148 protein-coding genes, 1 rRNA gene and 1 riboswitch (1 of these 150 only partly in view) are annotated in these 171,149 nt (G+C 70.7%); of the genes, 82 read left to right on the top strand and 67 right to left on the bottom strand.

Annotated elements, in window-relative coordinates; all coding sequences use genetic code 11:
• Positions 1-9: 9 nt before the first annotated feature.
• The 4 genes from rrf to GH747_RS19785 all read left to right on the top strand — a co-directional run bounded on the left by rrf (position 10) and on the right by GH747_RS19785 (position 9,310).
• Positions 10-126: ribosomal RNA gene (gene rrf / locus GH747_RS19800) — 5S ribosomal RNA — on the top strand.
• Between the two features lie 145 nt (positions 127-271).
• Complete coding sequence (locus GH747_RS19795) at positions 272-2,818, top strand: DUF6351 family protein (protein ID WP_149771339.1); 2,547 nt, start codon at positions 272-274, stop codon at positions 2,816-2,818.
• A 139-nt stretch (positions 2,819-2,957) separates the two neighbouring features.
• Positions 2,958-6,050: a PD-(D/E)XK nuclease family protein gene (locus GH747_RS19790; RefSeq protein ID WP_149771338.1), complete on the top strand. Its 3,093-nt coding sequence runs from the start codon at positions 2,958-2,960 to the stop codon at positions 6,048-6,050.
• Complete coding sequence (locus GH747_RS19785; RefSeq protein ID WP_149771337.1) at positions 6,047-9,310, top strand: UvrD-helicase domain-containing protein; 3,264 nt, start codon at positions 6,047-6,049, stop codon at positions 9,308-9,310. Before GH747_RS19790 ends, GH747_RS19785 begins: the two co-directional genes overlap by 4 nt.
• A gap of 7 nt (positions 9,311-9,317) precedes the next feature.
• On the opposite strand, the gene GH747_RS19780 is transcribed toward GH747_RS19785, so the two are convergent.
• Together GH747_RS19780 and GH747_RS19775 are read right to left on the bottom strand one after the other, a co-directional pair.
• Positions 9,318-9,902: a hypothetical protein gene (locus GH747_RS19780; protein WP_205603028.1), complete on the bottom strand. Its 585-nt coding sequence runs from the start codon at positions 9,900-9,902 to the stop codon at positions 9,318-9,320.
• Entirely contained in the window at positions 9,899-10,228 is a 330-nt protein-coding gene (locus GH747_RS19775) for a hypothetical protein (protein WP_149771336.1), read from the bottom strand. The genes GH747_RS19780 and GH747_RS19775 overlap by 4 nt, the downstream gene beginning before the upstream one ends.
• A gap of 147 nt (positions 10,229-10,375) precedes the next feature.
• Between GH747_RS19775 and GH747_RS19770 the strand changes: the two genes are divergently transcribed.
• Positions 10,376-10,891, top strand: coding sequence for a hypothetical protein (locus tag GH747_RS19770; RefSeq protein ID WP_149771335.1), 516 nt, complete (start codon positions 10,376-10,378; stop codon positions 10,889-10,891).
• A gap of 10 nt (positions 10,892-10,901) precedes the next feature.
• Here the strand turns inward: GH747_RS19770 and GH747_RS19765 are convergent, their stop codons facing one another.
• The 12 genes from GH747_RS19765 to GH747_RS19710 all read right to left on the bottom strand — a co-directional run bounded on the left by GH747_RS19765 (position 10,902) and on the right by GH747_RS19710 (position 25,852).
• Positions 10,902-11,252, bottom strand: coding sequence for a hypothetical protein (locus GH747_RS19765; RefSeq protein WP_149771334.1), 351 nt, complete (start codon positions 11,250-11,252; stop codon positions 10,902-10,904).
• A 151-nt stretch (positions 11,253-11,403) separates the two neighbouring features.
• Positions 11,404-12,498: a sulfite oxidase gene (locus GH747_RS19760; RefSeq protein ID WP_149771333.1), complete on the bottom strand. Its 1,095-nt coding sequence runs from the start codon at positions 12,496-12,498 to the stop codon at positions 11,404-11,406.
• Positions 12,499-12,576: 78 nt separating this feature from the next.
• Positions 12,577-13,224 (bottom strand): NADPH-dependent F420 reductase, encoded by a 648-nt coding sequence (locus GH747_RS19755; protein ID WP_149771332.1) that lies wholly within the window; start codon positions 13,222-13,224, stop codon positions 12,577-12,579.
• Between the two features lie 46 nt (positions 13,225-13,270).
• Positions 13,271-14,251: an electron transfer flavoprotein subunit alpha/FixB family protein gene (locus tag GH747_RS19750; protein WP_149771331.1), complete on the bottom strand. Its 981-nt coding sequence runs from the start codon at positions 14,249-14,251 to the stop codon at positions 13,271-13,273.
• Positions 14,248-15,003 carry an electron transfer flavoprotein subunit beta/FixA family protein gene (locus GH747_RS19745; RefSeq protein ID WP_149771330.1) on the bottom strand — a complete coding sequence of 252 codons (756 nt, stop codon included), beginning with the start codon at positions 15,001-15,003 and terminating at the stop codon, positions 14,248-14,250. The genes GH747_RS19750 and GH747_RS19745 overlap by 4 nt, the downstream gene beginning before the upstream one ends.
• Positions 15,003-17,528 carry a GcvT family protein gene (locus GH747_RS19740; RefSeq protein ID WP_149771329.1) on the bottom strand — a complete coding sequence of 842 codons (2,526 nt, stop codon included), beginning with the start codon at positions 17,526-17,528 and terminating at the stop codon, positions 15,003-15,005. The genes GH747_RS19745 and GH747_RS19740 overlap by 1 nt, the downstream gene beginning before the upstream one ends.
• A 121-nt stretch (positions 17,529-17,649) precedes the next feature.
• Positions 17,650-18,645, bottom strand: a complete 996-nt coding sequence (locus GH747_RS19735; RefSeq protein WP_228553012.1) for an ABC transporter substrate-binding protein — start codon at positions 18,643-18,645, stop codon at positions 17,650-17,652.
• A gap of 43 nt (positions 18,646-18,688) precedes the next feature.
• Entirely contained in the window at positions 18,689-20,680 is a 1,992-nt protein-coding gene (locus GH747_RS19730; RefSeq protein ID WP_149771328.1) for an ABC transporter permease, read from the bottom strand.
• Positions 20,677-21,711 carry a quaternary amine ABC transporter ATP-binding protein gene (locus GH747_RS19725; RefSeq protein WP_149771327.1) on the bottom strand — a complete coding sequence of 345 codons (1,035 nt, stop codon included), beginning with the start codon at positions 21,709-21,711 and terminating at the stop codon, positions 20,677-20,679. The genes GH747_RS19730 and GH747_RS19725 overlap by 4 nt, the downstream gene beginning before the upstream one ends.
• Positions 21,708-23,414: a choline dehydrogenase gene (gene betA, locus GH747_RS19720; RefSeq protein WP_149771326.1), complete on the bottom strand. Its 1,707-nt coding sequence runs from the start codon at positions 23,412-23,414 to the stop codon at positions 21,708-21,710. Before betA ends, GH747_RS19725 begins: the two co-directional genes overlap by 4 nt.
• Before the next feature lie 27 nt (positions 23,415-23,441).
• A complete protein-coding gene (locus GH747_RS19715) occupies positions 23,442-24,911 on the bottom strand; it encodes an aldehyde dehydrogenase family protein (RefSeq protein WP_149771325.1) in 1,470 nt (489 codons plus the stop codon).
• Positions 24,912-25,087: 176 nt separating this feature from the next.
• Positions 25,088-25,852, bottom strand: a complete 765-nt coding sequence (locus GH747_RS19710) for an IclR family transcriptional regulator (RefSeq protein WP_205603027.1) — start codon at positions 25,850-25,852, stop codon at positions 25,088-25,090.
• Positions 25,853-25,941: 89 nt separating this feature from the next.
• On the opposite strand from GH747_RS19710, the gene purU reads away from it, so the two are divergent.
• Complete coding sequence (purU, locus tag GH747_RS19705) at positions 25,942-26,820, top strand: formyltetrahydrofolate deformylase (protein ID WP_149771324.1); 879 nt, start codon at positions 25,942-25,944, stop codon at positions 26,818-26,820.
• A 225-nt stretch (positions 26,821-27,045) separates the two neighbouring features.
• Here the strand turns inward: purU and GH747_RS19700 are convergent, their stop codons facing one another.
• The gene (locus tag GH747_RS19700; RefSeq protein ID WP_149771323.1) at positions 27,046-28,485 is read right to left on the bottom strand and encodes a trimethylamine methyltransferase family protein; all 1,440 of its coding nucleotides are present in this window, start codon (positions 28,483-28,485) and stop codon (positions 27,046-27,048) included.
• A gap of 96 nt (positions 28,486-28,581) precedes the next feature.
• Here GH747_RS19700 and GH747_RS19695 point away from each other — a divergent pair, with 96 nt between their 5' ends.
• From GH747_RS19695 to GH747_RS19675, 5 genes are read left to right on the top strand one after another with little or no spacing between them, the layout of a single operon-like run.
• Positions 28,582-29,397: an IclR family transcriptional regulator gene (locus GH747_RS19695; RefSeq protein WP_149771322.1), complete on the top strand. Its 816-nt coding sequence runs from the start codon at positions 28,582-28,584 to the stop codon at positions 29,395-29,397.
• Positions 29,394-30,059 carry a corrinoid protein gene (locus tag GH747_RS19690; RefSeq protein WP_149771321.1) on the top strand — a complete coding sequence of 222 codons (666 nt, stop codon included), beginning with the start codon at positions 29,394-29,396 and terminating at the stop codon, positions 30,057-30,059. The genes GH747_RS19695 and GH747_RS19690 overlap by 4 nt, the downstream gene beginning before the upstream one ends.
• The gene (locus GH747_RS19685) at positions 30,056-30,949 is read left to right on the top strand and encodes a dihydropteroate synthase (protein ID WP_149771320.1); all 894 of its coding nucleotides are present in this window, start codon (positions 30,056-30,058) and stop codon (positions 30,947-30,949) included. The genes GH747_RS19690 and GH747_RS19685 overlap by 4 nt, the downstream gene beginning before the upstream one ends.
• 13 nt (positions 30,950-30,962) lie before the next feature.
• Entirely contained in the window at positions 30,963-32,900 is a 1,938-nt protein-coding gene (locus tag GH747_RS19680) for an ASKHA domain-containing protein (RefSeq protein WP_149771319.1), read from the top strand.
• Entirely contained in the window at positions 32,839-33,483 is a 645-nt protein-coding gene (locus GH747_RS19675) for a DUF1638 domain-containing protein (RefSeq protein ID WP_149771318.1), read from the top strand. The genes GH747_RS19680 and GH747_RS19675 overlap by 62 nt, the downstream gene beginning before the upstream one ends.
• 17 nt (positions 33,484-33,500) lie before the next feature.
• Here GH747_RS19675 and GH747_RS19670 read toward each other — a convergent pair whose 3' ends face one another.
• Positions 33,501-34,346, bottom strand: a complete 846-nt coding sequence (locus tag GH747_RS19670; protein WP_149771317.1) for a methylenetetrahydrofolate reductase — start codon at positions 34,344-34,346, stop codon at positions 33,501-33,503.
• 263 nt (positions 34,347-34,609) lie between these two features.
• The gene (locus GH747_RS19665) at positions 34,610-35,491 is read right to left on the bottom strand and encodes an endonuclease/exonuclease/phosphatase family protein (protein WP_205603026.1); all 882 of its coding nucleotides are present in this window, start codon (positions 35,489-35,491) and stop codon (positions 34,610-34,612) included.
• Positions 35,492-35,633: 142 nt separating this feature from the next.
• On the opposite strand from GH747_RS19665, the gene GH747_RS19660 reads away from it, so the two are divergent.
• The 3 genes from GH747_RS19660 (at position 35,634) to GH747_RS19650 (ending at position 37,463) form a co-directional block, all read left to right on the top strand.
• Positions 35,634-35,846, top strand: coding sequence for a hypothetical protein (locus GH747_RS19660; RefSeq protein WP_149771316.1), 213 nt, complete (start codon positions 35,634-35,636; stop codon positions 35,844-35,846).
• A complete protein-coding gene (locus tag GH747_RS19655) occupies positions 35,846-36,652 on the top strand; it encodes a CHAP domain-containing protein (protein ID WP_149771315.1) in 807 nt (268 codons plus the stop codon). Before GH747_RS19660 ends, GH747_RS19655 begins: the two co-directional genes overlap by 1 nt.
• A gap of 64 nt (positions 36,653-36,716) precedes the next feature.
• Positions 36,717-37,463, top strand: a complete 747-nt coding sequence (locus GH747_RS19650; protein WP_149771314.1) for an ABC transporter permease — start codon at positions 36,717-36,719, stop codon at positions 37,461-37,463.
• A 3-nt stretch (positions 37,464-37,466) separates the two neighbouring features.
• Here the strand turns inward: GH747_RS19650 and GH747_RS19645 are convergent, their stop codons facing one another.
• The gene (locus GH747_RS19645) at positions 37,467-37,952 is read right to left on the bottom strand and encodes a nucleoside deaminase (RefSeq protein WP_149771313.1); all 486 of its coding nucleotides are present in this window, start codon (positions 37,950-37,952) and stop codon (positions 37,467-37,469) included.
• An 89-nt stretch (positions 37,953-38,041) separates the two neighbouring features.
• On the opposite strand from GH747_RS19645, the gene GH747_RS19640 reads away from it, so the two are divergent.
• The 3 genes from GH747_RS19640 (at position 38,042) to GH747_RS19630 (ending at position 41,893) form a co-directional block, all read left to right on the top strand.
• On the top strand, positions 38,042-39,511 hold the full coding sequence (locus GH747_RS19640) for a choice-of-anchor A family protein (protein ID WP_149771312.1): 1,470 nt from the start codon (positions 38,042-38,044) through the stop codon (positions 39,509-39,511).
• 121 nt (positions 39,512-39,632) lie between these two features.
• On the top strand, positions 39,633-41,228 hold the full coding sequence (locus GH747_RS19635) for a flavin monoamine oxidase family protein (protein WP_149771311.1): 1,596 nt from the start codon (positions 39,633-39,635) through the stop codon (positions 41,226-41,228).
• Positions 41,225-41,893: a Rid family hydrolase gene (locus GH747_RS19630; RefSeq protein WP_149771310.1), complete on the top strand. Its 669-nt coding sequence runs from the start codon at positions 41,225-41,227 to the stop codon at positions 41,891-41,893. The genes GH747_RS19635 and GH747_RS19630 overlap by 4 nt, the downstream gene beginning before the upstream one ends.
• A 62-nt stretch (positions 41,894-41,955) precedes the next feature.
• On the opposite strand, the gene GH747_RS19625 is transcribed toward GH747_RS19630, so the two are convergent.
• Positions 41,956-42,303 carry a hypothetical protein gene (locus GH747_RS19625; RefSeq protein ID WP_149771309.1) on the bottom strand — a complete coding sequence of 116 codons (348 nt, stop codon included), beginning with the start codon at positions 42,301-42,303 and terminating at the stop codon, positions 41,956-41,958.
• Positions 42,304-42,461: 158 nt separating this feature from the next.
• On the opposite strand from GH747_RS19625, the gene GH747_RS19620 reads away from it, so the two are divergent.
• From GH747_RS19620 to GH747_RS19610, 3 genes are all read left to right on the top strand, one after another.
• Entirely contained in the window at positions 42,462-45,458 is a 2,997-nt protein-coding gene (locus tag GH747_RS19620) for a glycosyl hydrolase (protein WP_149771308.1), read from the top strand.
• Between the two features lie 103 nt (positions 45,459-45,561).
• A complete protein-coding gene (locus tag GH747_RS19615; RefSeq protein ID WP_149771307.1) occupies positions 45,562-47,496 on the top strand; it encodes a CocE/NonD family hydrolase in 1,935 nt (644 codons plus the stop codon).
• A gap of 183 nt (positions 47,497-47,679) precedes the next feature.
• Complete coding sequence (locus tag GH747_RS19610; protein ID WP_149771306.1) at positions 47,680-52,425, top strand: family 78 glycoside hydrolase catalytic domain; 4,746 nt, start codon at positions 47,680-47,682, stop codon at positions 52,423-52,425.
• 52 nt (positions 52,426-52,477) lie between these two features.
• Here the strand turns inward: GH747_RS19610 and GH747_RS19605 are convergent, their stop codons facing one another.
• The 4 genes from GH747_RS19605 to GH747_RS19590 form a co-directional block, all read right to left on the bottom strand.
• Positions 52,478-53,557 carry a glycerophosphodiester phosphodiesterase family protein gene (locus GH747_RS19605; RefSeq protein ID WP_194842932.1) on the bottom strand — a complete coding sequence of 360 codons (1,080 nt, stop codon included), beginning with the start codon at positions 53,555-53,557 and terminating at the stop codon, positions 52,478-52,480.
• A 209-nt stretch (positions 53,558-53,766) separates the two neighbouring features.
• The gene (locus GH747_RS22115) at positions 53,767-54,429 is read right to left on the bottom strand and encodes an SAP domain-containing protein (protein WP_149771305.1); all 663 of its coding nucleotides are present in this window, start codon (positions 54,427-54,429) and stop codon (positions 53,767-53,769) included.
• A gap of 25 nt (positions 54,430-54,454) precedes the next feature.
• Positions 54,455-56,584, bottom strand: coding sequence for an elongation factor G-like protein EF-G2 (locus tag GH747_RS19595; RefSeq protein ID WP_149771304.1), 2,130 nt, complete (start codon positions 56,582-56,584; stop codon positions 54,455-54,457).
• A 98-nt stretch (positions 56,585-56,682) separates the two neighbouring features.
• Entirely contained in the window at positions 56,683-58,602 is a 1,920-nt protein-coding gene (locus GH747_RS19590) for an ABC transporter ATP-binding protein (RefSeq protein WP_149771303.1), read from the bottom strand.
• Between the two features lie 97 nt (positions 58,603-58,699).
• Between GH747_RS19590 and GH747_RS19585 the strand changes: the two genes are divergently transcribed.
• Positions 58,700-59,140 (top strand): MarR family winged helix-turn-helix transcriptional regulator, encoded by a 441-nt coding sequence (locus tag GH747_RS19585; protein WP_149771302.1) that lies wholly within the window; start codon positions 58,700-58,702, stop codon positions 59,138-59,140.
• Positions 59,141-59,207: 67 nt separating this feature from the next.
• On the opposite strand, the gene GH747_RS19580 is transcribed toward GH747_RS19585, so the two are convergent.
• The 6 genes from GH747_RS19580 to GH747_RS19555 all read right to left on the bottom strand — a co-directional run bounded on the left by GH747_RS19580 (position 59,208) and on the right by GH747_RS19555 (position 64,441).
• Positions 59,208-60,260, bottom strand: coding sequence for an SPFH domain-containing protein (locus GH747_RS19580; RefSeq protein ID WP_228553011.1), 1,053 nt, complete (start codon positions 60,258-60,260; stop codon positions 59,208-59,210).
• On the bottom strand, positions 60,260-60,691 hold the full coding sequence (locus GH747_RS19575; protein ID WP_149771300.1) for an NfeD family protein: 432 nt from the start codon (positions 60,689-60,691) through the stop codon (positions 60,260-60,262). Before GH747_RS19575 ends, GH747_RS19580 begins: the two co-directional genes overlap by 1 nt.
• Positions 60,692-60,961: 270 nt before the next feature.
• Positions 60,962-62,221: an RNA polymerase sigma factor gene (locus GH747_RS19570; RefSeq protein ID WP_149771299.1), complete on the bottom strand. Its 1,260-nt coding sequence runs from the start codon at positions 62,219-62,221 to the stop codon at positions 60,962-60,964.
• Between the two features lie 3 nt (positions 62,222-62,224).
• A complete protein-coding gene (locus GH747_RS19565; RefSeq protein ID WP_149771298.1) occupies positions 62,225-62,626 on the bottom strand; it encodes a YciI family protein in 402 nt (133 codons plus the stop codon).
• A gap of 247 nt (positions 62,627-62,873) precedes the next feature.
• Complete coding sequence (locus GH747_RS19560) at positions 62,874-63,485, bottom strand: MurR/RpiR family transcriptional regulator (protein ID WP_149771297.1); 612 nt, start codon at positions 63,483-63,485, stop codon at positions 62,874-62,876.
• The gene (locus tag GH747_RS19555) at positions 63,482-64,441 is read right to left on the bottom strand and encodes a S66 peptidase family protein (protein WP_149771296.1); all 960 of its coding nucleotides are present in this window, start codon (positions 64,439-64,441) and stop codon (positions 63,482-63,484) included. The genes GH747_RS19560 and GH747_RS19555 overlap by 4 nt, the downstream gene beginning before the upstream one ends.
• 240 nt (positions 64,442-64,681) lie before the next feature.
• Between GH747_RS19555 and GH747_RS19550 the strand changes: the two genes are divergently transcribed.
• The 3 genes from GH747_RS19550 to GH747_RS19540 are packed head-to-tail and all read left to right on the top strand — an operon-like array spanning position 64,682 to position 68,054.
• The gene (locus GH747_RS19550) at positions 64,682-65,200 is read left to right on the top strand and encodes a hypothetical protein (protein WP_149771295.1); all 519 of its coding nucleotides are present in this window, start codon (positions 64,682-64,684) and stop codon (positions 65,198-65,200) included.
• Positions 65,201-65,220: 20 nt separating this feature from the next.
• On the top strand, positions 65,221-66,597 hold the full coding sequence (locus GH747_RS19545; RefSeq protein WP_149771294.1) for an MFS transporter: 1,377 nt from the start codon (positions 65,221-65,223) through the stop codon (positions 66,595-66,597).
• Complete coding sequence (locus tag GH747_RS19540) at positions 66,594-68,054, top strand: pyridoxal phosphate-dependent decarboxylase family protein (protein WP_149771293.1); 1,461 nt, start codon at positions 66,594-66,596, stop codon at positions 68,052-68,054. Before GH747_RS19545 ends, GH747_RS19540 begins: the two co-directional genes overlap by 4 nt.
• Positions 68,055-68,074: 20 nt before the next feature.
• On the opposite strand, the gene GH747_RS19535 is transcribed toward GH747_RS19540, so the two are convergent.
• Together GH747_RS19535 and GH747_RS19530 are read right to left on the bottom strand one after the other, a co-directional pair.
• Positions 68,075-69,388: a sigma-54-dependent transcriptional regulator family protein gene (locus tag GH747_RS19535; protein ID WP_163695794.1), complete on the bottom strand. Its 1,314-nt coding sequence runs from the start codon at positions 69,386-69,388 to the stop codon at positions 68,075-68,077.
• Positions 69,389-69,935: 547 nt separating this feature from the next.
• Positions 69,936-70,139, bottom strand: coding sequence for a cold-shock protein (locus tag GH747_RS19530; RefSeq protein ID WP_149771291.1), 204 nt, complete (start codon positions 70,137-70,139; stop codon positions 69,936-69,938).
• Between the two features lie 390 nt (positions 70,140-70,529).
• On the opposite strand from GH747_RS19530, the gene GH747_RS19525 reads away from it, so the two are divergent.
• Genes GH747_RS19525 through GH747_RS19515 form a run of 3 tightly spaced genes read left to right on the top strand, consistent with a single transcriptional unit; the run spans position 70,530 to position 73,087 of the window.
• The gene (locus tag GH747_RS19525; protein WP_228553010.1) at positions 70,530-72,194 is read left to right on the top strand and encodes a BCCT family transporter; all 1,665 of its coding nucleotides are present in this window, start codon (positions 70,530-70,532) and stop codon (positions 72,192-72,194) included.
• A gap of 39 nt (positions 72,195-72,233) precedes the next feature.
• Entirely contained in the window at positions 72,234-72,902 is a 669-nt protein-coding gene (locus GH747_RS19520) for a DsbA family oxidoreductase (RefSeq protein ID WP_149771289.1), read from the top strand.
• Entirely contained in the window at positions 72,899-73,087 is a 189-nt protein-coding gene (locus GH747_RS19515; RefSeq protein ID WP_149771288.1) for a hypothetical protein, read from the top strand. Before GH747_RS19520 ends, GH747_RS19515 begins: the two co-directional genes overlap by 4 nt.
• Here the strand turns inward: GH747_RS19515 and GH747_RS19510 are convergent.
• Positions 73,049-73,774 (bottom strand): hypothetical protein, encoded by a 726-nt coding sequence (locus GH747_RS19510; protein WP_149771287.1) that lies wholly within the window; start codon positions 73,772-73,774, stop codon positions 73,049-73,051. The genes GH747_RS19515 and GH747_RS19510 overlap by 39 nt on opposite strands.
• Before the next feature lie 105 nt (positions 73,775-73,879).
• Between GH747_RS19510 and GH747_RS19505 the strand changes: the two genes are divergently transcribed.
• Entirely contained in the window at positions 73,880-74,500 is a 621-nt protein-coding gene (locus GH747_RS19505; protein ID WP_149771286.1) for a TetR/AcrR family transcriptional regulator, read from the top strand.
• Positions 74,501-74,523: 23 nt separating this feature from the next.
• Here GH747_RS19505 and GH747_RS19500 read toward each other — a convergent pair whose 3' ends face one another.
• Together GH747_RS19500 and GH747_RS19495 are read right to left on the bottom strand one after the other, a co-directional pair.
• Complete coding sequence (locus GH747_RS19500; protein WP_149771285.1) at positions 74,524-75,570, bottom strand: NYN domain-containing protein; 1,047 nt, start codon at positions 75,568-75,570, stop codon at positions 74,524-74,526.
• A 70-nt stretch (positions 75,571-75,640) separates the two neighbouring features.
• Positions 75,641-75,889 (bottom strand): DUF2630 family protein, encoded by a 249-nt coding sequence (locus tag GH747_RS19495; RefSeq protein WP_149771284.1) that lies wholly within the window; start codon positions 75,887-75,889, stop codon positions 75,641-75,643.
• A gap of 97 nt (positions 75,890-75,986) precedes the next feature.
• Between GH747_RS19495 and GH747_RS19490 the strand changes: the two genes are divergently transcribed.
• The gene (locus GH747_RS19490) at positions 75,987-76,511 is read left to right on the top strand and encodes a TM2 domain-containing protein (protein ID WP_149771283.1); all 525 of its coding nucleotides are present in this window, start codon (positions 75,987-75,989) and stop codon (positions 76,509-76,511) included.
• Positions 76,512-76,513: 2 nt separating this feature from the next.
• Positions 76,514-76,903, top strand: a complete 390-nt coding sequence (locus GH747_RS19485; RefSeq protein ID WP_149771282.1) for a hypothetical protein — start codon at positions 76,514-76,516, stop codon at positions 76,901-76,903.
• 14 nt (positions 76,904-76,917) lie between these two features.
• Here the strand turns inward: GH747_RS19485 and sepH are convergent, their stop codons facing one another.
• Positions 76,918-77,964 (bottom strand): septation protein SepH, encoded by a 1,047-nt coding sequence (gene sepH / locus GH747_RS19480; protein ID WP_149771281.1) that lies wholly within the window; start codon positions 77,962-77,964, stop codon positions 76,918-76,920.
• Between the two features lie 164 nt (positions 77,965-78,128).
• On the opposite strand from sepH, the gene GH747_RS19475 reads away from it, so the two are divergent.
• Positions 78,129-78,749, top strand: coding sequence for a trimeric intracellular cation channel family protein (locus GH747_RS19475; protein ID WP_149771280.1), 621 nt, complete (start codon positions 78,129-78,131; stop codon positions 78,747-78,749).
• Here GH747_RS19475 and GH747_RS19470 read toward each other — a convergent pair.
• Positions 78,743-79,966: an MFS transporter gene (locus GH747_RS19470; RefSeq protein ID WP_149771279.1), complete on the bottom strand. Its 1,224-nt coding sequence runs from the start codon at positions 79,964-79,966 to the stop codon at positions 78,743-78,745. The genes GH747_RS19475 and GH747_RS19470 overlap by 7 nt on opposite strands.
• Before the next feature lie 116 nt (positions 79,967-80,082).
• Here GH747_RS19470 and GH747_RS19465 point away from each other — a divergent pair, with 116 nt between their 5' ends.
• The 3 genes from GH747_RS19465 (at position 80,083) to GH747_RS19455 (ending at position 82,460) form a co-directional block, all read left to right on the top strand.
• Positions 80,083-81,213, top strand: a complete 1,131-nt coding sequence (locus tag GH747_RS19465) for a ferrochelatase (protein ID WP_149771278.1) — start codon at positions 80,083-80,085, stop codon at positions 81,211-81,213.
• Entirely contained in the window at positions 81,210-82,058 is an 849-nt protein-coding gene (locus GH747_RS19460; RefSeq protein WP_149771277.1) for an inositol monophosphatase family protein, read from the top strand. Before GH747_RS19465 ends, GH747_RS19460 begins: the two co-directional genes overlap by 4 nt.
• 105 nt (positions 82,059-82,163) lie before the next feature.
• Complete coding sequence (locus GH747_RS19455) at positions 82,164-82,460, top strand: DUF4193 domain-containing protein (RefSeq protein ID WP_149771276.1); 297 nt, start codon at positions 82,164-82,166, stop codon at positions 82,458-82,460.
• A 97-nt stretch (positions 82,461-82,557) separates the two neighbouring features.
• Here GH747_RS19455 and GH747_RS19450 read toward each other — a convergent pair whose 3' ends face one another.
• Positions 82,558-82,926, bottom strand: a complete 369-nt coding sequence (locus GH747_RS19450; RefSeq protein ID WP_149771275.1) for a DUF4235 domain-containing protein — start codon at positions 82,924-82,926, stop codon at positions 82,558-82,560.
• Positions 82,927-83,011: 85 nt separating this feature from the next.
• A complete protein-coding gene (locus GH747_RS19445; RefSeq protein WP_149771274.1) occupies positions 83,012-83,482 on the bottom strand; it encodes a DUF3093 domain-containing protein in 471 nt (156 codons plus the stop codon).
• Between the two features lie 53 nt (positions 83,483-83,535).
• Between GH747_RS19445 and dut the strand changes: the two genes are divergently transcribed.
• From dut to GH747_RS19425, 4 genes are read left to right on the top strand one after another with little or no spacing between them, the layout of a single operon-like run.
• Entirely contained in the window at positions 83,536-83,991 is a 456-nt protein-coding gene (dut, locus tag GH747_RS19440) for a dUTP diphosphatase (RefSeq protein WP_205603024.1), read from the top strand.
• Between the two features lie 55 nt (positions 83,992-84,046).
• The gene (locus tag GH747_RS19435; RefSeq protein ID WP_149771272.1) at positions 84,047-84,769 is read left to right on the top strand and encodes a DUF3710 domain-containing protein; all 723 of its coding nucleotides are present in this window, start codon (positions 84,047-84,049) and stop codon (positions 84,767-84,769) included.
• A 40-nt stretch (positions 84,770-84,809) separates the two neighbouring features.
• On the top strand, positions 84,810-85,187 hold the full coding sequence (locus GH747_RS19430; RefSeq protein ID WP_149771271.1) for an OB-fold nucleic acid binding domain-containing protein: 378 nt from the start codon (positions 84,810-84,812) through the stop codon (positions 85,185-85,187).
• Positions 85,184-85,951: a DUF3159 domain-containing protein gene (locus tag GH747_RS19425; RefSeq protein ID WP_149771270.1), complete on the top strand. Its 768-nt coding sequence runs from the start codon at positions 85,184-85,186 to the stop codon at positions 85,949-85,951. Before GH747_RS19430 ends, GH747_RS19425 begins: the two co-directional genes overlap by 4 nt.
• An 8-nt stretch (positions 85,952-85,959) precedes the next feature.
• On the opposite strand, the gene GH747_RS19420 is transcribed toward GH747_RS19425, so the two are convergent.
• Positions 85,960-86,670 (bottom strand): potassium channel family protein, encoded by a 711-nt coding sequence (locus GH747_RS19420; RefSeq protein WP_149771269.1) that lies wholly within the window; start codon positions 86,668-86,670, stop codon positions 85,960-85,962.
• Positions 86,667-87,323 (bottom strand): potassium channel family protein, encoded by a 657-nt coding sequence (locus GH747_RS19415; protein WP_377036100.1) that lies wholly within the window; start codon positions 87,321-87,323, stop codon positions 86,667-86,669. Before GH747_RS19415 ends, GH747_RS19420 begins: the two co-directional genes overlap by 4 nt.
• An 89-nt stretch (positions 87,324-87,412) precedes the next feature.
• Between GH747_RS19415 and GH747_RS19410 the strand changes: the two genes are divergently transcribed.
• From GH747_RS19410 to GH747_RS19385, 6 genes are all read left to right on the top strand, one after another.
• Complete coding sequence (locus GH747_RS19410) at positions 87,413-89,425, top strand: APC family permease (RefSeq protein ID WP_149771377.1); 2,013 nt, start codon at positions 87,413-87,415, stop codon at positions 89,423-89,425.
• Between the two features lie 28 nt (positions 89,426-89,453).
• Positions 89,454-90,716: a class I SAM-dependent RNA methyltransferase gene (locus tag GH747_RS19405; protein WP_228553009.1), complete on the top strand. Its 1,263-nt coding sequence runs from the start codon at positions 89,454-89,456 to the stop codon at positions 90,714-90,716.
• Between the two features lie 77 nt (positions 90,717-90,793).
• Entirely contained in the window at positions 90,794-93,409 is a 2,616-nt protein-coding gene (locus GH747_RS19400) for an SCO7613 C-terminal domain-containing membrane protein (RefSeq protein WP_149771266.1), read from the top strand.
• A 212-nt stretch (positions 93,410-93,621) separates the two neighbouring features.
• Positions 93,622-94,080, top strand: coding sequence for a GNAT family N-acetyltransferase (locus tag GH747_RS19395; RefSeq protein ID WP_149771265.1), 459 nt, complete (start codon positions 93,622-93,624; stop codon positions 94,078-94,080).
• 233 nt (positions 94,081-94,313) lie between these two features.
• On the top strand, positions 94,314-97,142 hold the full coding sequence (gene acnA, locus GH747_RS19390) for an aconitate hydratase AcnA (protein ID WP_149771264.1): 2,829 nt from the start codon (positions 94,314-94,316) through the stop codon (positions 97,140-97,142).
• A gap of 181 nt (positions 97,143-97,323) precedes the next feature.
• Complete coding sequence (locus GH747_RS19385) at positions 97,324-98,568, top strand: ROK family transcriptional regulator (RefSeq protein WP_149771263.1); 1,245 nt, start codon at positions 97,324-97,326, stop codon at positions 98,566-98,568.
• 16 nt (positions 98,569-98,584) lie between these two features.
• On the opposite strand, the gene GH747_RS19380 is transcribed toward GH747_RS19385, so the two are convergent.
• Complete coding sequence (locus GH747_RS19380; RefSeq protein ID WP_149771262.1) at positions 98,585-99,769, bottom strand: winged helix DNA-binding domain-containing protein; 1,185 nt, start codon at positions 99,767-99,769, stop codon at positions 98,585-98,587.
• 70 nt (positions 99,770-99,839) lie between these two features.
• Between GH747_RS19380 and GH747_RS19375 the strand changes: the two genes are divergently transcribed.
• Positions 99,840-100,355, top strand: coding sequence for a flavin reductase family protein (locus GH747_RS19375; protein WP_149771261.1), 516 nt, complete (start codon positions 99,840-99,842; stop codon positions 100,353-100,355).
• Positions 100,356-100,376: 21 nt separating this feature from the next.
• On the opposite strand, the gene GH747_RS19370 is transcribed toward GH747_RS19375, so the two are convergent.
• Complete coding sequence (locus GH747_RS19370; protein ID WP_149771260.1) at positions 100,377-100,805, bottom strand: HIT family protein; 429 nt, start codon at positions 100,803-100,805, stop codon at positions 100,377-100,379.
• Positions 100,806-100,819: 14 nt separating this feature from the next.
• Here GH747_RS19370 and GH747_RS19365 point away from each other — a divergent pair, with 14 nt between their 5' ends.
• Both GH747_RS19365 and GH747_RS19360 read left to right on the top strand, forming a co-directional pair.
• The gene (locus tag GH747_RS19365) at positions 100,820-101,965 is read left to right on the top strand and encodes a DNA glycosylase AlkZ-like family protein (RefSeq protein ID WP_149771259.1); all 1,146 of its coding nucleotides are present in this window, start codon (positions 100,820-100,822) and stop codon (positions 101,963-101,965) included.
• Between the two features lie 156 nt (positions 101,966-102,121).
• A complete protein-coding gene (locus GH747_RS19360; protein ID WP_228553016.1) occupies positions 102,122-105,028 on the top strand; it encodes an esterase-like activity of phytase family protein in 2,907 nt (968 codons plus the stop codon).
• A gap of 67 nt (positions 105,029-105,095) precedes the next feature.
• On the opposite strand, the gene GH747_RS19355 is transcribed toward GH747_RS19360, so the two are convergent.
• Positions 105,096-106,649, bottom strand: coding sequence for a M48 family metalloprotease (locus tag GH747_RS19355; RefSeq protein ID WP_153816638.1), 1,554 nt, complete (start codon positions 106,647-106,649; stop codon positions 105,096-105,098).
• 184 nt (positions 106,650-106,833) lie between these two features.
• Between GH747_RS19355 and dxs the strand changes: the two genes are divergently transcribed.
• The 6 genes from dxs to GH747_RS19325 all read left to right on the top strand — a co-directional run bounded on the left by dxs (position 106,834) and on the right by GH747_RS19325 (position 114,091).
• Positions 106,834-108,693, top strand: coding sequence for a 1-deoxy-D-xylulose-5-phosphate synthase (gene dxs, locus GH747_RS19350; RefSeq protein ID WP_149771257.1), 1,860 nt, complete (start codon positions 106,834-106,836; stop codon positions 108,691-108,693).
• 51 nt (positions 108,694-108,744) lie between these two features.
• Positions 108,745-110,268, top strand: coding sequence for an amino acid permease (locus GH747_RS19345; protein WP_149771256.1), 1,524 nt, complete (start codon positions 108,745-108,747; stop codon positions 110,266-110,268).
• 94 nt (positions 110,269-110,362) lie between these two features.
• Positions 110,363-111,298, top strand: a complete 936-nt coding sequence (locus GH747_RS19340) for a PAC2 family protein (protein WP_149771255.1) — start codon at positions 110,363-110,365, stop codon at positions 111,296-111,298.
• A gap of 73 nt (positions 111,299-111,371) precedes the next feature.
• On the top strand, positions 111,372-112,250 hold the full coding sequence (locus GH747_RS19335) for an acyl-CoA thioesterase (RefSeq protein ID WP_149771254.1): 879 nt from the start codon (positions 111,372-111,374) through the stop codon (positions 112,248-112,250).
• Between the two features lie 497 nt (positions 112,251-112,747).
• The gene (locus GH747_RS19330) at positions 112,748-113,293 is read left to right on the top strand and encodes a hypothetical protein (RefSeq protein ID WP_149771253.1); all 546 of its coding nucleotides are present in this window, start codon (positions 112,748-112,750) and stop codon (positions 113,291-113,293) included.
• 9 nt (positions 113,294-113,302) lie between these two features.
• On the top strand, positions 113,303-114,091 hold the full coding sequence (locus GH747_RS19325; protein WP_149771252.1) for a hypothetical protein: 789 nt from the start codon (positions 113,303-113,305) through the stop codon (positions 114,089-114,091).
• 531 nt (positions 114,092-114,622) lie between these two features.
• Here GH747_RS19325 and GH747_RS19320 read toward each other — a convergent pair.
• Positions 114,623-115,513 carry a MaoC family dehydratase gene (locus GH747_RS19320; RefSeq protein ID WP_149771251.1) on the bottom strand — a complete coding sequence of 297 codons (891 nt, stop codon included), beginning with the start codon at positions 115,511-115,513 and terminating at the stop codon, positions 114,623-114,625.
• Between the two features lies 1 nt (position 115,514).
• Positions 115,515-116,858, bottom strand: coding sequence for a 3-oxoacyl-ACP reductase (locus tag GH747_RS19315; protein WP_149771250.1), 1,344 nt, complete (start codon positions 116,856-116,858; stop codon positions 115,515-115,517).
• 141 nt (positions 116,859-116,999) lie between these two features.
• Here GH747_RS19315 and GH747_RS19310 point away from each other — a divergent pair, with 141 nt between their 5' ends.
• The gene (locus GH747_RS19310) at positions 117,000-118,319 is read left to right on the top strand and encodes an acetyl-CoA C-acetyltransferase (RefSeq protein ID WP_149771249.1); all 1,320 of its coding nucleotides are present in this window, start codon (positions 117,000-117,002) and stop codon (positions 118,317-118,319) included.
• Between the two features lie 6 nt (positions 118,320-118,325).
• Here GH747_RS19310 and GH747_RS19305 read toward each other — a convergent pair whose 3' ends face one another.
• Positions 118,326-119,045, bottom strand: a complete 720-nt coding sequence (locus tag GH747_RS19305) for a TetR/AcrR family transcriptional regulator (protein ID WP_149771248.1) — start codon at positions 119,043-119,045, stop codon at positions 118,326-118,328.
• A gap of 98 nt (positions 119,046-119,143) precedes the next feature.
• On the opposite strand from GH747_RS19305, the gene GH747_RS19300 reads away from it, so the two are divergent.
• The gene (locus GH747_RS19300) at positions 119,144-119,815 is read left to right on the top strand and encodes a hypothetical protein (protein ID WP_149771247.1); all 672 of its coding nucleotides are present in this window, start codon (positions 119,144-119,146) and stop codon (positions 119,813-119,815) included.
• A gap of 10 nt (positions 119,816-119,825) precedes the next feature.
• A complete protein-coding gene (gene uvrB / locus GH747_RS19295; protein ID WP_149771246.1) occupies positions 119,826-121,934 on the top strand; it encodes an excinuclease ABC subunit UvrB in 2,109 nt (702 codons plus the stop codon).
• Positions 121,935-121,948: 14 nt separating this feature from the next.
• Here uvrB and map read toward each other — a convergent pair whose 3' ends face one another.
• The gene (gene map / locus GH747_RS19290; RefSeq protein WP_149771245.1) at positions 121,949-122,728 is read right to left on the bottom strand and encodes a type I methionyl aminopeptidase; all 780 of its coding nucleotides are present in this window, start codon (positions 122,726-122,728) and stop codon (positions 121,949-121,951) included.
• Positions 122,729-122,793: 65 nt separating this feature from the next.
• Between map and GH747_RS19285 the strand changes: the two genes are divergently transcribed.
• Positions 122,794-123,036 (top strand): helix-turn-helix domain-containing protein, encoded by a 243-nt coding sequence (locus tag GH747_RS19285; protein ID WP_149771244.1) that lies wholly within the window; start codon positions 122,794-122,796, stop codon positions 123,034-123,036.
• Here GH747_RS19285 and GH747_RS19280 read toward each other — a convergent pair.
• Positions 123,026-124,093 carry a hypothetical protein gene (locus GH747_RS19280; RefSeq protein ID WP_149771243.1) on the bottom strand — a complete coding sequence of 356 codons (1,068 nt, stop codon included), beginning with the start codon at positions 124,091-124,093 and terminating at the stop codon, positions 123,026-123,028. The two genes, GH747_RS19285 and GH747_RS19280, sit on opposite strands and share 11 nt — an antisense overlap.
• A 214-nt stretch (positions 124,094-124,307) precedes the next feature.
• Between GH747_RS19280 and GH747_RS19275 the strand changes: the two genes are divergently transcribed.
• Positions 124,308-125,321, top strand: coding sequence for a TerC family protein (locus GH747_RS19275; RefSeq protein WP_149771242.1), 1,014 nt, complete (start codon positions 124,308-124,310; stop codon positions 125,319-125,321).
• Between the two features lie 99 nt (positions 125,322-125,420).
• Here the strand turns inward: GH747_RS19275 and GH747_RS19270 are convergent, their stop codons facing one another.
• Positions 125,421-126,206: a hypothetical protein gene (locus GH747_RS19270; protein ID WP_149771241.1), complete on the bottom strand. Its 786-nt coding sequence runs from the start codon at positions 126,204-126,206 to the stop codon at positions 125,421-125,423.
• 531 nt (positions 126,207-126,737) lie between these two features.
• Positions 126,738-126,900, top strand: a riboswitch (cyclic di-AMP (ydaO/yuaA leader).
• 1 nt (position 126,901) lies between these two features.
• Between GH747_RS19270 and GH747_RS19265 the strand changes: the two genes are divergently transcribed.
• Positions 126,902-127,363, top strand: coding sequence for a transglycosylase family protein (locus GH747_RS19265; protein ID WP_149771240.1), 462 nt, complete (start codon positions 126,902-126,904; stop codon positions 127,361-127,363).
• A 52-nt stretch (positions 127,364-127,415) separates the two neighbouring features.
• Here GH747_RS19265 and GH747_RS19260 read toward each other — a convergent pair whose 3' ends face one another.
• On the bottom strand, positions 127,416-128,825 hold the full coding sequence (locus tag GH747_RS19260) for an APC family permease (RefSeq protein WP_149771239.1): 1,410 nt from the start codon (positions 128,823-128,825) through the stop codon (positions 127,416-127,418).
• A gap of 110 nt (positions 128,826-128,935) precedes the next feature.
• On the opposite strand from GH747_RS19260, the gene GH747_RS19255 reads away from it, so the two are divergent.
• Complete coding sequence (locus GH747_RS19255; RefSeq protein ID WP_149771238.1) at positions 128,936-129,193, top strand: hypothetical protein; 258 nt, start codon at positions 128,936-128,938, stop codon at positions 129,191-129,193.
• 27 nt (positions 129,194-129,220) lie between these two features.
• Here the strand turns inward: GH747_RS19255 and GH747_RS19250 are convergent, their stop codons facing one another.
• On the bottom strand, positions 129,221-130,129 hold the full coding sequence (locus GH747_RS19250) for a LysR family transcriptional regulator (RefSeq protein ID WP_149771237.1): 909 nt from the start codon (positions 130,127-130,129) through the stop codon (positions 129,221-129,223).
• A gap of 142 nt (positions 130,130-130,271) precedes the next feature.
• On the opposite strand from GH747_RS19250, the gene GH747_RS19245 reads away from it, so the two are divergent.
• Complete coding sequence (locus tag GH747_RS19245) at positions 130,272-130,748, top strand: CBU_0592 family membrane protein (protein ID WP_149771236.1); 477 nt, start codon at positions 130,272-130,274, stop codon at positions 130,746-130,748.
• A gap of 158 nt (positions 130,749-130,906) precedes the next feature.
• The gene (locus GH747_RS19235) at positions 130,907-131,122 is read left to right on the top strand and encodes a hypothetical protein (RefSeq protein WP_149771235.1); all 216 of its coding nucleotides are present in this window, start codon (positions 130,907-130,909) and stop codon (positions 131,120-131,122) included.
• Between the two features lie 29 nt (positions 131,123-131,151).
• Here GH747_RS19235 and GH747_RS19230 read toward each other — a convergent pair whose 3' ends face one another.
• On the bottom strand, positions 131,152-131,805 hold the full coding sequence (locus tag GH747_RS19230; protein WP_149771234.1) for an MBL fold metallo-hydrolase: 654 nt from the start codon (positions 131,803-131,805) through the stop codon (positions 131,152-131,154).
• A 34-nt stretch (positions 131,806-131,839) separates the two neighbouring features.
• Positions 131,840-132,538 carry a maleylpyruvate isomerase family mycothiol-dependent enzyme gene (locus tag GH747_RS19225; protein ID WP_149771233.1) on the bottom strand — a complete coding sequence of 233 codons (699 nt, stop codon included), beginning with the start codon at positions 132,536-132,538 and terminating at the stop codon, positions 131,840-131,842.
• A gap of 151 nt (positions 132,539-132,689) precedes the next feature.
• On the opposite strand from GH747_RS19225, the gene uvrA reads away from it, so the two are divergent.
• From uvrA to GH747_RS19170, 11 genes are all read left to right on the top strand, one after another.
• Positions 132,690-135,800 carry an excinuclease ABC subunit UvrA gene (uvrA, locus tag GH747_RS19220; protein WP_149771232.1) on the top strand — a complete coding sequence of 1,037 codons (3,111 nt, stop codon included), beginning with the start codon at positions 132,690-132,692 and terminating at the stop codon, positions 135,798-135,800.
• A gap of 84 nt (positions 135,801-135,884) precedes the next feature.
• Positions 135,885-136,388, top strand: a complete 504-nt coding sequence (locus tag GH747_RS19215; RefSeq protein ID WP_149771231.1) for a Rieske (2Fe-2S) protein — start codon at positions 135,885-135,887, stop codon at positions 136,386-136,388.
• 42 nt (positions 136,389-136,430) lie between these two features.
• Positions 136,431-138,431: an excinuclease ABC subunit UvrC gene (uvrC, locus tag GH747_RS19210; protein WP_149771230.1), complete on the top strand. Its 2,001-nt coding sequence runs from the start codon at positions 136,431-136,433 to the stop codon at positions 138,429-138,431.
• A complete protein-coding gene (gene rapZ / locus GH747_RS19205; protein WP_228553008.1) occupies positions 138,428-139,312 on the top strand; it encodes an RNase adapter RapZ in 885 nt (294 codons plus the stop codon). Before uvrC ends, rapZ begins: the two co-directional genes overlap by 4 nt.
• Positions 139,313-139,374: 62 nt before the next feature.
• The gene (locus GH747_RS19200; RefSeq protein WP_323740641.1) at positions 139,375-140,286 is read left to right on the top strand and encodes a gluconeogenesis factor YvcK family protein; all 912 of its coding nucleotides are present in this window, start codon (positions 139,375-139,377) and stop codon (positions 140,284-140,286) included.
• A gap of 142 nt (positions 140,287-140,428) precedes the next feature.
• Complete coding sequence (whiA, locus tag GH747_RS19195; RefSeq protein ID WP_149771228.1) at positions 140,429-141,415, top strand: DNA-binding protein WhiA; 987 nt, start codon at positions 140,429-140,431, stop codon at positions 141,413-141,415.
• Positions 141,416-141,525: 110 nt separating this feature from the next.
• Positions 141,526-142,530, top strand: a complete 1,005-nt coding sequence (gap, locus tag GH747_RS19190; RefSeq protein WP_149771227.1) for a type I glyceraldehyde-3-phosphate dehydrogenase — start codon at positions 141,526-141,528, stop codon at positions 142,528-142,530.
• Between the two features lie 46 nt (positions 142,531-142,576).
• Positions 142,577-143,767 (top strand): phosphoglycerate kinase, encoded by a 1,191-nt coding sequence (locus GH747_RS19185; RefSeq protein ID WP_149771226.1) that lies wholly within the window; start codon positions 142,577-142,579, stop codon positions 143,765-143,767.
• Positions 143,764-144,582 carry a triose-phosphate isomerase gene (tpiA, locus tag GH747_RS19180; protein WP_377036097.1) on the top strand — a complete coding sequence of 273 codons (819 nt, stop codon included), beginning with the start codon at positions 143,764-143,766 and terminating at the stop codon, positions 144,580-144,582. Before GH747_RS19185 ends, tpiA begins: the two co-directional genes overlap by 4 nt.
• A 40-nt stretch (positions 144,583-144,622) precedes the next feature.
• On the top strand, positions 144,623-144,856 hold the full coding sequence (gene secG / locus GH747_RS19175; RefSeq protein ID WP_149771225.1) for a preprotein translocase subunit SecG: 234 nt from the start codon (positions 144,623-144,625) through the stop codon (positions 144,854-144,856).
• A 114-nt stretch (positions 144,857-144,970) separates the two neighbouring features.
• Entirely contained in the window at positions 144,971-145,324 is a 354-nt protein-coding gene (locus GH747_RS19170; RefSeq protein WP_149771224.1) for an RNA polymerase-binding protein RbpA, read from the top strand.
• An 82-nt stretch (positions 145,325-145,406) separates the two neighbouring features.
• On the opposite strand, the gene pgl is transcribed toward GH747_RS19170, so the two are convergent.
• The 6 genes from pgl to tkt form a co-directional block, all read right to left on the bottom strand.
• Entirely contained in the window at positions 145,407-146,132 is a 726-nt protein-coding gene (pgl, locus tag GH747_RS19165; RefSeq protein ID WP_149771223.1) for a 6-phosphogluconolactonase, read from the bottom strand.
• Positions 146,129-147,226: a glucose-6-phosphate dehydrogenase assembly protein OpcA gene (locus GH747_RS19160; RefSeq protein WP_149771222.1), complete on the bottom strand. Its 1,098-nt coding sequence runs from the start codon at positions 147,224-147,226 to the stop codon at positions 146,129-146,131. The genes pgl and GH747_RS19160 overlap by 4 nt, the downstream gene beginning before the upstream one ends.
• A gap of 69 nt (positions 147,227-147,295) precedes the next feature.
• Complete coding sequence (zwf, locus tag GH747_RS19155) at positions 147,296-148,861, bottom strand: glucose-6-phosphate dehydrogenase (RefSeq protein WP_149771221.1); 1,566 nt, start codon at positions 148,859-148,861, stop codon at positions 147,296-147,298.
• On the bottom strand, positions 148,858-150,498 hold the full coding sequence (locus tag GH747_RS19150; RefSeq protein ID WP_149771220.1) for a glucose-6-phosphate isomerase: 1,641 nt from the start codon (positions 150,496-150,498) through the stop codon (positions 148,858-148,860). Before GH747_RS19150 ends, zwf begins: the two co-directional genes overlap by 4 nt.
• A gap of 17 nt (positions 150,499-150,515) precedes the next feature.
• The gene (gene tal / locus GH747_RS19145) at positions 150,516-151,640 is read right to left on the bottom strand and encodes a transaldolase (protein ID WP_149771219.1); all 1,125 of its coding nucleotides are present in this window, start codon (positions 151,638-151,640) and stop codon (positions 150,516-150,518) included.
• Between the two features lie 44 nt (positions 151,641-151,684).
• Positions 151,685-153,835: a transketolase gene (tkt, locus tag GH747_RS19140; protein ID WP_228553007.1), complete on the bottom strand. Its 2,151-nt coding sequence runs from the start codon at positions 153,833-153,835 to the stop codon at positions 151,685-151,687.
• Between the two features lie 262 nt (positions 153,836-154,097).
• Between tkt and GH747_RS19135 the strand changes: the two genes are divergently transcribed.
• The gene (locus tag GH747_RS19135; RefSeq protein WP_377036099.1) at positions 154,098-155,051 is read left to right on the top strand and encodes a heme o synthase; all 954 of its coding nucleotides are present in this window, start codon (positions 154,098-154,100) and stop codon (positions 155,049-155,051) included.
• 262 nt (positions 155,052-155,313) lie between these two features.
• Here the strand turns inward: GH747_RS19135 and GH747_RS19130 are convergent, their stop codons facing one another.
• The 3 genes from GH747_RS19130 to GH747_RS19120 are packed head-to-tail and all read right to left on the bottom strand — an operon-like array spanning position 155,314 to position 157,929.
• Positions 155,314-156,231, bottom strand: coding sequence for a COX15/CtaA family protein (locus tag GH747_RS19130; RefSeq protein WP_149771217.1), 918 nt, complete (start codon positions 156,229-156,231; stop codon positions 155,314-155,316).
• A 4-nt stretch (positions 156,232-156,235) separates the two neighbouring features.
• On the bottom strand, positions 156,236-157,009 hold the full coding sequence (locus GH747_RS19125; RefSeq protein WP_228553006.1) for an ABC transporter permease: 774 nt from the start codon (positions 157,007-157,009) through the stop codon (positions 156,236-156,238).
• Positions 157,006-157,929 carry an ABC transporter ATP-binding protein gene (locus GH747_RS19120; protein ID WP_149771216.1) on the bottom strand — a complete coding sequence of 308 codons (924 nt, stop codon included), beginning with the start codon at positions 157,927-157,929 and terminating at the stop codon, positions 157,006-157,008. Before GH747_RS19120 ends, GH747_RS19125 begins: the two co-directional genes overlap by 4 nt.
• 76 nt (positions 157,930-158,005) lie before the next feature.
• On the opposite strand from GH747_RS19120, the gene GH747_RS19115 reads away from it, so the two are divergent.
• Positions 158,006-160,168: an MMPL family transporter gene (locus GH747_RS19115; protein WP_149771215.1), complete on the top strand. Its 2,163-nt coding sequence runs from the start codon at positions 158,006-158,008 to the stop codon at positions 160,166-160,168.
• 3 nt (positions 160,169-160,171) lie between these two features.
• Positions 160,172-161,257: an ATP-dependent DNA ligase gene (locus tag GH747_RS19110; protein WP_149771214.1), complete on the top strand. Its 1,086-nt coding sequence runs from the start codon at positions 160,172-160,174 to the stop codon at positions 161,255-161,257.
• Between the two features lie 8 nt (positions 161,258-161,265).
• Here GH747_RS19110 and GH747_RS19105 read toward each other — a convergent pair whose 3' ends face one another.
• From GH747_RS19105 to GH747_RS19085, 5 genes are all read right to left on the bottom strand, one after another.
• A complete protein-coding gene (locus tag GH747_RS19105; protein ID WP_149771213.1) occupies positions 161,266-162,036 on the bottom strand; it encodes a hypothetical protein in 771 nt (256 codons plus the stop codon).
• Complete coding sequence (locus tag GH747_RS19100) at positions 162,033-162,950, bottom strand: ATP-binding cassette domain-containing protein (protein ID WP_149771212.1); 918 nt, start codon at positions 162,948-162,950, stop codon at positions 162,033-162,035. Before GH747_RS19100 ends, GH747_RS19105 begins: the two co-directional genes overlap by 4 nt.
• Positions 162,947-163,342: a GntR family transcriptional regulator gene (locus GH747_RS19095; protein ID WP_149771211.1), complete on the bottom strand. Its 396-nt coding sequence runs from the start codon at positions 163,340-163,342 to the stop codon at positions 162,947-162,949. The genes GH747_RS19100 and GH747_RS19095 overlap by 4 nt, the downstream gene beginning before the upstream one ends.
• A gap of 455 nt (positions 163,343-163,797) precedes the next feature.
• The gene (locus tag GH747_RS19090; RefSeq protein WP_205603023.1) at positions 163,798-164,832 is read right to left on the bottom strand and encodes a DNA polymerase IV; all 1,035 of its coding nucleotides are present in this window, start codon (positions 164,830-164,832) and stop codon (positions 163,798-163,800) included.
• Between the two features lie 10 nt (positions 164,833-164,842).
• Positions 164,843-165,925 carry a DNA polymerase domain-containing protein gene (locus tag GH747_RS19085; RefSeq protein WP_228553005.1) on the bottom strand — a complete coding sequence of 361 codons (1,083 nt, stop codon included), beginning with the start codon at positions 165,923-165,925 and terminating at the stop codon, positions 164,843-164,845.
• Between the two features lie 75 nt (positions 165,926-166,000).
• Here GH747_RS19085 and GH747_RS19080 point away from each other — a divergent pair, with 75 nt between their 5' ends.
• The 6 genes from GH747_RS19080 to sufC all read left to right on the top strand — a co-directional run.
• A complete protein-coding gene (locus GH747_RS19080; RefSeq protein WP_194842931.1) occupies positions 166,001-166,813 on the top strand; it encodes a spermidine synthase in 813 nt (270 codons plus the stop codon).
• Positions 166,814-166,909: 96 nt separating this feature from the next.
• Positions 166,910-167,614: a helix-turn-helix transcriptional regulator gene (locus GH747_RS19075; protein ID WP_228553004.1), complete on the top strand. Its 705-nt coding sequence runs from the start codon at positions 166,910-166,912 to the stop codon at positions 167,612-167,614.
• Positions 167,611-169,041: a Fe-S cluster assembly protein SufB gene (gene sufB / locus GH747_RS19070; protein WP_149771210.1), complete on the top strand. Its 1,431-nt coding sequence runs from the start codon at positions 167,611-167,613 to the stop codon at positions 169,039-169,041. The genes GH747_RS19075 and sufB overlap by 4 nt, the downstream gene beginning before the upstream one ends.
• Positions 169,038-170,249 carry a Fe-S cluster assembly protein SufD gene (gene sufD / locus GH747_RS19065; RefSeq protein WP_228553003.1) on the top strand — a complete coding sequence of 404 codons (1,212 nt, stop codon included), beginning with the start codon at positions 169,038-169,040 and terminating at the stop codon, positions 170,247-170,249. Before sufB ends, sufD begins: the two co-directional genes overlap by 4 nt.
• A gap of 4 nt (positions 170,250-170,253) precedes the next feature.
• Positions 170,254-170,580, top strand: coding sequence for a non-heme iron oxygenase ferredoxin subunit (locus GH747_RS19060; RefSeq protein ID WP_149771209.1), 327 nt, complete (start codon positions 170,254-170,256; stop codon positions 170,578-170,580).
• A gap of 45 nt (positions 170,581-170,625) precedes the next feature.
• On the top strand, positions 170,626-171,149 hold the 5' portion of the coding sequence (gene sufC / locus GH747_RS19055) for a Fe-S cluster assembly ATPase SufC (RefSeq protein WP_149771208.1). It continues 235 nt past the right edge of the window; the window shows 524 of its 759 coding nt (coding positions 1-524); its start codon is at positions 170,626-170,628; its stop codon lies off the right edge, out of view.

Raw genomic sequence — 171,149 nt, 5'->3', positions numbered from 1 at the left:
CCGTAGGGTTACGGCGGCCATGGCGAAGGGGAAACACCCGGTAACATTCCGAACCCGGAAGTTAAGCCCTTCAGCGCCGATGGTACTGCACGGGAGACTGTGTGGGAGAGTAGGACGCCGCCGGACATACTTTTAAGGCCGAAGGCCGTCACCACCAGGTGACGGCCTTCGGTCATTTCGTCATATCCAGACACTGCTCTGGCGACGTGACCCGGATCACACTAGGGTGTCCGCCAATGGCGACGACGAGGTTGCCTGAGGAGGTCCCCCGATGTCCAGTCGAGTCGTCCGCCGGCTAGCCGCAGCGGCCACCGCCCTTTCCGTCGCCGCACTGGCACTCGTGGCCGCCGAGACGGCGTCGGCCAGCCAGGAGCACCGCAAGCACCATGGCAACCAGCTCCGGATCACGGTTCTCTCCGGCGAACCCGACCAGGTCACCGGCGGCGACGCGTTGCTCGAGATCTCCCTCCCGAAGAAGGCACGCCCGCAAGACGTTCGCGTGACGCTCAACGGCGACGACGTCACCGCGTCCTTCGCCCCTTCCTCGGACGGCACGCTGGTCGGGCTCGTCGACGAGCTCGAGGTCGGGAAGAACCGGGTGAGGGTTTCGACTCGCTCCGCTCGCTCAACCAGCGGGAAGGGGGCTCGCTCAACCAGCGGGAAGGGGGCTCGCTCAACCAGCGGGAAGGGGGCTCGCTCAACCAGCGGGACCAGCGTGACTCTCGTCAACCACCCGACCAGCGGGCCGATCTTCTCCGGGCCCCAGCAGCAGCCCTTCGTCTGCACCACGGCCCGCGGCCGGTTCGACGGGCGGATGATCCTCGGGCAGCCCCTCGTCGACAACCAGGACCAGTTCGGCATCCCGGTCGCCGCGGAGGATGCGAACGGCGGCTACCCGCAGGACGGCCGCGGCTACCCGACTGCCGACGCGGACATCGTCGGGTGGAGCGGCGACTGCGCGGCGGAGACCCGCTACGGCTACGTGTACCGGTCGACCACCGACAACCGGTTCCACTGGCTCGACGACCCGGCGAACCCGCCGGGCGACACCGCCACCACCACGACCATGGACGGCAAGACCGTGCCCTTCATCGTCCGCTGGGAGCGTGGCACGATCAACCGGTTCATCTACAGCGTCGCCATGCTCGCGCCGGTCGGCGAGGCAGACCCGACCAAGCCGGACGACTCGCTGTGGAACAAGCGTCTGGTCTTCAGCTTCCAGGGCGGTGTCGCCATCGGCCACACCCAGGGCACCACCAGCGACAGCGCGATGCTCCCAGCCGACCTGCTCAAGCTCGGGTACGGCGTGATGTGGTCGAGCGGCACGCGCACGAGCACGCACTACAACCTGCAGCTCGGCGGCGAGACGGCGCTGATGCTGAAGGAGCACACGGTCGAGACGCACGGCGTGCCCGACTACACCGTGGCCGTGGGCGGCTCCGGTGGGGCCATCCAGCAGTACGTGTACGCGCAGAACCACCCTGGCCTGATCGATGCCGCAATCGCCCAGTACTCGTACCCCGACATGGTCACCCAGGTCATCCACGTCGGGGACTGCGAGCTCCTCGAGCACTACTTCGACGCGACGGACCGTACGAACCCGAAGTGGAAGGACCCGGAGGTCCGCCAGGCGATCATCGGCCTCAACGGCACGAGCTACCCGAAGAACCTGTCGGCCGGCGAGATCGCCCAGTGGAACCAGCTGTACGGCGCGTACCAGGCGCTCGGCTACCAGGTCATGACACGCGACCCGGCCTCGCCGGCGCCCGCTCTGATGGAGTGCAAGCCGGGGTGGTTCGGCCTCACGCCGCTCGCGATGAACCCGACGTTCACCGATGTCGACGACCTCGACAAGCTCGCTCAGGGCGCCGAGGGCGTGGAGTGGACGCACTGGGCGGATCTCGTGAACATCTACGGCACCGACGAGACCGGCTACGCGCGGGTCCCGTGGGACAACGTCGGTGTCCAGTACGGCCTGGAGGCGCTGACCGAGGGCGTCATCACGCCCGCTGAGTTCCTGGACCTGAACGCGAAGGTCGGCAGCTGGAAGGACTCGGCCGACATGGTCGAGGAGGGCTTCCCGTTCGCGGGTGCCTTCTCTCCCCAGAACTTCGACCCGTGGAGCTCCCGCAACATGCAGCTGAGCCCCGATGGCGGCACCACGCCGGCACCGCGGCGCGAGGGCGACCGCGACGCGATGCGCGCGGCGTACACGTCCGGCATGCAGTTCCAGGGCGACATCGACATCCCCGTCATCGACTGGCGCAACTACCTCGAGGACGACCTCGACATGCACAACACGCAGCAGTCGTTCGCGTCGCGCCAGCGCATGCTCAACGCCGACGGCGACGCCTCCAACCAGGTCATCTGGTTCACCGACGCACGCCCGTCGACGCAGTTCGACCAGACGCCGATGGCGTTCGCGGTGATGGACCAGTGGATGCGCAACATCGAGGCCAACCCGAGGCGTGGCGTCGCCGGCAACAAGCCGGCCCAGGCGGTCGACTCGTGCTTCGCGACCGACGGCTCGCTCATCGCGTCCGGCCGGCGCGTGTGGGACGGCGTGCTCGACGAGCGTGCGTCGGGGGCCTGCACGCAGAAGTTCCCGATCTACTCGTCGTCGCGACGCGTGGCGGGAGGCCCGTACGAGGGCGGCGTCTGGAAGTGCTCCACTCAGCCCGTCGAGCGGGCGGTTCGCAAGGGCCTGTACGGCGCGTGGCGGCCGACGGCGGAGCAGACCGCGCGGCTGAAGGCGGTCTTCCCCGACGGCGTGTGCGACTACAGCAAGCCGGACGCCGGGAAGCCGCGTCGGCGCTGACCCCGATCCACCGGTCTCGGCGGCACCACGGGGGCGTGCCGCCGAGACCGGGTTGTGCGTGAGCGGTGCCGCGGGGCGTACGCGGTGGTCACTGTCACCGCCATGTGCTGGGATGTCCGCAGTCGGTGACGGAGGAAGCATGGGCATCACGGTGAGCACGGCGTCGTACGGGCACGACGCGCTGCAACGCCTTGCCGACGTCGTCGGCCGCTGGAAGTCCGACGACCCCATGCGTGAGGTCACGATCCTCGCGCCGAGCAACCTCGCCGGCATCGTCGCGCGGCGCCACCTGGCACGAGGCAGTGCCGGTGGGCGCGGCGTCGCGGGCATCGACGTCACGACCCTCCCGCGGCTCGCGGAGCGGATCGCGGCCCACACCCTCGCCCCGCGCCGCCCTGCGACTCGTCCGGTGGTCGCGTCCGCCTGGCGCACGCAGCTGCGGGAGGACCCGGGGGTGTTCGCCGAGGTTGCCACGCACCCGGCCACGATCACCGCGCTGGGCCGTGCGTACGCCGAGCTCCGCGAGGTCAGCGACGGAGGCCTCACCACGATCGGCGGCGCGTCGGCGCTCGCGAGCGACCTCGTGCGCCTTCACCGCGGCGTCCAGACTGCGCTGGGGAGCGACTGGTACGACGCGACCGACCTCGTCGACGCCGCGTCCGAGGCTGTGCGTGCGGACGGATTCCCGTCGCCGGTCGTCGTCTACCTTCCCCAGGTGCTGACGCCGAGCGAGCGGCGCCTCGTCCAGGCCCTGGGTTCCGCCACCGACGTCGACGTGGTGCTCGGTCTCACCCACGCGGTGCGCGCCGATGCGGCCCCGCGCGACACCATCGCCCGCATCGGCGTGGACGCGCCGCCGACCGCCCGGGCCGAGGTCGCGGTCGCCGACCGGGTCATCAACGCCTCCGACTCCGACGACGAGGTCCGGTGCGTCGTCCGTGACGTCCTCGTCACGCTGCAGACCGTCCCGGCGTCCCGGGTCGCCATCCTGTATGCCGCAGCCTCGCCGTACGCTCGCCTCCTCCACGAGCACCTGACCCAGGCCGGGGTGGCGTTCAACGGGCCCGGGGTCCGGGGGGTGACCGAGCGAGCCGTGGCACGGGTGCTTCTCGAGGTGCTTCGCCTCGACGACACCGACATGGCACGACCCGACCTGTTCCGTGCGGTCGCCAATGCCCCGACGCGCGCCTTCACCGGTGAGCGCATCCCGGTGACGCGCTGGGAGCGGCTGTCCCGCGCGGCCGGGGTGATGCGGGGCGACGACTGGGTCGAGCGTCTCGCCCTCTACGCCGCCGACGAGCAGTCCCGCGCGGCCGAGCTCGAGCGCGACGAGGACGAGACCTGGCGGGTCGACCGGCACCGCCAGAACGCTGCCACGGCAGGCGACCTGCGCACGTTCGCGGTGACGCTGCGTGCGGAGCTCGCCCGGGCCGGCACGATGACCAGCTGGCGCGACCTCGCCGCCTGGTGCCTCGAGCTCTTCACGACGCTCGTGGGGGCACCGGACGAGCTGCGGACGCTGCCGCCGGACGAGCAGTACGCCGCCGCGGCGGTGGTCTCGACGCTGCGCGGTCTCGCATCGCTCGAGGACGTCGAAGGCTCGGCGTCGCTGACGATGCTGCGCGACGTGCTCGAGGTCGAGCTGGATGCGTCGCTGCCGCGGGTCGGACGGTTCGGCGAGGGCATCCTGGTGGCGCCGCTCTCCGCGACGGTCGGCCTCGACCTCGAGATCACGTACGCGGTCGGCCTGAGCGAGGATCTCTATCCGGGCGGCACCCGGGAGGACGCGTTGCTTCCTGCGCGGGTGCGCGCTCTCGTCCCGGACGAGCTGCAGGACGCGCACGAACGCCTCCACACGAAGTACCGTCACCTGCTCGCGGCGTTCGCCAGTGCCCGGACGGTCGTCGCGACCTTCCCGCGCGGCGACCTGCGACGCTCGACACGGCGGCTCCCCAGCCGGTGGCTGCTCGGCACGCTGCGTGCACTCGTGGACGACAGGGGACTCGCCGCGACCGAGTGGGAGGACGCCGAGTTCCCCGACGCGTTCGCGACGTCGGGGTCGTTCGCGGGCGAGCTGCTCACCGCAGCGATGCCGGCCACGGAGCAAGAGTGGCAGGTCCGCGCCGCGGTCACGGGCGCGCTCGACGACCCGACCGTCGATGCCGCGCACGCGATGGTCGAGGCGCGGGCGGGGCACGCGTTCACCCGGTACGACGGCAACCTCGCCGCCGTCGACGGTCTGCCCGACTTCGCTCGCGAAGAGCGGCTGGTCTCGCCGACCACGCTCGAGTCGTACGCCGCCTGCCCCCACGCGTACTTCGTGCAGCGGCTGCTCGGCGTACGCCCGGTGGAGCAGCCCGAGGACACGGTCACCATGTCCCCGGCGGACGTCGGGACGCTGGTGCACGCGTGCATCGAGCAGCTCGTGACCGACTTTCGTGACGACCTGCCCGGACCTGGGGAGCCCTGGACCCCGGCCCAGCGAGCGCGGCTGGTGGACATCGCCGACGAGAAGACACGCGAGGCCGAGGCACGCGGCCTGACCGGGCATCCGCGGCTGTGGGAGCCGGAGCGGCTGCGCGTCCTCGCCGACCTCGTCGCCATGCTGGACGCCGACGACCTCTGGCGCGCCGCCATCGGAGCGCGGGTGCTTGCGAGTGAGCTGGCCTTCGGCATGGACGGCCGGTCGCCCGTGGAGGTCAGGGTCCCCGGCGGCCGCGTCCTGATGCGCGGCAGCGCCGACAAGGTCGACGCCACCGACTCCCGTCTCTTCGTGACCGACATCAAGACCGGCAGCCGTCGGCTGTTCAAGGAGATCAACCAGGACGATCCGCTCGTCGCAGGCACCAAGCTGCAGCTCCCGGTCTACGCGTACGCCGCCCGTGCCGCCTACGGCGATCGCGAGACACCGGTGACGGCCGGCTACTGGTTCGTGCGGCGCGAACCCGGACGTATCGACCTCCAGCTGACCCCGGAGGTCGAGTCCGCGTATGCCGAGACGCTCGACGTCCTGGTGCGCTCGATCGCCGGCGGGCTGTTCCCGGGCAAGGCGCCCGAGGCACCCGACTTCGCCTGGGTGCAGTGCCCGTACTGCAATCCCGACGGCATCGGCCACGTCGAGCAGCGCGAGCGCTGGGAGCGTCAGCGCGCCGATCCCGCGCTGCGCGAGCTGGTCACGTTGATCGATCCCGGTGCCCTGGACGAGACCGCGGCTGACGGGGGAGCGGCGTGAGTGCGCTCGGCGACCAGCAGGACCGCGATCAGATCAGCCAGGCCACCGGCGACACGCTCTTCGTCAACGCCGGCGCCGGCTCCGGCAAGACGACGGCGCTGGTGGACCGCATCACGACCCTGGTGCTGAGGGACCAGGTGCCGATGCGGCACGTCGCGGCCGTCACGTTCACCGAGAAGGCCGGCGCCGAGCTGCGGGACAGGCTCCGTGCGAAGTTCGAGAAGCAGTGGCAGGGAGCCGTCGATCCCGCCGAGAAGGCCCTCGCCGCAGCTGCGCTGGACGACCTCGACGGGGCGGCGATCGGGACGCTGCACGCGTTCGCGCAGCGCCTGCTGATGGAGCACCCGATCGAGGCGGGTCTCCCTCCGGTGCTGGAGCTCCTCGACGAGGTCGGGTCGTCGGTCGCGTTCGAGCAGCGGTGGGCGCAGCTGCAGATCGAGCTGCTCGACGACGACAGCATCGCCGAGCCGCTCCTCGTCGGGCTCGCCGTCGGCATGAAGCTCACTCACGTCCGGTCGCTCGCACACGTGCTCGGCAACGACTGGGACCTGCTGGACGACCACGTGCTCGCTGTCGAGCAGCCGCCGCTCGTCGTGCCGGACCTCTCCGCCTTCCTCGTCCGCGTCGACGCCGCGGTGCGACTGGGCGACGACTGCCGCGACCGCGACGACAAGCTGCTCGCCCGGATCGGGGACCTCGCCGCGCTGGGCGTCCTTCTGAACGCCGCCGGTGACGTCGAGACCCGCATGGACGTGCTCCGCCGTATCGGTGGGCTGAAGTTCGGCCGGATCGGACGCAAAGACCGGTGGGCGGTCGACATCGTCGGGGTGCGCGACGCGTGCAGCGCGGTCGCGGCGGAGGCTGCCGCGCTGGTGGGTGGCGTGCTCGACCAGTGCTTGCGTCACCTGACCCGGTGGACGGCGCTGCGCGTGCAGGAGGCCGCGGACGCTCGCCGGCGCGAGGGCACGCTCGAGTTCCACGACCTCCTGGTCCTCGCGCGTGACCTCCTGCGCAAGCACGCCGACGTCCGCGCCGCCCTGCACGCCAGCTACCAGCGGCTGCTTCTCGACGAGTTCCAGGACACCGACCCCATCCAGATCGAGCTGGCGGTCCGTATCGCCGGGGGTGCCGAGGCGAGTCAGGCGAGCTGGCGTGACGTCACGGTGCCGGGCGGCCGGATCTTCGTCGTCGGCGACGCCAAGCAGTCGATCTACCGCTTCCGACGCGCGAGCATCGCCACGTACCTCGACGCGCAGGACCACCTCGGTGCGCGTGCCCATCTCACGACCAACTTCCGCACGGTCGCCCCGATCCTCGACTGGCTCAACGCGGTGTTCGGCACACTGATCGTCGAGCAGGCTGCGGCTCAGCCTGAGTACGAGGCCCTGCAACCCGCTCGGGCGACCACAGGCAGCGGACCCGCTGTGACGGTCCTCGGTGGCGCGGAGCACACCGACCTTCCCCGCGCGGCGGCGGCCCTCCTCCGCACCAGGGAGGCCGCCGACGTGGCGGGCGTGATCGGTGCGGCGATCGACGAAGGCTGGACCGTGTTCGATGAGCGCACCGGCAGGTGGCGCCCGGCCGAGCCGCGCGACATCGCCGTCCTCGTCCCCGCGCGGACGTCCCTCCCGTACCTCGAGGACGCCCTCGACACCGCAGGCGTCCCGTACCGCGCCGAGGCGAGCTCGCTCGTCTACCAGGCCCGCGAGGTGCGTGACCTGCTCGCCTGCGCGCGGGCGATCGCGGACATCAGCGACGAGCTCTCCCTCGTCGCGGCGCTCCGGTCGCCGCTGTTCGGGTGCGGCGACGACGACCTGTGGCGCTGGAAGCAGGCAGGGGGACGGTTCACGATCCACGCAGACCCGCCGTCCGAGGACCTCGCCGGTTCACCGGTCGGAGCGGCGCTCGACTACCTGCGCCGACTGTCGTACGCCGCGCGCTGGCTGACACCCAGCGAGGTCCTCGGACGCATCGTGGCCGAGCGCAGGATGCTCGAGGTCGGAGCACTCGGACCGCGGGCGCGAGACTCGTGGCGACGGCTGCGGTTCGTCGTGGACCAGGCGAGGGCGTGGTCGGAGGCGAGCCACGGAGGACTCCGGGCGTACCTCGCGTGGGCTGCGCACCAGGGCCAGGAGACCACCCGGGTGGCCGAGGCGATCCTGCCGGAGACCGACGTGAATGCCGTGCGCGTCATGACGATCCACGCAGCGAAGGGCCTCGAGTTCCCGATCGTCATCCTGTCGGGCATGACCGCGCAGCAGAGCCCTGCGCGCGGCGTGCGGTTCCTGTGGACCGAGGGCGGCTACGCGGCGAGCCTGACCAGTGCGATCCAGACCGGTGACTTCAGCACCGAGATGCCGATCGACGAGCAGATGGACGAGCTCGAGAAGCGTCGTCTCCTGTACGTCGCTGCCACGCGGGCACGCGATCACCTGGTGGTGTCGCTGCACCGTGCCGCGGGCAGCACCAAGGCCACGGCCGCCAAGCTCCTCGCGGACGCCGGCGCCGCGCATGCAGGCGACCCGCGGGAGTTCGCGGCGCGTCCGTCGCCGGGGGGTGTCCCGCACTCGCCACCTCTCGAGTCTGCGGCGCTGCCCGACCACGCGACCTGGCTCGGGGCGGTCGAGGCGGCGCAGGCGCGCGCCCGGGTCCCTGCGGCCGTGACGGCGTCCGGCCTGGAGGGCACGGAGCCCGAGGTGGTGCTCGCCGAGCTCGACGGAGACCTCGACGACGGCGCCCGGGGGAGTGCGAAGGGCCCGCGTGATCTCGAGCTGCCGCCGTGGTCCAAGGGACGTTACGGCTCCGCCATCGGGCGTGCGGTCCACGGCGTCCTCCAGGTCGTCGACCTCCGCACCGGTGACGGCCTCGAGCAGGCTGTCGCTGCGCAGGCGCTCGCGGAGGGGGTGGTCGACCAGGAGGCACTCGTCCTCGCACTGGTGCGATCAGCCCTGGGCAGCGACCTCGTGCGACGAGCGGCCGAGCGTGAGCACTGGCGCGAGACGTACGTCGGCACCGAGCAGGCCGACGGCACGATCCTCGAAGGCTACGTCGACCTGATCTTCCGCGACGACGACGGCACGCTCGTCGTCGTCGACTACAAGACTGACGCCGTCCCGGCCGGCGGACTCGCGTCGCGCGTCGCGTACTACCGGCCGCAGATGGACGCGTACCGGACGTGTCTCGCGGCTGCGACCGGCAGCCAGGTCACCGTGCAGCTGCTGTTCCTCCATCCGGAGACGAGCACAGCCGTCGAGGTCTGAGCGGCGATCAGCCGCAGGAGTCGCAGACACCCGTCGCGGGCACCGCCATGAAGCACTGCGGGCACACGACCACGGGCCGCTCCACCTTGGCGGGCGCTGGCGCACGCCGTACGGGCTTCGAGGTGCTTGGCTTCGAGGTGCTTGCCGCCACCCGCCGCGATGGCATCGGGCGACCGCCGTCGGCGGGGAGCGTCGCCCCGAACCGCTGGTAGCAGGCGAACCGCTGCTCGGCGGCGTGGCGCTCTCCGTCGGGGATCGGCGTGCCGGTCAGGCGTGACACGACGTCGCGGTAGCTGTCGCCGACCCGGCCGGACTCACGGACGCACAGCGCGGTGAGGGCTGGCTCGCCACGCTTGTGGGCGTCCGTGGCGACCTCGTCGAGCACCTCGACGAGCCAGGTCGCGACGTGGACCCGAGTCTTCACTCCCGTGCGCCGCTGGACCTCCGCCGCGAGCTGTTCGTCGGTCACGTCGCCGCCGTACTTGCGGGCCGTCTCGGCCAGGACGTCCCGTGCGCTCTTCGCCCAGAGTTGCTTCGCGGTCTCGTACGCGACCGGCTGTCCATCGCCGATCCGGAAGGTGCTCGCAGTCACCCTGCGATCGTACGCGGGAGGCTGGCGGCGAACCGGACCTGCCCGCTGAGGGCGACCTTGCGCGGGACGTCGAACAGCACGCGGACCGGGCGCGTCGTGTACGGCTCGAGGACGGCCGTGGCGCTCGAGGCGTCGACCGGCAGCGCGCGGTGCTCGCTGCCGTCGGAGGCCACGAAGACCGCGGGAAGCGAGCCGATCACGACGCCCTGCCCGCGACTGCTGACGGAGACGTCGGCGACGACCAGGACGTGGCCGGGGCTCGGGAGACGACCGCCTTCGGACCGGCGGACACCGACGGCAGTGATCGTACGGTCGATGTCGCTCATGGTCGTCCCCTTCGTCGATCGTCGGGGAACTCGACCGAGGCTACGGGGCAGAAGGGTCACGCCCGGGAGATCTGTCACGGCGCAAGCGGGGGTGGTGCTGACCCCGGGCGGGCGGACAGTGGGAGAACCGAGTCGAGGGGGATCATCATGAAGTCTCGCATCGCGTTCACCGTCGCCACGGCGGCCGGTTGCGCCGCAGCACTCGTCCTGGCCGCGCCGCCCGCTGCGGCCGACGAGCGCGTCCGCGAGGACCGGCGGGACGACGCGCCGGCGTCCATCGACATCGCGCGGGTGACCTACCGGCACACCGAGACGCGCGTCGCGGCGCGGATCCGGGTGCCGGAGCTCGGCAGGAAGGGCCGCGCGTCCCTCGCGATCAGCAGGTTCGGCGTCTTCGAGGCGGGCTACGTGGCGGTGGTGCGCAAGAGGCCCGGTGACCGGACGACGACCCGGTTGCTGTTCTTCGACCACTTCGACGCACACCCTCGGTCGTGCGACGGGCTCCGCGGATCGTGGCGGCGGGCGACCGGAACCATCCGGATCTCGGTCCCGCGGACGTGCCTCGAAGGGCACCGCACCCGCAAGGTCTACGTCGCCGCGCGGACGATCCGCGGCTCGTCGCTCGACGACGCCCGTCCCGTACGCCGCCTCGCGCGCGGGTGACCGGGAGCCGCTACGACGCGAGGTGGAGGCGCTGCGGTGCCGGCTGCTCGGTGCGGATGAAGCGGACGGCGCCGCCGGGCGCGAGCATGGCCGGGACCTCGAACAGCACGCGGACGTGGTGCCTGACCTGCGGGAGCAGCCGCATGCCGTAGACGAGCCAGTCCTCCGGCGGGACCGGGGGGTGCTCGGTGCCGTCGGCGGCGACGAAGAACGCGGGGACCGCGTGGATCGTCGTCGGGTCGTCGTCGCGGTTCGTCACCTCGACGTCCGCCACGACGAACACGTGGCCGCGGTCGGCGCGGCGGCCGTCGACGGCGCGCCGTACCGCGTACCCGCCGACCACGTAGTCGATCCCGAACATGCCCCTGCTCCTCGATCTCGCTCTGACGACGTCGATCCGAGACTGTCCGATTCGTCGTCTCTGTCCAGTATGGAAGGGACGTGGTGACGCGTCAGCCATGACGCGTCTTGGGCTGTGAGGCTCGCCACGCGAAAGCGAGGTCCAGGAGCTCTCAGCGCACGACGACAGGCACCCGCTGGACGTGGCTGTTGGCCATCCCTTGGCGGTTCCACTGCTGGTCGAGGGGCTGCGTACGCCCGTCGGCGTCGGTCGCTCGCACGCTGAGCTCCGTCGGCCCCGGAGTCGCCTCCCAGATGAAGCTCCACGCCTGCCACAGGTACGCCGCGACGCACGGCGCCAGGTCGGCGTCGGCCCAGGTCGCCGTCCCGTCGGTGCTGACCTCGACACGGGTGATCGGCGCGAAGCCCGACCACGCGCGCCCGGTCAGCGCCTGCCGCCCGGCGTCGACGATCCGCGTGCGCGACATGAAGTCCGGGAAGCCCGGGGGATGCATCAGCGCGCGAGGCGCCATCCGTGTGACGGGCTCGCCGCGGTCATCGGCGTCGCGCTTGATGCGGTACGCGGTCGCGTTCTGGAACCCGTCGAACGGGCGGTCCAGCACCGTGATCCGCACCACCCACTTGACGTGCGCCATGCCGTACCAGCCGGGGACCACGAGTCGTACGGGGGCGCCGTGCTGCGGCGGCAGCGGCGCCCCGTTCATCGCGGTCGCGAGGAACACCTCGTCCCGCTCGATCTCGTCGTAGGGGAGTGCACGCCGGAAGTCCTGCTCGATCCCGCGCTCGAAGCCGTGGTCGGCCCCGCTGAACACCACCGACTCCGCACCCGGCCGGACTCCCGCCCGGTCGAGCAGGGCCGCGAGCGGCACGCCCGACCACTCGGCTGTGCCGACCGCCTCGTCGAGCCAGGGCTGGCTGATGGGTCGTGGCGACGTCCTGGCCCGTCCGTTGCCGGCGCACTCGAGCGTCACTCGACGGGCGACGGGCTCGAGGGTCGCAAGCTCGTCGAGGTCCACCGAGAACGGACGCTCGACGTGGCCGTCGACCGAGAGGCGGTAGGTCGCCGGGTCCAGCAACGGGATGTCGTAGTGCACGAGCACGTAGTGGAGCCCCGGCGGTGTGAGGTCCAGGTCGAGCATCTCCAGCGGCATCCCGTGGTTGCGGGTCGCCAGCCGGAGCTCGTCTAGCGAGATGTCGTCGGACTCGGCCGCTCGCGCGGGCGGACTGATCCAGTCGTCGATGGTCATGATGGCCCCCTGCCGTCGTACCACCGAGGACCGGTCGGAGTCCACCGGGCGGGGCGCACAGCCCCGCCCGGCGGCGCCTCACATGTCGCGGTAGCGCTTCGCCTCGGCGACCTTCTGGCGGAGCTCGTCGGCGTTGAACGGTGCGACGTACGCGGCGGTGTCGCGCTGGGTGCGCCATCCCTCCGCCAGCGGGCCGACATCGACGACGTCGAAGCCGGCGGCGTCGATGAACGCGGTGACGGTCGCCTTGGCATCGGCGTCGTCTCCGGCGATCGCGAGCGCGCGGCGGTTCGCGGTGCCCGCGGGGGTGGCGTGCTCGGTGATGTGCGGGGCGGCGATGTGGTTGAAGGCCTTGACGACCTTCGACTCGGGGAGGTGCCGCTGCAGCAGCTCCGAGACGGTGGTCGACTCGTCGTCCAGCTCGGCGATCTGCCCGTCCCGCTGCGGGTAGTAGTTGTTGGTCTCGATCACGACCTTGCCCGCCAGCGGTGCGACGGGGACGGCAGGGATCGCGGCGAGCGGCGTCGTGACGACGGCGATGTCAGCCGCCTCCGCCGCCTCCTCCGGCGTGCCGGCGCGGGCCTTCGGGCCGAGCTCGTCGACCAGGTCGGCGAGGGTCTCGGGACCGCGCGAGTTGCTCAGAACGACGTCATACCCCTGGGAGATGGCCACACGCGCCAGCTGGCTGCCGATGTGACCGGAACCGATGAGTCCGATGGTGGTCATGGGTGTGGCCAACCCGCCGCGTGCGGCGGGTATTCCGGGCGGGCGATCAGCCGCGCCGCCGACGGATCTCGGCGTTGATCGCGGGAACCACCTCGTGCAGGTCGCCGATCACCGCGTACGTGGCCTTGGTGACCATGGGCGCATCGACGTCGGTGTTGACGGCGAGGATCGTCTTCGACGACGCGCAGCCTGCCCAGTGCTGGATGGCGCCGCTGATCCCGCACGGGATGTAGAGGTCCGGCGAGATGCGTGACCCGGTCTGGCCGACCTGCTCGTGGTGGGGTCGCCAGCCCAGCGAGGTCACGACCCGCGAGACGCCGAGCGAGGCGCCGAGCAGGTCGGTGAGCTCGAGCAGGTCGGTGAACCCGTCGGCCGATCCGGCGCCGCGCCCCGCGCCGACGACCACGCGGGACGACGTCAGCGCACCCGACAGGTCCGGCTCGGGCTCGTCGGTCGAGACCACGCGAGCGACCAGGTCGGCCTCGGCGATCGAGGGAGTCTCGACGACCAGCTCGCCCGCGCCCGGTGTCTCCGCGCGGCGGGGCTCGACGGCGTGGCCGGCGACGGTGAGGACGGCGACCCGGTCGCCCAGCCGCATCTCCTCCAGTGCAGCGCCGCCGACGACCTGCCGCGTGACCACGAACGGGTCCAGCCCCTCGAACGCCAGCACGTTCGCGGCCATCGCGACGTCCGTGCGTGCCGCGACGTGGGCCATGACCTCGTTGCCCCGCGGTGTGCCGGCCGCCATCACGAGGTCTGCGCCGGTCTGCTCCTGCACGGAAATGAGCCCCGAGGCCCACGCGGCGCCTGCGTACGACGTGAACGCGTCGCCGGTCAGCGCGTGCACCCGGCGCACGCCGTACGACGCCAGCGTGGCGACCAGGTCAGCGGAGGGCTCGCCGACGGTGACGGCGTCGATCGGTCGGTCGCCGCCGGCAGCCGACAGCGCCCGTGCGAACGTCACCGCCTCGCGCGACACCTCGACGGCCTCGCCCTCGAGCGACGTCTCCACCAGCACCAGGATCATCGCGCCAGCACCCCCAGCTGCTCGAGCACGTCGACCACGGCGGGTGCGGCTTCGGGCCCGTTGCCGAGGATCTGGACGTCCGACGGCGCGGGCGGTGGGAGCAGCAGGCGGACCCGGGAGGGCCCGGTGGGTGCGGTCGTGGGCTCGCGCTCCTCGATCTGGACCTTCTTCGCCTTCATCCGACCGGTGACCGTCGGATAGCGGGGCTCCACGCCGCCCTCGAGCACGGTGACGACCGCCGGGAGAGGCACCTCGTACGTCTCGTGACCCTCAGGCCCGGTGCCCGACGCGGTCACCGTCCCGTCTGCCACCGTGACGGTGCTGACGCCGTTGATCACCGGCCACCCCAGCGCGTACGCCAGTCGGATGCCGACCTGGAAGTCCCCGCTGTCGGCCGCGTCGTTGCCGAGCAGCACCAGCTGCGAGTCGTGGTCGCGCGCGACGGCAGCCATCTCCCGCGCCACGTCTGCCGGGCCGAACGCACTGGAGTCCGCGACCACGTGGGTGGCCTCGGAGCAGCCGACGGCCAGTGCGTGCCGCAGCTGCTCGACCGCGTCCTCGTCCCCGAGCGTCACCACCCGTGTGGTCCCCGCGTCAGCAGCGGCGCGTACGGCGAGCTCCACGGCGCACTCCTCGTGCGCGCTCATCGTGAATCCCGCGTAGCGTCCGTCGACCGCCTGTGCGTCGTCGGTCAGGACCACCTCGCTGGAGGAGTCGACGACCCGCTTCACGCACACCAGGACGTCCACCATCAGCGGATCCTCTCGTTCGCGGGATCCCACAGGCCGGTCGCGTCCACCGACCTCACCGTCACCGGGTAGAGCTCTTCCATGTAGGACACGGCGAGCTCGTTGCCGAGGTGTGCCTCGTCCGGCGGCAGGTAGGCGAGCAGGAGGTGCTGGCCCAACGACGGTGCGGACCCGGCAGTGGTGACGTACGGGTGGTGGCCGTGGTCGTCGGTCAGGGTGCCGCCCTCGCGGGTGAGGATCGGCTCACCGCCGAGCATGTAGCGCCTCGTGCCCGAGGCCGAGACGTGGTTGTCGACGGTCATCGTGCACAGCACGGCGGCGGGCGGTGCGTCGCGCTGCGCGAGGTAGGCGGCCTTCCCGACGAACTCGGCGGCCTTCACCTTCGGCCGCTGCATCGCCGCCTCGACGATGCTGCGCTCGCCGTCGAGCTCGAACCCGAACGCGCGGTAGCCCTTCTCGATCCGGCCCGTGGTGCCGTAGACGCCGATGCCGACCGGGACCGCGCCGTACGACGAGCCGGCTTCGAGCAGGGCGTCCCAGACCGCCGCAGCGTCGTCCTTCCCGACGTACAGCTCCCAGCCCAGCTCACCGACGTAGGAGATCCTCGAGGCGAGCACCGTGGTGCCGTTCAGCGGGATCTCGCGGCACGAGAGGAAGCCGAAGCCCGCGTCGCTGACGTCGTCGGAGGTGAGACCCGCGAGGATGTCGCGCGCCCTCGGACCCCACACGCCGATCGTGGAGATGTCGTCGGTGCGGGACGTCAGGGTGGTCGCGCCGTCGGCGGGGACGTGGTCGGCGAACCACTGTCGGTCCGCGGGCCCGTGAGCGGCGCCGGTGACGACCCGGAAGTGGTCCTCGCCGAGCCGCATCACGGTGAGGTCGGACCTGAACCCGCCGGCAGCGTCGAGGACGGGCGTGTAGACGACCTTGCCGACCTGTACGTCGCACTGGGCGACGCAGGTCACCTGCACGGTGTCGAGCGCTCCGGGGCCCTCGATGTCGAAGACCTCGAACGCCGAGAGGTCGATCACGCCTGCCGCCTCGCGCATCCGCAGGTGCTCGGCGTTGATGATCGGGCTCCACCAGCGGGCGTCCCACTCGTGCTCGCGCGGCATCACGGCGTCGCCGTACTCGTCGAGGAGGCCGGCGTTGGACTCGTACCAGTGGGGCCGCTCCCAGCCGCCGGTCTCGAAGAAGACCGCACCGAGCTTCTGCTGCGACGCGTGCATCGGAGCGAGTCGCTGCGGACGGTCGGACTCGTACTGCTCGGCGGGGTGCACGATGCCGTACGTCTTGATGAACGCCTCGGTCGTCCGCAGCTTGGTGTGCTCCCTGCGCAGCTGGTGCGGGTGGAAGCGGGCGATGTCGCTGTGACTGACGTCGATCTCGGAGTGGCCGCGGACCATCCACTCCGCGACCGCGCGCCCGACCCCCGGTCCCTCCTTGATCCAGACGGCCGCCGCGGTCCACAGACCCTTCACGTGGCTCTCGCCGAGGATCGGGCTCCCGTCGGCGGTGAGGGAGAGGAGGCCGTTGATCGCGTAGCGCATCTCGGCACCCTCGGCGCCCAGCAGGTCGGGCATCAGCTCGTACGCCTGCTCGAGCTGAGGGTCGAAGTCGTCGGACGTGAACGGCATCTCCGTCGGCGACAGCTTGGCCTGCTCGATCGAGGGGATCTCCTCGGGCTCGTAGAGGATCGCGCGGTGCGCGTACGACCCGACCTCCATGTCGGCACCGTGCTGGCGCTCGTAGCAGAACGTGTCCATGTCGCGGACGATCGGGAAGCTGATCTCGCCGTCGGTCGCGGCGAGCTGCGGGCAGGGGCCGACGCTGATCATCTGGTGCACGGCGGGCGTCAGCGGGATCGAGACGCCGGCCATGGCGCCGATCTTCGGGCTCCACACACCGCAGGCGATCACCACGTGCTCCGCCTCGATGTCGCCGTCGGTCGTCCGTACGCGGGAGATGCGGCGGTGGCCGTCAGCGCCCTCCTCGACGTCGAGGCCCGTGACCTCCACGCCTGGCACGACCGTCAGCGCTCCTGTCGCGAGTGCGCTCTCGCGCATGAGGGTGCCGGCCCGGAGCGAGTCGACGACACCGACGCTCGGGGTCCAGAACGCCCCGATGAACTGGTCGGTCTCGATGAACGGGACCTTCTCCTTCACGAACTCGGGGCTGACGAGCTCGGCGTCGATACCCCACGCCCTCGCGCTGGACATCCGGCGGCGCAGCTCCTCCATCCGCTCCTCGGTCCGGGCCAGCTCGAAGCCGCCGGACTCGGTGAAGACTCCCATCTCCTTGTACTGGCGCATCGAGTCGAGCGTCAGATCGGTGATCTCGCGGGAGTGGTCCACCGGGAAGATGAAGTTCGAGGCGTGTCCGGTTGATCCGCCGGGGTTCGGCAGCGGGCCCTTGTCGAGCTGCACGATGTCGCGCCAGCCGAGCTGCGCGAGGTGGTGGACGAGACTGTTGCCGACGATGCCGGCGCCGATGACGACGACCTTGGCCTGGCTGGGGACGTGGGCCATGTGATCTCCCGTGTGAGTTGCGTATGGTGCAACGCGGTGCGTGATGCGAAACTTGCTCCAGGATCACCCGTCACCGGCAGGGGGTCAACCCCTCCCGGTGACGGGTGATCGCCCGGAGTACTCAGCCGAGCCAGGCGTCGACCTTGTCCTGGTTCTCGTCGACCCACTTCTTCGCCGCGTCCGCCGGCTTCATCCCGTCCTCGGAGATGTACTTGGCGACGAGGTTCTGGTCGTCGTTGGTCCAGGTGAAGTTCTTCACCAGGTCGACCGCCGGCCCGCCCTCGTCGACCCATGAGGTCGACACGATCTTCTTGAGCTCGGTCTCGGGGTAGTCGCAGTCGACCTTCGCCGGATCGTCCTGACATCCGTCGGTGTACTCCGGCAGGTTCACCCGCTGCAGATCGACGTCGGCGAAGAGCCACTGGGGCTCGTAGAAGTAGCCGATCAGGAACTCCTTGTTCTTCTCGGCCTGCTGGAACGCCGTGATGCTCGCGGCCTCGCTGCCGGAGAAGACCACCTTGAAGTCGAGGCCGAGGTTGCTGACGATCGCCTCGTCGAACTGGACGTACGACGGGTCTGCGCCGAGGAACTGGCCCTTGCCACCGGACTCGCTGGTCGAGAACTCCTTCGCGTACTTGTTGAGGTTCTCGTACTCGAGGATGTCGGGGTGCTCCTCGGCCAGCCACGGCGGGACGAACCAGCCGATGATTCCGACGTTCCCGTTGGGGCCGAAGTCCTCGGCGCTGCCGTCACCGGCCTCGGCGAAGAACTTCTTCTCGAGGTCGGGGTGGCCCCAGTCCTCGATGACCACGTCCACCTCGCCGGTGCCGAAGCCCTGCCAGGAGACGTCCTCCTTGAGCTCCTTGTAGTTCATGGTGCAGCCGAGCTCGGACTCGGCCACCGCGCCGACGACGTACGCGCTGGCCTCGTACCCGACCCACGGGTTGATCGCCATGTTGACCTCGCCGCAGTCGCCGCCGCCGGCCTTGGACTCGTTCTCCTTGGTCTGGTCGTCGATCGAGCTGCCGCCGCATCCGGCGAGCACGACCATCGCGCACGCCGCGGCTGCCAGCCGGCTGCCCTGCTTCCTTCCGCTGTGCTTCCCACCGATGTGCATCTGAGCTCCTTCGTCGCTTCCTGGTGTGAGTCCGTGCCTGAGGTCAATCCGTGTCGGTTCGCGCCGAGGCGCGCATGATCCGGTCGAGCATGATCCCGAGAAGGACGATGCTGATACCCGCGGCGGCGCCCTTGCCCCACTCCTCGGAGCGGGAGGCGCCGAGCACGATGTCGTAGCCGAGCGCGCCCGCGCCGACCATGCCGCCGATCACGACCATCGACAGGACGTAGAGCAGGCCCTGGTTGGCCGCCAGCACGAGCGATCCCTGCGCCATCGGGAGCTGGACCTTGGTGATCTCCTGCCAGGTCGTCGAGCCCGTCGAGCGTGCCGCCTCCAGCGTGGTGGTCGACACGTTCCTGACGCCGTCGGCGACGAGCTTGATCGCGATCGGCGCCGCGTAGACGACGCCGGCGATGATCGCCGTGAAGCGCGACGGGCCGAAGAGCGCGAGGACCGGGATCAGGTAGACGAACGGCGGGATCGTCTGACCCGCGTCGAGGAACGGCCGGATCGCGAGGTCGACCATCCTGCGGCGGGCCATCCAGACACCCAGCACCACCGCGAGCACCATCACGAGCAGCGTCGCGACGAGCACCATCGTGAGCGTGATCATCGCGTCGTGCCACAGGCCGAGCACCCGAAGCCCCACGAGGCACACGACGGTGGGCAGCAGTGCCTTGAGTCCGCCGAAGACCAGCGCGAGAGCGAGGATCGCCAGCGCGGTCAGCCACCACGGAGACTCGGCGATGAGGTCCTGCAACGGGTTGAGCAGACCGTTGGTCACCGCGTCCGCGACCGCCTGCGTGAGTCCGTCGAAGGTGTCGGTGATCCAGGTGAAGAAGGAGTCCACGGCGTCGGCGACCGTCGGTCCCCACGACGTGGTGGGGAACTCTGCCGCCCACAGGAACTGCCGCGACATCCACACCGCCACGAGCGCCCCCACGCCGGTCACCGCGAGGACCAGCCGGCGCATGCGGAGGTCGATCTGCCCACGGGCGGCCTTCTCCGACGCCTCGCTGGCCGCGGTCGTCGTCCGGTCGAGCATCACCGCGATCACCACGATCAGGGCACCGGGCACGAAGGCGTTGCCGACGTCGTTGCGGAAGAGCGCCGACAGCACGGGCTGCCCGAGACCCGGTCCGTCGACGAAGGCTGCGATCGTCGCCATCGACAGCGCCGCCATCGTGGTCTGGTTGATGCCGACCACGATGGTCGAGCGCGCCATCGGGAGCTGCACCTTGGTGAGGCGTTGCCAGCGTGTCTGGCCCGAGGAGTCGGTCGCCTCGATCGTCGTCGCCGACACGTTGCGGATGCCGTAGCCGGCGATCCTGATGATCGGAGGCACGGCATAGATCACGGTGCACACGACGGCGGCCGAGGCGCCGATGCCGAAGAAGAGGACGACCGGGCTCAGATAGACGAAGGTCGGCATCGTCTGCATCAGGTCGAGCACGGTGGTGACGGCCTTCACCCCGGTGCGTCCCGCCGTCCCGTAGTAGACCGCGAGCGGGATCCCGATCAGGATCGCGATCGTGACAGCGATGCCGGTGATGATCAGCAGGTCCATGGAGTCCGACCAGTAGCCGAACAGGCCGAAGGACAGGAACGACGCGCCGACGAGGATCGCGATCCGCCAGCCGGCCGCCGCGAGACCGGCCCACGTCGCGAGCGCGACGACGCCGAGCCACCCGATCTGGGGCACCGGCCGGGGGAGGTCGGGGATCGACACCAGCCGCTGGAGCCAGCTGACGAGGTCCACGAACCAGGCGCCGATCTGATAGGTCAGCTGGACGACCGGGTTCGTGTCGCGACTGGCGAGGACGGCGTCGCGGAACTCGGTCAGCGCCTGCTGCACGTCGGTGTGCGCACGCTGCGGCATCTGGAGCGTGTCCTGGCCCTTCGTGAACGCCCAGATCAGGATCCACACGCCGACGACGACGAGTCCCCACGCCCAGCGTGGCAGCTTCCGGCGTTCCTGGACCGGTGGTGGGGCGGCGCCGGGCTCGAGACGGGGCCGCGTGGCTGTGACGCTCACGAGCGCGCCTCCTCCTCGGCGACCACCACACGGAGGATCGCGTCGTCGTCCACGATGCCCACCAGCTCGCCGTCGTCGACCACGCGAACCGGATGCGCCGACGCGAGCGCGGCCTTCGCGGCCTGGCGGACGACCGTGGTGGAGGTCATCACGGGACCCTCACTCGAGTCGTCGGGCCGCGGGTCGCGCATCACCCACCGCAACGTGAGCACGTGCGAGCGCGGCACCTCGGAGGTGAAGTCCTTGACGTAGTCGTCGGCAGGCTCCGCGACCACCTCGTCCGGCGTGCCGATCTGCACGATCGCGCCGTCGCGCATGATCAGGATGCGGTCGCCGAGCTTGAGGGCCTCCTGGAGGTCGTGGGTGATGAAGACCATCGTCTTGCCGAGCTCGTGATGGAGCCGGATCACCTCGTTCTGCATGTCCCGGCGGATCAGCGGGTCCAGCGCCGAGAACGGCTCGTCGAACAGGAGCAGAGCGGGATCGTTGGCCAGTGCCCGGGCGAGCCCGACGCGTTGCTGCATGCCGCCCGACAGCTGGTCGGGGTACGACAGCTCGTATCCGGACAGGCCGACCAGGTCGACGATCTCGCCGGCCTTCGCGCGACGCTCCTTCTTGCCGATGCCTCGGACCTCCAGGCCGTACGCGACGTTGTCGATCACCTGGCGGTGCGGCAGCAGCCCGAAGTGCTGGAAGACCATCGAGGCGTGGGTACGGCGCAGCTCGCGCAGCTCGGACTCGCTCGCCTTGACGATGTCGTGACCGTCGATCTCGACCTGCCCCGCGGTCGGCTCGATCAGCCGGGTGAGGCAGCGTACGAGCGTGGACTTGCCCGAGCCCGACAGCCCCATCACGACGAACACCTCGCCGGGAGCGACGTCGAACGAGACGTCACGGACACCGACCACGCATCCCGTCTTCGTCTTGAGGTCGGCGCGGGACAGGTCGGCGTCGGGCGTGCCGACGATCCGGTCGGCACCCTTGCCGAAGATCTTCCACAGGTTGCGGACGGTCAGGGCGGCATCCGTCATGAGCGTTCCTCCGGGCTGTTGCGGCTGTCGCCGGGCGGATAGAGGGGAGTGCTGTCGCGAAAGCGGTAGTACGGCACCTCGGCGGGAGGCAGCGGCGTACGGCCGGCGATCAGGTCGGCGGCCTTCTCGGCGACCATCATCACGGGGGCGTAGATGTTGCCGTTGGTGACGTAGGGGAAGACAGAGGCGTCGACCACACGCAGGCCCTCGACCCCGTGGACCTTCATCGACGAGGGGTCGACGACGGACGCCTCGTCGGTGCCCATCTTCGCGGTGCACGAGGGGTGCAGGGCGGTCTCCGCGTCCGCGCGCACCCAGTCGAGGATCTGCTCGTCGGTCTCGACGACCTGCCGGCCGGGGGAGAGCTCGCCGTCGTTGTACGGCGCGAACGCCGGCTGGTTGAGGATGTCACGCGCCACCCGGACCGCCTCGACCCACTCACGACGGTCGTTCGCGGTCGAGAGGTAGTTGAACCGGATCGACGGGTGCTCCTTGGGGTCGCGCGAGCGGATGCGCACCCAGCCCCGGGTGTCGGCGTACATCGGGCCGATGTGCACCTGGTAGCCGTGCCCCTGCGTCGGTGCGGAGCCGTCGTACCGGATCGCGACGGGGAGGAAGTGGAACATCAGGTTCGGGTAGTCGACATCGGCGTTGCTCCGGCAGAAGCCGCCGCCCTCGAAGTGGTTGGTGGCCCCGAGCCCGCGCCGATGGACCAGCCACTGGTAGCCGATGCCGGGACGCCGCCGCCACTTCAGGCCGGGGGCGATCGAGACGGGCTGCTTCGACGCGTACTGGATGTAGACCTCGAGGTGGTCCTGCGCGTTCTCGCCGACGCCGGGCAGGTGCTGGACGACCGGGATGCCGTGCTGCCTCAGGAGCGTCTCGTCGCCGACGCCGGAGAGCTGCAACACCTGGGGCGTGTTGATCGCGCCGCCGCACAGGATGACCTCACCGGCGTCGACCGTACGGCGGACGCGCCCGCCGCGCAGGTAGTCGACGCCGACCGCACGAGCGCCGTCGAACCGGACGCCGGTGACGTGCGCGAGCGTCCTCACCTCGAGGTTCTTGCGGCGACGGACGGGGTGCAGGTACGCGCGAGCGGCGGACAGCCGGCGTCCGCGGTGCACGTTGCGGTCAAACTTCGCGAAGCCCTCCTGGCGGTAGCCGTTGACGTCGTCGGTCAAGGGATAGCCGGCCTGCTGCGCCGCCTCGAAGAACGCGGTGAAGAGAGGGTTGTCGGCAGGCCCGCGCTCGAGGACGAGCGGGCCGTCGCCGCCGCGCCACTCGTCGGCCCCGGCGAGGCAGGTCTCCATCCGCTTGAAGTACGGCAGGCAGTGCAGGTAGTCCCACCGCTCCATGCCCGGGTCGGCGGCCCAGCGCTCGTAGTCCATCGGGTTGCCGCGCTGGAAGATCATCCCGTTGATCGAGGACGACCCGCCGAGGACCTTGCCGCGGGCGTGGAACACGCGCCGGTCGCCGAGGTGCGGCTCGGGATCGGTCTCGTAGCGCCAGTCGTACAGCCGGTTGCCGATCGGGAAGGGCAGCGCCGCCGGCATGTGGATGAACGGGTCGACGCGGAAGTCGGACCGTCCGGCCTCGAGGACGAGCACGGACGTGCCGGGGTCGGCGGAGAGCCGGTTCGCGAGTGCGCAGCCGGCCGAGCCACCTCCCACGATGACGACGTCGAACCGGTCTGCACCCATTGCTCGCTAGCCTCTCCCCGTCTGCTGCTATCCCTGGAACCAGCGCTGCTCGGCCGGCCGGATGTTGTGCCACACGTGCTTGGTCTCGCGGTACTCGTCGAGGCCGGCGACGCCGAGCTCACGGCCGATCCCGGACTGCTTGTAGCCGCCCCACTCGGCCTGCGGGACGTACGGGTGGTAGTCGTTGATCCACACCGTGCCCATCCGAAGGCGGCCTGCGACGCGCTGCGCCTTGCCCGCGTCCTGCGTCCACACGGCACCGGCGAGGCCGTAGATCGAGTCGTTCGCGATGCCCACCGCTTCGTCCTCGTCCGCGAAGGTCTCGACGGTGAGGACCGGTCCGAACGACTCGTCCTGGGTCACCGACATCGCGCTGGTGCAGTCGTCGAGGATCGTGGGCAGGTAGTAGAAGCCGTCCGCCAGGCCGGGGTCGTCGGGGCGGCGGCCACCACAGCGCAGGGACGCACCCTCGGCGAGGCCGCGCGCGACGTACGCCTCGACCTTGTCGCGGTGGTCCGCGCTCGTCAGTGGCCCGGTCTCGGCATCGTCGTCGAAGGGACCGCCCAACCGGATCCGTGTCGCGCGCTCGACGAGGCGCTCGACGAAGTCGTCGTGGATGCCCCGCTCGACCAGGAGACGGGCTCCGGCAGAGCAGACCTGGCCGGAGTGGAGGAAGACCGCCGTCAGCGCGAAGTCGAGCGCGACGTCGAGGTCGGCGTCGGCGAAGACGATGTTGGGGTTCTTGCCACCCAGCTCGAGCGCCACGCGCTTCACCGTGGCCGACGCCGCCGCCATCAGCCGTCGCCCGGTCTGCAGACCGCCGGTGAACGAGACCAGGTCGACGCGCCCGTCGGTAGCCAGGGGCGCGCCGGCGCTCGCCCCGGCGCCGAGGACGAGGTTGCAGACACCGGCGGGGAGGCCCGCCTCCTCGAGCAGGCGCATCAGGTGGATCGCGGTGTGCGGGGTCAGCTCGCTGGGCTTGAGGACGAACGTGTTCCCCGCCGCAAGGCACGGAGCGACCTTCCAGGAGACCTGGAGCAGCGGATAGTTCCACGGCGTGATCAGCGCGCACACACCGACGGGCTCGTGGACGACACGGCTGACGACGTCCGGGTTGCCCGTGTCGACGACACGGCCGGCGTCCTCGGTGGCGACCCGGCCGTAGTGGCGAAACACGGAGACGACGTCGGCCACGTCGTACTGGCTCTCGACGAAGCGCTTGCCGGTGTCGAGGGACTCCCAGCGGGCGATCTCGTCCGCGTCGCGCTCCAGCAGGTCGGCCACCCTCAGGAGCAGGTCGCCGCGCTCGCGACCGGGGGAGTGCGGCCACGGGCCGTCGTGGAACGCGCGGTGGGCGGCGGCGATCGCGGCCGCCGAGTCCTCGGCAGTGGCCTCGTCGACCTCGGCGACCGGCGTACCGTCCGCCGGGCAGCGGATCTCGCGGCGGCCGCCCGCCTGCGCGCTCGTCCACGAGCCGTCGACGTAGAGCTCGGGCACCCGGCGCCTCAATCCCCGCAGGACACCACGCGTTGCGTATGCCGCAACACGGTGCATCTCGCGCAACTATTCCTGTGCCGAGACTGCTGTGAGCGGCGTGGCGCGTCAAGTGGCGATGCAGGTTAGGCCGTCAGCGTTACCCAATATTGACTTTGGTGCGTGATGCCGCCGTGCGGCTAGCGGTGGCCCCAGCCGAGACGGTGGGAGACCTCGGCGGCGGCGGCGACCAGCTCGGGGATGACGCGTGCCAGACGCTCTTCGGTGAGCCGGAACGACGGACCCGAGACGGACATCGACGCCACCACGTCGCCGTGCGCGTTGCGTACGGGCGCGGCCGCCGCGGCGAGTCCGTCCTCGAGCTCGTCGACGGCGACGGCGTAGCCCTGCTCGCGGACCTCGGCCAGCGCTTCACGCAGTGCCGGCTTGGTCGTGATGGTCTTCGCCGTGTACGACGAGAGGGACCCGACGGTGTCCTTGAAGCGCGTGTCGTCCAGCCCGCTCAGGAGCACCTTGCCGTTGCTCGTCGCGTGCAGCGGGATGTGCTGGCCGACCCAGTTGTGCGGCTGCAACGCGGAGGAGCCGGCGACCTGGTCGAGGTAGAGCGCGGAGCGGTCCGAGAGCACCGCGAGATTGACGGTCTCTCCGGTGTCGGCGGCCAGCTGGACGCAGACCGGGCGTGCTTCCTGCACCAGGTCGAGCCGGGCGGTGGTCGCGCCCGCGAGACGCAGCACGCCGACGCCGAGCCGGTAGCGGCCACGCTCGGTCGTCTGCTCGACGAGGCGGTGCGACTCGAGCGTGCTGACGAGGCGGAACGCGGTGCTCTTGTGGACGCCGAGCTCGCCGGCGATCTCGGTGACGCCGGCCTCGCCGACCCGGGCGAGGATCTCGAGGATGGTGAGGGCGCGGTCAACCGACTGGACGCCGCCGCTTGGTTCGTTCACGATAGCGACACTAACCCAAAGGGTGTTGCGTATCGTAGGTCGAGTTGCTTGCAGCGCAACACCTGCCCCGGTTCCTCGGAGGTGGTCCGGTGTCAGGAAGTGCACTCGCGACGGTCGCGGCCGGCGACTTCGTGCTCATTCTCTCGTGCCCGGACCGGCCCGGCATCGTCCATGCGGTGTCGGGGTTCCTCGCCGAGCACGGTGGCAACATCCTGGAGAGCCAGCAGTACGGCGACCGGCTCAGCGGCCGGTTCTTCATGCGGATCGACGTCGAGGTCACGGGTACGCCGTCGGCCGGCGACCTGCGTACGGCCTTCGCGCCGATCGCCGAGCGGTTCGCGATGGACTTCGAGCTCTGGGACGCCGACGCGCCGTACCGGACGCTCATCATGGTCTCCAAGCATCTGCACTGCCTCAACGACCTGCTGTTCCGCACGAGCACCGGGTCGCTGCAGATCGCGGTCCCGGCAGTCGTGTCGAACCACGCGGACGCCGAGGCAATGGCGGCGTCGTACGGCGTGCCGTTCGTGCACCTGCCAGTGACCCCGGAGTCGAAGCCCCACGCCGAGCGACGGCTGCTCGAGCTGGTCGACGAGCTCGACGTGCACCTCGTCGTGCTCGCGCGCTACATGCAGGTGCTGTCGGACGAGACGTGCCGGGCGCTGTCCGGACGGGCGATCAACATCCACCACTCGTTCCTGCCGAGCTTCAAGGGCGCCAAGCCGTACCACCAGGCGTTCGACCGAGGCGTGAAGCTGGTCGGGGCGACCGCGCACTACGTCACCGCCGACCTCGACGAAGGTCCGATCATCGAGCAGGACGTCGTCCGGGTCGATCACAGCTACGACCAGGAGGCGCTCGTGGCTGCCGGCCGCGACGTCGAGGCGCAGGTGCTCTCGCGCGCCGTGCGGTGGCACTCGCAGTCGCGGGTGCTTCCCAACGGTGCTCGCACCGTCGTCTTCCGCTGACCGCCCGCGAGTCGCCGCGTGCGGGCTCGCGAGTCACCCCGTGTGCGCCCGCGAGTGGCCAGGGTGCTGGATCCAGCCCGCCGCGGGGGCGGAGCGACGAAGCCACGCTTACCCGTACGAAGCGCAGGTTGTAGGAGTGGCTTCGTACCAGCGGGAGTGGCTTCGTTCCCCGCGGGCGGCCCGGGGCCCCGAGCCGAGCCGCTGCTGCCGTACGCCGCGGCTGCGTCAGTCGCCGAGCTCGGCGCGCCGACGGACGACGTACGCCTCGAGCTCCTCGCGGATCGCCTCGTCGAGCGGCGGCTGCTCGTACTCCTCCAGCCGCTTCTGATAGATCTCGGTCGCCCGCTCGGCCGTGTCCTTCGCGCCTCCACGCATCCATCGCTCGTAGTTCTCCGACGAGGACAGGAACGGCCGGTAGAAGCAGGTCCGGAAGCGCTCCATCGTGTGCATCGCGCCCAGGAAGTGGCCGCCGTGCCCGACCTCGGTGTGGGCGTCGAAGGCGAGCGAGGCCTCGTCGATCTCGAGCGGGGTGAACTCGTGCTGCAGCATCTGGACGAGCTCGCAGTCGATGACGAACTTCTCGTAGCCCGACACGAGGCCGCCCTCGAGCCACCCGGCCGAGTGCATCACCCAGTTCGCGCCGGCGAGGAACGTCGGCAGCAGCGTCATCATCGCCTCATACCCGGCCTGGGCGTCCGGCACCTGGGACGACGTCAGACCCCCACCGGTACGGAACGGGAGCCCGAAGTGCCGGGCGATCTGGCCGGTGCAGAGCAGGCCGATGCCCGACTCCGGAGTCCCGAACGTCGGAGACCCGGACTGCATGTCGATGTTGGAGAGGAACGAACCGAACACCACGGGGCAGCCCGGACGGATCAGCTGGGACAGCGCGATGCCCGACAGCGCCTCGGCGATCTGCTGCACGAGCGCGGCTGGGATCGTGACCGGCGACATCGCCCCCATCAGGATGAACGGGGTGAGGACGACAGGCTGGTTGGCCGCCGAGTACTCGAACTGGGCCTCCAGCATCCGGTCGTCCCAGCGCAGCGGTGAGTTGCAGTTGATCAGCGAGATCAGGGCCGGCGTCTCCTCGATCGCGTCGCGGGAGCCGAAGAGGATCTCGGTCATGGCGATCGTGTCGCGCGCGTTGACGCCGGAGACGACGTTGCCCATGTAGATCTTGTCGGTCAGCGTCTGGAGCGCGTACGTCATGTCGAGGTGCCGGCTGTCGAGCGGGGTGTCGTTGGGCTCGGTGATCACACCGCCTGCTGAGTCGAGCGCGGCGAAGCTCTGCGCGAGGCGGGAGAAGTTGCGGAAGTCCTCCATCGTGCCCTCGCGGCGGACGTCCCCCTGGCGGACGAACGGGGGGCCGTAGACCGCGCCGAACGCCATCGCGTCACCGCCGATGTGCACGGTGTTGGCGGGGTTGCGGGCCTGGAGGTCGAACTCCCGGGGAGCCTTCGCCACCTGCTCCAGGACGAACTCGGGGTCGAGGAAGACCGTGTCGCCCTCGACCTTCTGGCCGGCTGCGGAGAAGAGGTCGCGGGCTCGTGAGTCCATGAACTCGACGCCGATCTCACTGACGAGCCGACGCCACCCGGCGTCCAGCGTCGCCATCGCGTCCTCGGAAAGGATCTCGTAGCGCGGCATCTTGTTGCGGAACATCAGCCCTCCTGAGTAACCTCATGATGTGGGACCAGAGTTCCACATCATGGGACCGTTTGAGAAGGCCTGTGAGGACACCGAGAGAAGGAGTGCACGGTGAGCGGCGCAAGCAGCGGCAGCGGGACGCAGGCGGTCGACCGGGCTGCGCAGCTCGTGTCGACGGTCGTGCACGCCGACGAGCCGCTGACCTTCGCCGAGCTCCAGGACTCCAGCGGTCTGGCCAAGTCGACGACGTCGCGGATGCTCGCTGCGCTCGAACGCACGGGGCTGGTCGAGCGCGACGCCGACGGCTCCTTCGTCGCGGGCAGCCTCTTCTGGCTGTACGCCGCGCGTCACGACCCGTGGGAGGAGATGGTCCGCCTGGCACGCCCCGCCATGGAGCGGATCGGCGAGGAGACCCTCGAGACCGTCCATCTCTCGGTCGCCCGCGGTGACAAGGTCGTGCAGGTCGCCCAGGTCGACAGCCGCTACCTGCTCGGCACCCGTGACTGGACCGAGGTCGAGGTCCCCCCGCACTGCTCCGCGCTCGGCAAGGTCCTGTACGCATGGGGTGCGCTCGCCATGCCGGCCGGCGCGCTCGAGACCTTCACGGACGCGACGATCACCTCGTCGGAGGAGCTGCGCCGCGACGGCATGCGGATCCGCGAGCGAGGCTGGGCGATCACCGACGGCGAGCTCGAGATCGGGCTGACCGGCATCGCCGTCCCCGTGAAGGGCGTGCGCGGTGACGTGGTCGCGGCGCTCGGCGTCTCGGGCCCGACGGCACGGCTCGAGGACCGCCTGGACGGGGTCGGAGAGCTCCTGGCCTTCCACGCAGCCCAGCTGTCGACGCTGCTGCGCGGCCGAACCCCCTCGCAGAAGAACGACCCCCAGAAGTCAGACCCACTCACGAGCACGGAGGGCGCGGCGTGACCCCACAAGAGATTCTGCAGGGCCTGTACGACGAGACGCTCGTCGGCAACGCCCCACGTGTCCTCGAGCTGACGGAGGAGGGTCTGTCGAACGCGATGGAGCCGCAGACGCTGCTCTTCGACGCGCTCATCCCCTCGTTGGAGGAGGTCGGCGCTCGGTTCGAGCGCGGTGACTTCTTCGTGCCGGAGATGCTGATCGCCGGGCGGGCGATGGCGGGCGCCATGGAGCGGCTCCGCCCGCTGCTCGCCGAGACCGGCGTCGCGACCGTCGGCAAGTTCCTGATGGGCACCGTCAAGGGCGACGTGCACGACATCGGCAAGAACCTCGTCAACATCATGCTGGAGGGCGCGGGCTTCGAGGTGATCGACCTCGGGGTTCAGGTGGCGCCGGAGAAGTTCGTCGCGGCGATCGAGGAGCACCAGCCCGACATCGTCGGGTTCTCGGCATTCCTCACCACGACCATGCCGATGTTCAAGGCCAACATCAACGCCCTCGAGAAGGCCGGCCTGCGCAACGAGGTCGTCGTCATGGTCGGCGGTGCGCCCGTCACCCAGGAGTACGCCGACGCGGTCGGTGCCGACGGCTACGCCGCAGACGCCTCGGCCTGCGTGAAGCGCGCGAAGGCCCTGCTCGACGCACGCCGTACGAAGGTTCCCGCGTGACCTCCCCGTCGGCCGAGCCTGGCGAGCCCCTCCACACGGTCCTGCGGTCCGCCTCGAAGGAGGTCCGGATCGGGCACGACCAGCGGTTCTGCCTGATCGGAGAGCGCATCAACCCGACCGGGCGGCGCATCTTCCAGGAACAGCTGCGTGCTGGCGACATGTCGGCGATCGAGAAGGACGTGAAGGCCCAGGTCGAGGGCGGTGCCGACGTGCTCGACGTCAACATGGGCGTGCCGCTCACCGACGAGCCCGAGCTGCTGGCGTCGGCGATCCGTCTGATCCAGTCGGTCACCGACCTGCCGATCTGCATCGACTCGTCCGTGGTCGAGGCGCTGGAGGCGGGACTCTCGGCGTACGAGGGACGTGCCCTGGTCAACTCGGTCACGGCGGAGGACGAGCGTCTCGCCGCGATCCTTCCCCTGGTGAAGCGGTACGACGCCGCGATCATCGCGCTGCCCAACGACGAGGACGAGATCCCGATGGAGGCCGACAAGCGGCTCGACCTCACGGCCAAGATCATCCGCGTCGCCACCGAGGAGTACGGCATCGCCAAGGCCGACATCGTCATCGACCCGCTGGCGATGCCGATCGGGGCTGACACCACCACGTCGCGGGTGACCTGGGAGACGATGCGTCGGATCCGCGACGAGCACGGCGTCAACATGACCTGCGGCGCGTCCAACACGTCGTTCGGGATGCCGGACCGGCACACCCTCGGCGCGGCATGGCTGCCGATGGCGATGGCGGCCGGGCTGACCAGCGCGATCATGGACACGCGGACGCCGCAGATCGTCGAGGCGGTGAAGGCGGCCGACGTCTTCCTCGACCACGACGAGTGGGGCATGGCGTGGATCGCCGCACACCGGGCGAAGGCGGCTTCCGCGACGTGACCGAGGCTGCGCGATGACCGACGCTGTCCCTGACGTCGACCTCGACGCCGTAGGCCGAGAGGGCCTGCAGACGACACCCGGTGCCGGGTCGGCGACCCACGACGGCACGGGTCGCGTCGGGCTGTCGTTCACGGTCCACGACGCGGACCCCGACCGTACGACCGAGCGTCAGGTGCGGGTTCCGCCTGGCGTCACCGTGTTCGACGCCGCGTCGTGGAACGGCATCGCGATCGACTCGACCTGTGGCGGACATGGCACCTGCCACAAGTGCAAGGTCCGCATCGACGGGACGAACCCCGTGACGCGGCACGACGTCCGGACGTTCACACGCGAGCAGCTCGACGACGGCTGGCGCCTCGCCTGCCTGGTCAACGCGACCCGCGACCTGAGCGTCGACGTCCCCCCGCTCACCACCCGGCCGAAGGCGGCGACGGTGGGCGTGGGGCGCCAGGTGATCCTGCGTCCTGCGGTGCAGAAGCGCTACGTCGAGCTGGACGAGCCCACGCTCGCCGACCAGCGCACCGACCTCGCCCGGCTCCTCGACGCGATCGACGATCTCGAGCCGAAGCCCGACCTGCACGTGCTGCGCCGGCTCCCGGCAGCCCTGCGTTCGGCCGACTTCAAGGTCACCGCGGTTGTCGTCGACGAGGCGCTGATCGACGTCGAGCCGGGCGACACCACCACGACGCAGCACGCCCTGGCGGTCGATCTCGGCACGACGACGGTGGTCGCGACGCTGCTCGACGTCACCACCGGCACGCCCGTCGCGGTCGCCTCGATGCTCAACCGGCAGCAGCCGTTCGGCGGTGACGTGATCACGCGGATCAGCGCGACGATGATGGATCCCGACGCCCTCGGCCGGCTGAGGACCGCCGCCTGCGAGACGCTCGCGTCGCTGGCGACCCAGGTGTGTGCGGAGGGCGGGGTGGATCCCGCGACGGTGTACGAGGTGGCCCTTGCCGGCAACGCGACGATGACTGCGCTGGCACTGGGCATCGATCCGGAGCCGCTCGGGATGGCGCCGTTCGTGATGTCCGCTGCGCAGCCGCCCGACCTGCTCGCGTCCGAGCTCGGCCTGTCGTTGCACCCACGGGCCCGCGTGACCTTCTTTCCTGCGCTCGGCGCGTACGTCGGTGGCGACATCGTCGCCGGCATGCTCGCGACCGGCATGGACCGCGACAAGCGCACCCGCCTTTTCATCGACGTCGGGACCAACTGCGAGATCGTGGTCAGCGACGGAGACCGGATCCTGGCCACCGCGGCGCCCGCGGGGCCCGCGTTCGAGGGTGGCGCGATCCGCTGCGGCATGCGTGCGGCCGACGGTGCGATCGAGGTCGTGACGCTGGGGGAGTCCGTCGAGCTCGGGGTCATCGGCGACGTGGAGCCGCGCGGGCTGTGCGGGTCCGGTCTGGTCGACGCGGTCGCCGAGCTGGTCAGGGTCGGGATGCTCGACATGAGCGGGCGCTACGTCGCTGCCGAGGTTGCCAAGGAGGTCGCGCCCGCGCTCGCGGACCGTCTCACGTACGTCGGCCAGGAGCGGGTGTTCATCCTCCACCGGCCGACCCCGGACGCGTCCCCAGAGGAGTGCGTGGTGCTCTCGCAGCGTGATGTGCGCGAGCTGCAGTTCGCCAAGGCGGCGATCTCCACGGGGTGGTCGTTGCTGCTCGAGGAGCTGCAGATCGAGCACCGTGACGTCCAGCAGGTGCTGCTCGCAGGCTCCTTCGGCAGCTATCTGTCGGCGGCCTCGGCGGTGCGCATCGGCCTGGTCCCGGCCCTGCCGGTGCTGCGCATCGTCGCTGCGGGGAACGTCGCCGGCGAGGGGGCCAAGATGGCGCTCCTCTCGACGCGTGAGCGGGCAGGTGCGCGGACGCTGATCGAGGAGGTGACCTATGTCGAGCTCTCCGACCGCGCCGACTTCAACGACCGGTTCGTCGACCAGCTCTCCTTCTGAGGAGCGGACCGCCCTGATCGCCTGCGGCGCGATCGCCCAGCCGTGCGCCACGATCGTGGCGCGCCGCGGATGGCCCGTCGAGGTCCACCCTCTGCCTCCGCTGCTGCACAACCAGCCTCAGGAGATCGCGGGCGAGGTCCGAGCCTTGGCGCGGCGGCTGCGGCCGTCGTACGCGCGGGTCGTGGTCGGCTACGCCGACTGCGGGACGTACGGCGCCCTGGACGCCGTGTGCGACGAGCTGGGGTTGGCACGGCTTCCGGGCCTCCACTGCTACGACGTCTACGCGGGTGCAGATCGGATCGAGCGGTTCTTCGAGGACCAGCCGGGCACGTACCTGCTCACCGACTTCCTGGTGCGGTCGTTCGCGAGGACCGTCGAGCGGGAGCTCGGGCTCGACCGGTGGCCGGAGCTGCGCGAGGACTACTTCGGGCACTACACGCGTGTCGTGTGGCTGGCTCAGGAGCCCGACGACGAGCTGCGACGGCTCGCGGCTGCGGCCTCCGATCGGATCGGGCTGCCGCTGACGGTCGTGGAGACCGGCAACGCCAGGCTCGAGTCGGCGCTGGAGGCGCTGCTGCGCTGAAGCCCCCTGCGACTGCGTCAGCTGCGGAGACGGCTGAGGAGCCCTTGCCGCCAGGCCTCGGTCTCCTCGATCTGGTTGAACGTGAAGACGTGCAGACCCTCGACGAGCGAGGTGGGCTCGCTGAGGGTCGGGGCGCACTTGAGGAGGAACCGCTCGCCGGTGAACCCGCCGGGTGCCGCGAGGCGGGCGAACGTGCCCTTGTTCTTGGCGAGGAACCGTGTCGACTCGCCGACGCCGATCTTGGTCGCCATCGAGAGCAGCTTGGTCCGGTCGACAGGTCCAGGCATCCCGAGCAGGAGCGGCATGGTGACGCCGCGGCTGCGCATCCGCTGGATCCAGACCCGGATCACCGCAGGGTCGAAGCTGAGGTTGCTGACGACGTGCGTCGCGTACCGGCGCTTGTCCCACATGGCCTGCACCGTCAGGTCGTCGTGGATCGTCGGGTGAGACTCCGGATAGCCGGTGACTCCGACCTGCTCGAACGGGTGCCCCATCACGGCGAGGTCCTCCAGGAGTGCGAGCGCGTCCGCGTAGTCACCGACGGGATCCGCGTCGCCGCCGGGCACGAACACGCGAGTGATGCCCGCTGCCTTCAGGCGCTCGGAGATCTCGACGAGCTCAGAGCGACCGCTCACCATCCGCGCCGCAAGGTGGGGGACCGTCACGTAGCCGCGCGTCGCGAGTCGCTCGGCCAGCTCGAGCGTCGCGGGCAGTCCCTTGCTCGGCGACGCGGTGACGGTGACGGCGATGTCGAGCGGGACGTGCTCGATCACCTTCGCCTCGGCGGAGGGTGTGGGCAGCACCTCGTAGCGTGCGTGCTCGAGCAGCCGGACCAGCGTACGGCGAACGGCCTGGTTGCGCATAGTGCAACTCGTTTCGTGATGCGCATCAGAACTCGCTCAGTCTAGCCGAGCTTCGACGACGGCGAGCGCGACGAAGCCACCCCTACGAGGACGAAGCGTGGCTAGTAGGCGTGGCTTCGTACTCGTAGAGGTGGCTTCGTCAGCCGGTGCTACTCCGCTCCCTCGCCGTAGGCGTAGTCGAGCGCCCGCCCGGTGGTTGGCCAGCAGCGTTCGGCAGCTGGTGGAAGATGCGTCGCGTACCGACGCCGGGATCTTGGCCGCGGTCACTGCCCGGAGCGGTCCTTGACCAGCAGCCTGCTCACGACCGGCAGGTGGTCCGAGGCGTCGCTGGCCGCCGTGAGCACCCGCGTCCGCATCGGCTTGGCCGAGCGGGTCGTGTAGATGTAGTCGATCCTGCTCTTCGGCACGTCGACGGGGTACGTCAGACCGTCGCCCCGACCCGAGGCCGTCCAGGCGTCGGTCAGCACGCCGTTCAGCGTCGCGATCTCCGGAGCGTCCGGGAGGGCGTTGAGGTCACCGACGAGAACGGTCGGCTTCCGCGGGTCCACCGCGGCGGCGATCTCGGCGGTCTGCGCGATCCGGTCGGTCTGCGAGCTCGCGGCGAGGTGGGTGTTGAGGACCGTGAGCCGCGTCCCCCGGACGTCGATCTCTGCCTCGAGGAGGCCGCGCTGCTCCTGGTTCGGCGAGCGGGAGAGCCACGTGTTGGACCAGTCGACGATCGGGTACCGCGACAGGATCGCCGTGCCGTACTGGATCCGGGGCTGCCCCGCGGCGGGCGGATCGCGATCGATGTTGGCACCGAACACGACCTCGTACCCGAGAAGATCGGCGAGTGCGGTCGCCTGGTCCACCCAGCCGCTGCGGGCGGAGTAGTGACGGTCGACCTCTTGCAGCCCGACGACGTCGGCACCACTGTCGCGCACCACCTCGGCGACCCGCTCGAGGTCCACGAGACCACTCGCGCCGGCGCCGTGATGGATGTTGAACGTCATCACGTCGACGACCCGCGCCGCCCTCCCGTTCACGTTGCCGCCGTGGCTGCTCGCGTCGGCCGCGCCTGTCATCTGCAGCACCGCAGCCAGCACCAGCGCTGCCACCGCGACGCCACGCGTCAACCAGCTTCCGAACGTCAGTGAGGTCTTCATGTCGACGAGCCTGGAGGGTTCGGTCGACGTCACGGCCAGGTCCCGGTGAACATCCGGCTGACAATTCGCGACCGCCTACACCCCGTCGGGGAGCAACCTTGTGGAGAGCGCTGCGGGGGCGGCGCACGACGAGGTGAGCGTCATGAACGAGACCGAGCCGGAGCTGGTGCCCGAGGAGGGGCTGGAGGAGACCGGCAACTATCCCGATCCCGACGACGGCCCGCAGGACGATGTCGACCAGGCGAGGCTGCCGCAGTACGACGACGATCTGATCGCCGGCGCGACCCTCGAGGACGAGCAGGTCGACCTCGACGAGGAGTCCGACGTGGAGCTCTCCGAGGACGAGGAGGAGTGATGGCCGCCACCGCCAGACAGCTGCTCGCATGGGCCGCCGACCAGGTCCAGACGATGGAGCGCCCGAAGGGGTCGAACAAGAACAAGTACGCCCGCATCGCCGGCCACGCCAACGGCCAGCCGTGGTGCGCGACGTTCATCGTGGCGGGCTTGAAGGCCAACGACGTCCCGCTCGTCGAAGGCACGAACAGCGCGTTCACTCCGACCATGCAGGGCGCCTTCAAGCGGGCAGGCCGGCTGCACGACCGGCCTCGACCGGGTGACGCAGGCTTCGTCTTCTACCCGGACCTGGGCAGGATCGGGCACGTGTTCTTCGTCGAGCGCGTTGACGGTGACTTCGTCCGGACGATCGAGGGCAACACGAACCTCGACGGCAGCAGGACAGGCATCGGCGTGTTCCGCCACCGGCGGCGCTGGCGCGGGGCGAGCGCGATCCGCGGCTTCGGGCGACCCCGGTACGCCGCCGGCGGAGGCGGCAGCAGCGGTGGAGGCAGCGGTGGAGGCGCCTCGGGTGTGCCCGTCGTCCGCGTGTCTGCGCTGGAGTTCGCCGCCACGCACAATGCGCCGGGCCCGGAGGGCGCGACGTCGCGACCCAAGCACGTCCGGGTCGTCGAGGCCGGACTGCTGGCCGAGGGTCTGCTGTCTGCGCGCTACGCGAAGGACGGCTCGTTCGGGACGACGACGATCGTCGCGTACGGGCAGTGGCAGCGGCGGCTCGGGTTCACCGGCGACGACGCCAACGGCATCCCGGGCATCGACAGCCTGCGTGAGCTGGGTCGGCGGCACGGTTTCAAGGCGCGGCCGTGACCGTCTTCCGCGTCGTCAGGTGAGGCTGCCGCCTGAGGGGACCGACCGGGCATAGCGTGACGTCGTGGAACTCGTCCGGTACGTGGTCCTGCTCGGCATCCTCACTGCCGTCGCGCTCGCGGTGATGACGTGGGCGGGCGTGCGGTTGCGCCTCGACGCCGCTGTCGCGACTTTGCGCGCGATCGTGCAGCTGAGCCTGATCTCCCTGGTCATCGCGTGGGCGTTCCGCCATCCGGCCGCCGCGGCCGCGCTGCTCGTGGTGATGCTGGCTGCGGCCGCGTGGACGTCGACGCGTCGTGTGGGGCTCGGACGCGACATCTATCCCGTCGCGTTCGTCGCGATCCTCGCGGGGGCCTCGGTCACCGTCGCTCTCGTGATGGGGTTCGACGTGCTGCCGGGTGGCGCCGAGATGGTCGTACCCTTCGCGGCGCAGGTGATCGGCGGTGCGATGGTGGCGGTCTCCCTCGCGGGGCAGCGGCTGCGCGACGACGTGACGGACCGCTGGGGGGAGATCGAGGCAGGACTGGCTATCGGGTTGACGCCTCGTCAGTCGGTCGCGGAGTTCGGTCCGCGCGCGGTCGGCCGCGCGCTCACACCCGGACTCGACCAGACGCGCGCCGCAGGCCTCGTCACGCTGCCCGGCGCCTACGTCGGCCTGCTGCTGGGCGGCGCTTCGCCGTACGAGGCTGCGCTCGTGCAGACGCTCGTCCTCGTCGGGCTGCTCGCCGCGCAAAGCATCGCGGCGACGGCCGCGGTCGTGGGCCTGTCCGGACGCCTGGGGGAGAGGCGGCCCGAACCTCTCACCACGTGAGGATCACGCCGGGCGGAAGCACCTCTCGTACAGGGCCTCCATCTCGCCGGCCAGCGCCTCGACCGGACCCTCGACCGGGAGCTGCGGCGCGACGGTCGTGATCGGGAGGGCGGCGACGGGCGACGGTCCGACGCCCCACGACTCGAGAAGTGCTGCGAACCGGGTCGAGGCGACGATGAAGACGATCCGTCCCAGCCCCACCCACGCGTGAGCGGCCGAGCACATCGGGCAGTGCTCGCCCGAGGTGTAGACCGTGGCCGTGGCACGCTCGTCGGGAGGCAAGTTCGCGACGGCCCACTGGGCGATGGCGAGCTCGGGGTGACGGGTGTGGTCGCCGTCCTTCTCGCGGTTGTGGTCCTCGAAGAGAACGTGCCCGTCAGCGCTGACGAGCACGGACCCGAACGGCTCGTTGCCCGCCTCGAGGCCCGTGGTCGCGAGCTCGACGCAGCGGCGAAGGTGGTGGAGATCGTGGTCGGACAAGGTCTTCATCGGCCCAGTCTCGACCCTCGCCGGTGGGTCCGCAGATACGGAATGTTGTCCGATTGGAGAAATTGGTCAGGTGCTGACACACTGGACATATGCGGACTTGGACACTTGCCCAACTTGGAGCCGTCGTCGGCGCTGCCGGCATCACCGTCGCCGCCTTGGCGGTCTCGCCCGCATCGGCCGCCGGGGGATTCAATCCTGTCAGGATCGACGACGACGACCCGGCCAACAGCAGCTTCCTCGTCTTCATCGAGCGTGACGTCCTCCTCGCCGGTGGCGAGTCGGAGGGCACGATCGCGCTCGGCGGTGACCTGACGTTCGCGAACGGCTACAACGTCATGCTCAAGCCGGGCAGCGGCGGGTTCCGCACGCCTACCGCGCCCGGTGACGCCAACCCGACGACCCTGTACGTCGGTGGCGACGTGGCCTGGAGCGCCTCCGGCGAGAGCGTCCTGCGCACGCTGGACGGCGGCTTCACGAAGATCGGGGGCACCGACTTCACCGCTCTGGACACCGACAGCAACGGTGCGTCGGTGAACACCCGGATCGTCCGTGACGGCGGCGGGTACGAGAGCGTGCCCCGGATCGAGGGCACCGCACGTCAGGCACCCGAGTCGGTCGGCAGGTCCATGGGCGAGCTCGTCGACGTCGCCGGAGCGTTCCCGCAGTATCGAGACCTCTCGACCCGCATGGGGCGTTGCGAACCGACGCTCCAGCCGACCGACGCGAACGGCAACCGTCTTCCGTCGCCGATCCCGTCGGGCTCACAGGCCTATCTGAACCTCGTCGAGGGCACGACGAACGTCCTCGACCTCACCGCCGACGAGCTCGCCGGGCTGGCCTCGTTCACCGTCCGGGGGAGCACCCCGCGCGAAGGCACGACCCTGCTGATCAACGTGGCGGGGGAGAGCTACACCGGGCCGATGCCGAACCAGGCGGGCGTCAGCGGGACCAACGCACCCTGGATCCTGTGGAACTTCCCGGAGGCGACCGAGGTCACTTTCAGCGGGGGCGACTCCGTCGAGGGCACGCTGTACGCGCCCCGGGCGGACCTGCGCTGGCGTGGCTCGCAGAACATCGAGGGCAACGTCGTCGCCAAGCGGTTCGAGCACGGCTCGACGTCCGCCCGCTCCGGCGGCGAGATCCACGACTTCCCGTTCCGCGGCACGATCGACTGCGGCGAGGTACCGACGCCGACGCCGACGCCGACGCCGACGCCGACGCCGACGCCGACCGATCCGACGCCGACGCCGACCGACCCGACGCCGACGCCGACCGACCCGACGCCGACGCCAACCGACCCGACGACGCCGGCGCCAACCGACCCGACGACGCCGGCGCCGACCGACCCGACGTCGCCGGCGCCGACCGACCCGACGTCGCCGCCCACGGCGATCGCGGGCGACACGGATGATCTCGGCGGGCCTGGCGCCGGCGGTGACGCGACGCTGCCTCAGACCGGCGGGGCACCGAGCTGGATGCTGTTCGGCGGCGCGCTGGCCGTCGCCGGCGGCTCGGCGATCGTGGGAGCCCTGGCGCTCCGCCGCCGTACGCAGGGCTGAGGGCGGCGACAACACGTAACGCCCGGCGCGGTCTCGTGATGGTGGCGAAACACGTTCGGTGAGGTGGCGGAAACACGCCATACCTAGGTTCGGCGCAACACTTCAACAGAAGGAGCGCGCCTTGCCTCAGACACGACGCGACTTCCTCAAGCAGGTCGGCATCGCCGGCGGCGCGGGAGTCATGCTTCACTCGATGGGGGCGCTCGGGCTCAGCCCGGCCGCCGCCGCCGAGACCCCACCGTTCACTCCACCGAAGCCTTCGGACCTCGCGCGGCACGGCCGCAAGAGCGTACTCATCCTCGGTGGTGGCATCGCCGGGCTCACCACCGCGTACGAGCTCGGCAAGGCCGGCTACCGCTGCACGATCCTCGAGGCGCGCGAACGCCCTGGTGGTCGCAACTGGACCGTGCGCGGCGGCTCGACGGAGACGGATCTCAAGGGTCAGACCCAGCGCGCGGCGTTCTCCAGCGGCCAGTACATGAACGCTGGACCCGGACGCCTGCCGCAGCACCACGTCACGGTCGACTACTGCCGCGAGCTCGGCGTGGAGCTCGAGACGTTCGTCAACCAGAACGCCGACGCGTACCTGTACCGCACCGGCAGCCACAACCTGGCCGGCCAGCCGATCCGGCATCGCGCGGCGAAGGCGGACGTGTACGGATACGTGTCGGAGCTGCTCGCGAAGGCGACCGACCAGGGTGCGCTCGACACGTACCTGACCCAGGCGGACAAGGACGCGCTGATCTCGTTCCTCCGCAGCTTCGGGTCGATCGGTGCGAAGGAGAACGGCGACCCTGCCGCGAGCTACAAGTACACCGGCGGTGGACGGCGCGGCTACGCGATCGAGCCGGGCGTGACCGCCGGCGAGCCACTCTCGCCGTACGCGTTGTCGGACGTCCTCGCGTCCGGGATCGGCAACTACTTCTCGTTCGAGTTCGGGTTCGACCAGGCCATGCAGATGCTGCAGCCGGTCGGCGGCATGGACCGGATCCCGTACGCGTTCGAGAAGGCGATCGGCCGGGACAAGATCGAGTACGGCGCGGAGGTCTCGGCGTTCCGCAACACGAGCAGCGGCGTCGAGGTGGAGTACTCCGTCGGCGGACGCCGGACGAAGAAGGCCAAGGCCGACTTCCTCGTGTGCACCATCCCGCCGCACATCGCCGCGAAGATCCCGAGCAACCTCCCCGCCGACGTCGTCTCGGCGCTGGCGTACGCCCGGCCGACCAACGCGGGCAAGATCGGCATCGAGTACGACCGTCGCTGGTGGGAGCTCGACCACAAGATCTACGGCGGCATCACGAACGCCAACAACGAGCTCGGCAACATGTGGTACCCGTCGTCGGGGTTCCACGGGAAGCGAGGAACCATGGTCGGCTACTACAACACCGGTGGCAGCGCGAACACCTATGGCGCGCTCACGCCGAAGGAGCGGCTCGCCAAGGCGGTCGCGCAGGGGGCGGAGATCCACGGACCCGCGTACACGAAGGACGTGCGCTCGTCGTTCTCGGTGGACTGGGCGACCGCGAAGCACAGCGAGGGAGCGTGGGTGGGCTGGCCGTCGCGTACGGACGGCAACTACGACAAGCTGCTCGAGCCGAGCGGCAACGTCTACTTCGCCGGCGACCACATGTCCTACACGATCGCGTGGCAGCACGGCGCGATGGTGTCCGCCCGCTCGACCGTCGAGGCCCTGCACAACCGGGTGGTGGCCGCATGAGCACCCGTCGTACCGCGATCGCCGTCGCTGCGACCGCCCTCGTGTGCATCCCCGCCAGCGCCGTCGCGCACGGCACGTTCGCCAAGCCGCCGAGGCCCGGGACCGCGGTGCCGGCGCTCCCGGCAGGCCAGGACAACCCGATGATCTCCGACGGTGTCGCGATCGGTGCGAACACGCCGATCTACAAGTCGAGCGGGCTCGGTCCTTCCGCGCTCAACACGGCGGCACCGGGCGGTTCGGAGCAGCGCTACATCGACACGGCGGTCTTCCCGGCCGGCGTCCTCCCGGCCGGCGTCACGATCACCGAGGCGCAGGGGATCAACGTGCTGCGCCGCATCGGCGAGAACCTCGCGAAGCAGGGGCTCTCGTACGACGACGTGATCACGATGCGGGTGTTCCTGCAGAACTCGACCGGAGCCGTGACGGCGGACTTCGCCGGCTGGAACCGGGCGTACCGGCAGTTCTTCGCCAACACGAGCCTCTCCACCGGCAAGGCGATCAACGTGCCGATGGGATCGGCTGCACCGGCACCCCCGATGGTCGTGAACCCGGCGCGTCCGTCGCGCGCCGCGCTCGAGATCGAGAACCTTCCGGTCGGCGGGTGGCTCGTCGAGGTCGAGGTCGACGCGGTGTTCCCCTCGAAGGGGAAGGGTCACAAGCACTGACGTCCTGACCCGTACGCCGTCGGCGCCGCAGTACTCGCGACGAGTGCTGCGGCGTCGGCTCGTCAGCTGACAACCGCCATCAGCAAGGTGCCGGCGAGGACGACCATGGCCCCGGCGCCCGCGCCGAGGACCGGCACCGTCCAGGCGGCCAGCCCGCGGCGTACGCGCTCGACGACGCGCCACAGCGCGAGACCCCACACGAGCGCGAGTGCGCCGACGAGGGTCCAGGCGACGAACCGCGGGCCGACGGGTGACTCGGCGCAGCGGCCGGAGAGGTCTCCGAGACAGGGTGTCGGGCCGAGCCCGATCCATGCGGCGACGCCGCCGAACATCACGAGCAGTGCCGACAGACCGGCGAAGAGCACCGCGGTCAGCGTGAGGTCGGCGGCGCGGACCGCGGGGGAGGGCATGGGCTCACTCTGCCAGGAGCCGAGCTCGTCCCCCGCCGCGTGGGGAGGGGACAAGGCGAGCGCTTTGGCCGGTTCCGGTCACCCGAGTGGCCACCGATGTGGTGCACGTCATACCCTTCTCGAACGTCACTGAAACGTTTCATTCGAGGAGCAGCCCCGTGTCTGACCGACCCACCAAGTCCTCCCTCAGCCGTCGCTCGTTCATCGCGGCGTCGGCCGTCGCCGGTGCCGGGCTGGCAATCGGGCCGGGTGCGCTCCTGCCCGCCGCCGCGACCCAGGCGGGACCGGGTGGACGCCCGGCAGCGAGGGCCTTCGCCGATCCTGAGAGCCGGTACGGCGCCCGCTTCCGCTGGTGGTGGCCTCACGGCCTGGTCGACCCGCAGCAGATCCAGGCCGAGGTCCGCGACATCGCGCGCGCCGGGTTCGGCGGCATGGAGATCGCGGACGTCCACCACAGCGTGAGGCTGAAGGACGAGCTCGACGTCGAGGGTCACGGCTGGGGAACCCCGGCGTGGATCGCGGCGGTGAAGGCCGCGCTCCAGCAGGCCGACCGAGACGGTGTGACGCTGGACCTCACCGCAGGACCCTCGTGGCCCGCAGCCGTACCCGGACTCGTCCCCGACGACGACGCCGCGATCAAGGAGCTCGTGCACGGCCTCGTCACGCTGACCGCGGGACAGACCTACGACGACGTGCTCCCCGCCCCGGTGGTCGCAGCCGAGGACCACGTCGAGAAGACGACCCTTCTCGCGGTGCAGGCGGTCCGCCTCGTGACGCCGTCGACGCGCGAGAGCGTCCTCGAGCAGGCGTCGCTGATCGATCTCACCGCGCAGGTGACGGACGGGCGCATCACGTGGACCGCGCCGGCCGACGGCACCTGGCTCCTCTTCGCGTACTGGGAGCGCGGATCCGGCCAGCTCCCCGAGGCCGGTCCGCACAGCTCGCCTGAAGCCTTCGTGGTCGACCACTTCAGTGCCGCAGGCACGAAGGCGGTCACCGACTTCTGGGAGCAGCACATCCTCGATCGTGAGATGCGGCGCCTGATCAAGCGTGCCGGCAACACGTTCTTCGAGGACTCCCTCGAGATCGAGACCGGCGCGACGATCTGGACGCCGGGGATGCTCGAAGCCTTCCGCGCCCGCAACGGGTACGACCTCGCGCCGTTCCTGCCGGTCGTGCTGGAGGTCAAGGAGAAGTACCTCTGGACGTTCGACGCCGATCTCACGACGCGCGTGCGCGACGACCTCGCGATGACGTTCAGCGACCTGTACCGCGACAACCACCTCATCCCGCTGCGCGACTGGGCGCACGACCTCGGGCTCGAGCTCCGCATCCAGGCGTACGGCCTCGAGACCGACACGCTCGCGCACTCCGGCATCCTCGATCAGCCGGAGAGCGAGTCACTGGGGTTCAAGAACCTCGACGACTACCGCGTGATGGCGGGCGGCCGGGACATCGCCGGCCGCACGATCCTGTCGTGCGAGGCGGCGGCGTACAACGGGGCTGCCTACAACGTCACCTGGGACCGCGTGCTGACGACGCTCAACAGCATCTACGCGGCGGGCGTCAACCAGGCGGTGCTGCACGGCTACCCGTACGCCGAGGCGCCCGGCGCGGCATGGCCCGGCTTCGCCGCGTTCTCGCCGTACAACGGTGCGACCGGCTACTCCGAGGCATGGGGTCCGCGGCAGCCGTCGTGGCGCCACGTCCCGCGGATCGCGGACTACATGCGTCGTACGCAGTGGGTGCTGCAGCAGGGGCGCAACCGCAGCGACCTGGTGTTCTACCGCCAGAAGGGCTGGACCGCGACCGGCATCGGTGCGCAGTGGGCGACCAACGACGGCATCCCGTTCGGCTGGAGCCACCAGTTCGTGTCGTCGGCGGCGTTCGTCGACCGCGGGGTGACGCTGCGCGACGGCCGGCTCGTGCCCGAGGGACCGGCGTACAAGGCGATGATCGTGGAGGGCGACGCCTTCCGCGGCCGCCGTACGACGATCACCGTCGAGGCGGCGCGCAAGATCGCCGACCTCGCGCAGAGGGGATTCCCGTTCGTCTTCCTCGGCGACTGGAGCAAGCCGACGGCCGAGGGCAAGGCGGACGCGTCGGCGAACGCGGCGGTCGCCGACGCGATCCGTACGGCGCTGGCACAGCCGAGCGTCCGAAACGTGGCCGTGGCGGCGGAGATCCCGACCGCCCTGGCCGCACTCGGGGTCGAGCCGCAGGTGTGGCACGAGCGCTCGACGGTGGTCCACCAGCACCGCCGTACCGGTGATGCGGACCTCTTCATGCTCGCGAACGGGCGTCACGCCGAGAACCGGCCGCTGGCGCTCGTCGAGCAGGAGGTCTCGCTGACGGCGACGCGTGGCGGCGACCTGGTGCCGTACGTGCTGGACGCGTGGACCGGTGAGGTGCGCCGCGTGGCCGTCTATCGCCAGGACGGCCGGACGTACACGCTGCGGATCCGGCTCACGCCGGGCTCGACGACCGTGGTGGCGCTGGCTGCACGCGGCTGGGCCGACCCGAGCACCGCGCGGACCGATCACGTCGTCGACACCGACGCCGCCGATGCGCGCATCGAGGCGAGGTCGTTGGTCGTCAGGGCCTCGGCCGCCGGAGCGTACGCGGTCGCGCTGAGCGACGGCACGACCCGCACGGCGACGATCGACACGGTGCCCGAGGTGGTCGCGTTGAGCTCGTGGACGCTTGTCGCCGAGGACTGGCAGCCCGGACGGACGCCGACGACGACCGACACCGTACGGTCGGTGCACCGGTTGGAGGCGCTCGCGCCGTGGAACGAGATCCCCGGTCTCGAGGACGCCTCCGGTGTCGGCCGCTACACGACGACGGTGACGCTGCCGAAGAGCTGGGACCGCTCGGTCGGCGCCTACCTCGACCTGGGGTCGGTCCTCGGGTCGTACGCCGTGAAGGTCAACAACCGCGCGGTCGAGCAGGCGTCACCCACCGACACGCGCCTCGACGTCGGTCACCTGCTCCGGACGGGCGTGAACCACATCGAGATCGAGGTCGCCACGACGCTGTTCAACCGGATGCGTACGGCGCAGCCTGAGGTGTTCGGCGCGGCGAACCGGGTCCGGAGCGGCCTGGTCGGCCCGGTGCGGGTGCTCCCGTACGGAGAGGCCGTGCTCAAGGTCTGACCACGGCGCCCGGGGAGCAGCGCCCGCTCCTCCCCGGCGCCGCTGACCGTGCGCACGAACTCACGGAGTGCGGAGCACGGGCGCGCGCGCCAGACTGCGGCACATGCAGCAGGCGAACGTGGCGCGGCGCGCGCGCAGGCCCCGCAGGGGCATCGGTCTTCTCCTCACCCTTGCCCTCACGGGCACGGCACTCGTCGCGGGAACCGCGACCACGGCGTCGGCGGCTCCGGCCCCCAAGCCGTACGTGCTCCAAGGCGGCGTCTCGTCACCCGTCTACAGCTACGCGGACGCGATCCGCGAGACCGTCTGGGTGATCGCCCCCGACTTCGACGGTGACGGCGAGGAGGACAAGGTCGCCGCCGACATCGTGCGTCCGCGTGAGCTCGACCAGCGAGGCGTGGACGTGCCGGTCGTGATGGACGCGAGCCCGTACTACACGAGCCTCTGCCGAGGCAACGAGGCGGAGTGCAAGACCTTCGATGCCGCTGGGAACCTCGACAAGTTCCCGCTGTTCTACGACAACTACTTCGTGCCGCGCGGCTACGCCTACGTCGCCGCGGACGTCGCGGGGACCTCGCGCTCGACCGGCTGCGTCGACACCGGCGGCAAGTCCGACGTCGGTTCGATCAAGGCTGTCGTCGAGTGGCTCAACGGCAACGCCGAGGCCGTCGACGCCGCCGGCAACCCGGTCGACGCCGACTGGACGAACGGCAAGACCGGCATGATCGGCAAGAGCTACGACGGCACGATCGCCAACGGCGTCGCCGCGACCGGCGTGAAGGGCCTGGAGACGATCGTCCCGATCAGCGCGATCAGCTCCTGGTACGACTACAGCCGCTCGCAGGGACTGCCCTACAGCTGGAACTATTCGAGCGGGCTCGCCAGCCGCGTCGCCGACAACCGCACCCAGTCGCAGGACTGCTCGGCGACGCTGCAGCGGATGAACGACGAGGACGCCGACGAGACCGGTGAGCACAACGCGTTCTGGGACGAGCGCAACTACCGCGACGCGGCGGCGCTCAACGCCGAGAAGGTCAAGGCCAGCGTCTTCATCTACCACGGCCTCCAGGACACCAACGTCAAGACGCGGCACTTCTCGACCTGGTGGAACGCGCTCGGGAAGGCCGGAGTCACCCGCAAGATGTGGCTGAGCCGCGTCGGGCACGTCGACCCGTTCGACATCAACCGCGACGAGTGGGTCAGCACGCTGCACCGGTGGTTCGACCACGAGCTGATGGGGATCAGGAACACGATCTTGCTGGAGCCTCGCGTGAAGGTGGAGACCACGCCGGACCACTGGGTGGACTCGTACTCGTGGCCCGTCCGGCTCACGACCACCACGCTCCGCCCGCAGGCCGACGGCGCACTCGGCCGGCCGGTGGCCAAGACCACCCAGAGCTGGGTGAACTCGCCGAGCCAGCGTGAGAACACCGCGGCCGCCGAGGGCGCCAACGCCAGCCGGCTCCTGTACGCGACCGCGCCGCTGCTCACCGACGCCCGGATGAGCGGCTCGATGGTCGCGAAGCTGAGGGTCACGTCCGAGGTGCCGACGGGTCAGGTCGGAGTCATGCTCGTCGACTACGGCGAGGCCGACCGTGTCCTCACCACCGGCGACGGAGCGTCCACCACGACGACGGAGACCTGTGTCGGGCAGTCCACGGCCGCCGACGACGCGTGCTACTTCACGATGAAGCGCAATGTCGGGACGACGCCGCTGCAGATCCTCGGGCGCGGGTGGGCCCGGCTCGACGGTGCAGGTACGCACGACGTGACGGTCACCCTCGATCCGGACGACGCCGTTGTCAAGAAGGGTCACCGCCTCGGTGTCGTCGTCGTGGGGGCGGCGAACGGCCGCGTCCGGAACATCGACACCACCGCGTCGACGTACACGCTGGACCTGGCCAGGTCCAGCTTCGCGCTGCCCGGTCTCGCGCTGCCGCAGCCGACCTGGCCGGCCGGATGGGGCTGGCTCCCGAAGCGCAGCGAGGTCGCCCCCGGCACGTCGGGCCTCCCGGCGCTGCTGGACGAGACCGCCTGACCCTCCGCTTCGGGGACGGGCGCGGGGCGCGTGGCCGGAACCGGTCACGCGCCTTGACCCCAGTGTGACCTGGCTCATACTTTCGGCACGCAGGGAGTTGAATCGATTCAACGCGCCGGGCAGCTTCCGGAGCGACGACCCGGGGGAGCCGCCGTGAGCGCGTCCAGAGCCGCACAGTCATCCGTGTCCCGGAGAGTGGTCGCCATCGCGGCCGGTCTCGCGCTCGCCGCGACGGGGACCGGGCTTCCCGCGGCAGCGACCGCGGCCGGACCGGCCGGCAAGGCGGCCACAGCGTCGCCGCTCAGGATCGGTGATCTCGAGGTCGAGAACCAGCCCGAACCGCTCGGCGTCGACGCAGCACGTCCCCGGTTGTCGTGGATCCTCACGTCCGACGCCCGCGACCAGGCGCAGTCGGCGTACGAGGTGGAGATCGCGACCTCCGCGGCCAAGCTGGGCGCCGGCAAGCCCGACGTCTGGGACAGTGGGCGCGTGTCGTCGGCGACGAGCTTCGGGATCGCGCACGACGGACCGGCCCTCGCGAGCGCGACCGCGTACCACTGGCGGGTGCGGGTGTGGGACGGTGCGGGCCGCGCAACCGCCTGGAGCACGGCGGCACGGTTCGAGACGGGCCTGCTCGAAGGGGAGGACTGGGACGGAGCCCAGTGGATCTCGCCCGCATCGAAGGCCGCCGGTGGCAGCTACCTGCGAAGCGGCGTGGACGTCGCGGGCACCATCACGAGCGCGCGCCTGTACGTCGCGGGTCGAGGCAGCTTCGAACGCGGTCCGGACGGCCAGGGCATCTGCTGCGAACAGAACTTCGGCCTCGCTCGCGGCATCTACGAGGCCACGCTCAACGGGAAGCGCGTCGGCGACGACCGCCTCCAGGCGGAGCCGACCGACACCCGCGTGCGTGCGCTCTACCGCACGTACGACGTCACCGACCTGGTCGCGGGTGGCAGCAACGCGCTCGGCCTTCAGGTCGGAGAGGATTCCGACGTCCTGGCACTCCTGAGGGTCACGACCGCCGACGGCCGTACGACGACGCTGCGCACCGGCGAGGGCTGGACGTCGCACGCCGGACCCGTCGTCCGCGCCAACCGCTACAACGGCGAGACGTACGACGCGCGGCGCGAGGTCGCCGGCTGGGACGAGCCGGCGTACGACGCGTCCGCGTGGAGCGCGGCGACGGTCGTGGCCGGCGACATCGGCACGCTGACGTCGGCGCAGTACGAGCCCATGCGGGTCACGCGAAGCCACGAGGCGGTGGCGATCACGAATCCCGCAGCCGGCGTGTACGTCTTCGACTTCGGCACGAACATGTCGGGATGGACCCGGCTGCGCGCCGCGCTCCCCGACGGCGCGAAGGTGACGATCAAGCACGGCGAGCGCCTGTCCGGCGGTCGCGTCGACAACGGGGTGATCGGTGCCGCACAGACGAGCACGTACACCGCCGGCGGCGCAGGAGACGTGGACTGGCAGCCGCGTTTCGTCTACGCCGGGTTCCGCTGGGTCGAGGTCGCCGGGCTCACCGAGGCGCCGACGAAGCAGACGCTGGTCGCGCAGGAGATCCACAACGACGTCGCCCGCACCGGCTCGTTCGAGAGCTCCGACGCGCTGCTGAACAAGCTCCACGTCGCGAACGTCCAGACGCAGCTCAACGGCCTGCACGGCATCCCCGAGGACACCCCGACCCGCGAGAAGCGCGGTTGGATGGCCGACGCGCACATCGCCGCCGAGGCGCTCGTCAACAACCACGACATGCAGGCGTTCTACGAGAAGTTCGTCACCGACATGTCGGACGCCCAGCGCCCTGACGGCCAGGTGCCCGACATCGTCCCGGTCGAGCCGACCTCGGGGTGGCAGAACCGCTCCGACCCGGCGTGGGCGGCGGCGACCGTTCTCATCCCGGGCTACCTCCAGCGCACCTACGGAGACGACCGAGTGGTCGCCTCGCACTACGACTCGATGGCGCGCTGGATCGCGTACGTGGAGACGACGACCTCCGGCGGCCTGGTGACGCGCCCGTCGCAGCAGTGGGGTCAGGACTGGGTTGCGGTCGAGAGCACCGACGGCACGCTGTTCCGCAGCGCGTTCTTCTTCTGGGTGCTGCGCGAGATGACGACGATGGCGACGCAGACCGGCCACGACGACGACGCCGTACGCTTCCGCGCCCGCGCCGCCGAGGTGCGTGACGCGATCAACGCGCGCTACTTCGACGACGTCGACGCGACGTACGGCCCGAGCCAGTTCTCGAACGCCTTCCCGCTGCTCCTCGGCGTCGTCCCCGAGGGCCGCGAGAAGGACGTGCTCGCGACCCTCGTCGGCCAGGTCGAGGCGAAGGACGGCCACTTCACCGGTGGCCTCCCGGGCATCAAGTACATCCCGGAGGCGCTCGCCGCCTACGGCCGCTCCGACCTCGTGCTCGACGTCGTGCGGAACGAGGAGTATCCGGGCTGGGGCTACATGCTCGCGAACGGCCCGGGCACGATCTGGGAGGACTGGCGGGGCGTCTCGTCGCTGAACCACCCGATGTTCAGCTCGATCGACGCCTGGCTGTACGACCGGGTGGCCGGCCTGGGCCAGACCGCGGAATCGACGGGGTACGAGACGCTGCGGGTTGATCCGGAGCTCCACGCCGACCTCGATGAAGCCGCCGCGACGATCCGTACGCCGAGGGGTGACGCGTCGACGCGCTGGTTCCACCGGCACGGTGCGCTCGTGCAGAAGGTCACCGTCCCGGTCGGTGCGACCGCCGAGGTGCGGGTCCCGAAGGCCGCGGTCGAGGACGTGCTTGAGGGGAGTGGCCGTGAGCTCGGCTACGCCGCCGACCGTCCGGGAGTGCGTGAGGTCGAGGCCAGGGGCAAGGACGCCCTCGTGACGCTCGGCTCCGGATCGTACGAGCTGGTCGTCGACCGCACGGCCGGCGCGCTCGGTCGTGCCGACGACGCCCTCACGAAGGTCGGAGCGGAGATCGACCGGCTGCAGCGCAGCGGCGAGCTGTCGTCCGCCGGGCGCCTCCGTCTCCGCGCGGCGACCACCGCCGCCGACGCCTCCGTGCGCGTGGCGTCTGCCCTGCGGCTCAAGGGCAGGGCGGCGCCCGCCGACGAGGCGACGGCCGTGGCGCTGCGCCTCACGAACCTCCTCGTCGCCGCGGTGGCGTGGGAGAACCGGCGCGGATCCTTGAACGACGCCGGGTACGCCGCGCTGCGTCCGCTGGTCGACCGGGTGGCGCGCCTGCTCGCACCGGAGGTCTCACGGGCGAACGGCGTGACCGTGACTGCGAGCGCGGCCGGGCGACTGCTGCCGGGGGAGACGACGACGGTCGACGTCCGGGTCGAGAACACCGGCCGTTCGGCACTGTCCACCGATGGTCTCTCGTTCGACCCGCCGCAGGGGTGGACGGTGAAGACCGTCGACACCCTCCCGGCGCAGATCGCTCCGAAGGCGACCGCCACGGCGCGCGTCGAGGTGTCGGTCGCGAAGACGCAGGAGCTCGGGCCGGTCGTCGTCCCCGGCACCGTGTCGTACGACGTGAAGGGGATCGAGGTCGACCACCCGTTCACCGTCGAGGCCGTGGTGGAGGCACCGGTCGAGATCGGTGCGCTGAGCGTGGCGCCGCGGGTCGTCACCGCCCGCGAGTCAGCGACCCTGAGCCTGCCGCTGCGCAACCTGAGCCCGAGCCGACCCGCGAGCATCGAGCTCCGCGCCGTCACGGTCCCCGACGGATGGACGCTCGCCGACGAGCGCGTGTTCACGGTGCCCGCCGACGGCACCGCCACCGCCACCCTGGCCCTGACCGCGTCCGACGGTGCGAGCGCGACGGGCCGTGTGGTTCTCGACGCGTACGCCGACGGCGCCTTCGTCGGACGCGTCCGGGGCGAGGCGTACCTGCGAGGGCCGGGATGCTCCGCCGACTCCTCCGGCGAGGCGTGCCTTCCGGCCGGCATGGACCTGCTCTACAACTTCGAGGGCGGGCTCGACGGGTGGACGGCGGGTGAGGGTACGGCGAGCGCCGAGTCCGTCCGCTCGTTCGCGAACGGACCAGGTGGCCCGCGCCTGGGGACAGGGGCGCTCGAGGCGACGCCGGTCGCAGGACGGGCCGCCAACGCGTGGCGGAGCGTCGCGGCGACGCCGTCGTCGCCGATCGCGGTCGGCGACGCGACGAGCCTGCTTGCGTACGTCAACGCCTACGGCGGAGGGGGCAGCGTGTCGGAGGTGCGGGTGCGCCTCACGGGGGAGGGCGCCCAGCCGTACGAGAAGACGGTACGGATCACGCCGGACCGGTGGAACAAGGTCGAGGTGGACCTCCGTGCATGGGCGGCGACGTCGGTGACGGGTGTCGAGATCGCGTTCCGCGGGAGCAACGCCGGAGCATGGGGCGGCCGGTTCCAGGTCGACCAGGTCGCACTCGACCGCGCACCGCAGGTGCCGGACCAGGCGGCGAACCTGGCGGCCGGCCGGCCGGTGACTGCTCGCCGCACGCTGAGCTGCTGCGGGTGGTCGGCGGCCAACCTCACCGACGGTGTCCGCGAGAGCACACCGGCGTCGAAGGGCTACACGAGCGACCCGTGGAGCACGGTGCCGGAGTCCGAGGAGTGGGTGACCGTCGATCTCGGGGCGGCGCGCGACCTCGGCAGCGTCTGGGTGTACCCCCGGACCGAGGTGCCTGGCGATGGCCGGGGCACCAGCGGCGCCAACTTCCCGCTCGACTTCGACCTGGAGGTCTCCGACGACGGGACCACCTGGCGTACGGTCAGGTCGCTCGTCGGCCAGGCCACCGACGGCAGCCGACCGCTCGGCTACGAGGTCGAGGGCAACGGGCGCTTCGTACGGCTGCGCACCCACACGTTGGGTCGCCCGTCGCCGGACGAGTCAGGCGCGGGATACCACCGCCTCCAGCTGGCAGAGCTCGAGGTCTACGGCCCCTGACCCGTGCGGAGCGTTCCGGGGAGCGGCACGTGCCGCTCCCCGGGTCGCGCGGTCAGCGTCGGGCGGGGTACGCGCGCGGGAGCCGCATCCCGCGCTCGGCCATGAGCGTACGCACGCGGTCGGGGTAGTCGGTGATGATCCCGTCGACCCCCATGTCCATCAGTGCCGCCACGGTCGGCATGTCGTCGCACGTCCACGGCACGACGTCGAGCCCACGTCGGTGCGCGTCGCGGACCATCTGCGGCGTCACGTAGAACGTGAAGCCCGGCTGGTCGATCGTGCCGTTCTGGGGCGTTCCGTAGACGGGGGAGAGCGTCGTGACACCGTCGATCGACGCCGCAGCGCGCACGAAGTCGCCGCCGAAGTCGTCCGCGTCGATGCCGCCCAGCCACGGCGAGGCTCCCGGCTGCCCGACCTGCAGGAAGTCGCGGTTGGTCAGTGCGACGAGAGGGATCCTCGGCGAGACGCGGTGCATCAGCATGAGGGCGCCCCAGTCGAACGACTGCACAGTGACCTGACGGCTCAGACCGGAGCGTCGGATCTCGGCGGCGACCCTGCGGACGAACAGATCGCGGGGAGCCGTCTCGTGCGGTGCGCCAGCCTCCACCTTGGTCTCGACGTTGAGCGTGACGCCCCAGGCCTTGCGCTTCTTCACGAGAGCGAAGACGTCCTTCAGCTCGGCCATCCGGGCGCCGCTGACGACCTCCTGTTGCGGGAAGCCGGGTCGCTGCTGGTGGCCGCAGTCCATCGTCTGCAGCTGGGCCAGCGTGAGGTCCTTGACGTACTTGCCGACGTAGGGGAACTGCGGGTCTCCCGCGCTCGCCGGCGCGGTGTCCTTGCAGATCGTCGCGGAGACGCGCCGGTCGTGCGTCACGACGACCTTCTCGTCCTTGGTGACCTGCGTGTCGAGCTCGAGGGTCGTGACTCCGAGGGAGAGCGCCTTCGCGAATCCGGCGACGGTGCTCTCGGTGGTCAGGCCGACCCCGCCGCGGTGTGCCTGGAGGTCGAACGCGGCGCGGTGGTGGTTGCCGTGGTGGGAGTGTCGGTCGGTGGCCTCTGCCGTCGCGGGCATCGCCGCGAGGAGAAGAACGGTCGAGGCGACCGCGACGCCGGTGGTGACCAGTCTGCGCATGGGGGTTCCTTCGAGTCGGCTGCGCTGGCCTGACGACGCTACGAGCACCGTGGGGGCGTGACGGTGACGTCCGGGTGGCTACTCGCTGAACAGTGCGGCTCGGACGTCCCGCGGTCAGGGCAGACCGGGCGACGGCCCAGGCGACGTTCGCGGGCGCGCGGTGGTCCCCGATCTGTGCGCGGTGCACGGATCGGGGACGCGACGCGCGCTCAGCCCTGGAGCCGGGCGACCAGCTGCGCCTTCGAGAGGGAGGTGTAGCCCTTCACGCCCTTCTCGCGTGCCGCCTTGCGGAGCTCGACGACGGTCATCGAGGCGTACGACCCGGCGGGCGCCGTTGCCGATGCGGCGGCCGCCGTCTTCTCGGCCGGGGCCTTCTTGGCCGTGGTCGTCTTCTTCGCCGGAGCCTTCTTGGCCGCGGTCTTCTTCGTGGTGGTCTTCTTGGTCGTGGTCTTCTTGGCGGTCGTCTTCTTGGCGGTCGTCTTCTTCGCTGCAGGCTTCGACGCCGGCTTGGGCACATCTCGTGCCGCGACCTTCTTGAGCGTCTGATCCGGCGCCGCCGTCGGGGCTGTGGTCGCCGCCGAGGGCGGTGCCGACTGCGGTGCGGTCGCGCTACCTCCGCCGGTCGCCCTGCTGACAGCGGACGAGCCCAGGCGCGCGAGCTCGTCGCGTGCGGCGTCGACCGTCTCGGCGATCTTGCGCTGGGCCGACTTCGACGCCTTGCGGATCGCCTTCTCCGCATCGGCGCGTGACTTGTCAGCGTCCTTGCGGGCCCGCTTCAGGCGGCTGGTCGCATCATCGAGCGCCTTCTCGAGCTCGGCGATGCGCTTGCGCAGCTGGATCTCGACCTTGCTGCTCTTCGTGCTCTTGGCCATGGGTCCTCCTTGCGTGGGGGCACGGTCAGCGTAGGCGCGATCGCGCCGCAGCGCCCTCCGGCAGCACCTCGTAGTGCGCGAACGCGCGCGTGAACGACGCCGCTCCCGACGTGAGCGAGCGGAGCACGACCGAGTAGCTCAGGAGCTCGGTGGCGGGGACGGCTGCGCGGACGACGCTGCGGCCGCCGTCGGCGGCTTCGGTCCCCTGCACGCGGCCACGGCGCGACGACAGGTCCTCGAGGACCGTGCCGAGGTACTCGTCGGGGACCTCGACCGCGACCTCGTCGACGGGCTCGAGGAGGACGCCGTGAGCACGGGAGGCCGCGTCCTTCAGGGCGAGCGCGCCCGCAGTCTGGAACGCGGCGTCGGACGAGTCCACGCTGTGCGCCTTGCCGCCGGTCAGCGTGACCCGGACATCCACCACGGGACAGCCCTCGAAGACCCCCTTCGCGAGCTGTGACCGCACGCCCTTCTCCACGCTGGGGATGAACTGGCGGGGCACGGCGCCGCCGACCACCTTGTCGACGAACGTGAAGCCGCTCCCGCGGGGGAGAGGCTCGACCTCGATCTGGCAGACCGCGTACTGGCCGTGGCCGCCCGACTGCTTCACGTGCCGCCCCTCCCCGGAGGTCCGGCCTGAGAACGTCTCGCGCAGCGCGACGACCACGGGCTCGGTCTCGACGTCGGCGCCCCCCTCGCGCAGACGGGACAGGACGACGTCGGCATGGGACTCGCCCATGCACCACAGCACGAGCTGTCCCGTCTCGGCGTTGCGCTCGAGCCGCAGGGTCGGGTCGGCGGCCGCGAGGCGGGCGAGGTTGCGGGACAACGTGTCCTCGTCACGCCGCGTCTTGGCGACGACGGCGATCGGGAGGAGCGGCTCGGGCATCGGCCAGGGGTCGATGAGCATCGGGTCGGCGGGCGACGAGAGGGTGTCGCCGGTCTCGGCGGAGCCGATCTTGGTAACGGCGCAGATGTCGCCGGCGACGGCGTACGGCAGTGCGCTGAGCGTGCCGCCGAGGGCTGAGTAGACGTGGGCGACGCGCTCGTCGGCGTCGTGGTCCTCGTGCCCGCGGTCGGCCATGCCGTGCCCGGAGACGTGCACGGTGTCGTCCGGCCGGAGGGTCCCGGAGAAGGTGCGCAGCAGCGAGACGCGCCCCACGTACGCGTCCACCTCGGTGTGGATCACCTCGGCGACGAAGGGTCCGTCGGGGTCGGCCGCGAGCGGGGTGTGCTTGGCTCCCCGTGGATCGGTCGCCACCGGGAGCGGCCGCTCCAGCGGCGACGGGAACGCCCGTGGCATCGCGTCGAGCAGATCGGCCACGCCGACGCCGCTGACGGACGAGACGAGGAACACCGGGAAGAGCGCGCCGCGGGTCACTGCCGTCTCGAGGTCGCGGATCAGCACCTCGGGATCGACCGGCTCCCCGGCGAGGTAGCGCTCCATCAGCTCCTCGTCCTCGCTCTCGCCGATCACCGCCTCGATCAGCGCGTCGCGGTCGGGACCGATGGTGGCGAGATCTGCTCCGTCGGGGTCCACGAGCGTACGGACGCCGTCGGCGTACACGGACCGCCGGAGACTGATGAGACCGATCAGGCCGTCGGGCGCGAGCTCGTACACCGGGTGGACCCCGTCGCCGAGCGCTGCACGCAGACCGGCGACCGCGCCATCGACGTTCGCCCGCTGGTGGTCGATGCGCGCGACGACCAGCGCGCGGGGCATCCCGACCGCGGCGCACTCCTCCCACACCGCGCGGGTCGCCCCGTCGACCTCGTCAGTCGCTGAGACGACGAACAGCGCGGCGTCCGCCGCGCGGAGCCCGGCACGGAGCTCGCCCACGAAGTCGGCGTACCCGGGTGTGTCGATCAGGTTGACCTTCGTGCCGTCGTGCACGAGCGGGGCGACCGACAGACCGACCGTGCGGTGCTGCCGGACCGCAGCGGGATCGTGGTCGCCCACCGTCGTACCGGCTTCGACCGAACCCGCGCGGGGGATCGTGCCGGACGCGGCGAGGAGCGCCTCGACGAGCGTGGTCTTCCCCGAGCCCGACGGACCGACGACGGCGATGTTGCGGAGGTCCGCCGGGCTCTGCACCGCGACCGCCGCCCCGCCCTGGCCGCCCCTGCGGCTCTCGTCCGAAGCCTTCACGCCCATGGCTCGCCACCCCGTTCGACCTCGTCGTCGTTGCTCCCAGGTCGATCACACTCCGTCTGGCGGCCGAGGGCAAGCGGTGTGCAGGTACGGACGTCGCATCACGCTGCCGCGACGTCCTCATCCGCACGAGCGGCGTCAGCGGCGAACTGCGTCCGGTAGAGGTCCCCGTACGTCCCGCCTACACCGAGGAGCTCGGTGTGGGTACCGCTCTCGACGACGCGCCCCTCGGAGAGGACCAGGATGAGGTCGGCGTTGCGGATGGTCGACAGCCGGTGCGCGATGACCAGCGAGGTGCACGTCGACAGCGCCTCGTCCAACGCGGCCTGGACGGCGGCCTCGGACTCGGAGTCGAGGTGGGCCGTCGCCTCGTCCAGCACGACGAACGCCGGCTGCTTGAGCAGCATCCGCGCGATCGCGAGCCTTTGACGCTCGCCACCGGAGAGTCGGTAGCCCCGGTCGCCGACCACCGTCTCGAGACCGCTCGGGAGCGAGGCGACCAGGTCCCACACGTGGGCCCGGCGGAGTGCCGTCTCGAGCTCGGCGTCGGTGGCGTCGGGCTTGGCGTAGCGCAGGTTGGCGGCGATGGTGTCGTGGAAGACGTGGGCCTCCTGCGTGACGACGCCGACCGCGTCGTGGAGCGACTGCTGGGTCACGTCACGCAGGTCCGCCCCGGCGATCCGGACGACGCCCGCGGTCGGGTCGTACATGCGGGTCGCGAGCTGGGAGATCGTCGTCTTGCCGGCACCGGAGTGCCCGACGAGCGCGACGGTGGCGCCGGCGGGGACGGAGAAGCTGACGTCGCGGAGCGTGTCCGAGACCGGGTCGTTGCCGAGCGTCGCGACGTCCTCGAGCGAGGCCAGCGACACCTCCGCCGCTGCCGGGTAGCGGAACGCCACCCGGTCGAGCTCGAGCGTGGCCCCGTGGCGCCGCAGGTCGTCGGCGAGGTCGTGGGCGTCGGGAGCGTCGGCGACCATCGGTTCGAGGTCGAGCACCTCGAGGACGCGCTCGAAGCTGACCAGCGCGGTCATCACGTCCACCTGGACGTTGGACATCGCGGTGATCGGGCCGTACAGGCGTCCCAGGTACGCGGTCAGCGCGACCACCATGCCGACCGTGAGTGACCCGCCGATCGCCATCAGGCCGCCGGCGCCGTACACGATCGCGGTGCCGACAGCCGCGACCGTGGTCAGTCCGGCGCGGAAGTAGGTGCCGAGGACCGCGGTCTGGACGCCCGTGTCGCGGACGCGGCCGGCCTTCTGAGCGAAGTCCGCGGACTCGGCGGCGGGGCGACCGTACACCTTCACGAGGTGGGCACCCGCGACGTTGAACCGCTCGTTCATCATCTGGGCAACGTCGGCGTTGAGGCCGTAGCGCTCTCGGGTCAGCCCCGCGAGCTTCCGACCGACCCAGCGTGCCGGCAGCACGAACGCGGGGAGCAGGACGAGCGAGACCAGCGTGAGCTGCCACGACATCGCGAGCATCGCCGCGAGGGTGAAGACGATCGTGAGGGAGTTGCTGACGACGTTGGAGAGCGTGGACGTGAACGCCTGCTGGGCTCCGAGGACGTCTCCGTTGAGTCGCTGTACGAGGGCGCCGGTGCGGGCCCGGGAGAAGAATGCCAGGGGCATCCGCTGGACGTGGTCGAAGACGGCGGTCCGCAGGTCCCAGATCAGTCGCTCGCCGATGCGGGACGAGACCCACGTCTGGGCGACGGTGAGGGCGGCGCCGACGATCGCGAGACCGGCGATGACGAGCGCGAGGGTGACCACACGGTCACGATCGCCCGCAGTGATCCCGTGGTCGATGAGGTCGCGGATCGCGAGCGGGGTGAGGGCGCCGGCAGCGGCGCTGATCGCGATGATGACGAGGAACACCGCGAGCTGGCGACGGTAGGGCCGGGCGAACGCGAGGACGCGTCGCAACGTGTCGCGGTGGAGCGTGTGCTTGGCGATCGAGGAGTCTTGGGTGAAGGAGCGGCGGCCACCGCCGCGGGCTCCGGTGGGAGAGCTGAATGCCATGGGAGACCTCCTGTTCTCTCTGGGTCTGCACCAGAAGTGAGTCTAGTTCACTATCAGGTACACACAAAGTCATTAATGTTCACGGTAGGGTGAGGCCATGGTGACCGAGGGCCCGACCGGGGCCGAGTTCCTCTCCCTGCTGCACGCCGCGATGCGCGCGGTGCGCTGCGAGGCCGATGCCCAGATGGGCGAGGAGGCAGTGGCGCCCGGTCAGATGCGGATGCTGCGGGCGCTCGCGCGTGCCGGCGGATCGACCCGGCCGGGCGAGCTCGCAGAGATGCTCGGCGTGAGCCCACGCTCCGTCACCTCGAAGGTGGACGCCGCCGAACGAGCCGGCGACGTCGTCCGCCGCCCCGACCCGAGCGATCGCCGCGCGACGCTGGTCGAGCTGACGACACGCGGGCGCGACACGCTCGAGCGCCTTGGACGGCTTCGTGCCAGCGGCGCGGGCGGACTGCTCGAGCACCTCTCCGTGGACGAGCAGCGCCACCTCGTCGCCCTGCTCCAGAAGGTCGTCGGGGACGACCGCCGCTGCTGACCGGCGCCGAGCGGACGGTCACCGTTGTCGTGGCGGCTAGTCCGACCCGCGCTAGTTCCGATCCGCGCTAGTCCGACCCGCGCTGGGCCGCGGCGACCTCGGCCTCGGCATCGGCGACCGCGTCCTGGGCCTGGCGGGCGACCCGCTCTGCCGCGGCGATCGGATCAGGCGGAGAGGGACCGACCTGGTTCGGACGGTCATCCGGCGTGCTCGTCGCGGCCTTGAGCGGCTCCTGGGCCGGCGCGTCCTCGGTCTGCGTCCCGCCGAACGCCTCGGACACGGCGCGTACGGCCTGGGTCAGCTCGCCCGGGATCACCCAGAACGTGCTGTGCTCGCCGCCGGCGAGGTGGGGGAGCATCTCGAGGTACTTGTACGCCAGCACCTTCGGGTCGGCGTCGTTGCGGTGGACCGCCTGGAAGACCCGCTCGAGCGCCGTCGCCTCGCCGTCAGCGCGAAGGATGGCGGCCTGTCGGTCGCCCTGCGCCACCAGGATCTCCTGCTGGCGTGTCCCCTCGGCGGTGAGGATCTTCGCCTGCCGCTCGCCCTCGGCGTGCAGGATCAGGGCACGCTTGTCGCGCTCGGCACGCATCTGCTTCTCCATCGCCTCCTTGATCGTCGACGGTGGGTCGATCGCCTTGATCTCCACGCGGTTGACGCGGATGCCCCACTTGCCGGTCGCGTCGTCGAGGACGTTGCGCAAGCGGGCGTTGATCTCCTCGCGCGACGTGAGCGTGCGCTCGAGGTCCATGGAGCCGATGACGTTGCGCAGCGTGGTGACGGTGAGCTGGTCGATCGCCTGCAGATAGTGGGCGACCTCGTACGCCGCCGCGCGCGGGTCGGTGATCTGGTAGTAGAGCACCGTGTCGATGTTCACCACGAGGTTGTCCTCGGTGATCACCGGCTGCGGGCGCGATGAGACCACCTGCTCGCGGACGTCGAGCTTGGTGTTGATGCGGTCGACCAGCGGGATGATGAAGTTCAGGCCCGGCTGCAGCGTGATGCGGTAGCGGCCGAAGCGCTCGACGTTGTACCGGCGGGCCTGCGGCACCACCCGGACCGTCGAGAGGACGAGGAAGGCGACCACGACGGCGAGCACGACGATCGGGACGACGAGCTCCATCACGTCTCCCAGGAGTGGACGACCGCGGTCGCGCCGTCGATCTCGATCACGTCGACCTTCGTGCCGGCGGGGATCACCTCGTTCTCCTCGAACGCGCGGGCCGACCACTCCTCGCCGGACACCCTGACGAGCCCGCGGAGCGCCGTGACCTCCTCGGTCACGACCGCGACCCGCCCGACGAGCGCGTCGCTGCCGTCGCGGACGGTCGGCGGCTGCCGCAGGTGACGACGGGCCACCGGGCGTACGACGAGCAGGGTGGCTGCGCCGGTGACGGCGAACGCGAGAAGCTGGGCGAGCAGGGAGCCACCCATCCCGGCCACCACGGCGGCGGCGAGCGCGGCGACCGCGAGCAGGCCGAGCGCGAAGGTCAGCGTGAGGGCCTCCGCCACGCCGAGGAGGACTGCTATCACCAGCCACACGATCCACGGCATCGCGCACCCTCCGGTCGAGCGGGGGGATGTCTCGATCGTACTCCGCTCTGCATCGCGGAGACTGTCGACGGCTTCGATCCCGAGGTGGGCCGAGAACGTGGTCGGGCCGCTCTCGCCGGGGGAGACGTGAGCGGCCCTTCCAGTTGTCACGGTGTCGGCGGGGGGTGGCGATCCCCGGGGGAGGGACTCGCCGCCGACGTGGTGACAGTGATGAGACGGGTGGCCGCGCCGGTCATGACGCCCTGTACGGAGTGATCTCGGCCACGGTCCTTACATCCCCGGACGCTCCGACCTTGCGAGACGCAACGCCGCGGCGTTCAGGTAGCGGCGTTGCGGCAGGGCGGTCGCCCGGCGCGCGGCCTCCTCGTACGCCGTCCGAGCGGCATCGCGGTCGCCGCGCCGCTCCAGGAGGTGGGCCCGAGCCGCCAGGTAGCGGTGGCCCTCAGCGACCCGCCGGTCCGTCGCGAGGGCGTCGAGCCGGGCGAGGCCCGCGTCGGGGCCGTGGACCATCGCGACGGCGACGGCGTGGTTGAGGGCGACGACGGGACTGTCCGTGGTCGCGGCCAGCAGGTCGTACAGGGCGAGGATCTGGGGCCAGTCGGTGTCCCCCGGCGTGGCGGCCTCGTCGTGGAGGGCGGCGATGGCTGCCTGGAGCTGGTACGGCCCCGCCCCGCCGGGGCGTCCCAGCGCAGCGGTGACGAGGGCGGTGCCCTCGTCGATCATCGCGGCGTCCCACCGCGCACGGTCCTGGAACTCCATCGGGACAGCCACGCCGTCAGGACCCGTTCGTGCGTCGCGGCGCGCATGCGTGAGCAGCATCAGCGCGAGCAGGCCTTCGACCTCGGGATCGGCGGAACGCAGCCCGACGAGCACGCGGGTGAGCCGGATCGCCTCGCGGGCGAGGTCGGGACGCGCGATCGCCGGCCCCGACGTGGGGGCGTACCCCTCGGTGAAGACGAGGTACAGGACGTGGAGCACGGCCTCGAGGCGCGCGGTCCGCTCGGCCGCCGGGGGAAGCGCGAAGGGGGTCCCGCTCACCGCGACCGTGCGCTTGGCGCGGGTGAGCCGGCGGGTCATCGTCGCCTCGGGGACGAGGAAGGCCCGGGCGACCTCTGCGGCCGTGAGGCCTCCGACGGCGCGGAGCGTGAGGGCGATCTGCGAGGCCACGGAGAGGGCGGGGTGGCAGCAGAGGAAGAGGAGCACGAGCGTGTCGTCGGCGCTGTCGTCTCGCGCGTCGGCAGGTGGCCCGACCTGGTGATCGGGGAGGGCGTGGGCGGCGAAGGCGTCCTCGCGTCGTCGACGCGCCTGCTCGCTGCGGAGCAGGTCGGTCAGGCGGCGCGCCGCGACCGTCACCAGCCAGGCGCGGGGCCGGTCGGGGACGCCGTCGCGTGGCCACTGGGCGGCGGCCGCGAGCAGCGCCTCCTGGACCGCGTCCTCGGCGAGGTCGAAGTGGCCGTAGCGCCGGACGACCGCTCCGAGGACCTGCGGCGCCTCGGAGCGCAGCAGGTCCTCGAGCGGCTCGCCGGCCATCGGTCAGGCGGTGAGGTCGTCGAACGCCCCGACGATCGGGCGGACGTCGACGTACTCGCCGTCGGCATCAGGGTTCACGAACCGGGCTGCGATCTCCGTGGCTCGGTCGAGGCTCCCGCAGTCGATGATCGTGAGCCCGGCGAGCACCTCCTCCGTCTCCGCGTAGGGGCCGTCGGTCGTGACGGGCACACCCTTGCGGACCTGCACCCGCCGCGCGTGGACCGGGTCGCTGAGGCCGTGGGCGGCGACGAGCTCGCCGGACTCGGCCAGCTCGGTGTGGATCGCGACCATCGCCTTCTCCATCGCGGCGACGTCGTCGGCGGTGATGGAGCTGTGGGCGTCCGGTCTGCCCGCGATCGCGTCGTAGTCCGCCTGCGAGCCGTACAGCAGGATCATGTACTTCATGGCTGTCTCCTCTGGTCGGGCGCCTGGGTCGGCGTCTCGCAGGAGACGTCGTCGCCGCCGGCAGGATCCGGACATGGATCACGGTCGAGATCAGACTGCCATGCGGGCGACGGAGGTTGAGGGTCACGGGATCGGGCAGGGGGTTTGTAACCCGACCCCGTGACATAGATGAAACGCGGAAGAACGTCCAAAATGACGCGAATGACCGGGTGATTTAGGTCACCCGTCCAAGAAGCGTTTCCGCAGGTCAGTCGACGTACAGGTCGAGAACCTCGCCGAGGTGGTCGCGCTGTGCGCTGCGGCGCCCGGAGCCCTTCGCGCTCGCTGCGGTGAGCGAGGCGATGAGGCCGATCACCAGGCTCATGCTGGTGGGCGACTCGTCGAAGGAGAGCCCGGACGGTGGGACCAGCACGACGTCGGCTCCGGGCAGGGTGGCGAGCGGCGCGTCCGGCGCATCGGTGATGACGAGCAGGCTGCCGCCGGCATCGCGGAAGGTGGTGGCGATGTCGATCGTGTACTTGCGGTAGCGGTGCAGCGAGAACGCCACCAGCACGTCCGAGCTCCGCACGTCGCTGAGAACGTCGATCGGGCGGATGATCGTGCCGTCGACGAGGTGCACGTTGGCGAGGCTGGCGCTGAGGTCGAGCGCGAGCAGCGAGGCGTAGGCGAACGACTGCGTCGCGCCGATGATGAACCGGCGACGCGCGCCGACGATCGCTGCTGCCATCTCCTCCAGCGTGGTGTCCGTCTGCGCCCAGTCGAGCATCGCGTCGAGCTGCTTGCGCTGCTCGTCCACGAGGCGGCGCTTGAGCAGGGCGGCGGAGCGGCGCTGGGGGCGTGCAGGGGTGTCGTCGATCATCGCTGCTCCCGAGAAGTCGTGGTGGCGAGCCGGGCGCCGGAACGGATGGTCAGTGCGGGCGTCGAGGCATCGAGGTCGACGACCGTGCCGAGCGGGATGCTCGGCGCGGCGGGGCCGTGCCCGAACCCGAGCTCCCAGGCGATCGGGACCCCGAGCGGGCCGAGGCGTTCGGTGCACACCTCGCGCACCGCTTCAAGGTCGCCGCAGTCGTCCCAGCTGCCGAGCACGATGCCCGCGACGTCGTCGAACCACCCCGAGCGCAGCAGGGACGTGAGGAAGCCGTCGATGCGGTACGGCTCCTCGTTGACGTCCTCGAGCAGGGCGACGTACGGCCCTGGCCGAGGTGCTGGGCGGCTGCGCGCCCCGATCGTCATCGCCAGGACGGCAAGGTTGCCACCGATCAGCGTGCCTGACGCCTGACCCGTCGTGATCGTGCCTGCGCCGCTGCGCGTGTAGGTGCGTCCGTCCCAGGGCTCGAGCATCGCGCGGCGCAGGTCGGCGGTCGCGGCGGCGTCGTCGAGGAGGGCGAGGGTGGCGATCATCGGCGTGAACCAGGTCGAGACACCGAGCGACTCCCGCCAGTACTCGTGGATCGCCGTGACGTCGGAGCTGCCGAACAACGGTTTGGGGCGCGCTGCGCGCAACGCCTCCGCGTCGAGGTGGTCGAGCACGCGAACCGAGCCGTACCCGCCACGGACACAGAAGACGGCGTCGACCGTCGGGTCGCACCAGGCGTCGGTGAGGTCCGCGGCGCGGTCGGCGTCGGTGCCCGCCAGGTAGTCGGCCGTCGGGTGGTGGTCACGGACGTGCTTGCTCTCGACCGGCTCCAGTCCCCATGTCCTCAGGAGCTCCGACGCACGGTCGAGCTGGTCGCTCGGCACGGGTCCCGCCGGCGCGACGAGGGCGACCCGGTCACCGCGTGCGAGCGGGCCGAGTGAGGGGGCGTGACGGGGCATGCTGCTGCTCCATTGACGAGGTGACGGTAGTGATCTGCTTCGTATCCTTGCGTCCGATCACCTGGAGGACAAGTTTCTCCTCACATGGACAGAAGGATACGGCTCATATCCAGAAACGAGGCACGGTGCTGGGAGCCCTCCCGTGTGGAAAGCCGTACGTCGGTGGCGGGCCTGTGGACGAGCGCTGCAGGCGGATCGACCGCGCCCTTACGGTCGGATCCACGAACCCCAGGAGGACCAGTGAAGACCGTACTCATTCTGCACCGCCGCCGCGCCCGTCGTGCGGAAGTTGCCGACGGCCCCGACTCCGAGGCGGACGTGCGCGACCGCGCGTACTGGAGCCTCTGGCAGCACCGCCACTTCCCGTGGGCCCTGGTCGACGACGGGACACCCGTGCTGCTGCTCGAGTCGTGGTCGAGCGGCGCGAGGCTGACGTGGCTCGTCGAGGCGCGTGACGTGATCCGGTCGACGGCGGGGTCGCGCGACGAGGCGATCGAGCAGGTCGCGCACTGGTCGGGGGAGCAGGCGGACGACCTGGCGGCCACGGGCTACTTCGCGGCAGGCCGGCGGCCGGACGGCAGCGAGACCTCGTCCGGGTGCCTCATCCTCGGCTTCAAGGCGAAGCCGATCCGGTGGCTCGGCCTCGACCGGCCGGCGGCGCTCCGCATCGACCGCAACGGCTGGGCGCTCGCCCGCGTGGACGACCTCGCGACGTGGGGCGTCGACCTCACGAGCGTCATCCTCGACGGCGCCGCGTGACGATGCTGTAGAAACATCGCATGTCCACCGCCACCTCGGGCCCGCTCGCACCGTCCGTGCGTCGAGGCTATGCCCTCGGCTCCGTCGCCACCGGCACCTTCGGCACGGTGCCCGGGCTCCTGCTGCTGCCCTACCTCACCGACACTCTCGGCATCGCCGCCGGGATCGCCGGCGCGATGGTCTTCCTGCCCAAGGCCTGGGACGTGGTGCTCAACCCGGTCGCCGGTCGCATCAGCGACCGGTCGACCAACCCGCGGGGGCGGCGGCGTCCGTTCCTCCTGCGCGCGGGCATCCTGCTCGCGATCACGTTCGCGCTGATCTTCGCCGGGCCGGAGGAGCCGCCAGGGCTGGCGGGCGCCTGGGTCGTCATCATGTTCGTCGCGTGCGCCAGCGCCTACGCGTTCTTCCAGGTGCCCTACGTCGCGATGCCTGCGGAGATGACCCTCGACTACGACGAGCGCACCAGGCTGATGACGTGGCGGGTCATCGTCCTCGCGCTGGCGATCCTGCTGTCGGGTGCGACGGCGCCGCTGGTCGTCGATGTCGTCGGCGACGCGACGTCGGAGGCCAACGGCTACCGCGTGATGGGCGTCTACATCGGCGTCGTCCTCCTCATCGGTGTGCTCGGCGCCTACCGGGGGACGCGACGCGCGCCCGACCACGGTGTCGCGACCGCTGGCGGCACCATGCGGGACCAGCTCCGCCTGGTGGCGCACGCCCCGGACTTCCGCAACCTGCTCATCACGTTCGTGCTCCAGGCTCTCGGAGTCGGCGCCATGCTCGCCGGCGTCGCCTACGTCTCGGACAACCTCCTCGACGGCGGGGGCGCGGCGACGTTCCTGTTCGTCGCGTTCGTCGGACCGGCCCTGGTGGTGACACCGCTGTGGGAGCGGCTCGCCGTACGCCGCGGGAAGCGCTTCGGCTACACCGTGGCGAGCGGGTTCCTGGTGGCCGGGATGCTCGGCATGCTCGTGACGATGTCGGGCGCGCCGGGCCTCGCGTACGCCGCCGCCGCCGTCGTCGGCGTCGGATACGCCGGCGCGCAGGTCTTCCCGATGGCGATGATCCCGGACGTCGCAGCGGACCACGCCGCGAGGACCGGTGAGAACCGCATCGGTGTGTTCACCGGCGTGTGGACAGCGGGGGAGACGCTCGGCCTGGCGATCGGGCCCGGCCTCTACGCGGCCGTGATCGCACTCGGCGGATACGTGTCGTCTCGTGGCGACACCGACGTCGCCCAACCCGACTCCGCGTTGACGGCCATCGCGCTCGGCGTCTCCGCGGTGCCTGCCATCATCGTGGCGGTGAGCCTGCTGTGGCTGCGCCGCTACACGCTCGACGACCGTCGTGACGCCCTCGGCGAGCCCGTCCCGAACCTCCAGGAGCCCACACCATGACCGTCCCGCACGGTGATCCCGACGCCATCCGCGCCCGCCTCGCGCAGCTGCGCGATGGCGACCTCCCGACCCACGGCGGGCGCACCCTCGCGTACGTGTACGACTCGGGCATCGCCGAGGCCGACGCGCTGGGGCGGGAGGCGCTGGCGGCCTACGGTGCGACCAACGGCCTCGACCCGACCGCGTTTCCCAGCCTGCTCGCGATGGAGCGCGAGCTGGTGGCGTTCGCGAAGCCGCTCTTCCACGCCCCGGCCGAGGCGGTCGGCACCGTCACGTCGGGGGGCACGGAGTCGGTGCTGCTCGCCGTCCAGACTGCCCGCGACGCTCGCCCCGACGTCGAGCGGCCGGTGATGGTCGTGCCGAGCTCGATCCACGCCGCGTTCCACAAGGCCGAGCACTACTTCGGCGTCGAGCGCGTCACGGTTCCGGTCGACCCGGTGACCAAGCGCGCGGACGCCAACGCGATGGGCGCGGCGATCACGGCCCACGCGGATCGTGTGGTGCTGGTCGCGGCCAGCGCGCCGTCGTACGCGCACGGCGTTCTCGACCCCATCCCGGAGATCGCCGAGCACGCGCTCCGCCACGGTGTCCGTCTCCACGTCGACGCGTGCATCGGTGGGTGGGTGCTGCCGTGGCTCGAGCGAGATGGGCTCGTCCGCCATCAGTGGGACTTCGCCGTCGACGGTGTCACCAGCATCTCGGCCGACCTCCACAAGTACGCCTACACCCCGAAGGGCGTCTCGCTGCTCCTGCACCGCACGCCCGAGCTGCGGCGACCCCAGTTCTTCGCGAGCGCCGACTGGCCGGGCTACACGATGCTCAACGCCACCCTGCAGTCGACCAAGTCGGGCGGCCCGCTCGCGGCAGCCTGGGCGGTCATCACGTACTTCGGTGACGCCGGCTACCTCGAGCTCACCCGCACGGCCCACGCCGGCACCCGCGCCCTGGTCGAGGGCATCGACCGGACCGAGCACCTCACGCTCGCCTCGGAGCCGGACTCGACCCTCGTCGCGGTGGCGACGGACGAAGCCTGCGACGTCTTCACCATCAGCGACTCCATGCTCGCCCGCGGATGGTTCGTGCAACCGCAGATGGCGTACGCCGACCTCCCCGCGACGCTGCACCTGACCGTGTCCGCCGCGACCGCGCCCCTCGTGGACGAGTTCCTCCGCGCGCTCCAGGAGTCCGTCGACGAGGCCGTGGCCGGAGGCGCGATCGAGGTCGACCCACAGCTTCGTGCAGCAGCGGTCGCCATCGACCCCGCCACCCTGGACGACGCGGCTTTCGACGGGCTCCTGACCCTCGCGGGGCTCGCGGGGAGCGGGGACGACGGGAGCTCGACGGTGACCCTGCCTGACCAGATGGCGCCGGTCAACGCACTCCTCGACGCAGCACCGCCGGCGCTGCGCGAGGCGATGCTCGTGGCGTTCCTCGATCGCCTGACCCGCACCGACTGAGCGGCCAGCAGCCTCCGGCGTCAGTACGCGCGGTGGCGACCGGCGGGCGAGTCGGCGTCGGTCGCCGCATCGGCGAGGTCGGCGCGGGTGCGGACGACGATCGGCGCCGACGAGCCAGGCAGCAGCATCTGCGGGTCGTCGGGCAGCGCAGCATCGGCTCGGACGTGCTCGCTGATCCGGTACGGCATCGCGTCCAGCAGTCCGCCGAGCGTCCGGCGCAGGCGCGACATCTCGGCTCGGACGGTAACGGTGCGAGCAGGATCGGCGAACAGGTCGTCGGCCAGCTCGGAGGCTGATCGGCCTCCCGCGTGCAGCGCGAGCGAGAGCATGATCTCCGAGTGCCGGGGCGAGAGCGTGTGCGACCACGACCCGCTCTGGCCGGTGATTTGCACGATGGCAGGAGACGCCGTGAGGTCGAGGCGGACCACGGTCGTCGGCTCGTCGTCGGACTCGTCGTCAGGGAGCCGCAGCAGCCAACCGTCCGGCACGGGCTCGGCGATGACGGTGCCGATCCCTGGGAGCCACACGCTGCCGGGCTTGATGTCCGAGGGCAGGGTGAGCCGGGCAGGCGGCTCGGTGCCGACGGAGGCGGCGCAGATCCCGTCGCGGGTGACGGCGATCGCCGGCCCGCCCAGGCGGGCCAGCATGGGGGCCGCGTGGGTGCGGAGGCGCTCGGCGCTCTCGTGGTAGCGCTGGCGGAGCTGAGCCTCGGCGAGCTGGGCTGCCATCACCACGTGGGGGAGCGCGAGCGGATTGACGGCCGCGCTGCGGTAGCTGAGATCGACCGCTCCGACCTGCTCCCCGGTCAGGGGGTCGCGAATCGGCGCTGCCGCGCACGACCACGGCAGATGCCCCTCGGCGTAGTGCTCGGCCTGGTGGATGCCGACCGGCTTGCCCTCCACCAGCGCCGTACCGATGCCGTTCGTCCCGACGTTGCCCTCGGCCCACGTCGCTCCGGGCACCATGCCGAGCTCGTCGGCGTACTTGCGCATGGGGGCCGGACCGGCGCGCCACAGGATCCGGGCGTCGGCCGACGTGACGGCGAGCAGCATGCCCGCCGAGTCGACGGCTCCGTGCAGGACCGCGGCGAGCTGGTCGATCATCGGCCGCAGCGCGCTGGCGGACCGCTGGGCCTCGACCTCGGACGCGGTCACCGGCGGCGTCGGCGGGACGCCGTCCGGAGTGAGCCCGAGCGTGCGGGAACGGTCCCACGACGCGCGCACGATCGGGCGGGGCTGCTGCTCGGGCGAACGCCCCGCGAGGACGTCGGATCGGATGCGGTACTGCGCACGCAAGTCCGTCGGCGCGTCAAAAGTCGCCGACGCCCGTGGCACCGCCATACCGTACCCCCGTAGCCTTCGGCGGAATGTCCGTTGTAGGCCCTTACCGTAGAGGTTCGATGGGTGGCGCAACAGTAGGCGGTCCACTTTTTGTGTCGTTGAAATTCCAACAGTTTAAAGGCGAAAGTGCGCCTGCAACCCCGCTGCAACCCTTGCGAGCGCGTGGGGGTGGGCGGTGTGATGGGGGAACGTCGCCGCGAGACATCGTCTCCGGTGGCACTCGGTCCGGAGCATTCCGGGCTTCTCGTCCACGTCTTGCGTTCTCCGCTGCGGGGGTACGGAGTACGCAAGACGTGGACGGACCGATCTCCGCCGCACGTCGACGAACCGCGCACCGATCAGCGTGCCGGACGGTCCTCGACGGTCGCGGCCGATCCTCACGGCGAACGCCGCCACCGCGTACGCGCTCACACGGCGTACGCCGTCGCGTCTGCCGCGAACGCCTCGCGTCTGCCGCGAACGAGCTGGTGAACGAACGAGGACCCCGACACCGTTGCCGGTGTCGGGGTCCTCGTCAGAAGTCTCGGGTGGAGACGACTACTCAGATGGCGCGAACGTTCTCCGCCTGCGGGCCCTTCTGGCCCTGGGTGACGTCGAACTCGACGCGCTGGTTCTCGGCCAGGGTACGGAAGCCGTTCCCGGAGATCGCGGTGTAGTGGACGAACACGTCGTCACCGCCACCATCCTGCGCGATGAAGCCGAAGCCCTTCTCGTCGTTGAACCACTTCACGGTGCCTTGCGACATTTCTTGCTCTTTCGTCGAACTGTGGAGCCGGCCGTTGCCGACCCCCGTGCACATTGCTCCACCGCCGCGAGGGATCGCGATGGTGTGCCCCGCCCAGGTAAGACAAACGCGCCAACGGTCGAACCGTTGGCGCGGACGTTCACCTGCGCTGAACCGAACAACTACTTCCTGAACACTAGCAGGTCCGCGGTTGCTTCCGCGGGTCAGCGACACGCGTTTTCGGGTGGCGTCGCCCTCTCGTCGGGGGATGATCGGTGTGCGAAGGGGGGACCCATGACCATCAAGAAACCGGAGCGACACGAATCACGGCCTCGACGCCGGGCGCCGCGGCAGCGGTTGACGTCCTGGTCCGACGACGCCCTCCGTGGGCGACTGACCAGGCCGCTGGGAGTGGAGCAGGAGCGACCGCTCGACAAGGTCGTCTTCGGGGTCACCGCCGCGATCTCCATCGCGTTCGTCGTCTGGGGCGCCGTCGGGACGGAGTCGCTGAGCAAGGCGGCGGGTGAGTCTCAGTCGTGGGTGATCACCAACGCCGGCTGGTTCTACGTGCTCGTCGCGAGCTACTTCGTCATCTACGTGATCTGGTTGGCGGCCTCCAAGTACGGCAACATCCCGCTCGGCGCGGACGACGTCACGCCGGAGTTCAAGACGGTCTCCTGGATCGCGATGATGTTCAGCGCCGGGATGGGCATCGGCCTCATGTTCTTCGGCGTCGCCGAACCGCTGTCCCACTACGTGTCGCCGCCGCCCGGCACAGCCGAGCCGGAGACGGCGGAGGCGATGCGTACGGCCATGGCGACGACGATGTTCCACTGGGGCCTCCACCCGTGGGCGATCTACGCCGTGCTCGGGCTCGCCATCGCGTACAGCACCTTCCGGCGCGGTCGCTCGCAGCTCGTCTCCTCCGTCTTCCGTCCCTTGCTGGGGCCCCGTACCGAAGGGCCAGCGGGCAAGGTCATCGACATCCTCGCCATCTTCGCGACACTGTTCGGGTCGGCCGTCTCGCTCGGGCTCGGCGCCCTTCAGATCGGAGCCGGCCTCGAGTTCCTCGACTGGACGGGACCCGTCGGTGAGCCGGCGCTCGTGGCGATCATCGTCGTCCTCACGATCGCGTTCATCGTCTCGGCCGTCTCGGGCATCGCGCGGGGCATCCAGTGGCTCGCGAACACCAACATGGTGCTCGCCGTCGCGCTCGCCGCGTTCGTGTTCGTCGTCGGCCCGACCCTCCTGATCCTCAACCTCGTCCCGGAGACGATCGGGGCCTACCTGGGCGACATGCCCGAGATGGCGTCGCGCACCGACACCGCCGGCGGACCGGAGATGCAGGAGTGGCTCGCCGGCTGGACGATCTTCTACTGGGCGTGGTGGATCTCGTGGACGCCCTTCGTGGGGATGTTCATCGCTCGGATCAGCCGGGGCCGGACGATCCGTCAGTTCGTGACCGGCGTCCTTCTCGTGCCGACCCTGGTGAGCCTCGTCTGGTTCTCGATCTTCGGAGGAGCGGCGATCCACGAGCAGGACCTCACCGGCGCGCTCACCAACGCCGACGGTGCGGTCGAGAGCGACTTCGCACTCTTCCAGCTGCTCGAGCAGTATCCGATGGCCACCGTCACCTCGGTCCTCGTGATGATCCTGGTCGCGATCTTCTTCGTCTCTGGCGCCGATGCGGCGTCGATCGTGATGGGGAGTCTCTCGCAGCACGGTGCGGTCGAGCCGAGCAAGGGGGTCGTCGTGTTCTGGGGCGCGGCGACGGGCGCCGTCGCTGCCATCATGCTGGTGCTCGGCGGCGACGAGGCTCTCGACGGCCTGCAGAGCATCACGGTCGTCACGTCGCTGCCGTTCGCCGTCATCATGGTCGGCATCACGTACGTGCTGTGGGTCGACCTGCGCACCGACGCGTTGACCGTACGCCGCGGTATCGCGGTCGAGCTGGTGCAAGAGGCGGTCGACGTGGGGATCGAGGAGCACGGCGAGGGATTCACGATCGCGACGGAGCCGGTCGAGCGCCACGTGGTCGAGCCCGAGGAGGAGTCCGAGCGCCCGCCCGGCGTGTGACCGGGGAATGACGCCATGCCCGCACGCGTTCGTACGGGTATGACGACTGATCCCCTGAAGGTCGACGTGTGGTCCGACATCGCCTGCCCCTGGTGCTACATCGGCAAGCGGCGGTTCGAGGCCGGTGTCGACGAGTACCGCGCGTCCGGCGGCGACCGCGAGATCGAGGTCGAGTACCACTCCTTCGAGCTCGCCCCCGACACTCCTGTCGACTTCGAGGGCTCCGAGGTGGAGTTCCTCGCCGGCCACAAGGGCATCGACGAGGCGCGGGTCCACCAGATGCTCGAGCAGGTCACGGCGATCGCCTCGAGCGTGGGTCTCTCGTACGACTTCGAGGCGCTCAGGCACACCAAGACCCTCAAGGCACACCAGGTCCTGCACCTGGCCAAGGCGGAGGGCATCCAGCTCGACGTCGTCGAGCGTCTGTTCAAGGCGTACTTCGAGGAGGGCCGCCACGTCGGGCACGACGCGGATCTCGCCGACCTCGCGGCCGAGGCCGGGCTCGACCGCGAGAAGGTGCTCCAGGTCCTCGCGGACAGCACGTACGCCGACGAGGTGCAGGCCGACATCGCTCAGGCCCAGGCGTACGGGATCAACGGGGTCCCGTTCTTCGTCATCGAGGGCCGCTACGGGGTGTCCGGTGCGCAGGAGCCCCAGGCGTTCGCGCAGGTGCTCGCGACGGTCTCCGCCGAGGCGGTGGCCCGGTGACCGGGCCCGGAACCTTCGTCATGGTCGGCGAGGACGCACCGACGTGCGTCGACGGCGTGTGCACCGTGCCCGGCGCCGACGCGGGACCATCGCTCCCGGCAGCACCCGCTCCGGCGCAGACCGGCCCGGTGCAGGCCGACCCGGCGTCAGTCCTTCCCGCGGCTCCGCACCTTCACGACGCGTGACGTCGAGCGCTCGTAGTAGCGCGTCCGGACGGTGGTGACCCGGATCTTCCGGGGCGACTTCGCCCGCCAGCGGACCTTGAAGGTCGCGACGCCCTTGGCGTTGGTGTAGCGCGCAGGAGCGAGCCGGCGCCACGCGCCGTTGCGGCGGACCTGCGCCACGACCCGTACTCCCGCTCGCGGGAACCGGCCGTAGGGGCGGGCGACGGTCACCGTCGTCCGGATCCGGAGCCTGCTCCCGACGCGGGGTCGCCGCGGTTGTCGAGTGATCGTGGTCTTGCTCGTGGGCCGGCGCAAGGTCAGCCGGCTGGTCGCGAGCGCGAGGGCGCTCCGACCGGCCTCGGCGGGCCAGGTGACGTGCGAGCGTACGGCGAACGTGCCCGGTCGCACGGAGCTGGCGCAGAGGCGGAACGCACCCCGGCCGGAGGTGCCCTCGCTCGCTGGGACGACCGCACGGTCGACGACGCGGCCGCTCGCGGCGACCAGGGTCACCGTCAGACTCCACCCCTCGCCGACGTCGGAGAGCGCGTACGAGAACGGGTGGCTGAAGCAGTCTTCGTAGAGCGTCGCGCTCCGGCTCACGACCTTCCCCGACGTCGCCGCGGTAGCAGTGCCCGGCGGCAGACCGGCCACGACCACGGCCGCCGTCACGCCGGTGACGAGGACTCGGAGCAGGACGCGCACGTTCACCCGGTCGAGCGTAGACGACGGCCGCTCAGCCGCAGGAAACCCCGTGCGGGAAAGTCGGAGTCCCGCGATCCGTGGGGGTGGTCCTCGCGCCGATAGAGTTTGCGCATGCTCTCGCACGGCCAGGGATTCGACCGCCCCTCCCAGCCGCTGCGCGCGCACAACGCGATACCACGCGACCAGGTCCTCGACGCCGCGCACGACCTGGTGATCGAGGTCGGCCTCCGCGGCCTCACGATGGCCGACCTGGCGCGGCGTGCGGACGTGTCTCGGGCGACGCTCTACCGGACCTGGCCGAACGTCAACGGCGTCGTCGCCGACCTCTTCACCCGCGACTTCCACCGTGCGCTGGAGGGGGTCGTCCGCGGGATCTCCGGCGGCGACGCCCGGACGATTCTCGTGGCCACGACGGTCGGCCTGGTCCGTGAGATCCGCAGGCTGCCGCTCCTGCGGCGCGTCATCGAGCTCGACCCGCAGTTCCTGACGCCGTACATCCTGCACCGCCGCGGGTCGAGCACCCGCGAGCAGGCGCGCATCCTGGAAGGCCTCATCCGAGACGGGCAGAACGACGGGTCGATCCGTGCGGGCGACACAGCAGTCCTGACGGCGGCGGTGCTCCTCGACGCGTGGGCGTTCGTGCTCACGGCCCCGGTGTTCGTCGAGGAGGACGACCTGGACGCCCTCGACGAGGAGCTCACGACGATGCTGGAGCGCTACCTGCACCCGTGACGGGCCGGGGTCCGTCGCTCTCGTCAGACGTGCTGGTCGATCTCCGACCAGAAGGCCTCGCGGAGCTGCCAACGGGTCTCGGTCTGAAGGATCCGATAGCGGTCGTCGCTGCGCGCCACGAGGTCGGTGAGCAGCGTCGAGTCCACGTCGCCGGGGATGGTGGGGCGCGTCGAGACGAGTGCCCGCACGTCGGCCTGGGTGGCGGAGTCGAGCCAGTTGCGCACCACGGCCTTGACGACCTCGGGGATCGCCTCCCGCAGGTCGGCGTCCGGGTCTCCACCGCGGCGTCCACCCTGGCCGGTGATGCTGCTCCAGGCGAGGGCGACGGTGGGTTCGACCGGCTCGGGAGCGGGGACCGGCGCGGGGTGCAGCCTCGCGACGTCGGAGGGCGTCGGGATCCGGAGCGCGGGAGCCTCGGGCTCGGCGCCTGCAGCCGCCGCAGTGGCCGCGCCACCGGCCTCCGCGACCGGCGCGAGAGGCTTCTCGAGCGGCCGTGGCGACGGAGTGATGACCGTGCGCAGCAGGTCGATCGGGATCCGCAGGCGCTCGTCGACGACCCGCGCCAGGTTCATCGCGGTCGCATGGACCCCGAGCCGCGAGGTGTCGTTGGGAACGTTGAAGAGCGTGACGCGAACGCCGTAGTCCTGAGCCATGTCGACGGCCTCGGTCAGGTCGTCGTCGCCCGAGACGAGATAGATCTCGGACACCGCGCCCTGGAGCGCGAGATTGACCATGTCGAGGGCGATCCGGGTGTCGACACCCTTCTGGGCGCCCTCGTTGTTGACCCGTCCGAGCCGCAGCTTGACGTCCGGCAGCAGCGAGACGAGGTTGTGCTCCTCGGAGAGCTGACGTGTCGCCTGGGCGTTGGCCGCGTCGTACCAGAACACCCGCAGGAGATCGGTGTCCGTGGTCTCGGCGACGGAGGTCTTGATGCCGGTGACGAGTCGCTCCCAGCTCACGGCGATGGCCCGGCGCAGCGAGGTGCCGACGAGAACCTGTGCCGAGGAGGCGAGCAGGTAGCCCGCGTCGACGAGGATGGCGTGCCGATCTGATCGAGCGAGCCGAGTCATTTCGTCAGGCTAGTACGACGGCCAAGGCGCTGCCGATGCCCGGGACCGGCGCGTCCGGTCCGCGGGCGCCTCAGCTGAGGTAACCCTCGACCTCGGTCGCTGGCCGGACCTTCGCCGTCGCGGGGTCCTCCCCGAACTCTTCCTTCGCGCGTCGCTGGCGGAGGAGGTCCCAGCACTGGTCGAGCTGCGTCTCGACCTCGGCGAGACGCGCCAGCTCGGTGTCGGCATCGGTCTCGCCACGCTCGCGGCGCCCCCGGAGGTCCTTCTCCTCGGCCACCAAGGAGGAGATCGTCCCCAGGATGTCGTGCTCGGTCGTCATCGCGCCCTCCTGATGTTCTCGGACCTCCACCGTAGGCCTCAGGGCCGCTCACCGGCGACCGCTAGGGTGTGGGAAGCCACCACGAAGGAGCGACCACGTGACCGAAACACCCTCCGGACAGCCGGATCCCACGACGCCGGGCGAGGGAGGGCAGGGCGCGAGCCAGCCCGATCCCGCGCAGGCGCCGGACGGTGGAGGGGGATGGCAGCAGCAGCCGTACGACCAGCAGGCCGGTTACGGCCAGCAGCCGCCGTACGGTCAGCAGCCCTACGGCTACGGCCAGCAGCCGCCGTACGGGCAGCAGCCCTATGGCTACGGCCAGCAGCCGCCGTACGGCCAGCAGCCCTACGGATACGGTCAGCCGCCGTACGGTGCTCCCTATGGCTACGTCGACCCCGAGGCCAAGAGCAAGCTCGTCGCAGGGCTGCTCGGCGTCTTCCTGGGCGGGCTCGGCATCCACCGCTTCTACCTCGGCTTCACCGGCATCGGCGTCGCGCAGATCATCGTGACGATCCTGACCTGTGGCATCGGGTCGATCTGGGGCTTCGTCGAGGGGATCCTCTATCTCGTCGGCGCGAACGGTTGGCGAGCGGACGCCTCAGGACGTCCCCTCAAGGAGTGATGGTGGGAGCAACGAAGGTGCGCGGAGCTTCGCGGGTGGTCGGACGCCGGACGGCAGCGGTGCTCGCCTCAGCACTCGCCTGTGTCGCGCTGAGCGCGTGCGGCGACGGCGGCGACAACGACTCGAGCGGCTGCCTCGGGACGGCGGACGGCGGCACCGTCGTCGTCCAGGGGACCAACACCCCGCTGGTCGGCGGCGTCGGCGCGGGGGTCGGATCGATCGACGTCGACCCGGACAAGGCGACGGCGATCCTCACCCTCAGCGACGGCGACGACCCCGCCGGTGTCCGGTCGGTGCCCGTGACGGTCGGCACCGAGTTCGACGCAGCCGGACAGCGGCTTGCGGTCGTCCAGATCTGCCGCGGGTCGGTCACGGTCGACACCGTCGGCTGACCCGCGGGGCTGGATCAGCCCTTGTCGCCGAACATGATCTCGTCCCACGACGGGACCCGGCGGCGTTCGCGACGGCGAGGCGCTCGCTTGCGCTGCTGCTCCGCACCCTCGTCGCCCGAGGCTGCGTCGCTCGACCCTTCGCCGGTCTGCCCGTCGGTCGACGGCCCGGCGGCGTCGGTGGCGTCGGTGGTCCGGGCGGCCGGCGCGGCGGCAGGCTCGTCCCGAGGCTCGTCGCTGGGCGCCGGCGGCGCGGTCGGCATGTGCGGTGCCTGCGCGGGGACGCGCGGCTCGTCGAGCTCGAGGGTCGGCTCGGCCTCCTCGACGACGCCGGGGATGTCGTGGAGGCTGAGCTGTTCGTCGGCACGGTCGCTCGCGGCGGCGGCGCGGCGGGCGCGCGCCTGACGCAGCGAGGTGACGCGTGAGTCGGACCCGAGCTCGACGACGTCGACGGGCCGCGAGACCGCGTCGGCGATCGCCATCTCCGTAGAGTCCGACGCCTCCGGGACGTCGCCCACGAGCTCGCGGGCGCCCGCGTCGTCGGCGAACGTGTAGCGGCCGGCAGGGTCGAAGACGTACTCGGCGGACACCGCGCCGGCGCTCACCGTGACGGTCCATCGGGCGTCGTCGCGACGGTAGGAGTCCCATGCCGCTGCCTCGGGGTCGAGGCCGCGGCTGCGCAGGGTCGCGTCGACCGACTCGCCGAGGGTCTGCGCGTTCGACTGGGCGTGCTTCCGCCGGACCGTCGCCCCGCGGGCTCGCTCGGCCATGTGCTCGCGCTCGGCGAGGACGGGGTGCGCGTAGCCCAGGATCCGTTCCACGGGGAGCTCCGCCGCGGCTGCCACCTCCTCCGGCGACTCTCCACGGCGGATCCGAGCCTGGATGTCTCGCGGACGCAGTGCACTGTCCATCGCTATCTCCAACTGGCCGAGTCGTGCCCGGTCGTTCCTGAGGGTGGCGCGCATCCGGTCGTCGACAGGGACACGGAACAGCTCACCGACCGGGCCGCGCAGGACCAGGAACCGCTGGTCCTCGCTCAGCCCCACCACGGTGAGGTCTCGCATCTGTTGCCTCCGCCCTCTGCGTCTCGTACCAGGCCCAGTGTCGACTGCTTGCCGGGTCAATCCAAGCAAGCGCGCCGGGGGACCGGTCGCCAGACCCCGCACGAGTGCCCGCGACACCCGCTCCACCCCGGGCTGGCAGCGTGGGCCCACGCTACCGTCGATGCGTGTCCACCGCGCTCGTCGTCCTCGACCTGGTCGGGATCGCCGCCTTCGCGCTGTCGGGTGCGCTGGTCGCGGTCCGCAAGCCGCTCGACGTCTTCGGCGTCCTGGTGCTCGCCGGGGCGACCGGTCTCGGTGGCGGCTTCCTTCGCGACCTGCTGATCGGAGCGACGCCGCCTGCAGCGCTGCAGGACTGGCGCTACCTGCTGGTGCCGTTCATCGCGGGGCTCGTCGCCTTCCGGTTCCATCCGGTGCTGGGTCGCCTGGAGCGGGAGATCTCGGTCTTCGACGCTGCGGGGATGGGGTTGTTCAGCGTGACGGGCGCGGTCAAGGCGCTCGACTACGGGCTCGAGCCGCCTGCCGCCGCGCTGATCGGGATGGTGACCGCGATCGGTGGCGGCGTGATCCGCGACCTGCTGGCCGGCCGGGTGCCGGTCGTCCTGCGCGAGGAGCTGTACGCGTTCCCGGCGCTGGTCGGCGCGTCGATGGCCGTCGCCGCGGTCGAGCTCGACCTCGGCGAGTTCTGGGTGCTCGTCCCAGGGGCCGTCATCGCGTTCGGCTACCGGATGATCGCGCTGCGCCGCGGCTGGCACGCGCCGCTGCCGCCCGGCATGGACGGCTACTGAGCGTCAGCCGTCTGCGCGGGCTCCTCGACGCCTGCGTCAGCGGCGACGGGAACGCGTACGACCCAGGCGCCGGCCACGGCGACCACGCCCGCCACGAGGCACACGAGGTAGCCCCACGACGGTGCGACGTTGTCGACCAGCCAGCCCGAGACCGCGGCACCGGGCGCGACACCGGCGGCGAGGCCGGTCGTGAACCACGAGATGCCCTCCGTGAGCCTCGACTTCGGCACGCCGCGCTCGATCAGCTGGGTGGACGCGACCATGCTCGGAGCGATCGCGAAGCCCGACACGAAGAGCGCGACCGCGACAAGGGGCAGCGCCGACGTCAGCAGCAGCGGGACGATGCTGAGCGTCAGGACGGCCGTCGTGATCCGCAGCTGCTTGAGCGGCGAGATCGGCAGCGGTCGCGCGCCGACGAGGAAGCCGGCGATCAGGCTGCCGGCCGCCCAGATCGCGAGAAGCACGCCGGACAGCTCTTTGTGGCCGGCGTGGTCGGCGACGGCGACCGTCACGACCTCGGCAGCGCCGAAGAGGACGCCGAACCCGATGCCTGCGCCGACCAGCGGGAGCAGCAGGCCGAGCGGCAGCCGGCCGCGGGACCCGCCCGCGGTGTCGCTGGCCCGGCCCGACGGGGGCTCCGTACGGCGCTGCACCGCGAGCGCCAGCGACCCGCTCACTCCGGCGACTCCGGCGACGACCAGCCCGGCGTACGGGTTGACGAGCGTGGCGAGGAACGTGACGACGACCGGGCCGACGATGAACACGACCTCGTCGAGCACGGCCTCGAGGGCGTACGCGGTCGGGATCATCGACGGCGGCGCGTTGTGCGTCCAGCGCGCGCGGACCATCGAGCCGGCCTGCGGGATCGCGAGACCGATGAGGGCGGCGCACAGGTGCGGGATCGGCGCGGGGGCGCCCTGGTAGACCGCCAGCAGCCCGAGCGCCAGCGCGAACCCGAAGAGGGCCGCCGTCGCAGGAAGGACGCGGTGCTGCCCGAAGCGGTCGGTGAGACGGCCCTGAAGCGGTGCCCCGACGGCGTTGGCGATCACGGCCGCCGCGGAGATGGTGCCGGCCTTCGCGTACGAGCCGGTCTGCTCCGAGACGAGGAGCACCAGCCCGAGCCCGAGCATCGAGATCGGCAGGCGGGCGACGAGCGCCGCCGAGCTGAAGGCCGGCGCACCGGGCACCGCGAGGATCCGGCGGTACGAGTCGAGCACGGCGTTCCTTCGAGACGTGACCGTCGCAAGGACGGGTGTGGCGGAGGTGACAGCCCCCGGGCGACCCGTCGGGGCCGCACCTGCAGGGTAGCCCGTGGGTTGAAAGGATTGGCCGCATGGACCCCCAGGCTCCCGACACCAGCCCGTACGACGCGTTCCTCCTGATCTCGTTCGGCGGACCCGAACGACCGGAGGACGTCGTCCCCTTCCTGGAGAACGTGACCCGCGGCCGCGGCATCCCGCGCGAGCGGCTCGTCGAGGTGGGGGAGCACTACTTCTCGTTCGGCGGGCGGTCGCCGATCAACGACCAGAACCGCGACCTGATCGCCGTCCTGCAGCTCGAGCTCGCCTCGCACGGCATCGACCTGCCGATCTACTGGGGGAACCGCAACTGGGACCCCTACCTCACCGACACCCTCGCCACGATGCGCGACGACGGCGTGGAACGGGCGGTCTGCCTGTTCACCAGCGCGTACACCTCGTACTCCGGCTGCCGCCAGTACCGCGAGAACCTGTACGACGCCACGACGGCCGCCGGCGACGGCGCGCCGCGGCTCGACCGGGTGCGCCACTACTTCAACCACCCCGGGTTCGTCGAGCCGTTCGTGGACGGGGCGGTCGCCGCGCTGGAGCAGCTCAAGCGTGACGGCTACGACAGCGACGACACCCGCCTCGTCTTCGTCACGCACTCGATCCCCGACGCGATGAACGAGGCGAGCGGTCGGGGGGCCGGCGACGACGCCGCGACCGGCGGAGCGTACGTCCGTGAGCACCGCGACGTCGCCGACGTGATCGCCGCTGCGGTCGCTGCTCGGACCGCGACGGAGCGGCCGTACGAGCTCGTCTACTGCTCGCGCTCGGGTCCTCCGCAGGTGCCGTGGCTCGAGCCGGACGTCAACGACCACCTGGAGACGCTCGCGGACGACGGCGCCGCGTCGGTCGTCCTGCTGCCGATCGGCTTCGTCTCGGACCACATGGAGGTCATCTACGACCTCGACACCGAGGCGAAGGCCACCGCCGAGCGGCTCGGGCTCGGGTTCGCGCGAGTGCCGACGCCAGGCGTCGACGCCCGGTTCGTGACGGCGATCCGCGAGCTGATCGTGGAGCGCGCCGCCCAGGCGCGCGGGGAGACGCCCGACCAGCCGGTCGTCGGCGCGCTCCCACCGAGCTGGACGGTGTGCCCGGTCGGCTGCTGTGCGAACCAGCGTGATCCGGAGCGGCCCGCGCTGCTGGGGTCGGACCGGTGACCGCCCTGCCGGACGGCGAGGAGCTCCTGAGCCTGGCGGTGCGGACCGCACGGGACGCGGCGGCGTACGTGCGTGCGGCTCGCCCGGAGGGCCGCGTCCAGGTCGCCGCCACCAAGTCCAGCGACACCGACCCGGTGACCGCCATCGACCGCGCCACCGAGCGGCTGGTCCGCGAGCGCATCGCGGCGGAGCGACCCCAGGACACCTTCCTCGGAGAGGAGTTTGGGGAGAGTCCCGGAGAGGAGCTTGGGGAGGAGGGCGGCCGGGCGGACGGGGCGAGCGGTGTCCGGTGGGTCGTCGACCCGATCGACGGGACGGTGAACTTCGTCTACGGCCTGCGGCACTCCGCGGTGGCGATCGCTGCCGAGATCGACGGCGAGGTCGAGGTGGGGTGCGTGGTCGACATCGCGACGGGCCATGAGTTCACCGCTGTCCGCGGCCAGGGCTCGTACCTCCGCGAGGCGCCGGACTCCGACCTGGTACGCCTCCAGTCCGTGGCGCCCCCGTCGGCGTCCCACGCGCTCGTGGCGACCGGCTTCAACTACGTCCCGGAGGTCCGAGCCCACCAGGCTGCCGCCGTGGCCCGCCTGCTGCTCGACGTCCGTGACATCCGTCGCACCGGATCGGCGGCCCTGGACTTCTGCGCGCTCGCCGCCGGCCGCCTCGACGCGTACGTCGAGCAGGGACTCGCGCCCTGGGACATCGCCGCGGGTGGCCTCGTCGCCCGCGAGGCCGGGGTTGTGGTCGCAGGGCTGGACGGACCTCCCGACGAGCGTCTGGTCCTCGCCGCCCCAGAACCCTTTGCACAGGAATTTTTCCGACTTGTACGCGCTTGTGGCTTCTGAAGTTGGGTGGAGCGGATCTGTGTGGCACAATCTGCGCGCCTGAAGGTTACGAAATTGGGATGATCCCGACCCGCATGGTCGGGCGATATACGCAGAGGAGGGTTCATGGCGACCGATTACGACGCTCCTCGGAAGACCGAAGAAGAGCAGTCGGAAGACAGCATCGAGGAGCTCAAGGCACGCCGCCACGAGAAGAACTCGGGCAAGGTGGACGAGGACGAGGTCGAGGCCGCGGAGTCGTTCGAGCTTCCTGGTGCCGATCTGTCGCACGAAGAGCTCTCGGTCCAGGTGCTTCCGAGGCAGTCGGACGAGTTCACGTGCACGTCGTGCTTCCTGGTGCACCACCGCAGCCAGCTCGCCCGCGAGAAGGGCAACCAGCTGATCTGCGTCGACTGCGCCTGACCGGGCCAGCACTGCGCCTGATCCGAGCGTCACGCCGAGAGGCACGCACAACGCCCCCGAACCGCAACGGCGGTCGGGGGCGTCGTCGTGTCCGAGGTCAGCGCTTGGGGGTGTTGACCGTCGGGGGAGCCTTGGTCGGCAGCAGACCGGGCGGCAGGTCGCCGGTGGACTTCACCCAGTAGTTCACGAGCTGGCGGTTGAGGACGACCTTGATGACCCCGGCGCTCGCGCCAGCGAGCACGGCCCAGGTCACGGCCTCCCGTGTGGCGACCGCGGGGTTGCGCGAGTCGGCGTCCGTCGGCGGCTTGCGACCCGTCGCTGCGTGCCACACGAGCGACGCGCCCTGCGCCGCGATCACGCTGGCCGCGATCGTCGCCGTACGGTCCATCAGCTTCCAGGTGGCCTTGCTGGGCCGCTTCCGCTTGCCGCCGCCGGCCGGGGACGCCTTCTTCTTGCTGCGCGCCACGCTCACCCTTCCCTTCGTCGGGGTCCGGTCGAACCCTCTCACCGGAACGTTAGTCCCTCCGCGGGCGACGTGGGCAGAGGTGAGGTCAGGCGCGGGCGCGGCCGTCGCTGATGGCGTCGGCGAGCGCGTGCGGGTGGCGGGTGCCGACGAGCCAGTACGGGGTGGGGTCGCGCGGATCGGCGACGTCGATGCGGACGGCGGTGGCGATGTAGGGCCGCACGAGGAAGAAGGCGCGCGCGTCGGCCTGGGGTCCGTGCAGCGCTCGGGTCTGCGTCGCGTCGAGCACCGTCACGTCGCCGCAGTGCACGAGCGGGAGCCGAGCGGCGCCGGCGCGGAGATGGACGTTCGAGACCTCGATCGCGGTGCTGCTGTACTGGGCGAGCCCTGCGCCGACCGCCACGGCGGCGACGACGGCAGCGCCGATCGCCACCCACATCGGGGTCGCGAGCACGAAGATCCACCAGACGATGGCGGTGAGCGCCGCGCACGCCAGCCACCACGACGCCGGGACGCTGAGGTTCTCGCGGTACGACGGCGCGTCAGCGTCTCGGGTCATGGGACAAGGTTCCCATGACGGTCTGCCCCGCCAGACCGGTAGGGTCGACGACCATGGTCGAGGTGTTGGTGACGCTGCTGGACCCGTCGATCCCGCTTCCGGCGTACGCCCACCCGGGCGACGCGGGCGCGGATCTGTGCACGACGGTCGACGTGACCCTCCAGCCGGGGGAGCGGGCCGTCGTCCCGACGGGCATCGCGATCGCGATCCCGGTCGGCTACGTCGCGCTGGTCCACCCTCGCAGCGGCCTTGCGGCTCGCGCCGGTCTCTCGATCGTGAACGCGCCGGGGACCGTCGATGCCGGGTACCGTGGCGAGATCAAGGTGTGTCTGGTCAACCTCGACCCGAGGGAGCCGATCGTCCTGGCACGCGGTGACCGGATCGCCCAGCTGGTCCTCCAGCAGGTCGAGCAGGCGTCCTTCCGCGCCGTCGACGCCCTCCCCGAGTCCGCGCGTGGGGCCGGGGGGTACGGTTCGACGGGTGGGTTCGCCGTGACATCGACCACCTGATGCACGAGCCCGGCCGTCCGTGCCGGCCCGCTGACAGCACGAGAGGAGCGCGGTGATGTTCGGTCGTCGCAAGAAGGCTGTTGACCAACGAGAGCTGGCCGACACCGAGACCGAGGGCGCCGACGTCGTCGACGGAGCCGCTGCCGCCCCGTCCGACCAGGACGCGTCGACCCCGACCGCTGAGGCCGCACAGGCTGCCTTCGACCGTTCCTCCGGCCCCTGGGACGCTGCCGAGCAGGACGTCCCCGAGGACGACCCGACCTTCGTCGACGCCGGCGCCATGATCGTGCGTGGGCGCCCCGGCCTCGACCTGCAGATCCCCACCGACCCGCAGACCGGCGCCGCGACGTCCGTCGTCGCCATCGGTGAGGGGAGCGCCGTCGAGCTGCGCGCCTTCGCCGCCCCCCGCCACTCCGGCCTCTGGGACGACATCCGGCCGGAGATCATCGCCGAGGTGAAGCGTGTCGGTGGCACCGTGGAGGAGGTCGAGTCCTCCTTCGGGACCGAGCTGCGCGTCGAGGTGCCGGTCCAGGCTGCCGACGGGCGCCAGGGTGTGCAGGCGAGCCGGATCATCGGTGTCGACGGTCCGCGCTGGCTCCTCCGTGCGACCTTCATGGGCACCCTCGGGGCCACGGCCGACCCCGACAGCCTCCTGGAGCAGACGGTGCGTGACACGATCGTGGTCCGCGGCGACTCTCCGATGCCGCCGCGCGAGCAGATCCCGATCGTCGTCCCCGCGGGTGCGGTGCGCGCCGACTCCGAGACCAAGGAGGCGTGAACGGTCGTCTCGACGACCGTTCTCGACCTAGGCTGGACGTATGAGCCCCACGACCGACACCGCGAGCCTGTGGACCAGGACGCGTGAGCGCATGAGCGACCTGGTCGACCGCGCTGACGACGCCCAGCTCCGCGAGGGCGCGCTCGAGGCCGGGTGCAACCCGGTGTGCGACCAGCGCGTCGGCGAGGTGGTGACCGTCCACGGCGAGCTCCGTGCGGTGACCTACCGTCCGCGGTCAGGGGCTCGCGCGCTCGAGGCGTCCTTGTACGACGGGACCGGGGCGCTGACCCTCGTGTGGATCGGACGCAGCCGCATCGCCGGCATCGAGGCCGGCCGAGCGCTGACGGCGACGGGCCGGCTCGGGCTCCGCGGCGGCGACCGGGTCATCTACAACCCCCGTTACGAGCTGTGCCGATGACGTCGGACCCCGACGGCACCGCCGGCCCCGGTGCCGGCGAGAAGGCTGCCGACCAGGCCCCGTCCGGCAAGCCGACGCCGACGACCGTCGAGCAGGTCGTGCGCCAGCAGCTGGCGAAGGCGCTCGGCGGTGCACGCGGCATGCTCGAGGCCGCAGCGCCGACCGTCGGCTTCACGCTGACCTGGCTCACGACGCGGGAGCTCAAGCTCGCCCTCGGCATCAGCCTCGGACTGGCTGTGATCCTCCTGCTGGTACGCATCTTCCAGCGCAGCGCCGTCCAGTTCGTGCTCAACTCGATGGTCGGGATCGGCATCGCTGCCGTGTTCGCGCTGCGTTCCGGCGAGGCGCGCGACGCGTTCCTGCCCGGGCTCATCTACAACGGCGTGTACGCCGTCGGCCTCCTCTTCACGGTTCTCATCGGCTGGCCCCTGGTCGGCTTCATCGTGGGCAGCGTCACCGGTGATGCGACGGCGTGGCACCGCGACCGGGCGCTCGTCCGGCTCTGCTCGGTCCTCACGCTGATGCTCGCCCTGCCGTGCGCGCTGCGGGTCGCCGTCCAGTACCCGCTGTGGGCCGGTGACCACGTCGGGCTGCTCGCCACCGCCAAGATCGCGATGGGCTGGCCGCTGCAGCTGGCGACGCTCGCCGCGATGGTCTACGTGCTGAGCCGCAACCACACGCCGATCGACGACCCGGAGACAGCGGGCAAGCTGCTCTCGCAGGAAGCGCTCGAGATCCAGCCGAAGCTCCAGCCCCGCGACTGACGCGATCCTCAGTCGTCGCCGACGCCGGCCCGCCGCGTGGGTGCGCCTGCCCCGTGGTGCTCGGTCGGGGCGAGGAGGCGCTGCAGCTCCTCCTCGGAGTCGATCGGCGCGACGAAGAGCAGCTCGTCGCCCGCCTCGAGCGTCCGGTCGCGCTCCGGCGCCTGGATGCCCATGCTCCGCAGGATCGCCACCAGAACCACGTCGCGCGGCCAGGAGATGTCGCCGACGCGAACCCCGACGTACGGGGAGTCGTCGGGGAGCGTGAGCTCGACGAGGTTCGCGTTGGACCCCCGCAGGGAGAACAGGCGTACGAGGTCGCCGACCGTGACAGCCTCCTCGACCAGCGCCGACATGAGCCGCGGCGTCGACACAGCGACGTCGACGCCCCAGGCGCCGCTGAAGAGCCACTCGTTGTCGGGGTGGTTGACGCGAGCGACCGTGCGCCCGACCGCGAACTCGGTCTTGGCGAGCAGCGAGACGACGAGGTTGGCCTTGTCGTCACCGGTTGCCGCGATCACGACGTCGCACCGCTCGAGATGCGCCGTCTCCAACGCCGACAGCTCGCACGCGTCGGCGAGCAGCCAGTCGGCCTCCGGGATCGTGTCGGAGCGGATCGCGCGCGGGTTGCGGTCGATCAGCAGCACCTCGTGGCCGTTCTCGAGCAGCTCGGCGGCGACCGAGCGCCCGACGGCGCCGGCGCCGGCGATGGCGACCTTCATGCGTCGTCCTCCTGGCGTGGTCCGCGCTCGAGCGTGCTGAACACGTCGGCGGAGTCGGCGATGGCGGTGAACAGGTGCAGCACGTCGCCGTCCTGGATGAGCATCCCGGGATCGGGGACCAGTGCCTTGCCGAAGCGCGTGAGGCAGGCGACGCGTCCGCGGACCTCGTCCTCCAGTACCCGGACCTCACGACCGACCCAGGCCGTCGGCACCGTGACGAGGTCGGCACGGACCTCACCGCTCGGATCGCGGTAGACGGGGTCGTGCCCGGACGGGAGGAGCTTGCGCAGGACGTGGTCTGCGGCCCAGGTCACGGTCGGGACGGTCGGCACCCCGAGCCGGTCGTACACCTCGGCACGACCGGGGTCGTAGATGCGCGCGACCACGTTGTCCACACCGAACAGCTCGCGCGCGACCCGCGCGGCGATGATGTTGGAGTTGTCGCCGGAGGAGACCGCGGCGAACGCGTCGGCGCGCTCGATGCCGGCCCGCCGCTGCACGTCCCGGTCGAACCCCAGCCCGGTGACCGTCAGGCCGGTGAACGAGGGTCCGAGCCGCCGGAACGCGTCGGCGTCGCTGTCGATGACGGCGAGCGAATGACCGCGTCCCTCGAGCCTGCGCGCCAAGGTCGAGCCGACGCGGCCGCACCCCATGATCACGATGTGCACGCGACGACGCTACACCGCGAAGGGCGGGCGCGACTGTGCGGACGGCCGTACGGGTCTACGATCCTCGCGTGGGAATGGCCGAGCTGGGCAAGCGCATGTTCGTCGGACGCAAGCTGCGCAGCACGCAGCTCGAGGAGACGTTGCTGCCCAAGAGGATCGCGTTGCCGGTGTTCGCGAGCGACGCGCTCTCGTCGGTGGCGTACGCGCCCGACGAGATCTTCCTCGTCCTCTCGATGGGGGGCCTGTCCGCGTACGCGTTCAACTGGAAGATCGGCATCGCCGTCGCCGTCGTGATGCTGGTGGTGGTGACGTCGTACCGGCAGAACGTCCGCGCCTACCCCAGCGGCGGCGGTGACTACGAGGTCGCGACCGTCAACCTCGGACCGCGCGCCGGCGTCACGGTCGCGTCGGCGCTCATGGTCGACTACGTGCTGACGGTGGCGGTGTCGATCTCGTCGGGCGTCCAGAACGCCACCGCGGCGCTCCCGTTTCTCAAGGGCCACGAGGCGACCGCCGCTGCCGTTCTCGTGCTGCTGCTCGTCGCGATCAACCTGCGCGGGCTGCGGGAGTCGGGCGCGGCGTTCGCGATCCCGTCGTACCTGTTCATGATCGCGATCGTCGGCATGGCGGCGTGGGGGTTCGCGCGGTACGCCTTCGGTGACCTGCCGAAGGTCGCCAGCGCCGACCTCGAGCTCGTGGCCGAGGAACCGTACGTCGGAGCGGTGTCGACGATCGCGATGACCTTCCTGCTCGCGCGAGCGTTCTCGTCGGGGTGCGCCGCGCTCACCGGTGTCGAGGCGATCAGCAACGGCGTGCCGGCGTTCCAGCGGCCCAAGAGCAAGAACGCCGCGACGACCCTGGCGCTCCTCGGCGTGATCGCGGTGACGATGCTGCTCGGCATCATCGTCCTCGCCGACCTGACGCACCTGCGCTTCGCGGAGGACCCGGCGACGCAGCTGATGCGCGACGGCGTCCCGGTGGGGGACTCGTACTCGCAGGACACCGTGATCGGCCAGCTGGCGGCCGCCGTCTACGACAACGCGATGCCGATGTTCTACTTCACGGTCGCCACGACCGGCGTGATCCTGATCCTGGCCGCCAACACCGCGTTCAACGGCTTCCCGGTGCTCGGCGCGGTGCTGGCGCGCGACGGCCTGCTCCCGCGTCAGCTCGACACCCGCGGCGACCGGCTGGCGTTCAGCAACGGCATCGTCCTCCTCGGCCTCGCGGCGGTCGTGCTGATCCTCGCGTTCGACGCCGAGGTCACCCGCCTGATCCAGCTCTACATCGTCGGCGTCTTCGTGTCCTTCACGCTCAGCCAGCTCGGCATGCTCCGGCACTGGAACCGACTCCTGCCGACCGTGATCGAGCAGGTCGACCGCCGGCGGATGCTGCGCTCGCGCGCGGTCAACATGGTGGGCCTGGCGATGACCGGGACCGTCCTCGTGATCGTGCTGCTGACGAAGTTCCTCGCCGGCGCCTGGATCGCGATCACGGCGATGGTCGTCCTCTACATCCTCATGCGCAGGATCCGCCGGCACTACGACGCGGTGGCCGACGAGCTCGCGATCGAGGACTCCGACGTCACCCTGCCCTCCCGTGTCCACGCGATCGTCCTGGTCGGACGACTCCACAAGCCGGCGATGCGGGCGCTCGCGTACGCGCGGGTGTCGCGGCCGGACACGCTCGAGGCGCTCAGCGTGGACCTCGACCCCGAGGCCACGGCCCGGCTCACCGCCCGGTGGGACGAGCTCGACATCCCCGTGCCGCTGGTGGTCGTCGGGTCGCCGTACCGCGAGCTCGTCCGACCGGTCATCAAGTACGTCAAGGAGATCCGCCGGGCGAGCCCGCGCGACATCGTGATGGTGTACGTCCCCGAGTACGTGGTCGGCCGCTGGTACGAGCAGCTCCTGCACAACCAGACGGCGCTGCGGCTCAAGGGCCGGCTGCTGTTCACGCCGGGCGTCCTGGTCACGAGCGTGCCCTACCAGCTGAGGTCTGCGAAGCAGCGCGGTCCGGAGCGCGTACGCCCGGTGCCGGGCGAGGTGCGCCAGGGTCGGTCGTTCAACGAGCGCCGCCACCTGTGACGTTGCGGTGATGCGTCACTCTGGAGGGGTGAGTACACCCGTCGAAGACACCCAGGACCTGACCGGCAGCCGCGTCGAGCTCGAGATCGGGCCGGTCGCGCACGGCGGGCACTGCGTCGCCCGGTGGGACGGCCGGGTCGTCTTCGTCCGCCACACCCTGCCAGGTGAGCGGGTCGTCGCCGAGATCACCGAGGGCGGCGCCGGCGACCGGTTCCTGCGCGCCGACGCCGTCGAGGTGCTGACCGCCGCGCCGGGCCGGGTCGCGTCGCGCTGCCCCGTGTCGGGGCCGGGCGGGTGCGGAGGCTGCGACTTCCAGCACGTCGATCTGGCCGTCCAGCGTGAGCTGCTCGGTGCCGTGGTCGAGGAGCAGCTCTCGCGACTCGCCCGCATCGACCGGCGGGTCGTCGTACGCCCGCCGCTGGGCGACGAGGACGCCGACGGCCTCGACTGGCGTACGCGCGTGACGTTCGCGACCGGCTCGGACGGGTCCCTCGGCCTCCGTAAGCACCGCTCCCACGAGGTGGTTCCGCTCGACGCGTGCCCGATCGCGTCACCGGAGCTGCCCGACGTGCTGTCCCTGCCGTGGCCGGCGTCGCGGGTGCTGGCGGTCGCCGGGTCGGGCGGTGACCGTTTCGTCGGCGCGTACGACGTCACCGGCGACCTGCCCTCGGTCGAGACCGACGGCCTGATGGCCGACGGACGCCGCGTGAGCGGGCGTGCGTGGGTGCGCGAGCGGGTCCGGGACCGCGAGTTCCGGGTCGGCGGCAGCGGCTTCTGGCAGGTCCACCCGCGGTCGGCGGAGACGCTCGTCGACGCGGTGCTGCGGGCTGCTGACGTGCGACCGGGCGAGCGGGTGGCAGACCTGTACGCCGGGGTCGGGCTGTTCACGGCGTTCCTCGCGGAGGCGGTCGGCCCCGAGGGGACGGTCCTGAGCGTCGAAGGCGACGCGCGCGGGTCCCGCGACGCGAAGCGCAACCTGCACGACCTCCCGCAGGCGGCGGTCCTGCACGGTGACGTGGAGCAGCTGCTGCGGCGCGGCGACGTGGGGGAGCGGTGCGACGTCGTGGTCCTCGACCCGCCGCGGACGGGGGCCCGGGCCAAGGTCGTCCGCGCGATCGCCGCGTTGCGGCCGCGCCGCGTCGTGTACGTCGCCTGCGACCCGGCCGCGCTGGCGCGCGACGTCGCCACGTTCGCGTCCGAGGGGTACGACCTCGGCGAGGTGGAGGCGTACGCGCTGTTCCCGATGACGCACCACGTCGAGTGCGTCGCCGTGCTCGACCGCCGCAGCTGAGTCGTACGCCGAGCGGCCGTCGCCACGCCGGGTGCTGATCGGCAGGTTGTGAGCCCGTCGCGCGAGACACTGCACGCGTGACGTACGCCGATCCTTCGCGCTGCCCGAGCTGCAGCACCCCTGCCACCGGCAGTGCGCGCTGCCCTCGCTGCGGCATCGAGCTCCGCGGTGAGCGGCCGCTCGAGCTCCTGCGCCTCCTCGGCGAGGCTGATGGTGTCCTCGCCGACCTGCGGGCGGAGGCGGCCGCGTGGCGGGCTGCAACACCGCCTGCCCCTCAGGTCGCCGCGCACGGCACGCCACCGACGTACGCGCCCAGGACCGCGCCCCCGGCGACCCCCATCTGGCAGCCGCAGGCGCCGCGGGGCACCGCCGCTCCGCGTCCCGGAGTCGCCCCCACGTCGTCGACGCGCGGGTGGACAGTCGGTGGCACGCTGCTCGCGCTCGGAGCGCTCTGCCTGGTGATCGCCGCATTCGTCTTCGTCGCCGTCACCTGGGGTCGGATCGGGCTGACCGGGCGCACCCTGATCCTGCTCGCCGTCACGTCCGCGGCCGTCGGTGCCGCTGCCTGGCTGACGACACGGCGGCTGCGTGCCTCTGCCGAGACGATGTGGACGGTCGCCGGGATCCTCGCCGCGTTCGACACCGGTGCCGCGACCTCGGCCGGCCTGCTCGGTCTCGACGAGGTCGACGGCGAGGTCGTCGTCCTCGGGTTCTCTGTCGCGCTTGCCGTCGTCGGCCTGGCCGTCGCGCTGTGGTCCCGCCGGTGGATGCCCACCCTGGCCTCGGCCCAGCTCGGTATCGCGATCGGCGTCACCTCTGCCGCTGTCGCGGTGGTGCTGCTCCTCGACGCCGACCTCCGGTGGACGCTCACGCCCGCCGCCGCCGTCGTGGTGCTCCTCGCGCTCGCCTGCTGGCGCGGCGCACTCCTCGTCGCGGCGTGGGCGACCGGGATCGCCGGCGCGTCGATGCTCGGCCTCGCCGCCGTGTGGATCGTGACGGCTGTGGCGATCGCGCCGACCTTCGCAGCGCGCTGGTCCGGAGGCGAGGCCCAGGCGGCGCTGTTCCACGGCGTGATCGTCGTGGGGCTCGCCGCTGTCGCCGACCGGATGCTCGCCGGGCACGTGTCGCGTGCGGCGGTGGAGCTGGTGCGGGGCGTGGCGGCGTTCGACCTGGCGATCTGCGTCGGTCTGGTCTTCCTGCTCCTGGGGGCCCAGGTCCCGGTCGAGGTGGCAGCCGCGACCTGGATCGCCGTCCCGCTGGTGGCGGCGGCGCTCGCGGCGGTCCGCGGGCGCTGGGCTCATGGGTGGGTGACCGGACTCCGCACCTCGGTCGGGGTGCTCTCGCTCCCGCTCGCCGGAGGAATCGCGGTGTCCGGCGTGGTGGCGGTGACCGGCGTCCTCATGACGTGGTCGCCGAGCTGGCAGCCGGAGGTGGGGCGCCGTATCGACGCCAGCTCACCGCTGCCGACCGCAGCCGCCTTCGCCCTGGTCGTCGGCGGCGCCGCGCTGGCGGCAGTCGTGGCGGTCTGGCCGGTGCCGTCCCGGACTCCTGCGCTACGCCGTGTCCTCCTGGGGGCCGCGGCCGTTCTCGGCGCCTGCTCCGTGGGGGTGCTGCTCGTCCTCCTCGAGGTCCCCGTCCTCCTGCTCGCGATCGGCCTGCTCGTCGTCGCGGTCGTCGCGACGGTGCTGTGGCTCGTGAACGACGTCGACACCGCGACCTCGCAGGTCGCTGCGGCGATCGCGGTCGTAGCCGTGGTCCTCGCCGCGCTCGCGCCGATCGGCTCGGCACCGGCTGCAGCGACCACCTGGGTGATCGGTGCGCTCGTCGCGGGGATCGCCACCGGTACGGCGCTGGTGCTGGCGCGCAGCGATGGGCCCGACCGGCTCGCGGGCGCTGCCGTGGCGACGGCGGTGACGGCGGCACTGACCGTCGCCGCCGTGCTGGCCTGGTGCGACGTCGCGGGAGCCGACACGCGGACGCTCTCGCTGGTGGCCGCCGGTCTCGCTGTCGCCATGCTGGCCGCCGCGACGTGGTTGCCGTGGCCGGTCGAGCTGCGGCTGGCCGTCGAGGTGGTGGTCGCCGTCGCCGCGGCGGTCGGGCTCGGGTTCGCGGTGTCCGTCAGCGCGGGCACGACGAGCCTCGTCCTGACCGTGGTGGGCGCGGCCGCCGCAGCGGTGGGCCTGCTGCGCGCTGACCGGAGGGCGTACGCCAGCGTGGGCGCCGCGATGCTTGCTCTCGCGTATGTCCTGCGACTCGTCGCGTCGGACGTCGAGGTGGTCGAGGCGTACACGCTGCCGTTCGGCGTGCTGCTGCTGGCAGCCGGCCTGCTGGTGATGCGGCGCGACCCGCAGCGGTCGAGCAGCGTGCTGATCCCCGGGCTGTCGCTCGGGCTCCTGCCGAGCCTGCCGCAGGCGCTCGAGGAGCCGACCGCGCTGCGCGGTCTGCTCCTGGCCCTCGCGGCGGTGGCTGTGCTGGCCGTCGGGGTCTCGGCCCGCTGGCAGACGCCCTTCCTCGCCGGCGCAGCCCTCACGGCCCTGCTGGTGGTCCGGTGGGCGGCTCCCGTCCTCGGGGACCTGCCGCGATGGATCCCGCTGGGTGTCGTCGGTGTCCTGCTCGTCGTCGCAGGGGCGACCTGGGAGGCGCGCGTGCGCGACGCGCGAGCCGCCGTGGCGTACGTACGCCGCCTCCGGTGAGAGCTGGCCCGGCGGTTCTGGGCCTTGCCGTCGGACACCCTCGGCAATGGTGCTCCGGGTGTCGGACGGTGGGCGTACCGTGGTCGGACCCGGGTGCATGTCAGGGGTCCGTGCACGCTGATTGAAGCATTGCTTGTGACCCTCCTCACGTGCTTGGATTGCCGCTGTCCGGGGGAGCACGTCGTGAGCGGGCAGCGAGACGAGGAGTGGCTATGGAGATCGTCGAGCTGACGCGTGAGCACGCCGACGACATCGTGACCTGGAGCTATCCCGAGCCGAACGGCTGCTACGACCTCACCGGCATGGATCCGCGCCACTTCACCGATCTCTCCCGCGGCTTCTGGGCACTCGTCGAGGACGGTCGACTCATCGGATACCGGTGCTACGGCCGGCAGGCGCGGGTCCCGGGCTTCGACTATGACGACGAGGCTCTCGACATCGGGGGAGGGTTGCGCCCCGAGCTGACCGGTCAGGGACTCGGCCAGGACGCGATCTCGACCGGGCTCGAGTTCGCCCGCGCGCAGTTCACGCCGACGCGGTTCCGGGTGACGGTTGCGGAGTTCAACGTCCGTGCGCTCAAGGTGGTCGACGCTCTCGGCTTCGTGGCGATCGACAAGTTCGAGTCGCCGGCCGACCTCACCACCTACGCCGTCCTGGTCCGCGACGCCTGACGCGCCGGCGGGCCCGCCGAGCTCGGGATCCCGGCGCGGCGCCAAGCCGGTGTCGCAACACGGTGCAGATGTTTGATACCGTGTATCTTGACATCGAGATAAATACCGGGCGGGTCTCACTTAGGTGAGCCTGATCGCGCGCCTCCTCCGCGAGAGCGCGACGATAGAAGGCGGATGCCGCTCGAGGGCCCGCACTGCGATCGCGGGCACCGGCTGACGAACGAGGAGAGGCGATGGCCAGCGTCAACAGCTTCAACGCGAAGGAAACCCTGAACGTCGGGGACGCCGCGTACGAGATCTTCCGGCTGGGGGCGGTGACGGGCGAGGGCCTGGACGTCGACTCGCTGCCGTTCAGCCTCAAGGTGCTTCTGGAGAACCTGCTCCGCACCGAGGACGGCGCCGACATCACCGCCGACGACATCAAGGCTCTCGCGGGCTGGGACGCCTCGGCGGAACCGAGCAAGGAGATCCAGTTCACGCCGGCGCGCGTGATCATGCAGGACTTCACCGGCGTCCCTTGCGTCGTCGACCTCGCCACCATGCGCGAGGCGATGGCTGACCTCGGCGGCGACCCGGGCAAGATCAACCCGCTCGCGCCCGCCGAGATGGTCATCGACCACTCCGTGATCGCCGACGTCTTCGGCACGCCCGACGCGTTCGAGCGCAACGTCGAGATCGAGTACGAGCGCAACCGTGAGCGCTACCAGTTCCTGCGCTGGGGCCAGACCGCGTTCGACGACTTCAAGGTCGTCCCGCCGGGCACCGGCATCGTGCACCAGGTCAACATCGAGCACCTGGCCCGCACCGTCTTCACCCGCACGGTCGACGGCGTGCTCCAGGCCTACCCCGACACCTGTGTCGGCACCGACTCGCACACCACGATGGTCAACGGCCTCGGCGTCGTCGGCTGGGGTGTGGGCGGCATCGAGGCCGAGGCGGCCATGCTCGGCCAGCCCGTGTCGATGCTCATCCCGCGCGTCGTCGGCTTCAAGCTGTCGGGCGAGCTCCCGGAGGGCTCGACGGCGACCGACCTCGTGCTCACGATCACCGAGATGCTGCGCAAGCACGGCGCGGTCGGCAAGTTCGTCGAGTTCTACGGCCCCGGCGTCGGCGCCGTCCCGCTCGCGAACCGCGCCACGATCGGCAACATGAGCCCCGAGTACGGCTCGACGATCGCCGTCTTCCCGATCGACGACGAGACGACCAAGTACCTGCGCCTCACCGGCCGCTCCGAGGAGCAGATCGCGCTCGTCGAGGCGTACGCGAAGGCTCAGGGCCTGTGGCACGACGCGGACCGCGAGCCGCGCTACTCGGAGTACCTCGAGCTCGACCTGGCGACCATCGTCCCGTCGATCGCCGGCCCGAAGCGTCCCCAGGACCGCATCGTCGTCACCGACGCCAAGCAGTCGTTCCGCGGAGCGCTCGTCAACTACGTCGAGCACGCCGAGGAGCCGCCGGTCGGCGCGTACGACGAGGCGCTCGAGGAGTCGTTCCCCGCGTCCGACGTGCCCGCGGCGCACGAGGACGTGCATGGGCAGACCCCGGCGACGGACTACCTGTCGCTCGCGCCGAAGGACAACGGCCGCGCCAGCAACCCGCGGCGTGTGACGACCGCGGACGGCACGACGTACGAGCTCGACCACGGCGCGGTGACCATCGCCGCGATCACGTCCTGCACCAACACGTCGAACCCGTCGGTGATGATCGGCGCGGCGCTGCTCGCGCGGAACGCGGTCGAGAAGGGCCTGACCCGCAAGCCGTGGGTCAAGACCACGCTCGCGCCCGGCTCGAAGGTGGTCTCCGACTACTACAACCGCTCGGGTCTGACGCCGTACCTCGACAAGCTCGGCTTCAACCTCGTCGGCTACGGGTGCACCACCTGCATCGGCAACTCGGGCCCGCTGATCCCCGAGGTCTCGCAGGCCGTCAACGACGGCGACCTCGCCGTCACCTCCGTGCTGTCGGGCAACCGCAACTTCGAGGGACGCATCAACCCCGACGTGAAGATGAACTACCTGGCGTCCCCGCCGCTGGTCGTTGCGTACGCGCTGGCCGGCACGATGGACACCGACCTGTTCAACGACTCGCTGGGCAAGGACCAGAACGGCGACGACGTCTACCTGCGCGACATCTGGCCCTCGCCCTCGGAGGTCGAGGAGGTCGTCGCCGGTGCGATGTCCGCCGACACCTTCAAGAGCGAGTACGCCGACGTGTTCGCCGGTGACGAGCGCTGGCAGTCTCTGCCGACGCCCGAGGGCGACGTCTTCGAGTGGGACGCCGACTCCACGTACGTCCGCAAGGCGCCGTACTTCGACGGGATGCAGCACGAGCCGTCGCCGGTCACCGACATCGAGGGTGCGCGCGTGCTCCTCAAGCTCGGCGACTCGGTCACGACCGACCACATCTCGCCCGCCGGTGCGATCAAGAAGGACAGCCCGGCCGGCAAGTACCTCGCCGAGCATGGTGTGCAGCCGCGCGACTTCAACTCGTACGGCTCGCGTCGCGGCAACCACGAGGTGATGATCCGCGGCACGTTCGCGAACATCCGCCTCCGCAACCAGCTCGCGCCGGGCACGGAGGGTGGCTTTACCCGCCAGCTCAACGGAGACGGCGAGGTCACCACGGTCTTCGAGGCGTCCGAGAAGTACATCGCCGCTGGCATCCCGCTGGTCGTCCTGGCCGGCAAGGAGTACGGCTCGGGCAGCTCGCGCGACTGGGCCGCCAAGGGCACCGCGCTGCTGGGGGTCAAGGCCGTCATCGCCGAGTCGTACGAGCGCATCCACCGCTCGAACCTCATCGGCATGGGCGTGCTCCCGCTGCAGTTCCCCGAGGGCCAGACCGCCGAGTCGCTGGGTCTGACCGGCGAGGAGACCTTCTCCTTCACCGGCGTCACCGAGCTCAACGAGGGCCGTACGCCCAAGACCGTCAAGGTCACCGCGGTCGGCACGGACGGCCAGCCCGTCGAGTTCGACGCGGTCGTGCGCATCGACACGCCGGGCGAGGCGAACTACTACCGCAACGGCGGCATCATGCCGTACGTGCTCAGGTCCTTGATCGGCTGAGCGCGCCACACCCACTGCTGCGGCGGTGAGTTGGGTCCCACCCGTCCTTGCGACGGTGGGACCTGGCTCACCGCCGTACGTGGTTCGCCACGGCCAGGTCTCGATTTTGTTGCTTCAGTGACAAAATTACGCGGAAGCGTGCTACCTTCGCCTCGCCCCGAGATCTGAGCGAGGAGGGCACGTGCCTCTGCAGCAGCAGCGACCGACCGGCAAGGGAGCCAACCAGGAGGCGGTACGCCGCCACAACCTGGGCACCCTGCTCGGACACGTCCACCGCGACGGTGACGTGTCCCGCGCTGCGCTGACCACGCGCATGGATCTGAACCGCTCGACGATCGCAGCCCTCGTCGCCGAGCTCGAGCGGCTCGGTGTCGTGGCGCAGGCGACGCCCCGCGGTGACCGGCAGGGTGCCGGCCGTCCTTCGCTGCATGTACGCCCGGGCGAGCGCGAGGTCTGCGTGATCGCCGTCGAGCTGCGGGTCGAGAGCATCGAGCTCGCCCGGATCGGTCTCGGCGGCGCGGTCCTCGGACGACGCTCCGCTCCGATGGCGCCCGGATCGAACCCCGACGACGCTGCGGACGAGGTCGTACGCACGGCGGCGGACCTGCTGGCCGACGTGGCCGACGACGCGCTGCTGGTCGGGATCGGCGTCGGGATGCCCGGCATCGTCTCGACCGAGGACGGTCGCATCCACTACGCCCCGAACCTCTCGTGGTCCGACGTCGCGTTCAGCGACCTGCTCGAGCAGCGCATCGGGGGAGCGATCCCGGTCGTGATCGGCAACGACGCGAACCTGGGTGTCCTCGCCGAGCACGCGCGCGGCGTCGCCCGTGGCATGACCGACGTCGTGTACCTGTCCGGCGACGTGGGTGTCGGCGGGGGCCTGATCACGCGCGGCCGCAGGCTGCTCGGCACCGTCGGCTACGCGGGCGAGGTCGGCCACATGCGGATCACGGTCGACGGACGCCGCTGCCGCTGCGGCAACCGCGGTTGCTGGGAGGCCGAGATCGGCGCTCTCGCGGTGGCGGACGCGCTCGGGACCCCCTCGCACGAGATCGCGCACCTGGTGGACCTGCTCGACGAGGTCGACACGCCGTCTCCGCCGCTGCGCGAGGTCGGGCTCATGCTCGGCGTCGGGATCACGAACCTCATCAACATCTTCGACCCCCAGGCTGTGATCCTCGGAGGGCTTCTCAGCGCGCTCTATCCCGCCGTACGGGACGATGTCGACGCCGAGGTGCGCCGCGGGACGCTCGACTCCGAGGACCGCCGGACCGAGGTGCTGCTGCCGGGACTCGGTCGGGACTCGGTGATCGTCGGAGCGGGCGAGCTGGCGTTCGGCGCGATGATGTCCGACCCGCTCGCTGTCAGCAGTGCGGCCGAGGGCGCCTTGGCGCAGGTGCGCGCAGCACCCCTCCCGCGCTGAACCCGCCACCGTCCTCTCAGGCGCGCAGCTCACGCTCCAGCGGCGTCGGGAAGCTCGTGGTGAAGGTTGCGCCACCGAGCCGTGCCTGCAGGTGCTCGACCTCGGCCTCGACCGCCTCGACCGCGTCGCTGCCGACGTCCTCGAGGAACCGGTGGACGACCTCGCCGTCGGACCGCACCGCCCAGCCGCCCACCACGCGGCCGTCCCACCACACGGTCGGACCGATGTTGCCCATCCGGTCGAAGAGGCGCTCGCGGTGCGCGCCGAGGTACCAGGTGCGCTCCTTCCAGCCCATCGGCGTCGGATCGAGCGCCGGAAGCAGTGCGGCTCCCGGAGCGGGCGGGTCGACGGGCTCGGTGCCGGGGAGCGCGATGCCCGGCCCCGTGTCGAGCTCGACGTCGACCAGGGCGAGCCGGGCGAGCGCCGCACGGGTGTCGGTCTTGTTCCAGCCGGTCCACCACTGCACGTCGTCGACGGTCGCGGGACCGAAGACCTCGAGCCACCGCTCGACGAGCCGCGTGCGTGCCTCGGCCTCGTCGAGCTCCGGGAGGCCGCCCTCGAACCAGGCCTCGATCGGGGCCCACGTGTGGTGACGTGACGTCCACGCGCCGCGCGGCTCCGTGCGGACCATCCGGCCCTCGGCAGACAGGAGCGCGAGGGTGGGGGAGGTGACCGTACGGCGGACGTCCCACGCCTTGTCCGTGGTCGGCAGGATCGCCGTACGGAGCTGGGGCACGGCTGTGCTCAGCTGCGCGCCGGTCGCCGTCCCGGCAGCGCGCAGCGCCGCGTCGACGCCGTCCTCGACCAGGGCGAGCCACGCCTCCGGATCGGGGACCGGCGGGTCGGTCGGGACCGTACGGAGCTCCTTGAGCAGCCGGGTGCGCAGCCGCCGCGCGACCCCGAGGCTCGCGGCGGCATGGATGACCGGCACGTCGTCGAGCCCGGCGACGAACAGGGTCCGGCGCATCGCGAGGACGCGCACGATCGACCGGCGTGCGTACATCGCCTCGCGGACGTCGTCCAGCGTCGCGGCCGACGACCGTGCGAGCACCGACAGGTAGACGGTCGCCGGATCGGTCGCGTGAAGCACCAGCACCCCGTCGACGATCTCCTCGACGGACGGCGGCGTCGCGGGTGGCGGGGCGCCGACCCGGTGGCGGACGACCAGGCGGTGGCGGCGTTGCTCGTCGGTGAAGCGCACGCCACCATCCTGGCGCACGGCACCGACGTTCTTGCAACGCCGACCGCCGCCCGACTCGTACGCTGGCGGGGTGACCATCCACTCCGAGCACCCGTTCCTACCCCCGGAGGGCGAGCGTGACCCGCTTCGGCGGCTGCGCGGCCGGCTGGCGCAGGCGGTGACGGTCTGCACGGCGGGTGCGGGGTCGTCGCGCGTCGGCCTGACGGTCTCGTCGCTCGTGGTGGCGGACGGGGACCCCGCTCACCTGCTGATGCTCGTCGACGAGGACAGCGACCTCGCCGACGCGCTCGAGCCGGGGGAGACCTTCGTCGTCAACGTGCTCGGCGCGCGCGACCGGGCGCTGGCCGACCCGTTCGCCGGGACCGCGCCGGCTCCGGGCGGTCCGTTCACCCTGGGCAGCTGGGACGAGACGCCGTACGGGCCGGTGCTGGCGTCGGCGACCGCGTGGCTGGGCGCGCGGGTGGTGGCTCCGCCCCGGCAGGTCGGGTGGCCGCTGCTCGTCGACGGCACGGTCGAGCACGTCGAGATCGGCGCGGACGCACCGGCGCTCGCGCACCTGCGAGGGCGGTACGTGGACCTGGGCTGAAGCGCCTCGGCACGCGAGCGCTCACGTCGCGAGCGCGGCGCGGATCCGGTCGGCGTACGCGGCGGCCTCGCCCGCGGCGTACTTCGTCCGCGGCCAGAAGAACCCCCGCAGCCCGTCGCCCTTGGTCCGTGGGACGACGTGGACGTGCAGGTGCGGCACCGACTGCGAGACGACGTTGTTCTCGGCGACGAAGGTGCCCTGCGCCCCGAGCGCCTCCGGGAGGAGCCGCGCCACGTGCTGGACAACGGCGAAGTACGACCCCAGGCGCTCGGCAGGCAGGTCCGGCAGTGTCACGACGTGGTCGCGCGGGACGACCAGGACGTGGCCCTTGAACACGGGACGATGGTCCAGGAACCCGATCGTGTCGGTGTCCTCGTACACGATGGGGGCATCGACCTCACCCGCCACGACCCGGCAGAACGTGCACGTGGCGTCGTACGACCCTGACATGGAGGCATCGAACCATGAGTGCACGCGTCGCACCCGACGACCTCGCGCTGCGGACCCTGGCCCGGCAGTTCCCGACGCCGACCGGGACGGGGGTCGACGACCTCGTCGCCCTGTACGCCGCGTTGGGGCCGGTCCAGACGCAGGTGCCGCGGGCCGCGTTCCTGTTCGCGGCGTCGCGCCTCCCCGGCGTCACCCACGAGACGGTGGTGGAGGCGTTCGAGTCGTACGCGCTCGTCAAGGGCACCACGCTGCGAGGCACCGTGCACAGCTCGACCGCACGTCAGCACGCGTGGTCTGCCGCCGTCGCCGGCCCGCGGCTCGACCTCGGCCTACCGAAGGCGCTGCGGCTCGACCGCCTCACGGCGACGGACGTGCGCGCGGAGAGCTCGTCGTACGCCAGCGACGACTGGCGTGACCGTGACGCGCTCGTCGCCCACGTGGCCGACTGGGTGGCAGAGCAGGAGTCCGACGGGCACGGCACGGTCGCCGACTCCCACGCGCGCAACCTGGTCTGGGGCTCGCCGCAGCTCGTACGCCGCCCGCCGGACCGCCGCTGGCACACCCGCACCGACACGCTGCACCGGTTGGCGACCCACGTGTACGCCGTCGCCGCCGACGACCACGACCCCGACGTGGCGCGTCGCGAGCTCGTCCGCGTCCACCTCGGCGCGTACGGCCCCGCGACCCGCCGCGACATCGCGTGGTGGCTGGGGGACAACCTCCGCCCGGTCGATGCCGCGATCGCCGCGCTCGGTGACGAGGTCGTGCAGATCGAAGGGGCCGGCGGGACGACCTACCTCGATCTCGCCGACGCCCCGGACGGCAGCGCGTACGCCGGTGGCGTGCGTCTGCTGCCCGAGTTCGACGGCCTCCTGCTGGGGTTCGAAGGCAGCGGGCCCGAGCGTGGCCGGTTCACCGCGCTCGACAACATGGCCCGGATCTTCAACCGGATCAACGGCACGACGACGCCGATCGTGCTCGACGGCACCCGCATCACCGCGCAGTGGCGGATCGTGCCGCGGGGGAGCCGCATCGACGTCGAGGTGCTCCCGCTGCCCGGAGAGAGGGTGCCGGACGAGTCAGCGGTGAGCGATGCGCTGCCTGCGGTCGAGGCGGTGCTCGGCACCGAGGTCGCGGACCTGCGGACGGTGACGGACTGAGCCCTGTCCCGCTGCGTCGCGCTGATGGCGACGCAGCGGTCGCGAGGGTTGGGCCGTACGTCGCCAGGAGTTCACCGACGGTTGGGAGGCCGTTGCCTGGCGCGCGAAAGGGTCGGGGCGATATCACCCCCGAATGAGGAGCCCTCCTTGTCACGCATGCTCCGCCACGCCGCCGGAGGTCTGACGGCGGCTGCGCTGATCGCCGCCGTCGTCCCGGCTGCGACTGCGTCGTCGACGCCGTCGCCCGCCGCGACGACCGCGTCCGGCGCGGCCGCTGCCCCGGCGTCCGCCTTCCACCGCACGGCCACGTTCCCCGTGTACCGCAACGTCTCCGGAGACGTCTCGCCCGCGGCCGAGACCGTCGCCGAGATCTCCGACGTCTCCGCTGACGGCAAGACCCTGGTCTACACCGACGCGCTGGGCAAGCGCATCGGCTTCGTGGACATCAGCAACCCGTCCGACCCGCAGCCCGACGGCACGCTGTCGCTCGCTCAGCTCGGCGACGTCGACGACCAGCCGACCTCGGTCGCCGTGGTCGGCCCGTACGTCCTGGTGGTCGTCGACACGAGCGCGTCCTTCACGGATCCGTCCGGCCGGCTCGACGTCGTACGCCTCTCCAACGGCAAGCGGATCCGCAGCATCGATCTCGAGGGGCAGCCCGACTCCATCGCGGTCAACGCCGACGAGAGCGTCGCCGCCATCGCGATCGAGAACCAGCGCGACGAGGAGGCGACGCCGCCGGGCGGCGACGAGGGCGACCTCCCGCAGCTCCCGGCAGGCTTCGTCCAGGTGCTTGATCTCAACGGCGGTCCCGCCGACTGGACGACGGAGCGGGTGGAGCTGGTCAACCCGGACGGTACGGCGCTGCCCGAGATGGTTGCCGCCGGTGCCACCGCGCCGACCGACCCCGAGCCTGAGTACGTCTCGATCAACAGCCGTGACGAGCTCGCCGTGACGCTCCAGGAGAACAACGCCGTCGCGCTGATCGACCTGGACACCCGCGAGCTGACGAAGGTCTTCTCCGCCGGCTCGGTGACGGTCGAGGGCGTTGACGCGAAGAAGGACGGCGCGATCCGCCCGACCGACACGATCACCGACGTCCCGCGTGAGCCCGACGCCATCGGCTGGGTCGACGACGACCACCTCGCCACCGCCAACGAGGGCGACTGGCGCGGCGGGTCGCGTGGCTGGACGATCTTCGACACCGACGGCGACGTCGTGTGGGACGCCGGCAGCACGTTCGAGCGCACCGCGATCCGCCACGGCCTCGCCAACGAGGACCGCGCCGCCAAGAAGGGTGCCGAGCCCGAGGGGCTGGCCATCGCGACGTTCGACGGCACGCCGTACGCGTTCGTCGGCTCCGAGCGCAGCAACTTCGTCGCCGTGTACGACGTGTCCGACCCGACGAAGCCGGTGCAGAAGCAGGTCCTCCCGACCACCAACGGTCCTGAGGGGCTGCTCCCGGTCCCGGGGCGCGACCTCCTCGCGGTCTCCAGCGAGACGGACGTCGCCAGCGTCGCGGTCCGTGCTTCGGTGAGCCTGTTCCGGCTCGGCAAGGGCGCCCCGCAGTTCCCGTCGATCGTCTCGACAGAGGCGGCAGGCGCTCCGATCGGCTGGACCGCGCTCGGTGCTCTGTCGGCCGACCCGGCGGATGCCAACCGTCTTTGGACGGCGTCCGACGCCGCCTTGAAGTCGGCCTCGCTCTACTCGGTCGACGTCTCGAAGACGCCCGCCCAGATCACCCGCGCGATCCCCGTCACGGAGGCAGGCGCTCCGGCAGCGCTCGACGTGGAGGGCCTCTTCGCCCGTCCGCAGGGTGGTTTCTGGCTCGCCTCGGAGGGTGCGACCGGCCCGCAGAACGCGCTGGTCCGTACGGACGCGGCGGGTGCCGTCCAGCAGCGGGTCGCCCTGCCGACGGACGTCTCCGCGCACGTCGGCAAGTGGGGTCTCGAGGGTGTCACCGCGACGAACGACAAGGCCGGCGAGCACGTGTGGGTCGCGCTGCAACGTCCGCTGTGGACCGACCCGGCCAGCACCGACGGCACCGTCGACGGTGACGACGTCGCTCGGATCGGACGCTACGACGTGGCCGACGCCTCGTGGCACTGGTACGCGTACCCGCTCTCGTCGCCCCGCCGTGGCGGCGTCGACTGGGTCGGCCTCTCCGAGGTCTCCGCAGTCGACGGCGACACCCTCGCCGTCATCGAGCGCGACAAGCTGAACGGCCCGGACGCCCGGATCAAGCGCGTGTACACCGTCGACATCCCGGCGAAGGAGAGCGCGAGCGGGCTGACGCCGCTCGAGAAGCGGCTCGCGCACGACGTGCTGCCCGACCTGCGTGCGACGAAGGGCTGGACGCAGGAGAAGCTCGAGGGCCTCACGATCGGTCGCAACGGCCAGGTCTACGCGGTCACCGACAACGACGGTCTCAAGGACGCCACGGGCGAGACGGTCTTCCTGAGGCTGGGCGCCGCGAGCAAGGTCTTCGCCCGCGAGCTGGCCACCCGCACGAGCCTGTCGGTCAGCGCCTCGAGCGCGCCGTACGGGTCCGTGGTGCGAGCCACGGTCACGGTGGCTGGAGGCACGGGCGTCAGCCTCGACGGCCGGGTGACGCTGCGCGACGGCAACGCCGTCGTCGGGAGCGCGGCCGTCACCTCGGGCACGGCCCGGATCGACGTCCGCGGCCTGCGTCCCGGGACGCACCGCCTGGTCGCGACCTACGCCGGCGGGACGCTGAGCGCACCGAGCACCAGCGGCGTCGTGACGGTCGCGGTCAGGAAGTCCACGACGTCGGCGCACCTCGCCGTCGGCCGCACGGTCGTGAAGCCCGGCAAGCGTCTCGCCGTCACCGTGAGACTCGGCGGCGTACGGCAGGGAGCCGGCTTCGTCCGCATCGTCGACGGCCGCCGTACGGTCAAGACCATCACGGTGCGAGGCGCCACCGTCAGGACGACGATCCGCCTGAGAGGCACGGGCAAGCACCACCTCCGGGCCGTGTACGCCGGATCTACGATCGACGGGGCCGCGACCTCTAAGGCCGTGACGGTGCGCGTGCGCCGCTGAGCGCCCTCCGTACGACCGGCGACCGGGTGAGGCTGACCGCCTCACCCGGTCGTCGTCCTTCGCGCACCTAAGGCCGGACCGTGCTGTCCCACCACGCGAGGAGGTCACCGGCGCCCATCACGGACGACGAGGCGAACCCGAGGACACCCTGCTCCTCGTCCGTCCAGACCACGTTCACGCCGGCGTCGGTGGACAGGCACATCACGTCGCCCTGCTCCAGGCCGTCCGTGCCGACCCACGCGACCGAGCTGATGATCCCGTTGCCGCAGTCGGTGTCGAACGTGCCGGTCACATAGCCCTCGAAGACCTGCTGGAGGTCCGCGGGTGACGAGAAGGCGACGTAGGTCAGGGTCGGCTCCGCGCCGGACGGGCACGCGTACGACGCGACCGCGGCCGCCCCGTAGTCGGTGGGGTCGGTCCTCGCGCATCCGCCCTGCAGCGTCGCGGGCACGTAGGCGAGCAGCGCGTCGGCAGGCGTGAAGGTCGGCTCCGTCGTGAAGGTCGGTTCCGTCGTGGTGGGCGCGGGAGTCGTGGGACCGACGCGCGGAGTCCCGGCGTCGTCGAAGGCGCCCGACAGCGCCAAGGCCCCGCCGACGCCGGCCAGGACGAGGATCGCCGAGACGGTGAACGCGAGCGGGACGAGCCCCGCGTGGTCGCGACGCCTGCGGTGACGGGCGACGACGTGGTCGAGGTCGCCCGTGTGCGCGGCGAGCCCTTGCCGGAAGTGTGCGTACGCGCCACCCTGGTACGCCTCGGCGAACCCGAGCAGCTCGAGGTAGCGGTTCGGGACGTGGGGTGAGCTGCGCAAGAGCTGGGCGACCCGCAGGATCGGGTTGCGCCGGACCGTGAGGGCCTGGCCGACCAGGCCGGTGGCCTGCAGGTCGGCGGCTACGGAGGAGCCGACCAGCGACTGGTAGGCCGCCTTCAGGCTCACGTCGAGGTCGCCGGTGCAGGCGTACGCGAGGCGGTCCCCGGTGTAGACGGTTGCGCGCAACCACGGGGTGACCAGCGGTGCGACGATCACGGTGAGCTTGAGCGTGTGGAGCACCTCGAGGACCGCGCTCCACTGCGTGTGACGGGCTTTCAGCGCCCCGAGCAGCGTGGCCATGAGGAAGGTGCAGCGTTGCCGGTCCTCGACATTGCGCAGATCCCCGACGAGCCCGGCCTCGACGAGGATGACGCGCACGCCGAAGAACGTCGTCGTCATGGTCGTGCGGGTCTCGCCGCGGACGACCCGGCCCAGCTTGTCGACGACGAAGACGTCCACGCGGCGGTCGAACGCGAGCCGCTCGCGGACGTCCTGCAGGATCCGGTCGAGGTGGGGCAGCGTCGCCGCGTCGACCCGGATCGCGTCGGCCAGGAGCCGCACCCGCCAGATCTGGATCGTGACCCACGCGAGAACGAGCACGACGACCAGGCCCACGACGTACGCCGCCTGACCAGCGGTGGTGAGGGCGCCGAGCACCAGGAGCAGCACGATCGCCGTGCTGGCTGCCGTGGCGACCAGTGCGAGCGCGAACCGTGACGACTCGGTCGGGTGGCGCAGCGCCTGCACGTCGAGGGAGGCGCCTGGTGGTGCCGCCCACGGAGGCGGCGGCGGTTGCTGGAAGGACTGGCTCATGGCGCACCCCGCTGGAATCAGGGGGACCACCGTTCACGCTAGGCGCGTGCCGGGTCACAGGCGGCAGGTTTGCGCGCGGTCCGGCCCCGCTGTCGCAGCGCAGGAGGCATGCGTGCACGGTCCGTGGGCGGGTGGGCACCATGGCCTAAGATCGAATGACGCCCACCCACATCCGCGGAGGACCATGACCACGCTCGACCAGATCAGCCAGCCGAGTGATCTGCGGGGCCTCACCGACGCCGAGCTCGACGCGCTCGCCGAGGAGATCCGCGAGCGCCTGATCGTCGCGGTCGCGACGCACGGCGGGCACCTCGGCCCCAACCTGGGGGTCGTCGAGCTGACCATGGCCATCCACCGCGTCTTCGACTCGCCGCGGGACCGGGTGATCTTCGACACCGGCCACCAGGCGTACGTCCACAAGATGCTCACCGGCCGTGCGGCGGGGTTCGAGCACCTGCGGACGGAGGGCGGGCTGTCCGGCTACCCGAGCCAGGCCGAGTCGCCCCACGACGTCGTCGAGAACTCGCACGCGTCGACGAGCCTCTCCTACGCCGACGGGCTCGCGAAGGCCAACACGGTCCAGGGTCGCCCCGACCACGTCGTCGCCGTCATCGGCGACGGCGCACTCACGGGAGGCATGGCCTGGGAGGCGCTCAACAACATCGCCGCAGGCAACGACAACCGCCTTGTCGTGATCGTGAACGACAACGGCCGCTCCTACCGCCCCACCGTCGGCGGCCTCGCGAACCACCTCGCCAAGCTCCGGACGAACCCCCGCTACGAGCCCACGCTGCGTGCCGTGCGCGACCGGCTCTCCAACACCAACGCGGTGGGCAACGCCGCGTACGAGGCCCTCCACGCGATCAAGAAGGGCCTCAAGGACGCGCTCTACCCGCAGGGCATGTTCGAGGACCTCGGCCTCAAGTACGTCGGCCCCATCGACGGCCACGACCGTCCGGGCGTCGAGAAGGCCCTCGAGCAGGCACGGACCTTCGGCGGCCCGGTGATCGTGCACGTGATCACCACCAAGGGCCAGGGCTACGACATCGCGGTCGCCAACGAAGAGGACCAGATGCACCAGGCGAAGGCGTTCGACCGCCTCACCGGTGAGTCCCTGGCGGTGGAGCCCACGTCGTGGACCTCGGTCTTCCGCGACGAGGTGGTCCGCATCGGCGATTCGCGGGACGACGTGGTCGCGATCACCGCCGCGATGCTGTCGCCGACCGGCCTCGACGCGTTCGCGGACAAGTTCCCCGACCGCACGTACGACGTGGGCATCGCCGAGCAGCACGCCGTGACGAGCGCCGCCGGGCTGGCGATGGGCGGGCTGCACCCCGTCGTCGCGATCTACGCGACGTTCCTCAACCGCGCCTTCGACCAGGTCTTGCTCGACGTGGCGCTGCACAAGTGCGGTGTGACGTTCGTGCTCGACCGCGCCGGGGTCACCGGCGACGACGGGCCGAGCCACAACGGCATGTGGGACATGTCGATCCTCCAGGTCGTCCCGACCCTCCAGCTCGCGGCGCCGCGGGACGGTTCCCGTCTGCGCGAGCTGCTCCGCGAGGCCGTCTCCGTCGACGACGCGCCCACCGTGGTGCGGTTCCCCAAGGGGGCCGTCGCTGCCGACATCGATGCCGTCGGCACGGTCGGACGCTGCGACGTCCTCCTGCGCGAGGGCGCCGAGGACGTCCTGATCGTCGCTGCCGGCCCGATGACCCGCCAGGCGCTCGACGCCGCCGCGCTGCTGGTCTCCAGGGGGGTCGGCGTCACCGTCGTCGACCCGCGGTGGATCAAGCCGCTGGACCCCGCGCTGGTCGACCTCGCGGCACGCCACCGGCTCCTCGTCACGGTCGAGGACAGCGGACGCGTCGGCGGCATGGGATCGGTGCTCGCCCAGATGCTCGCCGATGCCGACGTCCGCACCCCGGTCCGCGTCCACGGGGTGACGCAGGAGTTCTTCGACCACGCCAAGCGCGACGTGCTGCTGGAGCGGATGGGGCTGACGGCAGACGCGATCGCGGCAGACGCGCTCGCGCGGCTCTGACCTGCCGGAGGCGCCGCCACGGTGCATAGTGGCCCCGAGAAGGGGGACACGATGGCCAAGAGCGAGCTCTTCCGTACGAAATCCGTCGAGCAGTCGATCAAGGACACCGACGACCCGGAGACCAGGCTCAACCGGAACCTCGGCGCGATCGACCTGATCGTGTTCGGCGTCGGCGTGATCATCGGCGCCGGGATCTTCGTCCTGACCGGTCAGGCGGCCGCGACCACCGCCGGACCCGCGATCGCAATCTCGTTCCTGGTCGCGGCGCTGGCCTGTGGGCTCGCGGCCCTGTGCTACGCCGAGTTCGCGTCGACGGTGCCGGTGGCCGGCAGCGCCTACACGTTCTCGTACGCGACGTTCGGCGAGCTGATCGCCTGGACGATCGGCTGGGACCTCGTGCTCGAGTTCACCGTGGGCTCGGCAGCGCTGGCGTCCGGCTTCTCGTCGTACTGGAACAACCTCGTCGAAGGCACCTTCCTGGAGCTCCCGGAGCAGCTGCGTACGGCGGCAGGGTCCGGGGTCGTCGACATCCCGGCGATCGTGATCTCCCTGCTGGTGATGTGGGTGCTGATCCAGGGCATCAAGTTCTCCAGCCGGATCAACCAGGTCGTCGTGGCCATCAAGATCGCCGTCGTCCTGCTCGTGATCATCGCGGGCATCAAGTACATCGACGCCCAGAACTGGTCGCCGTTCGTCCCGCCGTCGGAGCCGCCCGCCGCTGGCGAGGGTGGCTGGCTGAAGGTTCCCCTGATCCAGACGCTGCTCGGCCTCGAGCCCGCCGTCTACGGGGCCGCCGGGATCTTCGCCGGCGCCGCGATCGTCTTCTTCGCGTTCATCGGCTTCGACGTCGTCGCCACCACCGCCGAGGAGACCCACGACCCGCAGCGCAACGTCCCGATCGGCATCTTCGGCTCGCTGGCGATCGTCACCGTCCTCTACATGGCCGTGAGCCTCGTGATCACCGGCATGCAGGACTTCCGCGACATCGACCCCAACGACGGCGCGCCACTGGCGACCGCCTTCGACTCCGTGGGGGTCACCTGGATGGGTGACGTGATCTCCGTCGGAGCCTGCATCGGTCTCGTCGTCGTCGTGATGATCCTCATGCTCGGCCAGACCCGCGTCGCGTTCGCCATGGCGCGCGACGGCCTGCTCCCACGGTGGCTTGCACGGACGCACCCGACGCACCGCACGCCGTACCGGATCACCATCATCACCGGTCTCGCCGTCGCCGCCATCTCGGGCTTCGTCGACCTCTCGACGCTGGCCGACCTGGTCAACATCGGGACGCTGTTCGCGTTCGTCCTGGTCAGCGTCGGTGTGGTGGTCCTGCGCCGCACACGCCCCGATCTCGAGCGCGGTTTCCGGGTCCCTGCGGCGACCCTGGTTGCCGTGCTCGCCGTGATCGCGTGCGTCTACCTGATGCTCAACCTGGTCGGGGAGACCTGGGTCCGGTTCCTCGTGTGGATGGCGCTCGGCTTCGTCGTCTACTTCGCCTACGGGCGTCGGCACAGCCGCCTCGGCGGGGTCGGTGAGCGGACGGCCGCTGACGAGCCGTCGGCACCCCCGACGTAGGCTGGAGGGCGTGCCACCGGCCCCGCTGAGCGGGCGCTGCCGGTCCCCGTCAGGGGGAATACGGCACGTCCGGTCGACGTTGGGAGGTGTCGTGATGCGGAGGTTCTTTGCTCGGCTGAGGCCAGGGCGCAGCGAGGCCGGGGTGTTCGACCAGATCCCCGACGGCGTACGCCCCTCCCTGCTGTTCGCGTTCGACGGCTTCCTCAACGCCGGGTCCGCCCCGCGGCTCGCGGTGGAGCACCTCCAGTCGCGCGACGAGGGTGAGGTCGTCCACGAGTTCGACCTCGACGACTACTTCGACTACCGGGCTCGCCGGCCTCCGATGGTCTTCGACCGCGACCGGTACGCCGAGTACGACCGCCCCTCCCTCGAGCTGCGCGCCCACCACGACGACAACGGCGCCCCGTACCTGGTGCTGAGCGGCCCCGAGCCGGACTTCCGGTGGGAGCAGTTCGCCGAGGAGGTCCACGAGATCGTCGAGGAGTACGGCGTCGAGCTCGTGATCGGTCTGGGCGCCGTCCCCATGGGCGTCCCGCACACGCGCCCGTCGGTCATCACCAACCACGCCAGCCGTCGTGAGCTGCTCGATCGCAAGAACCTCTTCCGCGCCCAGGTGGTCGTGCCCGCCAGCATCCACTCGGTCCTCGAGATCCGGCTGGGGGAGTGGGGGCACGACTCGGTCGGCTACGTCGCCCACGTCCCGCAGTACGTCGCGCAGGTCGAGTACCCGAGCGCGTCCGTCGCGCTGCTGGAGGCCGTGGCCGGCCGTACGGGGCTGCACTTCGACCTGGAGGAGCTGCGGCTCCAGCAGGCCGAGACGGTCGCCGACATCCACAAGCAGGTCGAGGAGCAGGACGGCGGCGACGTGCTGGCCAACCTGGAGCGCCAGTACGACCAGATGACGCGTTCGGCCGTCGAGCCGCCGCTGGTCGCCGACGAGTCCGAGCTGCCGACCGGTGACGAGATCGGGTCCCAGTTCGAGGAGTTCCTCGCGCAGCTCGACCGCAAGGAGCCGGGCGCCGGCGAGTAGCCCCCGTCACATCGCGGCGACCCCTGCGCGGTGGTCCGGCACGGCACGCACGGTGCGTGAGACGATGGCGTCCGTGCCGGCAACCATCGAACAGCTCGTTGACCTTCTCGACCTGGAGCGGTTGGAGGAGGACCTCTATCGCGGTACGCACCCCGAGGGCAGCACGCTGACGCGTGTGTTCGGCGGGCAGGTCGCGGCGCAGGCGCTGATGGCCGCCTCGCGGAGCGTCCCGGAGGACCGTCCGGTCCACTCGCTCCACGTCTACTTCCTGCTCGGCGGCGACCCGAGCGTCCCGATCATCTATGACGTCGAGCGGATCCGTGACGGCGGCTCGTTCTCGACCCGTCGCGTGTCGGCGCGCCAGCACGGCAAGGTCATCTTCTACATGACGGCCTCGTTCCACCGGATCGAGGACGGCTTCGAGCACCAGAACGCGATGCCGGAGGTCCCTCCGGTCGACGCGTCCCCGGCGCTGTCGGAGGTTCTCGGCTACGTCGACGAGCGTGCCGCGGCGCACTGGCGCAAGGAGTGGTCGGCGCTCGACGTCCGGTACGTCGGCGACAACCGCGACGCTGACGATCCCGCACGCACGCTGATGCCGGCGATCCAGCGCCTGTGGCTCCGCGCCGGGGGAGAGCTGCCCGCCGATCCGGTGCTCAACGCCTGCGTGCTGACCTACATCAGCGACCTGACGCTGCTGGGCAGCTCGCTCGTCCCGCACGGCCTGACGATCGGCTCCCCGCGGATCCAGCCGGCGTCGCTGGACCACGCGATGTGGTTCCACCGTCCGGTGCGGGCCGACCACTGGATGCTGTACGACCAGGCGTCACCGTCGGCGATCGGCGCGCGCGGCTTCACGACCGCGAACATCTTCGCCGAGGACGGCTCGCTGGTCGCGTCTGTCGCGCAGGAGGGGCTGATCCGCCCCGTGAAGCCTCGCCCGCAGGCCTGACGCCGCCACCCGCGCCGAGCTGGCAGTTCATCGCGTTCTGCCAGTTCGCACCTTCCACCAGGTGCTTGATGTCGTAGCTGCCGATCGCGGTTGCTTGATCGGGCTGATGTTCTCGCCGAGCCAGTCGGTCAGGACGTCCCCAGAGGACCTGCCGCTCGACGAGATGGTCCCTTCCGCTCGCTGCTCGACATGTCCCTCGTGCGGGAGCGCCCCGTCGCCGTATGACGAAGGCAAAGTGCTCAGGGCACCAACTGGGATGTCTGTATGACGTTCGAGCGTTCTCGTTGCTTCGTCCGTGGCCGCTCAATACCTTGTGTCTGTCGCCCCCTACGACTCCCCACGAGATAACGAGGCAAAGGAATGCCCAACAACTATCGTCTGGGACAGGCGGTGCGGGCGGCGGCTAAGCCTCTTGTCTTGCTCTGGACTGGAGCACTTGTCTGGCTGGGTTCGCCCTGGCGTCGGCACCGGCGGCATTCGCCGCCCCCTCGCCGGACATGATCATTCCGACGGGTACCGCGAACGTCACGTGCGCGCAGGGCCAGGACGCGCTTCTGTCCTGCCAGACCGACAACTCGGCACTCACCTACTACATGGACAGCGGCGGCGAGTACGAGCTTGAGGCGCCCGACCGTGCGGACGTGCAGACGGCGATGTCGCAATACAACGCCACCGACTTGAGCGTCAGCTACGACGCCTCACCCACCTTCTCGGGCAGCGCCGAGACCGACGTCGTGTACCAGGAAGGGTCGACCGGGATGAGTGCCGGCACGATCGGCATGACCTGGTGCAACGACCCCAGTGACAATTACGCGTACCGCTGCGACCAGCAGTACGTGCGGATTCGCGGCAACGGCAATATCACCCCAATCAGTGCTGGCCACGAGACCGGCCACGCGGTCGGGCTCCTTCACGGGCCCTTCGCGTATCCGTCCCAGACGGTGTGTGCTTCCGTGATGGGCATCATGCGCTCTGCCGCGACCTGCTCGGACTCTGCGGCGCTCGGTTCGACGGTCATCGCCAACATCAACGCGATCTACTAGGAGCCACCGATGAACCTGTCGAAGAACACCCGACGCGCCATCCCGCCGGCGCTAGTGGCGGCCGCTTCGGTGATCGCCCTTGGTCTCGCCCAGCACAGTGCGGCTGAGCAGTCGATTGCGAGCCCGCGCGCAAACTCCGATGGACCTGTCATTCTGTCGGCCATGGAGTACTACCCGTCCTCCAGCCTTGCGGATTGGGCAGCTGGCGCTGAATACCTCGTGAGCGCGTTCGTCACCTCTGAGGCCACCCAGAATGTTCCGCCGCTGGACGGCGAGGGTGACTCGCAGCTCATCGGCCGCGACATCACGATCGACACTGCAGAAGTGCTGTGGCGCGCGGATGACTCGACGCACCCCGCACCGAGTACCTTTACCATGCCGGTCACCGGATGGGTCGACCAGAGCGGGAAGCTTGTCGAGGCTGCACCGGACAATGGGCCTCGTCTGGAGGTCGGGCACGAGTACGTTCTCGCACTGACCTGGTATGACGCGCAGTGCGGTGAGGACGGCAACTCCCCGGCAGGCTGGGGTGCGGTCGGCAGCGAGGGCGCCGTGCCAGCCGATGGCGGCGTCGTCGGAGAAGGCGAGTTCGAGGGCGTCGCGGTCGACCCCGAGGCTGCCGTCGCGGCAGTGACAGTCGCAAGCCAGGAGGCGAGCGGTGTTGCGCCTCAGGTCGTCGCCGAGTTTAGTGGCGACACGCCGGCGGCAATCGCCCAGAAGATCGACGACGTGACGCCGACCGTTCTCAACGAGAACGCCGAGAAGATGGAATCTGAAGCTTCCTGCTCAGCCGACTAGCAAGTACCAACCAAGGGTGGCTCTCACTCAACGCGACAACGCGTCGAGTGAGAGCACCCATCACTCCCGTCTGTCGCGGGTCATTTGCGCCGAAGCCTTGGCTGGCTCGCGGTGACCAGCCGGACCCGGTCAGGACCCGCGCGCCACAAAGTCGACGAAAGTCTCGTTTCACGCCGCCCCGGTCTCGGCAGCGGCTACGCGGCGGAGCACTCTGACGGAAGCACCAAGTGTCTGCCGGCGCTGGCCAGTCGTACGGTTCGTCGAGCCTCCGGGACGGCGTCGGCAGATACCAGTTCGAGCAGGTGGCGGCCCCTCGGCAACGACGTGGGTAACAGCACGGTCGGGCAAGTCCTCATGGCTCCCGGGCGCATCGCCGATGGCGAGATGATCGCGCAGGATCGGTGCTTCATCTGAGCACCGATCCTGCACGATCAAGCGTGGGTCGGCTGGCTGGCTGGCTGGGTGGCGGCGTCGTTCTCGCGCCCTGAGTTGCGCAGGCCTGAGCGGCCACCATCCGCGCCGTACGTCGGCTCAGGCGGGTACGACGCGCCCGACGAGGTGCGTCGGTGCGGGCTTGTCGCCCCGTGCGTGTCCCGTGACGCCGAACAGCTGGCGGTCGCCTTCGACGACGTGGCCGAACGTGACCTCGGCCGGGAGCAGGATCGGGCGCCGGAACTCGGCGTCGACCGTGTAGGCGCCAGGGAGACGGTTCTCGATCGCCGCCAGGGCCCGCGCCTTGGTCCACATGCCGTGCGCGATCTGCCGCGGGAAGCCGAAGGCCTTGGCCGACAGTCGCGACAGGTGGATCGGGTTGCGATCACCCGACACCGCGCCGTAGCGGCGCCCGAGCCCGGCATCGAGCGACCACGTGGCCGTCCCCGCCGGCGCCTCGACGTCGTCGAGCGGCGCACGCTGCGCCTCGGCAGCCCCACCGCCGCCACGCCGGAAGAGCGTCATCGTCTCCTCCCACACGGTCTCGGCCCCGACCCGGGCGACGCTGACGATGTCGATCAGCCTGCCCTTCGGGTGCTCCCGCAGGTGTGTCGCCTGGACGGAGACGGCGTACGACTCGGTGACCGCGATCGGCCGGTGCTGCGTGATGCTGTTGCGCAGGTGGACCAGACCCATCGGCGCGAACGGGAACGCCGTGTCGGTCATGAGGGTCATCTGCAGGCCGAACGCGGCCATGTGCGGGTAGGTGACGGGCAGCGTGTCGCGGATGCTGAACCCGCACACCGTGGCGTACGCCGCCAGATCGGCGAGGTCGGTCGTGACACCGGCGCGCACGAGCGTCACGTCGGGCACCGACCCCGGAACGTGGCGTACGCCGGGAAGGTTGCCGACCACCGGGATCGCCGGGAGTGCGGCACGCAGGTAGAGCGGGAGGGTGGCAGGCGCCCGCTCGAACTGGCGAACCGTCACGTCAGGCTCCCAGCAGGCTCTGGCCGCACACCCGGACGACGTTGCCCGAGACGGCTCCCGAGCCGGGGTTCGCGTACCAGGCGATGGTCTCCGCGACGTCGATCGGCTGGCCCCCTTGCGAGAGCGAGTTCATCCGGCGACCGGCCTCGCGGATCGTGAGCGGGATCGTCTTGACCATGTCGGTCTCGATGAAGCCCGGTGCGACGGCGTTGATGGTGATGCCGTCGGCTGCGACCCGAGGCGCGAGCTCGGCGACCCAGCCGATCACGCCGGCCTTCGAGGCAGCGTAGTTCGTCTGGCCGTTGTTGCCCGCGATGCCGGCGATCGACGAGACGCCCAGGATCGTGCCGCCGCTGTGGATCAGCTTCTGGTCGAGGAGCTCGGCGGTGATCCGCTGCGGAGCGTCGACGTTGATCTCGACGACCTTGTGCCAGTTCTCGGTCGCCATGTTGCGCAGCCGCTTGTCGCGCGTGATCCCAGCGTTGTGGACGACCACATCGACGCCGCCGTGGTGCTCGGACAGGTACGCGGCGATCCGCTGTGGCGCGTCCGGGGCGGTGATGTCCAGGACGATCGCCTCACCGTCGAGAGCTGCCATCTCGCGCTCGAGGTCGTCGGCGAGGGGTGCGACGTCGAGGCCGACGACGGTCGCGCCGTCGCGCTTGAGCGTCTGAGCCATCGCGAGGCCGAGCCCGCGCGAGGCACCCGTGACGAGCGCGACCTTGCCCACAAGCGGCGCAGCGACGTCGAAGGCGGGGGCGTCGGTGATGCCTGCCGTGCCGATCCGGACGACCTGGCCGCTGACGTACGCGGACTTCGGCGACAGCAGGAACCCGAGGGTGGACGCGATCGCGTCCTCGGCGCCGCCGGCGACGTAGACGGACTGAGCGGTGGAGCCGTTGCCGAGCTCCTTGCCGAGGGAGCGTGAGATGCCTTCGAGGGCTCGCTGGGCGATGGCGCGGCCGGCGGTGTCGGCGTGCTCGGGCGGTGTGCCGAGGAGCACGACGCGGGCACAGCGGCCGAGGCTGCGCAGGACCGGGGTGAGGAACTCCTGGATGCGGTCGAGGTCGCCGGCGGAGTCGAGGCCGGTCGCGTCGAACACGACTCCCTTGATCTTCTCGCCCTCCGCGAGCGCGTCGGTCGAGGCGATCGAGAGTGCGGCCAGGGCGTCGGCGACAGCGGTGCCGAGCGTGCTTCCGGGTGCAGCGCCGACGAGGATGGTGCCTGACACGAGCGGGTCACCCGCGTTGTAGCGCTCGAGGCGCGGGGGGTTGGGCAGACCCAGGGTCTTCACCAAGAACTTGCCGACCGACGTGTGGACGAGGTCTTGGTAGCGGTCGCTCATGTCGTGTGTCCTGCCTCTCGAATACCCTTGGTATCTGGAATTGAGGTCTACCGTAACCTAGAGTTACATCGCCGGTACAGGGACTCGCCGTCCCCTCCCGCAAGTGTGGCCCACGCAACGACGTCCTCCCGAGGAGACCCCATGGCAACCACCAAGCGCTCAGCATCGACGTCCGCGGGTCGCGGCACGGCGCCGCGCCGCGTCGCGGTGATCGGCGGCAACCGGATCCCCTTCGCGCGGTCCAACACCGTCTACTCGCACGCGTCGAACCAGGACATGCTGACGGCAGCGCTCGACGGGCTGGTCGATCGGTACGACCTGGCGGGGGAGCGTGTGGGCGAGTTCGCCGCCGGCGCCGTCCTCAAGCACAGCCGCGACTTCAACCTTGCACGGGAGACGGTCCTCGGCTCGAAGCTCGACCCGACGACGCCGGCGTACGACGTCCAGCAGGCCTGCGACACCGGCATCCAGGCCGCGATCCTCGTCGCCAACAAGATCGCCCTCGGCAAGATCGACGTCGGCATCGCCGGCGGCTCCGACACGACCTCCGACGCTCCGATCGCCGTGGGCGAGGGGCTGCGCAAGGCGCTGCTCGAGGCGAACCGCGCGAAGTCGCTGAAGGGTCGCGTCGCTGCGCTGGCGAAGATCCGCCCGTCCGACCTCGCTCCGTCGATCCCGCAGAACTCCGAGCCGCGCACCGGCCTCTCCATGGGGGAGAGCCAGGCGCTGACCACGGTCGAGTGGGGCATCAGCCGCGAGGACCAGGACCAGCTCGCCGTCGAGTCGCACCACAAGCTCGCCGCGGCGTACGACCGTGGCTTCCTCGACGACATGCTGACGCCCTACCTCGGGCTCGACCGCGACCAGAACCTGCGCGGTGACTCGTCCGTCGAGAAGCTCGCAACGCTCAAGCCGGTGTTCGGCAAGGGTGAGGGCGCCACGATGACGGCCGCCAACTCCACGCCGCTGACCGACGGTGCGTCGACGGTGCTGCTCGCCTCGGAGGACTACGCGAAGAAGAAGGGCTGGGAGCCCCTCGCGTACCTCACCGAGTACGAGACGGCTGCCGTGGACTACGTCAGCGGCAGCGAGGGCCTCCTCATGGCTCCCGCGTACGCGATGCCACGCATGCTGGAGCGCGCGGGGCTCACGCTGCAGGACTTCGACTTCTACGAGATCCACGAGGCGTTCGCGTCGCAGGTCCTCAGCACCCTCAAGGCATGGGAAGACCCGATCTTCTGCAAGGAGCGCCTCGGGCTCGACGCTCCTCTCGGCTCGATCGACCGCAGCAAGCTCAACGTGGCCGGCTCGTCGCTCGCGGCCGGTCACCCCTTCGCGGCCACCGGCGGACGCATCGTCGCGACGCTCGCCAAGCTGCTCGCCGAGAAGGGCTCCGGTCGCGGTGTCATCTCGATCTGCGCCGCAGGGGGTCAGGGCGTGACGGCCATCCTCGAGCGCTGACGCGCCTCAGGGGCGGTCGTCGACGTCGTCGGCGACCGCCATCGCGTGCACCGCACGGATCGTGTGCCGCTTGACGGCCTCCCACGGGACCCGGCGTACGGCGGGCACCCCGGGCGCGCCCTCGCTGACCAGCAGCTGGTTGCGGGCGAACTGAAGAGCGCCCAGCGACTGCGTGTAGAGCATGTTGGCGAGCATGAACGGGTCGTCGACGTGGAACTCGCCGGTCTTGTTGCCGTCCTCCAGCACGTGGGCGAGCGCGCCGAGCGGCCCGAGCATGCCGCGTCCGAGCCGGATCATGGCTCCCTCGGAGACGCTCTCGAACAGCTCCTCGGCCGACTTGCTCAGCAGATCGAGGGCGCAGTCGACGAACGCGGGGTACTCGTGGCCACGGTCCAGGAAGGCCTCCGCGACGCTCGTGAGCCGCTGCGGCGTGGGAGCCGACTCGTCGTCGGCGGCGCGCATGACCTCGGCGATCTCGTCGAGATAACCGATGAGCGTCACCGCGAAGAGCTCCTCCTTGCCGGAGAAGTGGCGGTAGATGATCGCGCGGTTGATCCCGACCGCCTGGGCGATGTCCTCGATCTGGGCGTCTCGGACGCCGACGGTGTCGAACAGCGTGCGCGTCGCACGGATGATCTCGTCCTCGCGTGCGCGGCGCCGGGCGGCGGTGGCCCGCGCTCCCCGGAGCGTACGTGGTTCGGCTGCTTCCGCGTTCTCTTCTCCCACATGCGAAGTCTAGGGCTTCAGTGCGTTTTCCAGGGGAGCGACACCACATACCGGGGCACTTCGAGCGGGTACGGTAGGCGCACGCGGCGGATATCGTCGTGAGAGAGCGGCGGGAGACCGGGATGCGTACGACGGTGTGGCTGGCCGCGGTCGTGATGGTGCTGGGCCTGTACTCGGCCCCCGCCGCGGCGACGAGCTGCGCGCAGACGGATGCCGCCGAGCAGCTGGATCGCTCCGACGCCGTCTTCGTCGGGACGCCGACCTCGAGCGCGGCCGACGAGGACACGGTCGTCGTCGCGGTCACCGACGTCTACAAGGGCGAGGTCCCGAGCACGGTGCCGGTCCAGGTGGAGCCGGACATGGACGTGCAGCCGTGGGCGTTCGAGGAGGACCAGCAGTACGTCTTCTTCGCCCGGGGCGCAGACGACGGTGCGTTGACGACCAGCGTGTGCAGCGGCACGGGACCGGTGGACGACGCGGTGCTCACCGAGCTGGAGGCGGCGTCCAGCGACCGCGCCGCGTACCGCCCGACAGGTCCGTCCCCGACGCCGACCGCAGCCGTGCCGACGCCGGTGGAGGAGTCAGCCGCCGGCGGGGTCACTGCGGGTTCCGGCGACGACGTGGTGGTCGACGGCAGCAGCGAGGACGTGAACGCGATCTCTCCCGTGCTCGTCGGCGTCGTCATCCTCGCGCTGGTGAGCCTGGTCGTGCTCGCTCCGGCGTACCGGCGCCGCCGCTCGCGGAAGGACTCTGTCACACCGACGCCGTAGTCTCGGTGTCATGCGTTCTGTCAAGGATCTCCAGCGCCAGGTCGCGCCGCTGCGGGTGGTCTCGGACTTCGAGCCCAGCGGCGACCAGCCGCAGGCGATCAAGCAGCTCACCGAGCGCGTGCAGCGCGGCGACACCGACACGGTCCTGCTCGGCGCCACCGGCACGGGCAAGACAGCGACGGTGGCCTGGCTCGCGGAGCAGGTTCAGCGTCCGATCCTCGTGATGCAGCCCAACAAGACGCTGGCCGCGCAGTTCGCCAACGAGCTGAGGCACCTGTTCCCCGACAACGCCATCGAATACTTCGTCTCGTACTACGACTACTACCAGCCCGAGGCGTACGTCCCCCAGACCGACACCTACATCGAGAAGGACTCCTCGATCAACGAGGAGGTCGAGCGTCTGCGCCACTCCGCGACCTGGAACCTCCTCACCCGCCGTGACGTGATCGTGGTCGCCACCGTCTCGTGCATCTACGGCCTCGGTTCCGCCGAGGAATACATGAACCGCATGATCCACCTCCAGGTCGGCTCGGAGATGGACCGCGACAAGCTGCTCCGCACGCTGGTGACCGCCCAGTACGCCCGCAACGACCTGGCCGCGACACGCGGGACGTTCCGGGTGCGCGGCGACACGCTGGAGATCTTCCCGGTCTACCAGGAGCTGGCGGTGCGGGTGGAGTTCTTCGGCGACGAGATCGAGCGCCTGATGACGCTGCACCCGCTCACCGGCGAGGTGCTGAGCGACGAGCAGGAGCTGTACGTCGGCGCGGCCACGCACTACACCGTCGGTCCGGAGAAGCTCGAGACGGCGGTGCAGGGGATCGAGCGGGAGCTCGAGGAGCGGCTCGGCGAGCTCGAGCGTCAGGGCAAGCTGCTCGAGGCTCAGCGCCTACGGATGCGCACGACGTACGACGTGGAGATGATCCGCCAGGTCGGCACCTGCTCCGGCATCGAGAACTACTCGCTGCACATGGACGGGCGGCTGCCCGGCTCTGCGCCCAACTGCCTCCTCGACTACTTCCCCGAGGACTTCCTCCTCGTCGTCGACGAGTCGCACGTGACGATCCCGCAGATCGGCGGCATGTACGAGGGCGACATGTCACGCAAGCGCACGCTCGTCGAGCACGGCTTCCGGCTCCCGAGCGCGATGGACAACCGCCCGCTCAAGTGGGAGGAGTTCCTGCAGCGCATCGGCCAGACCGTCTACCTGTCGGCCACCCCCGGCCCGTACGAGATGTCCAAGGTCGAGGACGAGAGCGACATCGTCCAGCAGATCATCCGGCCGACCGGCCTGGTGGATCCCGAGGTCATCGTGAAGCCGACCAAGGGGCAGATCGACGACCTGATCGACCTGATCAGGGGCCGCGTCGAGCGCAACGAGCGCGTCCTGGTCACCACCCTGACCAAGAAGATGGCCGAGGACCTCACCGACTACCTCCTCGAGGCCGGCATCCGGACCCGCTACCTCCACAGCGAGGTCGACACGCTGCGACGGGTCGAGCTGCTGAGCGAGCTGCGGATGGGTGAGTACGACGTCCTGGTCGGCATCAACCTGCTCCGCGAGGGTCTCGACCTGCCCGAGGTGAGCCTGGTCGCGATCCTCGACGCCGACAAGGAGGGGTTCCTGCGCTCGGGCCGCTCCCTGATCCAGACGATCGGGCGTGCTGCCCGCAACGTGTCGGGCCAGGTCGTGATGTACGCAGACTCGGTCACCCCGTCGATGGAGCAGGCGATCGACGAGACCAACCGACGGCGCGCGATCCAGATCGCGTACAACACCGAGCACGGCATCAACCCGACGCCGCTGCGCAAGAAGATCGCCGACATCACCGACATGCTGGCCAGGGAGGACGCCGACCTCGAGCAGCTCGTCGGCTCCGGCCGGGCGCAGTCGCGCGGCAAGTCGCCGGTTCCGCTGGTGGGTGCGTCCGGCGACGGCACGCACGTCGACACGTCGACGATGGCGGCGTCCGAGCTGGCGGTGCTGATCCAGGACCTCAACACCCAGATGCACGCCGCGGCCGAGGAGCTGCAGTTCGAGGTGGCGGCGCGACTGCGCGACGAGATCGGCGAGCTCAAGAAGGAGCTCCGCCAGATGCAGGCGGCCGGAGCCGGCTAGACCCGGCTGCGGCCTCAGCGGTCCTGCGTCGGCAGGGTGAGGATCTCGGCCCCGTCCTCGGTGATCGCGATCGTGTGCTCGCTGTGCGCCGTCCGGCAACCCGTGGCGCTCCGCAGCGTCCATCCGTCGGCGTCCGTGACGAGCTCGTCCGTGTCCTCCATGACCCACGGCTCGAGGGCGAGCAGCAGGCCGGGGCGCAGCTTGTAGCCGCGGCCGGGTCGCCCGGTGTTCGAGATGTGCGGGTCCTGGTGCATCGTCGACCCGATGCCGTGACCCCCGAACTCGGTGTTGATCGGGTAGCCCGCCTCGCTGAGGACCGACCCGATCGCGTACGAGAGGTCGCCGGTCCGCGCACCTGGCCCGGCGGCGGCGATCCCTGCGCGCAGGGCGCGCTGGGTGGCGTCGATCAGCGCGAGGCTCTCCGGGGCCGGCGACTCACCCACGACGAAGCTGATCGCCGAGTCTGCGGCGACCCCACCCTGGGAGACGGCGAGGTCCAGCGTCAGAAGGTCGCCGTCCGCGAGCGCATAGTCGTACGGCAGGCCGTGGAGCACGGCATCGTTGACGGCCGTGCACACGTAGTGGCCGAACGGACCGCTACCGAAGGACGGTGCGTAGTCGACGTAGCAGGACTCCGCGCCGGCGTCGGCGATCATCGTCTGCGTCCACCGATCGATGTCCAGGAGGTTGGTGCCGACCGTGGCGCGGCTCTTGAGCGCCTGCAGGATGTCAGCGACCAGGGCGCCCGTGACGCGTGCCTGGGCCAGCTTGGCGGGATTCAGGATCTCGATCATGCGACGCTTTCCTCACTCGACCAATAACTATCCCGGCCATGGTATCCCGGTATTAGAATCGGGCCATGGTCCGGTTGCCGCACACTCCCGCCGAGGTCGAGCGCGGCCAGCGACTCGGTGCCCTGCTCCGTCGCGCCAGGGGCGAGCGCTCCATGCTTGAGACCGCGCTCGACGCACGAGTCTCGCCGGAGACCCTTCGCAAGATCGAGTCGGGCCGCGTCGCGACTCCCGCGTTCCCGACGATCGCGGCGATCGCCGACGTCCTCGACCTCTCGCTCGACGCGGTGTGGGCCGAGATCAACCGCTAGGCCACGCGTCGGCGTCGACGGCGTACACCCACCGCATCCCCGGCCACTCCGTGACCGTCCAGAGCTGACGCCGCTGCGGCCATGCCGCGATGTCCTCGCAGCCGGAGGGCAGCACTCGCTTGTGCCGTCGGAACGCGCCGGGCGCCCCGACGAGGAGGTCGCCCGGGTTGCCGCGGCCCTGGCTCGTCGTGACGTACCAGGTCCCGTCCAGGACGGTCGCTCCCTGCATGCGTGCGGCCTGGTCGGCGTGGAGCTCGTGGGGCGTCGCGTGTCCGCCGGCGTCACGGCGGGGGAGATTCGTCTCGGGGTCCAGCGCGTAGCGCCACAACCGTTGCGTCTTGCCCACGCCTCCGTACTCGCCGGCCACGAGGGCGGGTGCCGAGGGCGAGTCGGGGAGGCCGTGTGCGAGCGAGAGGAACGAGTAGCGGACCCGACTCCCGGCGTCGCGTCCGCGGGACCTCAGGCGCGTGTACACGGGGAGCACCATGTCGTAGTCGAGCCGTCCAGCCACGCCTGTTCGTCGGTGCGGCGGGAGCTGAAGCAGGTCCTCGATCCGGAACACGTAGACGCCGGCGCGGGTGGCGGCGACGTACAGGTAGGGGCCGTACCAGGCGATGCCGCCCGCGTGGATCGGCACGGGGAGGAGGCGGACCCCCCACGGCGTACGGAATGGCCGGACCAGCAGCACGTGCCGGTAGCGAAGCGTCGCGAGGTCAACGAACGTGAGACGTGCGCCGTTGCGGATGAGGCCCTGGTGGTGCGATCCCTGGTGGGCGTACCAGCTGACGACGACGACGTCGCGACCGCTCGCGGCGGCCGGGGTCGCATCGGCGGAGGTGGTGACGCCCTGGGGATACCAGACCTCGGTATCGACGTCGTGCGGCTCCCACGTGAACCCGGACACGGCGGCGCGGCCAGGGACGTCGGCCTCGCGGGCACGGAGCACGGCGGTGTCGAGAAGCGTCGCGACGTCGGTGCGGGTGCCGCGTCCGATCAAGGCGCCGCGCGCCGAGGTGCTCGATGGGCTGTCGACCAGCCGAAGGTGCTTCACCGCCACCTCGAGAGCATCTCGCGTGCAGGAGTCATGTGCACGCTCTGGCAGAATGGCGCGCGGAGGGGAGTATTCCTTTCGTCGACCTGTCGTCATCACGGCCGATGTGGCCCGGCGCGTCGAGTCGTGCCAGGCGTCGTCCGCCTGCTCGGCGGAAGAGACCTCCGGCTCAGACACCCGATCCGACCGGAGGACTCAACTTAATGAAGGACGCAACCGCATGAACGTCACCCCCCTCGAGTGGTGGATCACGATCGGCGTCACCGTCGCCGTGCTCCTGTTCGACATCGTCGTGATCGCCCGCAGGCCCCACGAGCCCTCGATGAAGGAGGCCGGCCTCGCCCTCTCGGTCTACGTCGGGCTGGCCATCGCCTTCGGCGTGTGGGTCGCGAGCTTCCACGGCGGTCAGTACGGGCTCGAGTTCTTCACCGGCTGGCTCACCGAGTACAGCCTCTCGGTGGACAACCTGTTCATCTTCATCATCATCATGGCGAGCTTCAAGGTGCCGAGGGTGTACCAGCAGGAAGCCCTGATGATCGGCATCATCCTGGCGCTGGTCTTCCGAGCGATCTTCATCGGACTCGGCGCCGCAGCGATCAACAACTTCAGCTGGGTCTTCTACATCTTTGGCCTGTTCCTCGTCTACACGGCGTACGGGTTGGTCAAGAGCTATCGCAACCACGACGACGAGGAAGCGGGTGACAACGCGGTCGTACGCTTCGCCGAGCGCCACTTCAGCGTCACCGACGAGTTCCACGGCATGAAGATGGCCATCCGCATCGACGGCAAGCGGTTCCTGACGCCGATGTTCCTGGTGATCCTGGCGCTGGGCAGCACGGACCTGCTCTTCGCCCTCGACTCGATCCCGGCGATCTACGGCATCACCAAGGAGCCGTACCTGGTCCTGACGGCGAACATCTTCGCACTCATGGGTCTGCGCCAGCTGTACTTCCTGCTCGGCGGCCTGCTCCAGCGCCTGGTCTACCTGTCGCTCGGCCTGTCGGTGATCCTCGCGTTCATCGGCATCAAGCTGACCCTGCACGCGCTCCACACGAACGAGCTGCCGTTCATCAACAATGGTGAGCACGTGGACGTCCCGGAGATCCCGACGCTGATGAGCCTCGCAGTCATCATCGTCGTGCTCGGCGTCACGGCGGTCGCGAGTCTCTGGAAGACGCGCAACCAGCCGGAACCCCAGCGCCCGGACGAGGCGGAGGACATCCCGCAGTCCTGACCCGCACCCCACGGCGGTGAGCTGGGTCCGACCCGAGGCGACTCCACCCGTACGGCGGTGAGCTGGGTCCTACCCGAGGCGATCTCGGTGGGACCAGGCTCACCGCCGTCGTGCGTGGGCGCCCTCGACAGGAGCGATGAGGTCACGCCATCGTCGGCCGAACGACGGCGCCGGTCCGTCGTACCCGCACGCGACCAGCTTCTGGTGGACGAGCATCACCATCGCTCGAGGGTTCGCAAACCGTGCGTTCGTGACCTGGACGTAGGTGACGTGATGGTCGCGGAAGCGTTCGTACCGGCTGATGTCCACATTGAACTGGTGCTCGTCCTCGGCGTGCTGGCGTCCCTCGTACTCGATGACCAGCATCCAGCGGCGATAGAGGAGATCGACGCAGCCCAGCATCCTGCCCCCGACCTCGAGCTCGACGTTGACCTCCGGTGCAGGGAGTCCCGCAGCAACGAGGTACGCGCGCACCTTGGACTCCCGAGGTGAGCGCGCTCGCGGGTTCAGCTGCGGAAGGATCGCACGTGCTCGTGCCGCACCGGGCCGCCACCCGTCAGACGTTGCCAGGTCGGCGATCTCCGCGATCCGCGCGTGGCCGTTGCGGACGAGCCAGTCCCCAGCGGCGATGAGGTCGATCGTCCGCTCCTCCGCGCAGCAGCCGAGGAACGCGGCGGCAGGCGTGACGCCGACGTCGTCGACCGGCGGGACCAGCTTCGTACGGTGCACCAGGACGCCGTCCAGCGCCACATGGTGGTCATCGGGAACGACGAAGCAGATCGGCCGTAGGGGAAGGCCGTCATAGCCCAGGAGTCGGAGCCGCGCGCCATCGGTGACCTTCGCGTACGACGGCGCGGCGAGCGCAGCCGCGGTGATGAGGTCCACGTCGGACAGCGAATGGTCGACGTGGACCCACACTCTTGGGTGGAGGCGCTGGAACCGTTTGCCCAGGAGCGCCTTCGATGAGAGGCCGGCGCTTGTCGCTCGCTCGCGGGTGAAGGGGCCGTGCATGAGGGACTCGGGGATCGGTGTGGGTGTGGGCACGTCGTCATGACACGCCAGGAGCGCCCTCGCTCGCGGGCAGCTCGGCGTCGCCCTGTGGATAGCGGTGCGGGCGGCGTGCATGTGGACCGACCGGGGGGCGGGGCTGGCACGGCAGCGGCAGCCGTACGGTGCGCGCGCGGTGGTCGTACGGCGTGCGCGGTTGTCGTACGGCGCGCGGTGTGGTCGTGCCGCGCGGTGAGCCTGGTCCCACCATCGCCCCGCGCCGTGGGACCAGGTTCACCGCCGGCGCTGATGTGTAAAAGACGTTCTGCGTCGCGGTGGGCTTGATGTCTTGTTTGTGTCGGTTAGTCTGACTGGGATCTTGCTCGACGCCGAGTCCCGCCCACGAGCGAGATCTACCCCGGAGGGCCGGTCACGGGGCCGGCGAACCACGAGCAACAAACGGGCGGGAGTGGGGAACCCATATCCGGAGCCTCGGCTCCTTGGGGTGAAGCCATGCCGTGCACCATGCGGCAGGCCGGGCACCTTCGGCCCGAACCCGACAGCTAACCCCTCAGGCGTTGTGAAGGAACACCATGAACAACGTCCTGGGTGCCGCCAAGCGCGGCGCCGCAATCACGCTCGCCCTCGCGGGGCTCGTCGCCGGGCTGCTGGTCTTCACCAGCGCGCCGGCCAGCGCAGCCAAGGACAAGACCTGGGAGCGCCTCGCGCAGTGCGAGGCCGGCGGTCGCTGGAAGATCAACACCGGGAACGGCTACCACGGTGGCCTTCAGTTCAACCCGGGCACCTGGCGCGCGTACGGCGGCAAGAAGTACGCGCCGTACGCCTACAAGGCGAAGCGTCGCCAGCAGATCGCCGTCGCCGAGAAGGTCCTCAAGAGCCAGGGCTGGGGAGCGTGGCCCGGCTGCTCCCGCAAGCTCGGCCTCGGCACGAAGCACAAGCGTGAGAAGTGGCAGGGGTTCGCGAAGAGCGACCGCTACGCCAAGCAGGGCGCAGTCGGCTTCTTCCCCCGCTGGTGGCGCAAGAAGTTCTGGTGACCAGCGTTCTGGCGATCCGTCGCTGACGTACCGCTTGAGGGCCCCGTCGATCTCACTCGAGGTCGGCGGGGTCCTTCACGTAGGTGCGTTCGCCGAAGAACGCCCGGTTGACCACCCAGGTGATCACCCAGAGCACGACGCCGACGCCCAGCATCAGGCCCGCGACCTCGTACTGCTCGACGTCGCGGCCCGACAGCGGGGTCACGAGGTACAGCGACGTGATCCCCGCGATCACCGGGAGGATCGTCGGCGCGACGAAGTGGTCGCTGTCGACGTGGTCGCGCCGCAGCACGAGCACGGCGACGTTGACGAGGGTGAACACCCCGAGCAGCAGCAGCGCGGTGGTGCCGCCGAGAGTGGTGACTGCGTCGTCGCTGGCGTTGAACACGTACGTGATGAGCCCCAGTGCGAGCAGCGTGGTGAAGAGGATGGCCACCCACGGCGTCTGGCTGCGCCTGCCGACGTGCGCGAGCGGGGCGGGGAGGACGTGCTGCTTCGCCATGCCGTACAGCAGCCGGCTCGCCATCAGCATGTTGATCAGCGCGGTGTTGGCGACGGCGAACATCGTGATGAACGGGTAGATCTCGTCGATCGGGAGGTCGGGCGCGCCGATCTCCACGACCGTGAGCAGTGGCGTCTCGCTGGCGGCGAGCTCGCCGACGGGGACCAGCGCCACCGCGGTGATGGACACGAGCACGTAGATCAGGCCGGTGATCGACAAGCCGGTCAGCATGATCCGGGGGAACGTCGAGACCGGGTCCTTGGTCTCCTCCGCCATGTTGACCGAGTCCTCGAAGCCGACCATCGCGAAGAACGCGAGGGATGTCGCCGTCGTCACCGCGAGGAACACGTTCTTGTCGTCAGGCGTGTCGAACGCGACCACCCGCGAGAAGTCGGCGTTGCCCTGCGTCATGGCCCAGAGGCCGACGAACAGCACGAGCATGAGGCCGGTCAGCTCGACGAGGGTCAGGACCACGTTCGTCAGGATGCCGTGGGCGACGCCGCGCAGGTTGACCAGCGCGAGCACGACCATGAACAGCAGCGCGACGACAAGGATGCCGTTGTCGCCCAAGTCGAGCCCGAAACCCTGGTCGAGGCTGCGCGAGAAGACCCGCGACGCCGTCGACGCCGAGGTGATGCCGGACGACAGGACCGCGAAGGCGACCAGGAACGTCAGGAAGTGGATCCCGAACGCCTTGTGCGTGTAGAGCGCGGCGCCTGCGGCCTGGGGGTACTTCGTGACGAGCTCGAGGTACGAGAACGCGGTCAGCGTGGCGATGGCGAACGCGAGGAGGAACGGCAGCCATGCTGCGCCTCCGACCTCGCCGGCGACCTGACCGGTGAGGGCGTAGACGCCGGTCCCGAGGATGTCACCGACGATGAAGAGCAGGAGCAGCTTCGGGGTGAGGAAGCGCCTCAGCTCGGGAGGGCCGTCGGGGTCCGTTCTCGCGCTGTCGGTCATGGTGCCCCTCTCGTCGGCGTACCCACCACTGTCCCGCCGCACGCTGCACGCTGCAATACGGAACAAGGCATGGGTCGAACAGGTGTTCGATCACGGCTTATCCTGTGCGCGTGGGCACGAACAGACGGTACGGCAGCGACGAGCGCTCCGTCGCCCCCTCCGGAGCGAGCGGTGGTGTCCGGCACGTGTGGGTGCAGCTCAGTCGCTACGAGACCGATGCGTACCCGGGACTCGTCATCGAGTGGCGCCGCGAGTCGCAGGGTTGGGTCGCGCGGGTGGCGTTCGTCCCGGGTACGGCGGGGGAGGGGACCCTGGTCGAGCAGTGGGTGTCTGCCACGAAGCTCCGACCGGCGAGTCCGCAGGGCTGACGCGGGCGCAGTCAGGTGCCACTCGCGCTAGAGCAGCTCGGCCTGTGCGGCGGCGGCCAGCAGCGCGTCGAGGACGGCCGACACGGCGGGTCCTGGCTCGCGCCGGTTCTGGCGGTGGCGGGCGACGACGCGGCGCGACCCCAGGCCCGGCAGGGGGACGACCTCCACGCCCGACGGTGCGCCGTCCTTCAGCGCCAGCGCGGGCACCAGCGCGACGCCTTCGCCAGCGGCCACCAGGGCGTACGCCGCTTCGAAGCTCATGAACTGGTGCACCGTCCGCAGCCCGCCACCGAGCGTGGTTGCGAGGCGTTCGAGTGCACGAGCGGCGGCCGTCTGGCGCTCGGCGCCGAGCCAGGGCGCGTCGGCGAGGTCGCCGGCCTGTGCGGGTGTGGGGAAGGCGGTGGGGATGACGACGCGCCACGGCTCGTCGAGCAGGATCACGTCGTGCATGCCGCGTGGCGTCGTGGTCGGCGCGTCCTCATCCTGCTCGAGGAGGACGAGGTCCAGGTCGCCGGCGCGCAGGAGACGCAGTGCGTCGTCCGGCTCGTGCTCGGCGACCGTGAGCTCGATGCCGGGGAAGCCCTCGCGGACGGTCCCGAGCGCGGGCCCGACGACCGCCTGGATGGACGTCTGGAACGCCCCGAGGGCGACACGGCCGGAGACTTCGTCGCCCATCGTCGCGAGCGTCTTGCGAGCCTCCACGAGCTCGGCCTCGATGCGTTCGGCCGTCTCCGCCAGCACCCGTCCCTCCGGAGTGAGCGTGACCCCGCGCGGACCGCGTACGAGGACGTCGAGACCTTCCTCTGACTCGAGGCGGGCGATCTGCTGGGAGACCGCCGACGGTGTGACCTTCAACTCATCCGCGGCCGCCAGGATGCCGCCGGTGCGGTAGACGGCAAGGAGGAACGCGAGCCTGCGGGGGTCGATCGCTGCCATTCAGTAAGTCTAAATGCCGGATCAAGAAAGGGTCGATTGTGCTTAAGCCCCTCCGCACGCACACTGGGACATGTCGCCGCTCGTGGCCCAGGCCCGGTGGAGACACCTCCCTCATCCATGCACGACCCTCTCGGAGCTGCACATGTTCTCGGTCGCCGACTTCGTCACCGGCCTCGGCTGGTTCGGCGCTGTCGCGGGTGCCGCCGCGTACCTTCTCGTCACCCGCGGACGCTGGAGCGCGTCCTCGGCGCGCTACCAGAGCGCGAACCTGCTGGGCGCCGGCCTGATGGGCGGCGTCGCGGCGTTCAACGGAGTGTGGCCCTCTGCGGCAGCGAACCTGATCTGGGTCTTCATCGGAGGCCAGGCGCTGTGGATGATCGTCGCCAAGAAGCGGGGTGCCGTCGGCCCCGCCGCCGACCAGGTCTCGGTCGTCGATCTCGAGCCCCGCGAGGATGCCGCCGTCGTGGCAGCCACGGCGTCGGCGCCGGCCTCGGCCACCCCCCTCGCGTACGAGGCACACGTCCTCGACGAGGTCTGGGAGGAGCGCGACCCGACGCTGCAGATGACCGTCGACGAGCTCGTGTCGCTCACCGGTCGCAGGGTCCCCGCCGCCGCCTGACCGAACAGCGCGCGTCAGCTCCCCACCCTCGAGCTCGCCACTCCGCCAAGTGGGGCCGATAGAACCAGGTCTCGTCGGGGAGTCGGCCGAAGACCTTCGCCTCCACGTCGTTGATCAGGCTCACGAAGTCGTCGTGCGACCAGGGCTAGGCTCGGGCGATGGAGTGGTTTCCGTCCAAACCCACTATCGGGCAGGCCGTGTTCGGGACCTTGATGCTGTGCGCGCTCGCAGCTGTACCGCTGTACTGGTCGATCGATGAACCAGATCGAGGCAACCAAGTCTTCCTCTGGGTGTTCGGGTGCCTTGCCGGTGCGCTCGCCATCGTGAGGGCTGGAGTGGTTGTCCACCTCATGCTTGAACGACGGCGGCGCTGACGGGACCCGGTGCGTCCAGACGGATCGGGTCACCACCCTCGAGCTCGCCACTCCGCCAAGTGGGGCCGCTCGGCACCGAGCGTGGAGTCGTCGCCGTGGCCGGGATAGAACCACGTCTCGTCCGGCAGCCGGTCGAAGATCTTGGACTCCACGTCGTCGATGAGGCTGGCGAAGTCGTCGTGCGACCAGGTCTTGCCGACGCCGCCGGGGAAGAGCGAGTCGCCGGTGAACAGGTGCGGCATGCCCTCCGGGTCGTCGTACAGGAGCGCGATCGACCCGGGAGTGTGCCCGACGAGGTGGATGACCTCGAGCCGGGAGCGTCCGACCGCGACCTCGTCTCCGCCGACGAGCGCCGTGTCGACCGGCGCCCCGATCGCCTCGGCATCGTCGGCGCCCGCGAGCGTACGCGCGCCCGTCGCCTCGACGACCGCCGCGAGCGCCTGCCAGTGGTCGCCGTGACCGTGGGTGGTGACGACGGCGGCGAGACCGGCGTCCCCGATCACCTCGATCAGCGTCTCGGCATCGTTGGCGGCATCGACGAGGACCTGCTCGTCGGTGTGGCGGCAGCGCAGGACGTACGCGTTGTTGCTCATCGGCCCGACGGCGACCTTGGTGATGATGAGGTCCGCGAGCTCGTGGACGTCGGGCGTCCCGCCGACGGTGACCTTGCCGGTGTACGACATCGTGCTTCCTCCTGGAATCGCGTACGGCGCTGGCTCAGCGCCACGGTCCGAGCTCGGGCAGGTCGCCCGTCGTGGTCAGGGAGTCGCCGACGCGCCCGCGGGTGACCCAGGCGAGCAGGTCGGCCTGCGTGCCCGAGACCGTGCGTCCTCCGCCGTCGCCGACGCCGAAGCCCGAGTCGATCGCCCGCAGCGCCAGCGGCTCGCCGGCGCGGTCGGCGAGGCCGCCGGCGGCGTCGTGCAGGGCCAGGGAGACCCATCCGCCGGGCCACTGCTCGGGCTCGTACCCGAGGGCGAGGTCGTAGTGGTGGAGGATCACCTCGCCGGCGCGCAGCATCGGGATCCACGACCCGGGGATCTCGCGCCCGGGCCGGTGGGTGACGACGCGGGCCCAGGCCTCCTCCGGCAGCCGTCGCGCGGTGACGATCCAGCGGACGGACGCCTCGGTGAGGTCGTCGAGGAGGGCGTCGGCGCTGCGGTGCGCCCCCGCCTCGATGTCGGCGTCACGTGCGTCTCGCGAGGCGTACGCCGGTGTCTCCTCGCCGGTCTCCGCCCAGTGGAACAGGTTGCCGAGGGCGTCGGCATTGCGGGCGAGATGGGTGACGACGTGGCCGCGCGTCCAGCCGGGCAGCAGGCTCGGGGCGCGCATGTCTGCGTCGTCGAGCGCGTCGAGGGCCAGGAGCAGCTCGCCCGTGCGCGAGTCCACGAGGTCGATCACGTCGTTCGGCGTCGCCATGGGGCCAGCCTGTCAGATTCGCCAGATCGGACTTGTCAGACCCCGACAGTACGATTGACGAGGTGGGTCGAGCCCTGCCTGGCTGCGCCTGCAGCCCTGTCGTCAGACAGTCAATCCCTCGACCGGCGAGACCCCCAGGAAGGCTGATCACGTGGCAGATCGACTGCTCATCCGCGGCGCCCGCGAGCACAACCTCAAGGACGTCTCTCTCGAGCTTCCGCGTGACGCGATGATCGTCTTCACGGGCCTCTCGGGCTCCGGCAAGTCGTCGCTCGCGTTCGACACGATCTTCGCCGAGGGTCAGCGCCGCTACGTCGAGAGCCTCTCCGCGTACGCCCGTCAGTTCCTCGGGCAGATGGACAAGCCGGACGTCGACTTCATCGAGGGTCTCTCGCCGGCGGTCTCGATCGACCAGAAGTCGACCTCGCGCAACCCGCGGTCGACCGTCGGCACGATCACGGAGGTCTACGACTACCTCCGCCTCCTGTACGCCCGCATCGGCCACCCGCACTGCCCGACCTGCGGCGAGGCCATCACGAAGCAGACGCCGCAGCAGATCGTCGACCGGATCATGGAGATGGAGGAGGGCACCCGCTTCCAGGTCCTCGCGCCGGTGATCCGCGGACGCAAGGGCGAATACCTCGACCTCTTCCGGCAGCTGCAGTCCCAGGGCTACAGCCGCGCGCGGGTCGACGGCGTCGTGCACAACCTCGCCGACGAGCCGCCGACGCTGGCGAAGCAGAAGAAGCACCACATCGAGGTCGTCGTCGACCGCCTGTCGGTCAAGCCGACGTCGCAGCAGCGCATCACCGACTCCGTCGAGACGGCCCTCAACCTCGCGGACGGGCTGGTCCTCCTCGACTTCGTCGACCTCCCCGAGGACGACCTCGGGCGTGTGCGCCGCTTCTCCGAGAAGCTGGCCTGCCCCAACGAGCACCCCCTGGCCGTCGACGAGCTCGAGCCCCGCTCGTTCTCCTTCAACGCGCCGTTCGGCGCGTGCCCGGAGTGCAGCGGCCTCGGCACCCGCATGGAGGTCGACCCCGAGCTCGTCGTGCCCGACCCGTCGTTGTCCCTCGACGACGGCGCGATCGCCCCGTGGTCGGCCGCGCACGTCGCCGACTACTTCGGGCGCCTCATCGACGCGCTCGCCGAGGAGCTCGGGTTCACGACGGACACCCCGTACGAGGACCTGCCGACCGCCGCCCGCAAGGCGCTGCTCGAGGGCCACCCGACACAGGTGCACGTCCACTACCGCAACCGCTACGGGCGCGAGCGCTCCTACTGGAGCAGCTTCGAAGGCGTCATCCCCTACGTCGTACGCCGCCACGCCGAGGCCGAGTCCGACATGAGCCGCGAGCGGCTCGAGGGCTACATGCGCGAGGTGCCGTGCCCCGCGTGCGGCGGCACCCGTCTCAAGCCCGTGATCCTCGGCGTCACGACCCGCTCCGCGAGCCTCGGCGAGAAGAACATCGCCGAGGTCGCCGCGCTGTCGATCGACGAGGCTGCCCGCTACCTCGCCGACCTCGAGCTGTCCGAACGTGAGCGCCACATCGGCGAGCGGGTGCTCAAGGAGATCCACGAGCGCCTCCGGTTCCTCCTCGACGTCGGCCTCGACTACCTGTCGCTCGAGCGCACCGCCGGATCGCTGTCCGGTGGCGAGGCCCAGCGCATCCGGCTCGCGACGCAGATCGGCGCCGGCCTGGTCGGCGTGCTGTACGTGCTCGACGAGCCGTCCATCGGGCTGCACCAGCGTGACAACCACCGGCTGATCGAGACTCTGATCCGCCTGCGCGACCTCGGCAACACCCTGATCGTGGTGGAGCACGACGAGGACACGATCCGTGCCTCCGACTGGGTGGTCGACATCGGCCCGGGCGCCGGCGAGCACGGCGGCCAGGTGCTGGTGTCGGGACCGATCGACGCCCTGTACGAGTCCGAGGACTCGCTCACCGGCGCCTATCTCTCCGGCCGCAAGGAGATCGCGGTCCCCGCCGAGCGGCGGCCGCGGCGCGAGGGCCACGAGCTGGTGGTCCGCGGTGCTCGCGAGCACAACCTCCGCGGCATCGACGTCGCCTTCCCGCTGGGGCAGCTCGTCGCAGTGACAGGGGTGTCAGGGTCGGGCAAGTCGACCCTCGTCAACGACATCCTCTACACGTCGTTGGCCCGCACCCTCTACAACGCACGAACCATCCCCGGCCGCCACAAGGAGATCACGGGCGTCGAGCTGGTCGACAAGGTGATCCACGTCGACCAGTCGCCGATCGGTCGCACGCCTCGCTCGAACCCGGCCACCTACACCGGCGTCTGGGACCACGTCCGCAAGTTGTTCGCGGCGACGCCCGAGGCCAAGGTGCGCGGCTACCAGCAGGGCCGGTTCTCGTTCAACGTCAAGGGCGGCCGCTGCGAGGCGTGCTCCGGCGACGGCACCATCAAGATCGAGATGAACTTCCTGCCCGACGTCTACGTCCCGTGCGAGGTGTGCCACGGCGCCCGCTACAACCGCGAGACGCTCGAGGTCCACTACAAGGGCAAGACCGTCGCCGAGGTCCTCGACATGCCGATCGAGGAGGCGCTCGGGTTCTTCGAGGCCATCCCGGCGATCTCGCGCCACCTCAAGACGCTCGCCGAGGTCGGCCTCGGCTACGTCCGCCTGGGCCAGCCTGCGCCGACGCTGTCGGGCGGTGAGGCACAGCGCGTCAAGCTGGCCGCCGAGCTCCAGAAGCGACAGACCGGTCGCACCCTCTACGTGCTCGATGAGCCGACCACGGGCCTGCACTTCGAGGACATCCGCAAGCTGCTCGGTGTCCTCGGCCAGCTCGTCGACCAGGGCAACTCGGTGATCGTCATCGAGCACAACCTCGATGTGATCAAGACCGCAGACTGGCTGGTCGACATGGGCCCCGAGGGCGGATCCCGCGGCGGCACGCTGGTCGCTGCCGGCACCCCCGAGGAGGTCGCCGCCACGCCGGCGAGCTTCACGGGCCAGTTCCTCAAGCCGCTGCTCGAAGGGCGCGAGGCCAAGCAGCCGGTCACACAGCCCGCGCTCGATCTCGCACCGGTCGGTCGCACCCGCAAGGGCTCGGGCCGTACGGCGTCGGCGAAGGCCGCGCGTGCGTCGGCGCGAGAGGCGGCCAAGGCGGCGGCACCGGCCAAGGCGGCGGCACCGGCCAAGAAGGCGGTCGCTGCGAAGAAGGCAGCACCCGCCAAGAAGGCGGTCGCCAAGAAGGTCGCCGCCAAGAAGACGGCGAAGAAGTCGTCCTGACCGCACTCGCGAAGTTGCGGGCACCTCTCGGCTGTGGGGATCGTTGAACGTTCCACCGACTGCATCACCAACGAGAGGCGAGGCATGACCGACAACCGAAGCACGGCCAGCTCGATCCGGCGCCGCACCGTCATCCACGGAGCCGGCGCCGTCGGCGGGACGGTGGTCGCCGGAGGGCTCCTCGCAGCGTGCGGCTCGGACGGTGGGTCGTCGAGCGGCGAGACGAGCGCGCCGCCGGCCGAGAGCGCGACGTCGCCCGCACCCGAGGCGACGACCGAAGGCGGGGCTACCACGGGCGGCGGCACCGAGCTGGGCCCGGCGAGCGACGTGCAGGTGGGGAGCGGGCGCTTCTACGAGTCCGAGAAGGTCATCGTCACCCAGCCGACCGAGGGCACCTTCAAGGGGTTCTCCTCGGTCTGCACCCACCAGGGGTGCGCCGTGAGCATGGTCGAGGACGCCGTGATGATCTGCCCGTGCCACGGGAGCGAGTTCTCGATCTCCGACGGCGCGCCGTCGGAGGGCCCGGCGGAGCAGCCGCTGGAGTCGCGCGAGGTGCGCGTGGACGGCGACACGATCTTCTTGGTCTGACAGCGCCGTCACCTGTCGGAGCGCCCTCGTAGGGTGGTGCTTGTGGCAGATCCAGCGACGTACCGGCCCGCTCCGGGGTCCATCCCTGACGCGCCCGGCGTCTACCGGTTCCGCGACGAGCACCGTCAGGTGATCTACGTCGGCAAGGCGAAGTCGCTGCGGCCCCGCCTCTCGTCCTACTTCCAGGACATCGCAGGGCTGCACCCGCGCACCCAGCAGATGGTGACGACCGCTGCGAGCGTCGAGTGGACGGTGGTGTCCAACGAGGTCGAGGCGCTCCAGCTCGAGTACACGTGGATCAAGGAGTACGACCCGCGGTTCAACGTGAAGTACCGCGACGACAAGTCCTACCCGTGGCTCGCGGTCACCCTCAACGAGGAGTTCCCGCGAGTCACGGTCGGGCGGGGTGCCAAGCGCAAGGGCGTCCGTTACTTCGGCCCCTACAGCCACGCGTGGGCGATCCGCGAGACCGTCGACCTGCTGCTGCGGGTGTTCCCGATGCGCTCGTGCACCAACGGCGTCTTCAAGCGGTCCGCGCAGATCGGCCGCCCGTGCCTCCTGGGCTACATCGGCAAGTGCGCCGCACCCTGCGTGGGCCGCGTCTCGGAGGAGGAGCACCGGCAGATCGTCGACGACTTCTGCTCGTTCCTCGCCGGCAACACGACCACCTACATCAAGCGGCTCGAGCGCGAGATGAGGGCTGCGGCGGGGGAGCAGGAGTACGAGCGCGCCGCGCGCCTGCGCGACGACATCGATGCCCTCCGCAAGGCGCTCGACAAGAACGCCGTCGTCCTGGGCGATGCGACCGACGCCGACGTCATCGGGCTCGCCGACGACCCGCTCGAGGTCGGCATCCAGATCTTCTCCGTGCGCGGTGGGCGCATCCGCGGCCAGCGTGGCTGGGTGGCTGACAAGACCGACGACGCCGGTCCGGGCGAGATGGTCGAGCGGGCGATGATGAAGCTGTACGACGGCGAGCACGCCGACGCGATCCCGCGGGAGGTGCTCGTCCCCGCCCTGCCGGACGACGTCGATGCCGTCGCTGCCTGGCTGAGCCAGCAGCGGGGAAGCCGTGTGGCGGTCCGGGTTCCGCAGCGGGGCGACAAGCGCGCCCTGATGGAGACCGTCGAGCGCAACGCCAAGCAGTCGCTCGTGCTTCACAAGACGAAGCGCGCCAGCGACCTCACCACCCGCACACGCGCCCTCGAGGAGCTCCAGGCTGCGCTGGACCTGCCTGCGGCCCCGCTGCGGATCGAGTGCTACGACGTCTCCAACCTGCAGGGCACCGAGGTCGTCGCGTCGATGGTCGTCTTCGAGGACGGCCTGCCCCGCAAGTCCGAGTACCGACGCTTCGTCGTGCGCGGCGTCGACGGCCAGAACGACGTGGCGTCGATGCACGAGGTGATCACGCGACGCTTCCGGCGATACCTCGACGAGCGCGCTGCTCTCGCTGCACCCGAGCTCGGTGCCGACGACAACGACGGTCCCCAGCTCGTCGATCCCGACACCGGCAAGCCCCGCAAGTTCGCGTACGCACCGGGGCTCGTGGTCGTGGACGGCGGCCCTCCGCAGGTCGCTGCGGCCTACGCCGCGATGCGCGAGCTCGGCGTCGACGACATCCCGCTCTGCGGGCTCGCGAAGCGGCTCGAGGAGGTGTGGCTGCCCGACACTGATTCGACCGACGGAGGGGACCCGGTGATCCTGCCCCGCACCAGCGAGGGCCTCTATCTCCTCCAGCGGGTGCGAGACGAGGCACACCGGTTCGCGATCACCCACCACCGCGGGCGGCGTTCGCGCACCATGGTGGAGAGTGTGCTCGACGACGTGCCGGGTCTCGGCGAGGTCCGGCGCAAGGCATTGCTCCGACGGTTCGGCTCGCTCAAGAAGCTCCGGGCTGCGAGCGTCGACGAGATCGCGGAGGTGCCGGGCTTCGGGCCGCGCACCGCTGCGGCCGTGGTCGACGCCCTCACCGCTGCGGGGGCGGCGCCGGTGGCCCCTGCGGTCAACATGACAACAGGCGAGATCCTTGAGGAGGGGTCGTGACAGTCTCGGGAACCAGCACGTCCGGCGTGGACGAGATCGTCGTCGTGACCGGCATGACCGGCGCAGGCAGGAGCACGGTTGCGAAGGTCCTCGAAGACCTCGGCTACTTCGTCGTCGACAACCTGCCTCCGCAGCTGCTCGGCGACACGGTCGCGCTCTTCGGCCAGAACCACGTCGCGACACGCATCGGCGTGGTCGTGGACGCACGCTCTCGGCAGTTCTTCCCCGCGCTCGCGGGCGCGCTCGAGGGGCTGCGCGACAAGGGCCTGCGCACGACCGTGATCTACGTCGAGGCTGCGGACGAGGTCCTCGTACGCCGTCAGGAGGCCGCACGCCGCCCGCACCCCCTCCGCACCGAGGGTCGTCTGGTCGACGGCTTTCGGGTCGAGCGTGAGCTGCTGCGCGACCTGCGCTCGAGGGCCGATCTCGTGATCGACACCACCCGCCTGAACGTCCATCAGCTCTCGGCGCGGGTTTCCGCGGCGTTCGAGGATCCCGAGAGTCACCCCTTGCGGGCCACGATCGTGTCGTTCGGCTTCAAGTACGGCATCCCGGTGGACGCCGACATGGTCGCCGACATGCGGTTCCTTCCGAACCCGTTCTGGGTCGATGCGCTGCGGCCGCTGAGCGGGCTCGACGCCGCCGTCAGCGACTACGTCCTGGGCCAGCCTGACGCACTCCCGTTCCTCGACCAGTACGAAGCGCTTCTCGCCACCCTCACCGATGGATTCGTCCGCGAGAACAAGCGCTTCCTGTCGCTCGCGATCGGCTGCACCGGCGGCCGTCACCGCAGCGTCGCGATGGCGGAGGCCCTCGCTGAGCGCCTGAGGTCGCACGACGTGCGCACGCTGGTCGTCCACCGCGATCTGGGGCGCGAATGAGTTCCCCTGCGCGCCGCTCCGCGCCTGTCGGTTCACCGACGACCCAGCACAAGGTGGTCGCGATGGGAGGCGGTCACGGTCTCGCGGCGAGCCTGTCCGCGCTGCGTTTCCTGCCCAGCGAGATCACGGCCGTCGTGACCGTCGCGGACAACGGTGGGAGCTCTGGCAGGCTCCGCGACGAGCTGGGGGTCCTGCCGCCCGGCGACCTGCGCCAGGCTCTCGCGGCGCTGTGCGGCGACGACGAGTGGGGACGGACGTGGGCCCGTGTGCTGCAGCACCGCTTCGACAGCGCCGGAGATCTCGGCGGGCACGCCGTCGGCAACCTCCTCATCGTCAGCCTCTGGGAGCTGCTCGGGGATCACGTCGACGGGCTCGACTGGATCGGCCGGCTCCTCGGCGCGCGCGGACGGGTGCTCCCGATGAGCTCGATCCCGCTCGACATCGAGGCGACCGTGCGCCAGCCCGACGGCCGGGTCACCGAGATCCGCGGGCAGGCGGAGGTCGCCACCACCGCGGGCGAGGTGATGAGCGTCAGGCTCGACCCGACCGATCCGCCGGCGTCGCTCCCGGCGCTGCAGGCGGTCCGGGACGCCGACTGGGTCGTCGTGGGGCCCGGGTCGTGGTTCACGAGCGTCCTCCCGAACCTCCTGGTCCCTGACCTTTCGCGTGCGCTGCACGAGACCCAGGCGCGGCGGATGCTTGTGCTCAACCTCGAGGCGCAGCGGGGTGAGACCGAAGGCTTCTCGCCCCAGCGCCACCTCGAGGTGATCGGCGCGCACGCCCCCGACCTTCGCATCGACGTGGTCCTCGCCGACCGCGACTCCGTCGACGACGTGACCCGACTCAGCGCCGCCGCCAAGGATCTCGGCGCGGCGCTGGTGCTGGAGAGCGTCGCTCGTGGAGACGGCTCGGCCCAGCACGATCCGCTGCGCCTCGCCGCGACGTACGAACGCATCATGCGGCTCCCGCTGTGAGGGGCCGGACCGGCTCTCCCGTACCACTCGGGTGGTCGTGCGCGAGCGCCTCCATGGAGCCACGGCAGGACCGACGCACGCGTACAGTGGCGCAGGAGGATCCGCGCCAGGGGCCGGCGTGGACGTTCAGAGGAGTACGCGTATGGCGATGACCGCACAGGTGAAGTCCGAGCTGTCGAGCACGTCGGTCACGAAGGCGTGCTGTCGCAAGGCGGAGGTCTCGTCGCTGCTGAGGTTCGGCGGCGGTCTGCACCTCGTCAGCGGCACGATCGTCGTCGAGGCGGAGGTCGACACCGGTGCGGCCGCTCGGCGGCTGCGCAACGACATCGCCGACGTCTACGGGCACGCGAGCGAGGTCCAGGTGCTGCAGGGGAGCGGCATCCGGAAGGGCACCCGCTGGGTCGTCCGGGTGACGCGTGACGGCGCCGCGCTCGCCCGCCAGACCGGGCTGCTCGACGGCGCCAACCGCCCGATCCGCGGTCTGCCGCCGCAGGTCGTCTCCGGCGCCACGTGCGACGCGGTGGCGGCGTGGCGCGGCGCGTTCCTGGCGCGCGGATCGCTGACCGAGCCCGGCCGCTCCTCGGCGCTCGAGGTGACCTGCCCTGGCCCGGAGGCGGCGCTGGCGCTCGTGGGTGCCGCTCGTCGGCTCGGCATCCAGGGGAAGGCACGCGAGGTCCGCGGGGTCGACCGGGTCGTGATCCGCGACGGCGAGGCGATCGGCGCGCTGCTCACCCGGCTCGGGGCGCACGAGTCGCTGCTGGCGTGGGAGGAGCGCCGGATGCGCCGCGAGGTGCGGGCCACGGCCAACCGCCTCGCGAACTTCGACGACGCCAACCTGCGCCGCTCCGCGCGTGCCGCGGTCGCCGCCGGAGCACGGGTCCAGCGGGCGCTGGAGATCCTCGCCGACGACATCCCCGACCACCTCAAGACCGCGGGCCGGTTGCGCGTCGAGCACAAGCAGGCGAGCCTGGAGGAGCTGGGTCAGCTCCACGACCCGGCGCTCACGAAAGATGCGATCGCGGGCCGGATCCGGCGCCTGCTGGCCATGGCGGACAAGCGGGCCGCCGAGCTCGGGATCCCCGACACCGAGGCGAGTCTCACCGACGAGATGCTGGCCGACGGGGCGTGATCTCAGGCCCCGACGCCCTGTGCGTGGCCGTCGGGAGGCCGCGATAGGGTCGTATCGATCGTGAAAGTCGATCAAACAACCCTGATGAGTGATCCTCGAAGGAGAGCGTCGTGACCGTGCGCGTAGGTATCAACGGATTCGGCCGCATCGGCCGCAACTTCTTCCGGGCCGCACTGGCCTCGGGCGCAGAGTTCGAGATCGTCGCCGTGAACGATCTGACCGACAACAAGACCCTCGCGACCCTTCTCAAGTACGACTCGATCCTGGGTCGCCTCTCCGAGGACGTCTCCTACGACGAGACGTCGATCACCGTCGGCGGCCGCAGCATCAAGGCGTTCGAGGAGCGCGACCCGTCGGCTCTGCCGTGGGGCGACCTCGGCGTCGACATCGTCATCGAGTCGACCGGCTTCTTCACCGACGCCACCAAGGCCCAGGCGCACATCGACGCCGGTGCCAAGAAGGTGCTGATCTCCGCGCCCGCCAAGAACGAGGACCTGACGGTCGTCATGGGCGTCAACGAGAACCTGTACGACCCCGCGTCGCACAACATCGTCTCCAACGCGTCGTGCACGACCAACTGCCTCGCGCCGATGGCGAAGGCGCTCAACGACGGCCTCGGCATCGAGCGTGGCCTGATGACGACGATCCACGCCTACACGCAGGACCAGAACCTCCAGGATGGTCCCCACTCGGACCTCCGCCGTGCGCGTGCCGCCGCCCTCAACATCGTCCCGACCTCGACCGGCGCTGCGAAGGCCGTCAGCCTCGTCCTCCCCGAGCTCAAGGGCAAGCTCGACGGCTACGCCCTCCGTGTCCCGGTTCCGACCGGCTCCGCGACCGACCTCACCTTCACCGCCTCGCGCGAGACGTCGGTCGAGGAGGTCAACGCGATCGTCAAGGCTGCCGCCGAGGGACCGCTCAAGGGCTTCCTCGTCTACACCGAGGACCCGATCGTCTCGACCGACATCGTCACCGACCCGGCGTCGTGCATCTTCGACTCCGGCCTGACCAAGGTCATCGGTGACCAGGTCAAGGTCGTCGGCTGGTACGACAACGAGTGGGGCTACTCCAACCGCCTCGTCGACCTCACCTCGTACGTCGGCTCGTCGCTCTGAGCGACACCTCGATCAGGTTCGTGCCACACCTCTCCTGGGGAGCCATGTGAAGACCATCGACGACCTCGGTGACCTGCGCGGCAAGCGCGTTCTCGTCCGTAGCGACCTGAACGTCCCGCTCGACGGCGCCACCATCACCGACGACGGTCGCGTCCGCGCGAGCGTCCCGACGATCCGCCGCCTCGCCGATGCGGGCGCCAAGGTCGTCGTGACCGCGCACCTCGGTCGTCCCAAGGGCGCGCCGGACCCGGCCTTCTCGCTGGAGCCGGTCGCGGTGCGGCTGGCCGAGGTGCTCGGTCAGGACGTCGCGTTCGCGAGCGACACCGTCGGCGCATCCGCGCACGAGGTCGTCGCCGCTCTCGGCGACGGTGAGGTGGCCGTCCTCGAGAACGTCCGCTTCAACGCGGGGGAGACGAGCAAGGACGACGCCGAGCGTGGTGCGTTCGCCGACCAGCTCGCCGAGCTCGCCGACGCGTTCGTGTCGGACGGCTTCGGGGTGGTGCACCGCAAGCAGGCCAGCGTGTACGACATCGCCGAGCGGCTCCCGGCGGCAGCCGGCGGGCTCGTGCTGGCCGAGGTCGAGGTGCTCAAGCGGCTGACCGAGGATCCCGAGCGCCCCTACACGGTCGTCCTCGGCGGATCCAAGGTCTCCGACAAGCTCGGGGTCATCGACAACCTGATCGAGAAGGCCGACGCCCTGCTGATCGGTGGCGGGATGGTCTTCACGTTCCTCGCTGCACAGGGCCACGACGTCGGCACCTCCTTGCTCGAGTCGGACCAGATCGACACGGTCAAGGGCTACCTCGCCCGCGCCGCCGAGAAGGGCGTGGACATCGTCCTGCCGACCGACATCGTGGTGGCCCCGGCGTTCTCCGCCGACGCTCCTGCAACCACCGTCGCTGCCGACGCGATCCCGTCCGACCAGATGGGTCTCGACATCGGGCCCGAGTCCGGTGCGGCGTTCGCACGTCTCGTGGCCGGGTCTCGGACGGTCTTCTGGAACGGTCCGATGGGTGTGTTCGAGTTCGCGGCGTTCGCGGCCGGCACGAAGGCCGTCGCCCAGGCCCTGACCGAGGTCGACGGGCTGTCGGTCGTCGGAGGTGGCGACTCTGCTGCGGCGGTGCGCCGCCTCGGCTTCGACGACGACCAGTTCGGCCACATCTCGACCGGCGGTGGCGCGTCGCTCGAGTTCCTTGAGGGACGCGAGCTCCCCGGCCTGCAGATCCTGGAGGGATGACGACCATGGCGCAGCAGCAGCGTGTCCCGCTCATCGCGGGCAACTGGAAGATGAACCAGAACCACCAGGAAGCGGTGGTCCTGGTCCAGAAGCTGTCCTGGGTGCTCCAGGACAAGAAGCACGACTACGAGCGGGTCGAGGTGACCGTCGTCCCGCCCTTCACCGACCTTCGCAGCGTGCAGACGATCGTCGACGGCGACCGCATGCGGATCACCTACGGCGCCCAGGACGTGTCCGTCCACGACGCCGGCGCCTACACCGGCGAGATCTCGGCGTCGATGCTCGCGAAGCTCGGCTGCTCGTACGTCGTCGTCGGCCACTCCGAGCGTCGCGAGTACCACGGCGAGGACGACGCGCTCGTCGCCGCCAAGGCACTGAAGGCGATCGACGCCGGGATGACCCCGATCGTGTGCGTCGGCGAGGGTCTCGACATCCGCAACGAGGGCACCCACGTCGCTCACTGCACCCAGCAGGTCGAGGGTTCCCTCGCCGGGCTCAGCCCCGACCAGGTCGCCGAGGCGGTCATCGCGTACGAGCCGGTGTGGGCCATCGGCACCGGTGAGGTCGCCACCCCCGAGGACGCGCAGGAGGTCTGCGAGGCCATCCGTGCGCAGGTCGCCAAGACGTGGTCTTCGCAGGCGGCGGAGCGGGTGCGTATCCTGTACGGAGGATCGGTGAAGGCAGCGAACGCTGCCGCTATCATGGCTCAGCCCGACGTGGACGGAGCTCTGGTCGGCGGCGCGAGCCTCCAGGCGGAGGAGTTCGCCGCCATCTGCCGGTTCTACGACCTCCCCGATCTGTCCGGCGTGGCCTGAGCCACGCCTGACCGTACGACGCGACCAAAGGACGATCCTCGTGATCCTCACCTTCTCGATCCTGCTCATCCTGTCGAGCCTCCTGCTCATCGTCCTCGTGCTCATGCACAAGGGCCGCGGCGGAGGTCTCTCGGACATGTTCGGCGGCGGGGTCTCGAGCAGCCTCGGTGGCTCCTCGGTCGCCGAGCGCAACCTCGACCGCATCACGGTCGGCACGGCAGTGATCTGGGCGATCAGCGTGGTCGCCCTCGGTCTGCTCTTCAAGTGGAGCTGACCCACTTTTCTTGATCGCGGCACCTCGACCCGGGGTGCCGCGCCGTTTTACACTTCTGATCGACCCGGCACGCGCCGGTGCTGATCACTGCGACGAGGGGCGAGGAGTCCATAGGTGTCAGGCGGTGCCATTCGAGGGAGTCGGGTCGGTTCGGGCCCGATGGGGGAGGCCGAGCGCGGGGACGCCGCGCCGCGTCAGGCGATCTCCTTCTTCTGTTCCAACACGCACACCACGGTGCTGAGCTTCGCGATCGAGGCGGAGGTGCCCGAGTCCTGGGACTGCCCCCGTTGCGGTCTTCCGGCGAGCCAGGATCACGAGAACCCGCCGACGGCTCCGAAGATCGAGCCCTACAAGACGCACCTCGCCTACGTGAAGGAGCGCCGTAGCGACGACGAGGCCGAGCAGATCCTCACCGAGGCGCTCGAGACGCTGCGGGCGCGACGCGCGCGCGGCGAGGTCATCTACTGATCCGAGCCGACGCGACCTGAGGCGTTGCGGATCGACGTCCGACCAGGGTTCTGGTCGTGATGTCGATGCGCAGCGCCTCAGATCATGTCGGGGGAAGGCGTGACGCCGCGCCCTCGTCGAGCATCCAGAGTGTCTGCTCGGTGCCGCGTACGCCGGCGGCCGGTGTCTCCGTGAGATCGCCGTCGCGCAGGGCACGGGCCACGGCATCGGCCTTGCCGTCGCCGGAGACCAAGAGCCAGATCTCGCGGCCGCGGTTCAGCGCGGCGAACGACAGGCTGATCCGCGCTGGCGGCGGCTTGGGCGAGTCGGCCTCGGCGATCGTGTCGCGGTCGAGCACGCTCAGCGACGGTTTCCCTGGGAACAACGAGGCGACGTGGCCGTCCGGACCGACGCCGAGCATGACGATGTCGAACACGCGGTCACGGACCACGTCGGCGTAGGCGTCTGCGGCCGCATCGAGCCCGCCGGAGCCGTCGTCCGCCCCCATGGCGTGGACACGTGCTGGATCGACGTCGACGTGGTCGAGCAGGGCGCGGCGGGCCTGGCCCTCGTTGCGGTCGGAGCTGTCGGCGGCGACGAACCGCTCGTCGCCCCAGAACAGCTCGACGCGGGACCAGTCGACGCGGTCGCCCGATCGTTCAGCCACCTCGCGGTGCACCTTGTCGGCGATCGTGCCGCCGGTGAGCACGACGCTCGGGATGTGCCCTTGCGCCTGCAGAGCCGCGAGCGTCGAGACCAGCTGGTCGGCGACTGCCCCTGCGAGGCTGTCGGCGTCGCGCTCGACGAGGACCTCGGCGCCGGCGCTCATCGGGTGCGCTCCGACTTCGCGCCGGCCTTGGCGCTGGGCTTCCCGGCCTTCGGCGCGCCTGCCTTCGGCGCACCGGTCTTCGCGGTGCCGGTCTTCGCGGTGCCGGTCTTCGTGGTCTTCGCAGGGGTGGCCTTCGCGGCCTTCGCCGCCTGCTTCGGGGCGGGCTTCTTCGCGGTCCGCCCGCCACGGGACTCCCGCTTCAGGAGGTGATCGATCGTGTCGCGGTAGATGTCGTCCTCGTCGAGCCGACGCAGGTCCTCTGCCAGCAGCTCGGCGGTCGGGCGCCTTCGCAGCGCGACGGTGCGGTCCGCCTCCCCGGGGACGACGAAGCGGCCGTTGCGTCCGTCGTGCCGCACGACCGCCACGTCGCCGATCGTCGAGTGCAGCCGTACCTCGGTGATCCCCGGGCCCCGGGAGACGTGCTGCTCGACGGGCACCTTGAGCCGCGACTCGAGCCACGCGGCGAGCAGGTCGGCGCTCGGGTTGCCCCGCTCGGCGATCACGGTCCCGGCCGTCACCTTGAGCTCCACCTGGTCGAGCGCGGCGGCCAGCAGTGCCCGCCACGGTGTCAGGCGGGTCCAGGCGAGATCGGTGTCGCCGGGCTGGTAGGCGCGGGCGACCCGGATCATCGCCGCGTGCCGGGTGCGGGACGAGGCGGCCGCGTCGGTGATCCGACGCGTCGCCAGCGACCCCAGCGGGTCCTGGGCCGGCGCCTTGGGAGCGGATCCGGGCCACCACGCGACGACGGGGGAGTCGGGCAGCAGGAGCGGGAGGACCACGCCCTCCGCGTGCTGCGTGAGCTCACCGCTCATCCGCAGGATCACGGACTCGCCCGCGCTGTCGTTGCCGATCCGGACCTGCGCGTCGAGGCTCGCGGGCCCACGCTTCTCGCGCAGGATCACCCCGAGCACACGTGCGGGGTGCTCACGGGAGATGACCCGCGACGCCCGCATCGCGTCGTAGTAGCGCGCCTCGTCCGTGACGACGATCAGCGTGAGCACCATGCCCATCGCGGGGCTCCCGGCGGCGATGCGTGCCTTCACCAGGGCTGCAGCGACGGCACTGGCGCTGGTGTCGTTCAGGTCGACCTTCATCGCTCTCCTCGGTCCTCGCTGCTGCTCACCGTGCTCCTCGTGCTCGCGGTGCGGGCGGCGTACGCGACGTCATGGACGCCGCCACGCCCGCCCGTCACGCTCCAGCATCGCGTCGGCCGACGCGGGGCCCCACCCTCCGGACGGGTACGCGTCGGGCTGGTCTGAGCCCTTCTCCGACTGCTTCGCCCAGTATTCGATGATCGGGTCGAGGATCTTCCACGAGAGCTCGACCTCCTCCTGCTGCGGGAACAGCGGCGGGTCCCCGAGGAGGACGTCCAGGATCAGGCGCTCGTACGCCTCGGGGCTGGACTCGACGAACGTGCCGCCGTAGGCGAAGTCCATGTTGACGTCACGCAGCTCCATCGCCGTGCCGGGCACCTTCGAGCCGAAGCGCACCGTCACACCCTCGTCGGGCTGGATGCGCATGACGATCGCGTTCTGGGTCAGCTCGCTGGTGTCGTACTTCGCGAACGGCTGGTGCGGGGCTCGCTTGAACACCACGGCGATCTCGGTGACCCGTCGCGCCAGGCGCTTGCCGGTACGGAGGTAGAACGGCACGCCGGCCCACCGTCGCGTCTCGATGTCCAGCCGGATGGCGGCGTACGTCTCGGTGGCCGACGTCGCGGGGATGTCCTCCTCGTCGAGGTATCCGCGGACCTTGAGGCCACCGGCCCAGCCGGCGACGTACTGGCCGCGCGCGGTGTGGAGGTCCATCCGCTCCGGCGGTCGCGCCTGCGCGAGAACCTTCTGCTTCTCGAGGCGCAGGCTCCGTGCGCTGAACGAGACCGGCGGCTCCATCGCGACCAGGGCCATCAGCTGGAGGAGGTGGTTCTGGATGACGTCGCGTGCGGCGCCGATGCCGTCGTAGTAGCCGGCGCGGCCACCGATGCCGACGTCCTCGGCCATCGTGATCTGGACGTGGTCGACGTAGTGCGCGTTCCAGACCGGCTCGAACAGCTCGTTGGCGAAACGGAACGCCAGGATGTTCTGGACGGTCTCCTTGCCGAGGTAGTGGTCGATCCGGAACACGGCCTCGGGCGGGAAGACGTCGGACACGACGTCGTCGAGCTCGATCGCGCTCTCGAGATCGTGCCCGAACGGCTTCTCGATCACCACACGACGCCACGAGTCGGCGCGCGGGTCGGCCAGTCCGTGCTTCTTGATCTGTCCGACGACCGTGGCGAAGAACCCGGGCGGGATCGACAGGTAGAACGCGTAGTTGCCGCCGGTGCCTCGCTCGAGATCGAGGTCCTCGACCGTCTTCACGAGCTGCTCGAAGGCCTCGTCGTCGTCGAACGATCCGGAGACGAAGCGGAAACCCTCCGCGAGCTGTCGCCAGACCTCCTCACGGAACTCCGTGCGCGCATAGCGCTTGACCGACTCGTAGACGACCTCCGCGAAGTCCTGGTCCTCCCACTCGCGCCGGGCGAACCCGACCAGGGAGAAGCCCGGCGGCAGGAGACCGCGGTTCGCGAGGTCGTACACGGCGGGCATGAGCTTCTTGCGCGACAGGTCGCCGGTGACGCCGAAGATCACCAGGCAGCTGGGGCCGGCGATCCGGGGCAGGCGCCGGTCCTCCGGCTGGCGGAGCGGGTTCACGTACGGCGCGGGGCCACCGCGCCCGGCGCGGCTCACGCGATCGCTTCCCGCAGCGTGGATCGGGCTGCGTCGGAGCCATCGAGGTGCAACCGCAGCACGGGGCGGCCGTGGTCCGTCAGCACACCGGCGTCACCGACGGCCTGCGCGAGCAGGAACTCGCCGAAGGTGAACGGGCGCCCGGGCACCGCGAGATCCTGGTCGGGATCGCCGGTGACCTGGAGGTAGACGCCGGTCGCCGGACCGCCCTTGTGGTACTGGCCGGTCGAGTGGAGGAAGCGAGGCCCCCAGCCGAACGTCGTCGGGCGCCCGGTCCGGGAGGCAAGGGTGTCGCGTGCATCGGCCAGCTCGACCTGCCGGAACCGGTCGAGGTAGGCCTGGACGGCGACGTAGCCGTGCTCGGGGTCGAGCTCGTCGAGCAACGACGCGACCGCCGTACGGACGCTGGTGGCGTCCTCGGGGAGCCAGCCCGTGTAGTCGTAGACGGTGATGCCGCCGTCGGTGAACACCGCGACCGGCGCCTCCGACGACCCCTCGAGCATCGCGCGTGCGGCCTGCTTGGCGCTCTCGACGTCGGGCTGGTCGAAGGGGTTGATCCCGATCAGCCTGCCCGCGACTGCCGTCGTGTACTCCCAGAGGACGAACAGCGCACCGAGCGGCGCGTCCACCGCGAACGCGTAGCCCGACGCCGGCACCGGGTGGTCCTCCGACATCGGCCCGATCATGCCGAGCACCTCGTCGGCGGTGCTCGGGTCGGCGTTCGGGGCGTCGGGGCTCGCGACGACGACGGGGAGGATGCCCCGACCCTGCTTGCCGGTCGACTCGGCGACCAGCTGCTCGGCCCAGTCGCCGAAGCCGGCATTCGCCGAACCCGCGTCGGCGAGCACGAGCTTGTCGACACCCGACTGGTTGGCAAGGCCGAGCAGAGCGCCGAGCACCAGTGCCGGGTTGGTCTCGTCGTCGGCAGCGACGTCCTCGGCGATCTCGTCGGCCTGCTGGAGGAGGCCTGCGATGTCGGCACCAGCGAGCCCGCTCGGCACGAGACCGAACGCGGTCAGCGCCGAGTAGCGGCCACCGATCTGCGGGTCGGCGTGGAAGACGCGGTATCCCTTGCCGGTCGCCTCGGCATCGAGCGGCGAGCCCGGGTCGGTGACGACCACGATACGGGCGGCCGGATCGATGCCGGCCACCTCGAACGCGTGCTCGTACGCGCGCCGCTGGCTGTCGGTCTCCACGGTGCCGCCGGACTTGCTCGAGACCACGACGACCGTGCGCTCGAGGTCCACGGCGATCGCCTCGCGGACCATGTCGGGGTCGGACGAGTCCAGCACCGTCAACGGGACGCCCGCGGTCGCGCAGATCACCTCCGGGGCGAGCGACGAACCGCCCATCCCGCACAGGACCACGCGGTCGACACCCGCCGTACGGAGCTCCTCGCGCAGCGCCTCGACCTGGGCCACCAACGGCACCGACGTGACGTGCAGGTCGGTCCACCCGAGACGCTTGCTCGCCTCGTCCTCGGCCTCGGGTCCCCACAGCGTGGCGTCGTGCTCGGAGATCCGGCTGGCGACCCGGTCCGCGACGAGCTGCTCGATGACCGCATCGAGGGACCCCTCGTCGGGGTAGGCGAGGCCGAGCTCGAAGCCGGCCGGAACAGGTGCGTCGTCTGTCTCCACCGATTCTCCCTCCGTGGTCAGCCGCGGCGTCCGCGAGCTGCCGTCAGCTGATCCTGCACCGTCCGGACCAGGTCGGCCCACGACGACTCGAACTTCTCGACGCCCTCGGACTCCAGCGTGACCATGACGTCGTCGTAGTCGACCCCGACCTCGGCGAGCGAACGGACGAGCTGCTCGGCCTGCTCGGCGTTGCCGGAGAGCTTGTCGCCCTCGACCTCACCGTGGTCGGCGAACGCCCGCATCGTCGCGCCCGGCATCGTGTTGACGGTGTTCGGGCCGACCAGCTCGGTCACGTACAGCGTGTCCGGGTAGTCGGGGTTCTTCACGCCCGTCGACGCCCACAGCGGACGCTGTCGGTTCGCGCCCTGGGCCTCGAGCGCCCTCCAGCGGTCGGAGGCCGAGAACTCCTCGTACACGGCGTAGGCGAGACGCGAGTTCGCGATGCCCGCCTTGCCCTTGAGGGCGAGCGCCTCCTCCGTGCCGATCGCGTCGAGGCGCTTGTCGACCTCGCTGTCGATGCGGCTGACGAAGATCGAGGCGACCGACTGCACGTCGGAGATGTCGACGCCGTCGGCGATCGCGTGCTCCAGCCCCGACGCGTACGCATCGAGCACCCCGCGATAGCGGTCGAGCGAGAACAACAACGTCACGTTGACGCTGATGCCGGCGCCGATGGTCGCGGCGATCGCCGGCAGACCCTCCTGCGTCGCCGGGATCTTGATGAAGACGTTCGGCTCGCCCACCTTGTCCCAGAGCTTGCGTGCCGAGGCGATGGTCTCGTCGGTGTCGTACGCCAGCGTCGGGTCGACCTCGAGCGACACGCGCCCGTCGACGCCGTCGGTCGCGTCGTACACCGGACGCAGGATCCGCGCCGCCTGACGCACGTCAGTCGTCGTCAGCTCGAAGATCGCGTCGGCGACGGTGGTCTGCGGGTCGGCAGCCAGCCCCTCGTCGAGCTGCGGCTCGTAGCGTGCGCCCTCCTTCATCGCCGAGGCGAAGATGGTCGGGTTGCTGGTCACGCCGACCACGTGGTCCTCGTCGACGAGCCTCTGCAGCTCTCCGGTCTCGGTCAGCTCTCGCGACAGGTCGTCGAGCCAGATCGACACGCCTGCCTCGCTGAGGGTCTTCAGTCGGTCGCTCATCGCGTTCTCCGTCCGTCGGGACGCCGGTGGGGTTTCGGCGTCGCTCAGTGGTTGGTCTGCGGGAGGATGGTGCCCATCGGCCTGGCGAACACGCCCACACCGCCGGTGTGCCCGGATGCCGCGATGCTCTCCTTCGCGGCGGACACGACCGCTTCCGCAGTGATCCCGAACTCGTCGTACAGGGTCTCGTACGCCGCCGACGCGCCGTAGTGCTCGATGCCCACGATGCGTCCCGCGTCACCGACGACCTCGCGCCAGCCCTGAGCGATGCCCGCCTCGACGCTCACGCGTGCGCGGACGTGCGGCGGGATCACGGAGTCGCGGTAGGCCTCGGTCTGGCCGTCGAACCACTCGCGGCACGGCATCGACACGACGCGCGCGGCGATGCCCTCGGCGGCGAGCTGCTCACGCGCCGCAACCGCCAGCTGGACCTCCGAGCCGGTGCCGATCAGTACCACGTCCGGGTCGCCGTCGGTGTCGAGCAGGACGTAGCCGCCCTTGGTCGCCTCCGACGCCTCGGCGTAGCCGTCGGTCCCGCGGGGGAAGACGGGCAGGTTCTGCCGGCTGAGCGCGAGCCCGGCCGGGTGCGTGGGGGACTCGAGGACCTTCTTCCACGCGACGATCGTCTCGTTGGCGTCAGCGGGTCGGATCACGTCCAGGCCGGGGATCGCCCGCAGCGCGGCCAGGTGCTCGATCGGCTGGTGCGTGGGGCCGTCCTCGCCGAGCCCGATGGAGTCGTGCGTCCACACGTAGGTGACGGGCAGCTGCATCAGGGACGCGAGCCGCACCGACGGGCGCATGTAGTCGGAGAAGACGAGGAACGTGCCGCCGTACGGGCGTGTGGGGGAGTGCAGCGCGATGCCGTTGAGGATCGCCCCCATGCCGTGCTCGCGGATGCCGAAGTGCAGCACGCGGCCGTACCAGTCGCCGGAGAACATCTTGGTCGCGTGCTCGGGCGGGAGGAACGACGGCTGGCCCTTGGGCGTGGTGTTGTTGGAGCCGGCGAGGTCGGCGGAACCGCCCCACAGCTCGGGCAGGACCGGTGCGGCCGCGGTGAGGAACGCACCGGAGGCCACGCGGGTGGCGACACCCTTCGGGTCGGCCTCGTACGTCGGCAGGTCGGTGTCCCAACCCTCGGGGAGCTCGCGCGCCTCGAGACGGTCGTACAGCGCGGCAGCCTCAGGGTTGGCCTCGCGCCATGCGGCGTACTGCACGTCCCACTCGGCCTGCTGCTGCTCGCCGCGGGTCACGGCCTGACGCGTGTGCGCGAGGACCTCGGGGGAGACCTCGAACGTCTTGTCGGGGTCGAACCCCAGGATCTCCTTGGTCTTCGCGATCTCCTCGTCGCCGAGCGCCGAGCCGTGAGAGGCGCCGGTGCCCTGCTTCGTCGGCGCGGGCCAGGCGATGATCGTCTTCAGAGCGATGAAGCTGGGCCGGTCGGTGACCGAGCGCGCCTCCTGCAGCGCGTCCCAGAGTGCGTCGACGTTCTCGTCGTAGCCGGTGCCGCCGTTGGTCCAGTCGACCAGCTGCACGTGCCAGCCGTACGACTCGTACCGCTTCACGACGTCCTCGTTGAACGCGACCGCGGTGTCGTCCTCGATGGAGATGCGGTTGTCGTCCCAGATCAGCGTCAGGTTGCCGAGCTGCTGGGTGCCGGCGAGCGAGCTGGCCTCGGAGGCGACGCCCTCCTCCATGTCGCCGTCGGAGGCGATCGCGTACACGTGGTGGTCGAACACGCCCTCGCCGATCGGCGCGTCGGGCTCGAGCAGGCCGTGGCGGCGGCGGGCGGCCATGGCCATGCCGACCGCGTTGCCGACGCCCTGACCGAGCGGGCCGGTCGTGACCTCGATGCCGGCGGTGTGACGGAACTCCGGGTGACCGGGCGTCTTGCTGCCCCAGGTGCGCAGGGACTCGAGGTCGGCGCGCTCGAGCCCGAAGCCGTTGAGGTAGAGCTGGATGTACTGGGTGAGGCTCGAGTGGCCGCACGACAGGACGAATCGGTCGCGCGCCGCCCAGTGCGGATCGGCGGGGTTGTGCCGCATCACCTTGTTGTAGAGGAGGTACGCCGCGGGAGCGAGGCTCATCGCGGTGCCGGGGTGGCCGTTGCCGACCTTCTGGACGGCGTCCATCGCGAGGACGCGGACGGTGTCGACCGCCGAACGGTCGAGATCGGTCCACTCCAGGTTGGTGCTCACGTCGTCGTGCTCCTCGTACGGTGGTGCGGGGTCTCCGGCGGGAGGCGCTGTCATACGCGCGGCTGCGGCGCCGGATCACGGACAGGTATCGCTGTCGAGCCTACTCGCGCGCTCGCCTTCGCGCGGATCGGCTCCCTGCCGTGGGACGGGGCCTCTCGCGCGGCGTCGTACGGACCTGCCGGCACGTGGTGGCGGTCACGTCTCCGGCTCGCCCTCGCGCACCCGGAGGTGCACCGCCGGGACCGGCCGTTAGACTCGCGACGTGACCGCAATCGACCCGGAGCTGAGTGCTGCGCACCAGCGCCCCTCGCACCCGTCGAGCGGTCGTCCTCGGGCTCTCGACGTCGTCAACGCGTACGTCGGACTGATGAAGCCTCGCATCATCGAGCTGCTCCTGCTGACGACCGTCCCGGTGATGTTCCTCGCTGCCGAGGGAGTCCCCGGACTCGGGGTGGTGCTCGCCACGCTCGTCGGAGGCACGCTGTCGGCGGGCTCTGCCAACGCGCTGAACTGCGTGTTCGACGCCGACATCGACCAGCAGATGCGCCGTACGCGTCGTCGCCCGCTCCCGCGCCACGCCGTGACCACGCGGTCGGCGCTGGTGTTCGGACTGGTGCTCGGCGTCGTCTCCACCTTGTGGCTGGGCTTCCTCGTCAACTGGCTGTCCGCCGGGCTCGCGCTCGCTGCCAATGTCTTCTACGTCGTCGGCTACACGATGCTCCTGAAGCGCCGCACCTCCCAGAACATCGTCTGGGGCGGTGCCGCAGGGTGCTTCCCGGCGCTGATCGGCTGGACCGCGGTCACCGGCGAGCTGGCCTGGCCGCCCGTGGTGCTTTTCCTCGTCGTGTTCTTCTGGACGCCTCCGCACTTCTGGGCGCTGGCGATCCGCTACCGCGAGGACTACGCCGCGGCCGACGTGCCGATGCTGCCGTCGATCGCACCGGCGACCGTCGTCGCACGCAAGATCGTCGCCTACTCGTACGCGATGGTGCTGACGTCCCTGGTCCTCTGGCCGCTCACGCCGACCGGCTGGTTCTACCCGACCGCTGCCGTCGTCCTGGGCGCCGCGTTCCTCGTCGAGGCCCACCGCCTCCAGGCTCGTGCCCGGATCAGCTCGGAGCTGTCCGTGCTCAAGCCGATGCGCCTGTTCCACTGGTCCAACGCCTACCTCGCTCTGCTCTTCGTCGCGGCGGCGATCGACCCGTTCCTGCGCTGACGTCACACCCTTCCGCTCACGCGGTGTGAGCTGGTGCGGGTCCACGGCCCACCCGAACCCGCACCTGCTCACGCCCCACGGCCGGGCCGCCTCCATCCTCGCGAGACGAGCGCGCGTCGGACCCCGCCCCGCGACGTCCGCAGGGCGGTCGGAGGGACGTCGTACGGGGCTGCCTGGGGACGAAGCCCGTCGGTGGACGAACCGTGCCGCCCGTCGAGTGTGAGGTGACGCGGGTTCCTCGGGCGGAGGAACCCGCACTGGCTCACACGGCGCCGGTGACGTGGTCTGGTCGGACGGCGGGCGTGCGCGACTCGAGAGCGGCCCACGTCGCGGCTGCGGCGAGGATCCCCGCTCCGAGGAGGTGGAGCGCGACCAGCAGCTCCGGGAGATCGGTGAAGTACTGGACGAAACCGATGAGCCCCTGGCCCAGCTCGACGGCGATGAGCACGACGGCTGCGCGTACGGCGCTCGCCGGAGCCCCGACGGCCTTGTACGCGAACACGAGCCCGATGGACAGACCGAGCAGCAGGAACACCGCGTCGGCGTGCAGCTGGGTCACCGATGCCGGATCGAACCCGTTGCGTGCGGTGTCGGGATCGCCGGCGTGCGGGCCCGCACCGGTCACGACCGTGCCGATCATCACGGTCGCCCACATCACGCCGTACGTGATCCAGCCGAGCGTCTGCGCCGGGCCCGGGACGGTCGGCGGATGCCAGGCGGCCGGGTGGTACGTCTGGCGGACGAGGACCGTCGAGAGGCTGACGAGACCGATCGACACGGCGAGGTGGACGGCGACCGCCCACGCGTTGAGGTCGACGAGGACCGTGACGCCGCCGATCAGCGCCTGCGCGGGAATGCCGAGCGCCATCACGGTCGCCACGACCACTGACCGTGGCCGCTTCGGACGCCACTGGCGTACGGCGAACCACGTGGCGATCGCGATCGCGGCCAGCAGGAACGTCAGCATCCGGTTGCCGAACTCGATCGCGCCGTGGAGGCCGAGCTCGCCGTGGGGGACGTACGACTCGTCGGAGCACCTCGGCCAGGTCGGGCACCCGAGCCCCGAATCGGTCAGGCGCACCGCTGCCCCGGTGACGATGATGCCGATGTTGGCGATCAGTGACGCCCACGCCCACCCGCGTACGAATCCGACGGTCGGGTTCCGGAACTTGTCGATCACGCGATCACTCCCACTTGAAGGTCCGGGCGGTCAGCGCGGCGGCGACGGCTGCCCAGACGACGAGCACGACGATGCTCGTCGTCGGCGGTGCGGAGCCCTCGAACACCACGCGGATCGCCTCCGACAGGGCGCCCGAGGGCAGTAGGGACAGGAAGGTCTGTGCTGCCTCCGGATACCGGCTGAGCGGCACCAGCACCGCACCGCCGACGACGAGGAGCACGTAGACGAGGTTGGCCACGGCGAGGGTGGCCTCGGCGCGGAGCGTGCCGGCGAGGAGCAGCGCGAGGGCGGCGAAGGCGGCGGTCCCGAGCAGCGTGAGGACGACGAGCCAGGCGTACGACGCAGCGCCGCCGTGCGGGTCCCAGCCGAGCCAGAGCGCGACGAGGACCAAGATGACGAGCTGCGCGATCTGGACCAGCAGGACCGAGCCGATCTTGCCGACGAGCAGGCCCCAGCGGGGGAGGGGCGTGGTCCCGAGTCGCTTGATCACGCCGTAGCGCCGCTCGAACCCGGTGGCGATGGCGAGCGACGTGAACGCGGACGAGACGATCGCCAGCGCGAGCACTCCGGGCGTGATGATGTCGATCGGGCGTCCCGGGCCGAGGTCGACGACCCGTGTCGCCTCCGTCCCGGCAACCAGCAGCAGCAGCGGGATGACGAGCGCGAGCCCCAGCTGCTCGCCGTTGCGCATCAGCAGCCGCGTCTCCATGACGGTCTGTGCGAGCACCATGCGGCGCACGGGGGCTGCTCCCGGTCGGGGCGCGAAGTCGAGGGTCACGAGCGCAGCTCCCGTCCGGTGAGGTCGAGGAAGACGTCCTCGAGCGTGCGACGGCGGACGCCGATCCCGTCGAGGAGCACTCCCTGCCTCGCGAACCAGCCGGTCACGGCGTGCAGCAGGGCAGGGTCGATGGTCCCGGAGACGAGGTACAGGCCGGGGGCTTGCTCGACGACCTGCGTCCCTCCGGGGAGCGCCGTGAGCAGGCCGGAGACGTCGAGGCCGGCTGGCCCGTTGACGCGGAGCGTGTTCTCGGCGCCCTCGCTGGTCAGCGACTTCGGGCTGCCCGAGGCGATGAGCCGGCCGTGATCGAGGACGTGGACCCAGTCGGCCAGGCGCTCGACCTCGTCCATGAAGTGGGTGGTGAGCACGACGGTCACGCCGCTGGCGCGCAGCTCCTCCACCAGCTCCCAGGTCGCGCGTCGCGCCTGCGGGTCGAGACCGGCGGTGGGCTCGTCGAGGAACACCAGCTCAGGGCGTCCGACGAGGGCGGTGGCGAGGGCGAGGCGCTGCTGTTGGCCGCCGGACAGGCGACGGTACGGGGTCCGGCCGATGGTGCCGAGCCCGAGACGGTCGACGAGTGCGTCGACGTCGAGCGGGTCGGCGTACAGCCGGGCGACGTAGCGGAGCATCTCGTGCGGGTACGACGCCGACCAGGCGCCGCCGCTCTGCAGCATGACGCCGACGCGTGGCCGGAGCTGCGCTGCCTCGCGCACAGGGTCGAGTCCGAGGACGCGCACCGTCCCTGTCTGCGGGCTGCGGTAGCCCTCGCAGGTCTCGATCGTCGTCGTCTTGCCGGCGCCGTTGGGGCCGAGCACAGCTGTCACCGTGCCGGGCTCGACCGTGAGGCTGAGCCCGTCGACAGCCGTCGTCTCGCCGTAGCGCATGACGAGGCCGGAGACCTCCACGGCGAGGGAATTCACTGGCTCAGTCTAGAGATCTCGTGTTCGATAGGGTCTGCTGGGGCCACCGCCGGGGTGGCACGTCGAAAGGGGATTCGTGTTCGCCACGCTGGGACGGTACGTCGTCCGTCATCCATGGCAGGTCATTCTCGCGTGGATCGTCTTGGCGGTGGCTGTGGTGTCGCTGGCGCCACCCCTGCAGTCGACGTCTGACGAGGCCGACTTCCTGCCCCGCCACTACGAGTCCATCAAGGCGCTCGAGGCCCAGGCGGACGCCTTCCCCGAGCTCGCCGACACCGAGCCTGCGGCGATCGTCGTCATCGACCGCGAGGACGGAGCGCCGCTCACCGCGGAGGACTCCGCTGCCGTCGAAGCACTCGCCGAGGACCTGAGCGCGGCCGACATCGAGCACCTCGCCGACATCCGGGCGAACCCGCCATCGGAGAACGGCGTCGTCCAGACCATCACGGCTGGGCTCACCGAAGGCACGGACCCGTTCGACACGACGTTGACCGACAGCGCCAAGGAGCTGCGCGAGGAGGCCAAGGACGCCGTCGAGGGCACAGACCTCCGCGTCGGCGTGACAGGCTCGATCGCCCAGAACCTCGACGCCGAGGAGGCCGCGAGCGGCGCCGAGGCGGCCGTCGGCGTCGCGACGATCGGTCTCATCGTCGTCCTGCTCCTCATCATCTTCCGCAGCCCGATCGTCGCGCTGCTGCCGATCGTGGTGATCACGATCATCTCCCAGGTCGCGACCGGCCTGATCTCCATCGCGAACGAGACCTTCGGCCTCCAGGCGGACTCGTCGATCACGGTGATCCTGATCGTCGTGCTGTTCGGCATCGGCACCGACTACATCCTGTTCCTGATGTTCCGCTACCGGGAGCGGCTGCGCGAGGGCGAGGAGCCCAAGGCCGCGATGGTGCACGCGATCGAGCGGGCCGGTGAGGCGATCGCGTCGGCCGGCGGTGCCGTGATCGTCGCGTTCCTTGCGCTGGTGCTGTCGTCGCTCAGCATCTTCCGGTCGATCGGCCCCGCGCTCGCGATCGCTGTGGCGGTCACCGTCGTCGCCGCACTCACGCTGATCCCGGCCGTGGTCTCGCTGCTGGGCACCAAGGTGTTCTGGCCGTCCAAGGCCTGGAAGAAGGAGCCGAAGGGCGCCCGCTTCGCGGCGGTCGGCGACTCCCTCGGACGCCACCCGGGCCGGTTCGCGCTGGCGTCGGGACTGCTCCTCGCCGTCCTCGCGGTGTTCGCCTTCGGCTTCAAGCCGTCGTTCGACTTCTCCCAGATGAGCCTGCCCGACGACGCAGAGTCGATGGTCGCGAGCGAGCGCATGCTCGAGGGCTACCCGGCCGGTGCGACCGCGCCGCAGACCGTCCTCCTGCGCAGCACCGACGGTGAGCCGATCGCCCAGACCGATCTCGCCCCGTTCGCGGCGCAGCTCGGTGACGCCGAGGGTGTGGCGCAGGTCGCCGAGCCGATCCCGAACGCCGACGGCACCGCCGCGCTGTTCATCGTCACGCTCGACGACGACCCGATGTCGGATGCCGCGATGGAGCACGTCGAGGGCCCGATCCGTACGGCGGCGCACGACGGCGCTCCGGACGGGGCGGAGGCGCTGGTCGGCGGCACGACGTCGATCTTCGTCGACCTCCAGGACGCGATGAACCGCGACTACTCCGTGGTCTTCCCGGTCGCTGCGCTGCTGATCATGGTGATCCTCGCGGTGCTGCTCCGCAGCCTGGTCGCACCGTTGTACCTGATGGCGTCGGTCGGTCTCGGCTTCGGCGCGACGCTGGGCGCCACGGTGCTGGTGTTCCAGGTGTTCAAGGGTGAAGACGGGCTCATCTTCATGCTGCCGATCTATATCTATCTGTTCGTGGTCGCGCTCGGCACCGACTACAACATCCTGATGATCGCCCGCCTGAGAGAAGAGTCACGGCAGGGCAAGAGTCCGCACGACGCCGCAGCCTGGGCCGTACGCCACGCCGGCCCCACCATCGCTGCTGCCGGCCTGATCCTGGCCGGGTCGTTCGCCGCGCTCATGCTGGGTGGCAACCCGCTGCTGGTGTCGATGGGCTTCGCGATCTCGTTCGGCATCCTCGTCGCGGCGTTCGTGATGTCGATGTTCTTCACGCCGTCGCTCACGGCGCTGCTCGGGCACACCGCGTGGTGGCCGGGACACGGCGACGAGGCGCGGGACGGCGACACCGACGAGCTGGTCGAGGCGACCCCAGAGGAACTGACTCAGAAGGAGTGACGCATGCAGCTCCCGGTGATGCCGCCGGTACGCCCGATGCTGGCCAAGTCGGTCAAGGGCGTGCCGGACCCGTCCAAGGTCGACGGCGGACTCTCGTACGAGCCGAAGTGGGACGGGTTCCGGTGCATCGTCTTCCGTGACGGCGAAACCGTCGAGATGACGAGCCGCAACACCCGGGACCTCACGCGCTACTTCCCCGAGCTGGTCGCGGCGTTCCGGGAGCACCTCCCGGAACGCTGCGTGCTGGACGGCGAGATCATTGTGGCGATCGACGGCCGGCTGGAGTTCGAGGTCCTCCAGGAGCGCATCCACCCCGCAGCGTCGCGGATCACCCGGCTGGCCGAGGAGACTCCTGCCTCGTACGTCGCCTTCGACCTGCTCGCTCTCGGCGACGACGATCTGACTCAGGAGCCGTTCGAGCTGCGCCGCGCCCGCCTGGTCGAGGCGCTGGAGGGCGCCCGTCACCCGGTCCACACGACCCGTACGACGCTGGACCCGGCGGTCGCCGAGGAGTGGTTCGGACAGTTCGAGGGAGCGGGGCTCGACGGCGTCGTCGCCAAGCCGCTGCGCGCGCCGTACGCCGAGAACGGCCGCACGATGCTGAAGGTGAAGCACGAGCGCACTGCCGACGTCGTCGTCGCGGGCTACCGGTTCCACAAGACGTCGACGCCGGAGAAGCCGCTCCTGGGTTCGATGCTTCTCGGCCTCTACAACGAGTCGGGCGGCCTCCAGCACGTCGGGGTGTGCGCGGCGTTCACCGAGGTACGGCGCGGTGAGCTCGTTGCTGAGCTCGACCGGTTGAAGGTCGAGTTCGCCGATCACCCGTGGGGCCGCTGGGCCGAGACCGAGGCTCACGAGGGCGATCGGCTCCCCGGCGCCCAGAGCCGGTGGAGCGCCGGCAAGGATCTCTCGTTCGTCCCGATCAAGCCGATCCTGGTCGCCGAGGTCGCCTACGAGCACATGGAGGGGACGCGGTTCCGTCACACCGCCCGCTTCCGCAGGTGGAGGACGGACCGCGACCCCGAGTCGTGCACGTACGAGCAGCTGGAAGAGGTCGCCTCGTACGACCTGGGCGCGATCCTCGGCTGATCCGTCCCTCAGCAGCCGGCGGCGCGCGACCCCGACTTCAGCGGGATGTCGCGCAGCGTGCGGTGCACGAGGTAGGTGAGCGCGGCGATCGCTGCTGTGCAGCCGAGAACCCCCACGAGCAGCGGCATCGGACCGCTGTCGAAGAGCTCGCCGAACATCCCGCTGGGCAGACCGCCGCCGAGAGCCAGCTCGCCGCCGATGACCAGTCCCACGGCCACGACGAGCTGCACCGTGCCGAGGATCCCACCCCAGCGGTAGTAGCCGAACCCGATCGCCGTGCCAGCGAGGAAGTACGCGATGCTGCTCAGCGACCACGACAGCCAGATGGCGAAGAAGTCGCCCGACGAGTCGTACAGGCCCGGATTGTCCACCACCGTCGGCCAGTCGAGAGCGTTGAAGACGGCGTACTCGATCAGCATCCCGACCGCCCCGGCGAGCGCGAAGGTCACTCCGAGCCCGACGGCAGCCGTGACGGTGCCTCGTACGAAGGAGCGACGGGTCGCGCCGCCAGCAAGGTGGAGCGGCAGCATGCCGAGCGGCACGACGATGCCCATCACACTGAGAAAGATCGGCGCGGAGCCCAGCACCCCCTCGGCGACGCTCCCGTCGAGCTCGCTCCACGTGTCGAGCACGACGGTCAGGCCGGCACTGATGAGCACGACCGCGATCCAGAAGTACAGGCCGATCTGCCAGGTGCCGACGAACGTCGCGAACGCGCTCGTGCTGAACCCGCGCTGCTCCTGGTCGCGAGCGGTGACGGGGGAGACGGTGGCGGTCATCGGGCAGCCTTTCGCGTGGGATCGGCCGACACGGGGTCGGTCTCCTGGGTGAGGTGGATGAACAGGTCCTGGATCGAGACACGGGCGATCTCGACCCCGGCGTCGCGGGCGAGGGCGATCTCGGACGGCTCGAGGGATCCCTCGAGGGTGAGCTGGGTCGTGCCGCCGAGGCTGCGCGTCGCCAGCGCGTGCCGCCCGTCGGCGAGCTTGCTCACCGCGGTGGTCGGTCCGACGAGGCTGACGGCGCGGCCTCGCAGGGCGTCGGCGGTCTCCGCGACGACGGCGCGTCCGTGGTGCAGCACGACGACGTCCTCGAACAGCCGCTCGACCTCGTCGATGAGGTGGCTCGAGAGCACGATCGTGCGGGGGTGCTCGGTGTAGTCCTCGAGCAGCGCGTCGTAGAACGCGTACCGGCTGGGGGCGTCCATGCCGAGGTACGACTCGTCGAAGATCGTCAGCGGCGCGCGGCTGGCGAGCCCGATGGTGCAGCCGAGCGCGGACTTCTTGCCGCGCGACAGCTTGTTGGGGGTCGCGCTCGGGTCGATCCCGAACTGGTCGAGCAGCGCGAAGGCGTACTCGGAGTCCCAGTGCGGCCGCAGCTCGGAGTAGTAGCCGAGGCTTTCATCGATGGACGAGTCCCCGATGACGTCGCCGGCCTCGCGGACGAGCTGGACCCCGCCCATCACGACGGCGTTCTCGAAGGGGTCCGCGCCGTCGACACGCACCGATCCGGACGTGGGGCGCCGCAGCGCGGCGAGGAGCGCGAGCGCCGTCGACTTGCCGGCGCCGTTGCGGCCGAGGAGGCCGGTGATCGTCCCCGGCCGGATCGCGAAGGACGCTTCGTCGAGTGCACGGTTGCCCCTGCCGTAGGTGACGGTGACGTCGGTGAGCTCTGCTCCGTACGGCGTGGTCATCGGATCTCACCTTCTGCGAGCGCGCTGGCGGATGTGGTCGACGGGTGGGCCTCGAGGTAGGCGACGAGGCGGTCGCGGGGGATGCCGAGCAGATCGGCCTGCTCGACCGCGGGGCGGAAGACCCGGTCGAGGTATGCCGCGCGGTGCTCGTCGAGGAGTCGCTCGTGCGCCCCTGAGGCGACGAACATGCCGAGCCCACGACGCTTCTCGATCAGGCCCTCGTCGACGAGGATCCCGAAGGCCTTCGCGGCCGTTGCCGGGTTGATGCGGAACGTGGTCGCGTACTGCGTCGTGGACATTACCTGTGCCTCCTCGGGAAGGTCCCCGCTCAGGATCTGGGCGCGGATCTGCTGGGCGATCTGGATGTAGATCGGCTCCGGTCCGTCGAACACGATCCTGTCACCTCCTGTGGTTCATTACTGGACTAGTGAACCACAGAACGTACGGGTAGTGCAACCCGGCCCCGCCGCTGGTGCTGGTTCCGCTCCTTCCGCTGGTCCCCGCTCTTTCCGCTGGTCGAGTAGGGCGAGGGACGAGCCCGTATCGAGACCGGGTCTCGATACGCGCCTCGCCCAGGGGCTCGGCGCTACTCGACCGGCGGGGAGGGGGCGGGGCTCGGCGCTACTCGACCGGCGGGGAGGGGGCGGGGCTCGGCGCTACTCGACCTTTGCCTCTGCCTCCGGTCCCCGCTCTTTCCGCTGGTCGAGTAGGGCGAGGGACGAGCCCGTATCGAGACCGGGTCTCGATACGCGCCTCGCCCAGGGGCTCGGCCCTACTCGACCGGCGGGGAGGGGGCGGGGCTCGGCGCTACTCGACCGGCGGGGAGGGGGGCTCGGCGCTACTCGACCTAACCCGGGTCTGCCATCTCGGCCGCCACCCCGAGCAGGCGTACGGCGCGGGTGCGGTCGGTCCGCTCCAGCAGCGCTGCGGCGGCATCGGCGATCGTCGCCGCGTCGTCCGTCGGCTCGCGCAGCGTGACGCTTCTGGTGCGGGTCTCGAACGGCACGTATCGGATCTTGAGCCGCACCCGCACCGCCGGGCGCCCGTCCTCGACGACGTCCTGGGCTGCGAGAGCTGCCAGCCGCCGCACCTCGCGCTCGACGTCGGCTGGTTCGGACAGATCGGCCTGGAACGTCTCCTCGTGCCCGTGGGACCGCGGAACCCACGGCGTCGGGTCGACGGGTGAGGTGTCGACGCCGCGGGCGAGCCGGCGGTAGTAGGGGCCCATCGTCGGACCGAGCTCCGCGGCGAGCGCCTCCTCGTCGGCGGCGCCGAGCTCTCTCACGGTCGTGATCCCGAGGCGTGCGAGCTTCGCGGCGGTCTTGCTCCCGATGCCCCAGACGCCGTCGGTCGGGCGATCGCCCATCACGGCCCACCAGTTGTCGCGGGTCAGCGTGAAGGTGCCGCGCGGCTTGCCGAAGTCGGTGGCGTTCTTGGCACGGATGCGGTTGTCGCCTATCCCGACGGAGCAGTGCAGCGAGGTGCGCTCGAGGACTCGCGCGCGGATCTCGCCGGCGAGCTGCGTGGCGCTCGCGAGATCGGCATCGGGTCCGGCGTCGACGAACGCCTCGTCCCACCCGAGGACCTCGACCGCGGTGCCGAAGCTGCGCAACGTCGCCATGACGCCCTCCGAGGCGGCGTCGTACGCGGGCTTGTCGACGGCGAGGAAGACCGCCTGCGGGCACTTCTTGGCCGCCGTCCGCAGAGGCATCCCGGACCTGACGCCGAACTCACGGGCTTCGTACGACGCCGTCGACACGACCGCCCGCTCCGTGGGGTCGCCGCGCCCGCCGACGACGACAGGGAGGCCCTCGAGCTCGGGGCGGCGGAGCACCTCGACCGCGGCGATGAACTGGTCCAGGTCGACGTGCAGCACCCACACGGGAGGACGCCTAGCTCTCGACGCGGTTGCCGTGCTCGTCCCAGTGCTCCGCGACCTTCTTGCTGGGCTGCACCCGCGGTGGCTCGCCAGGCTGCTTGGGGTAGTCGGGCGGCCAGTTCAGCTCTCCGCCGGGCAGCGACTCCCACAGCTGGAGCAGGGGCTCGAGCGAGTATGCCTCGGCGTCCAGGTCGGCCCACGGATCGCCGTCGGCGAGATAGTCCGGGATCGTCGTCAGGTTGAAGTCACGCGGGTCCTCGACCTCGGCCAGGCGGGACCACGACACAGGGGTGCTGACCGGCGCTCCGGGTCGCGCCCGCAGGCTCCAGGCGCTCGCGATCGTGCGGTCGCGAAGGTTCTGGTTGTAGTCCAGGAAGAGCCGGGTGCCGCGCTCCTCCTTCCACCACGCGGTCGTGACGCCGCCATCGCGGCGCTCCAGCTCGCGACCCAGCCCGATCGCCGCGTGCCGCACCTCGTCGAAGGTCCACCTCGGCTGGATGCGTACGTAGATGTGGATGCCACGGTTGCCGCTGGTCTTGGCGAACCCGCGTAGGCCGAGCTCCTCCAGCAGCTCCTTGGTGACCCCCGCGACGCGCTGGGCGTCGGCGAACGTGGTCCCCTCCTGCGGGTCGAGGTCGATCCGCAGCTCGTCAGGATGGTCGACGTCGGGCCGTCGGACCGGCCACGGGTGGAAGGTGAGAGCGCCCATCTGCGCCGCCCACACGAGTGCGGCGGGCTCGGTGGGGCAGAGCTCGTCCGCCGTGCGCCCGCTGGGAAAGGTGATCCTGACGGTCTCGACGAAGTCGGGCGCGCCCTTGGGGAGGCGCTTCTGGTAGAAGCCGTCCGCGTCGCGGTCCTGCGGGCCTGTCGCGAGCCGCATGCCCTCGCGCCAGCCGTCCGGCCAACGCTCCATCGCCGTCGGGCGCTCCCCGATCGTCGCCATCAAGACGTCGCCGACGGCGGCGACGTACTCGCAGACCTGACGCTTCGTGATCTCCGGCGTCCGCTCGGTCGCCGCGTAGACGATCCGGTCAGGGCTGGAGACGCGCACCTCACGATCGCCGACAGGGATCATCACCGCTGGAGCCTTGGCCACGGGCCCACGTTAGCGGGACGCACGGACAGCCGGCCACGACGCGCGCACGCAGAGGCGGGCACGTAGTCTCTCGCCGTGGAACGCCGAGTCGATCTGGTCCAGGAGCCCGGACGCGCCGACGCCTTCACCCTCCGCGTCGGTGGAGCCGAGCAGTCGCACGTGGATCTCGCCGACCCGTCGAGGCTCGTGTTCGAGTACGTCCAGCGCATCGGTGACACCCTCGACCTCCTGCGACCACCGCCGGACCGGCTCGCCGTCGTCCACGTCGGCGGCGCGGGGCTGACCGTCCCGAGGTACGTCGCCGCGACCCGCCCGAGCTCGGCCCAGGTCGTCCTCGAGCCGGACGCGGACCTCACTGCGTACGTCCGCGAGCACCTGCCGCTGCCCGCCCGCAGCGGGATCAAGGTCCGCGCCACCGACGGGCGCAGCGGGCTCGCGGCGATGCGCGACGACTACGCGGACGTGATCGTCCTCGACGCCTTCGACGGGCCCGTCGTCCCTGCGGAGCTGTCCACGACGGAGGCGTTCGCGGAGATGGCACGCGTCCTGCGACCCGACGGCGTCCTCCTTGCGAACCTCGCTGACCAGGCGCCCTTCCCGTACCTACGCAGGGCGGTCGCGGCAGCCCGTACGGCGTTCGCCGAGGTGGTGGCGAGCGCGGAGCCGGCGACCTGGCGGGGACGACGCTACGGGAACGTCCTGCTGGTCGCGGGAGCGACATCGCTCCCGGTGTCGGCGCTGCAGCGCCGCGCCGCGTCCTCGGCGTTCCCGTACCGTGTCCTGGGCGGGTCGGATTTGCTCAGCGCGCTCGGCGGAGGGGCTCCGTTCACCGACGCCGACGCGTCTCCCTCCCCGGCACCGCCCGGGGGAGCGACGTATTTCGGGTGACGCAGCGCCCGCCGTTCCAGGCCAGGGGAACGTGACCGGCGCCACTAAGGCGATCCTTCGTTGAACGGGCTCGACCAATAAAGGCACACTGGTGTTGTGAAAAACAATCGGGTCCTTCCTGACGAGTCGTCGACTCGTCAGCGCGTGGTGCGCAGCATCATGCTCGAAGGGCCCTCCACGGCCGCCCAGCTCGCCGAACGCCTCGACCTGACACCGGCCGCCGTACGCCGCCACCTGGACGCCCTCTCCGAGGAGGGGCTCGTCGAGGTGGCCACCGATCGCACCCGTGGCCAGCGCCGCGGCCGGGGGCGTCCCGCCAAGGCGTTCGCCCTCGCCGACGCCGGCCGGGAGGCGTTCGAGCAGGACTACGACGACCTCGCGGTCGGCGCGATGCGCTTCCTGGCGGAGACGGTCGGCGACGAGGCCGTGGTGGCCTTCGCACGACGTCGTGCGTCCGAGCTGGAGCGACGCTACCTGCCCGTCATCGACGTTCCTGCAGAGGATCGCGCCGACGCGCTCGCCGACGCTCTCGCCGAGGACGGGTTCGCCGCCAGCACGCGGCAGGCCCCCGGTGGCACGCAGCTGTGCCAGCACCACTGCCCGGTCGCGCACGTCGCGGCCGAGTTCCCTGAGCTCTGCGAGGCAGAGACAGAAGCGTTCGCCCGGATGCTGGGACATCACGTGCAGCGCCTCGCCACCATCGCCCACGGCGACGGCGTGTGCACCACGTACGTGCCTGACAGCCCGCCCTCCCTTGCGACGAACACTGCCCTCACGACCGATGAGAGGACCACCCGATGACCACCACCCCGAACGCCATCGAGCAGGCAAACCCCGAGCTCGAGGGCCTGGGCCGCTACGACTTCGGCTGGGCCGACCCCGACATCGCCGGCGCGAGCGCCAAACGCGGTCTCAACGAGGACGTGGTCCGCGACATCTCGGGCCGCAAGAGCGAGCCCGACTGGATGCTCGACCTGCGCATGAAGGGTCTCAAGCTCTTCGGTCGCAAGCCGATGCCGTCCTGGGGTGCGGACCTGTCGGGCATCGACTTCGACAACATCAAGTACTTCGTCCGCTCCACCGAGAAGCAGGCGACCTCCTGGGAGGAGCTCCCGGAGGACATCAAGAACACCTACGACAGGCTCGGCATCCCCGAGGCGGAGAAGCAGCGCCTCGTCGCCGGCGTCGCCGCCCAGTACGAGTCCGAGGTCGTCTACCACCAGATCCGCGAGGACCTGGAGGAGCAGGGCGTCATCTTCCTCGACACCGACACGGCGCTCAAGGAGCACCCGGAGCTCTTCAAGGAGTACTTCGCGACCGTCATCCCGGTCGGCGACAACAAGTTCTCCGCGCTCAACTCGGCGGTCTGGTCCGGCGGCTCGTTCATCTACGTGCCCAAGGGCGTCCACGTCGACATCCCGCTGCAGGCCTACTTCCGGATCAACACCGAGAACATGGGCCAGTTCGAGCGGACGCTGATCATCGTCGACGAGGACGCCTACGTCCACTACGTCGAGGGCTGCACGGCGCCGATCTACAAGACCGACTCGCTGCACTCCGCGGTCGTCGAGATCATCGTGAAGAAGGGCGGCCGCTGCCGCTACACGACCATCCAGAACTGGTCGAACAACGTCTACAACCTCGTCACCAAGCGCGCCACCTGCGAGGAGGGCGCGCAGATGGAGTGGGTCGACGGCAACATCGGCTCCAAGGTGACGATGAAGTACCCGGCGATCTACCTGCTCGGCGAGCACTCCCGCGGCGAGACGCTGTCGCTGGCGTTCGCCGGCGAGGGCCAGCACCAGGACTCGGGCGCCAAGATGGTCCACGCTGCTCCGCACACGTCGAGCTCGATCATCTCCAAGTCGGTCGCGCGCGGCGGTGGCCGCGCCTCGTACCGAGGCCTGCTCCAGGTCCAGGAGGGCGCCGAGCACTCCGCGAGCACCGTCAAGTGCGACGCGCTGCTCGTCGACGACATCAGCCGCTCCGACACCTACCCGTACGTCGACGTCCGCGAGGACGACGTGTCGCTCGGTCACGAGGCGACCGTCTCCAAGGTCTCCGACGACCAGCTCTTCTACCTGATGAGCCGCGGGATGGAGGAGGACGAGGCGATGGCGATGATCGTCCGTGGCTTCGTCGAGCCCATCGCGCGCGAGCTCCCGATGGAGTACGCGCTCGAGCTCAACCGTCTGATCGAACTGCAAATGGAAGGTGCCGTCGGGTGACCGCCCCCACTACCGCTGACCCCGCTCTCTCGACCCCCGTCTCCGGCGCCGTGGAGACCCGTGTCGTCAGCCACCTGCACCCGGAGGGCTCGTACGACCCCGCCGACCACGAGGTCCCGAAGGGCCTCGAGGAGATCTGGCGCTTCACCCCGCTGAAGCGCCTGCGCGACCTGCACAAGGACGCGCCGCTCGACGGCCACGACTACGAGGTCGACCTCGACGTCGCGCCTGAGGTCCAGGCCGGCTCGGTCGACATCGACGACCCGGCGCGCGGCACGTCGACGTACGTGCCGGTCGACCGGATCTCGGCTCGCGCCTGGGAGGCGTCGGACCGCCTCTTCAAGGTCACCGTGCCCGCTGAGGCCGTCGCGTCGCAGCCCACCTGGGTGCGCTTCCGCGGCAACGGCGCCGAGAAGGCCGGTGCGGGTCACGTCGTGATCACCGCGGAGCCGTTCTCGAAGGCCACCGTCGTCATCGACTACGTCGGGTCTGCGACGTGGGCCGAGAACGTCGAGATCGTCCTCGGTGACGGCGCACAGCTCACCGTCGTCGCGGTCCAGGACTGGGACGACGACGCCGTCCACGTGTCGCACCACCACGCGCACGTCGGCCGCGACGCGAGCCTGAAGCACGTGCTCGTGAGCTTCGGCGGCGACCTCGTGCGGATCAACGCGTCCGTCGAGTACGCCGGCACCGGCGGCAACGTCGACATGCTCGGCCTCTACTTCGCCGACGCCGGCCAGCACCTCGAGCACCGCCTGTTCGTCGACCACAACAACCCCAAGGGTCGCAGCCGCGTCGAGTACAAGGGCGCGCTGCAGGGCAAGGACGCCCACACCGTGTGGATCGGCGACGTGCTGATCCGCAAGGAGGGCGTCGGCATCGACACGTACGAGAGCAACGACAACCTCGTGCTCACCGACGGCGCACGCGCCGACTCGGTCCCGAACCTGGAGATCGAGACCGGCGAGATCGAGGGCGCGGGCCACGCGTCGACGACCGGTCGCTTCGACGACCAGCACCTGTTCTACCTGCAGAGCCGGGGCATCCCGGAGGTCGAGGCACGCCGTCTCGTCGTCCACGGGTTCTTCAACGACGTCATCCGCCGCACCGGGGTCCCGGAGATCCAGGCGCGCCTGCTGGAGACCGTCGAGGCCGAGCTGGCGAAGCACGTCGGGGTGGCGCAGAGCATCGCCTCGGAGGCCTGAGCCGATGAGCGGTTTCGCGTACGCGGCGGACCTCGCCGACGTCCCCGACGGGGGAGTGCTGGCGGTCGACGTCGAAGGCCTCGAGGTCGCCCTCGTCCGCTGCGGCGACGAGGTCTTCGCCGTACGCGACGAGTGCTCGCACGCGGCGGTCCCGCTGTCGGAGGGCGAGGTGGAGGACTGCACGCTCGAGTGCTGGCTCCACGGCTCGCGCTTCGACGCCCGGACCGGCGAGGTGCTCAACCTCCCGGCGACCGAGCCCGTCCCGGTCTATCCCTGCAAGGTCACGGAGGACGCGACCGTCCTCGTCGACGTGACAAGTCCCAGCATCTGACACGCCAGAAGTCGTACCTTCTAAGTAGCAACGGAGTCACCACACATGTCCACTCTCGAGATTCGCGACCTCCACGTCTCGGTCGCCACCGAGGACGGCCCGAAGGAGATCCTCAAGGGCGTCGACCTCACTGTGAAGTCGGGCGAGACGCACGCCATCATGGGCCCGAACGGCTCCGGCAAGTCGACCCTCGCGTACTCGATCGCCGGTCACCCGAAGTACCAGGTGACCTCCGGCACGGTCACGCTCGACGGCGTCGACGTGCTCGAGATGTCGGTCGACGAGCGCGCCCGCGCCGGTGTCTTCCTCGCCATGCAGTACCCCGTCGAGATCCCGGGCGTCTCCGTCGCCAACTTCCTGCGCGCTGCCAAGACGGCCGTCGACGGTGAGGCGCCGCCGCTGCGCACGTGGATCAAGGACGTCAACGGCGCCCTCGACCGCATGACGCTGGACAAGACCTTCGCGCAGCGCTCCGTCAACGAGGGCTTCTCCGGCGGCGAGAAGAAGCGTCACGAGATCGCTCAGCTCGAGCTGCTCAACCCGAAGTTCGCCGTGCTCGACGAGACCGA

Origin of the sequence: Mumia xiangluensis, assembly GCF_010994095.1 — a bacterium.
GTDB lineage: Bacteria > Actinomycetota > Actinomycetes > Propionibacteriales > Nocardioidaceae > Mumia > Mumia xiangluensis.
Note: the sequence above shows the minus strand (reverse complement) of the source record. Positions and strands in the feature narration are given on the sequence as shown.

Coding starts and splice junctions, on each gene's coding strand:
- GH747_RS19795 (WP_149771339.1), top strand. CDS start 272: ATGTCCAGTCGAGTCGTCCGCCGGCTAGCCGCAGCGGCCACCGCCCTT.
- GH747_RS19790 (WP_149771338.1), top strand. CDS start 2,958: ATGGGCATCACGGTGAGCACGGCGTCGTACGGGCACGACGCGCTGCAA.
- GH747_RS19775 (WP_149771336.1), bottom strand. CDS start 10,228: ATGAGCGACATCGACCGTACGATCACTGCCGTCGGTGTCCGCCGGTCC.
- GH747_RS19770 (WP_149771335.1), top strand. CDS start 10,376: ATGAAGTCTCGCATCGCGTTCACCGTCGCCACGGCGGCCGGTTGCGCC.
- GH747_RS19765 (WP_149771334.1), bottom strand. CDS start 11,252: ATGTTCGGGATCGACTACGTGGTCGGCGGGTACGCGGTACGGCGCGCC.
- GH747_RS19760 (WP_149771333.1), bottom strand. CDS start 12,498: ATGACCATCGACGACTGGATCAGTCCGCCCGCGCGAGCGGCCGAGTCC.
- GH747_RS19755 (WP_149771332.1), bottom strand. CDS start 13,224: ATGACCACCATCGGACTCATCGGTTCCGGTCACATCGGCAGCCAGCTG.
- GH747_RS19750 (WP_149771331.1), bottom strand. CDS start 14,251: ATGATCCTGGTGCTGGTGGAGACGTCGCTCGAGGGCGAGGCCGTCGAG.
- GH747_RS19745 (WP_149771330.1), bottom strand. CDS start 15,003: ATGGTGGACGTCCTGGTGTGCGTGAAGCGGGTCGTCGACTCCTCCAGC.
- GH747_RS19740 (WP_149771329.1), bottom strand. CDS start 17,528: ATGGCCCACGTCCCCAGCCAGGCCAAGGTCGTCGTCATCGGCGCCGGC.
- GH747_RS19735 (WP_228553012.1), bottom strand. CDS start 18,645: ATGCACATCGGTGGGAAGCACAGCGGAAGGAAGCAGGGCAGCCGGCTG.
- GH747_RS19725 (WP_149771327.1), bottom strand. CDS start 21,711: ATGACGGATGCCGCCCTGACCGTCCGCAACCTGTGGAAGATCTTCGGC.
- betA (WP_149771326.1), bottom strand. CDS start 23,414: ATGGGTGCAGACCGGTTCGACGTCGTCATCGTGGGAGGTGGCTCGGCC.
- GH747_RS19700 (WP_149771323.1), bottom strand. CDS start 28,485: ATGTTCCGCAACAAGATGCCGCGCTACGAGATCCTTTCCGAGGACGCG.
- GH747_RS19680 (WP_149771319.1), top strand. CDS start 30,963: ATGACCGACGCTGTCCCTGACGTCGACCTCGACGCCGTAGGCCGAGAG.
- GH747_RS19675 (WP_149771318.1), top strand. CDS start 32,839: ATGTCGAGCTCTCCGACCGCGCCGACTTCAACGACCGGTTCGTCGACC.
- GH747_RS19670 (WP_149771317.1), bottom strand. CDS start 34,346: ATGCGCAACCAGGCCGTTCGCCGTACGCTGGTCCGGCTGCTCGAGCAC.
- GH747_RS19665 (WP_205603026.1), bottom strand. CDS start 35,491: ATGAAGACCTCACTGACGTTCGGAAGCTGGTTGACGCGTGGCGTCGCG.
- GH747_RS19660 (WP_149771316.1), top strand. CDS start 35,634: ATGAACGAGACCGAGCCGGAGCTGGTGCCCGAGGAGGGGCTGGAGGAG.
- GH747_RS19655 (WP_149771315.1), top strand. CDS start 35,846: ATGGCCGCCACCGCCAGACAGCTGCTCGCATGGGCCGCCGACCAGGTC.
- GH747_RS19645 (WP_149771313.1), bottom strand. CDS start 37,952: ATGAAGACCTTGTCCGACCACGATCTCCACCACCTTCGCCGCTGCGTC.
- GH747_RS19640 (WP_149771312.1), top strand. CDS start 38,042: ATGCGGACTTGGACACTTGCCCAACTTGGAGCCGTCGTCGGCGCTGCC.
- GH747_RS19630 (WP_149771310.1), top strand. CDS start 41,225: ATGAGCACCCGTCGTACCGCGATCGCCGTCGCTGCGACCGCCCTCGTG.
- GH747_RS19625 (WP_149771309.1), bottom strand. CDS start 42,303: ATGCCCTCCCCCGCGGTCCGCGCCGCCGACCTCACGCTGACCGCGGTG.
- GH747_RS19615 (WP_149771307.1), top strand. CDS start 45,562: ATGCAGCAGGCGAACGTGGCGCGGCGCGCGCGCAGGCCCCGCAGGGGC.
- GH747_RS19605 (WP_194842932.1), bottom strand. CDS start 53,557: ATGCGCAGACTGGTCACCACCGGCGTCGCGGTCGCCTCGACCGTTCTT.
- GH747_RS22115 (WP_149771305.1), bottom strand. CDS start 54,429: ATGGCCAAGAGCACGAAGAGCAGCAAGGTCGAGATCCAGCTGCGCAAG.
- GH747_RS19595 (WP_149771304.1), bottom strand. CDS start 56,584: ATGGGCGTGAAGGCTTCGGACGAGAGCCGCAGGGGCGGCCAGGGCGGG.
- GH747_RS19590 (WP_149771303.1), bottom strand. CDS start 58,602: ATGGCATTCAGCTCTCCCACCGGAGCCCGCGGCGGTGGCCGCCGCTCC.
- GH747_RS19585 (WP_149771302.1), top strand. CDS start 58,700: ATGGTGACCGAGGGCCCGACCGGGGCCGAGTTCCTCTCCCTGCTGCAC.
- GH747_RS19580 (WP_228553011.1), bottom strand. CDS start 60,260: ATGGAGCTCGTCGTCCCGATCGTCGTGCTCGCCGTCGTGGTCGCCTTC.
- GH747_RS19575 (WP_149771300.1), bottom strand. CDS start 60,691: ATGCCGTGGATCGTGTGGCTGGTGATAGCAGTCCTCCTCGGCGTGGCG.
- GH747_RS19570 (WP_149771299.1), bottom strand. CDS start 62,221: ATGGCCGGCGAGCCGCTCGAGGACCTGCTGCGCTCCGAGGCGCCGCAG.
- GH747_RS19565 (WP_149771298.1), bottom strand. CDS start 62,626: ATGAAGTACATGATCCTGCTGTACGGCTCGCAGGCGGACTACGACGCG.
- GH747_RS19560 (WP_149771297.1), bottom strand. CDS start 63,485: ATGATCGACGACACCCCTGCACGCCCCCAGCGCCGCTCCGCCGCCCTG.
- GH747_RS19555 (WP_149771296.1), bottom strand. CDS start 64,441: ATGCCCCGTCACGCCCCCTCACTCGGCCCGCTCGCACGCGGTGACCGG.
- GH747_RS19545 (WP_149771294.1), top strand. CDS start 65,221: ATGTCCACCGCCACCTCGGGCCCGCTCGCACCGTCCGTGCGTCGAGGC.
- GH747_RS19540 (WP_149771293.1), top strand. CDS start 66,594: ATGACCGTCCCGCACGGTGATCCCGACGCCATCCGCGCCCGCCTCGCG.
- GH747_RS19530 (WP_149771291.1), bottom strand. CDS start 70,139: ATGTCGCAAGGCACCGTGAAGTGGTTCAACGACGAGAAGGGCTTCGGC.
- GH747_RS19520 (WP_149771289.1), top strand. CDS start 72,234: ATGACGACTGATCCCCTGAAGGTCGACGTGTGGTCCGACATCGCCTGC.
- GH747_RS19505 (WP_149771286.1), top strand. CDS start 73,880: ATGCTCTCGCACGGCCAGGGATTCGACCGCCCCTCCCAGCCGCTGCGC.
- GH747_RS19500 (WP_149771285.1), bottom strand. CDS start 75,570: ATGACTCGGCTCGCTCGATCAGATCGGCACGCCATCCTCGTCGACGCG.
- GH747_RS19495 (WP_149771284.1), bottom strand. CDS start 75,889: ATGACGACCGAGCACGACATCCTGGGGACGATCTCCTCCTTGGTGGCC.
- sepH (WP_149771281.1), bottom strand. CDS start 77,964: ATGCGAGACCTCACCGTGGTGGGGCTGAGCGAGGACCAGCGGTTCCTG.
- GH747_RS19465 (WP_149771278.1), top strand. CDS start 80,083: ATGGACCCCCAGGCTCCCGACACCAGCCCGTACGACGCGTTCCTCCTG.
- GH747_RS19455 (WP_149771276.1), top strand. CDS start 82,164: ATGGCGACCGATTACGACGCTCCTCGGAAGACCGAAGAAGAGCAGTCG.
- GH747_RS19445 (WP_149771274.1), bottom strand. CDS start 83,482: ATGACCCGAGACGCTGACGCGCCGTCGTACCGCGAGAACCTCAGCGTC.
- dut (WP_205603024.1), top strand. CDS start 83,536: ATGGTCGAGGTGTTGGTGACGCTGCTGGACCCGTCGATCCCGCTTCCG.
- GH747_RS19435 (WP_149771272.1), top strand. CDS start 84,047: ATGTTCGGTCGTCGCAAGAAGGCTGTTGACCAACGAGAGCTGGCCGAC.
- GH747_RS19430 (WP_149771271.1), top strand. CDS start 84,810: ATGAGCCCCACGACCGACACCGCGAGCCTGTGGACCAGGACGCGTGAG.
- GH747_RS19425 (WP_149771270.1), top strand. CDS start 85,184: ATGACGTCGGACCCCGACGGCACCGCCGGCCCCGGTGCCGGCGAGAAG.
- GH747_RS19420 (WP_149771269.1), bottom strand. CDS start 86,670: ATGAAGGTCGCCATCGCCGGCGCCGGCGCCGTCGGGCGCTCGGTCGCC.
- GH747_RS19415 (WP_377036100.1), bottom strand. CDS start 87,323: ATGGGGTGCGGCCGCGTCGGCTCGACCTTGGCGCGCAGGCTCGAGGGA.
- GH747_RS19410 (WP_149771377.1), top strand. CDS start 87,413: ATGGCCGAGCTGGGCAAGCGCATGTTCGTCGGACGCAAGCTGCGCAGC.
- GH747_RS19395 (WP_149771265.1), top strand. CDS start 93,622: ATGGAGATCGTCGAGCTGACGCGTGAGCACGCCGACGACATCGTGACC.
- acnA (WP_149771264.1), top strand. CDS start 94,314: ATGGCCAGCGTCAACAGCTTCAACGCGAAGGAAACCCTGAACGTCGGG.
- GH747_RS19370 (WP_149771260.1), bottom strand. CDS start 100,805: ATGTCAGGGTCGTACGACGCCACGTGCACGTTCTGCCGGGTCGTGGCG.
- GH747_RS19365 (WP_149771259.1), top strand. CDS start 100,820: ATGAGTGCACGCGTCGCACCCGACGACCTCGCGCTGCGGACCCTGGCC.
- GH747_RS19360 (WP_228553016.1), top strand. CDS start 102,122: ATGCTCCGCCACGCCGCCGGAGGTCTGACGGCGGCTGCGCTGATCGCC.
- GH747_RS19355 (WP_153816638.1), bottom strand. CDS start 106,649: ATGAGCCAGTCCTTCCAGCAACCGCCGCCGCCTCCGTGGGCGGCACCA.
- dxs (WP_149771257.1), top strand. CDS start 106,834: ATGACCACGCTCGACCAGATCAGCCAGCCGAGTGATCTGCGGGGCCTC.
- GH747_RS19345 (WP_149771256.1), top strand. CDS start 108,745: ATGGCCAAGAGCGAGCTCTTCCGTACGAAATCCGTCGAGCAGTCGATC.
- GH747_RS19340 (WP_149771255.1), top strand. CDS start 110,363: ATGCGGAGGTTCTTTGCTCGGCTGAGGCCAGGGCGCAGCGAGGCCGGG.
- GH747_RS19330 (WP_149771253.1), top strand. CDS start 112,748: ATGATCATTCCGACGGGTACCGCGAACGTCACGTGCGCGCAGGGCCAG.
- GH747_RS19325 (WP_149771252.1), top strand. CDS start 113,303: ATGAACCTGTCGAAGAACACCCGACGCGCCATCCCGCCGGCGCTAGTG.
- GH747_RS19315 (WP_149771250.1), bottom strand. CDS start 116,858: ATGAGCGACCGCTACCAAGACCTCGTCCACACGTCGGTCGGCAAGTTC.
- GH747_RS19310 (WP_149771249.1), top strand. CDS start 117,000: ATGGCAACCACCAAGCGCTCAGCATCGACGTCCGCGGGTCGCGGCACG.
- uvrB (WP_149771246.1), top strand. CDS start 119,826: ATGCGTTCTGTCAAGGATCTCCAGCGCCAGGTCGCGCCGCTGCGGGTG.
- map (WP_149771245.1), bottom strand. CDS start 122,728: ATGATCGAGATCCTGAATCCCGCCAAGCTGGCCCAGGCACGCGTCACG.
- GH747_RS19285 (WP_149771244.1), top strand. CDS start 122,794: ATGGTCCGGTTGCCGCACACTCCCGCCGAGGTCGAGCGCGGCCAGCGA.
- GH747_RS19275 (WP_149771242.1), top strand. CDS start 124,308: ATGAACGTCACCCCCCTCGAGTGGTGGATCACGATCGGCGTCACCGTC.
- GH747_RS19265 (WP_149771240.1), top strand. CDS start 126,902: ATGAACAACGTCCTGGGTGCCGCCAAGCGCGGCGCCGCAATCACGCTC.
- GH747_RS19260 (WP_149771239.1), bottom strand. CDS start 128,825: ATGACCGACAGCGCGAGAACGGACCCCGACGGCCCTCCCGAGCTGAGG.
- GH747_RS19250 (WP_149771237.1), bottom strand. CDS start 130,129: ATGGCAGCGATCGACCCCCGCAGGCTCGCGTTCCTCCTTGCCGTCTAC.
- GH747_RS19245 (WP_149771236.1), top strand. CDS start 130,272: ATGTTCTCGGTCGCCGACTTCGTCACCGGCCTCGGCTGGTTCGGCGCT.
- GH747_RS19235 (WP_149771235.1), top strand. CDS start 130,907: ATGGAGTGGTTTCCGTCCAAACCCACTATCGGGCAGGCCGTGTTCGGG.
- GH747_RS19230 (WP_149771234.1), bottom strand. CDS start 131,805: ATGTCGTACACCGGCAAGGTCACCGTCGGCGGGACGCCCGACGTCCAC.
- GH747_RS19225 (WP_149771233.1), bottom strand. CDS start 132,538: ATGGCGACGCCGAACGACGTGATCGACCTCGTGGACTCGCGCACGGGC.
- GH747_RS19215 (WP_149771231.1), top strand. CDS start 135,885: ATGACCGACAACCGAAGCACGGCCAGCTCGATCCGGCGCCGCACCGTC.
- GH747_RS19200 (WP_323740641.1), top strand. CDS start 139,375: ATGGGAGGCGGTCACGGTCTCGCGGCGAGCCTGTCCGCGCTGCGTTTC.
- whiA (WP_149771228.1), top strand. CDS start 140,429: ATGGCGATGACCGCACAGGTGAAGTCCGAGCTGTCGAGCACGTCGGTC.
- tpiA (WP_377036097.1), top strand. CDS start 143,764: ATGACGACCATGGCGCAGCAGCAGCGTGTCCCGCTCATCGCGGGCAAC.
- pgl (WP_149771223.1), bottom strand. CDS start 146,132: ATGAGCGCCGGCGCCGAGGTCCTCGTCGAGCGCGACGCCGACAGCCTC.
- GH747_RS19160 (WP_149771222.1), bottom strand. CDS start 147,226: ATGAAGGTCGACCTGAACGACACCAGCGCCAGTGCCGTCGCTGCAGCC.
- tal (WP_149771219.1), bottom strand. CDS start 151,640: ATGAGCGACCGACTGAAGACCCTCAGCGAGGCAGGCGTGTCGATCTGG.
- GH747_RS19110 (WP_149771214.1), top strand. CDS start 160,172: ATGCAGCTCCCGGTGATGCCGCCGGTACGCCCGATGCTGGCCAAGTCG.
- GH747_RS19105 (WP_149771213.1), bottom strand. CDS start 162,036: ATGACCGCCACCGTCTCCCCCGTCACCGCTCGCGACCAGGAGCAGCGC.
- GH747_RS19100 (WP_149771212.1), bottom strand. CDS start 162,950: ATGACCACGCCGTACGGAGCAGAGCTCACCGACGTCACCGTCACCTAC.
- sufB (WP_149771210.1), top strand. CDS start 167,611: ATGACCACCACCCCGAACGCCATCGAGCAGGCAAACCCCGAGCTCGAG.
- GH747_RS19060 (WP_149771209.1), top strand. CDS start 170,254: ATGAGCGGTTTCGCGTACGCGGCGGACCTCGCCGACGTCCCCGACGGG.